The organism is Nitrospira sp. Kam-Ns4a, assembly GCF_965152595.1.
On sequence record NZ_OZ224218.1, the window covers coordinates 57,313 to 281,742 of the forward strand.

Genomic DNA, 224,430 nt, shown 5'->3' on the forward strand with positions numbered 1-224,430 from the left:
ACCGTGCCCCTCGGCGACGGCATGGACGATGGCGAGCCCCAGCCCGGTGCCGCGCTCGCGCGTGGTGAAGAAGGGATCGAAGATGCGCGGGAGCGCGTCCGGCGGAATGCCGACGCCGGTGTCCGACAGCGCCACCCGGGTCCACCGGACCAGGCGCACCGGGGCGCCTGCGCCGGCGCCGCCGACGCGTTCCTGAAACGCCGACGCCGCGATCGTGAGGGTCCCGCCGCCCGGCATCGCCTGCCCCGCGTTGAGGATCACGTTCAGCAAGGCCTGGGTGACCTGGGCCGCGTCGCACCAGATCCGCGTCGCCGCGGGATCCACCGCGAGCACAACCTCGATGGGCGTCCGCGCGAGCTCGTGCGTCGCCAGCGCCAGCGCGTCGCGCACCAGGGCCTCGGTCCCATGCCACCGCGCGCGCGGGCGGCTCGGCTGCGTGTACCCCAGGAGGTTCGCCAGCAACCCGTCCATCGCCTTGACCGCCAGGCCGATGTGGTCCGCATACCGCTGCCGGTCGGGGTCCCGCGCCAGATCCCGTCGCAGGAGCGACGCAAACAGCTCGATGCTCCCTAACGGGTTCCGGATCTCGTGCGCGATCCGGCTCACCATCTCGCCCATCGCGGCCAGGCGGCTCCGCCGCTGCAGGCGTTCTTCGAGCTGCCGCACCGTCGAGATGTCGTGCAGGAGCACGAGGCTGCCGGCGACCCCGCCGCCGGCTCCCCGGAGCGTCGTCCGGGAGAGGGACAGGGCGGCGCCGGTCGGCGCGGCGAGCGGATAGCTCCCGCCGGCCAAGCCGGCCTCGGCCAGCACCGTCGCGAGGGGGCGCCCGAGCAGCCGCTCCCGGGGAACCCCAAGCAGGGCCTCGGCGGCGCCGTTACAACGGACGACGACTTCCCGCTCGTCCGCCACGAGCACCCCCGTGGGCAGCGACTCGAGGATCGCCTCGAGATGGGCCTTGATCTCCTCCTTCTCCCGGAGGTGCGCCCGCAAGGCGTCGTTCGCGGCGGCCAGCTCCAGGTCGGTCTGTTCCAGACGGGCTCGAAGCGCCCGGTAGGCCTCCTCGAGCGTCGCCGCGGCTCGATCGAAGCTGCGGAAGGCATGCCGCAGCAGACGCACGTCCTGGACCTTAGCGACGTCCTGCGTCATGTCGGTCTCCGTCTGTCCCTGCCTCCTGTCTCCGGGGGGCGAGATCCGCCGCCAGCGCCACGGCCAGCCGCGCCATCACGGGATCCGCCGCCTCGGCCAGGAGCGCCTCCAGCGCCACCTCGACTGTCGCCGGATCGTCCTGGGCGCGGCGGAGCCGGACGATCTGGAATCGCGCCCAGTCCGCGGCTCCACCCGTGGGCACCTCCTGCAGGACCCGGCCGTACCGAACGAGCGCGGCCTCCCCGCGCCCCGCCTCCGCCAGCAGGTCCGCGTAGCGCAGGACCATGCGGGGATCGGTCAGCCCGCCCGCGCGCTCCGCCTCCGCGTACCACCGGAGCGCCTCCGCCCGATTCCCCTGCGCGACGAGCGCGGCGGCGAGCGTCAGCAGCACGGCAGGCCGGGCCGGCTGGGTGGGATATCGGGCGAGCCACTGACGGCTCACCCGGACGGCGCTGGCCGGGTCTCCCGCCTCGAGCGAGGCCTCGGCGAGTCCCCGCAGCGCCTCCCGCCCCCACCGGCCGAGCGGATATTGGAGGCGGTAGCGGTCGAAGACCTGCCGGGCCGCGGCGAAGTCGCGCTGGGCCAGATAGGTTTGCCCCAACCCGATCAGCGCCGCTTCCCGCCAGGCCTGGGCGCCGCGGCTTCGCAGCACGACCTGGTAGAGCCGGACGGCTTCGGGCAGGAACCCCAGCCGCTGGTCCGCCCCGGCGATCCGGAGGAGCAGGTCGCTGTCGGCGAAGACGCGCTCGGCAAACACCCCGAGCCGGTAATAGAGCGTCACCGCCGCGAGGTCGTCGCCGCGGTCGAGCGCCAACAGGATGTCCGGCGCGAGCAGCCCGGCGAGCCGCCCGCTCGCTCGCTCCGGCCAGGGGTCGTCGGGCAGGCGTCCGGCCCGGGCGACCACCGCCTCGTAGGCCCGGATCGCCTCCGTCCGTTCCCCGTCCGCTTCGAGCATCTCAGCCAGGTGATAGCCTGCTTCGCTCCCGAGGACGAGGCGCTCGTAGGTCGCCGCCAGCTCGTGCAGGACGCGCCGCTGCCCGGCCGGGTCCAGCCAGGGGACCGGCCCGGCGCGCAGCAGGGTGCGGACCGTTTCGTGCAGCGCGCGCGTGGGCCGGGCGGCCAGCCGCTCGTGGCCCAGTTCCGCGAGCCGCAGGCGCGCGAGGGCCGCCCCCAGCGTGCCAGGATGGCGCGCCACCGCCAGCTCGTAGAACAGCCCAGCCCGCTCGAGGGCACCGTGGCGGCGGAAGCTGTCCCCGATCTGGACCAGCGCCTCGGGCGCCTCGTCGCTCCAGGGACGCAGGTTGTAGGCGATGCCGTAGAGGCGGCGGGCGTCCGCCTCGCGGCCCAGCTCCCTCGTCAGCGCGGCGTACCGGAGCAGCGACGCCGGCCGGCGCTTGAGGAACTCCGGCCATTGCTCCATGGCCGTCCGATAGAGGGCCTCCGCCTCTTCCGGCCGCCGGGCCGCGACCAGCACGTCCGCGAGCCCGACCGTCGCATACTGCCGCAGCCGCTCGTCGCGCGTGTGCTGGCGGAGCGTCCGGAACGCCTGCTCGGCCTCGCCCCACCGGGCCCACCCGACATCGTTCAGGGCGAGCCCGAGCCACGCCCGGTCCGCATCGGGCCCATCGGGCAGGTCGGTGAGCGCCCGCTCGTACGAGCCCTGGGCTTCGATCCGCAGCCCCATCGCCGCGTAGAGGTCGCCGATGCGCCAGCGGGCCCGGCGCGCGTTCGGCGAGCCGGGACGTTCCAACAGGAGGGCCCGGTACGCCTCAATCGCTTCCATCATTCCCCGGGGACCCGGCTTCTCGCGGACGAGCAGCTCCGCGAGGAAGGCCCGCGCGGGCTCGACGAGCGGGCTGCTCGGATGTTGCTCGACGACCTGCTGGAAGGCCAGCCGCGCCTCCGGCAGGTGGCCCTGCCGGTAGGACGTCGTGCCGCGCTCGAAGACGGCCGCCGCCGGCCCCTCCCCGGGGCCAGCGACGCGCGGCCCGTCGTCGGGCCAATCGGGCAAGGTAAAGGAATCCGGTGGCACGGGAGCGCCGGGGCGCGCGGCCGCCGCCGGCGACCGCTCCTGGGAGAATGAGGGCCCGGCGGCCTCCAGTGTGGCCGCCGACATCCCGACGAGCCACGCCATCAGGAGCGATGAGAGGAGAACCGTGTGCACGACATCGGGAGGCAGCAACATCCATGCCCCCGGTCCCCACGGACGTCTGGCGGAAGAGGCGTCAGGATGTCTTCCGGTTGCACGCGGTCGCGCGTGGCGGGCAGGACGAGCGGCCCATCCGGTGTTGGGCAGCTTGACGCGTCTGGTCAAGCGGTTGACGGTCGGAGCCAGGCAGACGGGACTCCGGTGCCTGCCTCAGGTTCCGCGTTCCAGCGTCGGATCGCCGGCGAGCCGCTCCGCCTGTCCCCTGGGATCCAAGCCCTTGCGCTTCAGCTTCTCGACGAGCGTCGTCCGATTCAGGTGGAGGAGCTGCGCGGCCCGGCTCACCACCCCGTTGGCCTGCCGCAGGGCCTCGAGGATGAGCCGGTTTTCGAATTCCTCCAGCTCCTTGACGAGGTTGATGCCCTGACCGGTGAAGTCCACGGGCTCGGCGGCGGGCCGCGGCGCCGCCGAGCCCGTGAAGATCTGTTCCGGGAGGTCCGTGACGGCGATGCGCCCGGACTGCTTTAGGATGACGAGGCGCTCCACCAGGTGTTCCAGCTCGCGGATATTGCCCGGCCACGAATACCGGGACAGGGCGTCCAGGGCGGCGGGCTCGATCCCCTGGATCGCCGTCCCCTGGGTCTCGTTGAAATGCCGAATGAAGTGCTCGACCAGCAGCGGGATGTCGCTTCGCCGCGCCCGGAGCGGCGGGAGCGTGATCGGGATGACGTTCAGCCGATAGAAGAGATCCGGCCGGAACCGTCCCGCCGCGACCGCGTGCTCCAGATCCTGGTTGGTCGCGGCGATGAGGCGAACATCCACCCGGATCGTCTTGGTGCCCCCCACCCGCTCAAACGCCTGCTCCTGGAGGACGCGCAGGAGCGTGACTTGGCACGGGAGGCTCAGCTCGCCCACCTCGTCCAGGAACAGCGTCCCGCCGTGGGCTTGCTCGAAGCGTCCAATCCGGGTCGTCGTCGCCCCCGTAAACGCGCCTTTTTCATGGCCGAACAGCTCGGCCTCCAGGAGCGTCTCAGGAATGGCGCCACAGTTGAGTGCCACCCACGGACCTGTTCGGCGGCGGCTCAGGGCGTGCAGGCGGCGCGCCACCCGCTCCTTGCCGGTTCCGGTCTCACCTTGGAGCAGCACCGTGCTGTCGCGGTCGGCGACCCGTTCAACCAGGTCGAGCACCTGGCGCCACGCCGCGCTGGTGCCGACGAGGGGGCCGTCGCCGTCCCGCGCCTGCCTCGTCTGCTTCAACAGCAGGTTCTCCCGCTTCAGCTTCTGGAATCCCAGCGCCTTCCTGAGGACCAGTCCCACGGCCTCCATCGGGAATGGCTTGGTGAGAAACTCGACGGCCCCAGCCTGCATTGCGCGCACGGCGCGCTCGATTGTGCCATAGCCAGTCATCACGATGCCGGCAATCTGCGCGTTGATCTCGTGCACGCGCGCCAAGAGCTCGATGCCATCCATGCCCGGCAGCACGAGGTCGGTCAGCAGAACCTGCACAGGCACCCGCTGGACCACGTGGAGCGCCGCCGGGCCGTCCGCGACGGCCGTGACCTGGTAGCCCTTGTCCGTACAGAACTCCCCGAGCACCTCTCGGATCGCGGCCTCATCATCCACGACGACGATGTGCGGCTGGCTCATGGCTTCCTCCACCCGAGGTCTTGTCAATAGGTGTGTAGCGCGCCAGGCGAAGGGTTCGTTGACCAGCCGGTGCAAGTCCGGCCGTGGTAACCGCCAGCGGGCCAGGTCGTCAGCCCCGGCCGTTCGCGGCCAGGCAGGCGGCTGAGCGGGGTCTCAACCCTCGTGACGAGCGAGGGGACGAGTGGGCAGTCCGTACCATGACGGGAATCCTGCCGCGTCGGGAGGAGCCCGCCGAAAGGCGCACGAGGAGGCCGAGCCGCGTACACATCGGCGAAGGCCACAAGCCCCGCTGGGAGGCTGGAGCGGCGGGGGCGACTCCGCCGGCGTAGGGGGAGCGGAATGTCCACAGGGCCAACGAAGCAACCTGGGAGCGCCGCCCGGCCGAGAGAGTCGGGCCGATCAGACCGAGAGTCGAAGTGGACCGATGGTCGAGAGGCAGTCGGAGGAGGCCAGAGTCCTGGGGAGGGCCTGGACAACAGAACCAGGTCGGAGGGAAGGGCCTCGGCTTCACCCAGGGGCCGGTGAGGACGACGGGCTGGAGCAGGCCACGCGTGGCTCACGAGGCCCGAGCCACGGTCCGGCGCCTGCAGCAGGCCCGCTCTCAGGCGGCCAAGAGGAGCCCAACCCGACGCTTCCATGCCTGGTACGACAAGCTCTGGCGGTGGGAGGGGCTGGAGCAGGCATGGGCGACGGGGCGAGCCAACCGTGGCCGAGGTGGGGTCGATGGGCAGACGATCGAGCGCAGTGAGCGGGCGGGGGTGGCACCCTTCCTGCAAGAGCTCCACGCGGCGTGGCCGGCGGGCCGGGATCGGCCGTGTCCGGTGCGACGGGTGGAGATGCCCAAAGCCAGCGGCGGCACCCGGCCGCTGGGGATTCCCACGGTGCGGGACCGCGTGGGGCCAGCCGCCTGCCGGCTGGTGATCGAGCCGCGCTTTGAGGCCGAATTTCTGCCCTGCTCGTCTGGATTTCGGCCGGGGCGCCATGCCCACCAGGCTCACCGGCTGAACCAGCCCCGTCTCCCCCCGCCGCCGCCCCGTCGCCTCGTTCGGAGGCAGGTAGCTCCAGCCCGCCTCCTGGGCGTAGCGGAGGAAGGGGTTCTGTACGGCGTGGCGCTCGCTACCTCACGTCATGGACAACTGAGCTCCTTGCCTTTCAGCCCTGGCCGAGCAGTTCCTCGGTCAAGGCATCTCGGTCCATTTCCAGGTAGTCAGCGATCTCTTTGAGGATGCTGTGGAGGGTCCCAACCCGCAGCGGCCGATGGCTCGGGATCGTTACCCTGTGCTCTGTGCCCTTGACGGAAGAGACCAGGCGCATGTGGCTCCCGGTCTGTCGAACGATCCGGTAGCTGTACCGGGAAAGACGCCGGGCAAGCTCCTCCCCACCGAGATCGCGTGGGAGTTTCATACAGCAATGACCTCATCCCGCACCAGGTGGAGGCGGATGATGGCGGGCCGCTCCTCTTTGTCGAAGTGACAGCGCACCGCATCCCGGACCTGCTCCCTGAGCCTTGCCAGATCATCGGCTTCGGTGAAGATGGCATGCCCCAGGGCACGGGCTTCATAGCCTCCTTCTGGCGACTCCTCGACCAGAACGATGATCTCCTTCGCGTTCATGACATCCTCCCATGAATAGGGCCTCTATCAACCTGAATCCGGCAGGAATTGACCACGCGCCATTGCCTCCGATGGCTTTTGAGGCCCTCCAAGCGAGTAATAAGGCGTTGACTGAAAGAGGTATGATCAAAAGGTGTGGAAATAGGAAACAGGCGGTGGCAACCTTTCGGGTGACTAAACCCAGCCGGAGCGAGTCCGGCCATGAAAGGAGGCACCGCCATGCAGGAGCAGAACACAGGAACCGAGTCTGCGTCAAGCCAGGAGTGGTGGGACCATCTGGAGGAATGGGCGCGGGGCCACATCCAGCGGTGGTTGCAGGCGCTGTTGGAGGAGGCAGGCACTGCGCGGTTGGGGCGGAAGAAATCGGAGCGCCGGGCGGCCGTCGATGCCCCAGAGGGGTACCGCAATGGGTATGGCCAGCTGCGGAAGCTGGCGCTCACGTGCGGGACGATCACGGTGCGGCGGCCGCGGGTGCGCGGGCTGGCCGAGCGCTTCGTCAGTCGGATTCTGCCGCTGTTCAAGCGGCGGACGAAGGAGGTGGGCGAGCTCCTGCCCCGCTTGTACCTGCATGGCCTCGCGCACGGGGACTTCGAGCTGGCCCTGCGGGGGCTGCTGGGCGAGGGGGCGCCGCTATCGGCGGCTTCCCTCCAGCGGCTCAAGGTCCAATGGCAGCAGGAGGACGACGCCTGGAAGCAGCGCCGCTTGGATGACCTGGAGGTCGTGTACGTCTGGGCGGACGGGCTGTCCGGGAAAGCCGGTCTGGAAGACAGCCAGGCGGCGCTGCTGGTCCTGATCGGCGCGCTGACTGATGGCCGCAAGGTCGTCCTCGCGGTGGAGAGCGGCCAACGCGAGTCCCAGGAGTCGTGGGGGGCCGTGCTGCGGGATCTGCGGGCACGGGGGCTGAAGCCCTGGCGTGGCCCGGTGGCCGATGGGCACCTCGGGATCTGGGCCGCCTTGGCCGAGCAGCAACCGACGGCCGCCGAGCAGCGGTGCTGGAACCATAAGATTCTCAACGTGCTGGACGCCATGCCCAAGAAGCTCCAGGCTGAGGCGAAGGCCTTGCTGACGGCGATACCGTACGCCGAGACGCAGGCCGAGTGCGAGCGCCTCCGGGACCGGTTCAGCCGCCGGTACCAGGGGCTGGCCCCGAAGGCCGTCGAGCGGTGACCGGCGGACTGGGCACGGCTCGTCACGTGCTCTCAGTTCCCGAGAGCGCAGTGGCAGCCTCTCCGGACGACCCACGGGGTCGAGTCCCCGTTCGCCGCCGTCCGGCTGCGGACGACAGCCGGGAAGCGCGACCAGCGCGTCGAGTCCGCCACGGCGTTGATCTGGAAACTGCTCCAAGTGGCCGAGGGTCACTTCCGGCGCCTGAATGCGCCGGAGCTGCTGCCCCTGGTCTACGCCGGCGTCCCGTTGGTCGATGGCGTGAAGGCATCACCCAGCGTGACCCAACAGGAGGTCGCCGCCTGATTCCATTGTAGAGTAGAGCACTGGCGCGAACCTGGAGCCGCTCCCGAACGCCTCGGCGCACGCGCCTACTACGGACCACAGCGGACAGGGGTTTCCAGCACCCCCTCATCAAACCGGACGTGAGATTCTCCCTCATCCGGCTTTCCGACAACCGCTTGCGCAGGGGCATTCGAGGTCAGGCCCATACGACCTGTCCCGTGGCCCGATACACGCCAAGGCGCCGGTCGTCCGCCGCCGACCAGTCCCGCCGACGGAGTTGATACTTCCGCCGGCGGAACAGTGCCAAGCAATGGAAGACAGACCGATCCAACGCGACAAACTTCCGACTGCTGTTGCCCACCTTGAAGGATTGCACCCATCCCCGCAGGATCGGGTTCAGGGTGGCCACCACCGCCTCCAGGGGGAATGGCAGCCGTCGCCAGTCCGCCGTCACCACCTTCACCTTCTGGCGAATCTGGCGCATCGCGCGTTGCGAGGGCCAACTCAGACAATAATGCCGACCTCGGAACTGCCAAGACGCACACTTGTGGAAGTGACACCCCAGGAAGTCAAACCCCATCTTCCCGCGAGACCGATCCACGAGCCGCGTCTTCTCCGGATGCAAGGCCAGCCCGAGGCCCGCCAGCACGTCCCGGACCGCCGCCAGGCTCTGCTGCGCCTCCCGGTACCGGCGGCACAGGATGACAACGTCCTCCGCCTACCGCACCAGCATGCCGAGAGGCGCGAAGCGTTGTGGCCACTGCTGATCCAGCACGTGCAGGTAGATGTTCGAGAGCAACGGCGAGATGACCCCGCCCTGAGGCGTTCCCTGCTCGCTGGGCTCATCGCCGTCGGCCGCGAACACGCCGGCTTTCAGCCAGGCTCGCAGCAGCCGCAGCACGCGCCGGTCACTGATGCGTTGCCTCACCAGCGCCAGCAGCCTCGTCTGGTCGATGGTCTCGAAGGACCGGACGATGTCCCCATCGACCACCCCGTGAGACCCCCGATTGACCGTCTCGTTGCTCAGCCGGTGAGCCTGGTGGGCATGGCGCCCCGGCCGAAATCCAGACGAGCAGGGCAGAAATTCGGCCTCAAAGCGCGGCTCGATCACCAGCCGGCAGGCGGCTGGCCCCACGCGGTCCCGCACCGTGGGAATCCCCAGCGGCCGGGTGCCGCCGCTGGCTTTGGGCATCTCCACCCGTCGCACCGGACACGGCCGATCCCGGCCCGCCGGCCACGCCGCGTGGAGCTCTTGCAGGAAGGGTGCCACCCCCGCCCGCTCACTGCGCTCGATCGTCTGCCCATCGACCCCACCTCGGCCACGGTTGGCTCGCCCCGTCGCCCATGCCTGCTCCAGCCCCTCCCACCGCCAGAGCTTGTCGTACCAGGCATGGAAGCGTCGGGTTGGGCTCCTCTTGGCCGCCTGAGAGCGGGCCTGCTGCAGGCGCCGGACCGTGGCTCGGGCCTCGTGAGCCACGCGTGGCCTGCTCCAGCCCGTCGTCCTCACCGGCCCCTGGGTGAAGCCGAGGCCCTTCCCTCCGACCTGGTTCTGTTGTCCAGGCCCTCCCCAGGACTCTGGCCTCCTCCGACTGCCTCTCGACCATCGGTCCACTTCGACTCTCGGTCTGATCGGCCCGACTCTCTCGGCCGGGCGGCGCTCCCAGGTTGCTTCGTTGGCCCTGTGGACATTCCGCTCCCCCTACGCCGGCGGAGTCGCCCCCGCCGCTCCAGCCTCCCAGCGGGGCTTGTGGCCTTCGCCGATGTGTACGCGGCTCGGCCTCCTCGTGCGCCTTTCGGCGGGCTCCTCCCGACGCGGCAGGATTCCCGTCATGGTACGGACTGCCCACTCGTCCCCTCGCTCGTCACGAGGGTTGAGACCCCGCTCAGCCGCCTGCCTGGCCGCGAACGGCCGGGGCTGACGACCTGGCCCGCTGGCGGTTACCACGGCCGGACTTGCACCGGCTGGTCAACGAACCCTTCGCCTGGCGCGCTACAGGAAGTATAGAGCATCACCCCACCGTTTTTGTCCCGCCAAACCTTGGGCATCTCTACCCTCCCCCCTTTTCACGAAGAACATCCGGGAGGTGATTCTGTAATTATCGAAGCGGAAGTGTTTCCCCGGATTTTCCTCCATCTTGTGCTGACCGATACCAGGTTCTCTCAAGGTGTTGCGTAAGGGCGCTTATCAATTCGCGACGAAGGGGATCCTCTTCCTCTTGGACTACCTTTTCGGCAGCTGCCATCACCAGATCGTGCTCTAAACCGGTCTGCCAGGCAGCTGCTCCTTCCATGGCTATACGGGCAATTCGCTCGATATCGGCCTCTATGGCCTTTTGCATGGCCTTGGGCGATAGTCCAGGGTAGGCCGCAGCAGCAGTGTCCAGAAAGTTATCAAGGAAATGCGTAGCCGTTTGCGCGCGGACCTTCCTCGGAAGAGCGCCTCCGTAAATTAACCACACAGCCGCACCGATAAGCATATTGACAGCCCACCCAAGGACGGCACCCAGAAGCGCCCCATTGAGTCCCCATCCTACCAAGCCGATGAGTGCTGCCGCCCCGATGACGATGTAGGGAACCATGCAGTCGGTCTCAGAAGGTCAAGAGCGATAATGCCACAATGTAAATTGTGAGGAGTTTCCACATGCCAGCAGGAAGCTTCCGGCGTTTTCCTGTCCCCATGGAATCCAGCACAGTCTTAATCGACACGAATGCTGCCACTGGAACTACGGAGGGTGCGAGCCACAAGAGATGCAATTTGTTCATGCCTGAATAGTGAAGCGTCCACGCTAGGAGCAACCACCAGACGATGACTGTGTTCATGGTTCCGTACGTAACGGAGCCGTAGGGCTGTCTCATAGTCCAGTACCAGCCGAAAGACCAGCTTACTGCAAAACAAAGAAGAATGGACCACACTATCCAGCCAGCCGCAACCATCTTTTAGCCACTCTTCAATCGGGACAGCTTTGCTGAACCTGAGTCCATCTGAGCGGTTGCCATTGGTTTCCACTGGGATACCAGATTGGGGACCTCAACAGTGAGGCTTTATGTTCGCGTCGGCAATCTCTCTCGCTAACGCTGATCACAGCCCTCAACAGAGATAACAATATTGTTAAGATCGAAATGTACTCTGGTCCTTCCGTAAGACCATCCGCCGAAAACACTTCGGCCATCTGGTTCTCCCAACAGTCCTCTGACCTCCGATGGTGTCATGCCGGGCGTAACGTAACGGCAAGCTTTCTGCGAGTGTTTTCGTATTCGCTCAACGGCTCTTCTGTAAATGCCATCGAGCTCTTGCTCTCTTTCTTCAAGCTGGGCCTCTGCTTGCTTGAGGGTCTCGAACGTTGCTCCTTCCGCTTGCGGCCCCTTCACCTGGTATTTGGTAGTCAATTGCTGCAGCAGTTGCTCGACCTGCCGCTGTTGCTGATCGATCTTCTGCGCTTTCTCAGAGAGAGTCGCTTGGAGTTGCGAGATCTGGGCAAGGGCCTGTTGCACGGCACGCGTTCGAGTCTCCAGGTCCTGTTGCTTCTGACCCAAGGATTCTTGTAGCAACCGGAGTTCCTGTCGTGCCTGGTCGAGCGCTTTCTCTTGAGCGCGGCTTTGCGCTTGCAGGCTCCCCTGGATTGCCACGAGTTTGGTTACTGACACACGGAGAAGTCGGAACACGGTAACTGTTCCGTCTGGATTCGTTTCTTCATATTACCGGGAGCGCAAAATACTTGACGCCTTTCACTCAGCCGCATAGCGGACCGCAGGGTGATGGAAGGTGATGCTCTATACTTCCTGTAAAAGTGAGTTGAGCAGAAACAAAAATGGCGTAAGATGCCTCCGGCGTTTACCAACCCGGGGCCGAGGCCCCAAGCTGAAAGGAGGACTTACGCCATGCGAAAGAGGGTACCACCGAGCGAGCACCTGAAGCAAGCACTCACGACCGTGTTGGAGCAAGGCAGCAAGAGCGCGGAGCATCCGTTGGATGAACTCATCAAATTGGGCGCCCGGTACGTGTTGCAAGTGGCCTATGAACAAGAAGTGACCGAGTGGCTGGGCCGCGCCCATTATCAGCGGGGCGCCCGGCGGCGGCGTGGCTGGCGGAATGGCTACGAGCCCAAGGGGCTCAAGACCCCGCTGGGGCTGCTGCCGGTGGCGGTGCCGCAGGTGCGGGGGACCGACGAGCCGTTTCCGGCCCGGGTGGCGCAGGCGGTGGGCACACGCTCGAAGGCGTTGGAACGCTTGGCCACGCGGATGTGGGTGCGCGGGCTCTCGCAGGCCGATGTCGAAGCCCTGTTTCTGGAGACGGTGGGGACCGGGTGATTTCCCGCACCGGCGTCAGCGAGGTCTGTCGCCAGCTGCAGGCGGACTTCGAGGCGTGGCAGCGCCGGGATCTCAGTGCCCTGAAGGTCGTCTATCTGTTCCTGGACGCGATCTATCTGGCCGTGCGGCAAGGGACGGACGAGCAGGAAGGGGTGCTCTGCGCCTACGGGATTCTGGAGTCGGGCCAGAAGGTCCTGCTGTCTCTGGCCCTGGGCAGCCGCGAGTCCTACGACGCCTGGTTGAGCTTCCTGCACGACCTGACCGCGCGCGGCCTGGAGGCGCCGTTGCTGGTGGTCTCGGATGGCCAGCCCGGCCTGCGCAAGGCGCTGCGGGAGGTGTTCCCCCGCGCCTTCCATCAGCGGTGTCAGGTGCATAAGATGCGGAACATCCTGGCCAAGTTGCCGCAGGCCGCGCGGGCGCTGCTCAAGCCGCTGATCCGCCAGGTCTTCTGTGCCGCCACCTCTGAGCAGGGGCTGACGCGGGGCCGTGCGCTCATCGCCCGGTGGCGCGCCCGCTATCCGGCGGCGATGGCCTGTCTGGAACAGGATCTGGAGGCGTGCCTGGTCTATCTGAAGTTTCCCAAGGAGCATCACAAGAGTATTCGGACGACGAATCTCCTCGAACGGACGTTCGGGGAAGGGCGGCGCCGCACGAAGGTGATTCCGCGGTTCCCGACCGAGACCGCCTGTCTGACGCTGGTGTTCGCCACCTTGCTCACCGCCGCGCAACGCTGGCGTGGGTTGCGCATGACGCCGCGCATCCTGCGCGAGTTGGATGCCATCCGCCAGGAGCGGTATCCCGTGCAGAGTCAGGTGGCCTGAGGGAGACAGCCGGAGGGATCAGCGCCATGGCCACTTTTACAGGAAAAAAAGAGCTTGACCTGATGGAAGAAGGATTGCACCACGGCCGGCATGCGCTGGGTGCTGCGAAGATAGCGACGGACGTTGACCGCCAGCTCATCTGCGTCCTGGGGCGGCCGACGGCCCAGCGCGTTGGTCTTGACGTCTTGGTTCAGATATTCGTCGGGATTCAGTTCCGGGCTGTAGGGTGGCAGGAAGAACAGACGCAGCCGATCGCGGTGACGGTGGAGCCACCGCTGGGTGACAGCCGCGGTATGCACGGGATGCCCATCCACAATCAGAAAGACCGGATGCCTCACGTGCCGGAGCAAGCGGTGGCAGAATCGGAGGAAGACTCGTGCGGTGAAGCGATGCCGGAACACCATAAAGTACAACCGGCCGCGATTGGTGATGGCCGAGATCATGTTGCAGCGAAAGCGCCGACCGGGGCCACGGATCACCGGGGTCTGGCCGCGCTTGCCCCAACTGGTCCCCGCCTGATGATCCGAGCGCAGCCCCATCTCATCACCCCAGTAGATCTGGGCCCCGCGCGCTTGGCCGCTGCCCGAATTCGGGGTACTCGACCTCCAGCCAGCGTCGCACCGCCTTCGGGTCCCGCTCGTAGGCCCGTCGCAGCGGCTTCTGCGGGGTGAAGCCCCAGGCCCGCAGGTAGCGACCGACGGTCCAGACCGACAGCCGAAGCCCGTACCGGCGCGCGATCAGCTCGCCGACCGCTTCGCGGGTCCACAAGTAGAACGGCAAGTGCATCTGCTCCGGACAGCAGTGGGTCAAGGTGCGGACGACCTGGGCCGCTTGCCAGCCCTTGAGCTGGCCGCCGCGCGGTCGGCCCCGGGGTCGCGCTTTCAGCGGGTGCCGGCCCCCCCGCGCATGGCGCTTCAACCAGGTGTACAGGGCTTGCCGACTGATGCCCAAGAGCCGACAGACTTCGGCCTTGGAGCGCCCCTGCTGCTTGACAGCGGCCACGGCCTTCTCGCGCAAGACTTCTTGAGCTTCGGGCGACAGGTGCCGCGCATCCCGGGTTCGAGCACGCATGGCCACGTGATAACCATCGCCCGTCAAATGTCAAGTATTTCATGCTCCGATTAATAAGTCATCTGGGTTTCAATGGTGAGGCCCCGGGCTTCGAGGTCTGTCACCTGGGCGAAATTCATAAGTTCGAGTTTCCCATGTTCAAAGGCCTTTTGCCGCCCTTCTTCCATTGTGCGGACGTGCGACGCAACACCGACGACGAACAGGTCATCACCCTCGATAAAGGATGATTTCTCAGTCCAGAACGGACGACTGGCGGAAGCTGCAAGCACCGGTGAGGCCGAAGGCAAACTGGCGAACAGGACACCTAACAGGAGCAGGAATAGCCAAGCACCAGTGGATCGAAACTTCGAGGGATGAAAAACGATGCTCTTCATGGTGATGTCCATTTTTCCGTGGAAATTTAAAAGGCGTATCCTCCCGGCACTACCACAACCGGCCCTGGGGAGGGCCGAAACCACAGGAGGAAGACGCCTCTGAACACGCAGGCTCCTCCAGTTCGGAGCACAAGGGAAGCCCGTTTTGGACCGGACCGGTTGACGGAGGCGTTGCGAGCACGGATCCGGGAGGTGATCGTCACGCTGGTGGAGGGCGAGCTGACAGAGACCCTGGCGGCCCTGCCGTCTCCACGCACGGAGGGGCGGCGCGGGGATCGGCACGGGAGCGAGCCGCGGACCATCACGACGGGGGTGGGTGCGGCCCCGGTCGGGCTGCCACGGGGGCGTCGGCGGCAAGACGGCCGGTGGGGCGAAGGGCAGCGTCCCCGGCTGCCGCGGGATGAGCGCCGGGCGCGGGCCGTGGACGAGGCGGGGCTGGGGGCCTCTCGGACGGGCGCGACCCAGCGACGGATCACAGGCGCGCTGGCCCCGTTGCTGCGCGGGGCACCGCTGTCGAAGCGCGCCAGCTCCCGGCTGGTGGGTCGGATGAAGAGCCTGGTTGAGCCATGGCGCCAGCGACCGCTGACGGCAGCGCAGGGCGTCGCTCTGGATCTGGACGCCGTGGCGCGGCGCGTGCGCCTGGCGCAGCAGGGCGTGACCGCTTCGGTGTGGGTCGCGCTGGGCGTCCGGGCCGATGGGCAGCAGGGGGCCTCGACCTGGAGCGGCTCACGAGCGACGCGACCCCCGCCTGGCAAGGCCTCCTGGAAGGGCTCGCTGCCCGGGGGCTGCGCCGGCCGCGGCGGTGTGTGATCGACGGGCACCCCGGCTTGCGCGCGGCGGTGGAGGCGACCTGGCCCGGCGTGGCCGGGCCGCGCAGTCCGGTTCACAAGCTGCGCAATCTGGAACGGCATGCCCCGACGCAGGCCGTCGAGGAGATCCGCACGGACTCTCACGCGATCGTCTCCGCCGAGACCCTCCACGCCGCCCGGCACGCGTCCCGGGCGTGTCTCAGCCAATGGCGCGCGCGAGCGCCCAAGGTGGCCGCAAGCCTCGAGGAAGCCGGCGAGGACCTGCTGACCTGTTCCCGCTTCCCGAGGAGTCAGGGGACGTCGCGGCGGACCACCCACGCCATGGAGCGGTTCCATGGGGAGGTCCGCCGGCGGGTGAAGCCGCAAGGGGCGTGGCCCACCGCGCAGGCGGCGGAGCTGCTGCTGTTTGGGTTGATCCTGAGCGGGCAGATTCGGATGCGCCGGATCGATGGGTGGCGCGACCTGGCAGCGGTGGAGGAGGCCCCGCAGGCCGCCTGAGCGCCGAGGCCAGGGTATGGACCGAGAGAAGATCGTTGATCCTGGGGCAAATGCGGCGGTCATTGCTCAAGCCAGATGCCGGGAGAAGCCAATTTCCACGGAAATCGGGACACGACCGGGAATCTGCCGGCGAAGTTCAGCCAGAAAGAATTCGCTGCCAGCGATGAAAACATGGATTGGCCAAGTGGCGAGCCACTCGAAATGACAGTAGCTGGCATCCGTGTCTCTTACAATCTCACCAAGGGAACCTCCTATCGGCGTCTTGTGGATCGTTGCGACAACTGGGATCCCGAACCTGTGCTTCAGATGAACCGCAACGAAGATGCCACCCCAATGCTGTCCGTGAACCACGAGTGCTTCGTTCTCGTGGAAGCCGTCTCGTGACATGATCTAGGCTACTACCCTCAGAGCCTTTTCGAGGAACTGGCCAAATGGTGGCTTTCCGAGATCCTGCCCGCGCCTGACCCTGTGAACAACAACGCGACGGTTGAATGGATGCGTGTCGAGTGATGGCTGTTGTGCGATGACGTGCACTCTGACGCCTGGTACTCCTCCAAGGGCGTGGGCGAGATAGAACGCGTGCGTGGAGCCTCCCCCTACCGGATCGGGCGGAAAGCCCGGCGCCACGAGAACGACGTTGAGGCATTTTGTGTCACGCGTCGTTCGCATAGGAGTGTGTGCCTGCTGTCGCAATGCCCCTGCGGCCTAACGGCTCGCGCTTCAGCCGCCGCTGCGGAGCAGCGGTCGGCTGCAAGCGCTTGTTAGACAGTGACTACTTACGGCAAACCCATCTCGTAGCACACCGAATCGAACTCCTCTGCGAAGTAGCCGTCGAGTACCCGATCTGCCTTGCCCGGTCGAGCAGTTGCTGCCCAAGTACGAAACTCCTCTCCAGCTGAGGGACCTGCGCAATACACGACTCTCGCACCCGAATTCGCGATTGGCAACCAGATATGGCTGTCGCGAGGCCGAACCTTCACACCGACAATCGCAATCGTGTCCGCCCTAGATGCGAGCTCTGCCCACCTATGCCGTTGATTCCGGATGAATGACACCCCAGCACTTGTTGTCTTCTGCGGCTCGAAGTAGCTCATGACCGGCGGAACGGCATCACCATTGATGCGGCGTTGGAATTGCCCCGCGTCTGATATGACAACAACGGAGCCGTCAAAGGTGACTCCGACGCCCGAAAACGAAACACCTACAGAAGAAGCCCGTACGCCCTCGCAGAAGAGGTGACAACAACCATGCGGTAAGCACAATTCGATCTGCCCTGTCGCGGCTACTTGGCCAACTACAGGTTGGATTCCAACGTGCAAGAGAGAGAGTTCTAACAGCCTTTCGTAATTCAGGGTGGCGATAGCACCCTCCCAATGGTTTTGGCGAATGCGTCGAGCCAGTTGAACGTATAGGTTAGACGTCTTGGGGATGAAGTTGAAGAAAAAATGCGCCATCGCCCGTTGAAGAATGGGCATCGCGTGGGAGTTGGTCTCCGCGAGCCGAGCCATGCCCCGCTCGAAGTCATCCCGGAAGAGGTCAGCCATCTCAGCCGGCAATTGGCCCCACCCATTAGGGTTGAACTGTCGGAGAGCCTCGAAGAGCCTCGCTCCTGTCGGTGGTCCGCCGGCTGGTTCGGACCCATAGCTTGCCCCGGCACCAAACAGGAATAAGTTCATTGATGCTTCAGCTCCGTCCGTCTAACGGCCTGCATCAGCCGCGTTCACCCGCGTCACTGACCGCAAGGCGCGGCGGTCTACCCAGAACGCTAAAACACAATTCTACACTCACTGCTGTCCAAATTAGCCCGGGTTGAGCACTGGGACCCTCGTGTTTCTTGGAGATTTGGACGGGTTGAGCACCATCGGGAAATGAGGCCCCCTGTTCTGCTGTCCGAATGAAAAGGCCAGCACCTCCTGTCGGGGCCGTTCCCCCACCGGTGGGGTCTCAAACGGCTGATGGAGCCACGTCCACAGGTCCCGATGCGTAAACAGGTTCATCCGCAACAAGGCCACCAGATTCGAGAGCGACAAGGCGAAGCGGGCCTTCAGTTGCAGATACCGCAGGATCAACAGGGCAATCAGCGCCGTCCAGACCTGGATCTTGACGGCGTTGGCGCTGGTCCCGACAACGGTGTTGATCTTCATGTATGTAATGCCCCCGTTTGTCAAGACACTTGTTCTGGTGCTGCGCGTGCGTCATCCGACGCCGCCGCTTGTGCCGCTCCGTGCTCGCTGAGCGCCGCTTCGAACTCGAGCGGGCTCTGGTCCCCCAGGCTCGAGTGGACGTAGCGCTCGTGGTCCTCCACCGTGATCCCGTGGCGGATCGCCGCCCGCCCGCGCTACGGCACACTCATTGAAGAACAGGGCGGCGACGGGGGGCGGCCAGGACGGCGGAAGTCCCATGGCGGGATCGGCGACGAATCCGCCCACAAGCCGCGCCGCGCCGCCCGCGCCTCGCGCTCCAGTTCCGCCAGATGCGTGTCGCGCGAATACCGGCAGGACCACCAGGCAAGTCCCGCCCGCACCAGCTCCTCGTTGAGGATTCGGCCGTCCGGTAGTCCTACGTCGCCGATCACCCGCCCGTACGGATCCTGCCCATGCTCGCGGACCGTGACAGTTTGGCCGAAGACGAGCTCGGCGGTCAATTGCTTCGCGCGCCGGCCGAAGGCTTGTCGCTTCTCCGGCGCATCGACGCCGTTCAAGCGCACACGGACTTGGCGACTCCCCTCACGCACCGTGATGGTGTCGCCGTCCGTGACGCTCATGACACGGCCGGTGAAGTCCGCCCATGCGCCGCTCGCCGCGGCCAGCATCCAGAGGCCCAGCAGGCTCGCCAACAGCACACCGTCTGTGCGCAGGGCGATTCCGTTCGGTGGATCGTGCCGCTTACTTCTGCTTGGCGACAATCTGATCCTTGATCTTGTCGTACGTCGCCTGTGGGAGAATCTTCTTCTGGAGCAACTCGTCTTTCCGCTTGTACGGCCGGTTGTCGAGGATCTTCTTGGCGTAGGCGTCCCCGATGCCCGGCAGGGTCTTGAGCTGCTCGACCGTTGCTGTATTGAGATCCAGCGGTTCGGCTTTCTTCTCCGCCGCCGCCACGATCGCCGTCGTCCAGCCGCCAGCTTGTAGCGTCGCCACCATGGCGATGGCCACCAGACTTGCGCAGAGGAACCCCAACAACACACGACTGCTGTCCGTTCGCATCTTCCCCCTCCTTGGTGTTCTGTTGCCTTCAGCCTGTACCCTTGACTGACACTCGCTATGCGGTGGAGTAGACGCGTCGAGCGCGGTGGCCCGCCTGGAACCGGCGGCTCGTGGCCGTCGGCTCGTTAGCCCCTCCGCTCTGACGAATACGATCGAGGCTCTGCGTCACAGCCTCCACCGCCGCCTTTTGTTGGTCCGTCGCGGTCGCAATCTGTTGCGCACTCTCTTGCACCTGTTGGGCAGAGGCCGTCATGCTCTGGAACGCCTCGTTTAAGCGCCGGTGCTGCTCGAGGCCTTTGGCCATCTCCTCCGAGACTTGCCGAATGGCGCGCATCACCTGAGCGGTCTGGGCCTGATGGCTCACGATTGTCGCGGAGATCTCTTTCGTGGCTTTGCTCGTCCGTTCCGCCAGCTTCCGCACCTCGTCGGCCACGACCGCGAAGCCCCGCCCCTGCTCCCCCGCCCGCGCGGCTTCGATCGCGGCATTGAGGGCCAGGAGATTGGTCTGGTCCGAGATCTCGTCGATCACCTGGATGATCTGGCCGATGGCTTCCGCCGCCTGGCCGAGCGCGCTGACTGATGGCCGCAAGGTCGTCCTGGCGGTGGAGAGCGGGCAGCAAGAATCCAAGGAGTCGTGGGGCGCGGTGCTGCGGGATCTGCGGGCACGGGGGCTGACGCCCTGGCGCTGCACGGTGGCCGATGGGCATCTCGGGATCTGGGCCGCCTTGGCCGAGCAGCACCGACGGCGGCCGAGCAGCGCTGCTGGAACCATCGGATCCTCAACGTGCTGGACGCCATCCCGAAGAAACACCAGGCAGAGGCGAAGGCCTTGCTGACGGCGATGCCGTACGCCGAGACGCAGGCCGAGTGCGAGCGCCTCCGGGACCAGTTCAGCCGCCGGTACCGGGGGCTGGCCCCGAAGGCCGTCGAGCGGTGACCGGCGGACTGGGCACGGCTCGTCACGTGCTCTCAGTTCCCTCGGGAACACTGGCGCCACTTGCGGACTACGAACGTGGTCGAGTCCCCGTTCGCCGCCGTGCGGCTGCGGACGACAGCCGGCAAGCGCTACAAGCGGGTCGAGTCCGCCACGGCGTTGATCTGGAAACTGCTCCAAGTGGCCGAGGGTCACTTCCGGCGCCTGAATGCGCCGGAGCTGCTGCCCCTGGTCTACGCCGGCGTCCAGTTTGTCGATGGCGTGAAGGCATCAACCAGCGTGACCCAACAGGAGGTCGCCGCCTGATTCCATTTACACACCTATTGACAAGACCTCCGGAGCGGGTCACCAGCGCGTACTACCTCGACGTTCACGTTGATCGAGAAGCCGCCGCTCGGTATGGGCTCACGGTCGAGGATGTGGAAGAGATCATCGAGACAGCCATCGGGGGCAAGAACATCACCCAGACGGTCGAAGGGCGTGAGCGGTATCCTGTCAACGTGCGCTATCTGCGGGAGCTACGGGACGACCCGGAGTCGCTGCGGCGGGTGCTGGTGGACGCCCACAATGGCGTTCAGATTCCCCTGGGCCAACTGGCGCGGGTGACCGTGACCAGCGGTCCCCCCGCCATTCGCGATGAAAACGGTTCACTCGCCGGTCTTGTGTTCGTGGATGTGGCGGGACGGGATTTAGGAGGGTATGTGGAAGAGGTTCAAACACTCGTCCGGGAACGGATCGCACTGCCCGCGGGATACTCGCTCGCCTGGGGCGGGCAATTCCAGTATCTCGAACGGGCCAAGGCGCGGCTCAAGGCCGTGGTGCCCGTCACGGTGTTTCTGATTGTCGTCCTGCTGTACCTGAACTTCAAATCGGTGATGAAGAGCTTGATCGTCCTGCTGTCCGTGCCGTTCGGGGTCGTGGGCTCCATTGTGCTCCTGTCCCTCCTCCAGTACCATCTGAGCGTCGCGGTCTGGGTGGGCCTCATCGCCCTGGCGGGTGTCGCGGCCGAGACGGGCATCATCATGATCATCTTTCTGGACGAAGCTTACGAACGGCGGCAACGAGAAGGCCGTCTCCGGTCGATCGCCGAGTTGCATGACGCCATCATTGAAGGAGCGGTCCGGCGGGTGAGGCCGAAGATGATGACCGCCTCGGCCATCCTGCTCGGCCTCTTGCCGATCATGTGGAGCCACGGCGTCGGCGCCGATGTCATGAAGCGGATCGCGGCGCCGATGATCGGGGGCATGGTCACCTCAACCGTCCTGACGCTGCTGGTGATCCCCGCACTGTATGCCTCGTGGCGCGGACGATCTGTTCTCTCAGCGGATCGCCCTCTGCCGACTCATCCCGACTTGGTGTAGGAAGCGACCTCGATATCGGTGTCTCGATGAAGAACGGAGCATCGCCGTCCTCCGTGTTGTCGCGGTCTCCAGGAAGATGAGGAGGTGATCACCATCCCTACTTCATCCCGCTTGTCGGGCAGGTGGATGACTTTCTCATCGTCCCAGCATAGAGGACTGTCGCCGGCACCTTCGAGGAGGTCTCGATGCGCTGAACGATGGCAGGGAGGATTCCTGAAGCCATTGGTTGACGCTGTCCGGTATGGAGGCGTGTGATGACCATGCTGGGATCGATCGGACTTTTTGTGCTCGCCGGTCTGTGCGAAATCGGCGGCGGCTCTTTGGTCTGGCAGTGGTGGCGTAACGGGGTCAGTTGGATCTTGGAAGTCCTTGGCGGAATTGTGCTGTTTGTGTTTGGAGTGGTTCCAACATACCAGTCTGCCCACTTTGGACGAGTGTACGCCGCCTATGGAGGCTGGTTCATCGTGCTCTCGCTGATCTGGGGCTGGGCGATCGATCATCTAGAGCCAGATCGCAATGACCTGCCAGGGGCAGGCTTCTGCTTAGCGGGTGTCGCCCTCATCATGTACTGGCCTCGGTGAATCGCTCGCTAAAACGTGATGATCTGATAGCCCTGCGACACGAGAGTCTTGAAGCTCGGGTGGCCGTCAAACTCTCCGGCCAGCCTGACACCGCACGCCACGACTTTGTCTTTGACGCCGAACGCGCCCGCGCAGAATTCGCACGCGCCGGCGATCCGATCCTTTACGGCTTCATAGAGGCCGTGAATCTGGTGGTCCGGCTTCGACAGCTCCGGAATCCACTTGGGTCCGGCGCCGTCGAAGATAAGCTGGACGTCCTCTTGGGCCTCCTTGAATTCCTTCACCGCCTCCAAGGCGTTGACGACCCGTCCCAGTCCCTCGTGCGTCTCCGTATCCGCGAATACGATGATGGCGACCTTGGCCATATCTCTGCCTCCTTCTCGGTTGAGAGGTTGAAGTAGCAGGCCTTTCTAGCAAAGAGGAGTTCCGCTGCTCTGTGATCTGGCTTACAAAGCTGAGGGCCTTGTTCACCACGGATTGTGGGGAGCCTTACAGAAGCTCTTCCTGTCAGCGGGGATGATCACGCCCACCAGCAGAGAACGCCCGCCCCATGCGGAAGGAGGCTCGTCATGACCTGCCATCGATGTCACGGACTTATGGTGCTGGAAGAGATCTGCGATCTTCGCGAAACCGGCGATGCCCTCTGCTTCGACGGCTATCGCTGCCTGCAGTGCGGAGAAATCCTAGACCCGGTGATTCTCGATCATCGCCGGCGAAGCGCCGTTCCGGTCGGTGAGACGTGGCGAACGAAGCCCCGCCTTCCACGCCAGGTCAGAGCCGCGGCTGACCAGTCCACGGGAACGGAATGGTCAAAGGTGGAGGCTCACAGAACGTCCCTCTCTCTGGGGGAGAACGGTGAGCAGTTGCCGCCGGGAACTGGACATCACGGTCTGCGTCGAAAGGAGGCGCGCGATGACCAGCTCATGCGATCCGGCCCATGCCGGTCAGCCGCAACTTGACGAGGTTCCTTGTCCTGCATGCGGGAGCCACGAGCTCGCCCCTCTGCTGCAGTGCGACGACTATCCGGACGGCTGTCTCTGGCTGGCCCGCTGCCGGTCGTGCAGCGCGCGGTATCACTTCGATGTGCGGTCCCGGGTGTCTTCGGCTGAATGAACGGGCGCACCCGTCTCTGGGTGCTGGAGCGAGCCACGGAGGTCCCTATGCGAGTGCAGGATGTCATGTCGACAGGGGTGGTCACGGCGGGGAGGACGGACGCGGTGCGATCGATCGTGGTCAAGATGCTCACGCGGCGCTGCGGCGCGATCCCGATCGTGGAGGATGGGGATCGCCTGGTCGGGATTGTCACGTTGCGCGACGTCATGATGCCGATGTATCCCAACTACGGCGACTACATTCACGATGCGGTGCACAGCCGGGACTTTCTTGAAATGGAGAAAGGCTACCCCGAGGTCTTGGCAAAGAAAGCCGAAGACATCATGACGCGCAATCCGTTCACCGTCGCTCCGACGACACCGATCTTGGAGGCCGCTTCCTATATGGGACTCAAGAACCTTCGTCGCATCCCGGTCGTGGATCACGGCAAATTGGTCGGCATGGTCAGCATCGGTGATATCCACCGAGCACTCTTCTTTTCGCGCGGAGGATGCGAGACGGAAGCGGTCCCAGACTGCGGATCCTGAGGCCTCGATCCGCCGCGAGCACGGCCGCAACCGACCGGGAACTGTAAGCTGGCTCACAACGGCTGCGTCCTGCGCGCAGTAGAGTGCAACGGCACAAGCCGGCTGGAGTTAGACGTTCCTGCACATGGGACGACACATCACCCTGAACGAGAAAGGAGGTGCTCGGATGGCGGAGCCGTGAATGCGTTGAGGCGCCACCCGGCCGGCGATCATGTCGTCCGGTACAACAAGACACTTTGGAAGGAGGTTCCTATGAATGCCAAGACGAATAAGAAGCACGCCATGGTCCATTCCGCATTGTTGGCCGCACTGAGTCTGGTGGGCACCCAGGCGTTCGCCGAACCGCCCAAGATGCCGGAATTGCCGAACGGCTGGGAGGCCTGCGGCGGCGTGGCCAGGGCCGGCATGAACGACTGCGCGATCAAAACCAGCCTGCATTCCTGCGTGGGCATGGCGAAGACCGACAATGAGCCCGATTCTTACGTGTTCTTGCCCAAAGGGCTCTGCGCCAAGTTGGCAAAGGGCAAGGTGCTGCCGATCACCAAACAGGATGTTGAAGAGATGAAAGCGAAGATGAAGAAGATGTAGGACCTCGTCATGGCTGTTCACCATTCCGCTCCGATCCCGGCCAGCGCCGGGATCGGACTGCGGGCGCAGCATATTCGCGCGATCCTCCAAGAGCCTCCGCCGGTCGCCTGGATGGAAACCCATCCGGAGAATTATTTCGGAGAGGGCGGAATGGCTCTCCGCATGCTCGAGCGGATCAGGACCCGGTACCCGCTGAGCTTTCACGGGGTCGGGCTCTCGCTCGGCTCCACCGATCCGCTTGACCGCGATCATCTCCGGCAACTCAACGCGTTGATTGATCGCTTCGAGCCCGCATTCGTCTCGGAGCATCTCTCCTGGAGTTCCGTCGCCGGTCGGTTCGTGAACGAGTTGCTGCCTCTTCCTTACACCACGGAAAGTCTGGAGCATGTCTGTGCACGAATCGAGGCCGTGCAGGAAGTCTTGCGGCGGCCGCTGCTCATCGAGAACATCACCCGCTACCTCGCCTGGCAGGATTCCATTATCCCGGAGGGAGAGTTCATGGCCGAGGTGGTCCGGAGAACCGGCTGCCGGATTCTGCTCGACCTCAACAACGTGTATGTCAACGCCGTCAACTTCGGCGAGGATCCGTTGGCTCTCTTGAGAGCGATTCCGGCCCAGGCGGTCGAGGAGATTCACCTGGCAGGCTTCGACCGCTTCGGGCGATGGCTGGTCGATACCCATGGCCGAGTGGTGCATCCGAAGGTCTGGGACCTGTACGAGTGGACGATCGGCTGCATCGGCCCTCGACCGACGCTGATCGAATGGGACACCAATCTGCCGACGCTGGAGGTGCTGGTCGCCCAAGCCCGGCAGGCGGATGCGATCCTGAGGGACGGCCATGTCGCGGCTTCGTGAACTCCAGCTCGGGCTTGTCGAGAGCCTCGTTGCCGGGACACCCTCTGCTGTCGCAGGCGCGATTGTGCCGGAAGGGAGTGCCCTGCGGAGCCTGGCGCTCTATCGGCGCCTGATCCGAATCAACTACACGCAGGTGCTCGCGGTCACCTATCCGGTTCTGCGCCGCCTCGTTGGCCTTCGATATTTTGGCCTCCTCGCGCGCGGGTATCTGAAGCGCTACCCGTCGACCAGCGGCGATCTCTTCGGGTACGGGCGCCATCTCCCGGAGTGTCTCCAGGCGCTAGAGGCGCCTCGGCGGCTCGTGGAGTTGGCGACACTCGAGTGGGCCTGTCATGAGGTGCATCGAGCCGCCGAGGCTCCGCCGCTGTCCCAGAGTCCATTCGACGCCATCGCATCAGCCGATCCGTCGCGAGTCAGACTCGTCCTCAGCCCGGCTGTTCGACTGTTGCGATTGTCACAGCCGGTGCATCGCGTCTGGCTGGCTCTGCAGTCGGAGGCGCCGGTTGGCGAGGTGGACGACCTGCTGCTTCCCGAAGAAGAAACCGGCGTCGTCGTCGCGCGCGGCGGCGGGAAGGTCGAGGTCACGCCGCTGTCCCGGCTGGAATACCGGTTGCTCGAGGCCATGGCGGATGGACAGAATGTGGCGGAAGTCGAACGGATGGTGGTGGAGGCCGACCCGGAGTTTGACTGGTCGCGGTTTGCGGCGACCCTTCTCCGGTGTCGCGTGTTGACCGGCTGTTCCGTGGAGGATGCGTCATGAGCTCGCTGATGGACCGGCTGACGCGCGCGGCGGCGCTCGCCCTGTCCGGCTATCGCCGCCTGGTCTGGGCGCTGGACTCCCTTTTGCCCGTGTTCGACCTCGGCGTCCGCCTGTATCTCGCCCATATTTTCTGGAAAGGCGGCATGGTCAAGCTATCCAGTTGGATGTCGACGGTCATGCTCTTCACCCTCGTCTACGATGTGCCGCTCCTGCCGCCCGAAGTCGCCGCCTATCTGGCGACGGCGATCGAATTGGGCGGCTCGTTCCTGCTCGCGATCGGGCTGGCGGGTCGATGGGCCGCCCTCTCGCTCTTCGGGCTCAATCTCGTCGCCTCGATCTCGTACGGACAATTGTCCGAAGCCGCTCTGCAGGAGGCGTTCTATTGGGGGATTCTCTTCCTGTACTTCGTCCTGCACGGGCCCGGACTGCTCTCGGTCGACGCCCTCTTGCAACACCTGATTCGACGACGGAGAGCGTCACGCCTGGCCGATCACACCATGTCCCTTGTGACGCCCATTCACAGCGAGTCGAAGTCGAGAGGCTAAAGCGACCGCTTCCCCGGCAAAACTGCCCCCTCAAACGTATTGCGTTGGTGACCTGTTGCACAGTCCGCCGCCTTTAGGCGATAGAAGAAGCACGGCCGTGAGGTGACTGATGGAGAGTGGGAACGAGTTCGGCGAACGCAAGATGCGCATCCTTCACACCGAATCGTCGCTCGACCTCGGCGGTCAAGAACTCCGCGTGTTACGCGAGGCCGAAGGGATGACCAAACGAGGCTACCCGGTCTTCCTGGCGGTCTCTCCGGACAGCCGATTGCGACACGAGGCCGAACAAGCGAACGTTCCTGTTGTCCCGATCAGGTTTCATAAGGCTCGATTCGCGGGCTTGGTTGTCGACGTTCTCCGTGCGATCAGCAAATATGAGATTCGAATCGTGAATACTCACGGATCGCTCGATAGTTGGACGGCCTCCGTTGCCGCGCGTCTGTCACCGGCCCGTCCTGTCGTGATCCGGACGCGCCATAAATCCACGCCTGTGACCAATACGGTCCGGCATCGTCTGCTCTACAAGGTGTTGCCTGATGTGATCGTCACCACAGGCGCCAGAGTGAGGGAGTCGTTGATCGGTCAATTGGGTCTATGTCCCTCTGACGTCGTCTCGATCCCAACCGGCGTGGATACGTCGGTCTTCCGGCCCGCGGCAAGAACGAGCACCCTGCGAACGGAAGTGGGCGCGGCTGCCGGCGATCCCTTGATCGGGACCGTGGCCTTTCTGCGCTCCTACAAGGGGCTGACCCATCTGATTGACGCTGCTGCGCTCGTCCGATGCAGGCATCCGGAGGCGAAATTCCTCATCGTGGGGGAGGGGCCGGAGCAAGCGCGGCTCATGGCTCAGATTCACCGGTTGAGGCTGTCGTCGACCGTAATGCTGACGGGGTTTCGGCGTGACGTCCCGGACCTCTTGGCGGAATTGGATGTGTTCGTCCTCTCCTCTCTTGATGGGGAAGGGCTTCCGCAGGCCCTGACACAGGCCATGGCGATGCAGCGGGCCGTGGTGGCCACGTGCGTGGGAAGCATTCCCGGTACATAAAAAAGGGGTCGGGAGTCATTTCATGCGCACGGGACTCGGACATGCGCTTCTGATCGGGCTCATGCAGCCTGGCGCGACGACCGCATGACGTGTCATGGCCATTTACGGCATGTCGAATGGCGATGACTGTGTTTCGCCTGCCTCACCCGCCGAGAGAATCATCCGCTTGCTCTGAGACCGCCCGAACCAGTACAGTAGAGCCGCTGCTGACGAGAGGGGCCGATGTCTCAGGAATCTCCCTCGCAGAACAAGCTCTGGTATCTCAAACACATCCGCTTGTTCGACGGGCTCAGTCAAACGGAGATGCAGGAGATGGAGCGCATCACCAGGATGCAGGCGGTGAAGAAGCGACAACCCCTCTACCTACCGGGTGAGCCCAGCAGCAACGTGTATCTCCTCAAGCAGGGGCGGGTCAAGATCGCGAGCACCGCGCCCAGTGGAAAGGAAGTCACGTTCGAGATCATCGAGCCTGGAGAGATCTTCGGAGAGCTGGAAGTCCTGGAAGAGACGCCTCGAGAAACTGTGGCGGAGGCGCTCGACGACACGCTCATTTGCGTCATCCGACGCGAAGACTTCGACCGCTACCTTCGGACCCATCCCGATCTGTCCGTCAAGCTCACCAAGCTCATCGGGCTTCGACTGCGGAAAATTCAAAGCCGGGTGGAGGACCTCGTGTTCCGCGATGTCCCGGCCCGCCTGGCCCACCTCCTGCTCGAACTCGGCAAGACCGACGGCGTACCGGAAGGAGCCAGCATTCGCCTCCGTGTGAAACTCACCCATCAGGAAATGGCCAATTTGATCGGTTGCAGCCGCGAAACGGTCAGCACCACGGTGGGGCAGTTTCGCGAGCAGGGCTTGATTCGGATTGAAGGCCGCTCGATCACCATCGTCGACGCAAACAGTCTTTCGCGATTGCTCGGCTGATTCGGCTTTGCGCAGGCGGCCTGACCGGCACTGAACCGCATCCGGCAGTCCATACCAGGGGGCGATGCGCTCTATGCAGCGCTGGGCATGCCTTCCCTCATGGCTCTGCAGGCCGGGTTCGCGCGCGAGCCAGATCGAGAAGCTCGATCACCGCGCCATAGCCCTTTTTGTGTAGCATCTCCGCTGCGGTCTTCACCATCGTCGGGCTGGCCTCGATCCCCAAGCCGTCCACCCAGCGGTTCATGAAGTTGAAGTAGGCGCAGACCAGCGCCGCGTGGGTCAGCGCCGTCTCGTCCCAGCCCGCCTGGTACACCGCCTCGGCCTCCGCCCGGTCCACTTGAGCCGGCGCGAGTGTCAGTTTGCGGACGTAGCGAAGAACCGGCTTGAACCGTTCCGGCACGGCGGCCCGTTCCGGATCCTCGGCCAACTGCTCGATCAACGCGCCGTCATACCCGTACCGCGTGGCGACCGCCGCGTGCGAGGCTTCGCAGAAGGCGCAGTGATTCAGCCTCGACACATAGGCGGCGAGAAGTTCACGTTCCCCTTCGCTGAAGGGCGAGGGACCTCGCATCAGCCGCTGGGCGAACTCGTGCAGCGGCCTCGCGAATTCTGGATAGGCGCGGAACACGTCGATCAACGAAGCGTCGGGCATCGAACGAAGAAAACTCATGGCGCAGCTCCTTTGTGGCTTGGAATGGCCGGATTGACTTCTTGGGGGACCATTGGGCCCATCAGAGTCTGATTGAATCCCACATACAATCGATAGAGCCCGTCCCCCCGCTTCCATTCCCGCATCGAACTGTCCACGATGAGGTAGTAGGTCCCGGGCTCGAGTTCGGAGGGAAACAGCGCGGTGACCCCAGCGCGGAGCACATAGCCCTGCTGTAAGCGGGTGCCATCGGAAGACAGGAGCGACAACGCCGGCTGCCAGGCCGATTGGACCAACCCCACGACGCCGGACCAGGTGGCGCGGTTCGCCGCGACGGCGGCTTCGATCCTTGTCCGTTCGGTCAGGGTGAATTGATAGACGTGATCGGGTCCGTCCAATCCATCGGGAGGCCGGTAGTCGTCGTTCGCTTGCGCTAGCATGCCGGTGAGCACGGCACTCTTCGTGATCCGGTCCGCATGAGCGAGGTCTTCCCCGCCGCGGAACTGTTCATCCGTCAGCGGTCGGGTTCCACAGGTCGCCCAGGTAAACTCGCGCTCGTACCGGCTGGTGATTGAGCAAGAAGTCTGTCCGGCAGGACACGAGGCCCCACGACTAGCCGCTGCGATCCGCTCGTACCCGTACCGAGGGGGGAGCGGCGCGACGACACGAGGCGCCATATTGCCGGCCGGCTTGCCGCCTTCTTCGACGATTTCGAGCACATTGGCCCCAGCCAGCAGGCAGTTGACCAGTGCGGTGAATTCGGCTTCTCGTTGCAACTTCTCCCAAGGGCAATCGGCGGATCCCGCTGCGCAGACGGTGCTCGATCGATATTCCGCCAGATGCACGAACGGCTTGGGGCGGATTTCGCACCCTGCGAACAGAAGGCCGGCCGCCGCGATGCCGGCGGCAAGCGTGCACAGGCTGCGCCCGGCTTTGACGGGGTCGCGCATCCTCACTTCTCCAACGATCGGCGAATCATGCGAACCAAACATTTCAGAATCCCGCGCACGATATCGAAATGGCTCGACAGCACGTCGTACAGGTACTCTCGTTCGATCTTGAGGGCCCTGGTGTTGTCCACCGCCACGGCGGTGACCAGCCTGGGACTTTCGTCCAACAAGGCCCACAGGCCGAACGTCTCGTTCTCCCGTACCACCGTCTTTTCCAGCCCGTCTTTGCGCAGAGACACCGTGCCCTCCAACACCACGTAGAGGGCATCCGAGGGTTCGCCTTCCCTGAAAATAATCGTCCCGGGCGTAAAGCGGACTTCCTGCGCAATCGCCGCCACCTTGGCAAGGTGCTCGGTCTCCGTGTCGAGGAAGATGTCCACGCCCTGTAGCAGCAGCACTTTTTCGATCGTCGTCAACACGGGTGTCACTCCTGGTTCATGGGCGTCTTGTTCATGGGGTACCTGTAGGGTCATGGCCTCGAGCGATATGGCCAGGACCGACCCCTTTTCCATTCGCAATCTCCAACCGACGGGTCAGATGCCGCCATGCCAAGCCGGCAGTTTCTCGAACAAGGCTGTCGGGACTCCCCAATGATTCGTGCACGACCTCTTGCAGTGCCTCCATTTGCTGTTCACCGATGATATAGAGCGCGCAGGAAGCGAGCCATGGATCCCGACCGCGCGCGACTGCCGCGAGTCCTGCGCGGAATGTGACCGGGTCCGAGTCAAACGCGAGGCTTTCCGGATCCCGCAGGGCCGTCGAGACCCGCCGATCGATCAGGGGAATCAGCGCCTGCTTCAACGGCGGGGGAAGCATGGAGTCGAGGAATTCGACGGCGTAGTCCCGCACCCGCGCGTCGCTGGCTCTCAGGCCATAGTAGGCGTCGTGGATGTCCTTGATCGGAAATAGGAGCCCCAGCAAGCGGAAGATCAATTTGAGATGGTCTTCCGCCCGTTCCGCCAACGCCTGCCTAAACAGCCGGCTGCCGGGGGTGGTTTCGTCAGGCACGGGGCGCTGACGCATGGCCAGGAGATGTTCGTACTCACGGATCTCAATCAGGAGCCGCTGCTCGATTGGGGGCGGGTCGAAAACGAGCGACGTGTCACCGGCCCGAAGCTTGTTCAGCGCTTTGACAACGTGGTAGCGTGCCACGCGATCAGGCTCGTCGAGCCGTCTTATCAGCCAGACGACAGCCTCCGGCCCGCCGATCGTCGCGACCACTCTGGGCAGCCTCCGGCGCAATTCGATCGGCTGTCTGGGGTCGGCGTACGCGCGATCAAGCAGGGGAAGCACGGGCGGGCCGTAGCGTGCTAGGGTGTCGCCGGCCTCGCCGGCGACCGCGTTGCGCAGGAGGGTCGCGATGATCGTGGGCGCCGCCTCCGGCGGTTTCACCTGGGCCGCGCTGCGCAAGGCGGCTTTCACGATCGTCAGGTCGGGGTCGCGCAACAGGGATATCAGAAGGTTGCTGTGAACGTATGATGGAAAGCCGATCCAGCCCAAGGCCCGGGCTGCTTCCAGGCGTAGCTCCTTCCCGTCCGGTCCGCCGGCAGAAGCCATAGCCGCCAACACCTGTTCGCCTTGTCTGTGCAGAGGATCCCCCGCACGGCCCAGTGCGCAGACCACCGCGCCGCCGAGGACCCGCGGGTCCTGACTTGCGAGCCACCCTTCGATCAATGTGTCCGGGCAGCCCTTGACCGCGCAGACGAAGCGCATCGCGTTCACCCGGATCGTGAGATCGGGGTCGCGGATCGCGTTTTCCATCAAGGGAAGCGCGCGCACGTCACGGCTTTCAGTGAGGAGATGAATCGCTGCGGCTCTAGTTAACGATCCAGGACGCCGCGCCAGTTCCATGAGCGCGGGGACGTACGGCGTCACATCCGCCCGCTCCAAGAGTCTCAGGACAGCGAGCGTGCCAACCTCGTCGGCCTCGAGCAATCGGCGGGTCAGGAGGGACACGGTCCGAGCCTCGGAGAGATTCACGGGAGCCTGCCACGAGTCCAGGTACTTCGCCTGGAGGCCCGCGCGGAGGGCCCGCAGATACCGCTGCTGGCTCAGAGCCGCCAAGGGAATCCAGATAGCCAGCAGCCCGATCACTACCACGCTGAGTTGGAAGACCGTGAACGAAAACACCCCGGTGGCGACAAGCAGAATGAGCCCCCCTATTCCACCGGCCGTGCGTTCCGTCACACTATCGATGAAAGCCTTAGCCTTGGTTTTGATCATCCATGGAAGGGGGACGTACAACAGCTCGAGGCCGGCCTTGTTGATGGAATAGCGGAAGCTGCCTTCGCTCAATTTCAGGAATGCCACAGGGGTGAACCCCGGCGAAACGGCAACAGCGAGCGATCCGGCCAACAGCGTGACGGGTAGAGAGAGTAGCACGGCGCTGAGCCCCAGCGTTTGGACCACGAATCCGGTCGTGAGCAACTGCACTAGAAACGAAACCACGCCTAGGCCCGCGTAGAAGGCGCCGAGAAATGCCGTGAGGGCATCCTTGGAAGGATAGGCTTCTCGGATGATCGCTTTGAACTGGTAATCGACGAGTATCGCGACCACTTCGCCGAGGGCGATCAACCCGGCGATCATCGCGAGGTGCCTCCCATAACCCGCGAAGCTGCCGAGAAAGGGCTCGCCGGCTTGCGGTTCCGCGACCTCCGTGGGCGCGGGGACGGAGGCACGGGTCATGCGATCCAACACAGCCACGATGCCGCTGCAAGCGGCGTAGCCGCCTGCCGCCACCAGCAGGAGTCCTTCCGTGCCGACGAGAGCGGCCAACGATGTGGTCAGGAGTCCGCCCAGCGTCCCGCCGAGGATCGCGCCGGCCCCGATCACGCCGAACAGCCGTTTGGCTTCGCGCGTCGTGAAGACCTGATTGGCGAACAACCATGACTGAGCCACCGTCAGCAGGCCATAGCCGCTGACCCAGAGATAGAGCGCGTAATACAGCCAGGGTGCTCCGCCCGAGAGAGCCAGCCGGAACATGAGCAGGACGGCTGCGCCGGCGAAGAACGTCGTGTGGAGCTGGGCGCTGATCGGCAGGCGGCGAAAGCCCCGAGCGTACAGCCAGGCCACCAGACCGCTAAAGACCGCGACGAGGATGTAGACGAGCGGGAGCTGGGCGACGCCCAATTTGTACAGGAACAAGGAATCGCGCACCGATTTCATCACGACGTAGGCGGCGATCAGTAGAAACATGCAGGCAAACATCAGGCCTGTGCGCGCGTACTCACCGCTCCGAATGTCGATCGCTCTTCTGAAGATGGTCATCATCCTTCTTTCACGGCCGTTGTCCCATCAGGTTTCCCGATCGAGACCGATCAGATGGAATCGTCCTGTCTCGGGGTCGAATCGGAGATAGGCCGTCACTCGTTTGCTCCAATGGCCCCCTCCGTCGTAGCTTGTCTGGATCTGGATCGAGGCCACCGACCGATCCTTCGTCGGCTCTCCCGACCGCTCTACCTGGGACCGCAACGCCTGAATAAGCGGGCGGCTCAACGGGATCCGTGGCGCGTCGATGATTTGTGCCGGAGCCACTTCCGGATCGAACCCATTGGCGACGACTCGTCGGACGGCGTACCGGTAGGCCGCGGTTTTGGCTGGAGCATAGCCTCGCGAGAGCGCGAGGTTGTCAAACGTCAACACTTGTTCTCCCAACGCAGAATCCACCAATGAGAATCGATCGAGCGGGTTGACGAGGTTGAAATAATGGCGGCCGATCTTATCGCGGCGGGCTTTCAACACGCCAGCCACATACCGTTCGGCTCGCGGGTCGGAAAAGCCGCCGGCGTGAACGATCGTATCGATATCCTCGTCGGTAAAGGACGTGACGATCTTCGCTCCCCAGTACGCGTCTCTCAGGGTCGCGCGCAAGAAGGCAGGATTCGGATAAGTCGGCCGCCACCGCTCGGGATCGAAATAGACCGATTCGAAGTACCCCACGGCCGGATAGTCCATCTTGACCGGGATTTCCCACGGCTTCACATAGAAGCCCGCTTCGATCATGGACCGTCCGAAAGCGCCGAAGTCGAGAAAGTATTCGTTGCCGAAACGCGGCAGTTGCGGGTCGGCATTGTCGGCACCCAACGTCGAGGAGAAGTCGATCAAGTAATGCGTCAGATACTTCGCCTCGGGATCGTACATGTCCAGCGCGTTCGCGGCCTTCGTGTCCGTGTGATTCAAGAAGGCCGCAATGACCCGAAGGCCCCGTAGCTCGCGGCGGTTTTCGTGGCGGATGCGGTCGTTGGGATCGTCCGGCCGCTGCCCGACATAGAGAAACGGCCCCTTGGGAATGCCTGGCAGGAACTTGCTGGCCATGGCGCGAATTGTACCGTCGGGCCGATGGGGAACACGCTCCAGGATGGCCTTGATATCGTCTTCGGTCATCGGCCGCGGGACATGATAGCGTCCGCGAAACTTTGCTTTGGGGCCGACCCGGATGCGTGCGGGATCGACGTCGACGAGATAATGCTCGGGAACGTGGTATCCCGCGGCATACAGGAACCGCGAGGAAATCACTTCCGCAGCGGTTGTCATCTCCGGATGCAACGGCGGGTCGAATTTCAAAAGATAGACGTCGCCTTTTGCATCACGGATCACGAAGCCCGGTGTGGAGGCCAGGCTTTCTTTCCCGCTGATCGCCGTCCAGAGACCGGTCCTATCAGGGGCACCGTGTTCGGTCGTCGGCCCGCGCGCGAGTGCGTCCGCCGAGAGGCGAGTCACCGCATGCCGGTTGGTGAACCAGGTCGAATCCGGGACCTCGTCGAAGGCGTTGACGTTTTGGGCTTCCACCGGATCGGCGAGACCGAGCCAGGTCCCGATCGTCCTGACCGAGCGGCCCAGGTTGAAGAGCTGCCCGACCCGATGGAAAATCATCTTGTCCATGCCGTCCCAGAGCGCCCATTGCCCTTCGGTTTCTTCTTGCGGTTCCGGGATGGGACGTCGGTCGTCGGCCTCCCACACGATGGGCCGATCTATGGCCGGAGCGCTGGAGCAACCTGGCATTGCGGCCAAGACACAAGTCGTGCTCCACAGCATGAAGCGAGCGAGGAGGCATCCAAGCCGATTCCGCTGTTGCGGATGTGCCACCGTGATGATCATGAGATTCATCGCGTCTTCCCTGTCAGAACCCGAGCATCGCCGCGCGCCGCCGGACGAACTCCAGATCGCCGCGGATCAGCGTCAAGACGCCGTCTTCGCTCGCGGCGACCTGAATTCGAAAGCCGAACTTCCGGTTGGTCACGAATCGGAGACCGGCGCCGGCGGAATAGCGAAATTGTTTGATCCCGATATCCTTGTAGTTGTTGAACACCTGCCCCTCGTCGAGAAAGATATCGCCTTGGACGTCCTGCCAGACGGGAAAGCGCCATTCAGCGTTGAACAGCAACGCGCCTTCGTCTTGCCACCGTCCACGGTCGAATCCTCGCAGGCCGTTGTTCAGGTCCAGGAGATTCAATTCGTAAAACGGAATGGAGCCTCCGCCCAGGCTGTCCTGCTTTGCCAGATACCCGCGCAGCAGGAGCACGCGGTCCTCGTGGAAGACGGGAATGTACCGCTGGACCTCCATCCGATAGCTGAGGTAGCGGAACTGATTGCGGTCCACTTGGTCCGTGTAGGTGAAGGCGCCTTCGGCGAACCACCCTCTGGTCGGACGAAAGGGATTGTCCCGTGAGTCATAACTGAGGCTGGGTTCGACAGCCAGCGCCGTCATGGAGCTGTTGTTGCCTGTGATGGACGCCGGCGTGGCCGGTAGCCGGCTCGATGGCTTGGCGTCGGCGATCAACAATCGGCCGGTGAGCGCCACGCTGACATCGCCGGCCAACTTGCGGCCCAGCTTCAGATCCCAGGCGAGCTGCTTGAGCTCAAAATTCGTCTCATCCTGCTTTCGCGCCCGGTTGCCGCCGGGGAAAAAATGGCTCTCGTCGAAGTTCAAGAAGAAGACATTGGAATCAAGGAACCACGGCCATCCAAAGAGGGCGGGGTCCCGGTAAGACGCTTCGGCGACTTGATTGTCCCGCGTGGCCACAATGTAGGACAGCCTCGCCTCTTTCCCCTGGCGAAACAGATTGTTGTCGAACGCGGTGAATCCGATGCCGCTGCTTAAGGTCCCGCCGATCGCGAACTTGGGATAGACACCCGCGGTTCGTTCTTTGTTCAGGAACAGATCCAACGCCCGATTGAGCAGATCGTATCGTTCGTAGGCGATCGCGAATTTCTTGAATGGATAGGTGAATCCCCTCCAGGCATATTCCGGCACCGCAAGAAGTCGGTTGACCCACGTGTTTTCTTCGTCTTCCGGCTTTCGCGCCTTCGGCTTACCCTCAGTCTCTGGCTGACTCTCTTCCCGCTGCTCGTGAGCGGATTCCTCCTGTCGTGGAGCCTTGTGCGACGGCTCGACCGGATGTGGCCTGGATGCACAGGCCATCAGGAGCAGACTGATCACCAACAGGTTCCAGGAGAGCAGGTGTCTAAGGGAGCGGGCCTTTGAATGCATCGTCAGAACCGCGCCTGGGTGATGCTCTATACTTCCTGTAGCGCGCCAGGCGAAGGGTTCGTTGACCAGCCGGTGCAAGTCCGGCCGTGGTAACCGCCAGCGGGCCATGTAGTCAGCCCCGGCCGTTCGCTGCCAGGCAGGCGGCTGAGCGGGGTCTCAACCCTCGTGACGAGCGAGGGGACGAGTGGGCAGTCCGTACCATGACGGGAATCCTGCCGCGTCGTGAGTAGACCGCCGAAAGGCGCACGAGGAGGCCGAGCCGCGTACACATCGGCGAAGGCAACAATCCCCGCTGGGAGGCTGGAGCGGCGGGGGCGAATCCTCCGGCGTATGGGGAGCGGAATGTCCACAGGGCCAACGAAGCAACCTGGGAGCGCCGCCCGGCCGAGAGAGTCGGGCCGATCAGACCGAGAGTCGAAGTGGACCGATGGTCGAGAGGCAGTCGGAGGAGGCCAGAGTCCTGGGGAGGGCCTGGACAACAGAACCAGGTCGGAGGGAAGGGCCTCGGCTTCACCCAGGGGCCGGTGAGGACGACGGGCTGGAGAATGCCACGCGTGGCTCACGAGGCCCGAGCCACGGTCCGGCGCCTGCAGCCGGCCCGCTCTCAGGCGGCCAAGAGGAGCCCAACCCGACGCTTCCATGCCTGGTACGACAAGCTCTGGCGGTGGGAGGGGCTGGAGCAGGCCTGGGCGACGGTGCGAGCCAACCGTGGCCGAGGCGGGGTCGATGGGCAGACGATCGAGCGCAGTGAGCGGGCGGGGGTGGCACCCTTCCTGCACGAGCTCCAAGCGGCGTGGCCGGCGGGCCGGGATCGGCCGTGTCCGGTGCGACGGGTGGAGATGCCCAAAGCCAGCGGCGGCACCCGGCCGCTGGGGATTCCCACGGTGCGGGACCGCGTGGGGCCAGCCGCCTGCCGGCTGGTGATCGAGCCGCGCTTTGAGGCCGAATTTCTGCCCTGCTCGTCTGGATTTCGGCCGGGGCGCCATGCCCACCAGGCTCACCGGCTGAGCAACGAGACGGTCAATCGGGGGTCTCACGGGGTGGTCGATGGGGACATCGTCCGGTCCTTCGAGACCATCGACCAGACGAGGCTGCTGGCGCTGGTGAGGCAACGCATCAGTGACCGGCGCGTGCTGCGGCTGCTGCGAGCCTGGCTGAAAGCCGGCGTGTTCGCGGCCGACGGCGATGAGCCCAGCGAGCAGGGAACGCCTCAGGGCGGGGTCATCTCGCCGTTGCTCTCGAACATCTACCTGCACGTGCTGGATCAGCAGTGGCCACAACGCTTCGCGCCTCTCGGCATGCTGGTGCGGTAGGCGGAGGACGTTGTCATCCTGTGCCGCCGGGACCGGGAGGCGCAGCAGAGCCTGGCGGCGGTCCGGGACGTGCTGGCGGGCCGCGGGCTGGCCTTGCATCCGGAGAAGACGCGGCTCGTGGATCGGTCTCGCGGGACGATGGGGTGTGACGGCCGGGGGGTTCACTTCCACAAGTGTGCGTCTTGGCAGGTCCGAGGTCGGCATGAGTGTCTGCGTTGGCCCTCGCCACGCGCGAGGCGCCCGATTCGCCAGAAGGTGAAGGGGGTGACGGCGGACTGGCGACGGCTGCCATTCCCCCTGGAGGCGGTGGTGGCTACCCTGAACCCGATCCTGCGGGGAGGGGGGCAATCCTTCAAGGTGGGCAACAGCAGTCGGACGTTTGTCGCGGTGGATCGGTCTGTCTTCCCTCGCTTGGCCCTGGTCCGCCGGCGGACGTATCCACGCCGTCGGCGGGACTAGTCGGCGGCGGACGACCGGCGCCTTGGCGTGTATCGGGCCACGGGACAGGTCGTATGGGCCTGACCTCGAATGCCCCTGCGCAAGCGGTTGTCGGAAAGCCGGATGAGGGAGCATCTCACGTCCGGTTTGATGAGGGGATGTAGGACACCCCTGTCCGCTGGGGGCAAGCACCCGTTGCAGCAGCAGAGCAACGGGTTCCCGAGACGCGTGCGTCGAGGCGTTCATGAGCGGCTCCAGGCCAGCGCCAATGTTCTACTCTACAAAGTGGGTTGAGTCGAAACAAAAATGGCGGAAGATGCCTCCGGCATTTACCAACCCGGGGCCAAGGCCCCAAGCTGAAAGGAGGACTGACGCCATGCGGAAGCGGGGACCACCGAGCGAACAGTTGAAGCAAGCCCTGACGACGATCCTGGAGCCCGGCAGTGAGCGCGCGGAGCATCCGCTGGATGAGCTCATCACCTTGGGCGCCCGGTCCGGGTGGCCGGTGGCCGACGAGCAAGCCGTGACCGAGTTGGGCCGCGCCCATGATCAGCAGGGCGCCCGGCGGCGGCGCGGCTGGCGGAATGGCGACGAGCCCAAGGGGCTCAAGACCCCGCTGGGGCTGCTGCCGGTGGCGGTGCCGCAGGTGCGGGGAACCGAGGAGCCCTTTCCCGCCCGCCTGGCGCAGGCCGTGGGCACACGCTCGAAGGCGTTGGAGCGCTTGGCCACGCGGATGTGGGTGCGCGGGCTCTCGCAGGCCGATGTCGAAGCCCTGTTTCTGGAGACGGTGGGGGACCGGGTGATTTCCCGCACCGGCGTCAGCGAGGTCTGTCGCCAGGTGCAAGCGGACTTCGAGGCCTGGCAGCGCCGGGATCTGAGTGCCCTGAAGGTCGTCTCTCTGGTCCTGGACGCCATCGATCTGGCCGTGCGGCAAGGGACGGACGAACAGGAAGGCGTGCTCTGCGCGTACGGCATCCTGGAGACGGGGCAGAAGGTCCTGCTGTCTCTGGCCCTGGGGAGCCGCGAATCCTCCGACGCCTGGCTGAGCGTCCTGCACGACCTGACCGCGCGCGGCCTGGAGGCGCCGTTGCTGGTGATCTCGGATGGCCAACCCGGCCTGCGCAAGGCGCTGCGGGAGGTGTTCCCCCGGGCGTCCCACCAGCGGGGTCAGGTGCAGAAGATGCGGACCAGCCTGGCCAAGCTGCCGCAGGCCGCGCGGGCCCTGCTCAAGCCGCTGATCCGCCAGGTCTTCTGTGCCGCCACCTATGAGCAGGGGCTGACGCGGGGCCGTGCGCTCATCGCCCGGTGGCGCGCCCGCTATCCGGCGGCGATGGCGTGTCTGGAACAAGACCTGGAGGCGTGCCTGATCTCTCTGAAGGTTCCGAAGGAGCATCACAAGAGTATTCGGACGACGAATCTCCTCGAACGGACGTTCGGGGAAGGGCGGCGCCGTACGAAGGTGATCCCGCGGTTCCCGACCGAGACCGCCTGTCTGAAGCTGGTGTTCGCCACCTTGCTCACCGCATCACAGCGCTGGCGCGGCTTGCGCATGACCCCGCGCCTCCGGCGCGAGCTGGACACGATCCGCCAGGAGCGGTATCCGGTCCAGAGTCAGGTGGCCTGAGGGAGACAGCCGGAGGGATCAGCGCCATGGCCACTTTTACAGGAAAAAAAGAGCTTGACCCCTTACCGCGGAGTGCCCCGAAAATTCTTTCACCTTTACCTGGGCGAAGTTTGCTACCGTTACAACCATCGGCACGAGGACCTCAAACCCCTATTACTGAAGCTCCTATGCCATACCAACATGAATGAAATAACCCCAATTTTGGTCCGAATTCGTTAGGCATTACCCAAACGAAAAGGATCATATACGCATGCTGGTCGAAGATGTCCAAGAGCGTATCCACCATGTCGTTCGATCCGTCGAGAACGGAACCTCCGGCGAAGTGAAGATCCACCGCCCTGGCAGGCAAAAGAAAGGCTCGTACTTCGTCCGACATGGTGGCATAGATCAGCCAAGCACATCCCCACCACGATCGCACGATCAGGCACCGGGAACCTCAGAGCCATCCTCGTTGGTTCGCGGTGGACGCCAGACAGGAATCCGCGCAAAGAGCAGACTTCCTGGCTGTGGTCGAGAGCCGAGCCAGACGGCGACGGGCATCCGTTCGAACCGCGGCCAAGCCTTCAGCAGAGTCTGGACTGTCAACCACCTTTCGCAGATGGACCGTAGCCAGGTCAGGTTTGTCCATGCGCTGGTACGTCAACGCCAGGTAGTAGTGCGTCAGCGGGCTTGTCCCACGAGGCCCGATAAGCCGTAGGACCTCCAGGAATTGCTCCTCCGCCTTCTCCTCATATCCGAGCAAGACGAACGTCAGTCCTTGAGAATAGTGCGCGAGCGGGGCGAGGACACGCTGCTCGAAGAGACGGGTCGCTTCTTCGTCAAACCTCATCCCAATGTAGTCCGTGACTAGCGGTTCCGGCGACGTGAGACCCTCTGCAGTGACTTTCCGCTCCAGCGCCAGCCGGACTTTGTCCAGGTCGGCCAGAAAGGCCTCTCGATGCTGATGCGCCACGTTCGCAAGTCCTAACTTCCCGTAAACCTGTTCCAAGTAATAGTGGAGGAACGGCAGCTCACCGTCCCGTCTGCCTGATTCCGCGAAGCGGAACGCCTCCACCGCGTCTCGGACCCTCCCTTGGCGATACAGGACGAGCCCGCGCAGAAAGGCGCCCTCCGCTTCCTGCTGTTGCGTCGCCGACAGCGCGGCCACGAGCTGCTGGGTCTCTCCGTACCGCCCCTGATTGACAGCCAGGCGCGCCAGGCTCACCCTGGCGGGTCCGAACGCCGGGTCCAGTTCGAGCGCGTGCCGCCAGGCGTTCGCCGCTGAGACCAAACTCTCACGCTGGGCATAGCTCTCCCCCAAAATCCAGGCCGCCACAGGCGATGGCGACAACTGCAAGGCCCGCGCAGCCTGCGCTTCCGCCTGATCCCAGTCCTTGTATTCAAGAGCCCGTCTTGCCACCCCGACCAGCACGGCGGCCCAGTTCTTATCAGTATCGCCCACATTCGTGAGATAGTTCCACACCCAACCCCGAGCCCGCTTCAGCGCGCGCCGATTCTCCGGAATCGTGTCGAGGTACAGGCTGCGCGGCGCAGCGAATTCGATCAGGCCGTTGTCGTCGGTATTGCGAACGCCCGCGCCAACGTAGCGGTCCACCTCCCGATCGCCCAATAGGAACGTCGCAAGCAGGGCTGACATGTCGCCCGTCCTGGTGCGTTGCAGGTCGGCCGCGACCGCGGGCTCGGCAAGACGGGTCGCCGCGGCCTGATAGTCCAGTCTCAATGGCTTGACGGCGCCAAGCAGAAGGAGATCGCCCGGAGCAGTCTGAAAGACCAGAACCGACGGAAACACGGCATGAAAGGTGCGCACGAGCGCTTGCACGTGCTCGGGCGTCAGGCCGTACAACGGCAACCATTGGGCAAAGAGGCCCTGTGGAGTCAGGTGGTCTCGTCCCAGTCGGAAGAACTCTTCGGTAAACAATTTCGCCGGGCCACTCATCCAGGGATTGGACGGCTCAGAGATAACGACATCGAAGCGGTCCAAGGTTAACCCGAGATAGGCGCGTGCGTCGGCCACGATCAGGTTGACGCGAGGATCCGCCAGCGGTTGGTGATTGAACTCATCGAAGTGGTGCGAGGCCTCCAGCACGGCTGGCTCAATCTCGACCGCGGTCACCTCTTTCACTGGATGCCGCAGCACCGAGCCGACAGTCATGCCACTGGCATAGCCGATCACCAGGACCGACTCGGCCGATGGCTTGAGCAGCAAAGGCAAATGGCCCGAGAGAATTTGGGTGGCCATGTCCGCCGAGGTGGACGCGTCCACCTTCCCATTGATCGCCAGGGCCAAGTGGCGGGTCTCGCCCAGCAATGGCTTCTCCACCACACTGACGGTGGCCGTGAGGCCGTCTTTGTAGTACAGGATCTCAGTCCCCTTGAGCATCCGAAGCGCCTCATGCGGCGAGCCATAGAGTTTCAAGAGGGCCGGCGCCTCCCTGTAGACGCCGCTGGCCATGACCAGCGGTTTCCAGGCCGGAGCCCAAGCCACTGTCGCCACCATGCCAACCGAGAGAAGACACGCGCCCGCGAGTTTGAATGTGATTCCGCACTCGGCCACAAGGAGCACCAGCACACCTGCGCCCAGGTTCGCGAGCAGCAGCAGAAGCACGGTCGAGTTGATACCGAGGCGTGGGATCAGCCACATCGCGGCGGCCACTGCACCTAGCACCGCGCCTACCGTGTTGACAGCATAGACCCGGCCCACCGACTCGCCGATTTCGTTCAGGCTGGTCCCCGTAAGTCTGACGACCAGCGGAAAGACGCCGCCGAGCGCCAGTGTCGGACCGAGCATCACGAGGAACGCGAGGCCGAACTGGCACGCCAGGAACAGCCACCACAAGTGGCCCACCCAACTGAAGATCTGGAGAAAAAGTGTCGGGAGCGAGGAAAAGGCGTATTGACTCACAAAGACCGCCACACCGGTGGCAGCTTGCACCGCCGCAAGCACCAGCAGAGGGCGTCTCAGGCGGTCCACGAACCGTGACGCCACATGACTGCCCGCAGCCAAGCCGGTGAGAAAAGTGGCCAGCATGATAGTAAACGCGTAGGTTGAGGACCCCAGCACGAGGGCGAGCACCCGAGTCCAGGCCACCTCGTAGCCCATGGCAACGAATCCCGACGTGCCTGCGGTCATCAGCGCGGCCAACAAGGGCAAGAATGTTTTCCGTCCGGGCGACGAATCTCCTCGGGCCGGCCGACTTGCCGCGCAAGCTTTCCGGCCGGATGCCTGAGCGCGTGCCACGAGTAGGGCAACCAGTCCGATCCCCAGGTTCAGTCCCACGGCGATCACGGTGGCTCGCGAAAGACCCAAGAGAGGGAGAAGCAGAAAGCCGGCCAGGGCGGCCCCTGCAACGGCACCTCCCGTGTTCACCGCGTACAGCGTTCCGGTCGTCAGCCCGATCCCCTCCGTTCTCTGGATGGTCCAACAGGCGAGGAGCGGGAAAGTGCCTCCCATGAGCATCGTTGAGATCACCAGAAGCAGCGACGCCAGGATGAACTGCACAGGATCGAGCGCAGAGACCTCCAAGTGGAAAAACCCAAAGAACCACCGGTAAAGGGAAGGTAGCCTATCGAAGAGAGAGGGGAGGAGGAGGGCGTACAGCCCGATGCCCCATTCCAGCAGCGCATACACGATGAGCAGCCATGAAGCGGGGCAAGCCCCCTGAAGCCGGTCGCTCCATCGGCCGATCAGCCAACTCCCGAGCGCCAGGCCGCCCATGAACGCGGCCTGGATCGTGCTGATGGCCACGGTCGTGGAGCCGAAGACCAGCTCCAGCCGCCGCATCCAGACCACTTCATAGATCAAGCTGCTCACCCCGGAGAGGAAGAAGCAAACCAGGATGAGGCGCCGCCAGACAGTCATCAGCCGCTTGTTTCCTCCAGAAGCCCAGGTTGGGTATCGTGAGCTCCACCAGCCTCCATCAGCAGGGTAAGAGCCCCGCCCAGCATGACGCAGCCAAAAGCGACCAGCGGCGTCGCTCCCAGGATGACTGCCTCGGGAACGAGCATGGCCAGCACGGCCAGGACGGCGAGAAGCAAGGCCGGAACCATCGGATAGCATCCCAGGAGCGCACAAAACCCGGCGAGCACCTGCCCCACACCCAGGGCGATCCGAGCTGCTGCCCCTGGTCTACGCGGGCGTCCGGTTTGTCGAGGGCGTGAAGGCATCAACCAGCGTGACCCCACAGGAGGTCGCCGCCTGATTCCATTTCCACACCTCTTGACAAGACCTCGCCGGACCCATTCGCTGATAGCTCGCTTTCTCACATCCCCACCGCTTGAGAGCTGCGGAGCACCTGGTACTCAGTCCACGTTGACAGTCCCAGCCCGTTGCGCGCGCCGTGCCACGCTCCGCCCATAGGTCGGACCTGCGAGGCCATACATCACGAGCTTGTTCACCAGCGAGGGCAGCCACGGGAGCGGTCTCAGCACATCCACGATGAGAACGACCCGGTCCGCTCGGCTCGTGTTGATCACCTCGTGCGGCCAGCTATCATCAAAGAGCACGGCCTCCCCGGCCTTCCAGACGTACTCCTGTCCGTTGACGACCAGGATGGGCGGGTTCTCCGCCGGGACTAGAAGCCCCAGATGGTACCGCAGATAGCCGAGATAGGGGCCCTCATGCAGGGGTATCGACTTGCCCGGCTCAAGCACGGAGAAAAAGGCCTGGGTCATCTCGGGAACACAATCCAAGACCCTGCAGGTCTCAGGGCACCGCGCCCGATTCGCCTCGGGCTTGTATCCTAGGATATACAGCATGAAGACCTTCCACTGTTTTTCCGGATTGATGATGCCCGAAATCGCAGCCTCACCGGGATCAATCTCGTGGTATTGCGGCATCCGCGCACGCTCGCCGAGCAAGCGTGCGCACTCATTGCGGATCGTGTGGTAATGCTGTGTGACCACATTGAGCGAGGGACAGGTCTGGTCAATATCAAAGAAGATCGGACGCTGCGCACCACCGACGTACCGCGAGAAATAACGGTTCAGCATGGCTTTAAAGGGATGATAATCCACCGATACTCCTCCCACCCTTGTTGGCCCATCCGGACATAAGTCACTATTCCTGCAAGAGGCCCGCCTCCACCAGGCACGACGCCCCCTGATAGCAGCACGATCAGGAAAGACCGCTCACGGCTGTTAGGGTCCGGTCGTTCCCGTCGCCGCGGGCTCTGACCGCCCTCACGCGCCCCCGTCCGAACAACAGGGCAATCGTCACACCCGCCAGGAGATCGGCCATGAGGTCGTACATCGTGTCGGCGAGGCCTCGCTGGGTCACCGCCAGGTCTAGCAGGATGTTGAAAAAGTCGGTTGAACGGTCTTGACCGTACGAAGATAAGTATTATCACCGTGCAAACTTTCCCTGAAGCAGGAGACAGCCCTATGCGCGGTGAGCTCAATCCTCAGCAGGCCCTGTTCAGCTCTGTCTCTCCGGAAGCGCGGGTTCCCGCGACCCATCCGTTGCGAGCCATCAAGACCCTCGCGGACCAGGTCCTGGCTTTCTTGTCGCCGACCTTCGACAAGATGTATAGCCAGATGGGGCGTCCGTCGATTCCGCCGGAGCGGCTGCTGAAGGGCGAGTTGCTGATCGCCTTGTTCTCCCTCCGGGGCCGGCGGCTCTTCTGTGAGGAGCTGGACTACAACCTCCTGTTCCGCTGGGTTCTGGACATGAGTCTGGATGAGCCTGCCTTCGATCACAGGACCTTCAGCCAGAACAGCGAGCGGCTGCTCCAGCACGACGTCGCCTGGCGCTTCTTCGAGGCCGTGGTGGGGGACGCCCAGCAAGCAGGGCTGCTGTCGGATGAGCACGTCACCGTGGATGGCACCCTGATCGAGGCCTGGGCGTCGCTGAAGAGCCTGCAACCCAAGGCCGCCGCGCCCACGGCCCCGCCCCCGGATGATCCGGGCAATCCCACCGTGGACTTCCATGGCGAGCGCCGCACCAATGCGACCCATCAGAGCACGACGGACCCGGAAGCCGCCTGGCCCGCAAAGGCGCCGGCCAGGAAGCGAAGCTCTGCTTCTCGGGCCCCATGCTCATGGAGCATCGCCACGGGCTGTGTGTGGACCTGCCGAGTGCCCCGGCCACCGGCACGGCGGAGCGGGACATGGCCCTGGTCATGCTCCGGCGCCAAGCGCGTCGTGGGATTCGCCCGCTGCAGCCGCTGGCGCCGGTCACCTGATCGCCAGAGGAGTGAAGCGGTATGGTCCGTGAGCCTCAGCCGATGAGGAGTTGGCCACCTGGCTCCATGGGGAGCAGGGGAAATCCGCCGCCGCCTCAACTGTGAGGGGGAATTGAGACCGTGCATGTCAGTTTTTCAACACCCTGCTAGACGATCAGGGAGAGCAGGAGGCCTTTGAGCACGAAACTGAGCCAGCCCGCCGCAGACCATCTCATCTCTTCCTCATCGCTTCGCACTCTCCCCTGGCATGACCCTCAGGCTCAGGGAGCGGTCCCGGCCAGGAGCGCTTGGACTTGGACCATGACTTTTGGGCTGCCCCACCGCTGGGTGCCGTAGACGGCGCCGATCAACGTGCCGTCCCGGCCGACGATCATCGTGACCGGGATGCCCCTGGCCCGATAGAGCTGGGCAACACAACGTTCGGAATCGAGCAGCACCGGAAAGCTGACCTGCAGACGTTCCTGCATCAAGAACTCCGACACCAAGGCTTTGCCAGATCGGTCGAGTGCCACAGGACCACGAGCTCCTGGGGGTTCAAGGCCCGAGCGAGCGTCTCCAGCTCCGGCATCTCCCAGATGCATTCCCGGCACCACGTGGCCCAGAAATTAATGAGGACGAGCTTTCCTCGATACGCCGCCAAGCTCACAGGTTGGCCTTGGAGGTCCGGCAGCGTAAACGTCGGGGCGAGCGGCCGGTCTTCGGCCCAAGTCAGGCGGAGGAAGGCTCCCCAGGCCAGCAGGACTCCGCCTCGTATGGTGCTCGGTCTCCGCATGCCTCGCCACTTGCGCGCACGCATAGGCCTGAGAAGCCCAGCCGTTTCTCTACCGGTGCCTTCGCCGCCACAGTAGGGCCGCCCCCAGCAACATGAGCGCCAGTCCTGCGAGCACAGGCAGCCAGGTGTCCAGGACCAAACCCGCCAGCACACCCGCCCCACCTGCGGTCAGAAGCGGCACCCCGACGCAACACAGCGTCACAAGAACCATTAGGGCGAGTCCGCCGCGGAGTTCCGGCTCTCGTTCACCATGGCCCGGCGTCCTGTTCACCGATGGCCTCCTTGTCCGGCGGGCAGGAAATGAAACGTCTGCATCACATGCCCGAACACACCGGCAAGTCGCGCGTCATGGTCTTCAGGAACGACATAGCAAACGGAATACAATCGCCCTTCACGCTCAATGAGCAGGTACCGCTCCACCACAGAGTGCTCGGTGATCTCCTGCGGGTTGAGCATCTCGCAGAGGTTAAGTGGCATGTGCCAGGTTCTGACGAGTCTCACCACGCGAGCCCGGTTCCCGCCGATCTGAGCGGAGCGGATCTCGATAACACGCGCCTGGCCGCTCTTGGCCAGATCCAACAGTTCCTGCAGTACCTGCTCCAACAACCGAGCGGCTGGGGTCTGTGCCGGCCGACACACCCTGAGCACGACGCCCAATGGCTTGGCCCCAAGGGACGGCGCGATAAAGCCCACTTCTGGCTCAGCTTCATTGAGCCGGTCGCGCACTGCCCAGCCGGCGGGATACTCGAACTCGTACTCAGCGGCTGGGGAGAAGAAGCGCGTATAGCGTTCTTCCTCCACAGGCGAACTGCTCCCTGGACCCTGCTCAACCGTGAGGGCAGAGCAAAGAAAAGGGTCTGCCAATGCGGTGAAAGCCAGCGTCAGCCCGGCACATGCCCCTACGCAAATGGTCTTTGTGGCCGTCATGGGCTCCCCCTTGGTGAGAAAGCGTCGTGGCTGGCACCAGGCTTAGCTCGACACAGCAGCCACAATCGCGTCATAGACGCCGTCCAGTTCACGAGCCATTCCGCCCAGCCCTTTGTAATTCGCGAAGATGATCGAAGGCTTGTAGTAGCTCAGCATCGCCTTGCCATCCGGCGTTTCCATCACGACCAGCCGCAGCGGGATTTCGATACCGGCCGCGTGATCGTTCTGCATGATCACCTTCCCATACCGTGGATGGAAGAACTCGATGCCGAGCATCCCCTTCGCATTCACTCCAACCATGCTAAGCATGGCCTGATGGTCGGCCGTGAAGACCACCATCATCTGCTTGGCCTCGATCGCCCGTTTGACCCGGCTCACCGTCTCGTCAAAGGGGTATGCTGAAACGACGAAGCGACGGTCCGGATACTTCATCTCCATCATCTTCGTCATCATCCCCGCACATCCGGTTGTCAGCAACACGGCGATGATAAGGGCGACGCTCGACTGCAGTCTCTGTCCTCTCCACATGGCCATCCTCCTCTTCTCCAGCCTATTTCGTGACAGTGCTGACAATGGTTTCGATTACCCCGTCCAATTCTTGGCCCAAATTGTCGAGCTTGGGATATTTGCGGAAGGTCTGGGATGGCTTCCGGTAGGTCACCATCGTTCCCATAGCGCCTTCCATCACGACAAGCCGAAGGGGCATTTCAATTCCGGCGGCATGGTCGTTCTCGTAGACTACCTTGCCGTACCGGGGGTGGAAAAACTCGATCGTCAGCATCCCCTTGGTGTCGAGCCCTACCATCTTGAGCATGGCCTGATGGTCCGCCGTGAAGACCACCATCATGTTCTGGGCCTCGATCGCTTGCTTGATCCGACTGACGGTGTCCTGGAATGAGTACTTCGACATCATCATCACCCGGTCCTTGGGCATAGCCATGCCGCTCATTTCCTGCGATCCCTGCGCTGAGGCCGGCCTCAGCACAACAGTCATGGCGATGGCGGCCAAGCCTCCCATTACAAGGAGCAGACCGGGAATTCCAGTTTTCACCATGCCTCGCATGAAAGTTCCTCCTCTTGTTTGGGTGATAGAGTGGACGGCCTCAGTATGGCGGATGTCCATGCCCTACTTCATGCCAGCCTCGGCGATCTTGGCCATGATGTCATCCAGTTGTTGGCCTAACCCCGAGAGACCTTTGTAGTCGGCCAAAACCGAAGACGGTTTCTTGTACCGGATGACGGTCTTCCCGTCGCTCCCTTCCATGATCAGGATCTTCAACGGAATCTCCATGGCCGCGTTGGGATCATTGTCGAAGATGGGGGTGCCAAGGTCTGGCCGGAAGATAAAATAAGCCTTGGCGCCCTTTCGCTCCCGACCCACCATGCGTTGCATCATCTGATAATTGGGCTCGCCGACGACGACGAGCCGGGCCCCCTTGATCGCGGCTTCGATCTTGGCAACCGCTTGGGCATACGGAACGCTTGAAACCTGCTCCACAATCACGCCGCCGGAGAATCTGACCTCCCCGGCTTCGATCCCTCCGCCCCCCCAGGAGAGAAAGCCCACAGCCAGGAGCAGTGCAGTTGCCAAGCGCATCCTTCTGCCAACTCCGCTCAGTCCACGTGTCTCGACCGTTGCGATCCTCATCTACACCCCTCCTTTCTAGCACCGCGTTCATCGCCGCCGTTCCGGGTCAAGGGCCGGAGCGGCTTGCTTCTTCCGTCGTTCGATCTCACCATCGCCGCTTCGTCCTAGCGCCGCCTCCCTTTCGAGGTTGAAGGCGGCTCTGGCTTCGCCCGCCGCCGGGGCCAGCGCCGGAGCTGGGCCTTCCGCTGCGGCCATCACAGGCTTGGCCGTGTACACGCGGCACAGAAACTCCTTGAGGTCATCCAGCAGTGTGTACGTGACCGGTACGACGATCAGGCTCAGGGCCGTGGAGCTGACCATGGCGCCGATCAGGGCCGTCGCGATCGGACGGAATCGGTCCATCCCGGTCGGCGGGGCGAACATGGGCGGAATAAAGGCGGCGGTGAAGGTAATGGCGGTCATGAGTACCGGGATCAACCGGATCGCACCGCCGTTGATGACGGCCTCCCGTCGAGAGAGGCCTTCCGCCCGCTGCTGCTCGATGATATCGATAAGATAGATGCCGGTGGCCATCACCGCCGCTGTGGCGATCGTCAATCCCCAGACCACCGGCGGGGACCAGTACATCCCACGCCAATACAGGAAATAGATGGCCCCGAACACCTCCAGCGGCGCGTCCATCAGGATCGCGATCGTCCCGACCCAGGACTGAGTCTGGAGCAGGAGCAGGAACAACAGAATCACAATCGCCAGGGCCAGGGCGGCATAGAGCCGGTACAGGTTGTCTAACATGTCGAGCATGAGTCCCTTGGGCTGGACCGTGTAGCCTTTAGGCAGCGGGATGGAGGTCTTGAGACCCATGATGACCCCGGCGGTGGCCATCTTCAGCCCGATCCCACGATACTGGCCAAGCACGCTCATGGCGTACTGGAGGTCTTCTTTGTAGACCAGATCGGTCCCGTCTTTCAGCTCCAGGACTGCAACTTCTTTCAGTGGGACTTGCCGCCCATCCGCGGTCTTCAGCATGACCTGCTCCAGGTCCTCCGGCGTCAGGCGCTGCTCCGGCTTGTACCGGATCAGGAACCGACTATGCCGATAGCCTTCTTCGGGCTTGAAGAATTCTGAGGTCATTCCACCGTTCAGCGCGTAGTAGGCCTGCATGGCGACCTGGGGCACCGCCAATCCCAGCTCCTTGGCCCGCACCCGGTCAATCTTGAGGTGGTACTGGGGCATGCTCAGGGACCAGCTCGTGAAGGGCTGGACGACGCCAGGGGTGCGCTTTGCGATCTGGAGTGCCTGGTCTCCAATCTTCGCCAGGGTCTCCAAGTCCTGGCCTCTGATCACCGCTTCGACCGGTGCCCGAGCCGTGTTCACCGGCGTGGCCCCCATTTCCATGAGCCACAGGCTGCGAATGCCAGGGATGGATTCCATCGCCTCCTGTTGCACGCCATCCAGGATCTGCCAGATGTCCCGATCGCTCAGCGTCGAGCAGGGCTGAAATAGGAGGGACAGCCCGGGGATATGGTCCGCCCAGCGGTTGTAGAACTGACAGACCCGCTCCTCCTTGTTCGTCAGCGTAATCTTGAAGAACGCCCGGTTGACCGTGCGGACACCGAAGCCGGAGAAGTAGGTGCCGAAGGCGGGCTCAAACCCGATCTGGGTGGAGACGAGTTTGACTTCAGCTTGCCGAAGCAAAATCTCTTCGATCTTGGAGACGATCTTTTCCGTTTCCTGAAATGAGGTGCCGGGCCACGCCTCCACTTCGCCGACCGCCTGCGCAGTGTCCTGCAGCGGCATTCCCTCCCAACCCAACGTCGGCCAGATCTTGTAGGCGATGTACATCGAGCTGGCGGCCAGGGCCACGACAATGACACGGTGGTCCAGCGCCAAGGCCAGCACATGCCGGTACAGCCATACGGTCCCTTCGATCAGCTTCGTGAAGGGATAAAGCAGCACGCGCAGGATTCGATCGAGCGGATTGGCCAGCCGCTCTTGATACGGCTTGTACAGGTAGGCCGCCATCATCGGGTTCAGCGTCAGGGAGAGGAAGGCCGAAAAGAACATCGCGAAAACCATCGGCCAGGTCATCCCCCGGAATCCCGTCCCCATCGTGCCCCGGAGCACCAGATTCGGGGTCAGCGCGATCATGAAGGTCAGCGCCGAGAGGATATTGGCCAGGAGAATTTCCTGAGAGCCGTCGATGGCCGCCTCTTTGGGCGTCTTGCCGAACTTCAAATGTCGATTGATCACCTCGATCAACACGACCGAGTCGTCCACCAGCCGCCCGATGACGAACGTGATGCCCATGAGGGTGGGTGTATTGATCGTCTGGCCGGCGAGCGGAAAGAACATGAAGCTCGCCGCGACCGCAGCCGGCAGCGTCACCAGCACGATGAAGGTGGGCGTGATCGTCTGGATAAAGATCAGCACCACGATGCCGGTCATAATGAAAGCCAGCATCATCTCTTGCCAGGCATTGTCGATGATCGTCTCGAGGAACGCCTTCCGGTTGTACGCCACCTCGTATTTGAGGCCGGGAAACTCCTTGACGAACTCGTCCATCAGACCCGGTTGTCGATCAGTGGCCAAGCCCAGGAATGCCTTGAGCGATTTCACCCATCCCGTGTCTTCCGAGCCAATGATTCGCTCGATCACGGTGTAGTCGCTGGCCTCGGGCTGCTTGACGATCTGAATGAGCAGGCCAGGCTTCCCATTGAAGTGATAGGCGCTCGTGACCTCCGCAAAGGTGTCTTTCACCTCCGCGACATCCCGCAGATACACCACGCGGTCTCCGACCGTGACGATCGGGATATCGTTCAGCTCGAGCGGGTTCCGAAAGCGCTCATCGGCGCGCACGAGGATGTCCGCCTCAGGATTGCGCAACTTGCCAGCCGCACGACTGATATGCTGCTGCTCGAGAGCCGTCTTGATGTCCATGAGCCCGAACGGATAGGCGGCGAGCTTATCCCGGTCCACTTCCACCAAGATCAGCCGTCGCTTGCCTCCATAGGGAATCGCCGATTGGACACCCGGGATTGCTTCCAGTCGGTCCCGCAGGGTGTTCTCGACGAACTCGCGCAAGCGGACCTCGTCATACCCTTCCCGGGAAATGTTGAGGTCCAAGATCGGAACGTTGTCGTTGGCGACGTGGACGACCCAGGGGTTGGTCGTGTTGTCCTTGTCGATGGGTAGCTCGTTGAGCATGTTCGACAGCAGGGTCTGCACCTCGACCTTGTGCTTGTTCATATCGGAGTAGTACTCGAACCCGACGATGATCTCGGTGCGCCCCTCCTGAGAATTGGATCGGATGAACGTCACTTCATCGAGCACCGTCATCTTCTGTTCGATGGGCCGGGCAAAGTAGGCTTCCATATCCTCAGCGGCCACACCAGGATAGTTGATGATAATGCCGACGGTGGGGTTCTCGAGGTAGGGCTGGAGTTCCCGAACGGTCTTGCCGTAGGTGTACACCCCGCCCACAACCATCAGCAGGATCACCGGGATCATGAGCATCGGCTTTTCGACCGCGAGAATCGGGAGCTTGCGCAGCCATGGCATGCTCCGATACTCGACCGGTTTGCCGTCGTAAGAACGATAGACGTGATTCATCGGTGTTCCTGCTGAGCCCCCGTGTCAGCCGTCAGAGGCCGGCTACGACCCGCACCTCCTGAAAATCGGTGAGTCCCCGGTTGCCCTTGATGATCACCAGCTCGCCTTCCTTCACTCCATCCAGCACTTCCACCAGATCCTTGGCCGCAAGGCCGAGCGTTGCGGGCCGTTTCATGGCGACCACGCTGTCGGTGACGAACACCGCCGCCTGGCCATCCACCTGCAGGACCGCCTGTCGGGGGATCAGGATGGCATCCGATTTCTTCTCCAGCACGAGATCGACGACCGCATACATCCCGGCCCGGATCGCCCGATCCGAGTTGTTGACCACCAACTCCGCCGTCGTCGTGCGGGTGGTCGGATCCAGCGGGGGAAAGACCTCCGACACAGTGGCAGGAAGGGTCTTGTCCCCGAGCGCCGGGAACCGAACGACCGCCTCGGTTCCTTCTCCGGGCGGCCCCCCTTTCAGATGCGGCGCATCTTTCTCCGCCACCTTGACCTGGATGCGCATGCGACTGACGTCCGCAAGCTTCAAAACGGGGGTGCCCGGATTCACTAACTGGCCCGGGCGGTCCAACAAGAGCCGTTCGGTCACCACGCCATCGATCGGCGAGGTGATCTCGGTGTAGCTCAGGAGGGTCTCGATGTTCTCGACCTGGGCCTTGGCCTCGTCGAACAGCATCTTGGTTCGGTCGGCCTCGGATTGCGGGATCGCTTTCTCCCGGACCAACCGGGTGTCCCGCTGGAATTCCTGCTCCAGAAACACCAGATGGGCTCGGCGCTCCGCCAACTGGGTCCGCAACTCGCGCGTATCCAAGCGAACGAGCACCTGTCCTTGCTTAACCCGGTCGCCCACATCCACCAAGATCTGCTCAAGCCAGCCAGTTGTTCGCGGAGAGACGGTAACCTCGAACCACGGCCGGACCGTGCCGGTATAGGTGACGGTCGCCTTGATGTCGCCCTTTTGGGCCGGGACGACCGTCACCGCTACCGGCCCGGCAATCGGGCTCATCGTCATCTCGATGCGTGGGGCGCTCAAATACGCCGCAATCGAGGTCGCACCGTAATAGATGACGAGGAGCAGAAGGCCGGTCACGACCCACTTACGCAGTCTGATCCACCAGCCCCGGGTCTCCAGTGAGCGCACGATCTTCAGACTGTCCTCAACCCTATGCGCGATTCCCTGAGCCATCTTCCGTTCCTTCAGTTCGGCGTCTCCATCACCCCGACCGCTTTGGCCAGCGCGACGCGAGCGGTATTGGCATCGGCCAGGGCAGCGGCGTAGCTTTGCTCGGCCTGCAGCATGGCCGCTTGGGCATCGAGCAGGTTCTCGATGACCCCTTTGCCTACCTCAACTTTCAATTGTTCAACCCGAAGCACCTCTTGAGCCTCCGCCCGTGCCGCTTCCGCGACAGTGATCCGTTTTTCGGCCTCGACGATACGCAGGTAGGTGCTCTGCACCGACTGGGTCACCTCCAGCTTCAGTTGGGCGAGCTCCTCCTGGAGCTGCAGCAGCCGCGCCCGCTCCTGGGTCACCTTGGCCCGGATGGTTCCCCCGGCGAAGAGCGGCACCGAGAGGCTGATGCCCCCGAACTGCTGGTCGAACAGTTTCGATTCCTCGCCCATCACGCCGCGGGCCATGCCGTTGAACGCGACCTGGGGCAGTGCCTCTGCCAAGGCGATTTGGATCCTCTTCTCCTGGATCTCCACCTCCTTCTGCTTGGCCTGCAAGTCGGGTCGGCGCGCCATAGCGTCTTCCACACTCTTCGAGAGATCCAATGGAACGGCCTGGTAGGCCAGGCGTTCCTCGATTCGTGGCGGAGGCGCCACCGCGTCGTCTCCGAGCAGCGTGTTCAGTGCCCCATAGGCGAGGGCGAGGGCATTGTTCGCCCGAATCAATTCCTGGCGGACGGCCGCGAGCCGCGTGTTGATCTTGAAGACATCGGCCGGGGTGGCTTTGTCGGCCTTCAGGCGCGCCTCCACGACGCGCTTGGATTCCTCCAGGCGCTCGACCGATTTCTCCGTGGCCTTGATGAACTCCTTGATTTGCAGAATCGTGTAATAGGTGCTCGAGACATTGAAGATGAGATCGTCTCGCGTCTGAGCCAGCCGATCGGCGGCCAATCGCTCGGCGATTTCCTCTAATCGGATCTGGTTCGTGAGGCGTCCGCCGGTATAAATCGGGATCGTCAGTGTGCCGCCGAAGCTGAACAGGTTGCGGTTGAACGCGGCCACGCCGGGTGATTGCTGGACCAGTCTGGCTTGGTCGATCACCAGGCTCTGCATGGGGAGCTTGTTATTGAGTGGCCCCCACGTGAAGTCTTCCGAGCGGAACTCCAACCGGCCGTACTGCTGCCCTTTCGCCGCATCGATCCCTTTGGCGGCGACCTGAAGACCGTGCCGCGCCGCTGCGATGCGGGGATTCCGCTCAAGGGCAAGGCGGATCAAGTCACGCAAGGTCGCAGGTTGCCCGAGCGCCTTGGCAGCTTCCACTTGGCGAACCGGTTCGGCAGCCTGGACGCCCGGCGGTAGGAGAACGGCCACCATCAAACACAGTATGATCGAAACTCGCCGGTGTCTCAGCCTGTCATCCATCGGCCTGCCTCCTTGTTCGCTTTGGCCTCAGGCGCTCGGCTTGTTGTGATTCACCGAGCAACTCGACTCCGAACCTGATCGGCACGGCAAAGTTCGCGCCGCCGAATCGCCGGAGGATCATGTAGTTGATCCCGATGACTTCCCCTCGCAGATTGAACACCGGGCCTCCGCTGCCGCCGAAGGTGGTTTGGGCATCGTAGATGAGCCGATCCGCCAGCACATCGCCAACATGTCCCTGGGTGGCCAACGGGCGGATCAGCCCGCGAGCCGCTAGCTCTTGTGCTAGCCGATCGAGGTCCTCGCCAGCCATGCGCACGATGTCCGCACTCGTTTTCTCATCGGCTCGGGCCAGCAGAGCATCGAAGCCGGTCGGATAGCCCAGCAGGAGCATCGGTTCGCCGATCGTGACGGGGCGATCGCTGGGAGCCAGCGGCAACGCCGACAGCGTGAGCGGACCTGGATCGAATTGCAGCAGCGCCACATCGGCTCGTTCGGAGACGTTCCTCGTTGAGACCTCGACAGGCGCGCTCACCCCGGGGAAGAAAGCCTTGAGCGTGAGCAGTCGCGGTTCGACCCCCATCCCAACCAGCTCCTGGGCCGCAGGACTGGTCTCCCACATCCGCGCCACATGTCGGTTCGTCAACAGGAGCCCACGTGCGTCGACGACGAACGCGGTCCCCGTGAAATGAACAATCACGGGCGGCTTCCCTTCTTCGAGGGTGTAGAGGGGATGTCCGTCCGCGTCGCGAAGCGGCTCCCCCGATGCGTTCACTCCCTGGTAGCGCAGCGGCCGACCGGTGCGCGTCTCAACAAATCCGTAGGTGCCTAGCAGGAACGCGACCCCACGAGCAAAGGTCTTGCTGATCCGCTCACTAGCAACCCGCTCGATTTCAAGTGCCTGGAGCCGTTGTCTCAGCGTCGCGACTTCAGCCTGAGCTCCCTTTCCTTCTTGCTTTCGCTTGAGCGCTGCCGCGAGCGCCTCCAACTGCCTTGTTTGCTCCGCATGAAATTCGGTTGCCTTCTTGCGAGCTTCCTCCACCTGTTTCGCCAGACTCACCTGGGAGACCCGGCCGGTTTCAATCTGGCTCAGGAGTGCACCAATCTGTTGCTCGTAGGCCTGCCGGGTGGCGTACTGGGAATAGAGCAGTCCCCCGAGCAGCACAACCGGGAGCAGCAGCACCGCACCCGCGATGACTCGAACCGGCACGCTGGCATGAAAGGCGAGGTCACTCAGCAGATGGCGGAAGAACAATGCGGTGCTAATCAGCCAGCCACGCCGGCTGGCCGCGGCGATATCCCGACAATCACACAGAATGTCCCGAAACGGCTTGCATTGGGCATATTGCTCAGGCCTGATCCGGACCCTGAGCTGTGGCCCGCCTTGCCCGAAGGTAATCAGATCCCCGTCCTGCAAGATGACCTCTGCCACGCACTGATGGTTGACAAAGGTCCCGCCCTGGCTCCCCTTGTCACGCAGGACTAACTCGCAGTTCTCGATGGACAACTCGGCATGCCACGGAGAGACGGCGGGATCACGCACGGGGTCGAACACGAGGTCGTTGACTGGATCTGTGCCTATCGCCAGCCGGTCCACCTCGAACTCATGCGTCTCGCCCCGCCGGCTGCCGGACAGATGGACCAACGCAAACCGCATCCGGCCCTGCTCGCTTGCGTGCGCTTCTCGGACTTCTGGCATTACCGCGACCATTCCAGGCATCTCCAGCCTTGGCTGATCCCCATCCATTCAAATGGCGTCCCACACGCACTGTGTGTCCCGGAACCGCCCGGAGCCCGCGCCTACCTGAACAGACGTTTGAGCCCACCGTCCGAGTGCTCAGCCTCCTCCGCCGGCAGCGAGCCATTCGGGATCACTGTCGCGCGGAATGGAATGAGGGGACTGGCCCTTTCCACTGCCCGGATAAGCTGCTCAGCGGTGACGTGGCCTGGCTCCACCGTCACGATCGCTCCCCCCCGGGCGTAACTTACCTCCACACCCTTGACCCCCGGCACGCCAACCAACGCCCGGCGGATGTACCGCGCGCAGCTCCCGCAGGTCCACCCCTCGATCTTCAGCGTAATCACCTCTTCTCCTGCTCGTGTCCCTGCGGAGGGAACCTCTTGGAGTGTGGCCAGGGCCCAGCCAGCTCCCCACAGCACCAGGGCGGTCCCCCACACCCCCGTCACGAGCGTTTTCATGGCGTCACCTCCCATGAATAGGGCCTCTGTCAACAGGGAATACGAGGCCCTGACGTTGTCAAAGATGGACCGCTAACCTCCCATGCGGGCTCGATCGCCCAACCTTCCGGCGCAAAGACAGCCCCCCAATCTCCAACACGAGGTCGTGTCCTCAAGGGACATGCGGGCTCACTGTCTGTGCCTGTCCATCCGGGCGAGACAACCTGGCCCGACTGTCAGTCGCCCGCTACGCGCTGGCTGGCTGGAGCCGGCGCGGATCATAGGGCTGGCACAACTTCAGCACGCCGTAGGCGGTCGTGAGCAGCTTGCGCGCCAGGGCCACCACGGCGATCTTCTTCCCCCGTCGCTTCGCAATCCGCGCGTAGAACTGTTGGAGCGGCTTGGCCCCTGGCTCTTCATCCGCAACACCGTATGGGCACACTGCAGCAGCACCCGGCGCACCTCCAACCGGCCGTCGCGATTGATCCGCCCGAGTTGGCGGACGGCCCCACTCTGATAGATGGTGGGAGCGAGGGCACCGTAGTTCGCCACGGCCTTCTGGTCGTCAAACCGCTGGGCCGCATCCACCGCGCTCACCACCACCCGGGCTCCCAGTGGCCCGATGGCCGGAATGCTTTCCAGGAGGAGACAGCGGGGATCCTCAATCGCCCGCAGCCGGACCGTCAGCCGCTGCTCGGCCGCCAGCAACGCCTCGATGCTGGTCATGAACGTCTCAAGGATCAGCTGCAGCGGGGGGCTCACCGGCAGCCGCGCCAGCTGCGCCCGCCAGGCGGTGCCCGCAAAGCACTGCTCGGGCAGCCGATGCCCTTCTTGGTACACGTAGCCCCGGATCGTCTTGAGCAGCGCGATTCGCTTGCTCTGCACTTGCTGCCGGGCACTGACCACCTCCCGCAGCTCCCGCACCGGCCCCTCCACCACATGGACGGCGCGGGGCAGCAGCCCCGCCCGGGCCAACTCCGCCAGCTTCTTGGCATCCACTCGATCCGTCTTGCCCCGACTCTCGGTGATCCACTTCACCTCATTGGGATGGACAACAGGCACCTGGACATCCTCCAGCTTCTTCAAGGTCTCGGCAATCCACTTCATCTGATTGCCCGCTTCGACGGCGACGAGCTTGGCCCCGGGGCCCACCTGCCGCAGCAGGGCCCGCAGGCCCACCCGAGAGGCGGGCTGCTCTCCCTCGAACACGCGCTGCTTCCGTTCAGTGACCGCATAGGCCACCAGCCTCTTGCCACTGACATCCAAGCCGACGGACAACATCTGCGACCCCCTTGTATCATGAGCTGTACTAGCTATGATGCGGCAGCTCAACGAATTGGGACGTGATAGACCGATGCCCCCCCGGTCCTTTGAGACCGAACGAAAGCCTGGCTCGTCACGTCCTTCCTCCCCGGAGCTCGTACGGTTGCCTGGGCCGAGAGCCCGCATCTTGCAAGGCCGAGCCTGGACAGGAGGGTTGGTACAAGGAGATGGGAGATGGAGACTGGTGCTCTGTACGTTGGCATTGATGTGGCGAAGGCGCAGCTGGATGTGGCGCACCGCCCGTCGGGTGAACGCCAAGTGGTTCCCCATACAGAGGCGGGAATCGCCAGGCTGGTGGAGCGGCTGACCGCGCTGAGGCCCGTCTGCATCGTCCTGGAGGCGACCGGCGGCCTGCAGGGTCCCTTGGCAAGTGCCCTGGCGGTCGCAGGACTGCCGGTCTCGGTCGTGAACCCACGGCAGGTCCGGGATTTTGCCAAAGCCACGGGTCAGCTGGCGAAGACCGACGCCATTGATGCCCAGGTCTTGGCCCGGTTCGCCGAAGCCGTGCGCCCGGCGGCCCGCCCGTTGCCCCACGAAGCCGCGCAGGTCTTGGGGGCCCTGTTGACGCGGCACCGACAACTGATTGAGATGCGCGTCGCCGAACGAAACCGCCAGCGCGGGACGGCCCCCCGCGGGATTGCACGACAAATCCAGGCGCACCTGCAATGGTTGGAGCGGCAGCTGGTGGCTCTCGACAAGGACTTGACGGCTCACATCCAGTCGACACCCCTCTGGCGGGAGCGTGAAGACCTGCTGCGCAGCGTGCCGGGCGTCGGGCCCGTCCTCAGCCGGACACTGCTGGCCGCTCTGCCTGAGCTGGGCACGTTGAGCCACAAGCAGATCGCCGCGCTGGTCGGCGTGGCACCGCTGAACCGCGACAGCGGCACCCTGCGAGGCCGCCGGACCACCTGGGGCGGGCGAACCGTCGTCCGGGCTGCCCTGTATATGGGCGCGTTGGTCGCCATGAAATGCAACCCGACTATCGCAGCCTTCTATCAGCGACTGCGGGCCGCCGGGAAACCGCCCAAAGTCGCTCTGGTCGCTTCCATGCGAAAGCTGCTGATGATTCTGAATGCGATCGTTAAACATCAGACACCCTGGCGACTCTCAACAGAAGGGACTTGACCATCAAGACGGTTGCTTTCGTTGGTGGTGGTTGCTCACCCCTGACAGTCGGGCCTTCATACCTCGACTGTCGACCAACGTAAAGGGGGCCCTATTCATAGAATCTCCTTTCCGTGCTAGGAGCTGGTGCCAGAGTTGCCTACAACCCATCTCACTCCCTACCGCAGCGTTGTTGCGAAATTCGAAACAGGCGTGCCCTGGAGCGACCCCTGGGATCAGGTGGCTTCCGCCTGTTGTTCAGAATCACGGGATCAAGAATTTCGCCGCAGAGGAGACACCGGCGTCCGTAGAAGCCGATCGCTCCGTCCAGGACATGGCAGAACTCCTCGGTCACCATGAGGCCTCCGCACCGGACGCAGACCATGCTCGCTCACCTCCGGCTCTCAGCTTGAAACAGAGCCTTTCCCACCTTGCAGATACACCGCCTAAGGCCATCGCAACAAATCCGGGTCGAGTCTCTCCGCGTCGAACGCAACCTCGCCGGGCTTCCCGGGTAATGCGAGCAGGACACGGCCTTTCTCCCGGACGACGCGTGCCAGCGCGGAGCAGAGAAGGCTGCTCGCAAACCAATGGATCCCCTCGATTCCGTTCAAGTCCAGCACCAGCGGATAGACTCCAGGCTCGGTGGCTTCCAACCGTCTGAGCAGCTCCCAGACGGAACTCGGATCCAACCTGCCTTCGAGCACGAGCCTGAGCCGCCCCTGCTCCGTCCTGCAGGTGATCCGCAGGCGGTCTGGCTCCTGGCGGTTCAAGGGTTGTTCTCCTCTTGCATTAGCCGCGATGACCCGCTCAACACCGCTTCGATCGCTGTGGTCACATGAGTCACGTTGAATGGTTTCCGAAGACAGTCAGACGCTCCGGCTAGGTGGAAGAGTTCCGTCAGCGACGGCTGCAGCGCCGCCGTCATCATAATCACCGGCGTCAGAGAACCCCCTTGCCGGAGTGCCTGCAGCACTTCCAGCCGTTCATGAGCGGCATCTGGAAATCCACCAGCATGACGTCCGGCCGTCCCGCACGGAATTGTTTCAGCGCCTCACGCCCGTTCTGTGCGGTCGAGATCCAGTATCCGTCAGACTCCAGCCGATCCCGCAGGACCGCCAGAAGCTCGGCGTCATCTTCCGCGATGGGGATTCACGTTTTCCTGATCCGTTCCGCGTCGAACATCGCGTGACAATTCACTCGAAGACGGGCGACATCTTTCCGGCACATTCTGCCTGGCAGTCCGGATCGCGGCCCGGAGCGTGTGTTCATCCGGCAGACCGACGAGGCGGCCTGACACCGAATAGAGCCGGCATTTCACGCCGAAATCGTCCCGTGATCGGGCCGCCACTTCCACGTCCTCGCCGTCAATGCGGATCGTCGGGGAGCCCGCGTGCCAATGTGTTTCAGGATGGCGAGCCCCCCAGCCCAGGCGGCGATCCCTCCCATGCCGATCACCGTCACGATCAGCATCCAGTCCAACACTGCCGTCACCTCCCTTCATCGGGTCGCCGCCTCGACGATCGCCTCCAGAATGCCGTCCTGAGTCTCGCCCAGCTTGTCCAGCTCCGGATGCCTGAACGGCGCGAAGGCGGCCGAGGGCTTGTAGTAGGTCACCACAGTCTTGCCGTCAGCCCGTTCGTACACATACAGCCGCAAGAGAATGGCGATACCGGCCGCCGGGTTGGTCTCGAACAAGGCCCTCCCGTACTGCGGATGAAACACCTCGATGGTCTGACTCCCCTTGATCTTCCTATTCATCATCGTCAGCATGTTCTGATGATTCATCTGGCCGACGACCATCAGCCGGTTCGTCTTCACCGCCGCCTCCAGTTGACTCACCGTCTGTTGGAACGGACTGTTCGCGATCTTCTCCACCGTCCGCTCAAGATCTGCCGCCCGGCTGTGCGACACGCCGGCGCCCACGGCCAGAGTCAGGATCAGCAACCAGAGCCCACATCGCGCTAGCCGAGCGCTTTTCATTGCTTCGCCCTTTCTATCCAACTGGATTGTGGTATCGCAGCTCATGCCGTTGCGGTCGACGTAACCACCCATCGCGCCGCGCCGATCACGCGCAGCACGCGCCCGTTACCCGTTCCCGGCAATGGGCCTCTTCCATCCGGACAGAGAAGCAATCTGTACGCCAGCCGCGCCGATCTTGGTTCCGCTTCCTAAGGCCTTGGAGTTTCAGCCACTTAGCCTGGCGGAGAGAAACCTTCACTCGTGGGAGACTGTTTCGTGAAACAGGCGGCTTGCTCGGGCTGTTTCAGAAGGGTGGTGTCCCCCTTTCCGTGGAAATTTAAAAGGCGTATCCTCCCGGCATCACCATAACCGGCCCTGGGGAGGGCCGAAACTAAAGGAGGAATACGCCTCTGAGCACGCAGGCTCCTCCAGTTCGGAGCACAGGGGAAGCCCGTTTGGGACCGGACCGGTTGACGGAGGCGTTGCGAGCACGGATCCGGGAGGTGATCGTCACGCTGGTGGAGGGCGAGCTGACAGAGACCCTGGCGGCCCTGCCGTCTCCACGCACGGAGGGACGGCGCGGGGATCGGCACGGGAGCGAGCCGCGGACCATCACGACGGGGTTGGGGGCGGCCCCGGTCGAGCGGCCGCGGGGGCGTCTGCGCAAGACGGCCGGTGGGGCGAAGGGCAGCGTTCCCGGCTGCCGCGGGATGAGCGCCGGGCGCGGGCCGTGGACGAGGCGGGGCTGGGGGCCTCTCGGACGGGCGCGAACCAGCGACGGATCACAGGCGCGCTGGCTCCGTTGCGGCGCGGGGCGCCGCTGTCGAAGCGCGCCAGCTCCCGGCTGGTGGGTCGGATGAAGAGCCTGGTTGAGCCATGGCGCCAGCGACCGCTGACGGCAGCGCGGGGCGTCGCTCTGGATCTGGACGCCGTGGCGCGGCGCGTGCGACTGGCGCAGCAGGTCGTGACCGCTTCGGTGTTGGTCGCGCTGGGCGTCCGGGTCGATGGGCAGCAGGGGGGCCTCGACCTGGAGCGGCTCACGAGCGTCGCGACCCCCGCCTGGCAAGGCCTCCTGGAAGGGCTGAGTGCCCGGGGGCTGCGCCGGCCGCGGCGGTGTGTGATCGACGGGCCCCCCGGCTGGCGCGCGGCGGGGGAGGCGACCTGGCCCGGCGTGACCGGGCCGCGCGGTCCGGTCCACACGCTGCCGGGGACCCGCCTGGCGGGTGTGGAACGGCATGCCCCGACGCAGGCCGTCGAGGAGATCCGCACGGACGATCACGCGATCGTCTACGCCGAGCCCCTCCACGCCACCCGGCACGCGTACCGGGCGTTTCTCAGCCAATGGCGCGCGCGAGCGCCCCAGGTGGCCGAGAGCCTCGAGGAAGCCGGCTAGGACCTGCTGACCGTTGACCGCTTCCCGAGGCGTCAGTGGAAGTCGCTGCGGCCCCCCAACGCCATTGAGCGGTTCCATGGGAGTTCCGCCGGCGGGTGAAGCCGCACGGGGCGTTGCCCACCGCGCAGGCGGTGGAACTCTTGCTGTTTGGGTTGATCCTGAGCGGGCAGATTCGGAGGCGCCGGTCGATGGCTGGCGCGACCTGGTGCCAGACGCGGCCGAGGAGGCTCCACGAGCCGCCTGAGCGCCGAGGCCAGGGGATGGACCGAGAGGAGATCGTTGATCCTGGGGCAAATGCGGAGGTCATTGCTCAAGCCAGATGCCGGGAGAAGCCAATTTCCACGGAAATCGGGACACAACCTTCAGAAGCCGGAGCGGACATCAGGGAGGCACCAAGAGAAAGGCTCACCGCGCGCGGTGATTGACCCGCTTTGGCCTTTTGCCGATACTAGCGACCGAAGGGACGAGCCGACGACATGAGGCTGAGGAGACTCCTCGGGGATCTTCGATCGACGGGGCCTTTGACGAAGGCGTCAGTCGTGGGGCTGCTCCTCCCGGGCACGCTCCTGCTGGATCAGCCAACTCGAGCTTTGGTCCAGTCCTGGAACAACCGTCCTCTCGATCTGCTCATCGAGCTTGTGAATCCCATTGGAAATGGGGTCACGCTCCTTGTGGCCTGTCTCCTGCTCTACCTTTTGATGTATCGGTCCCGGCGAGGCCGCCTGCAGGAGGCGGCGTGGCTGAGTGCCTGGGGGTTCGTTGCGGCGGGCTTGCTGGAGTTCACACTGAAGCACCTGGTTGGACGGCCGCGCCCCTCCGTAGCAGTCACCACAGACCTCCCCTTGGGTCCGACATTCAGTCCGGAGTTCGATTCCTTTCCCTCCGGCCATGCGACCTCTGTATTCGCTGTGGCCGCGGCCTTCGCCCATTTCTGTCCGAGGCTCCGATGGCCGCTCTATCTGCTTGCGACGACCGTGGCTCTGGGCCGGGTGTATCTGGACCGCCACTATCTCTCGGATGTCGTCGCGGGCGCGCTGATCGGCTGGCTCGTGATTCAGATTCTGGCCCGGAGACGATCCCGTACCGCACCGCAAGACCCCCCTGACTGCTGAGCGGACGCCGCCCCTCTGAACGGTCCGAGAATCCTCCCTGGTTGGTGAACCGAGTGGCAGGACCGGTCAGAACGGATACTCTAGGCCGGCGAAAACTGCTTTGCCTTCCGGTCCGAACCCGATGTCCACACGTCCCACGGTGTACGGCCGCGCCGCTGCGCGGACGCCGATTCCCGGATTGACCTCGTACCCGCGAAACGCGTCTCGATAGGAGCCCATGACGCGGCCGACATCAAGAAAAGGCGCGACTTCCCAATCAGCGACGGCTTTGAACAGGCGGGTTTGGAAGAGCCGGATGCGGGCTTCCGCATTCACGGCGAGCACCGTATCGTCTATGAACCGATCTTGTCCGAATCCGCGTAGCGTGTTCTCGCCGCCCAGGGTGCTGCGGTCAAAGAAGGGGATGTTCGGGCCGTTGACCGATTCCAGCAACACGCGGGCCGCGAGGACGACTTGCTTGTTGCGGAAAGAAGCTAGATGACGGGCGTCCAACCCGTAGCGCGTGTATAGGGCGTCCGGGCCGCGAAAGCTCTGGACGATCTCGCCGAACAGCAAGAGGTAGCTCCCTTCGGTCGGTGTGAACCAGGCGTCCCGGCTGTCATAGAGCGCCCAGAGCCGGTGGCTCAAGAGCGTCGCGCCGTCAACGCCCGGGACTGTGGGAAACGCGGTCTTCGTGAACGGGAACTGATCCTGGAAGGCGCCGGGTTGCACCGTATCGTCGCGCAAGAACTCCTGAACCCCCAGAATCCAGTGATCAGGGAGCTTCCAGCCCAACGAGACGCGAGCGCGCGATTCGCGCAACGTGTAATTGCTTTGATCCGCAAGACGACTCTGCTGCGTGAATCCGAAAAACCGTTCGGAGGCCGACTTGTCCAGTTCGACATTGAGGTCGAGCACGTAGCGGCCATCGCCGAAATTCCGGTCCAGGTAGTCGAGCCGCAGTCGCCGCTCGATTTTCGTGGAGTAGGAGGCCGTCAGCTTCAAGACCCGCGTCCCCGGCCAGAACCGAAAATACGTGCCCGCGACCTTGGTGCCGAACAGGTTGTCGTTGTAGAGGACGAGCGGCGTGACCATCTGTTGGATCTCGCCGGTCGCGTCGGTCCTCAAGATCGGCGCGATGAGCCCGACGCTGGCGCCCTGGTTCTTGGAAACCGGCACGACCGGGATCGGGATGACGCTCGTATCGGCTGCCGCCACGCACGGGCCCACCCAGAGCAGGAGCGAGCAGGCCAAGAGCGCGCTAGAGCTTACTCCGCCACGGCCGGCGCAGCGCCGCGGGTCAGATGAGCCAGAATCCCCAATCCCGCCAGGATCCAGAGGACCTGCCTGAGTCGCCGGAGCAGGGCAAACGCCAGGGCGCTCGGTGCGGGTAATCCAAACCACAAGAAGACCCCCATCGCACCCGCTTCCAAGGTCCCAACGTTGGCCGGCATAAACCCGGTGAGCCCTTGCACAATGAGCAGAAGCGCCTCGATGGCCACCGCATCCGCCGGATTCGCCGGCACTCCCAAGAGCACCATGACGAACCAGATTTCCACCGCACCGGACAGCCAGCCGAGCAAGTGCGCCACAGTGGAGAGCCAGAAGCGAGGGTTTCGCCCGCAGATGGAGTCCCTCACCAGGCAATCGATCGTCCGGAGAACCTCTTCGTGTCGATCGATCCGCAGGGGCAGGAAGTCGGCCCGGCGCCCGATGCCAAGAATCGGGCAAAACAGGCCTTTTCGCAGCCAGACAAGGACTCCGACAATTCCTATCCCACCGATGAACAGCCCGGCCCACACGGTTGGGTACAAGGCGTGCGCTGCCGGCACTTCCAAGGGGATCACCATCAGCCCCATGAGCAGAAATACCAGCTCTGCCAACGTAATCGTGGCCTTGGCTACCACCACCGACGCGACGGCCGGAGCCCAGGCCACCTCGTGCAGCCGAAGGATATAGACCTTCGTCAGTTCCCCCGCCAGCGACCAGGTGGGAGCAAGGTCATGGATCGCTTTGGCCGCCAGCCGGTACCGAAAGAGATCACGATACCGCAGCGGGCAGCCTGGCACCGGGAACGCCAACTGCCAGCCGACCGTGTCCCACACAGCCACCAACAGATAGGGGACCGCGACCAGAAGGGATCGCCAACCCGCACTCTTCACCGTGCTTGCAATACTGGCTGGTCCTGTCTGCCAAAGAAGCCCGGCCAGCAAGAGAAGACCGGCGGCCAGCACGAACCAGGTGACCGTCCGACAGGTCAACCGGGCCGCCCACCCCTCGGCCGGTGCGGAGACCGCCTCCATGTTTCGCCTCCAGATTACTGCTCGGTGTAGAAGAGAAACTGGACTCCGAACAGGGACAGCAGAATTGGCCAGAGCAGGGGGCCCCATGGCCCCGGCAGCACCCCGCGGTCCGACAATAGCTTGCTCGTCCCGATTAGGACCCCGAGGACTGCTCCAGCGATGTGATGGAGGTACACGCGGGGCGTCAACACGTGAATCTGGGAATGGAGTCCGAGGAGCAGCCCCGAGGCGATCCCCAACAATGGAAAAACGAGTGCCCACCCTCGGCTGCACAGGCACCCGTTGGTTCGCAGACCCTCGATGATCCCGATCGCCAACACCACCACGGCGGCCACCTTATGCTGGCGCGTCTCGGGATCGCGCAAGGTTTCCAGCAGGCCGATCGATCCCCACGGCCAGTTATCGGGATCGCTGCGGATGAACAAGAACGTCCCGAAGAGCACCCACCCGGCAGGCCACAGCCACCGCAGCGCCTGCCGGTGAGGGCGCCGGGTGATCCCGACCTCGGTCCCCATCGCCAGCAGGCCGAGCAGCAACACGGCCGCGCCCGCGGCATGGTGATTGAATTCCGAATAGCGGATTTTCTCGATGGGGCGCGGACCCGGATGGACATGCACGGGACTGGTCTCGGGCATGGCGAGGGCGGGGGACGCGACCGACGTGGCCGCCGGGCTGCCACTGAGAACGATCAGCAGCAGGAACAACCAGACCCAGACAAGGGGAGATTGCATCGGTGAGGACCTCCTGCTCAACCTGTTCAAGTGGACGTGCGCCTGGGCCAGATGGCCCGAAGCGCACAGACGACGGCCTGATCGGCCCGAACCGACAGACATTCGACCGGCGTCCGCCCCTTCAGCCCGCCCACCCAGAGCACGGCCAGCAGGGTGCCCACCATCACAACCGTATTCTGCCATGAGGCCAATTCCCAGTGGCCGCTCCAAGAGCAGCCCCAGCCGCTCATCGGCCAGAAATAACGGACCGGGGGCCCGCCGGTCCCGATGATATCCAGGAGGAGATGCAGGTGAAAGGCCGCCAGCGCCAGGATCGCAGTTCCATGGCCCTGCTCGGCCATGCGGCTGAGGAAGGCGATCATGAGCGCCCCCCCGACGAGGCTATGGCCAACCACCCGGTGCGCGGCTAGGTAGGCCTCCTCGCTCCAGAGCAGACCGACTCCGTCCAGATCGGGGAGAAGCCCGGCCAGGACAATCAGATCTCGGTCCCGCCGGCTCACGGCCCGAAGATTGGCAACCACCCAGCTCAGACCTAGATGGGTCAAGACATGGAGTGCGGTGAGCATGCCACGGGATCCTTTCCATTAGCCGATTTCTCTAGCACCTGCACCTGTCCGGTGGCTCCATCGAGATGGATGAGGTCGCCGTCCTGAAGCCGGTCCATGATGCCTGGCACATTTACGACCGTCGGAAGCCCGTATTCTCTGGCCAGAATCGCGCCGTGAGAGAGCATGCCGCCCATCTCCGCGACAAGGCCCCGGACCAACGGAAACAGCGGAGTCCACACCGGGTCGATGACGGGCAGGACCAAAATGTCGGCCCCGTCCAGATGGGCGACTTCCTGGCCGGCCCGAAGCACGCGCGCTTTCCCGGTCACACAGCCTGGGCTCACACCGAGCCCGGAAAACACGGATGCCACGCTCCAGTCGCCTTTCTGGATTAGGCCGGGCGAGACGAAGGACGGATGCTCGCCCTCGAGCAGATCCGGCACCTCCAAGGCCGCCTCCTGCTCCCGTTCGTGCCGGCGCGATTCGAGGAGTCTTGCCCACTCCATCGCGGAGCGCTGCCCAAGCAAGATGGTGGGCAGTTCCTCCCATGTGACCAGGAAGATCTCTTGCGGCGCGGTCAGGATCTGCCGCTGGACGGCTCGCCGGCCAATCTCCAACGCCACCCGGCGCAATTCCACAACGAGCAGCGTGGTGACATGACGAACCTCATCCCGCAGCGCGAGCAACCGGCAGAGGCCGCCATAGATTGCCCGAAAGATCCACCAGCGGAGAGGCACCCCTTCGCGCCAACCCGGGAAGAGAGCCTGCCGCACCTCTTCCACAGCCCGACGCCGGACATGCCGACGGATCTGAACATGGCTCTCGACCTCCTCCAACGTCTGAGTCTGCACATAAGCCTGAAGGATTCGAAACAGCGGTGTGGGATCTTCACGAAACCGTGGAGACATCACATCGGACTCGTATGGAGCCCGATGGCCGAACTCGTCGAGAAACTGCTCGAACTCCGCCAGGAACCGGGTCCCGGCCAGTTCGGCCCGATACCGGCGAGCCAGCTCACGGGCATCCTGCGAAAAGACGATCCTGACTCGTTCTTCCCTTCTGGCCAGCGCGCCCAGTGCCATCAATCGGTGAGTCAAACGGGCATTCGGGAGCGTTCCGAGACCCGTGAGCAGCCGGCCGAGGAGCTCAGGGGATCGCTCAGGGAGCCACGCGGCTAGAAGGTTCTCGAGCACAAGATAGACTTGCGTCTCAGCCGAGATGACCTCCTGGATCCGGCATAGCGTCGCTTCGTGCACCATGGCGCCCATGAATGGGGTGATTTGGGTTTGCAGGGCCTGATCTGTGAGCACCTGCAGCGGTACTCGCCCTAGCCGCTTGGCTATCGTCCGAACATGACGGAACAGCCACTGAGCCCGAACAGGCGTCCAAACAAGGGACACGGCGAGTTCGCAAGCCAGCCGCAGGAGTTCCCTGTTCCTCACAGTCGGTCTGTGGGGGACAGGGATGCGCGTTGATGAATCGGCCCCACCCAGTAATCTGGGGACGATGCCGGGCTCTCCACCGCGCGCCGCAGTCATCTGTTGAAGGAGGGTGAGATTCAGGTAAGGCCGTCCGCGAAAGCTCTTGACCAACCGGACCTCCGGTGGGACCGGATAGCCCCGCTTGCCGTAATACGCCCGGAACATCCTGTCGAGGAAGATCTGGAGATACGACAGTGCGAGCACGCTCGGCTGTTCCGGGAAGATTTCCTTCAGATTGGCCCTTGTCCAGACCATGCCCTTGGCCGTGCCGTCTGGCAGGATGCTGATCGGGCGGGCCTGGAGGATCCAGAACGCGTGCCCGTCGAAGGCCCATTCGACATCCTGGGGCGTTCCTGCGCACCGCTCGATCTGTTTCACCAACTTGGCCAACTGGAGCGCTTGGGGCTCGGTCAAGACCGCCGCGCGTCGCTTGGGCCTCGGCACCGAGACATCTATGAGGCGGCCATCGCGCCAGATGGTCATGTGGGTTTTCCGCACGATGCGCTCATGTGCCACGACTGGCTCCACTCCCGTGGATTCATCAGGGATCCGGACGGTGAACTCATCGGGGATCACCCTGCCAGCCATCAGAGGTTCGCCGATTCCCCAGACGGCGTTGATTCTCACGAGGCTTCTCTCGCCGCTGATTGGATCGGCCGAGAAAGCAACGCCGGCACGCTCGGCGGCGATCAGCCCCTGAACGATCACGGCCATGACAACGTCGGGATGAGCCAGCCCGGCACGTTGCCGATAGGCCCACGCCTGCTCGGTCCACAGAGCCGCCCAGCAGGCCTTCACTTTCGCTAGGACCAATTCCGGGTCGCAGAGTCCGAGGTAACTGGCGTAAATCCCGGCGTGGGACGCCCGGTCCGTGTCCTCGCAGGTTGCCGACGAACGCACCACCAGGCCGCCGTGCCAGGTCGCGATCAGCCGAGCGAGCGCCGGACGAATGACCGCCACGATGTCCGGCAAAAGCGGCATCTCTTCGATATGCCACCGGATTGCCGCCAAGAGATCGTTCCCATCGCCCGATCGCCAGCCCGGTGCCCGGACCAGGAGCCGTTCGATCAGCGGCAGAGCGCCGCATGCCTCCAGCCAGGTACGAGAGAGCGCAGTCGTGAGGCAGATGCCATCCGGTACTGGGATGCCAAGGCGAAGCAACCGGGCGAGGCTGCTCGCCTTTCCCCCACAGAGTCCCGGATCCCACGCCTCACGCAACTCGATCACCCATGACTGGGATGACATCGGTACCCCCTTATCGGTCTCCTTGCGAAGGCGGTGTGTTTCTAAATAATCCTCGGCAACGCTCCCGTCCGTAAGCCAGATCACACACTCGGGTTAATGAGTTATTAATCAGAGCATGAAATACTTGACATTTGACTGGCGATGGTTATCAGTCGGCCATGCGTGCTCGAGTCCGCGATGCGCGCCACCTGACGCCCGACGCCCAAGAGGCCTTGCGCGAGAAGGCGGTGACCGCCGTCACGCAACAGGGGCGTACCAAGGCCGAGGTCTGTCGGCTCTTCGGCATCAGTCGGCAAGCCCTGTACACCTGGTTGAAGCGCCAGGCGCGGGGTGGCCGGCACCCGTTGAAAGCGCGCCCCCGGGGCCGGCCGCGTGGCGGCCAGCTCAAGGGCTGGCAAGCGGCCCAGGTCGTCCGCACCTTGACCCACTGCGGTCCGGAGCAGATGCACTTGCCGTGCTCCTTGTGGACCCGCGAAGCGGTCGGCGAGCTGATCGCGCGCCGGTACGGGCTTCGGTTGTCGGTCTGGACCGTCGGTCGCTCCCTGCGGGCCTGGGGCTTCACCCCGCAGCAGCCACTGCGACGGGCCTATGAGCGAGATCCGAAGGCGGTGCAGCGCTGGCTGGAGGTCGAGTATCCCCGGATTCGGGCAGCGGCCAAGCGCGCGGGAGCCCAGATCTACTGGGGCGACGAGATGGGGCTGCGCTCGGACCATCAGGCAGGCACCAGTTGGGGCCAGCGCGGCCAGACGCCGGTGATCCGCGGCCCCGGTCGACGCTTTCGCTGCAACATGATCTCGGCCATCACCAATCGCGGCCGGCTGTACTTCATGGGGTTCCGGCATCGCTTCACCGCGCGCGTCTTCCTCCAATTCTGCCGTCGCTTGCTCCGGCACGTGAGGCATCCCGTCTTTCTGATCGTGGATGGGCATCCCGTGCATACCGCGGCCGTCACCCAGCGGTGGCTCCAGCACCACCGCGATCGGCTGCGTCTGTTTTTCCTGCCACCCTACAGCCCGGAACTGAACCCCGACGACTATCTGAACCAAGACGTCAAGACCAACGCGCTGGGCCGTCGGCCGCCTCGGGACGCGGATGAGCTGGCGGCCAACGTCCGTGGCTATCTTCCCAGCATCCAGCGCATGCCGGCCGTGGTACAAACCTTCTTCCACCACCCTGCGGTCCGCTATGCGGCTGAGTGAGAGGCGTCAAGTATGTTGCGCTCCCGGTAATAGCAAGTGATGTGCCACGAGCGGTGCCACTGGAGCCGCATGTGGGCAGCCAATCGATTGATGATTTCAACCGGTTGGCGAGGGAGCGAATGCGGAGACGAGGAGTTGTGCGTCGGGAGGCTGTTTCACGAAACAGCAGATCCGTTCCGGTGTTTCACGGCTGGCCGCCTGAGCCGCTGCCACCGCGGGTTGGCAGTTCTTGAGGAAGCTGCCATTTCCTGAGCTTGCGCCAAAGGGTCGCCCGGCCGATTCCCAGCATGCGAGCCGCTGCCGATTTGTTCCCACCGGCTTGTTTGATAGCGTGGAGAATTCGTGCCTTCTCCTCTTCGTGCGGCCGTTGCGCCTTTGCACGCACCTCTTCCGGGAGATCGGCCAATGTCAGTATAACACCCTGCGCACGGACAAAGGCATGTTCGAGGGCATTCTCAAGCTCGCGGATGTTCCCAGGCCAGGAATAATCGAGCAACGCACCCATGGCTCGCGCATCGGGCCCGAGGATGTGCTTGTTCATCTCGTGATTGAACTTGGTGACAAAATGTTTGATCAGCAGCGGGATGTCCTCCTTTCGGTCCCGCAGCGGCGGCAGGTGGATCGGAACGACTTTCAACCGGTAGTACAGATCTTCCCGGATCGCTCCTCGCGCGAGTTGCTCTTTGAGATCTCTGTTCGTCGAGGCCAGGATCCGGACATTCATTTTCCGGGTCTTTGTCTCGCCGACCCGCTCAAACTCCTTCTCTTGGAGCACCCGCAACAGCTTGACCTGGAGATAGGGGCTCAGTTCCCCGATCTCGTCCAGCAGAAGGGTGCCGCCGTCTGCGGCTTCAAACCGACCGATCCGGGCATGGACCGCCCCGGTAAAAGCCCCTCGGACATGACCAAACAGTTCGGTTTCCAGGAGCGTCTCGGGCAGGGCGGAGCAATTGACCTTGAGAAACGGGCGTGTGGACCTGGGGCTGAGGTGATGAATCGCTTGCGCCACGAGCTCCTTCCCGGTGCCGCTTTCCCCCGTGATCAGCACCGTGACATCCGTCGGGCTAACCTGCCGGATCAGATCGAACACCTCTTGCATCCCTCGGCTTTTACCAATGATCTTATCGAATTGGTATTTTCTTCGTAGCTCCTCCTTCAGTAAACGGTACTCTGAGATGTCGCGGAAGGATACCACGACCCCCTTGGTATGACCGCGTGAATCCCTGAGCAGGGCCGTCGTCAACGCAATGGTCCGCGCTCCGCCATCCTTTCGGCGAATTTCAACTTCACTATCAGCGGTGAACCGCCCATTCTGGGCTTCCGCCATCAAGCAGCGGGAATCGCACAGCGATCCTTCAAGGATCTCGGTACAGGGACGGTGAAGGATCTCGGACGGGGTAAAGCCGGTGATCTCAGAGGCGGCCGGGTTACAATAGATCACGGTCAGGGAAGGATCTACCACCAGGATTCCTTCTCTGAGGTTGTCGAGGATGGCGACAACATCCGGCTCGTTGAGCAACGACATGGATGGCGCCTTCAAATAAGGAGCACGTATGCTTGTCGATCCCGACGGAGCTCTTTGGATTTCTATGACGGTGCCACACGCCAACCGAAGTGGATCGATCTGCTCGCCCTCCGCATGAATGCTCGTCTACCCTCGCCTTGAAGGCAGATCAGCGACGGCACGAGCGGCGCGTTTCTCGGCAGCGACCACATCGCCCAGGCAACACCGCCCGGAAGGATTTTCCACCTCGCAACGGCAGTTCCCGGCCTTGACCTCCGCCCGAATACGGGACGCGGCTGTGGACCGACCGGTCCGCTTGATTTCCTCGCGGATCATACGCTCCGTCACGTTGAAGCAATAGCACACCGGGATCGGATCCTCCGTTTCCTTGGCTCCCACCCGGACCCGAAGCTGGGTTTTCAGGACTTGCAAGCCGTCTGCCGTGTAGTAGACCACCGGACAGGTCGGAGTGTCGCAGAAAGCGTAGGCCCTCCCCTTGACGGTGTCATGGAACTCCGGCTTGATGAGCGCTGCGACTGTTTCGTGAGTCACCGGTTTTCCCGGCTGCATGCAGCTGTTACAACGCTTTGGCTCTTTCGGCTCAGGTCTCGGTGGGTGGTTCCGGCAGCAATCATCCATGCTTCACCTCTCGGGCCCTGTCGGTACCGGACGGTCGCGTTGCAGCGTCGGCGCAGCACTGATGGCCTGCGCCGGCCCGTGGCCCGGACAAGCCGTACACTAAGATCCCAAGAGAGACGAGCAAAACGGGAAGCAACACATAATCGAGATATCCGGTCAGTGCGGCTAGTCCGACCGCCCCGAGTAACAGGACGAGAACCGGCGTAAAACAGCAGAGCGCGGCCAAGCCTGCCCCGATGCCGCCGATCCAGATCCACCGACTGCGGGATTGTTCTTCCATGGAATGCTCTCCTTTACTCCAGTGGTGACGTGCCTCGTTGCTTCCTCCAGAGCGCCACGTCATCCCTCTCGCCGGAAGGGCGCGCTGCCCCATGGTCACGAGTCAAGCGGAGAGCCGTTCCAAGTCGTTGCGAGAAAACGGACAACATGTTCATCCCCTCCGTCTTCCTGGCCACGGATCTTCCGGATCTCATCCGGACTTTCATCTCATGCCTCAACTTGCACCTTCAGCGAGGCTCGGCCGCTCATACGACGACTCCTGTCTTTGAGCCCTTCACCGGCGAAAGGACATCCTTACCGCTTGATCTGTAGCGGGCGGGAATCCTTGACCACCCGGAATCGGACCTCGCCGGCGTGCGTGTAGGTGGAGACCTGCGGCCCTAGATACAGGTCGACGCGATAGAGGCCGGGGGACCAGCCACCTTGGTGCCGGACTAACCGGAAATACCCGGATCGCTCGTTCAGGCCCAGCAGAATCGTGTCGGTGCCAACCAGGGTGCCCGGCGCCAGCCCTCTCACCTGTTCGGCGACCCACCGGCTGGTGACCTTGACCTCGAGGTCCTCTTGGTTGCTCGTCAGGGTAAAGACCAGGTAGACCTCCGGGTCCTGCTGCTGAAAGGTATCCGTCGGGTTGACGGGGATGAACTCATGGAGCCCGGTTTGAACATCGTCCTGGATCACCGTGCGCGCCGTGATGAGCTGCCGGAACGCGCCATGCACCGTGTCCGTGCCGATCGGGGTGAGTTCGTCCAGGGTCGGCAACGGCTCGACATATTTGTGACCGTTGCGCAACGGGGGCAGCGGATATTCATAGGGCTCGGGTCCCAAGCGCTCACCCTGGACCACCACCTCAGACGCCTCATGGGTGCCGAGATCAGCCTGGATATGGAGGCGCGCTTCCTCAAGCGCCGCCTGCACCTTCGCCAGGTCCGGAAAATTCAGGGCATAGAAGTCCTCGTGCCGCCAATCCCGGATTGCCAGAACCCGCTCATACCGTGCGATGGCCTCGCGCCAGCGGCCCAGCTTCGCCAAGCACCGGCCGATTTGAAACACGGAATCCGGATAGAACTCCGCAAACTTCGTCAGCTTGATCCCCGTTTCGAACGCCTCGATGGCCGCCTCATAGCGACCCAGTTCCATGCGGGTGAGGCCAAGGTCGTACCACGCCCGATGGTCTTCGGGGTTCAGCGTCAGCGCCTTTTGGAGGACGGGTTCGGCCTCGCGGTAGCGACCTTGCTCGATCAGCCGCCACGCCTGGCCCCGGGTCAACACTGCCTCCTTCAGATTTCGCGAAGAGTACCACGGGAGCTTGCGGAGGGTCTGCGATTGATCCCACCGCCGGCCCCTGTCATAGCTTTCCCCTCGCAGGAGAGCAAGCAAGTCCTGCGCCGCGGCCCACTCGGGCTCGCCTTGGCGGGTGCGGGTCAACACCCTGTCCACCTCGCGACGACTCCCCGGATAATCCAGGATGTCAAACAGCGCGCGGGCCAACTGCAACCGCAGCGCGGGATGATCCGGCTCAAGCTCAACGGCGCGCCGATAGCTCAGGGCGGCGTCTTCCAGGCGATCCGCTTGGCTGAGCGCTCTGGCCAGCCGGAGATGCGCTAAGGGATTGTCGGGATCCAGCCTCACAATTTCCTGCAGGCTTTCGATGGCCTGGCGCTGCGCCCCCATGCGATCCAGCAGCGCCCACAGGGCCCACTGCACGTCCAGCGCATCCGGCGCGCGGGCCGCGGCTTCACGGTAGGCCGCCACCGCCTCCTCATTGCGCCGGAAGGACATCAGCACATCGCCCCGTACCTTATAGAGTCGGTAATCACCCGGGGCGAGCCGTGCGGCCTCTCGCAGCCGCTCGAGCGCCAGGTACAAGGTGCCCTGGTGAAGAAAGGCTTCGGCCTCCGCAAGGATTGGGCCGATCCCCTCATCCGCTGCCGGATCGAGAGGCCCCCCTAACACACTCGCCAGCAGGACTGGCAGAAGAACGCGGCGTCCACGGACGCGCCGGCGCCCCAGGGTCAGACCAGGCTCAGTGGCCACAACAGTCCTCTCGCTGCACCGGCCCGGTGCCGGCAAGGCATTCCTTGTACGCTGCCCACGCCTTGCCCGCCCACTCCTCCCCCGGGCACCCTTGCATGGTCATCGCGACCTCGAGAAACTCGATGAACTCCTCTCGTGTGATCCCTTTGTCGCAGGCCATCTGCACATAGGCCCGGATACAGGGTTCGCAGCGGATGGCCACCGAGATCGCCATGGCCGTAAGCAGCTTGTATTTCGCGGCTACCGTCGCATCGCGATAGGCCTCCTGCCGCATGCGCAGTAAGCCTCCGGTGACTTTCGGACTGAGTCGGCGAAGCTCTTCAAACTCCGTGACCCGTCCGGTCGGGACCGCCGTATGATCTGGCATTCCTCTCCCTCCTCTCCTGTTATCGTTGTCCCTGAGCCTGGGGGGCCGCTTCCACGACGGCGCGGGGCCCGGCTGGCTGCTGCTCCACCACGATCTTCCCGACCATTTGGTGCCCTGGCAAATCGCAGCGATACTCAAACGTGCCGACCGCGGTCGGCACAAACTGAATCTCTTCCCGCCCGCCCGACGGAATGAGCACCCGTTCCAACCCTTTCTCCCCAAACTGCGTCGCGCCGTTGCCGTCCACATGAAGCGGCACCCCCTCCAGCAAGCGCTTCGGCACAACCGCGTGCAGCTCGGCATCCTGGTTGTGGAAGACCAGCTCCACCCGTCGCCCCACCGGCACCGTGACCGGAGAAGGCCGGAATTCCCTCGCCTTGATGGTAATGAGCAGGCGAACCACCTGGCCGGGCAGTTCAGGCTCTCCTGCCTGAACCTGCCCCCAGCCAGCGTGCAGCCCCGCCGCCAGCATGGACAGCGCGACAAACGCGCTCCCGAGAGACCGGCCCCCACACACGACGGCCCTCCGCACCTGTGCATTGGTCCGCAGAACGATTACTTGAAGCGGTCCCAGACCCAGCTCCATGGCCCCTCCTGCTCGGCAGACCGGGCCATCAGCGTTCCGTTCGGCACCACGCTGGCCCGATAGGAAGACAGGATCGTGCCGGCGCTCGCGACCGCCTGGATCAATTGCTCGTGGCTGACGCGACCGGGGGCGACTTCGACGACAGCCCCACCGCGCGCGTAGCTCACGTCGGCGCGCTTGACGCCCGGCACCGCGAGCAGCGCCCGCCGAATCCCCTTTTCGCAGCTCGCGCAAGTCCAGCCGTCAATCTTGAGCGTGATGATCTCGTCAGCCGGGCCAGCCAGCGGGGCATCCTGTGACGGAGCGGCGTCCACCACGGCTTGCCCCCAGAACATCACTCCGGCGACGATCCACAGAACTCCAAGCAAGGCCCTTCTCATTCGGATGCACCTCCTTCCAGCTCGACAAGGCTTTGATTGCTCAGGAGCCCGTCACCCATTCCAACCAATATGGCGCCAGGATCAAGACGACCGCCAGGATAGCCATCAGCCAAAGCACCGTCCGATTCACACGAGATGCCGCACAGGGAACGCACACAGCCTCAGGAACACACACGGCTCTCGGCTTCCGATAGGCCAGATACAAGCTGACGCCCAGCAAGACCGCGGTCAGCCCCATGAACAGCGGGCGATAGGGCACCAGCGCCTTGAGGAACCCAGCCGTGCTCGCGAGGAACCCCGTCGCTCCCACGCCCACGCCGAGGGCGGCAAACACCACCGACCCGATGCAGCACACCGACGCCAGAAAGGCGGTGACGAGACTCCCGATCGAGCTGGCGGCGATCGCCGTGTTTCCCCTTCCAGGCGGAGAGACTGCTGTGATGTTGGACGACGATAGGTCAGGTTGCCGTTTGAGCAGATCCACAAAAATCTCTCTGCTCAGATAGAGGGCCTCCCCTAAGCTCAGCACGTACCCCGACTCGTGCGGCCGCGCTTGCCACCAGGCTGTGGCGTGTGCCGACGAACAGAAGAAATCGATCGTTGGGCAGACCGACGTGCAGGCGCGGCCCGAGTATGCGGTTTCCATCCACACCACCGTCTCGATCGGGGTGTGACTCGCGATTCTCCCGTCTCGCACGTCGATCGCGATGGGCATCCCTGCCGCATGCGGACCGGAGCGAAAGATCGCGGTTCAGCAGAAAGGTGATGCCCAGCGCATCGACGGCACAGGGAGCATAGACCGGCTTCGCCGCAGCCCAGTCGCAGAATTGCACGCGATGCTTGGTCGGGACCGTGGAAAAGGGATAGGCGAGCCGGATCTCACCGGACCCCGGGTCCAGATCAAGCAGGTCCAGCGCCTGCAATCGCTCAAGCGTCGCCCGCACGCGATCCGGCTCGTCAAGACCCAGCGCAGCCGCCAGCTCCTGGCAAGTGGGCGCACGGCCCAGCAACGGGTACTGCGTGAGCACATACCGCCGGATCGCTTCCTCTCGCGGTTCAAGCCCGGCCTGTCTGCACCTCCATCCCAGCATGGATTCAACTAGGCCGAGCAGCCGTCTGACTGTCTCGGTCGCAAGCGGCTCGATCGGCGCGACTCGCCCCAGGGTCTCTACCGACGGACACACATTCGCCCTCCTCTCCCCTCTCTTACGGATGCACGAAGGCTGCCTCCCTCCCGCTGCGCTCACTCGCTGCCCGCTTCTCCGCCCGGATGACCTCCCCCAAGCAGCACCGCCCTGACGGATTCTCCACCTCGCATCGGCAGTTCCCTGCTTTGACCGCGGCCCGAATGCGGGCGGACGCCGTAGATCGCCCCCTCCGTTCAATCTCCTCGCGGATCATACGCTCTGTCACCTTCAAGCAATAACAGACCGGGACCGGATCCTGTTTCTCCTTTAGCCCGACCCGCACCCGAATCTGATCCTTGCTGAACTGGGTCCCATCCCCACCGTAGTACACCACAGGACAGTCCTGGGTCTCGCAAAATAGGTACTGGTCCCCGGTCACCGCGCCTCGCGCCTCGGGCTTGAGGAGCGCTTGAATTGTGATCCTGTCAACCGGGCGGCCTTCTTGGCCGCATTGATGACACAGGGGGAGAGCTCCCCGTCCCTTGCTCGTGCCGCTCGCAGGCATCTGGCAACAGTCAGTCATTCGTCTCTCCGTGCATTTCCTTCATCGCTTCGGACTATCGCTTTCATGAGCGGCGCAACATGCGGCTCCCGTTGCCTGTCGGTTTCGCGCCACTGCATAAACGGTGATCGCCAAAAACACGGCGAGAGCCGGAAGGAGGACAGCGTCCAGGTACCCTGTGACGGCTCCTAGTCCGATGACGCCCAAGAGAACGGCCAGAGCGGGCGTGAAGCAGCACAGCGCGACAATCCCTGAGCCGACCAGCCCTGTCCATAGCAACGCCTTCGTCGTTTTGGCTTTCATCGTCTCCCTCCCACGAAGGCTGACCAGCCCAGGCCCTTCTCGACCGATCGGTCGTGGTCGGCGCGTGCCGACAGCCGTCCAGCGGCCCAGATCTTCCTATGCCGACGGGACGGCAATAACCTTACACCTTTGATCTAGGTATAGAGTCAAGCAGTTTCGTGGGACACGGAAAGCTGCCCGGGGCTGTTGGCCAGAAAAGTCTGAACGGTCTTGGTCTCTGCTAAGGTCGGTCGGTGGGGGAGTGGATGGCTGAGTCGGTCCGGGCAGAGGACGCGCCAGCGGCGCACAGCCCGGCTGAGCGGAGCTGCGCCACAGGGATCGGTTGGTGCCGCGACCAATCCAGCCGCGTCCCGTTCACCACGATGGCCGGAACGCGGTTGACGCCGTACCGGCTTGCCTTGGCCAACCAGTCGGCCCGGTTCTAGCCGGTGCGCAGGTCATAGAGTGCGAGGCGCACGCGGTGGTCGAGCGCGGCGCGGATCTGGTCAACAGCCTCTTGGCAGATGGGACAGCCTCGGTGAAAAGTGTAAATGTCAAGACTTCATCTGACGGTCACGGAGTCCTCGCCCTCATCGGTTATGCGGCGATCCTCTTCGCCTTCGCCAAGGGCACACTGTCGAGAAACGTCTGCAGCGGGGTCTTGCCGTCACACCAGCGCCCTTGGCGCGGTCGGCGTTCATGATCCTCCGCCAGCCAGGCATCAAGATCCGCCTGCCGCGCCATAAGGGGCGCTCAGCGAACAGGGCGCTCGCGGGGGCCGATCGGGACGGCGGAAGTCCCATGGCGGGATCGGCGACGAATCCGCCCACAAGCCGCGCCGCGCCGCCCGCGCCTCGCGCTCCAGTTCCGCCAGATGCGTGTCGCGCGAATACCGGCAGGACCACCAGGCCCGTCCCGCCTGCACCCGCTCCTCATTGAGGATTCGGCCGTCCGGTCGTCCGACGTCGCCGATCACCCGCCCGTACTGATCCCACCCATGCTCGCGGACCGTGACAGTCTGGCCGAAGACGAGCTCGGCGGTCAATTGCTTCGCGCGCTGCCCGAACGCCTGACGGCTTTCCGGCGCATCGACGCCGTTCAAGCGCACACGGACTTGACGACCTTCCTCCAGCACCGTAATGGTGTCGCCGTCTGCGACGCTCACGACGCGGCCGGTGAAGTCCGCCCATGCGACACTCGCCGCGGCGACCGCCCTCAGGAAAAGCAGGTTCGCGCCAGCGAGCCAGCTCAGCGCAACTCAGTCGCGATAGGCTGTTTCTGTAGATCACTCTCTTATCAACTTGAGTAAGTCTTCCCTGGATAACCCACACTGTTTCGCAATACCTAACAGCGTCCCTTTAGCCAGCTCGTCGTGAAGGGGTACCACGGTTCTGTACGATCCTTTCTGCAGGCTCACATGAGCCTGTTGCACAAACCCCTTGACACCTAGGCAATTATATGTATACTGTCTTCCCGAGTCATGACCGAAGGGAGGATGCGATGGGCTACAACTTTCTGCCGTGTGAGCGCGAGCAACTGTATCTGATGCCGCCGGCGTTGCAGGATTGGCTGCCGGAGGGCGATCTGGCCTGGTTCATCCTGGATGCGGTGGCCCAGATGGATCTGACGAAGATCGAGCGGACGTACCGAGCCGATGGCTGGGGCCAAGCGGCCTACGAGCCGGCCATGATGGTGGCGCTGCTGCTGTATGCGTACTGCCTGGGGGAGCGCTCCAGCCGCCGGATCGAACGGCTGTGCGAGCGGGATGTGGCCTTTCGGGTGCTCGCGGCCAATCAGCGGCCCGATCACACCACGATCGCCCGATTCCGGCAGACCCATGAGGCCGCGTTGGCCGCCCTGTTTACGCAGGTGCTGACGCTGTGTGCGGCGGCGGGGTTGGTGAAGGTCGGGGTGGTGGCCCTGGATGGCACGAAGATCAAGGCCGACGCGGCGCTGGCAGCGAATCGGACCGCCGAGACGATTGCGGCGGAGGTGACGCGGATGCTGACCGAGGCTCAGGCCACCGATGCCGCCGAGGATCGGCTGTACGGACCGGAGCAGCGGGGCGACGAACTGCCGGAGGCGTTGCGGGATCGGCGGAGCCGACTGGCCCGGTTGAAGGCGTGCCAGGCACGGTTGACGCAGGCGGCGGCCGAGGCGACCGCGCAGCAGCAGGCCAAGCTTGAGGCCCGCCAGGCCGAGGAAGCCGCCACCGGGCAGAAGAAGCGGGGCCGCAAGCCGAAGGCGGCCGAAGCGGCAGCGGATGCCACGGCCAAGGCGAACGTGACAGACCCGGACAGTCGCATCATGAAGACCCAGGCCGGGTACGTGCAAGGCTACAATGCCCAAGCGGTCGTGACGGAGGCGCAGATCATCGTGGCGGCCGCCGTCACGCAGGAGGCGAACGATGTCCGGCAACTGCATCCGATGCTGACGCAGGCGCAGGAGAATCTGCAGGCCATCGAGCACCCGCAGGCCATCAAGACCGCCCTGGCAGATGCCGGCTATTGCAGCGAGGCCAACCTGACGGAGGCCGATCCCGCCGGACCTGAGTTGCTGATCGCGCCGAACCAAGATTGGAAACAGCGCAAGGCGCTGCGGGAGCAGCCACCGCCACGAGGCCGCTGTCCGAAGGGGCTGACGGCCCGCGACCGCATGGAGCGCACGCTGCTGACGCAGCGCGGACGTCGTCTGTACACGCAGCGCGGCCAGACGGTGGAGCCGGTATTCGGCCAGATCAAGAGCACCCGTGGCTGTGATCGCTTCATGCGCCGTGGCCGCCAAGCCTGTGACGGCGAGTGGAAGCTGCTCTGCGCCACGCATAACTTGTTGAAGCTCTGGCGGAGTGGGAAGGCGGCCTGGACCGGTCGGCGCAGGGGCAGCGAACCGCGACGGCTTGGCCGGGGAAGCGGAAAGAAGACAAGGGGATGACTCTCTCAAAGGCCACGCTCCCTCGCGGTCTCGGCAGCGAGAAGCCCACATGGGAGCGAAGCGAATCAATGTCTGGTGACCAGAGGGCTCGATCATGAGTTTGAGCAACAGGCTCACATGACTTCCCTTTTGCCGCACAACGTGAAAGCCTGACTTCTCAAGAGCCTTCACCAGCTCCCTGCCAGAGAGAACCGGGAGTTTAGCCACCGATCGCTACCTCGAGAGGGCAAAGAACTACTTCACCTGGGCTTTCGGGTAGTCCCTCTGTTCCGAAACTTTCCAGGTACAGCTCGACAGCCTCTTTGAGATTTCCCTTGGCCTCTTCAATGGTCTTCCCCTGGCTGACAACGCCAAGTTCTACACAATGGGCGACATACCACCGCTCTTCCTTCGTGATGACAGCCGTGACTTTCATCCTATCCCCTCTCGACAAGCCTCGCGATTACCTCTGCTTGGCCACAATCTGGTCCTTGATCTTCTCGTACGTCGCCTGTGGGAGAATTTTCTTCTGGAGCAACTCGTCTTTCCGCTTGTACGGCCGGTTGTCGAGGATCTTCTTGGCGTAGGCGTTCCCGATGCCCGGCAGGGTCTTGAGTTGCTCGACCGTTGCTGTATTGAGATCCAGCGGTTCGGTTTTCTCCGCCGCCATGGCGATCGCCGTCGTCCAGCCGCCAGTTGGCGGCACGAGTACCGAGACGAGCACCACCAGACTGGCGCAGAGGAACCCGCACAGAACACGACTCATATCCTTCAGCATCTCTTCCCTCCTCGTTATCCCGTTGACGGTCTCTTGTCGCCGTGACCTCCTCCCACCCTTAAAAGGGTGCGCTTTCCCGGCAGTCTCTCGTCAACACCTTCCAGCAACGTTCTGGTATGGTAGGCGTCGTTCACCTTCCCGTCAATCATCAGCATCGAGCGCCACGTCCCGCTGACCATCTGGGCGTCAGCCGATCGGTTGGGTGTCCAGGATTGATCCTCGCCCCGCGCCATCTTCCACCACGACCTGGGTGTGAGGCTGCTGAGCGTCAAACGCACGGGACCCCAGGCACACCGCGTCTCCGTTCTCCCCCGGCATCGCGATCTATGAGGGTCATCGGACTGTCGGACCACATTCGGACGCGGCGCTTTCATAATCAGTATACGACAATCCTGGTCGTGGATGATGAGCCCGGTGTTCGGAGCCTCATCGCCGCCACCCTCCGCAGGCAGGGGTACACGGTCCTGGAAGCGTCGGATGGGCTGGAGGCGTACACGCTCTTTACTCAACGCCCGAGCTCCATCGACCTCATCATCACGGATCTGCGCATGCCCAGGATGACCGGCTTCGATCTGCTCCAGGCTGTGCGGGCGACGCCGTCCATCACCCCGCCTCGCCCGCCGACACCGGTTCTCCTGGTCTCCGGGACGGCCCCGCCGGCTCTCTGCGGACCGATCGCGTCGCTCGGGGTGCCGTTTCTGCCAAAGCCCCGTGAGTCTCCCGGAGCTCCTGCAGACCGTCTGCGCCGTGCTCGACTCCGTGCGGGCACCCCGCCCCTCGCGCCCGCCACGCTGCTTCCACCCGCGCCGCAGGCGCGCGGGCTCACACTGCCCCTCTTCGTGCCTTCCAGCGGTTCGCCGACCGGATGCCAAGCGGTGATCCAGGCTTGACTTGGGGCCTGGGACTATGTGACCATTGGTCACATGCAGCCACACGAACTGAAACGAGCTCGACAGGAATTAGGATGGACCCAGGCGGCGCTCGCCGCGGCGCTCGGGACCGCCCGGGAAACCATCGCGCGCTACGAAATCGGCACCCGCCGCATTCCTGGGCTGGTGGCGGTCGCCATCAGGCAGTTGGCCGCCCTGCCTCGGATTCCCCTCGTCGGCACCGTCGTGGCCGGCACGCCCTTAGAAGCTTTTCCGCAGGCCGACGGAGAACAGGTCGAGGTCCCGCGGAGCATGGTGAGGCGGCGACACACCTTTGCTCTGCGCGTCAAAGGCGACTCCATGCGGGACGACGGAATTCTGCCCGGGGATCTCGTGGTCGTGCAGAAGCAGGGCACCGCTCGCAACGGCCAGACGGTCATTGCGCTGCTCAATGGCGAAGCCACGATCAAAACCTATCACCGCAAGGGAGACCGGATTGAACTCCATTCGGCCAACGAGACCATGCCGCCCATCGTGGTGCAGGACACCGACCGGTTGCAGATCGAGGGCATCGTGGTCGGGGTGATCCGGCATCTCAGCCCCTAGCCGTTCCTAAAACCATGGAAAGCCATTCCACAGCACGTCACCCGAACGGCGCTGATGACGATTCGCGTGCAGGAATTCCACCTGCACTCGCCGGTAGGATCGCTGCCGGCGCCTTGCCGGACCGTCCGGCAGGTGACCGACAGGATCGAGCCATGCCCGACCAGCGAGGCGCTGCCAGCGCCGCTTCCTTCCTGGCGACCTGCCGCCAGAACGACCAGACGTGCTTGTCCCGATTCCTCACGGGTAGGGAGAAGGCGACCTGGTCGCTCATGCGGCGGTTTGGCCGCTCGGAATACTTCAGAGCCCGCCGCGCGAGGCACAACGCTGCGGCCTGGTGAGTCGAAAGCCCATAACGGCGGGCGAATTTGTGCCGACCGATGACCGAGGTGTAGGCGGGATTGACCTCCAGCACCTCCAGACCCGCATCATGAGCACGGGCCTTGAGGATGGCGAGGATGCGGGCGTAGGACAGCGCCGAGAGCATCCGGCGATAGCGGACACCGTTGCCCTCGAGCTGCGCCTTCTTCCGGGCGAACGCCAGCCGCTCGAAGGCCAGGGGCTTGTGTGTTCCCCGGGCGAATGCCATCACCTGCTTGACGGCTTCGCCGATGCGCGCTTGGGCCTGTTCTCGGCTGCACCCGTACGTGACCAGCGGGATCTTCGCCGTGGCGCACGGATTCCCATGCCGGTCGGTTTCGGTTACAGCCAGATGGTCGTTGTTGAGGTCAAGCCCGATCACACCGAGCCGCCGATCGCTTTGGAGCCTGACGGGCAGGACTCCGGTGGAGATGAATACACGCCAGCCTTTGGCATCACGAACAAAGCGGTAGCTGATCGCCTGTTGCCGGGCGAGCGCCGCCACCACATGCTCAGTCCCATACGGCAGCGTCGCCTCAACGCGCAGGAATTTCTCTCCCCCGTTGGCCGCGATGACAGCGTCCGGCAGACGCAGCCGGAAGGCAAAACGGCCATGGCCCAGGTATTCCGCCACACACCCCTGGCACCCGGCGGTCTCGTCCTTCGATCCCAGGACGAAGAACTGGCTCGCACGGGCACGTCGCCACGCGGTGCGCCATTCATCCAGAGACGCGTAGCCATGCTCCTTCAGATGGAACTGGGCCCGGAACAGCGGCCGGCTGCCAAAACAGATCCGGACCCGGTCATGGGCGTGATCGTCCTCCAGGCGAGCCAAGCGGTGCCGGAGGATGGCCAGGCGGCGCTTCTTCTGATGGATCCGTTTGGCCAGGCACGCGCGCTGCGTAGCATCGGTCTCTTCGCGGTGGCGTCTGTCCAGCGCAGCCAGCCGCTTTTCGGCCGTGTTGATGCGTGTCCGGGCTTCCTGGATCAGTCCCTTGCGGCGTTCCTTGATCGAGGACACCATGCCCTTCAGCGTATGGCAGATCGCATTGAACTGCCGGGCGGTCAGGCCAAAACGCTGGAGATAGGCGGGCTTCAAGGACTCCGGGCTCTCGCCCCGTGCCATAGCGGCAAACAGCGTGCGCTGCACGTGGCCATACAGTTCGGCATAGGCCCCGAGCAGGCTGTCCGCCTTCGGCGGGATGACCAGGCGGGTTTGATACGTGCGTTGAGCTGCCACCTATCCGCCCTCCCTGCAGGCCGCGATCAGGTTCTTGGCCCGATTCTTGGCCGAGCGGCGTCCATACAGACGGGCGCAGAACGAAGTCAGCACCGCGATCATGTCCTGCACCAGGTCGTCCTGAAGCTCAGACTCGTCTACCACCAACACGCGTGCCCCGCGGGCAGTCAGGGCCGCTTCCACGTACTCCGCTCCAAAGCGCATCAACCGGTCCCGGTGTTCCACAATGATGGTTTTGACCCTGGGATCGGCCAGAAGGTGCATCAGCTTCTTTCGATGGCCGTTCAGACCGGAGCCGATTTCAGTGACCGTCCGGCTTACCGACAGCCCTCGGGCATTCGCGTATTCCAGGCAACGGGCCACTTGTCCATCCAGATGGGGGCGCTGATCACTGCTGGAAACACGGGCATCGATCACGGCGATGCCGTTATCTTCTGATGCCTCCTGAACGATGATCGTCCCACTCGGCAACTGTCTGGCGGGGATAGGCAGCTTGCCGAGCCGAAACCAGTTCCAGACCGTGCGGTAGCTGACGCCTTGTTTCTTCGCCCAATCGCTTAATTTCATGCTTCATAGAGCAGCATGTATTTCTATAGTATTCTAGACAACACGAGAACTGTTGCAACCCCTCGGGAGACCATCAGACACGGTAAGCCCGCTCGATGGATCGGCAGATTCTCTGTTTCAGTATTCCGTCGTTCGAGATTGCGCTCGCCCGCAGGCAGGAGCCCCGTCTCGTCACCCGCCCGGTCGCCATCGCCCCGCTCGTGACCCCGCGCGCCCGGCTGTGCGAGGTCTCTCGTGAAGCCGAGCAAGACGGCGTATCGGTCGGGATGTCGCTCGAGGAGGCAAGACGGCGATGCCGAGCCCTCGTGGTCGTCCCGCCCGATCCCACTCGCGTCCAGCGCGCCACTGAGGCGCTACTCCCTGTCATCACGCACTATGCGCCCCTCTGGGAACCCGTGGCACCCGGCTCGTTTCTGCTGGATGTGACCGGCACGAAGCGCCTCTTCGGTCCGGCCTGCGACATAGCGGTCAAGGTCCAACGGGCCATCGTCGAGCAGACGCGGCTCGAGGGGCTGGCCGGCCTGGGCAGCAACAAGCTGGTCGCACAGACGGCTGCGCGCTTGGTCGAGCCCGCCGAACTCTACGCGGTCCGGGCTGGATCTGAACGCGCCTTCATGGCGCCGTTGCCGATTCGCCTGTTGCCGGGACTGCAGTGTCCCTGCATGCGCCCTGTCCTGGCGCGGCTGGACGATCTCAACCTCCGTACACTGGGCGAAGTCGCGGACAGTCCCCTCGAGGCATTGACCCTCGCACTCGGCGACGCTGCGGGCCCGCTCTCCCAATGGGCGCGGGGGATCGACCATACCCCGGTCTTTCCGCCCGCTGCTTGCCCCTCTCTCGAAGCGACCGCCACCCTCGAGTCGGAGGAGATCGAGGATGCCGTGCTGTGGGGCAGACTCTCGGAGGTCCTGCAGCGGCTCTGCCGCACCCTGCGAAGCCAACGGCGCGTCTGCCGTCTAGTGTCCCTCACGATTCGCTACAGCGATCAGGTCGAGGTCACGCGCCAAGCGCGCGTCTTGCCAGAGACCTGTTGGGAAGCCGATCTCTCGCCCGTGCTCGCGTCGCTCTTCCAGCGCAGCTTCCGCCGCCGGATCCGCCTCTGCCAGCTGACGGTCAGTCTGACCGGCCTCGCGGACTTCGCCGAGCAGCGTTCGCTCTTCGAGGAGCCGCCCCGCGATGACCAGTTACGGCGAGCGCGCGCCCGAGCCCTCGCCGTCGCGCTCGATCAGCTTCAGGCCCGGTTCGGTGAACGGGCGATTCGTTATGGAAGGAGCCTGTAAGTGTCGTCCGCCTTCGTCCATCTCCATACGCACTCGCTCTACTCCCCCATGGAAGGGGTGCCGACGCTCGAAGCGCTCTGCGCGGCGGCGCGCGCGCAAGGCCAGGACCGGCTGGCGCTGACCGACACGAACGGGCTCTACGGCGCGATCCGGTTCCTCGCGGTCGCGCGGCATGCCGGCCTCAAGCCGATTTTGGGCGCAGAACTGGTTGACAAGTCGCACCGGGCGGTCCTGCTGGCCAAAACCCCGACCGGCCACGCGAATCTCTGCCGGATCCTCTCCGCTCGACACGGCGACAAGCCGTTCGACTTCACCGCCACGGTCGCCCAGCATCGAGCCGGATTAGTCATCCTTTCCGATGACCGCGCCGCCCTGACCGCCTGGCGTCGGGATTCGGAGGAAGACCTCTATGTGGAGCTGACGCCTGGCCCCACGTTACACGAGGCCGTGGCCTTCAGCCGGCAGAGCGGACTGCCGCCGGTGGTGACCCCGCGCGCCTTCTTCCTTCGGCCTGTCGATTACGCCGCGCACCGCCTGCTCCGGGCGATTGCCCTGAACACGACCCTCTCCCGGCTTCGTCCTGAAGCCTGCGCCGCCCCGTCACAGTGGCTTATGCCGGAGATGGCGCTCGCCCGCTTGATTCCCCACGTCCCCGACGCCTTCGCCCATACGCGCCGCATCGCAGAGGGCTGCCACCACGACTGGGACTTCACCGCGACGATCTTGCCCACCTTCCACCAGTTGTCCGCCGAGGCCGCTTTCGAGATGTTACGGACCAAGACCTACGAGGGGGCGCGCTGGCGCTACGGTGCCCTGTCCACGAGGGTGACGCAGCGGATCGAGCAGGAGCTGGCCGTGATCCAGCAGAAGGGGTACGCCCCCTATTTTCTCGTCGTCGAGGAGATTGTCCGGCAAGCGCCCCGGACCTGTGGCCGGGGCTCCGCGGCGGCCTCCATCGTGTCGTATTGCCTCGGGATCACCCACGTCGATCCCCTGCGACACCATCTGCTGTTCGAGCGCTTCCTCAACTTCAGCCGCCGCGATCTGCCAGACATCGACCTCGATGTCCCATGGGATGAGCGCCCCGCCCTGCTCAAATGGGTGTTCGCGCACTACGGGCCACACCGGGCCGCGAGGGTGGCCACCCAGCACACCCTGACCCTGCGAGGCGCGCTGCGCGAGATCGCTAAGGTATATGGGATGCCCGCCGCCGAGATCGGCAAGGCCCTCTCGCTCCTCCACCGGCGTGCCGACTTCGTGGACGTGGCGCCTGGGATGACTGTCAAGAGCTGGGCGACGCAGGTCTGCGCAGCCCTTGGTCTCCGAACCCCGTGGCCGGAGATTCTAGGCTGGGCCGTCCAACTCCGCGGGCACTTTCGGCATCTCAGTCTCCATCCCGGAGGGGTTGTGCTGGTTCCTGACGAGATTCGACGGTATGTCCCGGTGGAACGGTCCGCCTCCGGCTGGCCTGTGATTCAATGGGAGAAGGATCAGGCCGAAGAGGCAGGCTTGGTCAAGATCGACCTCCTCGGCAATCGGTCGCTCGCCGTGATCCGGGACGCCCTCGCCGCGATTGAGCGCAACACCGGCCGGGCCACCGACTATGCGACCTGGGATCCGATCAACGATCCGGCCACGAACGAGCTGATTCGGCGAGGCGATACGATGGGGTGTTTCTCTATCGAGTCGCCCGCTACCCGGCTCCTGCTCAAGAAACTCTGGACCGGCATGCCGCCGGCGCGACGCGCGCAGGCAGACGTGTTCGAGTACTTGGTTGCCCTCTCTTCGCTCATCCGGCCGGCCGCCAACACGTTCGCGGAGGAGTTTGTCCGCCGCGCGCATGGGTGCCCGTACGCCTCGCTCCATCCGATCTTGGATGAGGTGCTCGCGGAGACGCACGGGATCATGGTCTACCAGGAAGACGTGATGAAGGTCGCGGTGGCCTTGGCGGGATTCTCCATGGAGGATGGCGATCAACTCCGGAAGGTCTTGAGCAAGAAGCACAAAGCCCGGCAGCTTCGGGATTATCAGCGACAATTCTACGCCGGCGCCGCCGCGCGCGGCGTGCCGCAGTCCGTGATCGACCAGATTTGGGCCATGATCATGAGCTTCGCCGGTTACAGTTTCTGCAAGCCGCACGCCGTCTCGTACGCGCAGGTCAGTTGCAAGGCAGCGTACTTGCGAGCCCACTATCCGGCGGAGTTCATCGCGGCCGTCATCAGCCATCAGGGCGGGTACTACTCGACGTACGCCTATCTGTCGGAGGCGCGGCGCATGGGGCTCGCGATTCTCCCGCCGGACATCAACGCGAGCGAATGGGCATACACAGGATCGGGCCACACGCTGCGTGTGGGGCTGATGCAGATCAAGTCTCTCCAGGAGGACTTCGCGAAGCGAATCGTGGCGGAGCGTCAGGCGCACGGACCCTTCCGTTCCTTGCGCGACCTGCTGGAGCGGCTGCAGCCCGAGGCCGCACAGGTGAGGCTGCTCATCAAGGCCGGCTGTCTCGACTCGATCGCGGAGGGACTCACCCGCCCGGCTCTGCTCTGGAGACTCTTCGCCTCCCAAGCGGCCAGGCCGCCGGGCTCTCTGCCGATTCCGGCTGAGTATGCCTTCCCGCAACGGCTCGCGCACGAGCTGGAGCTGTTCGGCTTTCCATTGAGCTGCCATCCCCTGGAGCTGTTCAAGGACGAGGTGAGTCACCTCCCCTCCCTTCCCGCCCAGGCCCTCGGCCAGCACGTCGGGCAAGAGGTGACCCTGATCGGTTGGCTGCTCACCGAGAAGATCACCGCCACGAAGCAAGGCGAGCCGATGGAGTTTGTGACCTTCGAGGACCAGACAGGACTCTACGATGCGACCCTGTTCCCTGATGTCTACAGCCGGTACGGCCATCTCCTGGCGCCGAACCAGGCGTATCTCGTGACCGGGGTCGTGGAGGAATCGTTCTCCACCGTCACCGTGACGGTCACGCACCTCAGGTGGTTAGCATGCCAGGCTCTGGCCCCGGATCTCGAGCCTGCTGAACATGTCGTGAGCTAGCCGTATCCTCGTGACCATGCCCCTCTCCCCGCTCATCCGGTTCGGCACGAGCACCTGGACCTACGAAGGCTGGCACGGCCAGATTTACCAGCGCGACTACCCCAACGGCCGCTTTGCGGCGGAGTGCTTGGGCGAATACTGCCAGTTTCAGTACCGCGGCGAACCCCTGTTTCGCACCGTCGGTAACGACAGCACCTTTTACCACCCGCCGACCGTCAGCCAACTCCGGCGCTATCTCGCGCAGATCCCTGCAGACTTCGAGATGTGCTTCAAGGTCTGGGAAGCGATCACGATCCCCGTGTACGCCCAACAGGCGCGGTATGGCGCCAAGGCCGGCCAGCCGAATCCGCGGTTTCTCGATGCCACTTTGTTTCAAGATGCGGTGCTCGCGCCCTTGCGGGAGGCCGGGTTTCTTCCGCACACCGGCCCCCTCATCTTTGAAGTTCAGCGCCATGGGATGGCCGCCGCCGAGTTCTGCGCTCGGCTGGATCAGTTCTTCAGCCAGCTTCCTACAGATGTGCGCTACGCGGTCGAAATCCGCAATGCCGGCCTGCTCGGCCCGGACTACCGGGCCGTCCTCGAGCGCCACGGCATCGCGCACGTGTATAACCATTGGAGCGCCATGCCGCCATTGGTCACGCAGCACCAGCGAATCGGATCCTTCACGGCCCCGTTCACGGTGTTGCGCCTCCTCACACCGCTCGGGATGTCGTACGAGCAAGCGAAGAAACGGGCTGAACCCTACACACGGATTGTCGCCGAGTTACCGGAGATGCGGCGGGATACGGTCGCACTGGTTCGGCAGGCTGTGAGCGAAGGCCGCCGCGCCTATGTGCTTGTCAACAATCGGGCCGAGGGGAATGCCCCGCTGACGATTCAGGCCCTCGTAGACCAGTTGCTCGCCGAGGCTTGAGCGTCACCCCATCCTGTCGGCGATCCCCTTCGCCACCTGGTGAGCTCTGAGGTGTTGGCTCCTGCGCAGCCACCCGCTTGGCCGCGAACGGCCGGGGCGGCCGACGTGGTCCACTGGCAGGGACCACGGCCGGCTTGGGCCCTGGTGTTGCCATCCTCCCCGGCCTGTAGGCCCGGGAGGATGGTGGGAGGCCTGTCATGGAACCTTCGTACAAGGTCGCCACACCGCGAAGGGTGGTCCGCGAAGGCCGCTCCCCGTTCACCCCAGACACGTCCGCCATGGCCCTCGAACAGGTCGTGGCGAAGACGGCCCCCAAAGACTGCCGTGATCCGAAGCCATTCTTCTCTCGCACCGGCTTCACCCACCGAGCGTGCCGAACAACGTCTTGACTTCTTCCGCCATCCCCAAGGCTTCGGCCTGAGCGATCAGGGCCGTCCGTTCGGCAGAGCTCGGCTGGCGAACGGCGACGATCTCCCGGGCATCCTGGAGGTCCACTGGTCCCCCCGCATAGACTTTCAAGAGCACCAGCGCCTGCCAATTCACCACCGGGACCTGACAGTCCAGGACAGCCACCGTTGGCACGTCTCGAAACACCACCTCCGCCCACTGCTGAGGCAACACGATCAACTGGACGGGGATCGCCCGTTCGCCAACGCGGATCTCCATCCGGAACACGCCGCGGAGGGGATCATCCGGATCGCCCGGTTGGTACGTGGCCTCCAGCCGGGAGGCGAGGAGGGTGGGATTCGCGGTCCCCATCGCGACAGCCAGATCAATATCGCGCGTGGCGCGCACCACCCCCCAGGCTGAGACGGCAAAGCCGCCGACCAGCGCGTAGGACCGGACGAGTCCCTGTTCTCGGGCCCGGTTAAGACGGTCCAGGGTTTCAATCAGCGCTTGGCGGAACACGCGCGCGTGAGCTCAAGACAGAAGTCGGACAGCTCGAAGGCCATCTGGAGCCGCTCCTCAGGCTTCATGCGCCGAGCCTCCTCAATCTTTCTGTCGGCAAGCCACCGACTGAGTCGGCTCGGCCGCCGGCCGCGAGCGGGACTCCGAGGGGTGGACAGGCGAGTCATACGGGGAAATTATACACGGGTTCCGGCACGGAAAGAACCCCCAGCAAGCTGGGAGGCATCCAATGGCTGGTTTTCCTGACCGTTCCTAAAACCATGGAAAACCATTCCACAGCACGTCACCCGAACGGCGCTGATGACGATTCGCGTGCAGGAATTCCACCTGCACTCGCCGGTAGGATCGCTGCCGGCGCCTTGCCGGACCGTCCGGCAGGTGACCGACAGGATCGAGCCATGCCCGACCAGCGAGGCGCTGCCAGCGCCGCTTCCTTCCTGGCGACCTGCCGCCAGAACGACCAGACGTGCTTGTCCCGATTCCTCACGGGTAGGGAGAAGGCGACCTGGTCGCTCATGCGGCGGTTTGGCCGCTCGGAATACTTCAGAGCCCGCCGCGCGAGGCACAACGCTGCGGCCTGGTGAGTCGAAAGCCCATAACGGCGGGCGAATTTGTGCCGACCGATGACCGAGGTGTAGGCGGGATTGACCTCCAGCACCTCCAGACCCGCATCATGAGCACGGGCCTTGAGGATGGCGAGGATGCGGGCGTAGGACAGCGCCGAGAGCATCCGGCGATAGCGGACACCGTTGCCCTCGAGCTGCGCCTTCTTCCGGGCGAACGCCAGCCGCTCGAAGGCCAGGGGCTTGTGTGTTCCCCGGGCGAATGCCATCACCTGCTTGACGGCTTCGCCGATGCGCGCTTGGGCCTGTTCTCGGCTGCACCCGTACGTGACCAGCGGGATCTTCGCCGTGGCGCACGGATTCCCATGCCGGTCGGTTTCGGTTACAGCCAGATGGTCGTTGTTGAGGTCAAGCCCGATCACACCGAGCCGCCGATCGCTTTGGAGCCTGACGGGCAGGACTCCGGTGGAGATGAATACACGCCAGCCTTTGGCATCACGAACAAAGCGGTAGCTGATCGCCTGTTGCCGGGCGAGCGCCGCCACCACATGCTCAGTCCCATACGGCAGCGTCGCCTCAACGCGCAGGAATTTCTCTCCCCCGTTGGCCGCGATGACAGCGTCCGGCAGACGCAGCCGGAAGGCAAAACGGCCATGGCCCAGGTATTCCGCCACACACCCCTGGCACCCGGCGGTCTCGTCCTTCGATCCCAGGACGAAGAACTGGCTCGCACGGGCACGTCGCCACGCGGTGCGCCATTCATCCAGAGACGCGTAGCCATGCTCCTTCAGATGGAACTGGGCCCGGAACAGCGGCCGGCTGCCAAAACAGATCCGGACCCGGTCATGGGCGTGATCGTCCTCCAGGCGAGCCAAGCGGTGCCGGAGGATGGCCAGGCGGCGCTTCTTCTGATGGATCCGTTTGGCCAGGCACGCGCGCTGCGTAGCATCGGTCTCTTCGCGGTGGCGTCTGTCCAGCGCAGCCAGCCGCTTTTCGGCCGTGTTGATGCGTGTCCGGGCTTCCTGGATCAGTCCCTTGCGGCGTTCCTTGATCGAGGACACCATGCCCTTCAGCGTATGGCAGATCGCATTGAACTGCCGGGCGGTCAGGCCAAAACGCTGGAGATAGGCGGGCTTCAAGGACTCCGGGCTCTCGCCCCGTGCCATAGCGGCAAACAGCGTGCGCTGCACGTGGCCATACAGTTCGGCATAGGCCCCGAGCAGGCTGTCCGCCTTCGGCGGGATGACCAGGCGGGTTTGATACGTGCGTTGAGCTGCCACCTATCCGCCCTCCCTGCAGGCCGCGATCAGGTTCTTGGCCCGATTCTTGGCCGAGCGGCGTCCATACAGACGGGCGCAGAACGAAGTCAGCACCGCGATCATGTCCTGCACCAGGTCGTCCTGAAGCTCAGACTCGTCTACCACCAACACGCGTGCCCCGCGGGCAGTCAGGGCCGCTTCCACGTACTCCGCTCCAAAGCGCATCAACCGGTCCCGGTGTTCCACAATGATGGTTTTGACCCTGGGATCGGCCAGAAGGTGCATCAGCTTCTTTCGATGGCCGTTCAGACCGGAGCCGATTTCAGTGACCGTCCGGCTTACCGACAGCCCTCGGGCATTCGCGTATTCCAGGCAACGGGCCACTTGTCCATCCAGATGGGGGCGCTGATCACTGCTGGAAACACGGGCATCGATCACGGCGATGCCGTTATCTTCTGATGCCTCCTGAACGATGATCGTCCCACTCGGCAACTGTCTGGCGGGGATAGGCAGCTTGCCGAGCCGAAACCAGTTCCAGACCGTGCGGTAGCTGACGCCTTGTTTCTTCGCCCAATCGCTTAATTTCATGCTTCATAGAGCAGCATGTATTTCTATAGTATTCTAGACAACACGAGAACTGTTGCAACCCCCGGGGAAGGTTGCGGGCCGGGTTCGGATTCGGAACCCGGTTCGGGACCGGATACCGGAGGGACCGGTTCAGGTTCCGGAACAGGCTCCGGAACCCCAGCCTTGAGCGCCTGCGCCTTGGCCTTCGTCAGCAGGAAGACCCCCGCCTCGAAGACGACCTCGTCCGAACTGACGGGCTCCTGGAACCAGACCCGCTCATAGGTTCTGTCGGCCCTCTGACCTGAGGCGAGGCCGAAGTCACCCCTGGCGACGAACTCGACGATCTTGCCCCGCAGGGTCGTATCGGGATCGAGCAGGCGCGTGAGCGAGCCGTTCAGGAAGCTCTGCCGCAGGCTGGCGAGCGGCCACGCGCCAGATTCCTTCAATGCGGGCGGCCAGTTCCGGTCGATGTAGCCGGCACCGACCGACTCGTTGAGGAGTGCCGCCGACTTGAGCGCCGAGATGACCCTCCCACAGAGCGTCTCGCCGCTCGAGGAGTGACCAGCCCCCAGGTCGATGACCTTGAGCCCGTCTGCTTCCTGGGGGGCGAAGATCACCGCGAACCGGTAGCCACCCCAGACCTCCTCTTTGGCAGCCTCCTCCGCCTCCTCGACCTTCGCGTGGAGATCCATACGATCCGCCCGGTCAACGTCGCCCCCCAGCGTGCCCTCGGCCACTTCGCGAGCGACGCGCTTCCAGGCGAGCAGGAGCTCGACCTTCTCCCGCAGGTCTCGCCCCGGCTGCTTGAGGCACCACACGAGCGATCCCGGGTAGAGGCGCGGGGACTTGCCGCGTTGTTTGGTCCATTCCGCGATCTCGGCGCGCCGCGCGCCACTCCCCGTCCACTCGGCCTCCGGGTCCCCAATCACCAGTGTCAGGCGCGGGGAATCTGGCGCCTCCGCACCGTCGCGGGGGAACGCCACGACGGGGATGCTCGCGCCCCGGCGGAACTCCGCCTCGACGAGCTTGCGAAGGGCAGGCTTGATCTCGGTCTCTTCATCCAGCGAGGCGCGCCGGTCGTTGACCACCTTCTTCATTGTGGGCTGGTGGCCGATCTTGAACCCATCCGAGCCCACCTTGCGGATGAAATAGGACTTGTTCTCCAGCGCGAAGGCGGCGTTGTCCACCGAGGTCGTGTCCACCTCGGGCTCGCCGAGGGCGAAGCGCAGTTCCGGCAGGTGCGCCACCTTGTCTGTCTGGCCGCCCGAGGACTCGAAGAGGATCGCCGTGCCGACGCGGCGGTGGATGTGGCGGAGCGGGCCCTTCGTGTCGGCGTCCAGCGCCCGGGCGACCGCTCCCAGCCGATTCAGCCGAATACCTCAGGATATCGCTGGATCTGTCCCGCAAGGTCTCGATCGTACCGGATCACGATCACGCGGTAGCCGCGACGGACAAGTTCGCCACGGATCTCGCGATCCCGAGCCGCCTGTGCCGGTTCGTCGTGGACGGTGCCGTCGCAGAAGACGCACACGTTCGGCTCGTAGAAGAAGTCCGGAATGCAGGGCGGCTCGGCGATCGGCTTCTGCGCTTCGTCGGGCAGCCGGTGCCCTCCCTCGGCGAGGGCGTGGAGGAATCGCCGCTCGAGTTCGGAGCGGGAGTCGGTGAGCGAGCGCAACCACGCAAGGTGTTCCTCGTGGGAGCGACCTTTTACGCGCGGCTCCGTGCAGCTTTCGGCCAGGTCGAGCAGGATCTGCCGGATGCGGTGCCGGTCGAGTTGCAACGCCTCGTGCTGGTTGGCGAAGCTGAGCAAGCACTCGTAGCAGGCCGCGCGGCAATCGGGTTTCATATCCTTCAGCTCGGCGTCGGCGAGGTCGAAGTGGCAGATGTCGAGCGCCATGCGCGCCACTTGGGCCAGCACGTCGGCCTCTTCGACGAGTCGCCGCAGCACACCGGCTCCCCCTTCGGCCGCCTCGTAGAGCAGAATCGCTCGATGGTCGCCGCTGCCGATCGGCTCCGCCGCGAGTTCCGTCTCTTCGAGCTGAAACGCCTCCTCGAGCCCGCGTTTCAGCGCGTAGCGGAGCGTCGCTTCTACAATGTCGTCGTCTCGTGCCTCCGGCTGCACGAGCCGCACCAGGAGCACGTTCTGCGTCGCGCGAACCGCGAGGCTCACGCGCTCCAGCCGTTGCGCCCGAGCCTTTGGATGCGCCTGCTCCAGCGCGGAGGCGAACACCTCGCCGCCTTCGAAGTCCACGAGAAACCCCGGCACTTCCGTGCCTCTCCAGCCGTGATTGATCCGCAAGAGCGTGGCCGCGGGCGCGTACACCAGCCGCAGAACCGTGCTGCCTGCCGCCACCACATCGGCTTCCTGGACGCGATAGCCGGACGCTTCCGGGGCGAACTGGAAGCAGGTCTCCAGCTCGTAGCCTCGCCGTCGCCGTTCCTCTTCGTCGGCCGTGATCCGGCCGCGCCGTCTCATCCGGACGTTCGGCATCTCGAGCAGCGTGGCCACGAGGCTGTTCTCGCCGTCGAAGCGGGTGTGGCAAACCGGACACAGATCGAGATCGGGGTCTGCGAAGGCGCCACAGGCCCGGCAGAGCCGCTTGTGACTCTTGCGCTCATCGAGGCCGCCCGGGGGAGCTTGAAAGGCCACGGACTCCCACTGGCGGCCCTCGTGGTAGAGGAAGTTCTGGGGAGCGAATTCGCGGATCGCCAGGAACCGAGGCCGGGGAATGAAGTCCCCCTCCTGGCCCCGCGGCACCCAGGCACGCACCGGGAGCGCCGGGAAGTTGTAGCCGGGCAGGAACCCTTCGCTCGCCAGATAGCGGTACGGGTAGAAGTCGCCCTCTTCGCGGGCCACACCCACCTGGAGGAGGAGGTTCAACTGACGCCGGGCCTCGTCCTGCCGGTCCCTGGCCCGGCGCTGCTCGTCCACCGTGCGCGCCCGGTCCTCCTCGAGCCTGGCCGCATCGCGCTGCCGTTTGGCCGCTCGATAGAGCTCGCGCCAGCGATCGAACGCTTTATCGAGTTCCCGTGGCGCCTCTTCGATCACTTGCCGAATCCACCCATCGCCGAACCAGCCGCTGGCAGTGAGCACGCCTTCGTTGGCGGCGAGAAGTTGACGCACGCGGCGCTCGAGCTCGCGCCGAGCCGGCTCATCAAGCTGGATTTGGGCCGCGGCCTGCTCGCGAAGCGGCAGCTCGTCGCGATCCGTATCGATCACCTGCTCGATCGACCGGCCCAGGGGCAGGCGCACGTGAGCGAGCCACACGGCATGGATGTGAGCGCGCAACAGGGCTTCGTTGGCGAGGTCCAGGCGGGGTGGGCGGACACGTCCGGCGACCATCTCAGCGCGGCGGCGGAAGTAGTACTGATCATGGCTGTTGAGCGCGCCACAATAGGTCACGATGAGTCCCGGCTGACCCTGCCGGCCGGCGCGCCCGCTCCGCTGCGCGTAGTTGGCCGGTGTAGGTGGCACGTTGCGCAGGTGGACGAGTTCGAGATCGGCAATGTCCACACCGAGTTCCATGGTCGGTGAACAGACGAGGTACGGGAGCCGGCGGGCGACCTCGGCTTCCTTGGTCCGGTCCTGATCTTCCCAACGGAAGCGCCGTTCGCGCCGCTCTCGCTCGCCGGGTTGCACCACCTGTGCCGTGTGTTCTCTCGCCTCGAGGGCCGCCAGGCTTGCTGCCTCGATCTGGTAGAAGCGCTGGAAAAACGCGTTGACCGTGCGGGGCGACGCAGCGTAACCCGCACTCCCCGCCCGCCGCGAATACAGGGGATCGGGAGGGGGTGGAGACCCGTCGCCCAGGCACCAGCGCAGGCAGGAGGCGTCGAGCTGGTAGAGCTGGTGGTCGTCCACCGGATCCAGCCGGGCGAGCAGCCCGTGTCGCACCAGGAGATCGAGCAGGCCGTCCAGCACGCGCCAGTACTCCTCGCCGCTCAGCCCGAGGCGGGCGCGCAGGAAGCGGCCAGCGGCCGATGAGGCTCCGCTTACCCAGGCCGAAGCCATCCACCGGGCGACCTGAGCGACCAGGGCGCACGAAGCGGTTGGCCCGGCGCAGTTCGTCGTGGTCGGGATCCAGGCCCCAAAACTCGTTCAGGTACTGCTCGGCGCGGCGGCGGAGCTGCTGCTGGAACGGCTCTTCCAGCACCCGGGCGCGCATCGCGAGTTTGCGGCGGAACTGCTGGAGAATCGCTTGCACCACCGAGGCTCGGTCTTCCGGTGCAGCACCGGCAAACCACGGATGAAGCGCCGCCAACTCCGCGCTCTGGCAAAGGTCATCCAGACCGCGATACTCCACCTTCAGGAGTCCGACCTGTTCGAGGTTCGGGTGCACCACTCGCCAACCGCGGCGCAGATCTTCGTAGAGGCGGTATTCGGTGAGGTCGGTGAGCACCTGCCAGACCTCCTGCGCCGCGGGAGCGTCCGGATCGAGTTCCGGATTCTTGGCGATGTGGGCCACGCGTAGGCCCGCCGCTCGGACCACTTCCTGCGCTACGCGATCGAACGTCAGGATTTTCTCCCTGTTCAGCGCCGCATGGAGCGCCGCGCGCAGCAGCGCCACCTGGACAAAATCGTTGAAGTGCCCGGCCTGCAGCGAGGCGTCCTGGCGGTTGTCGGTGAAGGTGAGGAGCTTGTCGCGCGCCGCCTGCGTGAGGCTCGCATGCCGGAGCAGCGAGCTAGACAGGATCGTGGTGGCACTGGAGCGCCCTTCGCTGGAGAGAGAAGCCAGCTTGACGAATTCCCGCTCGCGTCCGGTGTAGTACTCGCCACACGAAAGACAGAGCGAGAACGGGTGCGGCTGCCACCACATCTTCTGCGCGGCCGGCCTCGGTGTGGTGCTGAAGGAGCCGTCCGGGAGCACCCACACCGGCTGCGGAACCCGCTCCCTCCAGGTGGCCTTGAGCTTTCCGTTGGCGTTGAACCAGTCCTCGGGGATTTGCTCCGGCGACCAATCTCCTTCCTCGGGGGCAAGGATCAGATATCCGGCGTGCCCCTCTTCCTCATCGGGCTCCGCCCCCACCGGATGAGGGAGAAAGCGGTCTTCTGCCCGCAGCGCGTGGTAGTAGTCCTGGCCGCACTGGCGGCAGAACTTGACCGGCAAAAACAGCTTTCCTTCGCCTGCCTGGAGCTGGCCTTCGAGGGAAAACTGGCGCTGCCCTCGGGCTTCCAGCGTCGCGTAGAGCGTCCGGCCCTGGGCCACGAACTGGTGCAGCTTGAAGGCCACGGCCCTGGTGCCACCATCGGCGAGGAGCGTGCCCCCGCTGACCAGGACGTCGCGCACGTACCTGGCACAGTGCTCCGACTCGAACCGCGTGATCTCGGAAAGCTGTCGGGCCACATCCGAAAGGGACCTGGGCGTGCGGCGCTTCAACGTTCCATCGGCTTCCTGCTCCAAGCCCAGTTCGTATTCCAGCCAGCGCATGAGCGGGTGTCGCCGGAGCGCGGCCAGATCGGCTGGCGGTGCCGCCTCTAGCGCCGCTCGCAGTTCTTCCCTCGAAGAGGGACTGCCCTCGGTGAACGGCGCGAGCGTCTCCTCGATCACCTGCTCGGGGCCGAACGGCTGGCTGAAGAAGCGGGTGGCGAAGTCGGCCACGGCCTGGCGTCGCTCCTCTGCCGTCGCCTGCGGCCGTGCGATCATCGTGGCGCTCGTGCCGATGTGGACCAGGCCATCCGCAGCGCAGCGCTCTTTCAGGCGGCGCACCAGCATCGCCACATCGGCCCCCTGCCGGCCACGGTAGGTGTGGAGTTCGTCGAAGACCAGAAACCGCAAGCCCCCGCCCACGCGGTCCAAGAACCGCTGGTCTTCGGGACGGACCAAGAGCAACTCGGCCATCACATAGTTGGTGAGCAAGATCTGCGGCGGACGGCGCCGCATCTCCTCGCGGTCCGCATCGGTCGTCTCGCCGGTGTACTTCGCAAAGGTCACCGGGAAGGGCCGTGCCAGCGCCTGCTCGTAGCGCTGCTTCAGGGCAGTCAACGCCTGGAACTGGGAGTTCACCAGCGCGTTCATCGGGTACACGATGAGCGCGGCGGTTCGGTCGCCCGTGTCGGGCCGTCGCACCAGGCTCTCCACGATCGGCAGGTAGTAGCAGAGGCTCTTGCCGGAGCCTGTGCCGCTCGTCACCACGATGCTCTCCCCGGCCAGGGCTTTGCGGATCGCCTCTTCCTGGTGCCGGTAGAGTCGGAACCCTGTTCCGTCGGGCCGGCAGAAGATCCGAGCCGTTTCCTGAGCGATGATCCCCTCCCGGGCCAGCCCGTCCACGCTCGCGCCAAGCGCATAGGCGGGGCTCAACTGCACCAGCGGCTCGGGCCAGAGGTGGCCCTCTTCCTCCAGGGCCTGGCCCACGAACGCCCGCGCCCGCTCGTCGGCGATGAGGAAAAAAGACCGGACGAAGTCGCGGTAGTCAGCGAGAATCCGCGAGTGAAGGTCGAAGACGGTCACGCCCTTTCCCCTGCTACGACGCGCCGCTGAGTAGCCATACCGCCGCCGCGTGGACCTGCACCTCTTGCGGCACGTCCGCGGCACTTTCCGGCGTCAGCGTAATCAGGTGCAGGCTGGCGCGCGGATACTCCGCCGCCGCGGACACGAGCGCCTGCACCTCGCGCCCGCGTGTTGCGCGGTCGTCGAGTTCGGCGCACACCTGGATGAGCGCCGGTGTCTCGCCCGCCCGCCGAGCCAGGAAATCCACCTCGTACCCCTCGCGGGTCCGCACATACGAGACTTCCATCCGCCGCCGCTCCAGCTCGATCCGAACCGCGGTCTCCAGTGCGTGCCCGCGATTGGCACGCCCGGTCCGATCGAACGCCGGAATCAGCCCCGGATCCACCGGATATGCCTTCCGCGGATTGACCATCCGCCGCCGCTCGGACGATGCCGCCACCCAGCACGTGCGCACGAGAAAGCAATCCTCGAGGTAGCCCACAAGGTGATGCACGGTCTCGCGCGAGATGGCGATGCCCTGCGACTTGAGCCCCGCGTAGAACTTCTCCACGCTGAACAGTCCACACGGGTTGCCCAGCAGGTGCCGTACCAGCCAGCGCAGCCCGGCCACGTTCGAGACGCCATGCCGCTCGACCACGTCGCGCAACATCGCCACGTCTACGTACTGAGTCAGCAGCGTCAGCCGATCCGGAGGGGCGAGTCCCTGGGCTTCCGGAAAACCGCCGGCGTCCAGGTACGCCAACAGCGCGTGTTCCAGACGCGAACGCTCGGCCGAGGTCATCCGGTCGAGCCGCTGCGGTGTCTCCTGACCGTGGTGCCGCAGGTATTCCTCGAAGCTGAACGGATGGATGACGACTTCCCAGCCGCGGCCGCGCATGCTGGTCGCCACCTCGCGACTCAGCAGTGCCGCCGATGACCCGCTCAGGAAGACCTCCACCTTCTCCGTGTCCAGCAGCCGGCGGACGAAACGCTCCCACCCTGGCACGACCTGGATTTCGTCCAGGCACCACGTCACCACCTCGCGCCCACGATATGCCGGATACCGGCGGTAGTATTCCTCGACCAGCAGATGCAGGTGACCGGCCTCGAGCCCGCCGAGGCGTTCGTCTTCGAAATTGATGTAGGGCAGCCGCTCACGCGCTACGCCGCGCTCCAGGCGCTCCCGGCGTAGCTGATGCAGGAAGATCGTCTTGCCCGCGCGGCGCATGCCGATGACGGCGGTGGCCTTGCCGGGGAGGCTTACCGTCCCATGAACGCGGCGCGGCGTTCCCGCCGGCAGTGGCGCGGCCAACGAATCGGCCAGCATTTCGGCCAGCCGGGCGCGGTACAGCTTTGTCGCGTCCGTGTCCATCGGCGCCATTTTCGCCTTCCTAGAAGGCGAAAGTCAAGCAGGATTCGCCTTAAAGAAAGGCGAAATATTCGCCTCGTTTGCGATGAGAAAACAGACCGGACGAGGTCGCGGTAATCGGCGAGGAGGAGGAGGAATGGAGATCGAACATCGTGCTCATCGCTCTTCCTCCAGGAACCATTCGTACGCTGCGCACACCCGAATGTTGTCGGCCGACACCTGCGTCGCTTGGTCTCGCGTCGACACGATCAGGACCCGCTCGGCGCGAGGATGGACACGAGCGGCTGCGTCGAGCGCCCGCAACTCCCGTTCGAGGACCTCTGGGGCGGTCGGGTCCGCGCATACCTGAATCAGGCGTTCCCGCTTACCTGGAATGCGGGCGAGAAAATCCACCTCGAACCCGTCGTCGGTCTTGACGTAACCGCTTTCGGCCCCTTGTGAGGCCAGGGCGTTCAGCACCGCCGTTTCCAGCGCACGGCCCAGATTGGCACGACCGCTCGTCTCGAAGGCGTGAATCAACCCTGGATCTGCAGGATAGACCTTGCGAGGGTTAGCGTTGCGCCGCCGCTCGGAGTCCGTGGCCAAGGGCACGAGCGAGAGCAAAAAGGCATCCACCAGGTGTCCGAGGAGGGCATGCACCGTGTCCTTGGAGACGGCATGCCCCTGGGATTTGAGGTCGCGGTAGAGCGCATGCGCGCTGAGGAGGCCAGCCGGGTTGCGCAGGCACACCCGAGCGATCCAGCGCAGGGCGGCCACTTGGCTCACCTGGTAGCGCTCCACCACATCGCGCAAGAGCAACGTGTCCACGTAACTCTGGAGCAATTGGATGCGCAGGCGCGTCTCCAGCCCCTGGGCTTCGGGGAATCCACCCACCTGCAGATATTCCAGCAAGCGCTTTTCGATGAGCGAGCGCTCGGCCGCACTCAGGCGGGCGACGGGCTTCGCCGGCTCCTCCTGGCGGTGGCGGAGGAACTCGCGGAAGCTGAACGGCCGGAGGACCGTCTCGAATCCCCGGCCACGCAAGGAAGTATGGACCTCCCGGGACAAAAGCCGCGCTGAGGACCCAGAGACCACCACCGTGGCCTTCTCCGTGTCCATGAGACGCCGGACGAACCGCTCCCAGCCCGAGACCACCTGAATCTCGTCGAAGAACCACCACACGAGCTCGCGGCCGCGGAACTGCGGAAAGGTACGGTAGTACTCTTCCAAGAGCGCATCGAGCTGGGAAAGGGGCAGGTCCGCCAGGCGATCGTCGTCGAAGCTCACGTACACCGCCCGTTCGGGGGCGAGCGCCTGCTGCTGGACCTGCTGCATCTGGCGCAGGAAGGTGGTCTTGCCCACCCGCCGCATGCCGAGCACCGTGTGGACCTTGTTGCGGATGGCGGGAAGCCGTGCGTCCCTTCGGGTCAGACCTTCGAGCCTGACCGGCTCCAGGCCAGCGGTCAGCTTCTCTTGAAGGACAGGGTGTAACGCCATGCCGGATAGGGTACCCGATCTGTATCCTTCTGACAAGGCCACATCGAGAAAATCTTGTCCCTGTCGCAAGGAGACCGCCTGGCAGCGAGTGGCGAGCGGGGAGCAGCCAGCGGTTGTTTGTCTGCCTCTTCCCTTCGCCATTCGCCCACTTCTTTGTCCACAGCCTCCCGCACCCGCTCGTCGGCGAACAGCATGAACGAGCGCATGAAGTCGCGGTAGTCGACCAGGACGGCGGAATGGAGACCAAAGGTAGTGCTTATGGTCCACTTTTCTCCATGAAGAGGCTCTGACTAAATAAATGTACTCTCAGGATCATATCTTTTTTCACTTGGATTTATCGCCTTGAGCAGATCCGGAATCTTTCGAGCTAGTGCTACCAATTTCCGGTCACAGGTTAGAACGTATAAATGGCTCTTCAGGCTTTTGTGTGGGTTGGATAGAGATCCAATCCTCCACAATGGAAGTAGATCGCGGTCTTGAAGTGCTCGACGTTGCGGAAGCCGCGAGCGGGTTTCTTGACCCATTGGATCGTCGCGTTAACGGCTTCCAACCCCGCGTTGGTGATGCCATGCTGCAGATAGGTGAGCACGTTGGGGAGGTGGCGCCGGATCAGGTGGGCCACCGCCGCGATCGGCCGGAGCCGACTGTGCGTGGCGCGCCAGAACCAGCGCGCAAAGCACTGCTGGGCGGCACCACAGTAGGTATAGTCCCAGAACTGCCGGAAGCGCTCCTTGAGGGTCCAGGCCCGTGCCCCCGTGAGGTCGCTGCGCGGCCAGAGGCGGAACGTGGCCCGCTGCTCGGCCGTCATGTCCTTGGGACGCATGAGCCAGAGGTCCGTGGTCCCTGTCAGTCGGTCATCGCCCCTTAGCTTCAGGGCCCGATGCTCTGTGCGGCGGACCCGGTCCACAGCCTCGTGGAGATGTTTGGCCACATGGAACTTGTCGAAGACGAGTTTGGCCTCGGCCCCATCCAGGTGAGCCCGGGTCGACTGGATGTAGGGCTCCCACATATCCATCGCGATGGCCGCAATCCCTTCCCGTTGCTCCGGGGTCAGCGTGCCCCAGAACCCATCCAAGCTCTCCTGCTTGCGGTCCTCAGCCAGGTAGCGGACGCGGCTGCGTTCCAGATCCGCCACCACCGTGAGGTACCGATGCCCCTTGGCAATGGCCTTCTCGTCGACGCCCAGGTGCGCGACGACGTCCCGGGTGCGACGGCGGAGCCCCCGCGCGACGGCTCGTTCCTTGATGCCCCAGGCCTCATCCCAGGTGTCCGCAGCAGCCCGGCCGCCCCTTTCACCGAACACTCCTGGAGCAGCTCAATGGCCAGGCGCTCGAACCAGGCGGTGAACTGACTGCCGGGCTCCGCCCAGGGCACCGCGATCTGCCTGACTCCATGGGTCGGACAGCTCACGCGGGGGAGGTCCGCCTGAATCCACGTCGTGAACTGGCAGGGACTCCAGATGCCGCCACCGGCGACGCCTCCGATCGTAGCCCGGGACCGGCTCCCGACACTCCGGGCCGGGAGAGGGACCCGGCCCCGCCTCCACGGTGACGGTCACCGGCTGCCCCTTCACATCCAGTTCCACGTTGGCCACGGTCCACGGGGCCTGCAGCCCCAGCACGGCTTGAGAGCGTTCGAAGTCACGCATCGCTCGGGTCCTCCTTTCGAGGAGCCGAGCATAGCGCAAGAGGGTTCAGTTACCCACACAATTTCCTGAAGAGCCGAAAGAGATGGGGCACGTGACGGTACCTGAGAAGCAGCGAGGTCTGCGGTCCAAGGGATTGGCGCACCTGAAACCGATAGTCCCCATGGTTGAAAATCGGCTTGTCGGTATAGATGTACCCGTGGGCCTTGATCGACACCTCTGTCTGGCCGGGCTTCGGAGCGAACGATTTGATGACCTCGACGGAGGGCTCCCAGATGACATCTTCCGGTTTGTTGAGCGGGACGACGGTTGGGAGGCTGGGATCTTCGCTAAAGCGGAGCCGCCTGGCGGAGGAGAACTGGAAGGCGTCAGTGGTGAAACTCGTTCGTTGCTCGGCAACGGCCGCCCAGTCGGCGCGCGCCAGCCGCACCGGCTCGAGGCCGACCGCACCCGCCACGCACCAAGCGACGAACACCAGGACAAGGCCTCGTCGTCCCTCCAGCCGGGCGATCATGGTGCATCGGTGTGTCCGAACGAGCGCACGTACAGAAGCACGTGCCACGCCTCTTCTTCGGTCAGCACCAGGGGAACGAACGGCGCCATGTCGGTGCCGGGACTGCCGTTCTTCAGAATCCAGAACAGCTCGCCGTCGGTCCTCGCCGCCTGCCAGGCCCGATCCGCAAAATTGCGTGGGAGCCGGCCGACCAGACCGGGAATGTCGCCGAGTCCCTTCCCGTCCCGCCCATGACAGGTGGCGCAAAACGCCTTTCCGTGGTACAGCGCCTTGCCCTTTTCGATGTTTTCAGGAGTGTTGGGCAACGGGTTAATGACGGCGCGCGCCGCGTCGATCTGGTCGGCAGGCACGCGCGGCCGCAGCACTTCCGCGTCGGCGGCCCAACCGACGGTGATCCAGAGCAGGACACCTCCTGCAAGAACACGCAACCAGTTCATGCCTCCTCCACACAGCCGAGTCAGGCGAGATCTGGCCGGCGCGTCCGCGCCGGCCAGATTCGTCCACCATGCTCTGCAGATCAATGGCTGTCGGCTTACGAACCCCGAAGCCGAGCTACTCGCTGTGTCCGGTGAACTTGTGCCCGAGGGACTGAGGGAAGGTCACGGTCCCGTCCGGGAATTCCTGGCCATCCTGCCAGAGATGATAGATGACGCCGTCCGTGTTGGAGGCGGCTTCCGCGATTTCCTTCGCCTTGTCCGCCGGCTCGAGCACCTGGACGCGGCCGGTCGCGATTTCCACTTTGTGATCGTGGAAGTGTCGGTGCCACTTAATGGGGGGGAGTTTCCGCGAGAGATCCTTTGCCACAAAGTATTCGATTCCGACGAGCTGCGCTTTCGGATCGGTGGATTTAAACAGCAAACACTGGAGGATTTTGTCGGAGACGCCCTTGCAGTAGTGATGATACGGTCCGCCCACGGTCCCGTCATGCATCATGTGAGGGGCTTGCACATGGATGTCGTACCCATCGACCGGCGATTTCGGCTCGGCGCCGACGCCCGGCGCCGCGACCGTACCACACCCGAACAAACCGACGACACACGCGACAACGACTCCGTTCCTCATAACGGCCTCCTTGTAAGTAAACCTGAATCCGGCGCCAGGTAATGACAAGATCCTCTGCTGACGCGCATTCTCGGGCCGCTGGCGCCCCTTCGGGGGAGTTGAGCGAAAGCTATCATTGTGTTAGCTTTGGCTCAAATGCCGCGGGGGCCCCGGAAGCTCACGATCAGGTTCGGTGCCGCGTCGCTGACGCATTACGGCGGCGTCTACCTGCTGCATCGCTTCTTGTCCCGGATTGGCTTCAAGGACGCGATCGCCCGACATGTCCGAGTGGTCCAGCGGAACAACCGGTACAGCATGGGCGAGATGCTGCTCGCCCTGCTGTACCCCATGATCCTCGGGCTCGAACGGATCGAAACCACGCAGTTGCTGCGGCAGAATGGCGTATTCCAGTCTCTCACCGGCCTGCCGAGCTATCCAGAGGCGACCACGCTCCGCCGCTTCCTGCTGCGGGTGGCCCCGACGGCGCTCCCGAAGGTGCGCGCCCTGCACGACAGCTTTCTGCGCCGGATGACCGTTCGGCCGCGGCCCCCGACCCGGCTGATCTTGGACGTGGACTCCACCGTGCTGGTGGTCTATGGCCGTCAGGAGCAAGCTCGGATCGGCTACAACCCGGTCAAGCGGGGCCGGCCGTCGTATCACCCCTTGCTCTGCTTCGAGGGACAGACCAAAGATTTCTGGCACGGCGAGTTGCGGCCAGGGGATGCGCATACCGCCAGCGGGACGCTCGACCTCCTCGCGGCGTGCTTCGCGAAGATCCCGGCCGGGGTCCGGTTGACGATTGTCCGCGCGGACAAAGGGTTTTACGACCACAAGCTGATCGAGTGGCTGGAAGAACACAGGGCCCGATTTGTGATCGTGGCTCGCCTGACCGCCCCGATCAAGCGCAAACTGTCGGGTCTGCGGTACGTCAGTCCCAGTCGAGGCATCGAGGTGGCCGAGTTCCGCTACCAGCCTACCCGCTGGCCCCATCCCTGTCGGTTCGTCGTGATCCGTCGCCCGCAGGCCGAAGAGCCCACCGCCCAGCTGACACTCTTCAAGCTCGGCAAGTACCACTACCAGGTCCTCGTCACGAATCTCCCGTTGCGACCCCTCAACCTCTGGCGGTTCTACAACGATCGCGCCGGAGTCGAGTTGCTCATCAAACAGCTCAAGGGAGATTACGCGTTGGGCAGCATTCCCACCCGTCACTTCTTTGCCAACGAGACCTACTTCCATCTTCTTCTGCTAGCCTACAACCTCGTCAACTGGTTCAAGCGACTCTGCTTGCCTCTGGAATTCCAGAACGCCACCCTTCAGACCTTGCGTCAGCGGATCCTCTCCATGCCCGCCCAGTTGCGGCGCGCTCGCAATCGTCCCACCCTGACCTTACCGGCCAGCGGCTATCGAGAGGCCGCGTGGAAGTACGCCCTGCATCAGATCCAGCGACTTAGGCTGTGACGCCCGCGCTTTTCACGCCGGATTCAGGGTAAAGTGAGTGGGAGCACTGGTGGCATCCCGTGAACACGGGATGCCACCCGGTCACATAAGCCGTTAGAGCGAGCGGACCTCGAAAGGATTCACACTGTTTTACTTCGGCAGTTTAGGCATCTCGAATTTGATCGGCTCGCCGGTCAGGGCCTTGAGAAACGCCACCAGATCGGCTTTCTCTTCGGCAGTCAGGCCGAGCGGTTTGATGAGCGGGCTCAGGTTGGGATTCGGCCCCCCGCCCTTGTCGAAGAAGTCGATCACTTCTTCCAGTGTCTTGAACGCGCCGTCGTGCATGTAGGGCGCGGTTTCCGTGATGCTCCGCAGGGTCGGCGTCTTGAACGCACCCTTGTCTTTCTCCAACCGCGTGACGTAGTAGCGGCCCAGGTCTTCCTTCATTGGACCCACCTGCGGGACGCCGAGGTTGTGGAACTTGCCGTCGGTGAAATTGGGGCCGTTGTGGCACAGGATGCAGCGGGCTTTACCTTTGAACAGCGCCATACCGCGCACCGCCGCCTCGTCCATCGCCGTCTTGTCGCCCAGCACGTACTTATCGAACGCGGAATTGGTCGAGAGGATCGTTCGTTCGTAGGCCGCGATCGCCTCGGCGATCCCCTGCAGGTTCATCTCGGTCCCGAAGACGGCGCGGAATTGCTCACGATAGCCTTTGATCTTCCCCAGCTTCTTCACCACGTTCTCATGGGTTTCCGCCATCTCCACCGGATTCTGAATCGGCCCGATGGCCTGCTCTTCCAGCGACCGGGCGCGGCCATCCCAAAACTGCAGATGGTTGAACGCCGTGTTGTACACGGTCGGGGCCTGGCGCCCGCCCACTTTGCCGTCCACACCGATGGAGGTCTGACGCGGGTCGGCGAACCCGGAGCCGGGCGTATGGCAGAACGCGCAGGACACGGAATTATTCTTGGAGAGCCGGCCGTCGAAATAGAGCTGTTTGCCCAGCTCGATTTTCGCCTTGTAATTCAGATTGGTCGACGGCATCGGCACGGCGGTCGGCAGCGGACCGATGTCCAGGACCGTGATGCCGTCGATCGTCACGGTCCCCGGCATGCCCTCGAGAGCCGGCGACGCTTGCGCGGGCCAGTCGCCGGTGAACAAGATCGGGTTTGCGGCCCCGATCACGACACAAGTGACGATGGTGACGATGCCCTTTCTCGACATAACAGCCCTCCTGTTGATGTGACAAAGCAGCCGGCAGCTTGCAGCCGATCGCTCGGAGCTGTTCGCGACAAGCTCCTCGCTGCCAGCTCTTCTCTGCGTCCGCCGCAGAATACCATAAGTCCGAGCTCGTATGCCCGCCGTCCCCCTCACGGCCTCGCCGCGGGCTCCAGCGTCCGGCCGGCATGGTCCGGTTCTCGATCCTCGTCGTGGGCCTTCGGCGGAGGAGGGACAGGCCGGGAACGCTCGCCGATCACCGTAGAGTAGAGCACCGGGATGACCACCAGGGTGAGCAGGGTCGACGCGCCGACGCCGAAGAGCAACGAGACGGCCAAGCCCTGAAAGATCGGATCGAGAATGATGACGAAGGCCCCCACCATCAACGCCGCCGCGGTCAGGAGAATCGGCCGGGTGCGGATCGCGCCGGCCCGGACCACCGCGTCGGCGAGCGGGACGCCCCGCGCCTGTTCGTGTCGAATGAAGTCGACGAGCAGGATCGAATTCCGCACGATGATGCCGGCCAGGGCGATGAAGCCGATCATCGACGTGGCGGTGAAGTAGGAACCGGTCAGCCAGTGGCCCGGCAGAATTCCGATGAGCGTCAACGGGATCGGCGCCATGATGATGAGCGGCGTGAGGAACGACTGAAACTCGCCCACGATCAGCAGATAGATGAGAAGCATCGCGACGGCGAAGGCGATCCCCATGTCGCGGAACGTTTCATAGGTGATATGCCACTCCCCGTCCCACTTCAGCGCGAACCGGCGCTCCGACCACGGTTGCGACGTGTAGTGCTGCTCGAGGCGATAGCCTTCCGTCAGGCGATACGCGTCGAGTTGCCTCCCCACCTCCAGCACGCCGTAGACCGGACTTTCCGCCCGTTCGGCGCCGGCCCCGCCGACGTCGGCCGTCACGTAGACGACCGGTTTCTGGTTCTTATGGTGGATCGTCTTCTCCTGTACCGTCTGCTCCAATTTGAGCAACTCGGACAGTTGGACGATCCCACCCGAGGCGGTCTTCATCCCGATCTCGCCGAAGTGCTCCAGCCCCGTCCGCTCCGCCTGCGGCAGGCGCAGGACGATCGGCACCGGCTCTTTTTCGGTGGGTATGTGCGCCAGACCGACCGTGGCGCCTTCCAGCGCCATGCGCAGCGTGTCGATGATGTCCTGCGACGGAATGCCGGCCAGCGCCGCCTTGGCCCGATCCACCGTGAGACGGTATTTGATCTGGTCCGCCTCGATGGAGTCGTCGACGTCCGCGACGCCCGGCGTGCTCTCGAAGAGGCGCTGGACCTCGCGCGCGACGGCGATCTGTCGTTCGTAGTCGGGGCCGTAGATCTCCGCCACCAGCACCGATTGCACCGGCGGGCCGGGCGGGACCTCCACGACTTTGACATTGGCACCATGGTCCCTTGCGATCCGCTGCACCGCCGGCCGCAGGCGTCGGGCGATCTCGTGACTTTGGGCTCCGCGCTGGTCTTTCGGTACAAGGTTGATCTGGATATCGGCTTGGTGGGCTGATCTCGGAGAAAGTAATGCCGCACCAGGCCGTTGAAGTCGAAGGGCGACGCGGTGCCGACATAGGCCTGATAGTCCCGCACCTCGGGCACGGCCGCCACATAGCGGGTGAAGGCCTTGGTCACCCGCGCCGTTTCTTCCAGCGTGGTCCCTTCCGGCATGTCGATCACAAGCTGCAGTTCGCTCTTATTGTCGAACGGGAGCATCTTGACCGCCACGGCCCGCGTGTAGAAGAGCGTCAGCGAGGCCAGGAGCAGCAGACCGACGGCGGCGAGCACGGCGAACGCAATGAGCGGATGGGCCAGGACTGGTGACAGCAGCCGCTGATACAGCCGGTAGGTCCGGTCTTGGCCAGGAGGCGTGGCTGCCCCCTCACCCCTCACGCCTAACCCCTCACCGCCTTCCCGGTAACACTTCTGGCAGAACCACGGGACGACCACGAAGGCGACGAGCAGGGAAAAGAACATCGCCATGGAGGCGTTGACGGGAATCGGCCGCATGTACGGTCCCATCAGGCCGGAGACGAAGGCCATGGGCAGCAGGGCCGCGATGACGGTGAAGGTGGCGAGGATGGTCGGATTGCCGACCTCGTCCACGGCGCGGATCGCCGCTTCGCGGTGCGGCAGGATGCGGAGCATGAGGTGCCTGTAAATGTTTTCGACGACGACGATCGCGTCGTCCACCAGGATGCCGATCGAAAAGATCAGCGCGAACAGCGTCACCCGATTGATCGTGTACCCGATCACCATCGAGGTGAAGAGCGTCAGGGCCAATGTCAACGGGATCGCAATCGACACGACCAGCGCGGGGCGGGGACCGAGGGCCACTCCCAAAAAGACCACCACGGCCGCCACGGCGATCAGCAAGTGCCAGAGCAGCTCATTGGCCTTTTCATCCGCCGTCTCGCCGTAATCGCGCGTGACCGTCACCCGGACATCCGCGGGCAGCACCGTCCCCTTCAGCTCTTCGACTTTCCGGACGACGTCCCGGGCCACCGTCACCGCGTTCGTGTGCGCCTGCTTGGCGATCGCGACGGTCACGGCGGGGCTCTCGTGAAGACCCTCACGGGCCGAAGGCCCAACGCCGAACCACATATAGCTCGTCGTCTCGCTGGGACCGTCGATCACGGTCGCGACCTGCCGAAGATAAATCGGCCGGCCTTCGGAGACGCCGACCACGAGCGATTCCAGATCCTCCCGCGAGCCGATGAAGCGGCCGGTCTCCACGACGTAGTCCCGGTTCTCGCTCTGAAAGCGGCCAGCCGGCAACGACAGGTTTTCACCTTGAATCACGGACGCGATGTGCAACGGGGTGACACCGTAAGCCTTCAGACGGCTGGGATCGAGATGCACCCGCAGTTCGCGCCGGCTGCCCCCCACGATGAAGCCGCCCGAGGTGTTCGGAACCTTCTTGACTTCCTCCAGGACGTGCTGGGCCAGCCGGCGCAGGTGGAATTCCGAATACCGTTCGCTGGAAAGCGTGATCGTGACGATCGGCACATCGTTGATGTCGCGGGGCTTCACCTGGAACGGGCCCGCGCCGGGCGGCAGCAGGTCCTGATTGGACATCAGCTTGTCGTACAGGTCCACCAAGCTCTGCTCCAGCGGCTCGCCGACGTAGAAGCGCACAATCAGGAGCGCGCCGCCGGGTCTGGAGAGCGAGTAGAGGTACTCGACGCCTTTGATCTCCGAAATCTTGCGCTCGATGGGTTTGGTCAGTTGCTCTTCGACCACTTTGGCCGAAGCGCCGGGGAAAGGCAGGAAGACATCGACCATGGGCACGAGGATCTGCGGTTCTTCCTCGCGCGGGGTGAGGACCACGGCAAAGAGGCCGAGCAACAACGCGCCGACGATGATCAGCGGCGTGAGCTTGCTGCCGATGAAGAGCGCCGCGATGCGGCCGGAGAGACCGTAATCCGTGATGCGTGATGGGTGAGGCACCATGCGTGCTGGCTCGCTCATGGCGCTCCGCTCTCCCTGCACGTTCCTGTCACGTGCCGCGCCAGACGCCTGACACGGCACGCGTCACCTGTCACGGTTTTGAAGGCAAGGCGACCGATTCGGCAGGCTCGACGCGCGCGCCGTCCACACCCAGTTTCGCGTCGGCCAGAATCCGTTCTCCCGCATTGAGTCCGGACAGCACCTCGACATCGGCTCCGTTCCCCACTTCCAGAGCGCCCGGCGCCGGATACCCGCCTTGCGTTCGCGCGGGGACCCGGCGCCCGACTTTCACCCAGCGGAGATGGGCGACCTGGTCGTCCCCGACCACGTACACGCCGGTCAACTGGCCTCGCTCGATCAGGGCCTGCTCAGGCACCGCCAGCGTCTGACTCACGCCCCTGTCCAGACGCATGCGGCCGAACATGCCGCTTTTGAGGCCCGGCGTCGGGGGCAGATCGACTTTCACCACAAACGTGTGCGTGGCGGGATCGCCTGCAGGGAGGACTTGCGCGACCGTGCCGGTCAAGGGCCGATCGCCCAGGGCGTCGACGACGACTGTGACCTTGTCGCCCACCGCCACGGCTTTCACGTCGCCTTCGGAGACCGTCGCTTCCAGGCGCAGGCGCCGAGGGTCTTCGAGCTTCAGCACCGGCCGGCCCGGGCTTGACCCACAACACCGGCGCCTCCGGCATGACGCGCCGGAGCGGGGTGAGCAGGGTGCGCCACGCCTCCAACTCCGGCGCCAAGGGAGCCAGCTCCCCGGATGGCGTCGTCTCGGCGACCGATGGCGACGTCGGCGCGGCCCCTGCTGCCGGGACACTCCTTGCCCCAGGCCCCGGCATGGACCCTGGTGAGCCCGCGGGGGTCGGCGCGGCCAACCCCGAGCCTGTCGGCGCGGCCAACCCCGAGCCTGTCGGCTTGGCTGGCAACGCAAGAGTCGGTCCGGTCGGTTCCGTCGCGTCACTCACCCCCCAGATCCCCCCGAGACTGAGCAAGCCGCTCAGCATCCCGATGCGGATAAACTGCCCTTGCCAACGTCGCGTCTTACGGTGCATGGGCCGATTTCCTCTCTGGTTTCAACCAGGTGGCTGAGCCACCCCCCGGGCCGGGGGCTGGGCTCCTCCCCGGGCTGATCGTCTGGTTGTCCGATGTCGTGGTGTGGCCCGATCGAGATGTTCTGGCGTCCGTGGCGCGGGCCGGGGCGATGGGGAGCTCGGTGATCCGTAAGCGCGCGCCGACTTGCGTCACGACGCTGGGGATTCGTTCCACGCCGAGGGCGGCCAGGAACGGCTCGTTCGCCCAGTAGGCACGAGACAGCCCCAGCGCCCGCGCCACCTGTCGGACATCGCCCGCGGTCAGGAGCAACCGGACGGGCGGGCCTGCCTCGGCGGTCCGCAGCCACTGCTGCACCGCCGCCCGCTGCGCCGCGTCAGTCCCATCCAGGATCACGTACCGGTACGGGAGTGTGGCCTGAGCCAACGGGGTCAGGCGCTGCCCGGCGACCCCGAGCGTGCGGCCATCTGGCAGCGGCAGGGGCTGCGTGAGCGTGGCGCTGGGATCGTGCCACACGGTGCGGGCGGTCGTCGCCACTGGACGAGTCAGCCCGGGGCCGGCCTGGAGCGCCGCCTCCACTCGCGCGCGCCCTTGCGCCGCGAGGGTCGCCCAGTCCACTCGTGCCACCCGGTCTTTGATCTCCTCGTCGAGGGCGCGCTCCTGCAGCGGCCACCCCGGCGGGGCGAACTGATACCGTTGCGGGGCGGCGGGCTGCGGGGGCGGGGGCACCGGGTGCGAGGTCGTCCGGCCGCCCTGCCGACACCAGCGCGCCCACGGCGCCACCGTCGGTTCCCGCTCCGCCAGAGCCTGGAATTGGTCCATGAGTCGGGTCGGCCCGCCCTGCACCACCAGCAGAGCATCCCGCCCCTTCGCCCACACCAGTGCCGGTGCCTGCGTCACCTGCCAACGCCGCACGCGGATCGGATCGAGGATCGTGTGCGGGAGCCGTGTGAGATCATCCTCGACGACGGCATAGACGGCGGCGAGCGTGCTGTTGAGCGTCTCGCCAATCAGGCCGTTGAGTACCACGGTCACGCCGCAGCGCGCCGCCTCTGTCATCGCATCCTCCCGCACCGCTTCGGGCAGCGACCAGGACAGCACCAGATACCAGCCAGCCGACGGCTCGTGCGGGCCCGACGGGTTCCCGGGCATCTCCGGGATGCGGGTGGCGGGTCCGCCGCCCGCGGCGGCTTGCTCCATCAGCCGGCGGCCCTGGGCCGCCACGGCCGCCACCTCGTCCTGCAACGAACGCGTCTCCCCAGCGAAACCCCCGTCACCGGCGCCGAGCAGGCCGCTGAGGCTCACGCTCATGCCAAGCGCCAGCCGCCACCAGCGCCCCTAGCCGGTGTTAGAACAGCGGGATTTCCACCCCGACGATCTGATCGGCACGGAGATACCCCCAGTAGCGTGAATCGAACGACCGCGGATGGGGCAAGGCCACGTAGACCTGTCCCGGGGGAATCGGCGAGACCAGCGTCGCCGGCCGAATGTCTTGCCCGAACCGATCCCGCGTCAGCGTCACGCCGACCTCGTGGCCGTTAATGGCAATGCGCGCGCGGCCATCTGGCAGCGGCGTCACGGTGATCTGATCGCCCGGCAGGCCGAGAAGGCGCTTTCCCCAGAGCTTGCCCACGCGGGCATAGGGCCGGTCGCGCGGCGGTTGCACCCGCGCCGCCAGCTCTGGCGTCATGATGAACGCCACCAGGTCGCCGCGCTGGGGCGCCCGCGTCTTGTCGAGCAGGAAGACCCGGTGATACGGCCAGCTCAGGTCGTCCCGGATCACGAGCTGGTACCAGGGCGAGATGAGGACCGCGAACCACGTCACCGCCGTCAGGGTCAGGATCGGCCCGCGCACCCACGGCCGTCGCCACCAGGTCGACACCCGGGTGCTCCAGCCCCAGCCCCATCCGGTTGGCTGGCCCGACTCCTGTCCGAGCGAGCGACTGGTGAGGTCTGCCATGCGTTTCCCCGTTCCCCCGTTCCCCCTTTACCCCCTAGCTAAGGGCTCTTGGGTATCAGTGAGCTGATTGACTCTGAGTCTGGAATCTTGATACCAAGAGCCGACCCATCCCACACCCCCAACCCCCTCGCCCTTCCCATGGGCTCACTGGGTATATTCTGGCACTGGGGACCTGGGACTGAGTCCCTGGCTCGGTCACTGCCGATGTGGGGGCAATCAGCGCTGTGCGCCAGAGTATGTCGAGAGGGGAGGTTCGATCGGGCAATGGGTCGTTGGTTGGGGGAATGGGGACGGCGAGTGGTGGACGCCTGCTGGTGGACGATCGGTGTCTGGGTCGCCAGCCTCGGGGGCGGCGTGGCTGTCAGCGTGGGAAGCGATCTGATTGCTCGTCTTGGCCGCAGCCCGGCCACCGGCGCGGGGGGTGGCCCGGCCACCGGCGCGGGGGCGCGATGGATCGGCCGGGGGCAGCGGCGGGATGGTGGGTTGCGTCTGTGGATCCCACGTCCAGTATGCTTGCTGGCGACGTTCATAGGCCGCGCATTTTGTCGCCCAGCGCGCCGTATAGGCTGGGTCGCGCAGGCGACCCAAGACTTCCAGTACACAGCGATCCTGGCGATCCAACAACACGATGTCAGGGATGCCCATGACGGCGGCTTCGTCTGGTGCAACTGTACAGGGCAACGGTTTGTAAAACGCTCGTTGCCTGGTGACCAGGTGCTGGATCAGTTGGCGTTCCGCGTGCGACTCGCACGGGATCCAGCAGGTCGTATCGGTCACGTGCCGGGCCGCGAGCGCCCGGACGAGCAGGCGCATGCCGTGGCGTTGGACCAGGATCAGCAAGACAACCGGTCGTGCCGGATCGGCGATGATGCGCAGGCTGGCGGGGTGCGACGAAGGGGTCGCGGGCGCCACCAGTTCCCAGCGTTGTTGCTCATGTACCCACTGGTCGTACGCCAGGTCGAGACCGACTGGCCAGCCGCGCATAAACAGTCTAGTCCACGTAGCCGATGGTTTGGCCTGAGTCAGCGTTGTGTTTGCGGAATCGGAGGCTTGGGACGGAGGTTCTGGCGGACCGATTCGGGTTTCGCGCCACAGGCCCAGGATGTAGCCCAACCGGCATCGCCCCCGTGGCGTGGGCGCCAGTTGAGCCCACCAGCGTGTCCAAGCTGGGGGTGGCGGCAGACCGGCGTGATCGGGCGGCAGACCGGCGAGATAGAGCCAATCCGCCAGGCATTGATCACGAATACGCAGGCGAGCAGCAGCGGAACGCAACCGCGCGGCGACTACGGCAATGGTGCGGCGTCCCGTAAAGGCGGGTTGCCACTCAAGCAGACCAGCTTCGCGCCACAGCAGATCCAAGACCAGTCGCAAGGCGGCGCGCGGGCGGGTGGGACGCGCGCGCCGAACCGGCAGGGCCGACTCCGGCTGTGCTGGGTGCTTGATGCGATTCATAGACTGGGGTGGGGTCAGCCAATGCCAAGTCGGCCAAGATGGTCGGAGCGTGATGATCTCAGCGGGCGGCGTGGGAACTGGTTCCGGAATCGGCTGTGTCGACTCTGGTTGGCTCGGCGCGTTCGACTGGGGCGGAGTCAGGGCAGGCAAGGTCAGGACGCGACGCGAACCGGGGCGGTAGCCCAGGGGGCAGGCGGGATGATGACGGCCGGGATCGGTGCGATGGAGCGGGTACAGCGCGTATGTTCCCCACGCCGCATAGTATTTCACCCCGAGGGGCAGACCGCCGGGGACGCAGGCGCAGCGAATGCGACCGGGTTGCCGCCAGCCGCGGGCGAGCCACTGCGCTCGACTGGCTGCGGAGGCGAGAACCGTCGTCAATGCGATGGCTTGCTCATCGCACAGCACCCATCCGATTCGGGGACTGTCGGATGGTAACATGGGTTGGGGAGACTGTTGTTGACTTTGTTTGCTCTCTCAGCTGAGTGGCTGCTGCCCCTGCTTCCACTGCATCCATTCCCACAATAGCTCTTCCACGGACCACAATGTAATTGTCTCACGATGGACAAGTTGAAGGTGTTCGAACGGAGTGGACGCACGGAACCCCTGCCCTGATTCGGGAAGTACAAACCCGAAGCGTTGAAAAAACCGAGCCCGTCGTGCCTGATTGTCGGCTGTTCGTGCATCGACTGGATTCCATTCCAGCGCGACGGTGCACACTGGGATTGCTGCATGCAGTGTCTGCAAGACGACCAACCACCGATTGACCATCCAGGTTCCGACGTGATGATCCGGCCGTCCAACCGTGATGTCTTGCAGATACGCTTCTAACCCATCTGGATCTGATCGGTAATAAATCTGTGCGGTTAACCTCGCGGAAACCAATCCGATTCTGGCGCGTGAACGACCGTCCAGAAAATAGGACAGTGTTCGTCCATTGACAAAGCGCTCTCGAAATATCCACAGGTGTTGGGCGCGATCGGACAGGACATGATGCTGATGGAAGAGAGATCGTAACAGCACGATGTTCTGCCAGACTCTTCCTTCCGATTCGTTCATGCTTTTTTCCGATTGTTCTTGCCCTTTCACCTGACGGGCGGATGACGAGGTTTGGGGCAACAGAATATCTTCTCTTCCTTCCGATTGTTCTAGTCTTTTCACCCTTGTCGGCTTCGACGCACCAGTGGGGTTGCTGACTCTTCTCTTCCTTCCGATTGTTCTTGTCCTTTCACCCCAGCCCGGGTCACCGGGGATGACCGAGACAGCCGCCTTCTCTTCCTTCCGATTGTTCTTGTCCTTTCACCCACCGCATCCGCTGTTGGGTCCCCCAGCCGCTCGCCACCTTCTCTTCCTTCCGATTGTTTTTGTCCTTTCACCAGAGCAGGGTGACGGCATGGCCGAGGGTCACTAAGTACCTTCTCTTCCTTCCGATTGTTCTTGTCCTTTCACCGATCGGCCAGCGACCACAACCAGTTGTCCAGCCTCGCCTTCTGTAATGCTCCCCGTTTGTCAAGACACTTTTCCTGGTGCTGAGAGTGAGTCATCCTACGCAGCCGCTTGTGCCGTCTCCTGCTCGCCGAGCATCGCCTCGAACTCCCGCGGGCTCCGATAGCCCAGAGCCGAATGCACGTCGCGCTCGTTGTACTCCACCGTGATCCAGTGGCGGATCGCCGCCCGCGCGTCCTCCAGGCTCGTGCACGCCCGCAGCCAGAGCAGCTCTTCTTTGATCGTCCGCATCAGGCGTTCTGTCTCGGCATTGCCCTTGGGATTGTCGTCGCTGGTGAAGACCTGCTCGATCCCCAAGACGCTCATGGCGGCCATGAAGCCAGTCGCGGTGGGCTGGCTCCTGTTGTCGGAGACCAGCTTCAAGCCGGCTCCCCGGACCCCGTTCGGGAATTCGGCTTGGACCGCCTGGGCCAGCGCGGCCTCCCACTCCTGCCGGCGGCTGCGGAGAGCCAGGTCCCAGCCGACGATCTTCTTCGTGTACCAGTCCAGGACCACGACCAGGTACGCCCAACCCAGCGCCGGGATCAGGCACGTCGTCATGTCGATCCCCCAGAACTGCCGGGGACGCGTGGCCGTCGGCTTCGCCCTCGGCGTCCGGGTCGCCGCATGGCGCGTCCGTTTCACGGTCAAGCCCGCTTCCCGCATCAGCCGATACACCCGCTTCTTGTTGACCGGGAGGCCCTCCCGATACCGCAGCCAGGCCCACACGCGCCGGTAGCCCCAGAAGGGATGAGCTTCCGTGATCGGGCGGATCCGCGCCAGGAGCGCCTCATCGGCGGGATTCGGCCCCGCCGTCGGCACCGGCCGCTCGTGCCGGGCGGCCTAGGAGCCGCTGCGGCTGAGCCCGATCAGCCGACAGGCCGCCGCCGCCGACCACCCGGCCTCGCGCAACGCGTCCACCAGGATCACCCGCCTCCCGACCAACTCGTCCGTTTGTTTTACCAGCTCAATGGCCACGGCTTGCTTGCCGATGAGCCGCTGGAGCTTCTCGATCTCCCGCTTGAGAGCCTCCTCACTCGCAGGGAGTCCGTTGGTCAAGGCCCGCTTGCCCCCTTCCAGGAAGCGATCCCGCCACTGGTCGGATTGGGTCTGGGCCATCTGGTGCTCCCGACAGATCTCCGCGACCGGCTTGGCCCCTTTGATTCCTTCCAGGACAATGGCCCGTTGCTCTTCCGCAGTCCAGTGACGCCCCTTCATGTTGGACACCTCCTCGTTGAGTGATCCAATCCCTTACCACTCACTCTCCAAAGTGTCCACTCCTTCAGGGGAGCAGTATATCTTCACCGTGGACACACCCATCATCTTCGCATTTCACGGCTATCCCTGGCTGATTCATCGATTGACGCACCGCCGCACCAACCACAAGAACCTCCACGTGCGAGGCTACAAAGAAGAGGGTACGACCACCACCCCGTTTGATATGGCCGTCTTGAACGACATCGATCGATTCCATCTGGTTTCGGACGTGATCGACCGCGTGCCCAAGCTGGGGTCCCGCGCCGCCTATGTCCAGCAGGCGATGCGGGACAAGCTGATCGAGCACAAGCACTACATTGCCGAATACGGGGAAGACATGCCCGAGATTCGCACGTGGACATGGAGCCGGAATGCCTAAGCCAGCGGGCTCGTACGCCGATCAAGAGGACCCCTCGAGGCGACCTCAAAACGATCGCCTGATCGTTCGAGTATAAGGAGGTTGCATGGGATCGCCGACCGTTGTCTTCCTGCTGGATGTGGACAATACGCTGCTGGATAACGATCGGGTCACGGCAGATCTGAAAGACCATCTGAAGCAGGAAGTCGGCCATGACCGGGGGCAATTGTATTGGACCATCTTCGAGCAGTTGCGAGCTGAACTGGGGTATGCCGACTACCTGGGTGCGCTGCAGCGTTATCGCATGGAACACCCTCGCGATCCGCACCTCTTGACTGTATCTCGGTTCCTGGTGAACTACCCCTTCGCCGATCGCTTGTTTCCCGGCACGCTCGACGTCATCACACATCTCAAACAATGGGGAAAGGTGGTCATTCTTTCAGATGGCGATGTCGTCTTCCAGCCACGGAAGATTGAGCAATCGGGGTTGTACGAGATCGTCGATGAAAACGTGCTCTTGTATATTCACAAGGAGCAGGAGCTGGACGACGTCGAACGTCGCTACCCAGCCGATCACTACGTGGTGGTCGACGACAAGCTTCGGATTCTCGCTGCGATCAAGACCCGCTGGCGATCCCGGGTGACCACCGTGTTTCCGCGTCAAGGGCACTATGCGCGAGATCCCCAGACATTGGCCCGCTTTCCGCCGGCAGACCTGAACATCGAGTGTATCGGTGACTTGCTGAGCTATGAGCTACAAGAATTACTGCAGGTTCCAAGAGCGAAATTCCTCTGATCCGGTCACTACTCCATTGGCTCACAGAGGCCACAGCCGTCTCTACAATAATGCTGAAGCTAGCACTGCGTCCCAATGACTCATCTGTGTCATTCCAGGACACCAAGTGAGCGAATCTGAGTGTTGCCGCGGTATAGAAATACACTGCGGCGAGGACATTCAACTTGGTCACACCCTGCTTCTAGTTGTCCGTCGCGGTTGTAGGCACATACTGGCTCACGTTGGTCTGAAGTGGTCCCGCCGCTCAACGCTTCCGTCGAACTGATTCAGGAATGCCGACAGCCTCACAGATGGAGCAGCCAGTGCCCCAGTAATTGGTCGCTGTGATTTCGCGGTCAGAATTGATCCAGCACTTGTTTTTTCTTAGTGCGGTATTCTTCATCCGTGATCAGTCCCTGATTCTTCAATCGCTTGAGGGTCTGCAACTGTTCCTCAAGAGATAGCTTTGCCGGTGACGTTCGGTTCGGCGAAGAAGACGAGTCGCTACCAGCGGGAGCACTCCGCGCAGCGGGTAAGAATGCGGGCTCACCGAGCAGCAGCGGCTTGTAGGCGATGGTGAGCGAGGGCAGAGTTGTGAAAAAGAGCCGACGGGAGGAGCCCTGCTCTTCCGCGACGGTTTGGTGCTCGCCGGGGGCAAACTCATAAAAGGGGCCGGCTTCGGTCCGCAGTGGATCTTGCCACAACAGCTCGCGGACACCCGGCATGGTGACCGCGAACCGATAATTGGCCAAGACAAAATGCAGGAACTCCCCATTCACGAACCATCCGCCTGTCGTGACCTCCGTCATGACATCCGACGGATGTCGGCTCAAGGCAAAGATGACCTTCTCATCCGGACGCGCTTGCGCGAAAACCCGGCTGAGCGTTGCGCCAAGATACTCAGTCTCGTCGTCCGAGAAAGCCTGTTCCACTGCCCCCTTGGTCGTGAAGAAGAGAAACCCCTCGTTCCGCCGCTGGACGCGGATGCTCCTTAGAATGACTTTCCAGTCCTCAGGACTCAAGAGGAAGGGATGCGTGAAGGCCAGGTGCCCGCTTGGATGAGGGGCAGCTTGTAACCTGACGATACGGTCATGGTCCTCGCACAAGCCGCAGCCCATTCGAGTGGGAGGCGTGGAACTCTGGCAGGCTTGCGCAAGCAGCCCTATCAGGCAGAACGAGAGGAGGAACACAACTTTCCTCCCCGCGCCTTCTCGATACCGTCGTACCACTTATTCCTCCTTGCACGCAGGGCGCCAGGGTGCTTCCGTCCAGTAGCCTTTGACGAGATAGTCTCTCAACGTCTGGTCAGCCGGTCGACACACTTCTTCTTTCTGCATCATCTGCACAGTATCGACCATCCAGAAGAATGCATCGCCGGGCAACGTCGCCATAAATCCCAATACGGCGGCAGCAGTGTACAAAATCATGATGGCCACCTCCTTCGTTAATTCACCCCGGTACTCTGGAACGAACGATGGTCCTGCGCTAATGCTGTTGTGCCCAGTGGCATCGCCCTCTCACATAGGGATTGAGGGATCGGGGCATGTCAGAGAGAAGGCCCTCACTGGTGGCACGCTCGTAAAAAACATAGTCTTCTTCAAGCCAGCGGCGGCGCATGGCTGCCATCCGACCGGATTCCTCGAGCTGAAACAGCACATCGTTGACGAGCCACTGCAGACGAAAGCTGTTCTCGGACATGACCACCGTAAAGAGTTCGCGGTTCAGCAAGAACGGCTGTCCGTTCTCCAGGACGAGCGGCTGCCAATTCTTCATCCTCCGCTCCCTCCTCAAGATATAGTCCAAGATCGGTTGTGTTCCCAGAATGACATCAACGGCAGGATCACGAAATTGCAGAGCTGCGGCCAGGGTATCGCACAGCAGAAGGCGAATGCCTTTAAGATTGGCTTCTGCGTACAGGTGAGGCGATCTCCCCTCTTGTACCGCTACGATCAACCCAGTTAGCGCCCCCTTGCGTGCAACGAGGGAGTCCCCGCCTTCCACTGGCCGAGAAAGAGCGGCGCGCACCTGCTCAACCACCTCCGGCCGCCGCGTGATCCCGGTGATGCCCGCATCATAATAATAGGGGGTGGAATATCCAAGGCCAGACGCTGTGAGGTGTGGCACGTTGTAAGACACCGCCGATACGAACAAGTCCAGCTGTCCCTCGGTTAACAGCCTGAACAGATCCCGGAAATGAACCATGTGCGGAACTGCAATCACCGGGGGATCTCCGCAGTGTCTGGACAAGGCCCTGGTGATCTCTTGGACTAGCTCGATGTCCAGGCCGGTCACCCAGGGACCCTGGTCGTTCCAGATCACTGGGAAGACAAACGGTGGAAACGCTTCGACTGCAATTCCAACCTGCAACCGCCGGTGCCGACAGATCACATCGAGCTCATCTGGCAGATCGGGGACCACCGACCGGACAAGTTGGGCAGCATCCATGGGCAAGCCACATCCTTGAAGCAGGCACCCCATCACGAGTGTGAAAATGGACGCCCACGCCCGGCTTCCCGTTCTGCCCATGCGTGCTACTCCACGAGCGCCCAACTCTTGCGCGATGTGTGACAACTCCTTCCTTCCGATTGGCTCAGAAGAAAAACCCGGTGGTGAAGAGCAATTGCCGCTCGTTTCCCCCTTGTCCCTCGAAATCGACTCCATAGACGAAGTACCCGAGTGTCAACTCCAATGTGATGCTGTGTCCGACCGGAAAGCGGACCCCGACATCTGCTCCGTACAGATAAGTCGGCACTCGTTTCCCCGGTCCCGCGAGGACCGCTCCACCTATTAAGCCCACAAAGGGAACTGCCCGATCTTCGAGAGGACCGAAGAGCAGATGTCGGAGCAGCCGGTTGATCGGCATCCCGCTGGGAAAATCAAGGATGTCGAGAAAGTTGTTCCACCGTGGATTCAGATAAACCGAATGGAGATCAGCTTTCAGCTCTTTCGAGGCAAATCCGAAGTACTGATAGGTCGCACCTACCTCGAAATTTCCGAAGCTGAGGGCTGTGAAACCCGCTTGCAGACCAACCTCTCGACCATTCGGGGTGAAGGTTTGGCGTAGTGCGATGTCGACGTTGAACGGTCGCATCGGGAGGACTTCGAGCCTCCTCTCCTGCCCTGTCGCAGTCATCGGGAGGAGCAGGGAGAAGAATCCCGCCAGCGGCACCGCGAGCCAGATCGAATAAGGCAGGACAGATCCCGACCGCCCTTGTTCGCTTACTGTGTTGTCCATTTCGAATGGCCAGTCGAACCCGACGAGTCTGGTCCGGCTTGGCAAATCCCTTTCACTTGTGCTCACTCCTTTTTCTGCCGAGGAGTTGTGCTCAGGGCCAAGGTTCAGTCCTTACATGCAGGCTGACGGATGAACTATCATTGGTTCTCGATTGCCTATTTGTCCGGTCCGCGGCTCAACACACGCACGTAGGCCAGTACGTCCCGCATCTCTTGTTTGGACAGCCATCTCTTGAAGCTACGCATTGCCGTCCCTGACCGACCTTCCTGGATCGTGTGAAGCAGTTCCGCATCCGATTTAGCCCCTGCTCGACTCAGAGGTATAGTCGGCCGCTGGCGGAGTCAGCAATGGCCCCATTGGTCCCGTCCCTTTGCCGTCTGACCCATGACAGCTCAAACAGTGCTTCTCAAAGACCACCTTGCCCTTGATAGGATCGCCGGCAAACTTCTCAATGGATTTCTCTTCCGAGTGCGTGACGGCTCCTGTCATACCATCCACGTCAACGAGGACGTGGGCTCCTTCGGAGGTAATGACTTCCACTTCCCAAACCAGCTTGCCTTTCTTGTGCACAACGTCCAATTCATGCACTCGCCCAGGCACGTGATCGACGGCAGCCTGAATCGCTTGCTCAATCGCAACTTTTGGCTGTTGGCCATTCCTCTGCGTCTTCTTCTGGACCGCCACCTCCGGTTCTTTCGGGACTCCTTCGCGTGGCTCTTGCGCCTCGGAGACACCCGGTGCAGTAATGGCGAGCAGGATGCCGATGAACAGCGCCCCCCTTCGAACCGTGTTCATATCCATCTCCTTTTGTTCGAGGTCGACCATCTTCCTTGTGGTTTGATTCTCAGAAGGCAAAATCAAGGCCGACGAGTGTGGTTTGCCCGTACCAATTCTCGCCGTTAACTCCCACTCCCTTGTCCTTGTACCAGTTGTATTCGGCGTGCACCGCCAGATCGGTTCGCGCAGACTGGTGAATGTAGTAGCGGATCATGGCCGTGTGGGAATCCACATCGTTATAGGAGCCTGTTGCACAAACCCCTTGACACCTAGGCAATTATATGTATACTGTCTTCCCGAGTCATGACCGAAGGGAGGATGCGATGGGCTACAACTTTCTGCCGTGTGAGCGCGAGCAACTGTATCTGATGCCGCCGGCGTTGCAGGATTGGCTGCCGGAGGGCGATCTGGCCTGGTTCATCCTGGATGCGGTGGCCCAGATGGATCTGACGAAGATCGAGCGGACGTACCGAGCCGATGGCTGGGGCCAAGCGGCCTACGAGCCGGCCATGATGGTGGCGCTGCTGCTGTATGCGTACTGCCTGGGGGAGCGCTCCAGCCGCCGGATCGAACGGCTGTGCGAGCGGGATGTGGCCTTTCGGGTGCTCGCGGCCAATCAGCGGCCCGATCACACCACGATCGCCCGATTCCGGCAGACCCATGAGGCCGCGTTGGCCGCCCTGTTTACGCAGGTGCTGACGCTGTGTGCGGCGGCGGGGTTGGTGAAGGTCGGGGTGGTGGCCCTGGATGGCACGAAGATCAAGGCCGACGCGGCGCTGGCAGCGAATCGGACCGCCGAGACGATTGCGGCGGAGGTGACGCGGATGCTGACCGAGGCTCAGGCCACCGATGCCGCCGAGGATCGGCTGTACGGACCGGAGCAGCGGGGCGACGAACTGCCGGAGGCGTTGCGGGATCGGCGGAGCCGACTGGCCCGGTTGAAGGCGTGCCAGGCACGGTTGACGCAGGCGGCGGCCGAGGCGACCGCGCAGCAGCAGGCCAAGCTTGAGGCCCGCCAGGCCGAGGAAGCCGCCACCGGGCAGAAGAAGCGGGGCCGCAAGCCGAAGGCGGCCGAAGCGGCAGCGGATGCCACGGCCAAGGCGAACGTGACAGACCCGGACAGTCGCATCATGAAGACCCAGGCCGGGTACGTGCAAGGCTACAATGCCCAAGCGGTCGTGACGGAGGCGCAGATCATCGTGGCGGCCGCCGTCACGCAGGAGGCGAACGATGTCCGGCAACTGCATCCGATGCTGACGCAGGCGCAGGAGAATCTGCAGGCCATCGAGCACCCGCAGGCCATCAAGACCGCCCTGGCAGATGCCGGCTATTGCAGCGAGGCCAACCTGACGGAGGCCGATCCCGCCGGACCTGAGTTGCTGATCGCGCCGAACCAAGATTGGAAACAGCGCAAGGCGCTGCGGGAGCAGCCACCGCCACGAGGCCGCTGTCCGAAGGGGCTGACGGCCCGCGACCGCATGGAGCGCACGCTGCTGACGCAGCGCGGACGTCGTCTGTACACGCAGCGCGGCCAGACGGTGGAGCCGGTATTCGGCCAGATCAAGAGCACCCGTGGCTGTGATCGCTTCATGCGCCGTGGCCGCCAAGCCTGTGACGGCGAGTGGAAGCTGCTCTGCGCCACGCATAACTTGTTGAAGCTCTGGCGGAGTGGGAAGGCGGCCTGGACCGGTCGGCGCAGGGGCAGCGAACCGCGACGGCTTGGCCGGGGAAGCGGAAAGAAGACAAGGGGATGACTCTCTCAAAGGCCACGCTCCCTCGCGGTCTCGGCAGCGAGAAGCCCACATGGGAGCGAAGCGAATCAATGTCTGGTGACCAGAGGGCTCGATCATGAGTTTGAGCAACAGGCTCATAGGACTTCGCAAATGCGGGATCTCCCTGCCGGCTGTTCCGGATCAGGTCATACCGATAGGAGAGGAGCCAACCGGGTGAGTTAATGATGGGCATGACTGTCGGATACCAATCCAACTGTACAAAGGCCCCGTTCCATGAAGCGTTCTGAAAATTCGGGAGCCCTTGCGCATTCAAACCGCCTGGCGCTTGCGTGCTGATCAGATTGCTGCTGTCGACCGCATGCATAAAGGCACCGAATAGATTCCACTGGCCGTCAAAGGTGAGGCTCATGTCTGCTCCGACCCTGGTGAAAGGTTCCCCCTGGGTCGCGGTCCCTGGCACAGGACAGCCTGTCGTCACAGTCCCTCCGCCAGCGGATGCCGGACAGCGCGTCGGGGCAGTCCCTGCTACCACGAACGCGCCGATCCGTTGGCCGGTTACGATGCCGTAGCCACCGAAGGATTGCGTCACATGCCCATAGAAATAGGCGCTGCGGCCGAACCCTCCTGAGTCATTGGAGAAAGATCCTCCGTTCGTGGTGAGGATCGACGCGGAATACCGAAGATAGCCGCCGGTCGGATCAGTCTTGATAATCCCGCTCAGCTCAAGCCCCGGCTGGTTGTCCCCGATTCCCAAGGCGTTTGCATTGGCATAGGCCCTCGTCGAAAGTCCCCCGAGTGGTCCCCCCTGATAGGGCGTCCCCGAGATGTAGTGATACATCACAAACGGGGTGTTGAGCGTCGGGCTCCGCTTTTCGCTGAATGGCACATCCAACTCAAACTTGCCCACCTTCATATTCAACCAATAGGTGTTGTTCGAGCCACCCAGGAACCGCTCGAGGTTCATCAGCCGCACGAAGGCGGATTCCAGATTGTTGTCTGTCAGGCTGGATTCGGTCCCGAACCCGGCCTCCTTTAAACCGGGCGTATAGACCACGCCGAACGCAATGTTCCGGTGCAGGGTGCCGAAACTCAAAATATCCAGCCCGGTGAAGCCGAATCCGCTGCTCGCCAAGGCCTGCCCACCCGCCCGAACGTTCGCCGCTTGGTAGCCGATCGTGGTCCGGAACGAGACCGGCCAGAATCCCATCGTGATACCTTCATACGTGGGGAGGTCGCCATCTGTGCCCAGTTGATAGCCCTGATCGCGAAAGAGATTGCCGAAGTCATTGAGTTTCGGGAATCCGGGAACATGGCACACATTACAAGCGAAGTTGTACTTGCGCGCGAAGGCCGGAATGGCATTCGCCTTCGGGACGAGCGCGCTCAATTCATAGCTGACAAATGCGAAGAGCGCGAGCAGCCCGACAATTACACTCCTGTAGCAGAGTTTTCTCTTGCTGGGATCCATAGCTAGAACCTCCTTCCGTGGGCAACCTTTTCGACGTGGCGCCAGGCTGAGGAAGCGCGGCACCCCTCGATGCGCATCGTCGGGAGCGCGACTACTCGATCGTGACCTTCCGGACAGGGAACTCGAAGTGGACGTCGACCGTTTCCTTTGGCTTCACCTCAATTTCCTGCCGGATCACGTGTGGATGATCATAGGTCGGTCGCGCCACGTCCATCCGGACGATCTTGTATCCCTCATGCCATCCCACTAAGGTGTACTTGCCGGGCGGCACTCCGCTGATCTCGAACTTGCCCTCCGCATCGGTGACCGCAAAATACGGATGATGAAATCCCGCCCAATAAGCGTTCATGTGGGAGTGGATATCTAATGCTCCCCGTTTGTCAAGACACTTTTTCTGGTGCTGAGAGTGAGTCATCCTACGCAGCCGCTTGTGCCGTCTCCTGCTCGCCGAGCATCGCCTCGAACTCCCGCGGGCTCCGATAGCCCAGAGCCGAATGCACGTCGCGCTCGTGGTCCTCCACCGTGATCCAGTGGCGGATCGCCGCCCGCGCGTCCTCCAGGCTCGTGAACTCCCGCAGCCAGAGCAGCTCTTCTTTGATCGTCCGCATCAGGCGTTCTGTCTCGGCATGGCCCTTGGGATTGTCGTAGCTGGTGAAGACCTGCTCGATCCCCAAGACGCTCATGGCGGCCATGAAGCCAGTCGCGGTGGGCTGGCTCCCGTTGTCGGAGACCAGCTTCAAGCCGGCTCCCCGGACCCCGTTCGGGCATGCGGCTTGGACCGCCTGGGCCAGCGCGGCCTCCCACTCCTGCCGGCGGCTGCGGAGAGCCAGGTCCCAGCCGACGATCTTCTTCGTGTACCAGTCCAGGACCACGACCAGGTACGCCCAGCCCAGGGTGGGGATCAGGAACTTCGTCATGTCGATGCCCCAATACTGCCGGGGCCGAGTGGCCTTCGGCTTCGCCCTGGGCGTCCGCGTCGCCGCATGGCGCGTCCGTTTCACGGTCAAGCCCGCTTCCCGCATCAGCCGAGTCCACCCGCTTCTTGTTGACCGGGAGGCCCTCCCGATCCCGCAGCCAGGCCCACACGCGCCGGTAGCCCCAGAAGGGATGGGCCTGGCTGATCGGCCGGATCCGCGCCAGCAGCGCCTCATCAGAGGGATTCGGCCCGGCCGCCTGGACCGGCCGCTCGTGCCGGGCGGCATAGTAGCCGCTGCGGCTGAGCCCGATCAGCCGACAGGCCGCCGCCGCCGACCACCCGGCCTCGCGCCACGCGTCCACCAGGATCACCGCCTCCCGACCAACTCGTCCGTTTTTTTGGCTCTTCAGGCTTTCGTGTGGGTTGGATAGAGATCCAATCCTCCACAATGGAAGTAGATCGCGGTCTTGAAGTGCTCGACGTTGCGGAAGCCGCGGGCGGTCTTCTTGACCCACTGGATCGTGGCATTGACCGCTTCCAGCCCCGCGTTGGTGAGCCGATGCCTCAGATACGTCAACACATTCGGAAGATGGCGCCGGATCAGGTGGGCGACGGCGGCCATTGGGCGCAGCCGACTGTGCGTGGCGCGCCAGAACCAGCGCGCAAAGCACTGCTGGGCGGCACCACAGTAGGTATAGTCCCAGAACTGCCGGAAGCGCTCCTTGAGGGTCCAGGCCCGTGCCCCCGTGAGGTCGCTGCGCGGCCAGAGGCGGAACGTGGCCCGCTGCTCGGCCGTCATGTCCTTGGGACGCATGAGCCAGAGGTCCGTGGTCCCTGTCAGTCGGTCATCGCCCCTTAGCTTCAGGGCCCGATGCTCTGTGCGGCGGACCCGGTCCACAGCCTCGTGGAGATGTTTGGCCACATGGAACTTGTCGAAGACGAGTTTGGCCTCGGCCCCATCCAGGTGAGCCCGGGTCGACTGGATGTAGGGCTCCCACATATCCATCGCGATGGCCGCAATCCCTTCCCGTTGCTCCGGGGTCAGCGTGCCCCAGAACCCATCCAAGCTCTCCTGCTTGCGGTCCTCAGCCAGGTAGCGGACGCGGCTGCGTTCCAGATCCGCCACCACCGTGAGGTACCGATGCCCCTTGGCAATGGCCTTCTCGTCGACGCCCAGGTGCGCGACGACGTCCCGGGTGCGACGGCGGAGCCCCCGCGCGACGGCTCGTTCCGTGATGCCCCAGGCCTCGTCCCACGTGATGCGCAGCAGCCCGGCCGCCCCTTTCACCGAACACTCCTGGAGCAGCTCAATGGCCAGGCGCTCGAACCAGGCGGTGAACTGACTGCCGGGCTCCGCCCAGGGCACCGCGATCTGCCTGACTCCATGGGTCGGACCGCTCACGCGGGGGAGGTCCGCCTGGATCCACGTCGTGAACTGGCAGGGACTCCAGATGCCGCCACCGGCGACGCCTCCGATCGTAGCCCGGGACCGGCTCCCGACACTCCGGGCCGGGAGAGGGACCCGGCCCCGCCTCCACGGTGACGGTCACCGGCTGCCCCTTCACATCCAGTTCCACGTTGGCCACGGTCCACGGGGCCTGCAGCCCCAGCACGGCTTGAGAGCGTTCGAAGTCACGCATCGCTCGGGTCCTCCTTCCGAGGAGCCAAGCATAGCGCAAGAGGGTTCAGTTACCCACACAATTTCCTGAAGAGCCGACTTTCAAGAGCACCAGCGCCTGCCAATTCACCACCGGGACCTGACAGTCCAGGACAGCCACCGTTGGCACGTCTCGAAACACCATCTCCGCCCACTGTTGCGGCAACACGATCAACTGGACGGGGATCGCCCGTTCGCCAACGTGGATCTCCATCCGGAACACGCCGCGGAGGGGATCATCCGGATCGCCCGGTTGGTACGTGGCCTCCAGCCGGGAGGCGAGGAGGGTGGGATTCGCGGTCCCCATCGCGACAGCCAGATCAATATCGCGCGTGGCGCGCACCACCCCCCCAGGCTGAGACGGCAAAGCCGCCGACCAGCGCGTAGGACCGGACGAGGCCCTGTTCTCGGGCCCGGTTGAGACGGTCCAGGGTTTCAATCAGCGCTTGGCGGAACACGCGCGCGTGAGCTCAAGACAGAAGTCGGACAGCTCGAAGGCCATCTGGAGCCGCTCCTCAGGCTTCATGCGCCGAGCCTCCTCAATCTTTCTATCAGCAAGCCACCGACTGAGTCGGCTCGGCCGCCTGCCGCGATCGGGAATCTGAGGGGTGGACAGGCGGGTCATATCGAAAATGATACACAGGTTCCGGCATGGAAAGTACCCCGCAGCAAGCTGGGGGTCTGCAATAGTGGATGTTCCCGAATATCTCCAGGTCTTCCCGAGGAGAAGTCCAGATACCCAGTCGTGTTCAGCGCCAAGCGCAGAATGGCTCGCTTGACTCCTGCTCGAACCCATGGGTCTTGAACTTCAAGGCCCGACAGTGCTCCGTGACGATCCTCACGATCGGCTCGGGCACGCCGTCGGGCACATCCGCCCGAATCTCCAACGTCACTTCGACGCGGGAACCCACGAGCCCGGCCAGGTGCTGGACCACTTCCTCCGCGACGCGACCTGCGTCCCGCCCGATGCGGGTGGGTCTAACAGCACGGTGGCGTGGAACCGACGAGGAGGAGCGGAGACCGGAGGGGTGGGTGGCCCTTCACCCGGCTCTTGGACCTTTGTCGCGGCGCCGGATTCACCAGCGGGCTGCGACTGCGTCTCCGCTTGGCGTTCCCGTTCCGCCTGCATTTGGGCGAGGGCGACCTCTGGCTTCACAAGGAGGCTGCGCTCGTCGAGCGTGACCCGGACGCCCGGCCCCGTCTGCAACCCGACGTACGTTCGCTTCTGTTCGTCCCAGTGGTCGGCGTAGGCGAAGGTGTCCGTCTGCCACGTCAGGCGGGACAGGCCGTCCCGGATGGCGTCCGCCAGCACGGAGTCGTCGGACAACCGGGGGAGATAGAGATAGGTGGCGAAATCCTCGGCCAACTGTTTCGTGCCCACATGGTCACCGCGCCAGAGCGGAACGCGGTCGAGTTCGTGCCTCAAGCGCGGGCCGCCGAGCTGGACCAGCAACAGCTCCTCGTTCTTGAGCTTCTTCGAGGCGCGAACCGCGAGCGCCTCCTGGCCCTGCTGCCGGATCTCCTGCCATTCGACCGGCCCTTTCGGGTCGGGCTGTGTGGGAACCAGTAACCACTGATAGGCTTCCGGGATGCGCGCCTCGACGGTCTCGTCGGCGGTCCGGCACTTGGTTTCGGCCTGGCGGGACTGGAAGGCATCGAGGTTCAGGGACTCGCGCTCTTCCCAGATGGATTGCCACGCCAGGTACTGTCGCGTTGCCTGTTCCAGGTCCTTCAGCCGCCCGCCGTCGGCCGCCAGGAAGACCAACGTGTTCTTGTAGGTTCTCGGACTCGTGCCTCGGGAATCGAGCAGGGTGGCCGCTTCCCTGCGGGCGGGGCTCGCGGGGTCCCGGCCGGTGTGCGGGTGCTCCGGCGCGAGGACGTCTTCCTCGCGGAGCTGAGCGGCCCGATCCTCGGCCAAGCGAGTCACCGTCGGCTGGGTGGAGAACCAGAATCGCCTGCCGTCCACGTAGAGGTACGTGGCGCGATCCGTGAGACGACGAAGCGCGTCACCGAAAATGGCGGCGGTCTCACCCGGCTGGACGCATCCCAGCCGCACCTGCCGGTCGTCGATCCCGCGGTTCGCGGCCCGCTGGGTCGGCGCCGAGCCGAGGTAAATCGTCCGCGCCACCCGCCGGCAGGCCGAATAGCGGCCGAGGTTCGGGTTCTCGCGGTCGAGCGCGAGCGGCAAGGAGAGGGGGCCGTCCACGGGTACGTTCGCGGGCATGATGAGCAAGTTGCCATCCTGCCGCTCCCAGAGCGAGTGGATGACGGCGGCCATCAGACGCAAAACGCCGCGCGTCCGCTGGAACTTCTCCAGCGTCGACCAGTCGTTGTAGAGACGGTCGAACAACTCCGGATGGGATACGCGGACTTGATCCGCCGCTCGTAGCTTGCCTCGCGGCACTCGCCGGGGAAATCCTGCGGCTGGGTGCCATACATCTCCACGAAAGCTCTGGCCACCTGGTCCCGCTCGACAAAGAGCTTCGGATCGGTGATCGGTTGGAAGAGGCGCCGGCGGACAATCTCGAACCCTTCGTCAGGGCTGGCCGGCCGCCAGGAGGCCTCCACGCGACCGATGGCGTTCTTCAAGCGCGCGAGCGCCGCCCGGCCCCGCTCGCCCCCCACTTCGATGTCGGAAATCCGCTCGCGCCCTTCCTGCGGGCTGGGGCTCTCGGAGGCGGGGATGCTGACCACCAGGAGCGTCTTCTTCGCCGCCTTCGCGGCCTCGGTCAGCGCCTGGGCAAAGGTGAACTGGGTATCGAAGGTGCCCCCCGCCAAGCCTCCGTTGTCGTGAAGCTGGCGCGCGTAGGCGACCCATTCGTCAATCAGGATCAGGCAGGGCGAGTAGCGGTTGAAGAGTTCCCGCAAGGCGTCGCCGGGATTCGTGGCGGTCTCGTCGGCCTCCTTGACGAGCTGGTAGCCTTCCTTGCCGCCCAGTTGCTAGGCGATCTCGCCCCAGAGTGTGCGGATGACCGTTCCGTCGGGTTTCTTGTGTGCCTGGCCGGGAGAGATCTTGGTCCCGACAACCACCGCCCGCCGGACCCCCTTGGGCAGAGTCAGTCCGCGTTCCCGCAAGAGGTCTTCCACCCCAGGCAAGCTCGAAGCGCTCGCGCCGGAGAAGAGGTGATACAGCGCGAGCATCGAGTGCGTCTTGCCCCCGCCGAAGTTGGTCTGAAGTTCGACCACAGGGTCGCCGCCGTTACTGGCAAGGCGCTCGACGGCCCGGGTGAGCAGCTGCTTGAGGCCTTCCGTGAGGAACGTCCGGCGGAAGAACTCGGCAGGATCCTTGTACTCGTCCGATCCTTCTCCAAGGTAGACCTGCCAGAGGTCGGCCGCGAACTCGGCCTGCTGGTAGCGCCCGGAGGCCACATCGGGATGCGGCGTCACGATCTCGCGCCAGGGCTTGAGGTTCCCCGCGGGCTTGCCTTCCACGGGCGCGACGGCGGCCTTGCGGGCCTCGGACCTCCGCTGCTCCTCGAAGCGCAGGCGCAAGAGCTCCATCTTCTGTGCCGTAGATTGGAATGCTAAAGGAGCCTCATCTGTCCATCGTTGACGGTGAGAGCGAGCCCGACGCGGTTGTACGGTCTGCCGTGCTGGTCCGGGAATGCCCAGAGGTTGAACTTTCGATGTAGGCCGAATTGCTGGTTCCAGGGTGGCTGCTGCAGGTCGCGGCACCAGCGGACGATCATTTCTCCGAGTTCCTGCTTGGTTGCACGGGAAGAGCCGGCCACCAACACCATCTGGGTGGCGCCAAGGATCAGATCGCAGAGTTGCAGCAGGTCCTCGCCGGTGGAGTCGCGGAGCGTCAGGTCCAGACTCACCGAAGGGTACGGACGTCTATCCAGTTGACTGAGAAACCCATCCAGCTCTGCACGGTAGGGCAGGTAACTCTCGAAGTTGTCGGTCCATCCACAATCCGGGCGGGTTGCCCGGTCCTTGGCGTCGGAAAAGAAGTGAATGGTCAGGTCATCCAGATTGCGAGGGCCGAGGTGCCAGGCGATGCCTGCCTTGAGAGCCATCGCGGTAAAGCGGTTGTAGGCATGGAAGTCTTTGGTGAAGCGCCTGTGTTCGTGGCGCGGGCTGTGGCGATCCACCGCCAGGGCCGAGAAGCAGACACGGTCGCTCAGGTTGTTCTGGAAGCATCGTAGCCATTCCCGCGCCACGCGCGCTTTCGCGCCCCACGAACCGCCGAAGCTTCCCGGCAAGGCGGAAAAGTGAATTTCGCCGGAATAATGTTCACGCTTTCGGAAGTAATGGAGGACCGAGCGCACTTCGTCGAGGTGCAGCGTTTGAACGAAAAGCAAGCCGATCAAGAGCCAGCGCTTATTACCGGGAGCGCAAAATACTTGACGCCTTTCACTCAGCCGCATAGCGGACCGCAGGGTGATGGAAGAAGGATTGCACCACGGCCGGCATGCGCTGGGTGCTGCGAAGATAGCGACGGACGTTGACCGCCAGCTCATCTGCGTCCTGGGGCGGCCGACGGCCCAGCGCGTTGGTCTTGACGTCTTGGTTCAGATATTCGTCGGGATTCAGTTCCGGGCTGTAGGGTGGCAGGAAGAACAGACGCAGCCGATCGCGGTGACGGTGGAGCCACCGCTGGGTGACAGCCGCGGTATGCACGGGATGCCCATCCACAATCAGAAAGACCGGATGCCTCACGTGCCGGAGCAAGCGGTGGCAGAATCGGAGGAAGACTCGTGCGGTGAAGCGATGCCGGAACACCATAAAGTACAACCGGCCGCGATTGGTGATGGCCGAGATCATGTTGCAGCGAAAGCGCCGACCGGGGCCACGGATCACCGGGGTCTGGCCGCGCTTGCCCCAACTGGTCCCCGCCTGATGATCCGAGCGCAGCCCCATCTCATCACCCCAGTAGATCTGGGCCCCCGCGCGCTTGGCCGCTGCCCGAATTCGGGGGTACTCGACCTCCAGCCAGCGTCGCACCGCCTTCGGGTCCCGCTCGTAGGCCCGTCGCAGCGGCTTCTGCGGGGTGAAGCCCCAGGCCCGCAGGTAGCGACCGACGGTCCAGACCGACAGCCGAAGCCCGTACCGGCGCGCGATCAGCTCGCCGACCGCTTCGCGGGTCCACAAGTAGAACGGCAAGTGCATCTGCTCCGGACAGCAGTGGGTCAAGGTGCGGACGACCTGGGCCGCTTGCCAGCCCTTGAGCTGGCCGCCGCGCGGTCGGCCCCGGGGTCGCGCTTTCAGCGGGTGCCGGCCCCCCCGCGCATGGCGCTTCAACCAGGTGTACAGGGCTTGCCGACTGATGCCCAAGAGCCGACAGACTTCGGCCTTGGAGCGCCCCTGCTGCTTGACAGCGGCCACGGCCTTCTCGCGCAAGACTTCTTGAGCTTCGGGCGACAGGTGCCGCGCATCCCGGGTTCGAGCACGCATGGCCACGTGATAACCATCGCCCGTCAAATGTCAAGTATTTCATGCTCCTATTAATATTTGGTTCGCTCTCATCGTGGAAGACGGAGTATTCGGCGGTTCGTTTGGTCGGTTGGCCCCAGAGGTCTAGCATATCGCTTATCAGTTCGAGGCATTTACCAGCTTCTTGACCGCATCGAACAGAGGAGCGAGCCGCGTTGGGGGCTTCTGTATATCAATCTTGTCCATCGCTTCCGCGATCTTCCTCGGCTTATCGCGAGCCTCGCGGCTAATGTTGAGCCCGTCTTCCAGGCTTGGGGAGATGACGAAGACGGGGCCATCTTTCCCGGCTGCCTCTTTGATTCGCTGGTTCATCTGTTGCTCGGCCTTGTTCTCCCCTTCCTGCTTGGTGCGTTTCGCGGGATCGGCGATCTTCTGCGTTGGCCAGACGTCTGCGTCGTGGAGCACGACAAAAGGGATTTCAAGAGCCCGGCAGACGCGCGCCACGAGTTCGATCCCTGCTTTCCCACCGCAGTCCACGACGGCGAGTCCCTCGGCATCCGGATCGATGCCGAGTTTTTCGGCAAGCATGAGCGCGGCAATACGATCGCCAAACCCTTCGACCAGAAGCGCCCGGCTGGCAAAGAGCACCTCGTTCCGGGCCGCGTCGAAGCGGTTGCCGAGTTTGAAATTGTCCCTTGCTGTCTCAAGCGCAGCTCGCTGCTGATCTTGAACATAAGCCACGCTCGTCGGTCCTCCGCTCCGTCGAACCACTCTCAGCGCCTCAAAACGGTTGACATCGGCAAATATGGGAGAGTGCGTCGAGTAGATGACTTGACACTGTTTCTTCTCCGCCATCTCGCACAGCAACCCGTAGAAGTAGCGCTGGGCCTGCGGGTGCAAGTACATTTCCGGCTCTTCGATGACGATGGTGCCGAAATCGCCGCCGAGTTGCCGAAAAGCTTCGAAAATGCCGACCACCATGGCGCTTTGAATCCCCAGGCCCAGTTCCTCGCCAGGGACCGCCAATCCGGACTCGCGATATTCCAGCCGGAGCGAGTTGAAAGGGTTGGCGGGGTCTGCAAACCCGAACGCGATGTCCACGGCTTGCGTTGCCTGGCTTCCGAGGAAGCCCAACATCCGTTTGGCCGTCTCGGCGACCGTCTTTTCAATTTCCTTGACCTGTTCCGTGCGCAGCGTGTCCATCGCCGCTTCGTATTTGGCCTTGAAGTCGTGCTGTGCCGAGAATTCCTTTCGCGCCTTCTGAAAAAGGCGACCGAGGATCGATCCGCGTACGCTGGGCAGGTGCTGGGCCAAGCTGCGCCGGTGGTCCACGAACAGGATGCGGGCGTGGTCGCGCAGCTCCGTCCCCACCCTGAGCGGGCTGAACTGCGTTTTCTGGCCCTTCTGCGGCTGGCCGACCGCCACGTTCGGCACCTGGTCCTTGTCGTCGAGCGGTTCGAGGTCCGCGTGCAGGTCGCCCGCTTCGCCCCACTTGCCGGTCTTCTTGTACGGCTTGCAAGTCAGCCGTAGAGCGGTGACCTTGTGCTCCGTGGAGTGCTTATCCCGATAGATATAGGGCGGGTCGAACTCCACGCGAATTTCAATGTCCCGATCTGTCTCGAAGTTGGTGAAGTCTTGGGGAATACGGAAACTTCGCATACTCGGCCACGCTTCGCCCAAAACGACATCCAGCGCGCGCAACAGCGAGGTTTTACCGGATCCGTTCGGCCCGACAAAGGCGCTGAGGGATTCCAGCGGCACATCCACATCCGCAAGGCTGCGATAATTGCGAACGCGCAGGCGAGTAAGGCGGGTCGCCTTTTCCACCGGTGCTGCTTCGGGCGGCGGAGGTTTCGGCAGCATCACAACTCCCCCTTGAAGGCGCGGTCGAGGATGGCAGGCAGGAGCGCGTCGAGCTCGGCGGCGGTTTCGGCCTGGGTCTTCTTGAGGCTGTCCACCTTCGCTTGGAGATCGTCCAGATACGCTACGATCCGGCGTTGCTCGGTCATCGGCGGGACTCGACATGGAATGCCGCCGACAATCGCAGAGTTGACACCCTGCCGGGTCGCACCCCTAATCTTCTCGTCCAGGTACGCCTCAACCTCTGACGATGCTCGAATGGTCCAATGCACGTAGCGAGGCTCTACACGAGACTTGTCGAGAGCTACCCGGATTATGTGATAATTAATCAGCCACCCTTCGCACTCGCGCGGCACCACGCAACAACGACCCACTGTACCCATTCGAGCAAACAGGATATCCCCAGCTCCAATCGCGTAGCGGTCAAGCTGCCTCGCCTTTTCCTCGGAGACGTACTTAAGATTGCCCAGTCTGAGTCCACTGTACTGCACATTTCCAATCGTGAGGACAGGAACGCCTGATTCGATAAAATCCCCTGAGCCAAGTTGTTCCCCGAATGGGCCAGTCTGGATCCCGTCACCATTTCGTTCGAGCCACGAATCAAGCTGTGTGACGGGAGCGTTGACCCCCGAGAGAACCCGACGTGCCATCGTCTGAACCAGAACATCAGTCTCCTCCACCGCCTGACGGCGGAGGTCACGCGCCTCTTCGATCTGGGCGGCGAGGGCTTCAATTCGCGCCACGATCCGCCGCTGTTCGGCGAGTGGAGGGAGAGGGATTGCGAGAGCGAGAAAGCGCTCCTCCTGCAAGCGAACACGGTTGGTGGTTCCTTCGCTCGCCTGCTTGCACATGTCTACAAATTCTGGCGTACGGCTCATCCAGCCAAGAAACGGCGGTAAAAGCTTGGTCACGTCAACGGCGAAAAGTGGGAAATCGTTTGAGACAATTGTTCCATCCAGTTCTTCCGGGACAAGTCCTATGGCGCCATTTCGTGCGTCGATTCGTGACAGGACAAACTGACCAGCCCTCGCGACAAATCTTCTGGCACCAGCCATTTCTGAACCCAGCACTGTTCTGCGCTCAACAACGCCCTTCCCCCACAACTTGACTGTGATCTCACGATATTCGGTATGAGGTTCAAGAACCGTTGTTTCCTCACTCCGCCGCAGCACCTCCCCCAGCCTCACCATCGGCCATTTCGTGGTCATGGCGTGCCGTCCCCCGGAACTGGCTCATTGCGTCTGACGGAAATGGAATTGGGTTTTAGCGACATGGCTAACTGCTTGACAGTGAAGCACATAGACCAGGAATTGCACCGGAATTGCACGCGCGTGCAATCGGGCGTGCAATTCCTGGCGGGCCCTCCCAGCGATCCGCTACGGCTTATCACGTGACCCCTCTTGTCCCTGTGGGAGAGCGAACCACCGAGCGCCTCGCGTCTTTCCCTCGACGCGCACCCGGCCTTCGGCACGCAGATCATCGAGGAGAACCTGGATAGCACGACGGCCGAGTGCCGGGAGCACCTGCTGAAGTTCAGCCATCGCGCAGCCTTCGGGATAGGCGCCCCCGATGTGCTTGACGAGCAGCGCCTTGTTCGCCTCGCGATCCAATCCCCGTCTGCGCGTGTACACGCCGGCCTTGCCGAGAAACCGATAGAACCGGCGCGAGAGCAGGTAGCGGACGCCCCGGCCTCGGCCGACCCGCTCGATGACGCCTTGGTCGAGCAGCGGCTCGATCCGCGGTTTCAGGTGATCGGGCACCGGCTGCTCCCGGTGTACAAGGTCCAGGACGAGGAAGTCCTCGGTCGCGAAAGCGGCCAGGCGCTCGCGGCCGATCTCTTCGAGGAAGCGGAGAAACTCAGGGTCCTGGATCTGGCCGTGCAAGGTGACCCAGACGGAATGTTCGCTCGTGCGGGAGAAATCCGGAAGCGGCTTGCTCTGCTGGATACAGGTCCGGTAGATGAGGTCGAAGCCCTGTCCGGCGCGCTCGACCAGCCCGCACTTGCCGAGCACCTCGGCGATGCGGCGGTTGCGCGGGTTCTGTTCCCAGAGGAGGTTCCGCTCGTCGATCCCCGGGGGAAACCCGCCCGGGCTCACGATCTCGATCCGTCGCGGATATTGGCGCACGAAGACCGAGCCGCCACGGCGATAGTCGCGGTGGCTTACGGCGTTGAGCAGGGCCTCGCGCACGGCGCGTTCATCGAAGGTCGGCACGTCCCAGACGAAGAGCCCCTGCTGAAAGTGCTGAAGGTCGTTGCGCAAGTTGACGGCCTGCCACACTTCATCGAGCACGGGGAGAAAGCCCCGCCGGAACTCCCGGCGATCGGCGGCCGGCCCTGGCGCCTCATTCGATCGGTACTCGAAGATCACCTCGGCCTGGCCGAGGAACCGGCCCAGGGCTTCCCGCGTACCGAGCAGAATGAGGGCCGCATAAGTGAGCTGCCCGCCGATGATCAGTTCGGCATCCGCCAGAAGGCGCTCGACGGGTCGGGTGGCGATCCCCTGGACAGGCGTCTTCCGCTCCCAAAGGCGGCGCAGCAGTTCGATGGCCTCTGAATCGAGGTCCGACAGGCTCGCCCCGGGGCAGATCTCCGCCGAAAAGTCGGGCCCGGTCTCGTTGTGGATTTGCCGCAGCCGGTCGTCGGACATGGGCACCAAGGCATCGCCCGCCCGCATCCAGAACGTGCCGTTGTCCTGCCAGGCCGTTCCCGGGAGGCTTGGCGGCACATGCACGATCAACAGCCGCCGCCCCTCGTGGCGGTACTCCTCGATGGCAATGTGGTGTCCAAGACGCTCGAAGAGACCCGCTTCCGTGCGTCCCGGCTCGGAGAATGCCTTTGTGCCCACAACCCGGCGGGGGCGCTTGTCAGTGACGCCGAGCACGATGCGTCCGCCACCTTCGTTGGCGATGGCGACGCAGTATTTCACCAAGTCGTCGAAGTGAAACCCACCCGAGGCCGCTTTGAACTCGACGCGGCCTCCCTCGGGACTGTCGAGCAGGGCGTGAAATTGCTCGGCGTTCACGGCGCCCCCTGCTTCAGCAGCGTCTGGATGTTGGCCATGATCTCCATGATCCGCCGCTCTTTTTCCAGGATGCTGGCGGCGAGCTGCTCCGGCGGCAGGTGGGTGATGTCTTCCTTGGCGCGGGGGTTCTTGCGGTCGAGGTTACAATTGTTGGCGAGAACCTCCGCGGCCGGAACCTTCCAGGCGCGCTCGTTTTCCTCGCGCTTGTTCCACCAGGCGATGAGCGGTGCGAACTCCTCGAACTGGAGCGGCTGGGTCTTGGTGTAGTTCTTGCGGCCCTCGGGCAGCGGATGTTCGTAGTACCAGATCTCTTCGGTGGGTCCGGAGCGGTCGAAGAACAGCACGTTGGTCGGGATGCTGGTATAGGGCGAAAAGACGCCGTTCGGCAGGCGGACGATGGTGTGGAGGTTGAAGTCCTTGAGGAGTTCCTCCTTGATGCGCGCGGCGACCCCGTCGCCGAAGAGCGTGCCGTTGGGCACCACTACTGCGGCGCGTCCGGGCTTGGGCGGGCGCTTGAGTTTGCGCATGATGAGCTGCAGAAAGAGCAGCGCGGTTTCCGTGGTCTGCTTGTCTTCGGGAAAGTTGCCGAGAATGCCCCGCTCCTCCTCGCCGCCGAAGGGCGGGTTGGTGATGATCACGTCCACCCGATCCTTGTCGCCGATCTCGCGCAGGGGAAACCGCAGGGCGTTGAGCGGGTCGATGTTGGGCGTCTCGACGCCGTGCAAAAGCAGGTTCATCTGGCAGAGGAGATACGGGAGGGGCTTGGCCTCGATCCCGAAGAGCGTGTCCCGTTGAAGCCGGCGGTAGTCCTCCGCCTTCTTGCACTGCTTTTTCAGGTGTTCGAAGGCTTCGGCCAGAAACCCGCCGGTGCCGCAAGCCGGGTCGAGCACGGTTTCGCCCAGGCGCGGGTCGGTCACCTGGACGATGAATTTCACCAGCGGGCGTGGCGTGTAGAACTCGCCGTTCTCGCCGGCGGCATCGCGCATCTCCTTGAGCATGGACTCGTAGAGATGGCCCAAGGTGTAGATCTCTTCGGTGGAGGTGAAGTGGATCTGGTTCACTTTGTTCAGGATGTCCCGCAGCAGATAGCCGCTCTGCATCCGGTTGACCGTGCCCTGGAAGACGGTGCGGATCACGTCGCGCCGGTCGCCGCCGTTCGCGCCCTGCAGAGCACGCAGATAGGCGAAGAGCCCCGGGCCCTTCTTGCCGTTCGGCAGGATCGCCTCTTCCTGATTGATGAAGGCGGTGAGGGCGTCGCCCGTGATGCCGTCGGGCTTGGCGGCCCAGTCGCGCCAGCGGTAGGGCGGCTCGATGGCGGGCCGAAAGCGCTTGCCCTCGAGCTTGGCCTCAGCCTCCCGCACCTGCTCCAGGTCGTCCAGGAACTTGAGGAACAGGATCCAGGTGAGCATCGGCAACCGGTCGAGGTCGGTGGTGAGCCCCTTGTCCTTGCGCATGATGTCGCGGCAGGACTTGATGAGGCTCGCGAGCGCCTGGGCTGTGGTGGCGGGAGCGCTTGGTTTCTTCTTGGTCCGTGCCATGCTCAGGCGGCCTCCTCGTACAACAGGTTTTGCAGGTCTTCGAGCGCGGCGCGAAGTGCATCCGCTCCGCCGAATTTGCTCGCGATCTCGAGTACGTTGCCGTGGCTCGCGATGGGCGGCACTTTGAGGATCTCCGGCACTTTGAACTGGGCGGTGCCGTGCTCGATGTATTTGTCGAGGATCTCGTTCAAAATCTGGCGCGCTTCGGGCTGAAAGCGTTCGAAGAAGTCCCGGCGACCTTTGCGCAGCCGCTCGGCTCGCTCGCGGCGGGTGCGAAGGGGCGCGCTCCATGCGACGAAACACAAAAGATCGAACGGGTCGGCCTCCGGCTGGCCGACGTTCTCAGCGAGCTGCTCCAAGGTGACGCCGCGCTCTTCCAGCGCGGCGATGACAGCGGCGCGTTCTTGAGCGTCAGTCCAACGTCCGCGCAGCTCGGCCGCGGAGGTCCAGAGGCTCCGCACCTTGGCGGCGGCATAGTCGGTGAACTTGATCACGCGGAGCTGCTTGCCGTCGGCGTCAAGCTCGTACACCACATGGGCCGCGATTTCCACCGCGCCGCCGTCCACATAGTACTTGCGGAAGACAGACTCGTCCGTGCCCTTCCTGACCGGGGATGGCGAAGTGTCGGTGGCCTCGGGGTAGGGCTCGAGCGGCGGCGGGATGGGGCGATCCACCGGCGTTTCGGTCGGCGGCTCGATGGGCTCGCCGTCGAAATCCGGGTCGGCGAAGAGCCGCGTGGCACTGCCGGTGTAATCGAGAATAGAGAACCAGAGCTTCCCGTAATCGGCGCGCACCCGGGTCCCGCGGCCGATGATCTGCTTGAACTCGGTCATCGAATTGATGACGCGGGCGATGGCGATGTTCTTGCATGTCGGGACATCCACGCCGGTGGTGAGGAGCTTCGAGGTGGTGACGACGACAGGCGTCTGGGTTTCGATCTCTTGAAAGCGGCTCAGATAACCACGCCCGATGTCGCCTTCATCGGCCACGATCCGCACGACATAGTCCGGATGCTTCTGGGCAAGCTCCGCGCAGGCGTTGTTGATCGCGCCGCGCATCTCGTCAGCATGTTCCTGATCCACGCAGAAGACGATGGTCTTGGCGTAGGGGTCCGACGACTTGAGAAACCCGGCGATGCTGTTGGCGATCGCCTCGGTGCGGGCGCGCAGCGCGACGACCCGCTCGAAGTCCGGCGTTTGATACTCCTCGTCCGGAATCGGCCGGCCGTAGCGGTCGAGTTCGTCCTTGGAAGGGCGCCAGCCGGTGGCGTCCACATCGGTGACGATGCGGTGCACTCGGTAGGGAGCCAGGAAGCCGTCTTCGATCCCTTGCCGCAGGCTATAGGTATACACCGGGTTGCCGAAGTACGCGTAGGTGTCGCGGTTATCCTCGCGCAGCGGCGTGGCCGTCATGCCTAACTGATAGGCCAGCGCGAAGTATTCGAGGATCTCGCGCCAGTTGCTCTCGTCGCGGGCGCTCCCGCGATGGCATTCGTCCACGATGACCAGGTCGAAAAAGCCGGGGTCGTAGTCTCGATAGAGACCGGGGCGGCGTTCATCGCGGGCGATCGCCTGATAGGTGGCGAAATACATTTCGCGGCTCTTGACCGCCTCACCCTGGATTTTCCAGCGCGCGTCGCCAAACGGGGCGAACTGTTTGTCCTTCGGATCGTCCACCAGCACGCTGCGATCGGAGAGATAGAGAATGCGGGGCTTCCTCGGTTCACCGGTGCGATTCCACCTCGTGCTCCAGAGCTTCCAGCAGATATGGAACGCCACGTCCGTCTTGCCGGTGCCGGTGGCCATGGTAACCAATACCCGGCGTTGCCCACTCAAGATGGCGCACACGACCCGATTGACCGCGATCTCTTGGTAGTAGCGCAAGGGCTTGCCGGATACAGGGAGGCTCGGCGCGAGGTAACGTTGGAGCTGCTCGTCACTCATCAGTCCGAGGTGAGGTTGCAGGCGCGTCCAGAGTTCGTCCGGCGAGGGGAATTGATCCAGACGCGATTCCTTGCCGGTCAGGAAGTCGAACTCCACGATGCCCTGGCCATTGGTCGAATAGGCGAATTTCAGGTCGAGGATTTGCGCGTATTCTTTGGCTTGCTGCAGGCCGTCGGCGGGGTTCTTATGAGAAGCCTTGGCTTCCACGACGGCGAGCATCACGTTGGGACAGTACCGCAAGAGGTAATCGGCCCGCTTCTGCGGTCCGCGGCGTGTCTTGGAGCCGGCAACGAGGATGCGCCCGTCGGTGAAGGTGCGTTGTTCGTTGATCTGGTCGTCGGTCCAGCCCGCCGCATAGAGCCTTGGTAAGACATATCTGCGGCAAGTATCGGCTTCGGTACTCATCTGCATTCCGCCTCTAAGGAAACAGTTGGCTGCCCATGTCAGAGACTTTAAACGGCGCCATAAGGCGCCCGGAAGCGGTCCGCACCAGCGGTACAACCTCCAGCCTGTCTGCCTGCGACGCACAGGCAGGGCATTCGTCGCTCACGTCGTAGACCCGGTCGGACCCCATCTGCTCGCGCATCACGTCCAGTTTCGACACCACCTTTTGGAGCACCGATCCCTCACGGGTGCTCTGCGCCACCAGGTTGAGGTCTTCGATCTCCTCCGGCGTCAGCATCGGCAGTTCCGGAGCCACGTCCACGGGAACCTCGGCCCCGCGCTTGAGAAGTTTTTCCTCCCGGAGGCGATTCTCCAGACGCTCGCGGCGGCGCGCGATGATCGAGGTGTGGACAGCGAGCAACGGGTCGAACAGATAGGCCAGGCTGAGGCGACGGGCCTCGGAGGCGAGCCGAAACTGCGCGCCATCGCCGTCGGAGCTGAACGGCGTCCCTTGCGTGACGATCTCAAGGGTGAGCTCGCGGTCCCGGTAGAGGAGATCGCTCCCCAAGCGACCGGACGCGTCCCTGTAGATCACCTCTACCACGGTCGAGCCGTGCCACTTGACATCCACGATGGTCACCAGGCGGTCGGGCAGGATGCCCTGGACCGTCGCGCCTCGGGTCAGGTCTTCCAGTCGGGCCATCGGGCTCGCTCCGCCTTTCTTGATCGGTCATGGCCTCGGTGTTCACTCATCGCGTCGTCCTGGAGAGAGGCGGAGGCATGGGTTCCCGCTTGCCGTTCTCCCAGTGGTTCACGGTGTTTGACCGCGTACCGCCCGCTCGCCCCCCCAGCTGGACTTCGAACTCCGCGTTCCCTCCGATCGCCGACTTCGGCTGCTTCCGTTCAGGCGAACGCGACACGCGCGAGTCCGTCCTGGTCGTGAGGGCTGAGACGCTGACGGGCCATCAGCATGACGGATGGCGATGGTGCCGCTTCCCCGCCCCCTCACTTCGCCTGGCTCCGCCCCAACGATGACTGCCGACGTCCAAACACATGGGCCTCGATTAAGAAAATCGTCCTTCCCCAGCACGCGTCGCCCCACGTCCCGCATCAGGCTGTGCAGGTTGTCTATCGGACAGTGAGGAGGAACCCCTTGTCGGGGTCCTCGTCGACCAGCCGCGTCCTGCTCTGTCTGAGAACCTCGTCGAGATCGGCCGCAACCACGTGGCGTGGCCGTTCACCAGACCACCGGTCTTCCCGCAGCTTCACGACTTCGCGCCACGCTTTCTCGGGTCGCTTCGCCAGGTCAGTCCTCTCCTCGATCCGGTTGATATTCGCGAATGCGGTCGGCCTGGACCACCCAGAGCTTGCCGGTGATCTCGTGCTTCGCCAGTCCATCAGCAAGTGTGCGACAGCAGGCCCAGAGCTCTTCTCCCCGGCTCTCGCCACAGGCTTGCGCATGGGCTACAGCCTTGTCGATGTCCCGCGCCGCGTCGCAGGCTTTCTCCAGGTCCTTCTTGGTGACCTCTCCCTCTTCATCGGTGTGGATGACGAGGACCTCGGACTGTTTGAAGCCGAACTCCTTGGTCTTCCACAGGTACTCGCCGATGGCATCGGCGTACACGTTCTTCTCGACTATGATGAAGAGCACCGGTCGGACGCCGAGCTGCTTGTAGACCTTTCGGCCACGTTCCAGCCGGTCGGGGCGGCGTCATCCTTGACCAGGTGCTGCGTCGGTGTTTCCGAGGGTCTCCGCCCGGGGATCTCCAGCAGGTCCTTGTCGCAGGCAATGACGGCCACGGCCACGCGAGGGACTCCCTTGCTTTACCGGCGAACCGCCCCCGGTCCGATACCCTCCAGAACAACTTGCCGGAAGGTGTCCGCGTCTCCAAAGCGGCGGACGGCGTCGAGAATCTCGATTCCCGCTAGCCGTCCCTCGGCGTCATACTCCATCGCGATCCCTTCGCCGATCTCCTTGGTCGTGACCGTTCCCTCGCGGAAGGTGATGCTCAGGGCATCTACCTCGCCATCGTAGCGAACTTTCATGGCCCTGCCTCCTCTTCAGAAGTAGTACGTATACACGGTGATGACGACGATTTCCTGCTCTTCCTCTACAAAGATCGGACGAACTCGTTTGGTGGCATAGACGACTCCGTTCCATTCCCGATTAAACGGAAAGTCCTTTGCACATTCAAGCCGGCTTGCCATGGCGGCTTTCCAGGTGGAGTTGCGAATCGTCTGCTCCACCTCCACAACGGTGAATCCACGGCGCTCCGTGTATTGCTGGGCATGGGCAGACAACCGTATCGGTTTCATCGCACATCCACGTCGAAGGCCTGCGAGGTGTCGTTGCCGAAGATGTCGATCCCCTTGACGAGGATGCGGTACGTGCCCAGCTTCTCAGAGGTGTGCGGGTCGGAAGTGATCGGAAGCTTGCGCTCCTTGTCATCGTCGACACGCCCCATCCGGGATCGGTGTATACCAGACCGCCGCGGATGTGTCGAGCAATCGGTCCAGTTCCTGCCGCAGCACGGCCCGGCCCGTCCTTCAATCTGGTTTGGAGAGGGAGACAGGTTAGGCGTTGAGAACGGTCCGCAGGCGATTCGCGACGCTGCCACCCTCGTTGCCGCTCCCCTCCGGCTGCGTGGCGGGCAGCCCGAGCCCAGGCGCGCCGCCGCGGGTCTCACTCTCCACGATGCGCGCGTCGCCTTCGCGCCGCGCCCACTCTGTCGCCCGTCCGTCCTGGCGCAAGCCAAGCGCATCGAGTCGCTTGCCAACCGCTACCGCAAACAGCCCCAACTGCTGGCCGATCCTCGTCTGGTTGCCCCACAGATGCCGATCCTGCAACCTGATCGGGTGTGCACGGCCGCCCAGGGCGACTTTGCTGAGTCGGTCGGCTTCCTGGTTCCGCTTACGCGGAATCCAGCACAGCTCGACCGTCCCGATCGCCTGAATCAGCCGCCGCGCCTGCTGCGCTAACTGCCACAGCGTCGGACTGTTGACAGACCAGTCGCCGCTGAGTTGGTTGATCACCAGTTGGCTGTCGCCGTGGACGATGAGATGCCGGCACCCCCGCTCGGCCGCGGCATCCAGCACCGCGAGGAGCGCGTGATACTCCGCCTCGTTGTTGGTGCCAAATCCGATCCCCCGGCTGATCTCGAGGCGTTGCCCATCCGGCGCCATCAGCAGGGCCCCAATCCCGCGCGGCCCGGGATTGGTCGGCTCCGCCGCCCCATCGAACCACCCGCGCCATGCCTGGCTCTCCGCCTGCCGGCGCCGTTCCTCCGCCTGCCGCTGCGCCTCCCGCGTCCGAATCCGATGCTGCACACACTGCTCGAAGGACGGCATCTTGGCCGCCCGGCTGGCTCGTTCCAAGACCCGCTCCAGCGCCGCTTCGAGCGGCAGCCGTTCCGCCTGCGCGCTGCGCTGCGCCTTCGCGCGCTCCTTGCGAGACGCGGCCGCGAGCAGACGTTCGAGTTGGCTGCTCTCGCACGAATCGACCGAGCCTTCCTCTTGCGATGTGTGCTGCACTAGCTCCATTCCGCCTCCCCTTGGCATGAGCCGCCGCGTTCATCGGCCCCGCCATCAGACAATTGTTCCGCTCGGACCGGCCGAATCGTCGCCGGCAGCTCCTCGCCCCAAGCAAGATTGACGGGAATCGGCGGGAGCCACTTGAGCCGCACGTCCCGGCGCCCCGTCCCCACCCGGTATGTGTGCCAGTGCGCCCGGCGTATGTGCCCGCGTGGCCTCGCCCGCTCGCCAGCCGTCCCGCCCGCGTCGCCTTCCGCCCCCGCCTCCTCCATCGCCCGGCGCAGGGCCGCTCCCAGCCGCACGCCGACATCCCACATGCGCAGCCCGGATGCGGGAAACAGCCGCACGCCTTGCCGCCGCGTCCGGACCGGCTCCGGATTGCCCGGCCGCCCCGCCCGGCCCGCAATGTCCGGATCATCGGCGCAGAGATACAAGATCAGCGACAGGATCGGCGACACCGCCCGCGCCAGATGATTCGGATCGAACAGATCGTCCGGAGCCTCGATCCCGCGCTCCCGCGCCCGCACTTGGGCGCTGCGCACGAAACGCAGGAGTGCGTCTGCTATGGTCCCTTCACCTAACAGCAGGGGAATCGATAGCAGCCCATCACGAGGATCGAGCGCCCGCTCCGGTTCCGGCGCCGTATCGAGCAGCAACCGTAATTCGTCGACAGACCCCGGACCCGACGCCGGCGCGAGATCCCAATCCAAATGCAGCCACACGCCATGGATCGGCCGTTGCTCGCGCCCTAGGGTCCAGCACAACCCCGGCGTCTCCAGATACACACACCACTCGGGCAGCCGATACAACAGACTGCGCGGCAGCTCGCTTTCCAGCTCGGTAGTAATGAGATCCGCGTACAAGGTGGGATCGAACCGGTAAATGCCGCGCGTCATCCGCCACGCGCCGAGCGCGCCGATGATGGCGATATGATGCGCACGGTCGAAGGGAATAGCGTCCTCTCCGCGCGAGACGATCGCCGCCGCGCCGTGCAACGGCACATAGCACCAGTCCGGCCACCCCGGCAATCCCCGCCCACGCTGCTCCCGCAGGCGGTCCAATGCTTGCCAGGCGTCCGGATACGCCTGGCTCACAACGCGGAAAATCGCTTGCGCGCGATGGCTGTCCCCGGTGCCCATCTTGCCAAGGACTTCACTATCGCCGCCACCAGATTGGAACGGTAGCGACGCCCGCGATTAGCGATCCGCGCTTTCGGCGCCTGGCACCACGCTTTGGCCGCTCTCCAGCGCTGGCTCGCTCGGCGGCTGCGCCTCCGCCGGCTGCACCGGCGCTCCTTTCGGCTTCGGCGCCCGCTTCTTCGCCGCAGCCTTGGCTCGGCGCGTCGGCTTCCCCATCCGCGTCCTCTTCCGCCCCACACTCTTCCGCGCCATCTTGCTTTTCTTCGCCATCGCTCCCTCCTCTCGTTCCCGCACGGCGGAAACGCTTCCGCCCGCATTCGCCCGATCCGCCCGGTGGCGTCACAGAACCCGATCGCCGACCGGTCCGATGGACCGGTCAACTCAGCGCCAGCCGCTCCTCCTACTTATGCGTGTGATGACGATGCGGCCCCGACCACCCCACGCCAGCAGCCGATCACGTCGGCCACCGGTTCGCCGCCAACCGGGTGTTGTACGCCTCGTGCGAGAGCACCTCAAGAATCTGGAGCCCGGCAGCCTGGATGCGGGCCAGCAGCCGATACCGCCAGCCCAACGGAATCGACACGAGATCGCGCCGACCCATGGCCGTCAGCCGCTTGCCCTTGAAGGCGAGGTAGGACTCGCCGCGTTCGAGGGCGGCGATCACCGCCAGCGCTTTTTCCGCTACCGCGCGGGGACAGTGCGCCAAGGAAACGGGCGCCGCGGCAAGGCGCCCCTCCCAGGCCTGCTTTTCCGCCACCCGAGCGGCCTGCTGGGCCTGGCGGTCAGCACAGCGATGACACCAGCGCCCTTTGCCACGGTGTCCGCACGCAAACCGTTTCTTTCGACTTGCCATCGCTCCTGTTCGCTCCGTCCGATCTCACGGCTTGCGCCGACGATGCGCCCCCGTGCCCCGTCGAGGACCGCGATGCCGCGGCACAGAGACCCGACTTCCCGGGCCTCTTGCGGCTCGCTCGGCTCCGAGGTCTGCACGAGAAGAGACCCCGCCTCGTTCAGCTGCCCATCTCCGCCTCGGTGCCACGCCCGCCAGCGCCCGCCGTCCCGCCCGGTTGCTGCCCCAGTTCACCCGGCGCCGGAAGTCCCTCGCCCCAGGCGAACCTGACCGGCCCCGCCAGCCATGCCTTGCGCCGCCCCGTCCTGGTCCCTGGCCCCTTCCCAGTCCTTCTGCCAGAGCACCCGGTGTCGGTCCCCATGCCGCCGCGCTCGCGTCGCTGCGGCTCGATGGCCACCACCGCTCCATCTGTCCCCGATTAGCGGCCCGCCCCGTTGGCAGCACGCATCACGGCGAGGCCCGCCTCCACCAAACCCACCACCGCCATCCCCACCAGCGTCATCAGTTCGGCCGGTGACGCGACGGCTGGCTTCCTCTCCTCTGGCACCCACTCCTCCACTGGCGTCCGCAACTGCGATCGGATCTTCGCAAACCAGTCGGCTATGCGTTGACCGGGCTCGCGTCCCGGCTGCGCCTCCGCCGGTTGCGCCAGCGTGTCAGTCGGCTTCGGCACCCCCGACTGCGCCACGGTCGTCACCCGGCGTGTCGGCTTTCCCACCGGCGTTGTGTGTCGCTCTGCCCGCTTCCGCTCACTCGTCCGTTTCGGCTTCTTCGCCATCGCTCCTTCCCTCCTTTTCCGCCGCAGTGGCGTTCCACGGCCCGATCGGCAACCGGTTCAATGGATCAGTCGGCTCGCCGCCTGATCGCCTCACTTGCGCCCACGGCGCGCAGCCGGTCGACCTTCCTGTTCGCCGTCTCCTTCTCTTCCTTCCGACATCCGGAATCCGGCCGTTCAGCGGGTTGGCCGCGACAAGACTGGCCCGGTCCGTTGCGGAGGCACTGGCCCGGCTGGCTGCGACTGGACCGGCGCCTGCTCCAGCACCCGCTGCACCCGCCCAATCAGCGCCTCCAGCGCCCCTTCCCGCGCCAGCCCCGGTACCTCCCAACTCACACTGTCCAGCACCTCGCCCGTCTCGACCAGCAGCACATCCACGCCCATTTGCCAAAGCCCTGACTCCCCGTCTCCTCGCTGCGAGCCGGGTCCGCTTCCTCGTTGCGGGCGAGGTCCACGCTCGGGCTGCGGACTGGGCTCGTACCCTCGCTGCGCCGTTGGCCGCACCAGGACCGTCGCGCCCCATTCCCGGCCCACGGCCACCTGCCGGTCGTCTGCGACCGCGCCTGCATACTGCCGCACCCGCTCCCGCTCGATGGCCTCTCGCATGGCCGGCGTCAAGGACACCACCCGCCCCTGCCGTGATGTCACGACCTCCACGAGCGCCTGCTGCAGTCGCCGTTCCCAGCGCACCTGCTCTGGCTCCGGCAGCCCCTGCCAGGGCATGAGGCCGACGACGAGATTCCGGGGCCATCGGTCGGCCACGATCACCGGCTGCCGCATCAGCCGTTCCCACGCCTCCGCCGACACCCGCTCCCGGCGATCCGCAATCTGCACCCCCAGCCGCCAGACTCCTACCTGCACCTCCGTCGCCTCCCCGGCTTGCCCGGCCCCCGACCGAGCCGGCAGCGGGACCGACCCGGCCGGCAGCGGGAGCCGATCCAACCGCAAACTCTTCCGCCCGTCCGCCTCCACCACATACCGCATCCAGTCGCCCCCTCGCACCCGGAGCCCCACCTCCGCCTCCGTCACCGGTTTCCACCCTCGCTCCTGGCGATTCGGTTCGACCACCTCCTCCGCCCCTCGGACGAGATGACCCGAGGGCACAATGCCGCCCAGCATATACAAACAGTCTTTGCTAAATTTCGCCCAGAGCTCCAAGCTCTTGGCATCCCAAAACCACAGGGCCGGCGTGACGATCAACCCAGCCGGACAGATGAGCGCCGCCAGCAGATGCGATCGGACTGGCGCTACCTCCGCCGCCTCGCCAACCCAGTGCTGGCGCCGGCGTCGTCCCACGGTCCGCTCGATCGGCTCCTGGACCGCCACCGTCCACCCGAGTCCGTCCGCATGTGCAATCACGGTCACCACTGGCTGCCCTACCACCTGCTCCGCGAGGACTGTCTCCTCCGTCACCGTCTCGCCTGTCGGCACTTTGGACAGGACGATCGGACAGCCTGTCAGCAAGCCGATGAGCCCTATGCTGCATCCCATCAGCCCGATTCGTCGTCCCCATCGTTCCAGGGGACTCTGAGTCCTTCTTCTACCGGCGGCCAGCCCGCTCCCCGCGCTGGTGGCCGGGCCACCCCCCGCGTCGGTGGCCGGGCCACCACCCGCGCTGGTGGCTGGCCCGTCCCCCTTTGCAGGGGTTGGAACAGGACGGAACAGGCTGATCGGGGACTCCCCGGGCGCCGCTATCGTTCCCCGCCACGGGGCTCCCATCCGCTGTTGTCCACGCCACCCCCACGCCAGCCCCATCGCGTCTTCACCCGGTCTCGCTGCTCGTCAGTGGCCAGCCTCTCCACTGCGGGCTGCATCGACCCCCGCACGACCGGTCGCCCCCGCCCGCTTCTCCTCTTCCCGTCCGAGCCGATCAAACGCCTTCTCGGCGTTCTTGCGGACAAACTCCCGCATCTGGCTATTGAGCTCCTTGGCCTGCAGCAACGCCTCTTGCATCTCCTGGAGAGAAATCTTCGCCAACACATAATAGGTCCCGGTCTTCTCGTCCTTCCAGCGATCCACTGACCGCACTCCCGAAAGCGTCCCAGCGGCGAAGGTCTTGACCGCCCGCTCGATGTGCTGCTCCTCGGTGGATTGAGCCAGGTCGCCGGCCGTTGTCGAGGCCGCATAATCCCGCATCAGATAGGCCATGTACGTCTCGATCGCTCTCTGAATGTCGGCGCGGGCGCGGGTCTCTGCAGCCTCCCAGGCTAACGGCTCATTTCTCACCCCCGTGACAATCCCAACGCCATACAACACTTTGGCGTCCTTGCCGTTGTAGATGCCAGCCCCTTTCGTGACCCACGCCGGCGGCCCGCCACAGCCTGCCAACACGATGACCCCAAGCAGCAGCCCCATGTTTCCCAGCCGATTCCATGTCCTGTGATTCCCGGGTCCGGTCTGTCTGCTCATCGTCGTTCCCTCCTTGCTCCTGCTTCCGATTCCCACCTTCACGCCCGCTTCGCGGTCTGCTCCGTGGCCTCCCGCAGACACGCTTCGATCTGCGCCCGCGGTCCCCACGCCAACGGTTCCACCAGGCCCCACGGCAGATCGGGGTCCGTCCACCCATGATGGCGGGTTTCTCGCGCCAGCAGCGCCTCCAGCTCCCGCAGGTGTCCCACCGTCAGCCACTTCCAGGCTGACGGCGTCAGCGCTCCCACCCCGGTCTCGGTCATCCACTCGATCGGCACCAGTGGTCGTCCCCACACCAGCCAGTCGTCCGTATCCATGCGCTGCCAGACCTCTTCCCAGGAGACCCCCATCGCCCGCATCAGTGCCTCACAGGCTTCCCACTGCCGCCGCGTCGCCTCCCGCTTGGCTGCCGGCCAGCATGCGGTCAGCCGCCACACCAGCCCCCGGCGATCCGCCAGCCACCCCGGCTCGTCCTGCTTGTCCCTCTGCCTGTCCGATCGGCTCATCGCTGCTCCCTCCCGTTTTGCTGCTGACGTTGCGGCTCCCCCTGATCGAGATTCTCCGGTCGGCTCACCAGGACCTGGTCCGTTCTGGTGCATTCCGTGCTCCGTCAGGATGCCCCATCTGAGGTTCCTCCCATCCGAGTGTTCTGCTCCAGGTTCCCCCACCCGGGTCAGTCCTGACCCCATCCGGGTCTCCGTCCCACTGGCCTCCTGTGATCCAGGATCGGCGCGTCTGGTGTCATTCGTGACGCCTCGCCCCCGACCGATTGCATCACCCTCGCGTTCCCCCGACTGACTTCCCCGTCCGGGTTTCCCCAGCCGACTGACTCTCCCCGGATGACCCCACCTGGATGACTCCATCCGGGGGACTCCCCCAGCCGTGTTCTGCTCCCGGTTCTGCGTTCCGTTCTGATGTTCATCGTTCCTGGTCTGGTATCTATACGAAGTATAGATACTATGTTGTCACAACCACTTGTCACGCGAACACAGTTCGTGTTGAGCCCGCTTTTCTAGCCTAACCCCTGGAATTTCCGTCTCTTTTCGCCGTTCACCTCGTGAAAATTGTGTCACGAGCGTGTCACAACGCACATAGGCTCGTTTTCAGCAGATCCGAGGGGGTCCCAGGGGTCGGTGGCGGTGGGGGAATGCTCGCCAGAATATGACAGACAGGGAGCCTGATCGAATCAATCGGAAAGAAGAGCAGGGATGGATCAGTGGTTCTCGCTCCGCTTGCCGGCGCATGACGACGATGCGGACTTGATCCGGGCCTGGCTCCAGACCCTGCCGCCGCGCCGCCGCGGCCCGCAGCTGCGGCGACTGGTTGCGACGGCGTTGCGGTACACCGGCCTGAGCCGACAGATGCCTCAGCGCCCCCGGCCCTCAGCCGGACCGGGGGTGAGCCGGTTCAGCGCTCTGCCCGGCTCGCGAGATCCGGGGTTAGCCACGACGGGGCCGGCGGAGCCCCGCCGCGCCCGTCCGGCCCGGCTCAGCCCAGGAGCCCCGGGCCCGCCGCCAGCCCAGGCGGCCTCCCCTTCACTCCGCCCCGCCCCAGTCCCGCTGGCGGGGTCGCTCGACACGGCTGACCCCACGACGCGGGTGTTGGAGCACTTACTGACCCAGGGGTTGCTCGTGACGTTTGCCGCCGCTCCCGCCGCCGAGGAGCCGGCCAGCGGTTCCGCTTCGTCTCGATCCACCCCACGCCGACATCGGAACGGATGAGGACACACGGGACACGACCCGGAACGCTCGAAAGGAGGAGAAGCATGTCGGATACTCACTCGTCACCACCTGCTGCGTTGGATTCCCCCACCGGCCGCCGCCCGCGCCGAGCTCATGGAGGAGGACCCGGCTCGACCGGCGGCGGCAGAACCGCCCCCAGCCTCGCGGTCGGGCTGGACGTGGGCTATGCGTATCTCAAAGTGCTCACGAGTCGAGGCGAGCGCTGGCTCTTGCCGACCGCCGTGGCGCCGGTGGATTTAGACGATGCCCTGTGGACCGGACCGTCCGCAGTACCCGCCCCGGCGGGAGACCCTCCGGCTTCGTTCCCCACCCGCGTGCGTCTCCCGGATGGGGCGGCCTATGTGTTGGGGGACGCGGCCATCTGGTCCGGCCGTCGCCTGCTCGATCATCTCCGCTGGGACCAGTGGTGGCAGTCGATTCCCTATCAGGCGCTGCTGCGGGCCGTGGCGGCCGTCCTGCCGCCGCGGGCCGTGGTCGTCACGGGGTTACCGCTCCATCTGGCGCTGGCCGACTCGGCGCGCGCCGCCGTCGCGGCCTGTCTCACCAGCCTCCTCCGGGCTCAGACCGTCTCGTTTGTTCCACAAGGCATTGCCGCCGCCCTCGCGTTAGAGGCGCTCCAGAGCCAGGAGCAAGTGGCCGTGCTCGACATCGGCGGACGCACCACCGAGTTCGTCACCATCGTGCATGGGCAGATTCAGGTCTCCCGCTCCACCGGCATGCGGCTGGGCGTCGGCCCCATCTACGAAGCGGTCGCGGCGCAGTATCGGGCCTGCGGCGAGGGGGAGCTGGATGCCTATGTGGTCGAGCAAGCCGCGCGAGGGGACTGCCCGCTGCATCGGGTCCTGCCGGGGCTGACCCAGACGGCGTTGCTGGAACACCTCCGGGTAGCGGCGAAGGCGACCATCGGAACCATTCTGGCCAAGTGTCGCGAGTTGTGGGGCGACGGCCGGCGCCTCGATCGGGTCATCCTCTGTGGGGGTGGGGCCGCCTTGCTGGCCCCCTGGCTCACCGAGTGGCGGGCCGATCTGCAGGTGGCGCCGGATGCCCTGTGGTTGAACGCGCAGGGGTATCTCAGGGTCGCCCAGACTCTACTTGCGGCCGCGACGCCGCCGGCCTCGGCGGCGAGCCCGGCCCCGGAACGATCGGTCTGATGCGATGCGATCTCCACGCCGCACACACCATCTGACGCTGCGGCTTGATGCCCCGACGGTCCGTGCGTTACGCCGCCGCGCCCAGCAGGAGGGGCGGCCGCTTGCCGCGGTGGTCCGGGAGACCCTCGGGCGCGGCCTCCGGCCGCCAGCCGCGCCGCCAGGCGACGGGACCGCGTGCTCCCCGGTCGGCCGGGCCGACCTCCACGCCGTCGGCCGCGCCGACCCCGCGCGGTCGGCCGCGCCGACCTCCGCACCTGGTCGGCCCTGGAGGCGGCGCTGGTCCGGCTCTGGCGGCATCACCCGCCGGATGCGGCGACCCGACAGCGCTGGCTGCGCCGCTTCGCGGGCCTGTCCGTCTCCCAGCAGACGCGAGTGGAGGCTTGGGTGGAGGCTCGCCTGACGGCGTCCGCGTCACGGCCCCGGTCCGCCCGGCGGCTCGCGATCGACGCGCTGAGTGTCTTCGGCCTCCCGCAGGTCATCCTGCCGGCATTGATCCGGCTGGTCCAGCGCGTGCGCCATCGGCTCGTGATGCGGCGGGTGCGCGCGCACGCTGGCGACCGACCACGAGGTGAGCGATGAAACCCTGCCTACTGCTGCGTTCGCCGAGCCGGTCCCGGTGGCGACGGCGGAAACGGTCTATGTGGCAAATGATCCGGGAGGAGTGGCGGTTCTGGCTCACCCTGACTGGGGACTGTCTCGGGCTTGCCCTCGCCCTCCAGGTCGTGCTCGATGGGTTCCCCGAACGGGTGCGGTTGGCGAGCCGGCTCCTCCAGGCACCCCGGCACACCTGGACTGAACGCGATTGGCAAACATTGCGTCGGCTCCTCGGCTGAACCGGTCCGACCGGTGATGAGGGACTCGGCCCGGCCGGCTTCAAGGGAGCCGCTCAGCCGGCGGCGTGCGGGGCCGGCCCCCGATCGTCATACAGGGCCAACCACTGCGCCCGCTGCACCGCCTGCCGATACCCGTACCAGAATCCCACCACCGGCACCGTCACCATCACGAGCCAGTTCAGACAGGGCTCAGCGGCGGGCCGCGGCGCCGCCGAGCCGGTGAAGATCTGTTCCGGGAGGTCCGTGACGGCGATGCGCCCGGACTGCTTCAGGATAACGAGGCGCTCCACCAGGTGTTCCAGCTCGCGGATATTGCCCGGCCACGAATACCGGGACAGGGCGTCCAGGGCGGCGGGTTCGATCCCCTGGATCGCCGTCCCTTTGGTCTCGTTGAAATGCCGAATGAAGTGCTTGACCAGCAGCGGGATGTCGCTTCGCCGCGCCCGGAGCGGCGGGAGCGTGATCGGGATGACGTGCAGCCGATAGAAGAGATCCGGCCGGAACCGTCCCGCCGCGACCGCGTGCGCTAGATCCTGGTTGGTCGCGGCGATGAGGCGAACATCCACCCGGATCGTCTTGGTGCCTCCCACCCGCTCAAACGCCTGCTCCTGGAGGACGCGCAGGAGCGTGACCTGGCACGGGAGACTCAGCTCGCCTACCTCGTCCAGGAACAGCGTCCCGCCGTGGGCTTGCTCGAAGCGTCCCATCCGGGTTGTCGTCGCCCCCGTAAACGCGCCTTTTTCGTGGCCGAACAGTTCGGCCTCCAGGAGCGTCTCAGGAATGGCGCCGCAGTTGAGTGCTACCCATGGACCTGTTCGCCGGCGGCTCAGGGCGTGCAGGCGGCGCGCCACCCGCTCCTTGCCGGTTCCGGTCTCGCCTTGGAGCAGCACCGTGCTGTCGCGGTCGGCGACCCGCTCAACCAGGTCGAGCACTTGGCGCCACGCCGCGCTGGCGCCGACAAGGAGACCGTCACTGTCCTGCTCCTGCCCCGTCTGCTTCAACAGCAAGTTCTTCCGCTTCAGCTCCTGAAATTCCAGTGCCTTCTTGAGGACTAGTCCCGCGGTTTCCATTTGAATGGCTTGGTAAGAAACTCGACGGCCCCGGTCTACATTGTGCGCACAGCGCACTTGATTGTGCCCTAGCCAGTCATCACGATGCCGGCAATCTGCGCGTTGATCTCGTGCACGCGTGCCAAGAGCTCGATGCCATCCATGCTCGGCAACACGAGGTCGGTCAGCAGAACCTGCACAGGCATCCGCTGGACCACGTGGAGCACCGTTGGGTCGTCCGTGTCACAAGGAGTGTGGCCGACCACGCGGGGGCCGGGCTCAGGGACCAGCCGGGGCGGGGGCAGGGACGCCAATGAGCGTCACGGCCACCCCCGGCGGGTCTCCCACGATAAAGCGATCACTCCACCCCTGAATCGCCGCCCACCCGTCCCCCGGCAAGATGCCCGCGGCGACCAAGGCATCCAGCACCAACTTCCGCCCGCCCGCTGCGATGTTGTCGGGGTCTCGGCGGCGGGTGGGCTCGCGCCAGACAAACTGCACAAACGCTCGGGGTACCGGTCGAAGGCGGGCGCAGTGAATCCAGTGCACCAATTCCTGCTCCCAGCGGCGTTTGAGCACCGCGTAGGCGTTCCACTGCCGCCCTCCCCTGCCCCACGGCCGCCCGCTGTCTCCATGCCCGACACGGCGGTCCGAGCCTACTCCCCGGCGTTTGGCCGCCGCCACCAACTCATTGAGGCCCGGCAGTGGGCCGGGCAGCCAGACCACTTGGAGCGAGGGCGTCGGCGCGGACGGGAGCGATTCGGATATTCGCTGAGCATCTTCTGGATGTCGCTGTCCATCCTGGACTCTTGCGATGTGGCTGGTTAGCATGTTCCGCTGGGCGTCGCTGTTCGTCGGAAGAGCCCGCTATAGCGGTGCTGTTCGTGGTCGTTGCGCGTCGCGAGCGCATAGGCGCGCGGCTCGCCGATCAAGATGGCGCGCTGCCGGGCGCGAGTCAGCGCGGTGTACAGCAGCTCGCGCCGCAGCATGATCATGTGCTGCCTGAGGAGCACGATAAGCACGATCGGCCATTCGGACCCCTGGGCTTTGTGAATGGTCGTCGCCCAGGCCGGGACGAGCTCATCGAGCGCGGGGATGGGGTATGCGACCTCTCGATCGTCATAGCGGACCACCAGCTCGTCAGCATCCGTGCGGCCGCACACGGTGCCCACTTCGCCATTCATGACATCCAATTGATAGTTGTTGCGGATCTGCATCACCCGATCGCCGGCGGCCCAGCCGCGCCACGTCCACGGGGGGGTTGGGTTGAGGGCCGCCCGTAGGGCGTCGTTCAGGGCCTGGACGCCGCCAGGACCCTTGCGCATCGGGGTCAGGACCTGCACCTCGCCCTGGGTGGCCCAGGTGGCGGCCAGCCGGGCCACGGTGGCTGCGCACGTCTCCGGTGTGGCCGGGACGAATTCACAATCCGGCCAGCGCCACGTCTCCGGCGCAGGCCAGTGGCCGCGCTGCACCTGGTGAGCGACCTGGACGATTCCGGACTGCGCGGCTTGCCGCTGAATCTCCGTGAGGATGGTAGCGGGGATGGCGGCGGCCTCCAGGCAATCGCGCAGCACGCGCCCAGGCCCCACGGACGGGAGCTGATGATGGTCCCCAACGAGGAGCAGCCGCGTCCGGTGCGGCTGGATCGCTTCCAGCAATTTGGCCGTCAGCTCGATATCCAGCATCGAGCTTTCATCGACAATCACCAGATCCGCCTCAAGAGGGCGGTCGGCCCGGCGCTGCCACCCGAGGTCCGGGTGATATTCCAGGAGGCGATGCACGGTTTTCGCGGGGGCGTGCGTCACGTCGGCGAGGCGCTTGGCGGCTTTGCCGGTCGGCGCGGCGAGGAGCACGTGCTCGCCGCGGGCCCGGGCGGCCTCGACGATCGCCTGAACGGTGGTGGTTTTGCCGGTTCCCGGCAAGCCGGTCAGCAAGCTGACGGGGGCCGTCAAGGCCTGCCGCGCCGCCGTGGCTTGGGCGGCGGTCAAGTGGGGAGCGAGTGAGCCAGACCAGGGCGACCGCAGCGGCTGCGCGAGCAGCGCGGCGATCTGCCGTTCGACCTGACGTTCCGCGGCGTCGATCGCCGGGAGATAGATCTGGGTATCCCGCGCGACCCAGCGCCCGCGAGCGAGCGCGGCGTCCAACGCCAGAGTCGGAGCGTCGGCGGCCACGGCGGCGAGCTGGGCCGCTTGCTGGACCAGGATGGTGCGGGGCAGGAAGCAATGCCCTTGCCGGGTGGCGGCCGTGAGCGTCGCAGCCAGCGCCGCTTCCATCCGGACCGGATGCGTGTCCCGGATGCCCATCACAGCGGCCACGCGATCCGCGCGCTCGAACCCAATGCCCCAGAGGTCCATGAGCGCATACGGGTCCTGCGCCAGTCGGGTGATCGCCTGCGGGCCCCAGCGGCCCAACGCGCGCTCGACGGCACCGAGCGTCAGCCCAAACCCCAGGAGGAGAATACGGGCCAGGGCGGTCTCGCGTAACCGCTGCCAAGCAGCAGCAATCACGGGCCAGGTGCGGGATCCAATGCCCGTCACCGCGGTCAGCGCCTCAGGGTGGTGATCCAGAATCTCCAAGGTCTGTCGGCCATACTGGGTCACGATCCGCTCGGCCAAGGTGGGACCTAGGCCGCGGATCAGTCCCGAGCCCAGATAGCGCCGCAGCCCATCCAGAAACTGCGTCTCGTCCGTCAGGTGCGTCCACGCCTCGGCCGGCGTGAGTGTGTCCAGTGGCATGGCCAGTTGCAGGGCCATGCGCGCGTCCCCGCCGGCGCGGGCCTTGTCAGGACTGGCCATGTCCATTGGAGCTCCCGGCGCCGTTGCCCTGTCCATTGACAGGGTAGGCATAGCGACGGAGTAGATGGCGGAGCGTGGCGATCCGCTCCACTTCTTGCGGGTCTGGCTGATGCACCCAGAGCGCCGTGAGCGGGGTCCACCCGCACACCGGGCAGTAGCGCTCGGACCCCAGCCACTGGTCGTATCGTTCGAACAACCAGCGGTGGTAACATTTGGGGCATGGTTCGACCCGCGGCGTTCGCCGCTGACCCGTTCGGAGCATCATCGTCTTCATATTCCTGATATTCTGGCTGAGCGTTCATGAAGGCGGCAGGGGGGTGGGCTGCGGGTTGCTGAGACGGGGGGTGATCCGGCGACTGGCGTCGGGGGTGGCTCGATCGCGTCCCGTCTGTGGCCCCCACACAAGCTGATATGTGCAGACGGTGGCACGGGTACAGCCCACGCGGTGTAGCTTGGGCGTCAGCTCTGTGTGGCGACGCCCGGCTGGCCACACCAGGATCACCGTGTCCCATTGAGAGCCCTGCGCCCGATGGATTGTGAGACAGTAGGCCAGGTCGAGCGCCGTCAGCGGCAGGGCGACCAGGGGGCCGTGGTCGAGGCGGACCGTGCCCAGGGTGGGGTCTGGTGACCCGATGAGTACCCCGGTATGGCCGTTCGCCACGAAGGTGGCCGCGTCGACGTGGAGATTCTGTTGGACGATGACGCGGTCGCCGAGCCGCAGACGCCCATCGCCGACTGGCGTCCCCAACGGATTGAGCCGCTGCTGGCACCAGGCATTCAGCGCGGTGACTCCGAGCGGGGTTGCAACAGTTCTCGTGTTGTCTAGAATACTATAGAAATACATGCTGCTCTATGAAGCATGAAATTAAGCGATTGGGCGAAGAAACAAGGCGTCAGCTACCGCACGGTCTGGAACTGGTTTCGGCTCGGCAAGCTGCCTATCCCCGCCAGACAGTTGCCGAGTGGGACGATCATCGTTCAGGAGGCATCAGAAGATAACGGCATCGCCGTGATCTATGCCCGTGTTTCCAGCAGTGATCAGCGCCCCCATCTGGATGGACAAGTGGCCCGTTGCCTGGAATACGCGAATGCCCGAGGGCTGTCGGTAAGCCGGACGGTCACTGAAATCGGCTCCGGTCTGAACGGCCATCGAAAGAAGCTGATGCACCTTCTGGCCGATCCCAGGGTCAAAACCATCATTGTGGAACACCGGGACCGGTTGATGCGCTTTGGAGCGGAGTACGTGGAAGCGGCCCTGACTGCCCGCGGGGCACGCGTGTTGGTGGTAGACGAGTCTGAGCTTCAGGACGACCTGGTGCAGGACATGATCGCGGTGCTGACTTCGTTCTGCGCCCGTCTGTATGGACGCCGCTCGGCCAAGAATCGGGCCAAGAACCTGATCGCGGCCTGCAGGGAGGGCGGATAGGTGGCAGCTCAACGCACGTATCAAACCCGCCTGGTCATCCCGCCGAAGGCGGACAGCCTGCTCGGGGCCTATGCCGAACTGTATGGCCACGTGCAGCGCACGCTGTTTGCCGCTATGGCACGGGGCGAGAGCCCGGAGTCCTTGAAGCCCGCCTATCTCCAGCGTTTTGGCCTGACCGCCCGGCAGTTCAATGCGATCTGCCATACGCTGAAGGGCATGGTGTCCTCGATCAAGGAACGCCGCAAGGGACTGATCCAGGAAGCCCGGACACGCATCAACACGGCCGAAAAGCGGCTGGCTGCGCTGGACAGACGCCACCGCGAAGAGACCGATGCTACGCAGCGCGCGTGCCTGGCCAAACGGATCCATCAGAAGAAGCGCCGCCTGGCCATCCTCCGGCACCGCTTGGCTCGCCTGGAGGACGATCACGCCCATGACCGGGTCCGGATCTGTTTTGGCAGCCGGCCGCTGTTCCGGGCCCAGTTCCATCTGAAGGAGCATGGCTACGCGTCTCTGGATGAATGGCGCACCGCGTGGCGACGTGCCCGTGCGAGCCAGTTCTTCGTCCTGGGATCGAAGGACGAGACCGCCGGGTGCCAGGGGTGTGTGGCGGAATACCTGGGCCATGGCCGTTTTGCCTTCCGGCTGCGTCTGCCGGACGCTGTCATCGCGGCCAACGGGGGAGAGAAATTCCTGCGCGTTGAGGCGACGCTGCCGTATGGGACTGAGCATGTGGTGGCGGCGCTCGCCCGGCAACAGGCGATCAGCTACCGCTTTGTTCGTGATGCCAAAGGCTGGCGTGTATTCATCTCCACCGGAGTCCTGCCCGTCAGGCTCCAAAGCGATCGGCGGCTCGGTGTGATCGGGCTTGACCTCAACAACGACCATCTGGCTGTAACCGAAACCGACCGGCATGGGAATCCGTGCGCCACGGCGAAGATCCCGCTGGTCACGTACGGGTGCAGCCGAGAACAGGCCCAAGCGCGCATCGGCGAAGCCGTCAAGCAGGTGATGGCATTCGCCCGGGGAACACACAAGCCCCTGGCCTTCGAGCGGCTGGCGTTCGCCCGGAAGAAGGCGCAGCTCGAGGGCAACGGTGTCCGCTATCGCCGGATGCTCTCGGCGCTGTCCTACGCCCGCATCCTCGCCATCCTCAAGGCCCGTGCTCATGATGCGGGTCTGGAGGTGCTGGAGGTCAATCCCGCCTACACCTCGGTCATCGGTCGGCACAAATTCGCCCGCCGTTATGGGCTTTCGACTCACCAGGCCGCAGCGTTGTGCCTCGCGCGGCGGGCTCTGAAGTATTCCGAGCGGCCAAACCGCCGCATGAGCGACCAGGTCGCCTTCTCCCTACCCGTGAGGAATCGGGACAAGCACGTCTGGTCGTTCTGGCGGCAGGTCGCCAGGAAGGAAGCGGCGCTGGCAGCGCCTCGCTGGTCGGGCATGGCTCGATCCTGTCGGTCACCTGCCGGACGGTCCGGCAAGGCGCCGGCAGCGATCCTACCGGCGAGTGCAGGTGGAATTCCTGCACGCGAATCGTCATCAGCGCCGTTCGGGTGACGTGCTGTGGAATGGTTTTCCATGGTTTTAGGAACGGTGTGCCAGGTGGGGGCGAGCACTTGCAGGGTGCCGGCCCCCCAATGCGTCGCCAGCAGGGCGTCCAGGTGGCGGAAGACCGCCGCCGGTGTCGGACACGACTGGGTGTGGACGATTGGAGCGCCGGCGGGGGTGGTGTGCCACCGATACGACGTCGTCAGGGTCCGGGTGGGCAGTCGAGCTAAGAGAGTCTCGAAGACCCGTTCGCCACTCACCGGCGGCAGCTGGGCCGGGGCGCCGACGAACAAGAGCCGGCCTGAGACGGCCCGGAGAAGTGCCGCGGCCATATCCCACGTCAGCATCGAGGCTTCATCTACGATGACGAGGTCGGCGTCGAGCCGGTGGACGCCCCAGCCCCAGGGGCCGGCTCGCAACAGGCGATGGACAGTACGGGCGGTTGGCGCCAGGGCGGCCGCGGCCTTCCCCGTCGTCGCGCAGAGGATCACCCGCTCGCCGCGCGCGGTGGCTTCCGCGGCCAGTTGGCGGATCTGGGTGGTTTTGCCCGTGCCCGGTCCCCCGGTGAGACACGCGTACCGGGCAGTCCGCCACAGCGTGTCAGCGGACAGGGGGTCGGCGGGTGGATCGGCCGTTGGGGTCAGCGGCGTCAGCCCTGGTAATGTGAGCTGATTCCCGGTCGCGAGCCGGGTGAGTACGTCGTCCCGCAACTGCGTCAGGGCGGTCGGCCACCAGGTGTCAGTAGGCGCATCGTAGTCGGCGAGGCCCGCCAGGGTCTCCGGGGAGAGCGGCGGGGCCGTCGGATCCTGCAAGACGGTGCGCAGGGCGCGGAGCAGGCGCGTCGCAGGGATCGGATGGACCCCCTGACGGGCCACCGTCTCTCGCAGCACGACCGCGGCAGCGGCTCGGAGTCGTGCCGTCGTCCAGCGGGGTGGCCAGGTGTGAGGAGACCCGCCCCAACAGATGGTGGCGAGGCGCTCGACCACCGCAAAGGGGAGGGTAGCGGCGCCTCGGACAGGGGCACGGAGCAGCAAGGCATAGGGACTTTCCCGCCAGAGCCAAGCCAGGAAGGTTGGTCCGGCGCGCCAGAGCTGACGGGCTAGCGCCGTATAGCCGGCTTCCACCAGGAGGCGGAAGGCTGGTTCCCACCGCGCGAGCTGGGTGGCGGTCGGTCGGGGACCCCGGGCGACGCGCCGCCAGACGGTTGCGCTGGCCAGCGGAGGGAGGATGGTCAGGGTCTCCGCCGGTTGGGGGGTCTGCGGTGGGGTCCCCCGAGGCCGCCGGGGGACCTGGACCAAGACCGGCCGTCCGCGTAACGCGTCAGGTAATGGCGCGGGCCACCAGGCGATCCGAGTCCGGGAGAGCCACAGCCGCGTCCCCGTGGGCGTGCGTTCGAGGCGCAGCACGAGGCCGCGCCAGGTGCTCCGGGGGCCGGGCGAGGCGCCGCCAGACGCACTCGGGCGCCAGACCCAGCACCTCGCAACACCAGCGGAAGGACCAGGGGGTGTCTTCATCGGCATCGGCGAAGAGCCACGCGGCTGCGGCGGCCCGTCGCTGGGCCGCCTGCGCGCCTCTCCCTCCTAAATAATCCTGCACGGCTCGCCAGATCACCGCGAGCACGAGCCGCTGGGCTTCCTGATCGGGGTCCGGGGCATTATCGGTGCTCAGCATCCAGTGTGGCTTCATCGCGCTCCTCGGTCTGCGTGGGTGCAGTCGACTGGTCTCCGTTGGAGGTTTGCAACAGCTCAATGCCTCGTGGCCGGAGGATGGGCCGGCCCCCGTTGCGCTGGCGATGTTTGCCGGCAATCCCGAGCCGCACATGCCGCGCCCGCTTCTGGCGCTCCCGCTGGCCGGTATAGGGGGAGTCAATATTCCAATCCTCCGGGGGCGGGGGCAGGTCTTCGTTCGAACCGTGGCACATCAGGGCGATCTCCACTTCTTCGACTTCGTCTTTCACGGCTTGCAGCTGCTTGGTCAGCTCGGGGATGACTTTCTCGGCCTCGGTCCAGAGCGAGACGCTGTAGCTGATGGCGCACGCGATACTGTGGAGCAGGTAGGCGGCCTGGGTTAGCATCTGGGCCACTTGGTCTGGCTGGGCGATGGCTTGGCGCAATTCGTCCAGTTTTTCCTGGAGTTCGCGGTGGGTATCTTCCCAGACCTTCTCGTGGAACTGGATGCCTTCGAGCTGGCCGCGCAGACTTTGGATCTCGTGATCCTTAGCCTCGCAGTCTGCCTTTGCCGCTTGGAGGGCCTGGGAGATTTCGCGCAGGCGGGTCTGGAGCTCTGCCTGCTCCTTTTCGTAGTGGGCCACGATGGACGGAGAGGGGGGAGCGGACGAGGGGGTGGACCCTGGCGATGCGCTCAGCCGGTCGCGCAGCGCGAGCTGCAGGTGTTCGAGGTGTTCCTCGAGCGCCTTCTTTTCGTCCAGGAGCTTGCGCATGGCCCGCTCGGCTTTGGCCAGCCGCTGTTCCCGGTCCTTCAGCTCAGCTTGGAGGGCGGAGTCTGAGGAGCCGGCCGCTGGGGCTGAGGTTGTCGGTGATTTGGCTTGTTTGTCAAGGAGTTGTGACACTCGCTGTTGCAACGTCGGAGATTGCTCGATCTGGAGCACCAGGTGCTCCACGTCGATGTCTTTGTCGGTAGCAGGGTCTGGAGTGGGAGAGACGGGGTGGTGTTGCGCCAACATCTGTTGTTCGATTTCCTGTAGCCGGGCCCGCTCGGCCTCGGATAGATTGCGGCTGTATTTGTCCAGGAACAAGACCTTGATTTGTTGAATGGGGTCTTGGACCAGATAGCACGGAATGCTATCCAGGTGCAGTTCCTGGGCGATCCGGTACCGGTGATGGCCGTTCAGGATGATGTAGTGTCCTGGCTCTGAGTTCGGAGCCACATAGAGGGGGGCCCGGATACCGATTTCGTGGATGCTGGCTTTCAGGCGTTCATAGGCATCCGGTGAGAGTGCGGGGAAAATCGCCGCATAGTCCGGATTGATGGACAGGTGTTGGATGGGGACCAATACTAAGGGAAAGGGGTCGTAAGCGGGATGCGTCATGGGACACCTCCTTGTGGTTGCCGCCGCCAGCGGCTTATTGTCTTACTGTTAGTGATATTCTGTTCAGCCTCCTTGCGGAAAGGAAGTGGAAGGATTCTGACGGTCACTTTTGGACATACGGCTGGTGGTATGTCCAATTCTGACGGTCACTTTTGGACATATGGCTGGTGGTATGTCCAATTCTGACGGTCACTTTTAAATGTCAGACTGTCCCTTTCTGATCTCGGCCAGATATCGTTCCAAGGTTTTCGGACTGATGGTATAGCCATGTTCCTTTAAGGTGTTCAGTAATTGAGCCTGAGAGAGCATGGGGTTGTCTGTGATGATCTTGCGTAGCACTAGGATCGCCTGCTGTTTGCGTTGCTGGCGCGGGGCCGATTGACCGGCCAACTTGGTCAACCGCCACCGCTGTTTGTATGAGAGATGGTTCGAGCGCGGGGCAAGACGTGCGGCTCGATCCTGCTGAATGAGTCGAGCCGCTTTCCGCCATTGCGGCGTCAGAGCATGGATGTTGATCACTACAGTCCATATTCCGTTGCGATACGGTTGCGCTATTCCTAAAGCCCGACAGGGATCCGCCAGCATGGTTCGGGCAATCTGAATATCGTAGCCAAATACTCCAGGCACCAACATCGTAGACAAGTTGTGAGGGACTTGGGCGCACAGACGCGGATCATGCTGTTCGATCGCCACCTGGGTACACCAGATTTCGCGGACCAGCAGATACTCTTTGGCTGCCTGGATGGACTGAATGCCCATGGATGTCAACATGTTCCATTGCTGGTACCGCGCCAAATCCAGAATCATGTTCAGCGCGCGATCTCTCCATTGTGTCGGCTCGGCACTCTTGCGTATACGGGAGTACCAGCGATACGCCATCTGCATGGTGCGATGACACCAATCGTTGACGCAGACTGTTCGCCAGACATGTTCCGGCACTCCTACTGGTTGCGGCACCTGCCGCACCAGATCATCCATACCGTTCCGGATTACTGACCGAAAGTGCGTCCAGAGGTACATCATCCAGATGCGCCACCGGCGAATCTGGGTCCAGGCTGTTGCTGGGTCAATCGGCACCGGTAGATTTGCCTGATATGCAGGGTCTTCCGGCTTGACCCAGCTCTCTGGCGTGTCCTCGAGCTCGACCAGCTCTGGAGTGTTCTGCCCGATCTGCATCGTCTGCTAGTCCAGAGACGGTTCCTGAACCTTCTCCTGCGTGTCGTCCAGATTCACCACGCGAGGCCGTAGCTGATACTCGGCTCGCGAGGAAGCCTGTCGCCAGGCTGCCCGCACCTGCGGATGGCGGCGGGCCTGGTGGTACGAGAGGACCTGTCCGTCCACGTCGACGACCGTGTCCTGGATCCCGCTGGCGCGATGCAGGTGTCGGCGCAGGATTGTCTCCAGGATGCTGGGAAATTGCGTGGTTCGGCCGTGGCGGGCGCGCCACACATGGATCGCCTCGATGATCGCGAGATCGATCTCTTGCTCCAGGTCCTCTCGTTCCACGGTGGCATCCCACCGCGACCCCTGCGCATCATGTGGGTGCAGATAGGGTTGCAGCACCTTGAGAATAAGTGGCTGATAGGTGCGCCGAATTTCCTGGACGTAGCGTGCGGAGATTGTGCGCATTCCATCCCTCCTCTTTCCTGGACGAGTGTTCATCGGGAAAACGTTGGCGATCGTCGGGCCTCCGGTTGGTGTCTCTAGATCGTTCGCCAGCCCTCCTCCTTCCTGGAGGAGTGTTCATCCTGAATCCGGCGCCAGGTAATGACAAGATCCTCTGCTGACGCGCATTCTCGGGCCGCTGGCGCCCCTTCGGGGGAGTTGAGCGAAAGCTATCATTGTGTTAGCTTTGGCTCAAATGCCGCGGGGGCCCCGGAAGCTCACGATCAGGTTCGGTGCCGCGTCGCTGACGCATTACGGCGGCGTCTACCTGCTGCATCGCTTCTTGTCCCGGATTGGCTTCAAGGACGCGATCGCCCGACATGTCCGAGTGGTCCAGCGGAACAACCGGTACAGCATGGGCGAGATGCTGCTCGCCCTGCTGTACCCCATGATCCTCGGGCTCGAACGGATCGAAACCACGCAGTTGCTGCGGCAGAATGGCGTATTCCAGTCTCTCACCGGCCTGCCGAGCTATCCAGAGGCGACCACGCTCCGCCGCTTCCTGCTGCGGGTGGCCCCGACGGCGCTCCCGAAGGTGCGCGCCCTGCACGACAGCTTTCTGCGCCGGATGACCGTTCGGCCGCGGCCCCCGACCCGGCTGATCTTGGACGTGGACTCCACCGTGCTGGTGGTCTATGGCCGTCAGGAGCAAGCTCGGATCGGCTACAACCCGGTCAAGCGGGGCCGGCCGTCGTATCACCCCTTGCTCTGCTTCGAGGGACAGACCAAAGATTTCTGGCACGGCGAGTTGCGGCCAGGGGATGCGCATACCGCCAGCGGGACGCTCGACCTCCTCGCGGCGTGCTTCGCGAAGATCCCGGCCGGGGTCCGGTTGACGATTGTCCGCGCGGACAAAGGGTTTTACGACCACAAGCTGATCGAGTGGCTGGAAGAACACAGGGCCCGATTTGTGATCGTGGCTCGCCTGACCGCCCCGATCAAGCGCAAACTGTCGGGTCTGCGGTACGTCAGTCCCAGTCGAGGCATCGAGGTGGCCGAGTTCCGCTACCAGCCTACCCGCTGGCCCCATCCCTGTCGGTTCGTCGTGATCCGTCGCCCGCAGGCCGAAGAGCCCACCGCCCAGCTGACACTCTTCAAGCTCGGCAAGTACCACTACCAGGTCCTCGTCACGAATCTCCCGTTGCGACCCCTCAACCTCTGGCGGTTCTACAACGATCGCGCCGGAGTCGAGTTGCTCATCAAACAGCTCAAGGGAGATTACGCGTTGGGCAGCATTCCCACCCGTCACTTCTTTGCCAACGAGACCTACTTCCATCTTCTTCTGCTAGCCTACAACCTCGTCAACTGGTTCAAGCGACTCTGCTTGCCTCTGGAATTCCAGAACGCCACCCTTCAGACCTTGCGTCAGCGGATCCTCTCCATGCCCGCCCAGTTGCGGCGCGCTCGCAATCGTCCCACCCTGACCTTACCGGCCAGCGGCTATCGAGAGGCCGCGTGGAAGTACGCCCTGCATCAGATCCAGCGACTTAGGCTGTGACGCCCGCGCTTTTCACGCCGGATTCAGGTTCATTCCAAAAAAAGAGGGGAGGGGCCCCAGTTGGGACACCCCTCCCCTCTTGGCTCATGTGCCTCCCTCTTCTGTCAGCTTCCGGTGCTGCTGGTTAGATATAGGACCCATCCAACTCCTCATCGTCCGCCTCGTCGAGGCTCGCGGGAGGGATCGCTGGCGTCCGCGCGGGGGCGGCAGGAATCCCGATCGGCTCCGCGGCTGGCTGTGGCGGAGTCCCTGGGGCCGTCGCCATCGCTGGTCCTTGTGAGACGGTGGGGGTGGAAGGCCCGTCCGATGGCAGGCGAGCCGGAGCCTGAAATGCCGTGTAATCCCGGTGTTTGAGCATCCGGTCCAACAGGGTCGACGCCGCTTTCCGATCCAGCCGCGCCAGAACCTGCTCGACCTGCTGGGGGGAAATCCCTCGTTCCGTACACAGCGAGCGGATCAGCTCCGCTTGGCGGGGGGACACGCTGCCAGTTCCGACCCCGTTGCTCCGGAGCGTTGGTTCCGCCGGCCGCGCCGGGCCCGCCGTTGCCGGCTGGGCCGGGCCCGCTGCCGGCCGCGCTGGTCCCGTCGATGGAGTCAGGGACGGGGGCCTACTCGGTGCAGGCGGAGTCCCGCCCGTCGGCCCAGACGGCGGGTCCGAGGGAGTGGAAGCTGTCGGCCCAGCCGCTGGCCTGGCCAGCGCTGCGGCCGGTTGGGTCGGTTCCGCGGTCGGGCGTGCCGGTGGTTCCGTGGAGGTCATAGGGGGCGCCAGGGGCGCCGAGCCAGGACCGGCCAGGGCCGGCAGATCACTCTCCGGCACCACCACGGCATCGTCGTCCAGTGCCGGATTCTCATCGGCCGGCGCGGGCAAGACCACCGCCGCTTGCCGCTCCAGAATCGCCGCCGTCTCCGTCCGCAGCCGGTTGATCCAGTCCGTGTCGTTGGTGGCCAACGTCAGCTGCAGCGGGTAGTGAATCCGCCGTTGGCCGCCCCCGAACGTTTCCCGTGGAACACGGGTGAGCACGAGCGGCACCATCGCCACCCGCCCGAGCAGCGCCTCGACGTAATCGAGGCCGCTGTTGAGATCGACGATCGAGTTGTAGGACCCGATATCGATCTGGTACAGAGCCTGTTGCACAAACCCCTTGACACCTAGGCAATTATATGTATACTGTCTTCCCGAGTCATGACCGAAGGGAGGATGCGATGGGCTACAACTTTCTGCCGTGTGAGCGCGAGCAACTGTATCTGATGCCGCCGGCGTTGCAGGATTGGCTGCCGGAGGGCGATCTGGCCTGGTTCATCCTGGATGCGGTGGCCCAGATGGATCTGACGAAGATCGAGCGGACGTACCGAGCCGATGGCTGGGGCCAAGCGGCCTACGAGCCGGCCATGATGGTGGCGCTGCTGCTGTATGCGTACTGCCTGGGGGAGCGCTCCAGCCGCCGGATCGAACGGCTGTGCGAGCGGGATGTGGCCTTTCGGGTGCTCGCGGCCAATCAGCGGCCCGATCACACCACGATCGCCCGATTCCGGCAGACCCATGAGGCCGCGTTGGCCGCCCTGTTTACGCAGGTGCTGACGCTGTGTGCGGCGGCGGGGTTGGTGAAGGTCGGGGTGGTGGCCCTGGATGGCACGAAGATCAAGGCCGACGCGGCGCTGGCAGCGAATCGGACCGCCGAGACGATTGCGGCGGAGGTGACGCGGATGCTGACCGAGGCTCAGGCCACCGATGCCGCCGAGGATCGGCTGTACGGACCGGAGCAGCGGGGCGACGAACTGCCGGAGGCGTTGCGGGATCGGCGGAGCCGACTGGCCCGGTTGAAGGCGTGCCAGGCACGGTTGACGCAGGCGGCGGCCGAGGCGACCGCGCAGCAGCAGGCCAAGCTTGAGGCCCGCCAGGCCGAGGAAGCCGCCACCGGGCAGAAGAAGCGGGGCCGCAAGCCGAAGGCGGCCGAAGCGGCAGCGGATGCCACGGCCAAGGCGAACGTGACAGACCCGGACAGTCGCATCATGAAGACCCAGGCCGGGTACGTGCAAGGCTACAATGCCCAAGCGGTCGTGACGGAGGCGCAGATCATCGTGGCGGCCGCCGTCACGCAGGAGGCGAACGATGTCCGGCAACTGCATCCGATGCTGACGCAGGCGCAGGAGAATCTGCAGGCCATCGAGCACCCGCAGGCCATCAAGACCGCCCTGGCAGATGCCGGCTATTGCAGCGAGGCCAACCTGACGGAGGCCGATCCCGCCGGACCTGAGTTGCTGATCGCGCCGAACCAAGATTGGAAACAGCGCAAGGCGCTGCGGGAGCAGCCACCGCCACGAGGCCGCTGTCCGAAGGGGCTGACGGCCCGCGACCGCATGGAGCGCACGCTGCTGACGCAGCGCGGACGTCGTCTGTACACGCAGCGCGGCCAGACGGTGGAGCCGGTATTCGGCCAGATCAAGAGCACCCGTGGCTGTGATCGCTTCATGCGCCGTGGCCGCCAAGCCTGTGACGGCGAGTGGAAGCTGCTCTGCGCCACGCATAACTTGTTGAAGCTCTGGCGGAGTGGGAAGGCGGCCTGGACCGGTCGGCGCAGGGGCAGCGAACCGCGACGGCTTGGCCGGGGAAGCGGAAAGAAGACAAGGGGATGACTCTCTCAAAGGCCACGCTCCCTCGCGGTCTCGGCAGCGAGAAGCCCACATGGGAGCGAAGCGAATCAATGTCTGGTGACCAGAGGGCTCGATCATGAGTTTGAGCAACAGGCTCTACACCCCGCCATAATTCACCTTGGGCAGAATGACCATCAGGTGGGCGCGCCGGCTGCATTGCCCCTGCTCCAGCAATGGGCACGGACAATCCATGGGTTCCATGGCGCCCGTCTGTTCGTTCAGGCGCATGGCCCGCTCGCCGTCCCCGATGCACTTCAGGCCCCGCCCCGAGCCGTACCACTTGAGGGCCTGTGGGAAAATTATGCTCCGATTCTGGACTGGGAACATGACGTCCAAGGCCTTGGGCTTCGGCCCATAGACCTTGGCGACTTCCGGCGGGACGACGAAATAGTCGACTTCGGCCGGATAGGTCTGGCCGTGCTTGGCCAAGACCTTGACGCCCAACCGGATCTTGCCCAGCCGGGGAAGCCGCCTCCGCTCGGAGAGGCCCTTAATAGAGGTAAAGGTCTGCATGGGGGTTCCTCCTTCCTTGCGCTCCTTGTTCTCGGGCTTGTGTTCATGGTTCGTGTGATGGTCGGGTGTTCATCGTGGACGCAGCGGGAGGACTTTCAGGTACTCCTGCTCGATGGGCCGGGTGGCCGCTTCGCGGATCTCCGCCGGGATCAGGTCCGGCTCGAGCCGCCGCTGCGTGCGCTGCTCCAACCGGAGCAACACCGTGTCCGTGACGGCCTCACGCGCGCCGTTCGCTTTGAGGAGCAGCTTGAGCTGGTCGGCCAGCTCCTCCTTACGGCGGTACTTGGGCCGCAGCTCCTCGCTCAACGCCTGGTATTCGGCGACGAGCACCGCGTCCTCAGGGGAGAGCGTGATCCGCTGGTCCAAGGCTTGGGGGGTCCAGTTCTGCCAGCAGCGCTGCCGGTACGGGCAGTAGCCGCAGGGAAACGACTGCGGCTCGACATACGGCCGTTCCGGGAGCGTCCCGGCCGCCCAATGCGCCTCCACGGCGTCACACCGGGCGATGGCCTGGGCTCGGACCTGTCGGAAGACCGCATCCGGCCGCCCGGTCAGGTCGACGCGCTCGCCGGTGCTCCCCTTGATCCGTTCCAGCACCCGGAGCTCGTCGCCGTCGGGGTCATACGCGAGCCGAAACTCCAGATAATCCGCAGTGTTTTTGTTCTTCATGAGCAGCAGCGCCTCAGTGACGGCCGTCCAGCCGGCGCGCTGCAGGCCGGTGAGATACAGGGCGCACTGGGTGAAGTAGTTGAGCGGCCACGCGCCTTCCCAGTACCGTTCCCAGGAATAGGTAGCGAGCGCCTTGTGCTCCCACAGCCAGGTGTGGCCGCCGAAATCCGTCACCAGCCCGTCAATCGAGCCAGCCAGCGTGAAGGGCCGGCCTTGATGCGTGACGGTGGCGATCTCCACCCGCATCTGGCGATCGTGCAGCGTAAAGCCGCTCTGCTCGATCCATTTCGCCGTGAGCTCCTCGTGGACCGAGGAATCGTCCAGGACCATCGCCAGCCGGTCCAGGAGCGGTTCGCGCGGGGTGCCCCGCGCGAAATAGACGAGTTTGCGCAGGCAGTCCTCCGGTCCGGCGCTCGACGGCCGGGGCCGATAGGCCACCTCGCGCTCGGCCGCTTCCATGGCGGCGATTTTGTGCAGGAGTTCAGCTAACATCCGACCCTCCTTTCTGGCGGTTGTCTTCGGTCAGGTCAGTCGTCTGTGCTGAGGCCATGCGTTCAGACAGGGCACCGTGTCTCCGAAGGGCACGTGTCAGACAGAGGAACGAGTGTGTGGGATGGAGTGTCCCGGCCGACTCGACCCTCGCCGCCCAGGGACCGGGCAGAATATCTCAGCAGGAGTGTTCGACGGCTGATGCCGTCTACGGGACGGACAACCTGTCTGTGCTATGAAGAATTCTCTGGCACGGCCGCTGCGGGACTGGCAGCGGCGCGCCATCGCGCACTATGTCGCCCGGTGGCCGGCCGACTGGCTGCTGGAGGCGACGCCTGGGGCTGGCAAAACCGTGGTTGCGGTGGACCTCGCCCGTGCCTGGCTGTCAACCGGCCGGGTCGCCTGGGTGCTGATCGTCTGTCCGACGACCCATCTGCGCCGGCAGTGGGCGGACGCGGCTGCCGCGCGTGGCCTGCACCTGGACCCCACGTGGCCTACCGGCGCCGTGCTCGCCCCCGATGTCCAGGGCGCGGTCATCACGTATCAGCAGCTGGCCCAGGCGCCTGAGTGGATCGCCGCCTGCTGTCGCGCGCAGCCCGCCGGCGTCGTCCTGGATGAAATCCACCATGCTGGCGACCAGCTGACGTGGGGGACCGCCTTGACTATGGCCGTCGGATCGGCTCGTCACCGCCTGGCCCTCTCCGGGACGCCCTTCCGGTCCGACGCGGCTCGCATTCCCTACGTGCGCTACCGGGATGGGGTCAGCCAGCCGGACTTCCAGTACGGGTATGCCGCGGCCTTGCGCGACGGCATCGTCCGGCCTTTGGCCTTTCAGGTCTACGCCGGGCGGGTCACCTGGCAGATCGGTGATCAGGCTCAGACGGCGATGCTGAGCGAGCCGGCGGCGGAGGCCCGGCGCCGTCAGCGGCTCCGGGCGGCGGTGGAAGCGCCCACCTGGATCACCGCCGTCCTCCGCGCCGCTCATCACCAGCTCGAGCGGGTGCGCCAGGCTGTGCCTGACGCTGGGGGGCTCGTCGTTGCCCGCTCGCAGGCCCACGCGCAGACCCTGGCGTCTCATCTCGCGACGCTCACCGGTGCACCCGTCCCGGTCGCCATCTCCGATGATCCCACGGCGCAGGCGACCCTCCGGGCATTCGCCCAGGCTGACACCCCCTGGCTGGTCGCCGTCAACATGGTGAGCGAGGGGGTCGATTTGCCGCGCTTGGCCGTGGGGGTGTATGCCACCACGATTCAGACCGAGCTGTACTTTCGCCAGTTCTGTGGCCGCTTCGTGCGCGTGCAGCCCGGGGGGCCACGCGGAGCATGGGTGTATCTGCCGCGCGATCCGGTGCTGGTGGCGCATGCGCGGGCGCTGCGGACCGAGCGCCAGCATGCCTTGCCCGAGTTCCGGCCAGCCGACGCGGTGGACCAGCCGGCGGACGAGTCGGCGATGCCGCGGCGGCCCCGACCCTTCCAAGCCCTCGCCGGCACCGCCTGGGCCGACGGCACCTTGCTGCTGACGGCCTCTCCGCCAGCCCCGCCGCCTCTGTCCTCTCCCGGTCTCGTTCCGGCCACGGCGGGGGGCAGCACCCCGTCCGATTCAGCTGCCAGCCCCGCCCGCTATGCGCAGAAAGCGGCGCTCCGCCGGCTCCATCACCGCCTGGTCGGGCGGGTGGCCTGGCGGACCGGCCTCGCACCCCGCGTCATTCATGCCGAACTCATCGCCCGCTTCGGGCATGCGCTCCAGGACGCCACGCTGGACGAGCTCCAGGCCCGACTGGCGCTGTTGCGCGACTGGCTCGAGCACGGCCTTCGCCTGGACATCCCCGTATCAACCCATCATGTCTCACAGTGATCAATCCTCTGATGACTATAGAATTGATAGATATTAGTTATACGGACCGCTACGCGTCCGATCGGATACCCACGACATCTGACGGCGCGCTCCCGTGACGATTGGGTTGCAACGGGGAGGTGCGGGAATGGGGAGCCGGCGGCTTGATCAGACGATGGTCGGACAGAAAATACCAGATGAGATCTGTGCAGAGCCGCGCCGATCCGGTTACGCCCAATCAGGCGTGATCAAGAAGACGGGAGCATCATAGGAGGTCGATGATGATGAGAACGGAGCCGATCGTATCCCCGCCATCCCGCCGCCCCCGGCGGGTGAGCCGTACCCCTGGTCGCCGGGCCGGCGCACCGCTCGGGGCCCCGTCGGTCCCGGCGGTGCAGCCCCATTTAACGGTCGCGGACTTGGCCATGCGCTGGCAGAAACATCCCGATTTCCTGCGCCGTGCGATCCTCGGCCAACCAGCCCCAGACGGCATCCCGGAAGCCTTCAAGGTGGGCAGTGGGCCCAAAGCGCCGTGGCTGATCCCCCTGGCCGCGGTCGAAGCCTACGAACAGCGGCATCGGGTCGTCCGGGCTGCCCCACCGGCTGACGCTGCGGGCACGGAGGGCTCATGACGCGCGCCCGCTCGCCGCGCGGCGGCACTATCACCCGACTGGGCGAAAAACGCTACCGGATCACCTGGCATCAGGGCCGAGGCAAGCCGAACCTCCGGCGGATTATTCATGGCACGCGCGAGCAAGCCGAACGGGTGCTCGCGCAGCTGCGCGCCCGTGCGCTGGAGGCGCAATTCGGTCTCACGCCGACGCGCCCCGAGACTCCGGTGTCTGTGTTGACGGCCCTGGTGGTGACCGATTATCGCAACAACAACTACAAGTCGCTCAAGAGCGCGCTCCAGTTGCAGGCGTTCTGGGACCGGCTGGCTGGCACGCAGCGGGCGGAGGCGATCACCGGAGACCAATTGCAGCGCTGGGCGACCGAGTGGCGGCGGGCGGGCTTGAGTCCGGCGCGCGTGAACCGCCGCATGGCCTTTCTGCTCCGCGGCTATCGGCTCGCCCTGCGCGCCCAGCCGCCGCTCGTCACGCGCCTGCCGCCATGGACCAAGCTGGCCGAAGCGCCTCCGCGCAGCGGCTTCTGGACCTGGGAAGACTTTGTCCGCGTCCGCGCCTTGCTCCCACCCCACGCCCGCATCCCCGTCACCATCATGTTCTGGCTCGGCACGCGGCTCGGCGAAACCCTCGCCCTTACTTGGCGGCAGGTCCGCTTCGATCACACCCAACGTCTTGTCGAGATCCAGCTCGAGGCCGCTGACACCAAAACCAAGGAGGCCCGGCGCGCCTTTCTCGGGGGGGATCTGTATGAGACGCTCTGGGCGTGGAAACAGGCGAGCGAGGCGTTCAAGACCCCCTGGGTCTGTCATCGCCAGGGCAAACGGCTGACAAGCATCCGGAACAGCTGGTATACTGCCTGTGTGAAAGCGGGCGTCGGGCGCTTTGAGCGCCCGGAGGCGCCCGACGTGAGTCTGCGGCGCTATCGCGGCCCGCTCTTGCACGATTTTCGCCGCACGGCGGTGTCCCGCATGGAAGCGGCCGGCGTGCCGCGCAAAGTGGCCATGGCCATCTCCGGCCACAAAACCGATTCTGTGTATCGGCGGTACCACATCGTGAGCCAACAAGACCTGCTGGAAGCGGGCCGGCGGCTGCTCGCCTACCATAACCAACAACACTCGCCGCACGGTGAACATTTGGTGAACACTTCACTGGACAACCCACAGACCGATCGGCTAAGTTATTGAAAACATAGCGCGCTGGCGTAGCTCAATCGGCAGAGCAGCGGTTTTGTAAACCGCCGGTTGGAGGTTCGATTCCTCTCGCCAGCTCCAGTTTCCCCTCGGCCCCTTAGCACCGCACGCCTTTGGCTGACTGCCCGGCCTGCCCCCTCGTCTGTCACCGAACGGTGGTAACATAACTGACAGAGGTGAGGAACCCTCCCCTCTCCCTGGAAAGGCGAGGGTATGGCTCGGAGGTGCACCATGTTGGCAATCCGGGCTTTGGCAGGCAGTCTGATCCTGGCGGCCAGCCCGGCATTGGCGGAGACAAGCTTCATCTTCGATTCCCAGGGCGGCACCGGGACGATCATCACCCCGGGAGACGGCTCGACCTCGTTCTTCTTCGGAAGCGACGGGACGACAGGAACGATCCTGCGCTCGGGGGGTGAGAACATCGGGTTCTACAACTTCTCGCAGCCAGGCGGGCGGCAGCACAGCGGGACGATCCTCACATTCCCGAGCCCGCCGACGCAAGCTCCGCCCCCGGCGACGGTTGCACCCGCGCCGCCCCTCATCCTGGCGCCGCCGTCCCCGCTGCGCGGGAGCCCTTCGGTGCCCTCGCGGTGGCCGGACTGGCAGCGGTAGGTGCACGCCCCGCCCCCGGTCAGGGCAGAAGGTCGTAGGAGATTCGACCTAGCGGCCCTTCTGTGCTATGATGCCGCCCCGTGGACGTCGATACATCCCTAGCCCAGGCGTAGCGTGTAAATTCAAGGATGGCACCACCCGGGTCGTCGCCCGCGTGGACGAGGACAACTACCGCTTGAGGACGAGCCCACGAGGATGTGCTGCAGGCTGGGCGTCGTTCCGAACCCGCTCTCCGCAATCACGACCGTGACCGCTTCCCCACCCGGCGCCACGGTCGCCTGCCTCTGCGGGCCGATGGTCCAGTCAGGGGGCTAGAACCGCTTGCCGAGCATCACCCCGCCGCCGAGGCCCCGCTCCATGGCGATCGGCCGGAGCTGCCAGCCGCCCTCGTCGTCCTCGTGCCGCTTGCTGAGGAAGTAGCCCATGCCCCAGCCGATCAGCGCGCCAGCCACCACATCGGACGACCAGTGCTGGTCTCTATAGATGCGCGCGAACGAGACGGCGGTCGCGAGCGTGTAGGCGGTCCAGGCGACGGGGCCGGGATAGCGTTCCGCGAACACCGTCGCGACGGCGAAGCTCGCAGCGGCGTGGTTGGAGGCCATCGAGCTGCCGGTGCCGCTGAACGGCCGGAAGTGGGTCGCTCCTTGGTTCGCCTCGGGCCGTGCCCGCCCGGTGACGAACTTGAGCGCCGTCGCGGCGACCACCGCGAAGGCCTCCGCCTCCAGGCCGATCAGCCCCGTGCGCTTGAGCTTGTTCGTCCCCCCGAACTCCTCGACCCCTAGCCCGACCGCGACGACCCCGGCGTTGAGTCCGGCAAGCGCGGCCGGACCGAGCGCGTTGTCCAGGCCGTCGAAGGCGTCCCGGCTGCCCGGCGAGCTGTTGCGCCGGACCAGCCGACGGATCGGGTTGTCAGCGGCAATCAGGCCGCCTACGACAGCCAACCCGCCCCCGAGCGTGAGCGCGTCATACCGGTCCATCCGGACCGGCGAGGTCGCGAGTGCGCGCGCGTCCTCGAGGACCGCCTTCGCGCCGCCCGTGATGGATTCGTCCTCAAGCTCGACGACCCGAGGCGGCGGGGCGGAATCCCCGGCCCGGGCCGGAGCCACGATCGGCACGATCAGGGCGAGCGCGGCCAGGAGCAACGCCCTTCGCCCCTGGACCTTGAGCTGGCGCCGTGCTCCGCTCACGTGCCGGCCGCCTGGGAGGACTGACCAGCCGAGGACGCGCCGGCAAACGAGCGCGACGCCGATGGCAGCAGGAGAGCCGGAACTCGCGGGCGATCGAGCAGGCTGGTCATGGAGCGCCCACAATAATAGAGGAAACGACGCGTCATTTCAACCGCGATACGGCACCGATCTGGCAACCGTCTCCATGCCGGGCCGGCGGCGCCGAACCCACCAGACACGTTACGGCCACGTCACCCAGTCCTTCGGCGGGTACGGGATTGTGACCGGCCACCGGATCGGGGTCGTCGGGTGGAGCCGGCCTTCCGCCCCTGGTTCTCGCCAACTACCGCAGCGCATCAGCAATCGGTCCGTCCGCGAGCTGCTCGCGCGCGAGCCCCTGCATCCCAACAGCGGGCCGTTCTACGAGCTGGTCCGGGCTCGCATCAGCAGGCCATCCAGCGGGAGGGGCCGGCGTAGGCGCTGCTCCTCCCGACAGTGCCGGAGCTGGTGATCGCTTACCGGCCGCTGCTGGTGGGCGAGCCGGATCCCCGAACAGCCAAGCCCGCGGCCGCGGACCAGGGCCGGCCAAACGAGCCGCCGAGCCAGTCCATCGAGGAACGGCGGCAGGCCCTCAAGCGACTGCGCGACCAAAACGTGATCACCGAGGAGGAGTTCACGAGCAAGAAACGGGCATTGCTGGAGCGGCTCTGTGCCGGCCGAACCCGCTGCTTGCTTCCAACGGCGCGTTGTGTTACAAGCAACGGGACGCGCCATCATAGAGGTTAAGTGCGACAACCTAGACAGGAGGATACCATGGAGACCGTAGTCGGAGGGGCAGTGATCGGCGCGGCGGTCGCGATGGTCGCCCCGAGCATCGTCCCGGGGATCGCCTCGGCGCTCCGCCCCTTAGCGAAGGAAGTCATCAAGGGCGGCCTCATCGTCTACAACGCGGTGTCCGGCCTCATTGCGGAGACCAGCGAGCAGTTCAGCGACCTCGTCGCGGAAGCGAAGGCAGAGATCAACAAGCCAGCGCCCTCGGACAACGGCGCCAAGGGAGACGGGGGCGGCAAATAAGGTGCGATGCCGCTCCGCCGCGGGCGGCGCTCATCTCGCGGCGGACGTCATTTTCGGGTGGGCTGCCGGAAAGAAACGGGCGCGATCCTCGCCGTTCGCGACGGGCTCTCTGGTCTTCGGATCATTCGCCATTCTCTTCTCACCAGCCGAGCCGGTAACGAGACAACCTCGGTCCCGCGTCGGACCGGGTAGCCGCGCCGCCATTGCTCGTTACTCTTCGCCAAGAGGAGCACTCATGAGCCAAGCAGGGGTTTGTCTCGTCCACGCCATTCCCGGCCGCGTGCGGCTCAAGCTCGATCGGCTCCGGCAGGACCCTTCGTTCGCCGAGACGATCCAGCGCGAGTTGCCCGCCCTCGCGGGCATCGACTCCGTCGAGACCAACCCCGAGACCGGCAGCGTCCTCATTCAGTACGACTGCTGCCAGGCCGCCTCGCTCGACTTCCACCTGTCGGTGGCGCGGGTCCTGGAGATCTCGCCCGCTGACCTCGATCCTCGGCAGCTCCAGGCCCTCCTGAAGGCCACCGGCGACAGCGCGCTCGCCCTCTCTGTCAACGGCGACGGCGAGGCGGTGGCGCCGCCGGCGCCAGGGACGACGCTGGAGCGCACGGAGATCGTCCACCACATTCCAGGGCGGGTCCGCCTCCGCGTGCCAGCCCTGACCGAGCGGCCCCACCTCGCCGCGCCGCTCGAGCAGTACCTTCGGGACCAGCCTGGCGTGACCGACGTCGGCGTCAACACCTGGTGCGACAGCGTGACGGTGGCATTCGATCCCGCCCGGTGGACCGCCGAGTCGCTCTGCCGGTTCGTCCGGGCGCTCCGGCACGAGGACGTGGAGGCTTCCCGCCGCAAGAGTCCCTCGAACGGGCAGACGCAGCCCGTCGCGGAGTCGGGAGCCGGTCCCGAGCTGTGGTATTCGAGCACCGCGATCGCGCTCTGGTTCGCGGCGGAGCCGCTCGCCGCTCCGCTCATGCCCGTCTTGCTCCTCGCCAGCGCCATCCCCATGCTGTCGCGCGCCTACCACTCGCTGGCCGATGACGGCAAGCTGAACGTGGACGTGCTCGACGCCTCGGCGACGGCGCTGCTGACGGTCCAAGGGAACCTCCCGATGGCGACGTTCATGGTCTGGCTGATCAACGTGGCGGACTACATCCGGGACGCCACGATGATGCAGTCGAAGCGGGCTATCGAGGAGGTCCTGGCCTTCCAGCACCAGGAAGCCTGGGTAGTCCGAGACGGGAAGAAGCTCCGGGTGCCCGTCGCGGCGCTGGAGGTCGGCGAGACCGTCGTCGTGTACCCTGGCGAGCGCATCGCTGTGGACGGCACCGTCGCCTCCGGCAAGGCGATGGTGGACCAGGCGAGCCTGACTGGCGAATCGCTCCCCGTGGCGAAGAGCAAGGGCGACCCGGTCTATGCCTCGACCGTCGTCCGCGAGGGCAAGCTGTACATCCTGGCGGAGCGGATCGGGCAGGAAACCGAGGCCGCGCGCATCGTCCGGCTGGTCGAGGAGGCACCCGCGCGGGAGACCAAGATCCAGAACTACGCGGTCAAGTGGGCGAACGACCTCGTGCCCTACAGCTTCCTGGCCGCCGGGGCCGCCGCCGTGATCGGCGGCGAGGCGCAGGGCGCCGCGGCCGTGCTCATCATTGACTACGGGACCGGCATCCGGATCGCCGCCCCCACAGTCGTTTTGTCTTCGATGACCAAAGCGATCCGCCACGGCATCCTGATCAAGGGGGGCCGTCACCTGGAAAACCTGGCTGAGGTGGACGCGATCGTCTTCGACAAGACTGGCACGCTCACGTCCGGGCACCCCGACGTCCTGGACGTGCATGCCTACGGAACTTGGACCAGGGAGGAGGTGCTGGCCCTCGCCGCCGCCGCGGAGCAGCGGTTCACGCATCCGGTAGCGAACGCGATCGTCCGCGCCGCGGAAGCCTGGGGCCTGAGGATCCCCGAGCGGGCCTCCTCCGAGTACACCCTCGGCCTTGGCGTCGAGTCGGTGGTGAACGGCGCGACGGTCCTCGTCGGGAGCCGCCGGTTCATGACCAAGCACAGCATCGCGCTCTCCCGGAAGATCCAGCGCGACCTCCGCGAGATCGAGCGGCAGGCCGTCTCCCCGCTCTGCGTCGCGGTGGACGGGGAGATCATCGGCGTGCTCTCCTACGCCGATCCCCTGAGGCCCGAGGCGCCGCAGGTGATCCAGGCCCTGCGGGAGCGCGGGATCCAGGAGATCGTGCTCCTCACGGGGGACCACCGGGCCGTCGCCAAGCGGGTCGCCGACCAGCTCGGGGTCGCAGACTTCATCGCCGAGGCCTTCCCCAGCGAGAAGGCGCAGGTCGTGCAGCGCCTGCAGGGCCAGGGACGTAAGGTCGCTGTCGTCGGGGACGGGATCAACGACTCCCCCGCCCTCGCCCATGCGGACGTCGGGATCGCCGTCCAGGGCGGGACCGACGTGGCCAAGGAGACGGCCCCGGTCGTCCTCCTCCACGGCGGGCTCTGGAAGATCCCGCTGGCCATTGACATCAGCCGGGAAGCCGTCGGGCTGATCCGGCAGAACTGGAAGATCATCTCGATCCCCAACACCATCGCACTCGGCTTCGCCTGCATCGGGCTGCTGGGCCCTATCGGCTCGACGCTCCTGAGCAACGGCTCGGCGATCATCGCGACCCTGAACGGACTGCGGCCGCTGCTGGACGGGCGGCCAGATCGCTCGCCCCAGCTCGAGTGGCAGGACCGGGAGACTGTCGACGTCACCGCAAGCGAGCTGGTGGTGGAGAGCGAGGACGAGCGGCCGGCTCCCGCCGCAAGCTTCGCCCTGCCCGAGTCGGCCTAGCCAGGCCCGAGCGGCCATGAAGAGGAGGTGATGCCGGTGACCTCAGAGGGCCATCACCATGGCTCCCACGAGCCTCGCAGGCTGCACCGGATCCAGTTCGACTTTTCCGACAAGATCCTCGCGCAGCTCCACACGCTGCAGCATCGGCTGAAGGCGGCCACCCGCGGCGAGGTCGTCCTGAAAGCCCTGAAAGTGCTCATCTGGCTCGAAGAGCACCTCCACCACGGCCACACGATCATCGTCAAGAAGCCGAGCGGGGAGAATATCCAAGCCCACTTCCCCTTCCTGCACGGGGAGAAGGTCCCGCAGCACCCGGCGGGTCAGCCGGCTCAGCCCCAGGTCCAGAACCAGACGGAGAAGGGAGGCGAATTGTGATGCAGCAGCCTGCCGCGCGCTCATCCATGTTGCGGGTCTTCGCCGTCGCGATCGTGGCGGCTATCTTGATGTCCTTCGTGGGGTCGGTCTTCGCCTGGCTGGCCGTGTAACGGACGGATCAGGCGAGGATCGCGATCAAGGCCAGCGGCGCGAGCGCCGCGCCGATCAGCCACCGCAGGCATTGGTTTTCCTGCTCGAGCCGCTCGAGACGCGGGAGGAGATCCGCCGAGGCCGGCGGGACCGCAGTCGGCGTCCCCCCGGCCTGGGCGTCCTCCTGGCCGCGCGCCGCGGCGTCCCTTCCACGCCCCACGCCTTTGGCGCGCCCGACACGAGCGCTCGGGGGCTTGTCAGCGAGCCGCGCCCGCCCCGCCTGATCTATTGTGTCCCGGGCAGGCGATGCCCCGGGAGCCGGGTCGGCCTGCCCGGATGGCCTGCTTGCCGGTGCCCGCTTCCGTGCCCGGCCGCTCGAGCGAACAGGCTCCGGATTCGGCGACTGTTCCCGTCCGGTGCCCACCGGGCCCGCTACCTCGGGCAGGATCGCATCCAGCGGATTGTCGCCGATCGTCCGTCGCTTCGCCATGACTCAGACTCCTTGGGTCGGGTGAGGGGCCTCGACGGCCTCCGGCAGCACGGGCTGCAGGCCCCGGACTGGACTCATCCCTGCCCTTCCTGGCCGACTACTTCCTGCGCCAGGGCCCGGTAGTCCTCCGCGCCGTGGCTGCGTGGATCGTGGATCATAGAGCGTGACCGGCTGCCCGAACGACGGGCATTCCGCCAGCCGGACGTTCTCGCGGATCACCGACCGATAGACCAGGCCGCCGAACCGGCCGCGCAGCTCGTCCACGACCTCCTGCGAGTGGCGAGTGCGGAGGTCCACCCGGCAGGGCAGGATGCCCGTCACCTCCAAGTGCGCGTTGAGCCGCTCGCGGGTCAGGCCGATTGTCTGGAGCAGCTTGGCGAGGCCGGCGAGCGCCAGCACGTGCGCCTCCACGGTCACCAGGACCTCCCGCGCCGCCGCGAGCGCGTTGATGGTCAGGATGCCGAGGGCCGGCGGGCAGTCCAGGAGCACGTAGTCCCAGTGCCCTGCCACGCCGGCGAGTTGCTGACGCAGGATCGTCTCCGCCCCGACCTCGGCCGCCAGCGCTTTCTCAACGCCGACGAGCCAGCCGGAGGAAGGAATCAGCTCGACCCCCCCGGTGCCGGTCGGCTGGACCAGGTCGAGCAGCTTGCCGCCGTCCGCGAACACCGCGAAGAGGCCCCGCCCGCCGTCCTTCACCCCATACCAGGCCGTCGCCGAGGCCTGCGGGTCCAGGTCCACCAGAAGCACCCGCCGGCCCTGCTCGCCGAGCGCCGCGGCCAGGTTGACCGCGGTCGTCGTCTTGCCGCTCCCGCCCTTCTGGTTGGTGATCGCGATGACCCGCGTCATACCCCGTCCGCCACCATGGGGCCGATTGTACCGAAATCCGCCGCGAAGGGATATGGGTTTCTCGCGCCCGGGGCTGCCGCGGTGCAGTACGAACTTGCCCGCAAGCGTGAAATCGCCTACGATGGCCCGCTGGCCAGTCCGCCCGATCCGGGGCTCCGGCCCCGGGAGATGGCCTGACCCGACGGTGACCGGCATGGACCTCTTCGATGTTCTCGCGATCCTCATCACGTTGACGGCGCTCTGCACCTACGTCAACGACCGGTACATCGGCCTGCCGATCACGATCGGTGTCATGCTGATCGCGCTGGGCTTCTCGCTCCTGCTGAACCTCATGGAGCCGCTCGGGCTCCTGCTGGAAGAACGGGCCGTCGAGGTCTGGCTGCGGCGGATTGACTTCAACGAGACGGTCCTACACGGGATGCTGAGCTTTTTGCTCTTCGCCGGGGCGCTGCACATCAACATCCACGACCTGGTCGAGCGCAAGTGGAGCGTCGGGTTCCTCGCGACAGTGGGCGTGCTCGTCTCCACGCTCGTGGCGGGGACGTTGATGTGGTGGGTCCTCGGCTGGACGAAGCTCCGGCTCTCCTACCTGCACTGCCTCCTGTTCGGCGCGCTGATCTCCCCGACCGACGCCATCGCGGTTATGGGCGTGCTCAAGCGCGCGCGGGTTCCCAAGACCCTCGAGATGCGGATCGCGGGGGAATCCCTGTTCAACGACGGCGTCGCGGTCGTGGCCTTTCTGGTCATCCTGGGCTTCCTGACCGGATCCGAGAAGCTCGGCGCGGGCCAGGTCGGCCTGCTCTTCCTCCAGGAGTCCGTCGGGGGATTCCTCCTCGGGCTCGGCCTGGGCGCCCTGGCCAACCAGATGCTCCGGAACCTCCACAATGAGGAGCTGGGCGTGCTGATCACCTTGGCCGTCGCGACGGGGGGTTACGCGCTGGCCGACCCCCTGCGCTGCTCCGGCCCCATCACGGTCGTGGTGGCAGGGCTCGTCATCGGGAACTTCGGCCACCGGCCCGCGATCCCCCGAGAGACCCGCAGCTCGCTGGACGTGTTCTGGGAGCTGGTGGACCAGGTCCTCAACGCGGTGCTGTTCGTCCTGATCGGGCTTGAGGTGCTCGTCCTGACTTTCACGGTCGAGTACCTGCTCGCCAGCATCCTCGTGATCCCGGTCGTGCTCTTCGCCCGTTTCCTGTCCATCGGCGGACCGGGCCTGCTCGTCCCGCCGGCGCTGCGGTTCAGCCCCGGCGCCGTCCGGATTCTCACCTGGGGCGGGCTGCGCGGCGGTGTCTCCGTCGCGCTCGCGCTCTCGATCCCGCTCGGGCAGGAGCGCGGGGTCATCCTGGCGATCACCTATGCGGTGGTCGTCTTCTCACTCGTGGTGCAGGGGCTTACGATGGAGCGCCTCGTCAAGCGCGAGCTGGCGGTGTACGGCCCACACGGGCTGTAGGAGCTTCTCCGATGAACTCCGCTGGTGACAAACCGAACCGGCTTTGCTAGGGTACGCGGGCTCGCTGCCTGGATCGCCGATCATGGGGCTGAACGTCCTGCTCGCCTTCATTCCGATCGCCCTCGCGCTCGACTGGGCGGGGGCGCATCCCATCCTCGTCTTCGCCGCCTCTGCGCTCGGCATCGTACCGCTCGCCGGTCTGATGGGCCGCGCCACGGAGAGCCTGGCTGCCTACGTCGGCGAGACCCTGGGCGGGCTCATGAACGCCTCCCTCGGCAACGCCCCGGAGCTGATCATCGCCATCTTCGCCTTGAAGGAGGGCCTCCACGACGTGGTCAAGGCCTCGATCACCGGCTCGATCCTGGGCAACATTTTGCTGACCCTCGGGCTTTCGATGACGGCGGGGGGCCTCCGGCACAGCCGCCAGACGTTTAACCGGACCGCGGCGAGCATGAGCGCCGGGCTTCTCCTCCTGGCCGCCATCGCCCTGATCGTGCCGGCCCTGTTCCACCTGACCTCGATCCGGCAGGAGCGCGAGCTGAGCTTCGAGATTGCTGTCGTCCTCTTCGCGATCTATCTGCTGAGCCTGGTCTTCACGCTCAAGACAAACCGGAGCCTGTTCACCGAGCCGGCCGCCGGGCCCGACTCCGAGTCCGACGAGCCCCCAGCCTGGAGCAAGCCTGGCTCGATCGGCATCCTCGCCCTCGTCACGGTCGCGATCGCGGTGATGAGCGAGACGTTGGTGGGATCCATCGAGCCGGCGGCGCAGAGCCTGGGGCTCACGCCGATCTTCGCGGGCGTGATCCTGCTGGCCCTGGTCGGGAACGCGGCGGAAATGGCCAACGCGGTCCGCTTCGCCCTCAAGGACAAGATGGACCTGACGTTCGGCGTCGCGGTCAGCGCCAGCATCCAGGTCGCGCTGTTCGTCGCCCCAATGCTGGTCTTCGTCAGCTACGCCCTGGGGAAGCCGCTGGATCTCCTGTTCACCCCCTTCGAGGTCGCGGCCGTCGGGATCGCGGTGCTGATCGTCGGGAGCGTCACCGCCGACGGCGAATCCCATTGGATGGAGGGGGCTATGCTGCTCGGGGTGTACATGATCCTGGCCTATGCGTTCTACTTTCTGCCGGTATGACACACACGCGTAAGGAGAGCACTATGGCACGAGGATGGCTCGCCGGACTGATGCTCTGCTGTCTGCTCGTCACCTGGGTCTCGGTGACAGCGGCTCCTCCGATGGAGAAGCCGCGGGCGCCGAGTCGGCCGCCGGGCGCGGCCTCGCGGTTCGACCGGACCTTCGCTATGGAAGGCGAGGAGGAGGTGGCGCGGCTCTGCGCCGAAAAGATCATTAGCGGACTCCCGCTCGCGGCGATCCCCGCCTCCGATCTCCTGCTCGACGAAATCGCGCTCCACAGCGAGGCGGGCTACTACACGGTCCGTGTCCCGCTCATCCGCCCCAAGAACCACATCGAGCGCGTGTTGTGGGATGCTGACACGATCGAGGAGGTGACCACCTTCATCCGGCTCCTGCAGAGCGGGAAGATCAAGATCGTCAAAATCAAGGCCTTCTCCGGCGAGTTCGTCCCCGAGGCGAAGCAAAAGGTCCCGGCCGCCGACCTTGAGACCTGCACAGCCAAGGGACTGAAAGACCTGCTCGCGCCCTGCCGGGAATGCGAGGTCATCGAGTGGATCTTCGGCAAGAGCCCGATTGACTGAGCCGCGGGCCCTTGCAATCGGCGCAGGTTTGCCCTAACGTGGCGCCTCATAAGCGGGCAACCGGACACACAAACGGGGGAGCCATGGAGAAGGTGATCGGGGGAGCCGTGGTCGGTGCTGCGGTGGTGGTCGCCGGGCCTGCCCTCGTGGAGGGCACAGCGGCGGCGGGGCGCTTCCTGGCCAAGCAAACGATCAAGGCAGGGATCGTGGCCTATGCCGTCGTCGCGGGCCTTGCCGCCGGTCTCGGCCGCCAGCTCACGGAGCTGTACGAGGAGGCCTGCGCGGAGCTGGAAGGGCGGCCGGCCCAAGAAGCCCAAACGGGGCACACGCCGGCCGGGGAGAGCACGATCCAGCGGATCGAGCATGCGGTCGTCGAGGAAGTGATCGAGCACGAGGCGGTCCAGGTGCTGGAGACCCTCATCATGGCCGCGCTCTAGCCCGGGCCTGCCTTGAGGTCTCCGAGCCGTTTTTGTATGATCTCGCAGTAACCCCGGGGCTCCGATCGGGCTGCTGCACCGGAACCACACTCCCCGACATGGCGACCCGAGACCGCGATTGGCCCATGTACAACCAGTGGTATTGCTGCCTGGTCTGCCGCCGGCTGTGGACGTACCAGGGCAGGGAAATCGTCGCGCTCGACAGCAAGTATGCGCTCGGCCCCGCCTTTCCCACCGAGGGAGTCCCCGGCCGTACCTGCATCGTCTGCGAGGGGGAGGCCAGCGCGCCTATCGCCGAGATCTGACGCGCTAGTCCCCGAACCGCGCCTGGAACAGCCGCTGGCGACGGGATGTCCCGTGGAGCGCCGCGAAGAGGTGCCCGCGGAAGACCAGCATGGCGACCGCGGCCAGCGGCGTGAGCACCATCAGCAGGATCGAGCCGAGGCTCGGCGGCACACCGAGCTGCCCCAGCCAGGCGTCCAGCAGGGTGAACGGCAGGATCAGGACTTGGTAGAAGTCCAACCCCGCTCCCCGCCCGAGCCGTCCGGTCATCCCGAAGAAGAACGAGAGGCCGAGGGGCGCCACGACGACCGCCAGCGGCAGGAACCACTCGATCCAGTTGTCCATCACGAACTCGTAGCTCTCGCGGATCACATCGAGCGGCGAGCCCGGCCGGACCTGATAGATGACCTCGGGCGCGGGATTGAGCAGGATGAACAGCAGCAGGTAGATCGCCGCGGCGATCAAGGCGCCGTTCGGGTTGGCCGCGACGGCTCGGTCCAGCACCATCATCGGAATCCACAGGACAAAGCCGACGCCGATGACCTCCCAGAAATAGTGGCCGAAGCTCGTCCGGAGGTCCTCCAGGGTGAGCCGACGAGCGCCGCAGACGGCCTGCTCGATCAGGTACAGCGTCGCGCCGATCAGGAGCGCGTTGACCGCGCCGAGGATGAACCCGCCGAGCAGTCCCAGCGGCGCCGCGAGGGCCGTCGCCGCGACCATGAGGGCGGCAAACACCACCACCGCGACGGCGATCATCCACCCCCTGGCGAGCGATCGGACCGTCGAGCGGAGCGCCCCTTGGTACAGGGCCAGCGTGGCGCGCAAGAGGTCGGAGATCATGAGGCGTGCGGGGGCCGGGCCGATTGGGGAAGCGCGGCGGGCGGCTTGGTCCAGCGCCGGGCCAGGCGGATGACGACGGCGTGAGGGACGCACCGGCTCACGAGCGCCAGCACCTGTCCCCGCCAGCCGATCGTGGCGACTACAGGGCCCTGCGCGAGCTGCGCCAGCGACTCCGCCACAACCCGTTCGGCCGAGTCGGCGCCGAGCGGGCTCCTGGGTCGAAAGCCCGCGGTCGCGTGGAACTCGGTCTCCGTCGCGCCGGGGCAGCAGACCTGAATCCGCACGCCGGTCCCCCGCACCTCCTCGGCTAGCGCCTCACAGAACGTGATGAGAAAAGTCTTGGTCGCCGCGTACTCGGCCATATAGGGCACCGGAAAGAAACCGGCGACCGAGGCGACTGTCACGATCGCCCCCGAGCCTCGCTCGATCATCCCAGGCAGGAACAACCGGATGCTCTCGACGACCGTGTTCACGTGCAAGCGAAGCATCTCCTGCACTTGCCGCATCGGCATGGCAACGAAGGCCCCAAAGGCGCCGAATCCCGCGTTGTTGACGAGCAAGTCCACGACCGGGCGGCGCGCCCTGGCCGCGGCGTACAGCCGGTGGGCCGCCTCGGGCTCGGCCAGGTCCATGACTTCGCAGGCCACGTCACCCGCCCCAGCGGCGCACTCGGCAGCAACCTGGTTCAACCGCGCCCGATTCCGCGAGACCAGGAGGAGGTCGTAACCCCTCGCCGCCAGGGCGCGCGCGTAGGCCGCGCCGATGCCGCGGGACGCGCCGGTCACGACGGCAAAGGGCCGAGGCTCGCTGGCACGAGGGAGATCCATGATTCGCCCGACAATAGTCTGGACGCTCCCCTCCGGTCAAGGGACGCCGGCGGGCCGTTTTCGGCTTGACCGGCCCCTGCCCTCCCTCTATAAGGAAGACGCTCCCCGACGATGTGGCCAAGCTGGAGGTCCCATGCCTGTCTCCCCGGCCCTCGCTGGCCATGCCGGCGAGGCAGGCGTCCTGTCCTTGCTGCCCCATGAGTGGGCCGGCAGCCTGGCGCTCCTCGTCCTGCTGGTCGTGATCCTGCTGGCGATGCAGGCGCTGACGCAGTGGCGCCTGCGGCGCATCGAGCGCCGGCTCCGCCGCCTGGAAAGCGCGGTGGGGGACGATGGGTCCGCACCTTCCGCCGAAACTCCGCAGGATTAAGGGATTCCCCTAGCCGAGCCCCGTGCGACGTCAGCGCATGCGCATGCGAACCTGAGCGATCTTGCGCAGTTCGAGCGGCTTGGTTGACTTCCCCCCTCCCGTGATTATTTCGGGAGAGACCACGAACGCCAGCCGGAAGGGAGACGTTCGCAATGGACATGAACCGGATGACGATCAAGCTGCAGGAGGCCCTCCAGGCGGCCTCTGCCCACGCCCTGCGCCGGAGCCATCAGGGCATTGATGTCGAGCACCTGCTGCTGGCGTTGCTGGAGCAGCCGGATGGGATGACTGTCCCGCTGTTGGAACACGCCGGCCTGGCCGTCCCGGCCGTGCGCGCCGCGGCCGAGCAGGCGCTCGCCAAACTGCCGCAAGTGCAGGGGCCCGGTGCCGCGCCCGGCCAGCTTCACCTCACCAGCCGCCTGGCGACCCTCCTGAGCCGCGCCGACACCGAGAGGCAGGGGCTCCGGGACGAGTATCTGAGCGTGGAGCACGTGCTCCTCGCGATGGTCGAGGAGGGCGGCGTCTTCCGCCGGCTCGGGCTGACCCGCGACCGCCTCCTCGCGGCACTCCAGCAAGTCCGCGGCAGCCAACGGGTGACCAGCCAGGATCCGGAGGGCACCTACCAGGCGCTGGAGAAATACGGGCGGGACCTGACCAAGCTTGCGGCACAGGGCAAGCTCGACCCCGTCATCGGCCGGGACGAGGAGATCCGGCGGGTCATCCAGATCCTGTCCCGACGGACGAAGAACAACCCGGTGCTCATCGGCGAGCCCGGCGTCGGCAAGACCGCCATCGTCGAGGGGCTCGCCCAGCGGATCGTCAAGGGGGACGTGCCCGAGGGGCTCAAGCAGAAGCGGCTCGTCGTCCTCGACATGGGCGCGCTCGTCGCCGGCGCCAAGTACCGGGGCGAGTTCGAGGAGCGGCTCAAGGCCGTCCTCAAGGAGATCCAGGCAGCGCAAGGCCAGATCCTCCTGTTCATTGACGAGCTGCACACGGTCGTTGGCGCGGGCGCCGCCGAAGGCGCGGTGGACGCCGCCAACCTGCTCAAGCCGATGCTGGCCCGCGGCGAGCTGCACCTGATCGGCGCCACCACGCTGGACGAATACCGCAAGCACGTCGAGAAGGACGCCGCGCTCGAGCGGCGCTTCCAGCCCGTGTTCGTGGACCAACCGGGGGTCGAGGACACGATCTCGATCCTGCGCGGGCTCCGCGAGCGTTACGAAGTGCACCACGGCGTGCGGATCAAGGACGCAGCGCTGGTCGCCGCGGCCAAGCTCTCGAACCGGTACATCACCGACCGGTTCCTGCCTGACAAGGCGATTGACCTCGTGGACGAAGCCGCCGCGCGACTCCGCACCGAGATTGACAGCCTGCCGGCCGAGCTGGACGAGGTCTCGCGCAAGGTCATGCAGCTCGAGATCGAGCGCGAGGCGCTCCGGAAGGAGACCGACCCGGGCAGCCGCGCCCGCCTCGAGACGATCGAGCGCGAACTGGCGGAGAAGAGTCAGGAGCTAGCCGCGCTCAAGGCCCGTTGGGAGGCGGAGAAGGCCTCGGTGGGGCGCCTGCGGAAGATCCGGCAACAGATCGAGGAGGTCAAGCAGCGCATCCAGCAGGCGGAACGCGCCTACGACCTGAACCGGCTCGCGGAGCTGCGCTACGGCGAGCTGCCGAAGCTGGAGCGGGAGCTCGCCGCAGAGGAACAGCAGCTCGTCAAGCAGCAGGGCGAGAGCCGGCTGCTCAAGGAAGAGGTGGACGAGGAGGACATCGCGCAGGTGGTCAGCCGCTGGACCGGCATCCCGGTCAGCCGCCTGATGGAAGGCGAAATGGAGAAGCTCCTCCGGCTCGAAGAGTTGCTCCACCGCCGGGTCGTCGGGCAGGACGAGGCCGTCCGCGCCGTCGCCGATGCGGTCCTGCGCGCCCGTTCCGGGATCAAGGACCCCAACCGGCCGATCGGGTCGTTCCTCTTTCTCGGCCCGACCGGCGTGGGGAAGACCGAGCTGGCCCGCGCGCTGGCGGCAACGCTTTTCGACGACGAGGCCAACCTGGTGCGGATTGACATGTCCGAGTACATGGAGAAGCACACGGTCGCGCGGCTGATCGGGGCCCCGCCCGGCTACATCGGCTACGACGAGGGGGGCCAGCTCACGGAGGCCGTGCGCCGCCGGCCCTTCGCGGTGATCCTCTTCGACGAGATCGAGAAGGCGCACCACGAGGTCTTCAACGTGCTGCTCCAGGTGCTCGACGACGGGCGCCTGACGGATTCCCAGGGCCGGACCGTGGACTTCAAGAACACGGTGCTGATCATGACCTCGAATCTCGGCAGCCAGGACATCCTGGAGGCCCAGCAACGGGGCGTGCCCTACGAGCAGGTGCGCAGCCTGGTGCTGAAGGAGCTGCGGCGGCACTTCCGGCCCGAGTTTCTCAACCGGGTGGACGAGACGGTCGTCTTCCACCCGCTCACGGCCCAGCACTTGGCAGAGATCGTCACGATCCAGCTCGCGCGCTTGCGCGAGCGGCTGGCGGAGCGCCGGATTCCGCTGGTGCTCACGCCGGCGGCGGTCGCCTACCTGGCCGAGCGGGGATACGACCCCGTCTATGGGGCGCGGCCCTTGAAGCGGCTGATCCAGCAGGAGATCGAAACGCCGATCGCCCGCCTCCTGGTCAAAGGCGAGCTCCGGGACGGCGAGACTGCGACGGTGGACATCAAGGACGGGCAGCTTGCGGTGGTGCCCACGGTCGAGGCCCGGCTCGCCTGACCAAAGGCCTCTCCCCGCACCCTGCGGGCGGCCGGAGGGCAGACCGGGTAGCGGCCGGACGCAGCGTCCGGCCGTCTGAGCAGGAAAGGGGGTGACACCGATGGACGCGGCCAGGTTGGATCCGTTTCGGGAGCTGGAAGACATGGCGGACCGGCTCAATCGCCTGTTGTTCAGCCCGCCAGCACACCGGCGAGAGACCGGGCGCGAGACCCTGAGCGTCGCCGACTGGATGCCGGCTGTGGACATCTGCGAGACAGACAAGGAGTACCTCATCAAGGCGGAACTGCCGGAGGTCAAAAAGGAAGATCTCAAGGTCACCGTCCAGGATGGAGTCCTGACCTTTCAGGGGGAGCGACGGCAAGAGGCGGAGGACAAGGGAAGGAAGTACCACCGGGTGGAGCGGGCCTACGGCACCTTTGCCCGGAGCTTCACGGTGCCCGACGACGTGAATGAAGCCAAGGTCCGAGCCGAGTTTAAGGACGGGCTCCTCTGCCTGTACTTGCCCAAGTCCGAGAAGGCTCAGCCCAAGCAGATCGAAATCAAACTCGCCTGAGCGCGAAGGCCTCCGCCGCCGGGGTCCCTTGCCCCCTGAGGAAACGCGTTATCTCAAGCCCGTAACATCCCGTAAGCGGCTCTCGGGGCACCGGGTGACACGAGCGCGCACCGAACCCAAGAGGAGGCGGCCAGCCGCGCCGCGACCCAGTGCGCGAATGCCCCATTGCGAAAAAAAGCGATGGGTTGTCCGGTGCACCCAGATAAGCGTGGAAGGGAGGGCACCCATGATGCTGGCAACCTCTACTCCGTTTGACCTGCAAGAGGACAGGTTTCTGACCGACGCCCTGCGAGCTGTCTCGGCGGCAAACTGGGCCCCGGCGTGCAACGTGTACGAGGACGAGCAAGGCTTCTGCGTGCAGATGGCGATTCCGGGCATGGAGGCCAAGGACGTCGAGATCGTGGCGGAGGACGGCGTGCTGACCGTCCGAGGCGAACGGAAGCCGGACGCCTCGGAGAACCGGACTTACCTCGTGCGCGAGCTGAGCTGGGGGACGTTCTCGCGATCGTTCGCGATCCCAGCCCACGTGGACCACGAGAAGGCCTCGGCCACGTATAAGGACGGCGTGCTGGCCATCCAGCTTCCGAAACGCGAGGAAGCGAAGCCACGGCGGATCACGATCCAGGGCTGAGATCTCAGCGCAAGTCGAGACGGTGAGACAGGCGCGGGGCGGCGGAGATCCCGCGCCTGTTTTCCACGGATCATCCGATCGCGACCGGCTTGCCGCCGAGGTCGCTGTCTCCTCCGCTCATCCGCTTCTGCTCGAGCGTCCACTCGGTCGGTGTCACCTTGAGCAGGTGGGCCTTGACGGTCAGGAACTCCGCCTGCGGAATCACGACCCGGCCATCCTCCTTGACGTCAACCTGCAGCACCACCCGGCCTGTCTCGGTGTTCCTGACGAGCACCCCGGTCGCCGACTTCGTGAGCTCCAGCGCGCGGCGCTCGTTGAAGGCCATCGTGCTGTCAATGATCTTCCCGGTCACGCGACCCATGTCGTCGTAGGCCACGAAGCTTACCAGCGGTCCACCGGATTTCCTCAGGACAACCGTGATCTGGGGAAGCCCCTCGATCTCCACGGTGCCATCGGCGTTCCGGTACAGGTTCGACCCAATCACCATATCCATCGGTTGTTCCCCCGTCGCGGCAGCATCCCGTTGACAGGCCGGCCGTCACGGCTTCTTGATCCGGTCGAGGATCAGGGCGATACAACCGCCGAGCAGGCCACCGCCCGTCACGGCGGTCAGGATTTCGATAAGCTTGACCTCCCAGAAGGAGCCCTGCGCCTGCATCACTTCGCGGAGCCCCCCCTGGACCATAATGACGCCGAGCGCCATCGTTGCGCCAACAAAGAACCACCAGGTGAAGATCTTCAGGCTATGCATGGACGGCATCCGCTCACAGCTCGCTTCGCCGGTCCAGGGTCCGATACTGAATGGCCTCCGCAAGATGCGCCGGCTCGATCCGGTCGGAGGCGGCCAGGTCGGCGATGGTCCGCGCCACGCGTAGGATACGGCCGTACGCGCGGGCGGACAACCCTAGCCGGACCATCGCCTGCTCCAGCAGCCGCCGCCCCTCCTCCCCGACCGGGCAGTACTGCTTCAGGTACCGGGGCCTGAGCTGCGCGTTACAGTAGATCCCGCTGCGGACCAGCCGGGCCGTCTGCCTGGCCCGGGCGGCAGCGACGCGCGTGCGGATCGCCGCCGAGGATTCCTGCCCGCCCTCGCGGCCCAGTTCTCCGACCGGCACGGCCGGGACCTCGATCTGAATGTCGAGCCGGTCCATCAGCGGCCCGGAAATCCGCGCCCGGTACCGACGGATCTGCTGCGGCGTGCACAGGCACTCGCGGGCGCGGTCTCCGTAGTAGCCACAGGGACAGGGATTCATCGCCGCTACGAGCATAACGCGCGCCGGATAGCGCACCGTGGCGTTGGCACGGGCCAGCACGACCTGTCCGTCTTCCAGCGGCTGCCGGAGGCCGTCTAGCACCGAGCGCTTGAACTCGGCCACCTCGTCCAGAAACAGCACGCCGTGGTGGGCGAGCGACACCTCCCCAGGCCGCGGGATGGTGCCGCCGCCGATCAACCCCGCGTCCGAGATGCTGTGGTGCGGCGCACGGAAGGGCCGGGCCGTCACCAGCGGACTGACGGGGGTCAACAGCCCCGCCACGCTGTACACCCGCGTGGTCTCGAGCGCCTCCTCCGGCTGCAGCGGCGGCAAGATCCCCGGCAGCCGGCGCGCCAACATCGTCTTGCCGGAGCCGGGCGGACCGATCATCAGGACATTGTGCCCGCCGGCCGCGGCCACTTCAAGCGCGCGCTTCGCCTGCTCCTGCCCCCGCACATCCGCAAAGTCGTCTTCCTCGCTCTCTATCCGGGCAAGCAGCGCGCCGCGGTCTACCGTGGCCGGGTCGATCGCCCGGCTTCCCGTCAGAAACTCCACGGCCTCGGGCAGGGTCCGCACCGGAACGGCCCGCACTCCCTCGACGAGCGCGGCTTCGCGCGCGTTGTCCACGGGCAGCAGCACCGGCGCCGCGCCCCGACAGGCCATGCCGATGGACAGCGCCCCGGGTATTGGCTTGACCGCACCGTCCAGCGACAGCTCCCCGACCAGGACATAGCTGGCCGCCGCCTCGGGCGGGATGATCTTCTCGGCGACGAGAATGCCGACCGCGATCGCGAGGTCCAACCCCGATCCTTCCTTCTTAAGATCGGCGGGCGCAAGATTCACGGTGATGCGCTTGACCGGAAACGTGAAGCCCGCGTTCTTCAGCGCGGAGCGGACGCGGTCGCGGCTTTCACGGACCGTGGCGTCCGGGAGACCGACGACTGAAAACTGCGGCAATCCGCCGCTGATGTCCACCTCGACCTCAACGAGGTGCGCTTCCAGCCCGACCAGCGCGGCGCTCATCACTTTGGCCAGCACGATGTCCCCCAAGCCGACAGCCGCAGCGAACAGCCACTCGCTCGGAGCCACTTGCTATTGGCCACTCGCTATTCGCTTGGTCGGGGCGGGATTATAGGCGGGGGCCTTCCGTCTTTTCAACACGCCGGCTCGATTCAGGTATAATGCCACCGGGGTTCCTCCTTAGTGAGGGTACGCGAGAGCGGGGGAGGCAGGAGGCAGGGGACGCGCATGCTCGCGACGAGTGCGGGGACGGCGCTGGCGCTGCTCTGGACGGTCATTTTCAGTACGGCGGCCCGGGCCGACGCTCCTGGGTCCGCAGCGGGGACCTGGAGCGCGGCTGCGCCCGCGCCGACCAAGCGCACCGAAGTGGCGGTCGCCGCGCTGGCCGGCCACATCTACGTAATCGGCGGCTTCGAGGAGCCCCGGCTCGGCAACCTGGCGCGCCTGACCGTGAGCCGGGCGGTCGAGGCCTACGACCCGGCCGGCGACCGCTGGATGGCGAAGGCCGAGCTGCCCGTCCCGCTGCACCACGCCGGCGCCGCGGCGGTCGGCGGCCGGCTCTACGTCGTCGGGGGATTTCATCCCACGCTGGTCTCGGCCTGGGATCCGGTCGCCAGCCTGTACATCTACGACCCCGAGACCAACGCCTGGAGGGAGGGCCCGCCCATGTCGACGCCGCGGGGCGCCCTGGCGGTGGCCGAGTACGCCGGACGGCTCTATGCGATCGGCGGGTACGGGACAGCCGGCAACACGGCGGCCGTGGAGGTCTATGATCCGGCCACAAACCGCTGGACTGCGCTGGCCCCGCTGCCGACTGCCCGAGACCATCTGGCCGCCGTCGCCCTCGGCGGCCGCCTCTACGCCATCGGGGGCCGGCTCGAGCGGGACTACGGACGCAACCTCGCGGTCACGGAGGCCTACGACCCGGCGACGGATCGCTGGACCCGCACGGCGGATCTCCCAACCGCGCGGAGCGGCATTGCCGCAGCGGTGCTGGGCGGGCTGATCTACGTCTTCGGTGGCGAGGCGCCCGCCGGCACCTTCCGGACGAACGAAGCCTACGATCCAGCGGCAGACCGTTGGCAGGCGCTGGCCCCGATGCCGACCGGACGTCACGGCCTCGGCGCCGCGGTGGTCCGCGACCGGATCTACGTGATCGCGGGCGGCCCGACCCCGGGCGGCTCCTTTAGCAACGCGAACGAGGTCTTCACCCCGCCGGCCTTGGTTCAGCCCGCGGGCGGGTTCCCGGCGCGGGCCCCAGGCCGCGCCTCGCCCCAGCAGGTCGGGACGATCATGGCCCTGCTCGCCGCCTTCGAGGAGGCCGAGGCGCTGCCCCCCGAATCCAGCCCGCAGGCCCAGCAGCTCATCAAGGCGCTGATCCAGTTCCAGGCCGCCTTCATGAAGAGTCCCGCCCCCGCCGTGCAGGCCCTGTTGCGCGAGGCGTTGGCGGGCAAGCTTGGGGATCGGGCCGAGACGGCGCTGGCCCACTTTCGTTCGGATGGCTGGACTTCCCAGACCCTGGAGGCGGTCGTGGACTACGCGGCCGATCCCGCCGTGTGGCAGCGGCCCGGGCTGGAAGAGGCGTTCCGGGCCTACAACGTCGGCCGGCCCGACTTCGAACTGCTCGCCAAGACCTTCGTCACGGCCCGCCAGCACCTTGCGAGCCGAGGACGGGACCTCCACGCCGTCTACGCGGAGCGGCGCCGCGCGATGCCAGGCGCCGGGCTTTCATCCCCCGACCAACCCTGGTATGATCGGGCGCGCGTTCCGCGCGTCGCCACGCAGAGAGGAGGCCTGCCATGGCAACCAAAGCCTACGTGCTGATCAAGGTGAAGGCCGGGAAGACGAAGGACGTCCTGAAGTCGCTGAAGAAGATTCCCGGCGTGGAACAGGCGCACCCCTGCTTCGGCCAGCCAGACATTTTCAGCTTCGTCAACGTCGCCGACGAGAAGGCGCTCTCAGACGTGGTGATCACGAAGATCCACACGATCGAAGGGGTCGAGGAGACCGACACCCACATCGTGGCGGAGACGTAAGGTTAGGGCGAGCCTGCCAACCGGATCGTCCGGCCGGCCGCTGCCGACTCATAACAGGCGTCGGCGATCTCCACCGCCCGCTGCCCATCCAGGCCGGTCACTGGCATGGGCGTCCCGCGCAGCAAGCCGTCCGTGAATGCCCGGAGCACGGCGACCACGGAAGGCGGACCCTCCACCGGTTGTTCCTCCTCTTTCGAGCCCTCGGTGATTCGCACCAGCCGGTGCCGCGCCCAATCCGCGATCAGTTGCGCCTGCCCCCCGATCCATTCAGCCCGGCACACGCGCCCCGCCGCCACACGGGATACCTCCACTAGCACTGGCAAGCCGCTGCCGGTCCGCAGGCTGACGACCGCCCGGTCCTCGGGGCCGTCGGAGGGCGAGGGGTCCATCTCGCACCGGACTTCCGCCACTTCCTCGCCGGTCAGGAACCGCACCAGATCGAGCAGGTGAATGCCGACCTCCAGCAAGACGCCGCGTCCGGCGTAGTGGGTCGCCTCTCCCCGGAGGTCGGGCCGATGCTCCATCCGGCTCGTCAAGACGAGGTACCGGCGTGGCCCCGCCGACGCGAGCTCGGCCTTCAGCGCCACGATGGCAGGATCGAAGCGGAGGGTCTGCGCGGTCATGAGGGGAACCCCTGCCGCGTCGGCCGCCTCGACCATCTCACGGGCGTCGGACCCGCCGGTCGCCAGCGGCTTCTCGATCAGGATGGGCTTGCGCGCCCGGACCGCCTCCAGGCAGATGGCGCGGGTCAGAGACGGCGGGGTCACCACCACGACCGCTTCGACGGCGGGATCAGCGACAAGGGCGCGGTAGTCCTGGTGAAAGCGGAGTCCGTGTTCGGAGGCAAAAGCGGCGCCGTGGATCGGATCGCGCCGGCACACCGCCACCAGCCGGGCCTGGGGCAGTGGCTCCAGCAGGTGTCGAGCGTACCGCATCCCGTGCCGCCCCAGGCCGACGAGTCCGATGGCGACTGGCTTCACCTCCTCCCTCCGCGTCCGGCGACCGGGATGCCCAAACAAAAGGGGCCGTGTCATCCACGGCCCCGGATCTTCAGCAATAGGTCGTCGGCAGCTCGTCAGTACCGCCTGGCCCCGCTCTGATCGGCGCCCGGGCCGGTCGCGCCGCCGCCCCAGGTCCGTTCCCGCCGCTCCTGGGGCTTCGCTTCGTTGACGACAAGGGACCGGCCCTCGTACTGCGTCCCGTTCAGGGCTGCAATGGCCTTCTGGGCTTCCTCGGACGTTGACATTTCGACGAATCCGAACCCGCGAGACCGTCCCGTAAACCGGTCCGTAATCACCTTGGCGGAGACGACCGTCCCATGCTGTGCAAACAGATCCTGGAGCTGCTGATCCGTGACCGAGTAGGGTAAGCTTCCGACATACAACTTGTTGCCCACATGGCACCTCCTCTCCCACGCCTCTCCGGGCTCCGTGCCATCCCTTAGAGGCCGAACCACTGCGGCATTGTAACCGCCCCAGTCCAGCCGGTCAACCGCCGGCCCCGTGGTTGACAGGCCCGGAACCCCCTCGTTATAGTAGGTCGTCCGCAAGCAGACGCCCCCCAATCGCACCAGAATCCCGATTGGCGAGCCCTGACCCAGACCGCGAGACAGGAAGAGCCATGTCAGAGCCCAGCCCGCGCTTCTCGCCCCAGCAGATCGGATCTGGCCCGGTCCGGTTTCCCAGCGGGGCGCCGATTCCGCATGTCTCGGATATGATCACCAACCCCTACGCCAAGACCCTGATGCCCAAGGGGGTCCAGGTCGAAGGGCTGGTCTTCTTCCCGCAAGAGAAGGCCGCCTATCCAGGCCTCATCCTGTTGCACGAGCGCTGGGGATTGAACGCGCAGGTCAAGGAGTTCGCCATCCGTCTGGCCTGCGAAGGCTACACTGTCCTGGTGCCCAATCTCTACGTCCGGCAGGGCGGCATGGTGACGGCTAGCGTCGAGGTCGCCGATCTGTTGCAGAGCCGGCTCAAAGAGGCCGACGTCCTTCAGGACTTGACCTCCTGTTGCGAGTTCCTCAACACCCTCGATCACGTCAAGCGGAACGCCCATGGCGCGATCGGATTCGGCATGGGCGGTACCTTCGCCCTCCGCTTCGGCTGCCATCGCCGCCGGCTGCGCGGTGCCGTCTCCTTCTACGGACGAATGATCGCTCCGCCGAGTCTGCTCAAGGACCTTTCCTGTCCGGTGCTCTACCATCGGCCTGGTGCCGATGACCAGGTGTCGGCGGAGGAGGTGGAGCGGCTTCGGCAGGCAGCCCAGGAGCACGACAAGCGGGTGGACATCCGGGTCTACGAGGGCGCACCCCACGCCTTCATGAACGACATGCGCCCAGACACCTACCGGAAGGAAGCCGCTCGGGACGCCTGGGCCGCCACCGTGAGCTTTCTGGCTGAGTGCTTTAAGGCGGACCGGGCCGCCGCGCCGACCCGGTAACTGTTCCCTACCCCGCCGCGGGTGCCCCACCGCGCCGCGCCGGTTGAGTTTTCGACTCCAATGCCACAGAATGAAACGGGTGATGGCAATGGCCTGGCGCGAAGCCCTGCATGTTCCGATCCTAGCGTTGGCTGCCGTGAGCGGCGCACTCGGGGGCGGCGCGACCGCCTGGGCCCGCCTCCCCGACTTCACCGAGGCGCTTCGTGCCGAGGCGGACCGGCTCGCAGCCATCACTTCCGACGAGGAGGCCCTGACGCTGTTTGCGACACGCCTGGGCCGGCTGTTGGACCTTGAGCCCGGGCTAGCTCTCTCCGGGAAGGCGCCAGCGGAGAAAAGCGTTCCAGACTCCCAGGAGTTCGCCGACACCGCCGTGAAGCTGGTCGCTGACTTGGCCGCCTGGCAGCTTGCAGCCAGCCTGGAGTCACCCCGGGAGGGCGCGACGCCTTCCGACAGCCAAGCGAGCCCGGCACCTGCGCCCCGCCACCAGGCATGGCTGTTGACCAGGGCGGAGCCCGCCTCGTTGCGTCAGGCCCTCGCCCTCCAGACCGCGCTGCGCGCGTTGCCGGACGGGCCGGCGTCCTCGGGGGAGTCCCCGCAAGGCTACGAAGCCTACGCAGCCTACCTGGATCGGACCTACCCGCTGGCGGTAGGCTCTGATGCGTCCTGGTCGGCGCTCGTCGAGCGGGAAGGGGCTGCCGGCCTGCGCCGACGCCTTGAGGAATTCTGGAACGGGCGCGGCGGAGCGGGGGGTGGGCAGGCCGCGAACGAGCCGCCCGAGGGGGTGCGCCAGGAGATCATCGCCCGGTACGTGGCGGTCCGGCTCCGGCCAACCCTCAGCCTGCAAGTGCAGGCGCTGATCCGCCACGCCGCCGTCGAGGCAGAGCGCGACGCGCTCCGCGACTGGATCCGGCTGCACGGCCTGGCCGAACGTATCAGGGTGGCTCAGGGGCTGGCCCGGCTCTGCGGCACCTGGCAGTGGACGATCCACAACCACCAGAACCATCAGGACCTCAAGACGGTGATCATCTTCCCGCCCCCGGGCACCACCAAGCCACCGGGAGCCGTACCGCAGAAGATCCTGGTCCTCGGCGATGCCGTGTACCTGCGGTGGGAATTCCGCGGAGGCTTTCAGGAAGACAGCCTGCTCTTGTCAGGGGGCGGGCAACGGCTGGAAGGCACCTTTGTGAATTCCGCCGGGGCCTGGGGGAGCATCACCGGCAAGCGGACGGGACCCTGCGGTCAATAACGGCCACGGAGGCGCCCGCGGGCTTAGCCGCCAGCGCCCGACTCTTTCCAGCAGCCCCAGGCCAGTAATCCCCATCCCGCCAGGAACGCCACCCCGCCCAGCGGTGTCAGCGCCCCCAGCCATCGAATCCCGGAGAACGCCAACGCGTACAGGCTTCCCGAGAACAGCGCGATCCCGATCGCAAACATCCAGGACGCCGCCCGGAGCGCTCCAGTTCGGAAGTGCAGCCCGGCGAGCCCGGCCAGGACCAGCGCCAGCGCGTGGTACATCTGGTAGCGGACGGCCGTCTCAAAGACTCCGAGCATGTCCGGAGCGAGGACGGCCTTCAGCGAATGGGCGCCGAAGGCGCCAGCCGCGACGCCCGCCAGTCCGAAGATCGCCCCCAAGGCCAGGCTCATCCGGGGCATAGGGCTCCGACACACTTCCGTGCGATAGCTCTAATCGGGACGTACAAGGTTGGCGAGAGGCCGGGCTCGAATCCGTGGCTACGAGAAGAGTCGTTGCCACAGACTCAAGATCCAGTTGAGGATGGCCCCAAAAAACCCCGGGCTTTCCTGCTTGGCGGCGGATTCCTGCCCGCGACCGCTCTGCCCGGGGCCGGCGGCGCCCTTGGGAGGCCCGGTGGTGGCCTGGCCGGCGGCCGAGGGAGGAGGCGCGGGTTTGGGAGCCTGTGCCTGCAAGGGAGCCGGCTCCGGGCCCGCTCGATCCGGCGTGCCCATCTCCTGACCAAGCGAGCGACCAGCCGGCCCGCTCGACGGGGCCGGCTTGCCGAAGGGGCCGCCGGCTGCTCGCCCCACGTCCTGCTGCAGGTCCTTCAACTCCTTCTGGTAGCGGGCGACCGTCGCCTTGAGCGTGCCGTGCTCTTTTTCCGCCGCCTGATATTCGCGGCGCAAGGCCTTCAGTTGGCCGTCCAGCGTCGCCGCCTCCGCGCTGAGTTCCTTGACCCGATCCTCGAACTCCGCCCGCTCCTTGTCGCGCTCAGCTTTCAGCCGCTCAGCTTCCGCCTGCACGCGCTCGGCGTCGGCCATCTTCCGGGCGGTCTCCTCTTTGACGGCCTTGAGCTGTTGCTCGATCGCGGCGTGCTCGGCCTGCACCCGTTGCAACTCGGCCCTGGCCTGCTCAGATTCCTGCACCGCCGCCTGGTATTTGCTCTTCGACACACACCCAGCCGTGGCCAGCGCCAGGACCAGCGTCGCCAAGACCGCCCTTGTCGCGCTCATCGTCACGCCTCCGGGATTGAGCCAGCCACGAGGGTCCACCAGCCGCGTAGAGCCTGAGGTCGGCATACGTAGAGGCATTGTACTCCCCGCAGCGGCACAGTGCAATCAACTTCGGCGCCGGGCGCATGCAGGCCCGCATCCACCGCGACATCCTGAGGATCGGACCAGCCACCGCCCGGCCCGAGCGCGGCCACAGCCCGCTCAGCCCAATCCTGGAAAGTTTCCGGCCGCCATCCGTTCAGCCCGCCGGGCCACCGCTCGGCCGTAGAACGGACCGGCGATCCCGAAGGTCGCTACCCGATTCACCAGGGACGGGAGCCACGGCAGCGGGCGGAGCACATCCACGATCAGCACCACCCGCCTCTCGCGACAAGAGTTCTTCACTTCATGCGGCCACGTGTCGTCCCACAGCACGGCCTCTCCGGCCTTCCAGACATACTCCTGGCCATTCACGTACATCCGGGGCGGATCGTCCTTCGGGACCAGAAGCCCCAAATGATAGCGGAGATACCCCAGATAGAGACCTTTATGGAGCGGCACGTTCTTGCCGGGATCGAGGACGGAGAAGAACGCTTGGATCAGAGTGGGCACCCGGTCAGGGATGCGGCAGGTCTCCGGGCAGTGCGCCCGCGTGGCGGGCGGCTTCCAGCCCAGGAGATACAGCATGAACACCGACCAGCGCTTGTCTGGGTCCACTTGGGCCGAAATCGCCCGCTCGCCCGGGTCAATGTCGTGGTAGCGAGGCAACGCCGGCCCAGCCGCCAACAATCGCTCGCATTCCTCGCGAATGACCGGATAGTGACGGGTCACCTCCTCGAGCGCCGGACACACCGTCGGGATATCGTAAAACACCGGGCGGCGGTCGCCGCCGACGTACCGTGCGAAATAGTGATTGAGCCAGGCCTTGGGTCCATGGTAGTTCATCGTCCCCTCCTCCGCCCGCGGCGTGGGTGTTGGGCCCTCTCCCATCCAACGCCATGCACGAGGTGCCTCCCGTACGGGCAACTCCAGAACCCGAGACCGGGAGCTATAGTAGCGGGACTCGCCAGCCGTGGCAAGTCTCCAAAGATACGCAAAATCGCGTACGTAAATTGACCGGAAGAGCGCGCTGCGTGATTCGAGAGGAAACTGGGCGTACGAAGGACGCTGGGGGGAGCCGGAACCGATGCAGACCCGGGCTCGAACCGGGGACGGCACAGGACCTGTTGAACGAGTGGTGCCGGAGCCCGGGCTCGAACCGGGACGGGCCTTGCGGCCCAAGGGATTTTAAGTCCCTGGCGTCTGCCAGTTCCGCCACTCCGGCACGTTCAGACGAGCCGGGTGACTCTAGCATCTGCCCAGGGAGTGATCAAGCCGGGGTGGACGATCCAGCGCGTAAAGAGAGGGAACGGCCTGAGGCCGCCGGACGGTCTCAGGCCGCTCGCCAGGTCGGGGCGATGGGTTGGAGAGAGAAATCGGCCCGACCTAGAACCGGATGGGTGCTGCCATTAGGCGGCTTCGATCGCGGGCTTCTCCTCCTTCTTCGGCAGCAGCATCTTGCTCCGCTCGATGGCCCGCTCCACGCCGGCTTTCACGCTGCGGCTGAACCGCGTCGCTTCCCATTTGGCCCGCTTCGCATAATGCCGGATCTGTCTCCGCGTCTCGGCGCCAGACTGCGGGGCCAAGAGAAGGCCCAGCCCGGCCCCCACCACCGTTCCACCGGCCACCAGCGCCGCCACCTTCACGATCTCTTTCCCATTGCTTGCCATGACAGCTCCTCCTTTCAGTTGCTCCGCGAACCGCCACCGGTTCGGTTGATCCTAACTAGGACTTGACGAGGTAGACATGCAGCATGCGTGCCAGGGTTGGTGTTTTTAAGTTTACAAGATAATCAGGGAAATTAGAAGGATTGATGGCTTGGTCCCGCCTTCATCGAAGCGTTTTCGCAACAGTGGGCGGCAGCCGTTTCAGAAACCGGACATTCACAAGAGAGCGGGTCAAGAAGCTTCAGTTAGTGGCGGGTTGGAGGAGGAAGAGCACCTTGTCGCGGGTTTCGCGGGCATCCTCGGTGAGGCCCTGAGCCTCATAGGCCATGGCCAGATTGGCAAGGCTGCCTGCCTCCCGCATTCGGTGGCGCAGGGCTCGATAGAGCCGCAGGGCCCGCTCATGTTGCGCGACTGCCGCCTGGCTCCTCCCTTGAGCCAGATCCAGGTTGCCCAGAAGGGACAAGGTGTCCGCTTCGCGCAAACGGTCCCGCAAGGACTCGTAGAGGGTCAGGGCCCGCTTGGCCGTCTCGGCGGCCTCCGCGTAGCGTCCAGCGTCTGCATACAGGCGGGCGAGGCGAAGCCGCACCTCCCCCTCAGCCTGCCAGTCCCGGCTCGCTTCCACCAGCCGCAAGGCCTCTTCATAGGCCGCCAGGGCGGCGTCTTCCCGATCATCCTGCTTTCGACCCTCGGCGATCGCAGTGAGGGCCGCGAGCTGTTGGGGTACATCCTGGCGGGCACGGGCATCGGCAAGCGCGGTTTCCAACAAGTGCAGCCCCTCGTCCGTGCGCCCGCGGGCGAGGTACAGCCCGCCGCGCCTGATCTGGCTCTCGGTCCGCCCAGCCCGGTCCCGCGCCCGCTCGAACAGCTCGCCCGCGCGACGATACGCCTCCTCGCTGGCCGCCTCGAGCCCCATTCGATCGGAGACGCGGCCCAGCCGGACCAGCGCACGCGCCTGCGCCGCGAGGTCGCCCAGCCCAGCCAGCAACCCGACCGCCGTCTCCAGGGCAGCGCGGGCCTCCTCGTACTTCCCCTGCCGCTCGACGACGGTGGCAATCCGCACGAGCGCGGTCGCCTCCCCGCTCCGATCCTTCTTCGCCCGAAACGCGGTCAGCGCCCGCTGGTAATAGGGCAGCGCTTCCTGAAGGTGGTGCTGCGCCTCGTGCAGATCCCCGATCGTGAGCAACTCTTGGCCATCCAGCGCGCGCGAGCCGGCCGCTGGCCTGACCTCGCTCACCGGGTCCCACCCACGGAGCGCGCCGATCGGAGCTGCGAGCGGGCCGGCCGCGGCCGGCGGGACCGCCACGGCCCCCGTCACGGCAATCAGAACAATCGCCCGTCCGGCAGTCATGAGCCCGTATGATACCGCCGGCTCCCGGCGATTGCCACCGCGCACGGGCTCCTTGCAAAACCCCGGCGCACTGCGTAGTATGGCGCGGACCAGCAGCCGACTTCGCACCTTCGGCCGTGAGGGCAACGCCGCCCATGCTCCCGTATCCCAACATTGATCCGGTCATCCTCCGCCTCGGCCCCCTGCAGTTCCGCTGGTACGGTCTCATGTATCTGCTCGGCTTCACCGCCGCCTATTTCATCATCAAGGCCCGAGCCGCCGCGCGAAGCGTAGCGATCACGACCGATCAGATCTACGACCTGATCGCCTATGGGGCGGTGGGCGTCATCCTCGGCGGGCGCCTCGGCTACACGCTTTTCTACAACCTGCCCTACTACCTGGAGCACCCGACCAAGATCGTCGCCGTCTGGGAAGGCGGCATGTCCTTTCACGGGGGATTGCTGGGGACGATCCTCGCGCTTTGGCTGTTTTGCCGGCGGCATGGCTTTCCGGCCTCCACAATCGCCGACCTAGTGGCGGTCGCCGTGCCGATCGGCTTGGGATTGGGCCGTCTAGGAAATTTCATCAATGGAGAGCTCTACGGGCGGCCGACGGACGTGCCCTGGTGCATGGTGTTTCCCGGCGGGGGGCCCGAATGCCGGCACCCCTCACAACTGTACGAAGCCGGACTGGAAGGCGCCGTCCTGTTCCTCATCGTCTGGGGCGTGAGCCGGCTCGCAACCCCGCCCGGCACGGTGTTCTGGACCTTCATCACCGGCTACGGCCTGTGCCGCACGGTGGTGGAATTCTTCCGCGAGCCAGACCCGCACCTGGGGTTCGTCTTTGGCCCCTTCTCAATGGGCCAGGTGCTGAGCGCTCCGATGGTGCTCCTCGGCGCCTTCATGCTCGCCCTTGGCTTCGCCAGAGCGCAGCGAGCCGCGAGTAGCAAATAGCTGTTTGCTGTTTGCTGCTTGCTGCTCAGTAGGGCATCTCCTCGTCATCGAGCCCGAAGTGGTGGCCGATCTCGTGCACGACCGTGTCCGCCACTTCCCGGACGACTTCGTCCTTCGTCCGGCACAGGCGCAGGATCGGGCCGCGATAAATGGAGATGCGGGCCGGAAGCTGCCCGCCCGGTGAAAAAAACGACTCCGCGTCGAGCGCCGTCCCGGAATAGAGGCCCAGCAGGTCGTCCTCCGTTTCCAACCCCAGGTCGTCCAGCACCTCCCGGGACGGTTCCTCCTCCACCACGACCGCCACGTTCTTCAGGAGGCGTCGGTACTCGGCCGGCAGTCCGTCAATCGCCTCCCGGACGAGATCCTCGAACTCCTCGGGACTGACGGAGAGCGACCGGCTGCGTTTCCGACGAGCCATGCGTGGGCCGTCCTGATCCGTAACAGACGGGGCTAATACGGATGCTTGGATGGGGTCAAGAGCGTGTCGCCCTTGGGAGGGGCGACCACGTCGCCGTGCCGGCGCAGCGGCCAGGAATCCCAGATCACCCTATGTCCAGGAGCCAGGTTGGCGGCCTCCAGGTAATGCTTCTTTGCGGCCGGCCGGTCGCCCAACCGATCGAGCGTCAGCGCCAGGTTGTAATGCGCTTCGGCTAAGCCCGGCGCCGCCTGGATGGCGGACTCGTACTGCGCGCGGGCCTGGGCCCACTGTTTGACCGCATACAACCGGTTGCCCTCTTCCAGGGCCTTCACGGCCGCGGGCGGCGTCCCCGGCGGCGCCGCCAACGTCTCCACCGACGTCGGCGTCGTCGCCGCACAGGCCGACACCAGCAACCCGGCCACAAGCCCCAAGCTACGCCGCTTCATGTCCCTCCCCCTCATGTCACCTGGACTGCCCGACCCTGTCGCAGGAAGATGAACTGGAACCCGACATCCGTCGCGCCCAGCGCGCGGGCCACCGCCTCGCGATAGGCGAGTGCCTGGAGCCAATACTCCTCCGCGCGGCGCTCGAGCCCGCCCGCCTCGACCAGATCGGTCTTATAGTCCGCAATCCACAGTCTGCCGTCAAGGCGGTAGAGCAGGTCCAGCACCCCGTCCATGACCTGGCGGCCCTCGTCCCAAGGAATGCTGAACGGCACCTCGCGACCCAGGATCGTCGCCCGCTGCAGGTCGGCATAGAGCGCCGAGCCAGCGAAGGCCTGCATCATGGCTCTGAGGTCGGCGGCGATGCCCTCGCGTTGCGCTTCCCACTCGGGCGGGAGGCCGCTTCGCAGGACCTCCGCCAACCGCTCCTCAAGCTGCAGCAGGCCGCGTTCGAAGTCCCAGCGCTCCAGGAGCTGATGCGCCAGAGTCCCGACCAGCGCCGCCCTGTCGGCCGGCCGCGCTCCCTCGGACGGCCAAGCCTTCGGCGCAGCCGGAGCTCGCGCGTCGCCCCGCGCCTCCCGCAGGAGCCATGAGGGCGTCACATGCCGCGGCGTCGCGGTTGCCTCCCTCCATCTCCGTCCGCGCTCCTCCCACCGCGCCGCGAGCGCGCCACACTCAGCCGGTGCACGTAGCCCCTCTGCCCAGGCTGATCGGCTCCGCAAAGCCCGGTCGCCGAGCCTGGTGACCGTGGTCCGGAGAGACGCTGCACCAATCCGCAGGACACCTGCATCCAGATGCGCCGGGTCCGTGCCCGCCGCCTCGGCCAGTAATGCGAGCAGGGCGCCGGGCGGGGTGCGGCGCGGCAGCCCGCCCGAGAGCACCAGCCGCTCGCGGGCACGCGTCATCCCCACGTAGAAGAGCCGGCGGCGTTCCGCCGCCTCGCGCACTCGGGCCTTTTCCGCGACCAGGACGGCGCCGAGGGTGCCGCGCCCGCCCACCGTGATCCCGAAGACGCCGCTGGACCAGTCTTCGGAGACAAGCGCCGGCTCCCCAGCGCCGCCGGTCCCGCCAGCCCCATGGTGCAGGCCTGGCAGGACGACGACAGGAAACTCCAGCCCCTTCGCCTTATGGATCGTGAGCACGCGGACCGCGTCCAGCGACTCTTCGGCCAGCGCGCTCTCGGCCTCGTCGGGCTGCTCCGCCACCCGTGCGATCAGCAGCTCCACGAACCCCGTCAGCGTCAGGGACGGCCGATCCGCCAGCTCGGCCGCCATTTGACGCAGCTTCACAAGATTGGCGACCGCCTGCTCGCCGTGGAGCGACGCCGCCGCCAACTCCAAGACCGGCAATCGTTCAAAGAGCAGCCCGATCACCTCGGGAAGCGGGACCTGCGCCGCCTCACCGTGCAACTCGTCGAGCCGCTCGTAAAGCCGGCGGACGGCTGGGGCCCGCGAGCTTTCCCAGCCGACCAGGCGCTCGCGGCGGCGGTAGTCCAGCGCCCCCCGTTCGTTCAGCTCAACCAGCTCCCGATCGGTGACGCCGCCCAGGGGCGAGCGGAGCACTCCGACCAGCGCGACGGCGTCATGGGGACTCTCGACGACCCGCAGCAGGTTGACGAGATCCACGACCTCCTGCCGGCGGTAGAAGTGCTTCTCGCCATCGGTGACATAGGGAATTCCGTACCGCCGGAGCGCCTCCAGGTAGTCTTGAGCCTGGGTCAGCTTCCGGAACAGGAGCGCAACATGGCCCGGCTTGAGCGGCGTCCGCCGCCCGGTTGCGTCAATCAGCTCCTCTTTGGCGAGCAGCTCCTCCTTCAGCCAGGCGGCCAGCGCGTCCGCTTCCAGCCGGGTCGCGGTCGCCGCGTCCGCGGCCTCGTCCGCCTCGCCTTCCTCATCCTCCCGAGCCTCGACCAGGCGCAGCTCCACACCCGGTTGCGTCACACCGCTCGTCCGTCCGGGGCGGACCGCGAGCGGAACATTGGCCGGCTGCACATGGGGCTGCGGCGTGAGGAGCCGGTCGAAGACCGCGTTCACCGTCTCGATGACCGCCGCGTGGCTCCGGAAATTCGTGACCAGCTCGTACACCACGCCCCCCGCCTTCTGGATCTTGCCGACCACCCGCTCGAAGGCCTCGATATCGGCGCGCCGGAAGGCGTAGATGGATTGCTTCGGGTCACCTACGATGAACAACTTGCCCGGCGCCAGCTCGACCTCCTGCCAGGTCGGCGCGTACTGCCCGGCCCGCTCCGCCAGAAACAGGACCAGCTCGTACTGGGCCGGGTCGGTATCCTGGAACTCGTCCACGAGCAGCGCCTGATACTCCTGCTTGAGCCGCTCCCGGATCGTGGGATGGTCGCGGAGCAGCGCCCGGGCACGGGCGAGGAGCCCGTCGAAGGAGATCCAGCCCTGCTCCAGGAACCCGCGACGGACCCGCTCGGCGAAGGGCAGCAGGAGCGAGACCAGCTCCCGGATCCACGCCGGCTCGGCCGCGAGCACTCCGGCCGCAATGCGGCGGAGGCTCTCGGCCTCGGCGAAGTCCTCCGCGGTCCACCCGGCCGGGGCGGCGCCCAGGTCCCGTTCGAGCTGCCCCCGAGCCTCCGGTTCGAGCCGAGCGACGCTGGCGCACCCGTCTTCTCCCACTAACGCGAAGAGGGTGGCAGCCGCCGCCAGCATCTGCTCGACCTTCCGCGGCTTTGGCCGGCCGTAGGTTTCGAGCAAGGCGGCCGCACGCGCCCGCTGCTCGGCGAACCAGGCCCTGAGCCCCGGCGACAGCCCGGCCTCGCACAGTTGGCGGCGCAGCTCCTCCAGCGGCACCAGCTCGCTGCAGAGCGCCCGGGCGAGGGTGCGGACCTGCTCGAGTCCCGCTTGGGCGAGCACGCGTCGCCAGACCTCGTGCCGGTTCCCCTGCCGTCCCAGCTCCGCATCCAGCCAGCAGTCCCACTGGGCGGCGAAATGCTCGTCGAAGCGCGTCCCGTCGTCCTCCGCAAAGCCCGGGTCCACGCCCCCCTCGATCGGATACAGGTGCAGGAGATGCGCGGCAAAGCTGTGCAGGGTCCCGATCTGCGCCCGCTCCAGCTCGCGGAGCGCGGCGGCGGCCCGCGCCGCGATCGCATCGGACGACAGGCCGTAGCGAGCCCGCAGCTCCTCGATCCGGACCACCCCGGGGTCGGGAGCGCCGTGGTCCGCCGCCGGCGCTAACAGGGCCAACAGTCGCTCCCGGAGCCGCACCTTCATCTCGGTGGCTGCCTTGTTCGTGAAGGTCAGCGCCACGATGTGCGAGAGGGGCACCGGCCTCGGCTCCCTCACCAAGAGATGCACGAGCCGGTTCACCAGCAGCGTCGTCTTGCCGGTCCCGGCACCGGCCACGACGACCACATTGCGATCGAACGTGGTCTCAGCCAAGTGGCGGATGGGCGCGTCAGGCATGCTGTGGGTGTCGTTCGTCATTCGGCACACCCATCACCCTGGTGCTCCACCCGCTGCTTGCGGAGCCCGCGAATCCGGCGCGCCACCTCCGCGCGCACAGCGCGCCACGCGGTCGGCCCGTGGAAGCGGCGGCAGGCCGCCGTATAGTCGCACTGGTCGCAATAGCCGTCCGGCACGATGACGAACTGCCCGCCCGTGATCCCCTCGAGCAATGTCCGCAGCGTGGCGCGGAGCCGGGCGCCCGTCGCGCCTTCCCAGTTCGCCGTCTCGAACCGGCTCCGGGCCACCGGCTGAGTCCAGTGCGGGGCGAGAAACAGGAACACCACTTCCTCCAGACGTGCCGGATCCGTCTCAGGGCAATCCTTAGGCGCCATCAGGGCGTAGAGCGGCGGCTGCAGCCGGTACCCGCGCACCGCAGCGGTGAGCAGGTTCCGGTCCTGGCTCTTCATCTGTTTTCCATGCTTGTACTTGTAGTCCACGACCCGCAAGGCTGGTGGTTCGGCCCGCCGATCCACGCGATCCCAACGGCCGCGCAGGCGCAGCGCCCCGCCATTCTCCAGGCCGACCCCCTCCAGCCGGCCCGCCGCCTCCACCTCGAATCCGAGCGGGCGGTATCCTGTCGCCCGGTAGTCCGCCGCGTCGGCTGCGACCGCCGCCTGCACGAGCGCCGCCACGGTCTCGCGGGCCAACTCCCAGAGGAGCGGATAGCCGGTCCCCTGCTGCGCCGCATAGGCCGCCGCGGCGGCGTCCACCGCCGCCGCGACCTCTGTGCGAAGCCTCTCGGGTGCCAGGCCCTGATCCGGCCAACCGGCCGCGACGAGCCGCTCATAGCAGCACCGTAACGCGCGGTGGCACAGCTCCCCCAAGGCCTGGGCCGGCAGGGCCTCCACCGGCTCCCTGCGCACCGGGTCGAGGCACAGTACCTGGGCGGCGAAGTATTGGAAGGGGCACCGTGCGTACTGTTCCAGCGGTGTCGGGGCGACCCCCCGCTGCACGACCCGCTCCCGGACATGGTCCAGTGGTCCTGTGATCCCGTCGTAGGGTCCCGGCTCCCGCTCGCGCCCCTCCAGCGCGCCCAAGGCCTCCCAGCCGTTGCGAAACAGAGCCGCCTCGCGCCCGAACGCCGCCAGGACCGGCCCGGGGTCGCAGCGGCTCAGCACCAGCCAGAGCCCCAGCTCCTCAGCGGTGAGCAGCGTGGGTGCCCACAGGGGATGGGTGAACCGCTCGGTCAACCGTCTCGGGAGGATGACGTCAGGAACCGGTTTCCGTTCCGGCGGCAGCCCCTCGCTCCCAACGAGGTAGGGAGAGGGGGCCAGCGGCCGCCCTTCGGCGTCGGCCCGCTGATAGAGCAGATAGAGCCGTTCGCGGGCCGACCCAGTGAGCAACGCAAAGAGAAGGCGCTCCTCGTCGTAGCCGGCGAGCTTCTCGTCCAGTTTGTAGCCCAGCGTCTCTGCGAGCACCCGGCGGTACCGGTCGCGCAAGAACGCGTCCTCGCGGATGCTGCGGGGAAAGACCTGATCGTTCAGGCCCAGCAGGAACAGCGCGCGGAACGACAGCCCGCGGGCTGCCATCGCGTCCAGGATTTGCACGCCCCGGTGACGGTCCGAACCCAAGGGGACCGCCGCCCGCTCCAGCGCACGGGTGAAGAGCCCCACCCACTCCTCCCAGGTCAGCGTGCCGGGCAGCCGATCCAGCCCGCGAAGCTCCTCGAACAGCGCACGGAGCGCCGCCCCAACGGATGCCGGGCGCGCCGCCGGCCCCCGCTCGTTTGTCCCGTCCAGTCCATCCTCTCCGGCCTCCGAGAACCCCGGCACGGAAAGGTGCTTCGCGGCCAAGGAGAGAAACGCCTCCGTCAGCTCGCCGACCGTCCCCTCGCTCGGAAGCGCCCGGCAGTCCGCCATCAGCTCCGCCACCAGCCGCCAGAGCAGGTCGAGCTGCGCGGCGGGCACGCCAGCCGCCGGCAGCGCCTCTTCGTCGGCCGGCGCATCCTCCTCCTGGTCTCCGCTCCCATGCAGCCTGAGGGAGCCCGCCTGAGCCAGCCGCCGCCACTCCGCTTCCCCGCGGGTAATGCCCAGGACCTCGACGGCGCGGCGCCAGAGGTCGGGGCGCGGCGCGGCGGCGGGCCGATTCCCGCCCAGCGTCCGGGACCGGTGCAAAGGCGAGGTTAGGACATCGAGGACCGGCGCGCGATAAAACCCCGTCAGCGGCAGCCGCGCAAGCTGGACCAGCACCTTGGCGGCTGGCTCCGCGATCAGCGGCCGGGTCGCGGTGGTCACAAAGGGAATGCGGTGCTGCGCAAGGAGCCGCGGGAGCCCCTCGGCATAGGGCGTGAGTGTGCGGGCAACGACCCCGATCTCGTCGAAGGCGAAGCCACGGCTCTCGACCAGGACCAGGATCTCCTTACAGACCAGCGCCAGCTCATCCTCCGACCCGACCGCGTTCATGACCTGGACCGCAGGGCGGTCGTGCGGATCCGAGAGGGGCGCCGCCCCATCAGCGGGCGCCGTCCGCTCGGCGAGCGAAGCCAGGGCGCGGAGGTGCCGCTCGAAGAAGCGCCGCGCGAACTCGTAGGCCGGCCCCTCGCCAAGCGGGAAGTACACCGTCGCCGGCGCCGCCCTGACGACCGCTTCCAGCAGGCTGAGCTGGACCTGGGTGAGATCGTAGAACCCGTAGTAGAGCACCCGGCCGAGGCCAGCGAGGAACCGGGACGCCGGGACAGCCGGAATGACCGCCGCAGCCAGATCGTCCGCCGTGCCCACGCCGAGCGCCCGGGCGCCCGCGTCCAGCGCCGCCAGCAGAGTAAACAGCCCGCGCAGCTTGGGTGCGTCCTCGACCCCGAACTGGCCCTCCGCCACAGCCGCCAAGGCCGTCGCCGGGTCCACCCCCGCGTCCTTGAGATCGCGCAGCGTCGCCCACAGCGCCGCCCAGCCGCCCGGCGGGAGGCTTTCGAGCCGCAGCGCTTCGGCGCCGGGCAGCCCGCGCCGGCCGATCTCCTTGAGCAGCCGCTCAAAGAAGAGGTCCGAGGCCACGGTCAGCCGGCCGTGGCCCTCCGGGGCGCCGGCTTGGCGCTCGTCGTCGAGGCGCAGGGCGAGCTGATGGAAGGTCAGGAAGTGGACGTTCAGGAGCGAGAGCCCGTGCCCGAGCACGAGCCGCTCGCGCAGCCAGGAGCGCAGGGGCTGGGAGGGAACGACGATCGCGAGGGGAACCAGGGGATCGGCCGCTTTCAGCCGCCAGACTTCATCAACCAGGGCCGGCTCCAGGCCGTAGAAGGAACCCGTGACGATCCTCAGCATCACGCATCACTCAGGATCCGTCACTAGCCGGTCTCCGGCCCCATGATCTCGCCGTTACAGTCCTGGCAGGCCCAGTCCCCGTCCACGAAGGCCATGGGATCGCCACACATGGGACAGTCGGGAGGCGGTCCGGTCTCACCCAGGGGCAAGGGAGGCAGGTCTATGAGCAGATCCTCGTCGTCCTGTGCCATCGAGGGCTCCCCTTGGCACCGGTCGGGCGCTCAGGTCGGCCGCAGGCGCATCATCAGCGCCTTTTCCGCACTCTCGCGTGGCGGCACCCCCACGAAGGTCAGCCGGCCATCAATGATCGTCGCAGGCACGGCCCGGACCGCATGGCGCTCCGCCAGCTCCTGGCCATCCGGCGTGGTGATGTCCACTTCGCGATAGCTGAAGCTGTACTTCACGCGAAGCTGCTTCCAGAGACTCTTGGCCGACGGGCAGGCCGAGCACGTAGGCGAATAGAGCAGCACGACTGTGGGCATCTCGGGTCTCCTGCGGAATAGCCGCATCTTAGCACCGGCTCAAACCCGCGTGCAAGGCCGCCCGGCCGCGCCGACAGTCGTCCCGTGTGTCATTTTTGCCGTTGACAGCCTACGTACCGGCTGCTACGATCGCGCCCGTGACCACCCGTTGACCGGGCGAGGCGATGCTCACATCGTTTTCCCTCGCCAGTTTCAAGTTCGTTCTGCAGCCGGAAGACCGCCTTGCGCTCCATCCCCGCAACCCCGGTAACACGCTCCGCGGCGCCTTCGGTGCAACCTTTAAGCGGCTGGTCTGCCCGACACCTAGCGACTGCCGCGAACGCTGCCAGCTCCACCCAACCTGCCCCTACGGCCAGATCTTCAAGCCCGGCCCCCCGCCGGGCGCGGACCGGCTGCGCCTCAACCAAGATCTCCCACGACCGTTCATCCTGCGGCCGCCGAGCAGCCAAGCGGCGACCGCGGCCCCTGGCGACTCGCTCCACTTCGGCCTGATTCTGATCGGCAACACCATCGCTTACTTCCCCTACTTCCTCGTCACCTTTCGCGAACTCGGCCGGCAGGGCATCGGCCTCGGCCGCGGACGCTACGACATCAAGCAAGTCCTGGGGCTCCCTTCGCCCCTGCAGGGAGAGGATCAGGGTGAGGAGGTTCCCATCTATTCTGCTACCGACCAACTCGTCCGTCCTCCGGCCTACCGCGTGACCTACGACGATTGCCGCCGCCTCGTCACCGAATGGTTCGCGCGCAGCGACCAGCGAGGTGTGAATAGCCCGCGGCCGGCTGGCGGTTCTGCCCCACCGGGAACGGATCACGGTCAACGGATCACGCTCCGCTTCCTCACTCCCACTCACCTGAAAGCCAACGGCACCCTCGTCACCCGGCCGGACTTCCACCATCTCATCAAGCGCCTGCGCGACCGCATCAACGCACTCGCCTACTTCTACTGCGGCGACACGCTCGACGTGGACCACAAGGGCTTCGGGGAACGAGCGGAGCAGGTGCGCACGGTGCGCTGCAACGTGCACTGGGAAGACCGCGACCGCCGCTCCTGGAAGACCGGCCTCGCCCACGATATGGGCGGCTTTGTCGGCGACGCAACCTACGAAGGGGCTCTGGGAGAATTCCTGCCCCTGCTGATTCTTGGCCAATACACCCACGTCGGCAAGTACGCCGTGTGGGGCCATGGGCAGTATGAGGTCGTGACACCTCGATGACGGACCGAGTGCCCTACGACAGCCTCACGGATGAGGCGCTCCTCGATCTCCTGTTCACAGAAGAGGACCGCTTGCCGCGCACAGCGGTGGATGCGTTGCTCGCACGCGGGGCGCGCCTGGTCGAGCCGTTGGCCGCCCTGGTCTCGGACCCAGAGGCCTGGCGACAAGCGCTGCCCGCCTGGTGGGCGCCGATTCATGCCACCTTCCTCCTCGGCGCGATCGGGGGACCCAGCGTCGTTCCCGCGCTCCTCCGGGCCCTGGAGCAGGCCTACGCCCACAATTGCGACTGGGTCACGTGCGAGATCCCAGCGATCATGGGCCGGCTCGGCCCGTCAGCGCGACCGCCGCTGGCCGCCTTCTTGGCCGACCGGTCCCATCCCCCCTATCTCCGAGCCGTGGCCGCCGAGGCCCTGGCCGCCACGACCCTGGGGGACGCACCCGGCGCAGAAGACCCCACGGAATCGGACTCACCGTTTGCCCTGCTCGGCTCGCGGCTGGTGGACCCCGACGAGGACGAAGACCTACGGGGTGCCGTGGGCAACACGCTGCTGGACTTTCAACGGTGGGAGTACAAGGATGCCCTGCTGACCTTCGCGCGGGACCAGGAACGCATCCATCGAGAGAACCCCCTGCGGCTCCTGCACTTCACAGAGCACGATGTCGAGCGAGCCTTCGCCAAACCCCACCCCAACGTGGACCACTACCGCCGAGACTGGCTGGACTTCTACGCGCCAGCCGCCATCGCCCGGCGCCAGGCGCGGTGGGCCAAGGAGGCGGAAGATGCCGAGGCCCATGCACAAGCCGACTGGACCGATGAGGATCTCCTCGAAGAGGACTTGGCTGTTATCCTCCCCCCGACCCCGGTCGTCCGCCGCGAGCCCAAGATTGGGCGCAACGATCCCTGCCCCTGCGGCAGCGGGAAGAAGTACAAGAAGTGCTGCCTGAACAAAGCCGGGTCAGCCCCTCCCCGTGCCCACCCCCGGCGCTGTTCTCCGAGGCCGACCGCGTCGCCGCCCTGAACAAACTGCGTGCCTTCGGCGACCAGCCCGACCTCGCCCCCGACCTAGCCGAGTTGTCGTTCGACTATTGGGGCCCGCGCCTGCACAGCCGCCCGGACGAAGACCAGCGGAAGGTCTTGGACCTTCCGCAGGCCGAGAGCCTGCGCACGGCCTGGCTCTGGTTCGATGCCGAATGGCCGGACGGGCGGACACTCACGGATCGGTTCCTGGCTGAGGAGGGGGCGAACCTCACAGCCGGCGAGCGCGCCTTCCTGGAGCAGGCCCGCGCCACGTACCAGGGCCTGTATGAGGTCCAAGAAGTGCGGTCTGACGAAGGGATGACCCTGCGCGATCTCGTCAGCGGAGCGCGGCTGTGGGTGCGAGAACGCAGCGCCACGCGCCACGTCGCACGGTGGGATGTGATCGTGGCCCGCCTCATGGCCCGCCCCGATGGGACGCAGGTGCTCGAAGCCGGCTTGCTCCAATTTCCCCCGCGCGACGCGGACCTGTTACTGCAGCAATGGCGGAAGGCCGAACGCGCTCTGCAAGCTCGCGCGGGGGACAGCCCACCGCTGGCGGTCCGCAAATGGGTGGGGCACCTCCTTTCCCGCTGGTGGCTGACGCTGGTCGCGTTCCGCCCGCTCCCCACCGTCGTGACCGCCGAAGGCGACCCGGTCGCGTTCACGCGCGTGCGCTACGACGTGACGGACCGGGACGCGCTCGCAGCGGCCCTGGCCGCCGCGCCGGAACTGGAAGAGGTTGAGCCCGGCCGCTTCAACTGGTATGGAGACGCCTCCGCGTTTGGCCGTCTCCTGGGCACCATCCGGCTTAGCGACGAGCACCTCACGCTGGAGACCAACTCCGAAGCCAGGGCGGAGCGGGGCCGGTGGATGCTGGAACGCCTCGCGCCGCAGGCCCTCCGGTATCGGGCAACCAGTGTCGAGGACATCCGCCAGGCCTTGGAGCGGATTGAGCGCCGGGACCGCGGGGAGCCCGCCACGCCCCTGCCGCCCGAGGTGGAAGCCGAGCTTCTCGACAAATTTTACGATGACCACTATCAGGCCTGGGTGGATCAGCCGGTGCCGGCCTTGGATCATCAGACCCCGCGCAAGGCAGCCAGAGACCCGCGCCGACGCCCCAAGCTTATCGCCCTGCTCAAAGAATTCGAGAACCGCGAGGCCCACGCCGCCCGGGAAGGGCGCAAGCCCTATGACTTCACCTGGCTATGGCAGGAGCTAGGGTTGGAGCGCCCCTGAACGGCCGGCGAACTGTGACCTCGGATGTCACATCCGCATGGTATGGAATGGAGACCCCCTCTCCCGATGGAAACGGCTTGGACGGGGATTCTTTCAGCTTCCTTCACCCCTTGCGGGAGAGGCGAGGGTGAGGGGAGGCGACGAACCTCATAACCTCGGAGTTGAGCGATGGACCGATCAGCCATAATGACCCAAGCTACCGCCTGGATGCAGGCCCGGGGCTGGAAACAGAAGCTGGCCAAGAAGCGGGGCAGCGAGCAAAGCCTGTGCGAGCACAGTTTGATCGAGCTGGATGTGTTGGGAGGTGCTAAGAACCCATGAGTGAGTTTTGCGCAACAACATATTCTCAATTTTTCCGAAAAGTAACTGGTTGGGTTCCTTTCGATTACCAGATCGATGTTGCACGCAGCCTCTTTAACGGAAGCAATGTGGTTCTTCGTGTTCCAACAGGAGCCGGAAAGACATGGTCGGTCCTGGTCCCGTTTCTCTTCCCCACCTGGAAGAATCGCCCCACGCGGCTGATTTACGCCCTACCCCTGAGAACATTGGCGCAAGGCATTTATCACGAAGCTCGCCGCCTGGCTGAAAAGCAGGGCTTGCCAATTGAGTGGCAGCAGGACCCTCAAGGCCGTGAAACGGTCTCCCCATTCGTCACATTGCAGACGGGTGAGCAACCCGACGATCGGTTCTTCGATCGGGCGGAATTTGTCAATAGGTTTGAGACACCCGCTGTTCGAATTTAGTGAGCAACGTCTTCCGGCATCACCTCCCTTCCTGGCTGATTGATCCAAACCTCCGCCGGGGGTAGAGCAACCCGCGGCCGCCCCTGCACGAACCGCTCGGGATTTCTGGCGTAGGCCTGATCGGGAACCCGCTGCCTTTGGGCCAGCACCTCCATCGTCCGCCCATCGTGCACCACCTCCGGCGTAAGCAGGGCCAGAGCCGAATGGCCGTGTGCGGTGTTGTACCAGTGGAAGAAGCTCGTGCAGAAAGCGCGCGCATGCGACGCGCTGCCGAAGCGGTCTGGAAACTCCGGGTGGTACTTCAGTGTCTTGAACTGGCTCTCCGAGTAGGGGTTGTCGTTCGACACCCGCGGCCGGCTGTAGGAGGGGGCGATGCCCAGAAGGGCGTCGAGCATCGTCACCGTGCCCGAGGTCATCTGAGGCCCCCGATCGGCATGGACCACGAGCTGGTTGCGCTTCACCCCCTGCCTCACGCAGCTCTCCCGGATCAGCCGCTCGGCCAACGCTGCCGACTCTCTCTCGGCCACCATCCAGCCCACCACGTAGCGGCTGAAGATGTCCAACAGCACAGAGAGGTCGGAGCCCACCCACTTCACCGGCCCCCTGAGCTGGGTGATGTCCCAGCTCCACACCTGGTTCGGTCCCCGCGCCAGAAGCACCGGCTTGGGATGTGGCGGATGACGGGCCTGGTCTCGCCGCTCGCGCACCTCCTGCTTGGCCGCCAGGATCCGGTACATCGTGCGGATCGAGCAGAGATATCGCCCCTCGTCCAAAAGCCGCGCGTAGACCTCGGGTGGCGCCTGATCCACGAAACGCTCGCTGTGCAACAGCTCCAGCACCGCTTCGCGCTCCTCGGCTCCCAGCGCGCGGGGCGAGCTTGCCTTCAGGCGCACTGCCCGGAGCGCAGGTCTGCGCCGCCGGTAGAGCGTCGCCCGCGATACCCCCAGCACATCGCAGGCGCGCAGAGCCCCCACAGCTCGGCTGAGCTCCTCGGCCGCTCCTCTCAGCCCTTCTCGCCATCGCTTTCGCTCTCCGACGGAATCCCCAGCAGCCGTGAGACTTTTTTGGGGACCTCGATAATCGCCTCGGCCTGCTCGAGCTTCTTCCGCAGCCTCTCATTCTCCCGCTCAAGCTCCGCCATCCGCTTCTCCAAAGCCCGCTCAGGCCGGCCCTTTCGACCCCGCTTGCGTGAGCCCAACCCCTCCAGCGCACCCCGCTCACGCTCGCGGCGCCAGGCGGCCAGGTGCGAGGAGTACAACCCCTCGCGCCTCAGCAACGCCCCGATCTCCCCCGCTCCCTTCAAGCCGTCAGCCTCCCTCAGCACACGAAGCTTGTACTCCACCGTGAACCGACGCCGCACCGGCTTGGCCGGGACCTCCGTATCCGCAACGACTCCCAGCCCCTTGGTTTCCAGCTCCATAAGTCAATTTCCTCCCCGCCCTCCTACACTAATTTCCACATGGCCGGTGTCTCAACCTATATTGACACAGAGGGCTATCGTCACGGAAAACGAGCAGGACTTCAAACGCATTCCTGGCATTACGGTGACCAATCCGTTTAAGGTTCACGCCAAACGACACGATTAGGGAAGCGTGGGGTAAGTGGCGTCTGCCCGTCTTTGAGGCCGGCCGGTACCTCTCGCCTTCGACGGCGCGGCGCTGCTGCCGGCGGAACTGTGG

General features: G+C 65.1%; 212 protein-coding genes, 2 tRNA genes, 16 pseudogenes and 1 CRISPR repeat array (1 of these 231 only partly in view). Of the genes and pseudogenes, 71 read left to right on the forward strand and 159 right to left on the reverse strand.

Features of this window, described 5'->3' with window-relative positions:
• The 5 genes from ACWHYQ_RS00260 to ACWHYQ_RS00280 all read right to left on the reverse strand — a co-directional run.
• Positions 1-1,146: the 5' portion of a two-component system sensor histidine kinase NtrB gene (locus ACWHYQ_RS00260; RefSeq protein WP_447973801.1), read on the reverse strand. It extends 249 nt beyond the left edge of the window; 1,146 of the gene's 1,395 nt are visible here — the first part of the coding sequence; its start codon is at positions 1,144-1,146; its stop codon lies off the left edge, out of view.
• Positions 1,127-3,331 carry a tetratricopeptide repeat protein gene (locus tag ACWHYQ_RS00265; RefSeq protein WP_447973802.1) on the reverse strand — a complete coding sequence of 735 codons (2,205 nt, stop codon included), beginning with the start codon at positions 3,329-3,331 and terminating at the stop codon, positions 1,127-1,129. The genes ACWHYQ_RS00260 and ACWHYQ_RS00265 overlap by 20 nt, the downstream gene beginning before the upstream one ends.
• A gap of 174 nt (positions 3,332-3,505) precedes the next feature.
• Positions 3,506-4,939: a sigma-54-dependent transcriptional regulator gene (locus ACWHYQ_RS00270; RefSeq protein WP_447973803.1), complete on the reverse strand. Its 1,434-nt coding sequence runs from the start codon at positions 4,937-4,939 to the stop codon at positions 3,506-3,508.
• A gap of 1,152 nt (positions 4,940-6,091) precedes the next feature.
• Positions 6,092-6,343 (reverse strand): type II toxin-antitoxin system HicA family toxin, encoded by a 252-nt coding sequence (locus ACWHYQ_RS00275; RefSeq protein ID WP_447973804.1) that lies wholly within the window; start codon positions 6,341-6,343, stop codon positions 6,092-6,094.
• A complete protein-coding gene (locus ACWHYQ_RS00280) occupies positions 6,340-6,552 on the reverse strand; it encodes a 2-oxoisovalerate dehydrogenase (RefSeq protein ID WP_447973805.1) in 213 nt (70 codons plus the stop codon). Before ACWHYQ_RS00280 ends, ACWHYQ_RS00275 begins: the two co-directional genes overlap by 4 nt.
• Positions 6,553-6,771: 219 nt before the next feature.
• Between ACWHYQ_RS00280 and ACWHYQ_RS00285 the strand changes: the two are divergent.
• A pseudogene (locus ACWHYQ_RS00285) lies at positions 6,772-8,022 on the forward strand (IS256 family transposase).
• Between the two features lie 175 nt (positions 8,023-8,197).
• Here the strand turns inward: ACWHYQ_RS00285 and ACWHYQ_RS00290 are convergent.
• The 4 genes from ACWHYQ_RS00290 to ACWHYQ_RS00305 all read right to left on the reverse strand — a co-directional run bounded on the left by ACWHYQ_RS00290 (position 8,198) and on the right by ACWHYQ_RS00305 (position 11,628).
• The gene (locus ACWHYQ_RS00290) at positions 8,198-8,485 is read right to left on the reverse strand and encodes a group II intron maturase-specific domain-containing protein (protein WP_447973806.1); all 288 of its coding nucleotides are present in this window, start codon (positions 8,483-8,485) and stop codon (positions 8,198-8,200) included.
• A gap of 234 nt (positions 8,486-8,719) precedes the next feature.
• Entirely contained in the window at positions 8,720-9,478 is a 759-nt protein-coding gene (locus ACWHYQ_RS00295; RefSeq protein WP_447973807.1) for a reverse transcriptase domain-containing protein, read from the reverse strand.
• A gap of 619 nt (positions 9,479-10,097) precedes the next feature.
• Entirely contained in the window at positions 10,098-10,580 is a 483-nt protein-coding gene (locus ACWHYQ_RS00300) for a hypothetical protein (RefSeq protein ID WP_447973808.1), read from the reverse strand.
• A 490-nt stretch (positions 10,581-11,070) separates the two neighbouring features.
• The gene (locus tag ACWHYQ_RS00305) at positions 11,071-11,628 is read right to left on the reverse strand and encodes a hypothetical protein (protein ID WP_447973809.1); all 558 of its coding nucleotides are present in this window, start codon (positions 11,626-11,628) and stop codon (positions 11,071-11,073) included.
• Between the two features lie 252 nt (positions 11,629-11,880).
• On the opposite strand from ACWHYQ_RS00305, the gene ACWHYQ_RS00310 reads away from it, so the two are divergent.
• Positions 11,881-12,309, forward strand: coding sequence for a transposase (locus ACWHYQ_RS00310; RefSeq protein WP_447973810.1), 429 nt, complete (start codon positions 11,881-11,883; stop codon positions 12,307-12,309).
• Complete coding sequence (locus ACWHYQ_RS00315) at positions 12,306-13,130, forward strand: IS256 family transposase (protein WP_447973811.1); 825 nt, start codon at positions 12,306-12,308, stop codon at positions 13,128-13,130. Before ACWHYQ_RS00310 ends, ACWHYQ_RS00315 begins: the two co-directional genes overlap by 4 nt.
• Here ACWHYQ_RS00315 and ACWHYQ_RS00320 read toward each other — a convergent pair.
• The 3 genes from ACWHYQ_RS00320 to ACWHYQ_RS00330 are packed head-to-tail and all read right to left on the reverse strand — an operon-like array spanning position 13,118 to position 14,575.
• Entirely contained in the window at positions 13,118-13,669 is a 552-nt protein-coding gene (locus tag ACWHYQ_RS00320; protein ID WP_447973812.1) for an IS630 family transposase, read from the reverse strand. The two genes, ACWHYQ_RS00315 and ACWHYQ_RS00320, sit on opposite strands and share 13 nt — an antisense overlap.
• Before the next feature lie 4 nt (positions 13,670-13,673).
• Complete coding sequence (locus tag ACWHYQ_RS00325) at positions 13,674-14,201, reverse strand: winged helix-turn-helix domain-containing protein (protein WP_447973813.1); 528 nt, start codon at positions 14,199-14,201, stop codon at positions 13,674-13,676.
• A 50-nt stretch (positions 14,202-14,251) separates the two neighbouring features.
• Entirely contained in the window at positions 14,252-14,575 is a 324-nt protein-coding gene (locus ACWHYQ_RS00330) for a hypothetical protein (RefSeq protein ID WP_447973814.1), read from the reverse strand.
• A gap of 171 nt (positions 14,576-14,746) precedes the next feature.
• Here ACWHYQ_RS00330 and ACWHYQ_RS00335 point away from each other — a divergent pair, with 171 nt between their 5' ends.
• The 3 genes from ACWHYQ_RS00335 to ACWHYQ_RS00345 all read left to right on the forward strand — a co-directional run bounded on the left by ACWHYQ_RS00335 (position 14,747) and on the right by ACWHYQ_RS00345 (position 16,266).
• Positions 14,747-15,385 carry a transposase gene (locus ACWHYQ_RS00335; protein ID WP_447973815.1) on the forward strand — a complete coding sequence of 213 codons (639 nt, stop codon included), beginning with the start codon at positions 14,747-14,749 and terminating at the stop codon, positions 15,383-15,385.
• A complete protein-coding gene (locus ACWHYQ_RS00340) occupies positions 15,361-15,882 on the forward strand; it encodes a transposase (protein ID WP_447975610.1) in 522 nt (173 codons plus the stop codon). Before ACWHYQ_RS00335 ends, ACWHYQ_RS00340 begins: the two co-directional genes overlap by 25 nt.
• 75 nt (positions 15,883-15,957) lie before the next feature.
• The gene (locus ACWHYQ_RS00345; RefSeq protein WP_447973816.1) at positions 15,958-16,266 is read left to right on the forward strand and encodes a hypothetical protein; all 309 of its coding nucleotides are present in this window, start codon (positions 15,958-15,960) and stop codon (positions 16,264-16,266) included.
• A 1,415-nt stretch (positions 16,267-17,681) separates the two neighbouring features.
• On the opposite strand, the gene ACWHYQ_RS00350 is transcribed toward ACWHYQ_RS00345, so the two are convergent.
• The 4 genes and pseudogenes from ACWHYQ_RS00350 to ACWHYQ_RS00365 form a co-directional block, all read right to left on the reverse strand.
• Positions 17,682-18,026 carry a hypothetical protein gene (locus ACWHYQ_RS00350; RefSeq protein ID WP_447973817.1) on the reverse strand — a complete coding sequence of 115 codons (345 nt, stop codon included), beginning with the start codon at positions 18,024-18,026 and terminating at the stop codon, positions 17,682-17,684.
• A 194-nt stretch (positions 18,027-18,220) separates the two neighbouring features.
• On the reverse strand, positions 18,221-18,724 hold the full coding sequence (locus ACWHYQ_RS00355; RefSeq protein ID WP_447973818.1) for a thermonuclease family protein: 504 nt from the start codon (positions 18,722-18,724) through the stop codon (positions 18,221-18,223).
• A gap of 43 nt (positions 18,725-18,767) precedes the next feature.
• Positions 18,768-19,085 (reverse strand): ComEA family DNA-binding protein, encoded by a 318-nt coding sequence (locus ACWHYQ_RS00360; RefSeq protein ID WP_447973819.1) that lies wholly within the window; start codon positions 19,083-19,085, stop codon positions 18,768-18,770.
• 55 nt (positions 19,086-19,140) lie between these two features.
• Positions 19,141-19,614: pseudogene (locus ACWHYQ_RS00365) on the reverse strand (methyl-accepting chemotaxis protein); the annotation flags it as partial.
• 40 nt (positions 19,615-19,654) lie between these two features.
• On the opposite strand from ACWHYQ_RS00365, the pseudogene ACWHYQ_RS00370 reads away from it, so the two are divergent.
• The 3 genes and pseudogenes from ACWHYQ_RS00370 to ACWHYQ_RS00380 form a co-directional block, all read left to right on the forward strand.
• Positions 19,655-20,325: pseudogene (locus ACWHYQ_RS00370) on the forward strand (IS256 family transposase); the annotation flags it as partial.
• A 17-nt stretch (positions 20,326-20,342) separates the two neighbouring features.
• Positions 20,343-21,380 carry an efflux RND transporter permease subunit gene (locus ACWHYQ_RS00375; protein ID WP_447973820.1) on the forward strand — a complete coding sequence of 346 codons (1,038 nt, stop codon included), beginning with the start codon at positions 20,343-20,345 and terminating at the stop codon, positions 21,378-21,380.
• A gap of 254 nt (positions 21,381-21,634) precedes the next feature.
• Entirely contained in the window at positions 21,635-21,961 is a 327-nt protein-coding gene (locus tag ACWHYQ_RS00380) for a YnfA family protein (protein ID WP_447973821.1), read from the forward strand.
• Positions 21,962-21,969: 8 nt separating this feature from the next.
• On the opposite strand, the gene ACWHYQ_RS00385 is transcribed toward ACWHYQ_RS00380, so the two are convergent.
• Positions 21,970-22,326, reverse strand: a complete 357-nt coding sequence (locus tag ACWHYQ_RS00385; protein ID WP_447973822.1) for a DsrE family protein — start codon at positions 22,324-22,326, stop codon at positions 21,970-21,972.
• A gap of 795 nt (positions 22,327-23,121) precedes the next feature.
• Here ACWHYQ_RS00385 and ACWHYQ_RS00390 point away from each other — a divergent pair.
• From ACWHYQ_RS00390 to ACWHYQ_RS00420, 7 genes are all read left to right on the forward strand, one after another.
• Positions 23,122-23,601, forward strand: a complete 480-nt coding sequence (locus tag ACWHYQ_RS00390) for a CBS domain-containing protein (RefSeq protein WP_447973823.1) — start codon at positions 23,122-23,124, stop codon at positions 23,599-23,601.
• Positions 23,602-23,853: 252 nt separating this feature from the next.
• Positions 23,854-24,189, forward strand: coding sequence for a BufA1 family periplasmic bufferin-type metallophore (locus ACWHYQ_RS00395; protein WP_447973824.1), 336 nt, complete (start codon positions 23,854-23,856; stop codon positions 24,187-24,189).
• A 9-nt stretch (positions 24,190-24,198) separates the two neighbouring features.
• Complete coding sequence (gene bufB, locus ACWHYQ_RS00400; RefSeq protein ID WP_447973825.1) at positions 24,199-25,044, forward strand: MNIO family bufferin maturase; 846 nt, start codon at positions 24,199-24,201, stop codon at positions 25,042-25,044.
• A complete protein-coding gene (locus ACWHYQ_RS00405; RefSeq protein WP_447973826.1) occupies positions 25,028-25,804 on the forward strand; it encodes an HvfC/BufC family peptide modification chaperone in 777 nt (258 codons plus the stop codon). The genes bufB and ACWHYQ_RS00405 overlap by 17 nt, the downstream gene beginning before the upstream one ends.
• Complete coding sequence (locus ACWHYQ_RS00410) at positions 25,801-26,349, forward strand: DoxX family protein (protein ID WP_447973827.1); 549 nt, start codon at positions 25,801-25,803, stop codon at positions 26,347-26,349. The genes ACWHYQ_RS00405 and ACWHYQ_RS00410 overlap by 4 nt, the downstream gene beginning before the upstream one ends.
• A 109-nt stretch (positions 26,350-26,458) precedes the next feature.
• Entirely contained in the window at positions 26,459-27,394 is a 936-nt protein-coding gene (locus ACWHYQ_RS00415) for a glycosyltransferase (protein ID WP_447973828.1), read from the forward strand.
• Positions 27,395-27,616: 222 nt separating this feature from the next.
• Positions 27,617-28,318, forward strand: coding sequence for a Crp/Fnr family transcriptional regulator (locus tag ACWHYQ_RS00420; RefSeq protein ID WP_447973829.1), 702 nt, complete (start codon positions 27,617-27,619; stop codon positions 28,316-28,318).
• 97 nt (positions 28,319-28,415) lie between these two features.
• On the opposite strand, the gene ACWHYQ_RS00425 is transcribed toward ACWHYQ_RS00420, so the two are convergent.
• The 6 genes from ACWHYQ_RS00425 to ACWHYQ_RS00450 all read right to left on the reverse strand — a co-directional run bounded on the left by ACWHYQ_RS00425 (position 28,416) and on the right by ACWHYQ_RS00450 (position 36,485).
• Positions 28,416-28,988 (reverse strand): carboxymuconolactone decarboxylase family protein, encoded by a 573-nt coding sequence (locus ACWHYQ_RS00425; RefSeq protein ID WP_447973830.1) that lies wholly within the window; start codon positions 28,986-28,988, stop codon positions 28,416-28,418.
• Entirely contained in the window at positions 28,985-29,917 is a 933-nt protein-coding gene (locus tag ACWHYQ_RS00430) for a hypothetical protein (protein ID WP_447973831.1), read from the reverse strand. Before ACWHYQ_RS00430 ends, ACWHYQ_RS00425 begins: the two co-directional genes overlap by 4 nt.
• A gap of 2 nt (positions 29,918-29,919) precedes the next feature.
• Complete coding sequence (locus ACWHYQ_RS00435) at positions 29,920-30,336, reverse strand: Crp/Fnr family transcriptional regulator (RefSeq protein WP_447973832.1); 417 nt, start codon at positions 30,334-30,336, stop codon at positions 29,920-29,922.
• A gap of 31 nt (positions 30,337-30,367) precedes the next feature.
• The gene (locus ACWHYQ_RS00440) at positions 30,368-33,112 is read right to left on the reverse strand and encodes an Npt1/Npt2 family nucleotide transporter (RefSeq protein ID WP_447973833.1); all 2,745 of its coding nucleotides are present in this window, start codon (positions 33,110-33,112) and stop codon (positions 30,368-30,370) included.
• A gap of 99 nt (positions 33,113-33,211) precedes the next feature.
• Positions 33,212-35,023 carry a hypothetical protein gene (locus ACWHYQ_RS00445; RefSeq protein ID WP_447973834.1) on the reverse strand — a complete coding sequence of 604 codons (1,812 nt, stop codon included), beginning with the start codon at positions 35,021-35,023 and terminating at the stop codon, positions 33,212-33,214.
• Between the two features lie 13 nt (positions 35,024-35,036).
• The gene (locus ACWHYQ_RS00450) at positions 35,037-36,485 is read right to left on the reverse strand and encodes a BamA/TamA family outer membrane protein (RefSeq protein ID WP_447973835.1); all 1,449 of its coding nucleotides are present in this window, start codon (positions 36,483-36,485) and stop codon (positions 35,037-35,039) included.
• 467 nt (positions 36,486-36,952) lie between these two features.
• On the opposite strand from ACWHYQ_RS00450, the gene ACWHYQ_RS00455 reads away from it, so the two are divergent.
• The 3 genes from ACWHYQ_RS00455 (at position 36,953) to ACWHYQ_RS00465 (ending at position 39,782) form a co-directional block, all read left to right on the forward strand.
• Positions 36,953-37,720, forward strand: a complete 768-nt coding sequence (locus tag ACWHYQ_RS00455; protein WP_447973836.1) for a reverse transcriptase domain-containing protein — start codon at positions 36,953-36,955, stop codon at positions 37,718-37,720.
• Positions 37,721-37,858: 138 nt separating this feature from the next.
• Positions 37,859-38,179: a group II intron maturase-specific domain-containing protein gene (locus tag ACWHYQ_RS00460; RefSeq protein ID WP_447975611.1), complete on the forward strand. Its 321-nt coding sequence runs from the start codon at positions 37,859-37,861 to the stop codon at positions 38,177-38,179.
• A 355-nt stretch (positions 38,180-38,534) separates the two neighbouring features.
• Positions 38,535-39,782, forward strand: coding sequence for an IS256 family transposase (locus ACWHYQ_RS00465; RefSeq protein ID WP_447973837.1), 1,248 nt, complete (start codon positions 38,535-38,537; stop codon positions 39,780-39,782).
• A gap of 436 nt (positions 39,783-40,218) precedes the next feature.
• Here the strand turns inward: ACWHYQ_RS00465 and ACWHYQ_RS00470 are convergent, their stop codons facing one another.
• From ACWHYQ_RS00470 to ACWHYQ_RS00485, 4 genes are all read right to left on the reverse strand, one after another.
• On the reverse strand, positions 40,219-43,641 hold the full coding sequence (locus ACWHYQ_RS00470) for a fused MFS/spermidine synthase (protein ID WP_447973838.1): 3,423 nt from the start codon (positions 43,639-43,641) through the stop codon (positions 40,219-40,221).
• Positions 43,641-43,829, reverse strand: coding sequence for a hypothetical protein (locus ACWHYQ_RS00475; protein ID WP_447973839.1), 189 nt, complete (start codon positions 43,827-43,829; stop codon positions 43,641-43,643). Before ACWHYQ_RS00475 ends, ACWHYQ_RS00470 begins: the two co-directional genes overlap by 1 nt.
• A 252-nt stretch (positions 43,830-44,081) precedes the next feature.
• Positions 44,082-44,795 (reverse strand): aspartyl/asparaginyl beta-hydroxylase domain-containing protein, encoded by a 714-nt coding sequence (locus tag ACWHYQ_RS00480; protein ID WP_447973840.1) that lies wholly within the window; start codon positions 44,793-44,795, stop codon positions 44,082-44,084.
• A gap of 100 nt (positions 44,796-44,895) precedes the next feature.
• Entirely contained in the window at positions 44,896-45,057 is a 162-nt protein-coding gene (locus ACWHYQ_RS00485) for a hypothetical protein (RefSeq protein WP_447973841.1), read from the reverse strand.
• Positions 45,058-45,161: 104 nt separating this feature from the next.
• On the opposite strand from ACWHYQ_RS00485, the gene ACWHYQ_RS00490 reads away from it, so the two are divergent.
• Positions 45,162-46,007, forward strand: a complete 846-nt coding sequence (locus ACWHYQ_RS00490; RefSeq protein WP_447973842.1) for a transposase — start codon at positions 45,162-45,164, stop codon at positions 46,005-46,007.
• 214 nt (positions 46,008-46,221) lie between these two features.
• Here the strand turns inward: ACWHYQ_RS00490 and ACWHYQ_RS00495 are convergent, their stop codons facing one another.
• From ACWHYQ_RS00495 to ACWHYQ_RS00550, 12 genes are all read right to left on the reverse strand, one after another.
• Positions 46,222-46,428: a peroxiredoxin family protein gene (locus tag ACWHYQ_RS00495; RefSeq protein WP_447973843.1), complete on the reverse strand. Its 207-nt coding sequence runs from the start codon at positions 46,426-46,428 to the stop codon at positions 46,222-46,224.
• A complete protein-coding gene (locus ACWHYQ_RS00500) occupies positions 46,428-46,733 on the reverse strand; it encodes a peroxiredoxin family protein (RefSeq protein ID WP_447973844.1) in 306 nt (101 codons plus the stop codon). The genes ACWHYQ_RS00495 and ACWHYQ_RS00500 overlap by 1 nt, the downstream gene beginning before the upstream one ends.
• Positions 46,734-47,000: 267 nt before the next feature.
• Positions 47,001-47,534 carry a hypothetical protein gene (locus ACWHYQ_RS00505; RefSeq protein WP_447973845.1) on the reverse strand — a complete coding sequence of 178 codons (534 nt, stop codon included), beginning with the start codon at positions 47,532-47,534 and terminating at the stop codon, positions 47,001-47,003.
• 168 nt (positions 47,535-47,702) lie between these two features.
• Positions 47,703-48,188: a DUF302 domain-containing protein gene (locus ACWHYQ_RS00510; RefSeq protein ID WP_447973846.1), complete on the reverse strand. Its 486-nt coding sequence runs from the start codon at positions 48,186-48,188 to the stop codon at positions 47,703-47,705.
• Positions 48,189-48,210: 22 nt separating this feature from the next.
• The gene (locus ACWHYQ_RS00515) at positions 48,211-48,723 is read right to left on the reverse strand and encodes a DUF302 domain-containing protein (protein WP_447973847.1); all 513 of its coding nucleotides are present in this window, start codon (positions 48,721-48,723) and stop codon (positions 48,211-48,213) included.
• 63 nt (positions 48,724-48,786) lie between these two features.
• Positions 48,787-49,251 (reverse strand): DUF302 domain-containing protein, encoded by a 465-nt coding sequence (locus tag ACWHYQ_RS00520; protein ID WP_447973848.1) that lies wholly within the window; start codon positions 49,249-49,251, stop codon positions 48,787-48,789.
• 84 nt (positions 49,252-49,335) lie between these two features.
• On the reverse strand, positions 49,336-52,857 hold the full coding sequence (locus ACWHYQ_RS00525; protein ID WP_447973849.1) for an efflux RND transporter permease subunit: 3,522 nt from the start codon (positions 52,855-52,857) through the stop codon (positions 49,336-49,338).
• A 31-nt stretch (positions 52,858-52,888) separates the two neighbouring features.
• Entirely contained in the window at positions 52,889-54,049 is a 1,161-nt protein-coding gene (locus tag ACWHYQ_RS00530) for an efflux RND transporter periplasmic adaptor subunit (RefSeq protein WP_447973850.1), read from the reverse strand.
• A gap of 11 nt (positions 54,050-54,060) precedes the next feature.
• A complete protein-coding gene (locus tag ACWHYQ_RS00535) occupies positions 54,061-55,350 on the reverse strand; it encodes a TolC family protein (RefSeq protein ID WP_447973851.1) in 1,290 nt (429 codons plus the stop codon).
• 94 nt (positions 55,351-55,444) lie between these two features.
• Positions 55,445-57,106 carry a trypsin-like peptidase domain-containing protein gene (locus tag ACWHYQ_RS00540; protein WP_447973852.1) on the reverse strand — a complete coding sequence of 554 codons (1,662 nt, stop codon included), beginning with the start codon at positions 57,104-57,106 and terminating at the stop codon, positions 55,445-55,447.
• A gap of 143 nt (positions 57,107-57,249) precedes the next feature.
• Positions 57,250-57,648, reverse strand: a complete 399-nt coding sequence (locus ACWHYQ_RS00545) for a heavy-metal-associated domain-containing protein (RefSeq protein ID WP_447973853.1) — start codon at positions 57,646-57,648, stop codon at positions 57,250-57,252.
• A 276-nt stretch (positions 57,649-57,924) separates the two neighbouring features.
• Complete coding sequence (locus ACWHYQ_RS00550) at positions 57,925-58,908, reverse strand: IS110 family transposase (protein WP_447973854.1); 984 nt, start codon at positions 58,906-58,908, stop codon at positions 57,925-57,927.
• 216 nt (positions 58,909-59,124) lie between these two features.
• On the opposite strand from ACWHYQ_RS00550, the gene ACWHYQ_RS00555 reads away from it, so the two are divergent.
• Entirely contained in the window at positions 59,125-60,075 is a 951-nt protein-coding gene (locus tag ACWHYQ_RS00555) for an IS110 family transposase (protein ID WP_447973855.1), read from the forward strand.
• 425 nt (positions 60,076-60,500) lie between these two features.
• Here the strand turns inward: ACWHYQ_RS00555 and ACWHYQ_RS00560 are convergent, their stop codons facing one another.
• The 4 genes from ACWHYQ_RS00560 to ACWHYQ_RS00575 all read right to left on the reverse strand — a co-directional run bounded on the left by ACWHYQ_RS00560 (position 60,501) and on the right by ACWHYQ_RS00575 (position 62,001).
• Positions 60,501-60,827, reverse strand: coding sequence for a hypothetical protein (locus ACWHYQ_RS00560; protein ID WP_447973856.1), 327 nt, complete (start codon positions 60,825-60,827; stop codon positions 60,501-60,503).
• A gap of 169 nt (positions 60,828-60,996) precedes the next feature.
• Positions 60,997-61,206, reverse strand: a complete 210-nt coding sequence (locus ACWHYQ_RS00565) for a response regulator (RefSeq protein ID WP_447975612.1) — start codon at positions 61,204-61,206, stop codon at positions 60,997-60,999.
• A gap of 165 nt (positions 61,207-61,371) precedes the next feature.
• On the reverse strand, positions 61,372-61,548 hold the full coding sequence (locus tag ACWHYQ_RS00570; protein WP_447973857.1) for a hypothetical protein: 177 nt from the start codon (positions 61,546-61,548) through the stop codon (positions 61,372-61,374).
• Positions 61,549-61,554: 6 nt separating this feature from the next.
• Positions 61,555-62,001, reverse strand: coding sequence for a DUF302 domain-containing protein (locus tag ACWHYQ_RS00575; protein ID WP_447973858.1), 447 nt, complete (start codon positions 61,999-62,001; stop codon positions 61,555-61,557).
• Between the two features lie 497 nt (positions 62,002-62,498).
• Here ACWHYQ_RS00575 and ACWHYQ_RS00580 point away from each other — a divergent pair, with 497 nt between their 5' ends.
• The 3 genes from ACWHYQ_RS00580 to ACWHYQ_RS00590 all read left to right on the forward strand — a co-directional run bounded on the left by ACWHYQ_RS00580 (position 62,499) and on the right by ACWHYQ_RS00590 (position 64,521).
• Positions 62,499-62,876, forward strand: a complete 378-nt coding sequence (locus ACWHYQ_RS00580) for a hypothetical protein (protein WP_447975621.1) — start codon at positions 62,499-62,501, stop codon at positions 62,874-62,876.
• Positions 62,762-63,409, forward strand: coding sequence for a transposase (locus tag ACWHYQ_RS00585; protein ID WP_447975613.1), 648 nt, complete (start codon positions 62,762-62,764; stop codon positions 63,407-63,409). Before ACWHYQ_RS00580 ends, ACWHYQ_RS00585 begins: the two co-directional genes overlap by 115 nt.
• Before the next feature lie 521 nt (positions 63,410-63,930).
• Positions 63,931-64,521 carry a phosphatase PAP2 family protein gene (locus tag ACWHYQ_RS00590; protein ID WP_447973859.1) on the forward strand — a complete coding sequence of 197 codons (591 nt, stop codon included), beginning with the start codon at positions 63,931-63,933 and terminating at the stop codon, positions 64,519-64,521.
• Between the two features lie 66 nt (positions 64,522-64,587).
• On the opposite strand, the gene ACWHYQ_RS00595 is transcribed toward ACWHYQ_RS00590, so the two are convergent.
• From ACWHYQ_RS00595 to ACWHYQ_RS00615, 5 genes are read right to left on the reverse strand one after another with little or no spacing between them, the layout of a single operon-like run.
• Entirely contained in the window at positions 64,588-65,718 is a 1,131-nt protein-coding gene (locus tag ACWHYQ_RS00595) for a BamA/TamA family outer membrane protein (protein ID WP_447973860.1), read from the reverse strand.
• Between the two features lie 50 nt (positions 65,719-65,768).
• Positions 65,769-66,803 carry a lysylphosphatidylglycerol synthase domain-containing protein gene (locus ACWHYQ_RS00600; RefSeq protein ID WP_447973861.1) on the reverse strand — a complete coding sequence of 345 codons (1,035 nt, stop codon included), beginning with the start codon at positions 66,801-66,803 and terminating at the stop codon, positions 65,769-65,771.
• Between the two features lie 14 nt (positions 66,804-66,817).
• On the reverse strand, positions 66,818-67,534 hold the full coding sequence (locus tag ACWHYQ_RS00605) for a hypothetical protein (protein ID WP_447973862.1): 717 nt from the start codon (positions 67,532-67,534) through the stop codon (positions 66,818-66,820).
• A gap of 26 nt (positions 67,535-67,560) precedes the next feature.
• The gene (locus ACWHYQ_RS00610) at positions 67,561-68,100 is read right to left on the reverse strand and encodes a metal-dependent hydrolase (protein WP_447973863.1); all 540 of its coding nucleotides are present in this window, start codon (positions 68,098-68,100) and stop codon (positions 67,561-67,563) included.
• The gene (locus tag ACWHYQ_RS00615; protein WP_447973864.1) at positions 68,076-70,808 is read right to left on the reverse strand and encodes a PEP/pyruvate-binding domain-containing protein; all 2,733 of its coding nucleotides are present in this window, start codon (positions 70,806-70,808) and stop codon (positions 68,076-68,078) included. The genes ACWHYQ_RS00610 and ACWHYQ_RS00615 overlap by 25 nt, the downstream gene beginning before the upstream one ends.
• Before the next feature lie 158 nt (positions 70,809-70,966).
• Here ACWHYQ_RS00615 and ACWHYQ_RS00620 point away from each other — a divergent pair, with 158 nt between their 5' ends.
• Positions 70,967-72,007: an IS630 family transposase gene (locus ACWHYQ_RS00620; RefSeq protein WP_447973865.1), complete on the forward strand. Its 1,041-nt coding sequence runs from the start codon at positions 70,967-70,969 to the stop codon at positions 72,005-72,007.
• 184 nt (positions 72,008-72,191) lie between these two features.
• Here ACWHYQ_RS00620 and ACWHYQ_RS00625 read toward each other — a convergent pair whose 3' ends face one another.
• The 11 genes and pseudogenes from ACWHYQ_RS00625 to merF (ACWHYQ_RS00675) form a co-directional block, all read right to left on the reverse strand.
• A complete protein-coding gene (locus tag ACWHYQ_RS00625) occupies positions 72,192-73,532 on the reverse strand; it encodes a sigma-54 interaction domain-containing protein (protein ID WP_447973866.1) in 1,341 nt (446 codons plus the stop codon).
• A 126-nt stretch (positions 73,533-73,658) separates the two neighbouring features.
• Positions 73,659-74,150, reverse strand: a complete 492-nt coding sequence (locus ACWHYQ_RS00630) for a putative iron-sulfur cluster-binding metallochaperone (RefSeq protein ID WP_447973867.1) — start codon at positions 74,148-74,150, stop codon at positions 73,659-73,661.
• Positions 74,143-74,430 (reverse strand): mercury resistance system transport protein MerF, encoded by a 288-nt coding sequence (merF, locus tag ACWHYQ_RS00635; RefSeq protein WP_447973868.1) that lies wholly within the window; start codon positions 74,428-74,430, stop codon positions 74,143-74,145. The genes ACWHYQ_RS00630 and merF (ACWHYQ_RS00635) overlap by 8 nt, the downstream gene beginning before the upstream one ends.
• A 293-nt stretch (positions 74,431-74,723) precedes the next feature.
• A complete protein-coding gene (locus tag ACWHYQ_RS00640) occupies positions 74,724-76,385 on the reverse strand; it encodes a tetratricopeptide repeat protein (RefSeq protein WP_447973869.1) in 1,662 nt (553 codons plus the stop codon).
• 70 nt (positions 76,386-76,455) lie between these two features.
• A complete protein-coding gene (locus ACWHYQ_RS00645; protein ID WP_447973870.1) occupies positions 76,456-76,833 on the reverse strand; it encodes a carboxymuconolactone decarboxylase family protein in 378 nt (125 codons plus the stop codon).
• Between the two features lie 19 nt (positions 76,834-76,852).
• On the reverse strand, positions 76,853-77,419 hold the full coding sequence (locus ACWHYQ_RS00650) for a cupredoxin domain-containing protein (RefSeq protein WP_447973871.1): 567 nt from the start codon (positions 77,417-77,419) through the stop codon (positions 76,853-76,855).
• On the reverse strand, positions 77,389-77,799 hold the full coding sequence (locus ACWHYQ_RS00655; RefSeq protein WP_447973872.1) for a heavy-metal-associated domain-containing protein: 411 nt from the start codon (positions 77,797-77,799) through the stop codon (positions 77,389-77,391). The genes ACWHYQ_RS00650 and ACWHYQ_RS00655 overlap by 31 nt, the downstream gene beginning before the upstream one ends.
• A gap of 40 nt (positions 77,800-77,839) precedes the next feature.
• Positions 77,840-78,328, reverse strand: coding sequence for a mercuric transporter MerT family protein (locus tag ACWHYQ_RS00660; RefSeq protein ID WP_447975614.1), 489 nt, complete (start codon positions 78,326-78,328; stop codon positions 77,840-77,842).
• A gap of 15 nt (positions 78,329-78,343) precedes the next feature.
• Positions 78,344-78,890: pseudogene (gene merB / locus ACWHYQ_RS00665) on the reverse strand (organomercurial lyase); the annotation flags it as partial.
• Positions 78,891-79,005: 115 nt separating this feature from the next.
• On the reverse strand, positions 79,006-79,509 hold the full coding sequence (locus tag ACWHYQ_RS00670) for a putative iron-sulfur cluster-binding metallochaperone (RefSeq protein WP_447973873.1): 504 nt from the start codon (positions 79,507-79,509) through the stop codon (positions 79,006-79,008).
• A gap of 21 nt (positions 79,510-79,530) precedes the next feature.
• Positions 79,531-79,791 (reverse strand): mercury resistance system transport protein MerF, encoded by a 261-nt coding sequence (gene merF / locus ACWHYQ_RS00675; RefSeq protein WP_447973874.1) that lies wholly within the window; start codon positions 79,789-79,791, stop codon positions 79,531-79,533.
• Positions 79,792-80,036: 245 nt separating this feature from the next.
• On the opposite strand from merF (ACWHYQ_RS00675), the gene ACWHYQ_RS00680 reads away from it, so the two are divergent.
• A complete protein-coding gene (locus ACWHYQ_RS00680) occupies positions 80,037-80,216 on the forward strand; it encodes a hypothetical protein (RefSeq protein ID WP_447973875.1) in 180 nt (59 codons plus the stop codon).
• 151 nt (positions 80,217-80,367) lie between these two features.
• On the opposite strand, the pseudogene ACWHYQ_RS00685 reads toward ACWHYQ_RS00680, so the two are convergent.
• Both ACWHYQ_RS00685 and ACWHYQ_RS00690 read right to left on the reverse strand, forming a co-directional pair.
• Positions 80,368-80,505, reverse strand: a pseudogene (locus ACWHYQ_RS00685) (IS481 family transposase); the annotation flags it as partial.
• Positions 80,492-80,935, reverse strand: a complete 444-nt coding sequence (locus ACWHYQ_RS00690) for a thermonuclease family protein (protein ID WP_447973876.1) — start codon at positions 80,933-80,935, stop codon at positions 80,492-80,494. The gene ACWHYQ_RS00690 and the pseudogene ACWHYQ_RS00685, both read right to left, overlap by 14 nt.
• A 335-nt stretch (positions 80,936-81,270) precedes the next feature.
• Here ACWHYQ_RS00690 and ACWHYQ_RS00695 point away from each other — a divergent pair, with 335 nt between their 5' ends.
• Positions 81,271-82,701, forward strand: coding sequence for an IS1182 family transposase (locus ACWHYQ_RS00695; protein WP_447973018.1), 1,431 nt, complete (start codon positions 81,271-81,273; stop codon positions 82,699-82,701).
• Positions 82,702-82,818: 117 nt separating this feature from the next.
• Here ACWHYQ_RS00695 and ACWHYQ_RS00700 read toward each other — a convergent pair.
• The 3 genes and pseudogenes from ACWHYQ_RS00700 to ACWHYQ_RS00710 all read right to left on the reverse strand — a co-directional run.
• A pseudogene (locus ACWHYQ_RS00700) lies at positions 82,819-82,908 on the reverse strand (type II toxin-antitoxin system HicA family toxin); the annotation flags it as partial.
• Positions 82,901-83,116 carry a type II toxin-antitoxin system HicB family antitoxin gene (locus ACWHYQ_RS00705; protein ID WP_447973877.1) on the reverse strand — a complete coding sequence of 72 codons (216 nt, stop codon included), beginning with the start codon at positions 83,114-83,116 and terminating at the stop codon, positions 82,901-82,903. The gene ACWHYQ_RS00705 and the pseudogene ACWHYQ_RS00700, both read right to left, overlap by 8 nt.
• Positions 83,117-83,143: 27 nt before the next feature.
• Positions 83,144-83,458 (reverse strand): ComEA family DNA-binding protein, encoded by a 315-nt coding sequence (locus ACWHYQ_RS00710; protein ID WP_447973878.1) that lies wholly within the window; start codon positions 83,456-83,458, stop codon positions 83,144-83,146.
• 326 nt (positions 83,459-83,784) lie between these two features.
• Here ACWHYQ_RS00710 and ACWHYQ_RS00715 point away from each other — a divergent pair, with 326 nt between their 5' ends.
• Both ACWHYQ_RS00715 and lexA read left to right on the forward strand, forming a co-directional pair.
• A complete protein-coding gene (locus tag ACWHYQ_RS00715) occupies positions 83,785-84,348 on the forward strand; it encodes a response regulator (RefSeq protein ID WP_447973879.1) in 564 nt (187 codons plus the stop codon).
• Positions 84,349-84,381: 33 nt separating this feature from the next.
• Complete coding sequence (gene lexA / locus ACWHYQ_RS00720) at positions 84,382-84,933, forward strand: transcriptional repressor LexA (protein ID WP_447973880.1); 552 nt, start codon at positions 84,382-84,384, stop codon at positions 84,931-84,933.
• Between the two features lie 37 nt (positions 84,934-84,970).
• Here lexA and ACWHYQ_RS00725 read toward each other — a convergent pair whose 3' ends face one another.
• Both ACWHYQ_RS00725 and ACWHYQ_RS00730 read right to left on the reverse strand, forming a co-directional pair.
• Complete coding sequence (locus tag ACWHYQ_RS00725; protein WP_447972730.1) at positions 84,971-86,530, reverse strand: IS200/IS605 family accessory protein TnpB-related protein; 1,560 nt, start codon at positions 86,528-86,530, stop codon at positions 84,971-84,973.
• Positions 86,531-87,097, reverse strand: coding sequence for an IS607 family transposase (locus ACWHYQ_RS00730; RefSeq protein WP_447972162.1), 567 nt, complete (start codon positions 87,095-87,097; stop codon positions 86,531-86,533).
• Between the two features lie 95 nt (positions 87,098-87,192).
• Between ACWHYQ_RS00730 and ACWHYQ_RS00735 the strand changes: the two genes are divergently transcribed.
• Genes ACWHYQ_RS00735 through ACWHYQ_RS00745 form a run of 3 tightly spaced genes read left to right on the forward strand, consistent with a single transcriptional unit; the run spans position 87,193 to position 92,329 of the window.
• Entirely contained in the window at positions 87,193-88,377 is a 1,185-nt protein-coding gene (locus ACWHYQ_RS00735) for a DNA polymerase Y family protein (RefSeq protein WP_447973881.1), read from the forward strand.
• Positions 88,378-91,416 carry a DNA polymerase III subunit alpha gene (locus ACWHYQ_RS00740; protein ID WP_447973882.1) on the forward strand — a complete coding sequence of 1,013 codons (3,039 nt, stop codon included), beginning with the start codon at positions 88,378-88,380 and terminating at the stop codon, positions 91,414-91,416.
• Between the two features lie 16 nt (positions 91,417-91,432).
• A complete protein-coding gene (locus ACWHYQ_RS00745) occupies positions 91,433-92,329 on the forward strand; it encodes a DUF72 domain-containing protein (RefSeq protein WP_447975615.1) in 897 nt (298 codons plus the stop codon).
• A 357-nt stretch (positions 92,330-92,686) separates the two neighbouring features.
• Here ACWHYQ_RS00745 and ACWHYQ_RS00750 read toward each other — a convergent pair whose 3' ends face one another.
• The 13 genes and pseudogenes from ACWHYQ_RS00750 to ACWHYQ_RS00810 form a co-directional block, all read right to left on the reverse strand.
• Positions 92,687-93,238, reverse strand: a complete 552-nt coding sequence (locus ACWHYQ_RS00750; protein ID WP_447973883.1) for a hypothetical protein — start codon at positions 93,236-93,238, stop codon at positions 92,687-92,689.
• A gap of 283 nt (positions 93,239-93,521) precedes the next feature.
• Entirely contained in the window at positions 93,522-95,081 is a 1,560-nt protein-coding gene (locus ACWHYQ_RS00755) for an IS200/IS605 family accessory protein TnpB-related protein (RefSeq protein ID WP_447972730.1), read from the reverse strand.
• On the reverse strand, positions 95,082-95,648 hold the full coding sequence (locus ACWHYQ_RS00760) for an IS607 family transposase (protein WP_447972162.1): 567 nt from the start codon (positions 95,646-95,648) through the stop codon (positions 95,082-95,084). It abuts the gene before it with no gap.
• A gap of 23 nt (positions 95,649-95,671) precedes the next feature.
• Positions 95,672-96,874, reverse strand: coding sequence for a hypothetical protein (locus ACWHYQ_RS00765; RefSeq protein WP_447973884.1), 1,203 nt, complete (start codon positions 96,872-96,874; stop codon positions 95,672-95,674).
• Between the two features lie 119 nt (positions 96,875-96,993).
• Positions 96,994-99,636 carry a Zn-binding domain-containing protein gene (locus ACWHYQ_RS00770; protein ID WP_447973885.1) on the reverse strand — a complete coding sequence of 881 codons (2,643 nt, stop codon included), beginning with the start codon at positions 99,634-99,636 and terminating at the stop codon, positions 96,994-96,996.
• 1,681 nt (positions 99,637-101,317) lie between these two features.
• A pseudogene (locus ACWHYQ_RS00775) lies at positions 101,318-102,157 on the reverse strand (DEAD/DEAH box helicase); the annotation flags it as partial.
• The gene (locus tag ACWHYQ_RS00780; protein ID WP_447973886.1) at positions 102,087-103,433 is read right to left on the reverse strand and encodes an ATP-binding protein; all 1,347 of its coding nucleotides are present in this window, start codon (positions 103,431-103,433) and stop codon (positions 102,087-102,089) included. The gene ACWHYQ_RS00780 and the pseudogene ACWHYQ_RS00775, both read right to left, overlap by 71 nt.
• Positions 103,434-103,577: 144 nt before the next feature.
• Positions 103,578-104,897, reverse strand: coding sequence for an ATP-binding protein (locus ACWHYQ_RS00785; RefSeq protein WP_447973887.1), 1,320 nt, complete (start codon positions 104,895-104,897; stop codon positions 103,578-103,580).
• A gap of 415 nt (positions 104,898-105,312) precedes the next feature.
• A complete protein-coding gene (locus ACWHYQ_RS00790) occupies positions 105,313-106,200 on the reverse strand; it encodes an ISL3 family transposase (protein WP_447973888.1) in 888 nt (295 codons plus the stop codon).
• A 14-nt stretch (positions 106,201-106,214) separates the two neighbouring features.
• Positions 106,215-106,307: pseudogene (locus ACWHYQ_RS00795) on the reverse strand (hypothetical protein); the annotation flags it as partial.
• 287 nt (positions 106,308-106,594) lie between these two features.
• Positions 106,595-107,056, reverse strand: coding sequence for a hypothetical protein (locus ACWHYQ_RS00800; RefSeq protein WP_447973889.1), 462 nt, complete (start codon positions 107,054-107,056; stop codon positions 106,595-106,597).
• Positions 107,053-107,493: a c-type cytochrome gene (locus ACWHYQ_RS00805; protein WP_447973890.1), complete on the reverse strand. Its 441-nt coding sequence runs from the start codon at positions 107,491-107,493 to the stop codon at positions 107,053-107,055. The genes ACWHYQ_RS00800 and ACWHYQ_RS00805 overlap by 4 nt, the downstream gene beginning before the upstream one ends.
• A gap of 115 nt (positions 107,494-107,608) precedes the next feature.
• Positions 107,609-108,118, reverse strand: a complete 510-nt coding sequence (locus ACWHYQ_RS00810; RefSeq protein WP_447973891.1) for a DUF1264 domain-containing protein — start codon at positions 108,116-108,118, stop codon at positions 107,609-107,611.
• A 135-nt stretch (positions 108,119-108,253) separates the two neighbouring features.
• Here ACWHYQ_RS00810 and ACWHYQ_RS00815 point away from each other — a divergent pair, with 135 nt between their 5' ends.
• A complete protein-coding gene (locus ACWHYQ_RS00815; protein ID WP_447972544.1) occupies positions 108,254-109,555 on the forward strand; it encodes an IS1380 family transposase in 1,302 nt (433 codons plus the stop codon).
• A 129-nt stretch (positions 109,556-109,684) separates the two neighbouring features.
• On the opposite strand, the gene ACWHYQ_RS00820 is transcribed toward ACWHYQ_RS00815, so the two are convergent.
• The 10 genes and pseudogenes from ACWHYQ_RS00820 to ACWHYQ_RS00865 form a co-directional block, all read right to left on the reverse strand.
• Positions 109,685-110,761 carry a cytochrome-c peroxidase gene (locus tag ACWHYQ_RS00820; protein WP_447973892.1) on the reverse strand — a complete coding sequence of 359 codons (1,077 nt, stop codon included), beginning with the start codon at positions 110,759-110,761 and terminating at the stop codon, positions 109,685-109,687.
• 146 nt (positions 110,762-110,907) lie between these two features.
• The gene (locus tag ACWHYQ_RS00825; RefSeq protein ID WP_447975616.1) at positions 110,908-112,260 is read right to left on the reverse strand and encodes an efflux RND transporter permease subunit; all 1,353 of its coding nucleotides are present in this window, start codon (positions 112,258-112,260) and stop codon (positions 110,908-110,910) included.
• A 122-nt stretch (positions 112,261-112,382) separates the two neighbouring features.
• Positions 112,383-114,236 (reverse strand): annotated as a pseudogene (locus tag ACWHYQ_RS00830) (efflux RND transporter permease subunit); the annotation flags it as partial.
• A 70-nt stretch (positions 114,237-114,306) separates the two neighbouring features.
• Positions 114,307-115,179, reverse strand: coding sequence for an efflux RND transporter periplasmic adaptor subunit (locus tag ACWHYQ_RS00835; protein ID WP_447973893.1), 873 nt, complete (start codon positions 115,177-115,179; stop codon positions 114,307-114,309).
• 80 nt (positions 115,180-115,259) lie between these two features.
• On the reverse strand, positions 115,260-116,579 hold the full coding sequence (locus ACWHYQ_RS00840) for a TrbC family F-type conjugative pilus assembly protein (RefSeq protein ID WP_447973894.1): 1,320 nt from the start codon (positions 116,577-116,579) through the stop codon (positions 115,260-115,262).
• A 37-nt stretch (positions 116,580-116,616) separates the two neighbouring features.
• Positions 116,617-117,150, reverse strand: a complete 534-nt coding sequence (locus ACWHYQ_RS00845; RefSeq protein WP_447973895.1) for a S26 family signal peptidase — start codon at positions 117,148-117,150, stop codon at positions 116,617-116,619.
• Between the two features lie 294 nt (positions 117,151-117,444).
• Entirely contained in the window at positions 117,445-119,121 is a 1,677-nt protein-coding gene (locus tag ACWHYQ_RS00850) for a DUF1173 family protein (RefSeq protein WP_447973896.1), read from the reverse strand.
• Between the two features lie 36 nt (positions 119,122-119,157).
• Positions 119,158-119,739 carry a hypothetical protein gene (locus ACWHYQ_RS00855; RefSeq protein ID WP_447973897.1) on the reverse strand — a complete coding sequence of 194 codons (582 nt, stop codon included), beginning with the start codon at positions 119,737-119,739 and terminating at the stop codon, positions 119,158-119,160.
• A gap of 68 nt (positions 119,740-119,807) precedes the next feature.
• Positions 119,808-120,131: direct repeats of the CRISPR family, unit length 36 nt; unit sequence CTTCTCTTCCTTCCGATTGTTCTTGTCCTTTCACCC.
• A 94-nt stretch (positions 120,132-120,225) separates the two neighbouring features.
• Positions 120,226-120,987 (reverse strand): IS3 family transposase, encoded by a 762-nt coding sequence (locus ACWHYQ_RS00860; protein WP_447973898.1) that lies wholly within the window; start codon positions 120,985-120,987, stop codon positions 120,226-120,228.
• Between the two features lie 21 nt (positions 120,988-121,008).
• Positions 121,009-121,383, reverse strand: a complete 375-nt coding sequence (locus tag ACWHYQ_RS00865; protein WP_447973899.1) for a transposase — start codon at positions 121,381-121,383, stop codon at positions 121,009-121,011.
• A gap of 79 nt (positions 121,384-121,462) precedes the next feature.
• Between ACWHYQ_RS00865 and ACWHYQ_RS00870 the strand changes: the two are divergent.
• A pseudogene (locus ACWHYQ_RS00870) lies at positions 121,463-121,801 on the forward strand (phosphoketolase family protein); the annotation flags it as partial.
• Between the two features lie 85 nt (positions 121,802-121,886).
• Positions 121,887-122,576: an HAD family hydrolase gene (locus ACWHYQ_RS00875; RefSeq protein ID WP_447973900.1), complete on the forward strand. Its 690-nt coding sequence runs from the start codon at positions 121,887-121,889 to the stop codon at positions 122,574-122,576.
• Positions 122,577-122,911: 335 nt separating this feature from the next.
• Here the strand turns inward: ACWHYQ_RS00875 and ACWHYQ_RS00880 are convergent, their stop codons facing one another.
• The 6 genes and pseudogenes from ACWHYQ_RS00880 to ACWHYQ_RS00905 all read right to left on the reverse strand — a co-directional run bounded on the left by ACWHYQ_RS00880 (position 122,912) and on the right by ACWHYQ_RS00905 (position 126,781).
• Positions 122,912-123,745, reverse strand: a complete 834-nt coding sequence (locus ACWHYQ_RS00880; RefSeq protein ID WP_447973901.1) for an SHOCT domain-containing protein — start codon at positions 123,743-123,745, stop codon at positions 122,912-122,914.
• A gap of 39 nt (positions 123,746-123,784) precedes the next feature.
• Positions 123,785-123,982, reverse strand: coding sequence for a hypothetical protein (locus tag ACWHYQ_RS00885; RefSeq protein WP_447973902.1), 198 nt, complete (start codon positions 123,980-123,982; stop codon positions 123,785-123,787).
• A gap of 58 nt (positions 123,983-124,040) precedes the next feature.
• A complete protein-coding gene (locus tag ACWHYQ_RS00890) occupies positions 124,041-125,000 on the reverse strand; it encodes a substrate-binding periplasmic protein (RefSeq protein ID WP_447973903.1) in 960 nt (319 codons plus the stop codon).
• Between the two features lie 145 nt (positions 125,001-125,145).
• Complete coding sequence (locus ACWHYQ_RS00895) at positions 125,146-125,790, reverse strand: hypothetical protein (RefSeq protein WP_447973904.1); 645 nt, start codon at positions 125,788-125,790, stop codon at positions 125,146-125,148.
• A gap of 155 nt (positions 125,791-125,945) precedes the next feature.
• Positions 125,946-126,615: pseudogene (locus tag ACWHYQ_RS00900) on the reverse strand (c-type cytochrome).
• A gap of 19 nt (positions 126,616-126,634) precedes the next feature.
• The gene (locus ACWHYQ_RS00905) at positions 126,635-126,781 is read right to left on the reverse strand and encodes a hypothetical protein (protein WP_447973905.1); all 147 of its coding nucleotides are present in this window, start codon (positions 126,779-126,781) and stop codon (positions 126,635-126,637) included.
• A 109-nt stretch (positions 126,782-126,890) separates the two neighbouring features.
• Here ACWHYQ_RS00905 and ACWHYQ_RS00910 point away from each other — a divergent pair, with 109 nt between their 5' ends.
• The gene (locus tag ACWHYQ_RS00910; RefSeq protein WP_447973018.1) at positions 126,891-128,321 is read left to right on the forward strand and encodes an IS1182 family transposase; all 1,431 of its coding nucleotides are present in this window, start codon (positions 126,891-126,893) and stop codon (positions 128,319-128,321) included.
• A gap of 1,538 nt (positions 128,322-129,859) precedes the next feature.
• On the opposite strand, the gene ACWHYQ_RS00915 is transcribed toward ACWHYQ_RS00910, so the two are convergent.
• From ACWHYQ_RS00915 to ACWHYQ_RS01045, 27 genes and pseudogenes are all read right to left on the reverse strand, one after another.
• On the reverse strand, positions 129,860-130,117 hold the full coding sequence (locus ACWHYQ_RS00915) for a hypothetical protein (RefSeq protein WP_447973906.1): 258 nt from the start codon (positions 130,115-130,117) through the stop codon (positions 129,860-129,862).
• 67 nt (positions 130,118-130,184) lie between these two features.
• Positions 130,185-130,790 (reverse strand): transposase, encoded by a 606-nt coding sequence (locus ACWHYQ_RS00920; protein WP_447973907.1) that lies wholly within the window; start codon positions 130,788-130,790, stop codon positions 130,185-130,187.
• A 22-nt stretch (positions 130,791-130,812) separates the two neighbouring features.
• A pseudogene (locus ACWHYQ_RS00925) lies at positions 130,813-131,199 on the reverse strand (IS3 family transposase); the annotation flags it as partial.
• Positions 131,091-132,161 (reverse strand): ISL3 family transposase, encoded by a 1,071-nt coding sequence (locus ACWHYQ_RS00930; protein WP_447975498.1) that lies wholly within the window; start codon positions 132,159-132,161, stop codon positions 131,091-131,093. The gene ACWHYQ_RS00930 and the pseudogene ACWHYQ_RS00925, both read right to left, overlap by 109 nt.
• A 208-nt stretch (positions 132,162-132,369) precedes the next feature.
• On the reverse strand, positions 132,370-132,684 hold the full coding sequence (locus ACWHYQ_RS00935) for a hypothetical protein (RefSeq protein ID WP_447973908.1): 315 nt from the start codon (positions 132,682-132,684) through the stop codon (positions 132,370-132,372).
• A 406-nt stretch (positions 132,685-133,090) separates the two neighbouring features.
• Positions 133,091-135,875, reverse strand: a pseudogene (locus ACWHYQ_RS00940) (ATP-binding protein); the annotation flags it as partial.
• Positions 135,866-136,654 carry a hypothetical protein gene (locus tag ACWHYQ_RS00945; RefSeq protein ID WP_447973909.1) on the reverse strand — a complete coding sequence of 263 codons (789 nt, stop codon included), beginning with the start codon at positions 136,652-136,654 and terminating at the stop codon, positions 135,866-135,868. The gene ACWHYQ_RS00945 and the pseudogene ACWHYQ_RS00940, both read right to left, overlap by 10 nt.
• Positions 136,655-136,697: 43 nt before the next feature.
• Positions 136,698-137,738 (reverse strand): IS630 family transposase, encoded by a 1,041-nt coding sequence (locus ACWHYQ_RS00950; RefSeq protein ID WP_447972380.1) that lies wholly within the window; start codon positions 137,736-137,738, stop codon positions 136,698-136,700.
• Positions 137,739-137,876: 138 nt separating this feature from the next.
• Positions 137,877-139,580 (reverse strand): ATP-dependent nuclease, encoded by a 1,704-nt coding sequence (locus ACWHYQ_RS00955; protein ID WP_447973910.1) that lies wholly within the window; start codon positions 139,578-139,580, stop codon positions 137,877-137,879.
• A complete protein-coding gene (locus ACWHYQ_RS00960) occupies positions 139,580-140,785 on the reverse strand; it encodes a restriction endonuclease subunit S (RefSeq protein WP_447973911.1) in 1,206 nt (401 codons plus the stop codon). The genes ACWHYQ_RS00955 and ACWHYQ_RS00960 overlap by 1 nt, the downstream gene beginning before the upstream one ends.
• Positions 140,786-140,953: 168 nt before the next feature.
• The gene (locus tag ACWHYQ_RS00965; RefSeq protein WP_447973912.1) at positions 140,954-142,600 is read right to left on the reverse strand and encodes an ATP-binding protein; all 1,647 of its coding nucleotides are present in this window, start codon (positions 142,598-142,600) and stop codon (positions 140,954-140,956) included.
• Complete coding sequence (locus ACWHYQ_RS00970; RefSeq protein WP_447973913.1) at positions 142,597-144,138, reverse strand: N-6 DNA methylase; 1,542 nt, start codon at positions 144,136-144,138, stop codon at positions 142,597-142,599. Before ACWHYQ_RS00970 ends, ACWHYQ_RS00965 begins: the two co-directional genes overlap by 4 nt.
• Positions 144,139-144,140: 2 nt before the next feature.
• On the reverse strand, positions 144,141-146,486 hold the full coding sequence (gene hsdR / locus ACWHYQ_RS00975; protein ID WP_447973914.1) for an EcoAI/FtnUII family type I restriction enzme subunit R: 2,346 nt from the start codon (positions 146,484-146,486) through the stop codon (positions 144,141-144,143).
• Positions 146,487-146,499: 13 nt separating this feature from the next.
• On the reverse strand, positions 146,500-147,168 hold the full coding sequence (locus ACWHYQ_RS00980) for a hypothetical protein (protein ID WP_447973915.1): 669 nt from the start codon (positions 147,166-147,168) through the stop codon (positions 146,500-146,502).
• A gap of 603 nt (positions 147,169-147,771) precedes the next feature.
• Complete coding sequence (locus ACWHYQ_RS00985; RefSeq protein WP_447973916.1) at positions 147,772-148,116, reverse strand: hypothetical protein; 345 nt, start codon at positions 148,114-148,116, stop codon at positions 147,772-147,774.
• A gap of 173 nt (positions 148,117-148,289) precedes the next feature.
• Entirely contained in the window at positions 148,290-148,511 is a 222-nt protein-coding gene (locus ACWHYQ_RS00990; protein ID WP_447973917.1) for a DUF2283 domain-containing protein, read from the reverse strand.
• 15 nt (positions 148,512-148,526) lie between these two features.
• Positions 148,527-148,781: a hypothetical protein gene (locus ACWHYQ_RS00995; RefSeq protein WP_447973918.1), complete on the reverse strand. Its 255-nt coding sequence runs from the start codon at positions 148,779-148,781 to the stop codon at positions 148,527-148,529.
• Positions 148,778-148,930 carry a hypothetical protein gene (locus ACWHYQ_RS01000; RefSeq protein WP_447973919.1) on the reverse strand — a complete coding sequence of 51 codons (153 nt, stop codon included), beginning with the start codon at positions 148,928-148,930 and terminating at the stop codon, positions 148,778-148,780. The genes ACWHYQ_RS00995 and ACWHYQ_RS01000 overlap by 4 nt, the downstream gene beginning before the upstream one ends.
• 109 nt (positions 148,931-149,039) lie before the next feature.
• A complete protein-coding gene (locus ACWHYQ_RS01005; RefSeq protein WP_447973920.1) occupies positions 149,040-150,005 on the reverse strand; it encodes a ribonuclease HI family protein in 966 nt (321 codons plus the stop codon).
• Positions 149,996-151,135: an AcrVA2 family anti-CRISPR protein gene (locus ACWHYQ_RS01010; protein ID WP_447973921.1), complete on the reverse strand. Its 1,140-nt coding sequence runs from the start codon at positions 151,133-151,135 to the stop codon at positions 149,996-149,998. The genes ACWHYQ_RS01005 and ACWHYQ_RS01010 overlap by 10 nt, the downstream gene beginning before the upstream one ends.
• A 57-nt stretch (positions 151,136-151,192) precedes the next feature.
• On the reverse strand, positions 151,193-151,405 hold the full coding sequence (locus ACWHYQ_RS01015; RefSeq protein ID WP_447973922.1) for a hypothetical protein: 213 nt from the start codon (positions 151,403-151,405) through the stop codon (positions 151,193-151,195).
• A 184-nt stretch (positions 151,406-151,589) separates the two neighbouring features.
• Positions 151,590-151,892: a ParE family toxin-like protein gene (locus tag ACWHYQ_RS01020; RefSeq protein ID WP_447975499.1), complete on the reverse strand. Its 303-nt coding sequence runs from the start codon at positions 151,890-151,892 to the stop codon at positions 151,590-151,592.
• 24 nt (positions 151,893-151,916) lie between these two features.
• Positions 151,917-151,988: pseudogene (locus ACWHYQ_RS01025) on the reverse strand (DUF7682 family zinc-binding protein); the annotation flags it as partial.
• A gap of 415 nt (positions 151,989-152,403) precedes the next feature.
• Positions 152,404-152,763, reverse strand: a complete 360-nt coding sequence (locus tag ACWHYQ_RS01030) for a hypothetical protein (protein WP_447973923.1) — start codon at positions 152,761-152,763, stop codon at positions 152,404-152,406.
• Positions 152,764-152,937: 174 nt separating this feature from the next.
• Positions 152,938-154,251 carry a hypothetical protein gene (locus ACWHYQ_RS01035; RefSeq protein ID WP_447973924.1) on the reverse strand — a complete coding sequence of 438 codons (1,314 nt, stop codon included), beginning with the start codon at positions 154,249-154,251 and terminating at the stop codon, positions 152,938-152,940.
• Positions 154,252-154,542: 291 nt separating this feature from the next.
• The gene (locus ACWHYQ_RS01040; protein ID WP_447973925.1) at positions 154,543-155,169 is read right to left on the reverse strand and encodes a hypothetical protein; all 627 of its coding nucleotides are present in this window, start codon (positions 155,167-155,169) and stop codon (positions 154,543-154,545) included.
• 38 nt (positions 155,170-155,207) lie between these two features.
• The gene (locus ACWHYQ_RS01045; RefSeq protein WP_447973926.1) at positions 155,208-155,675 is read right to left on the reverse strand and encodes a hypothetical protein; all 468 of its coding nucleotides are present in this window, start codon (positions 155,673-155,675) and stop codon (positions 155,208-155,210) included.
• Positions 155,676-156,934: 1,259 nt separating this feature from the next.
• On the opposite strand from ACWHYQ_RS01045, the gene ACWHYQ_RS01050 reads away from it, so the two are divergent.
• From ACWHYQ_RS01050 to ACWHYQ_RS01060, 3 genes are all read left to right on the forward strand, one after another.
• On the forward strand, positions 156,935-158,062 hold the full coding sequence (locus ACWHYQ_RS01050) for a ParM/StbA family protein (protein ID WP_447973927.1): 1,128 nt from the start codon (positions 156,935-156,937) through the stop codon (positions 158,060-158,062).
• Positions 158,063-158,236: 174 nt separating this feature from the next.
• A complete protein-coding gene (locus ACWHYQ_RS01055) occupies positions 158,237-158,641 on the forward strand; it encodes a hypothetical protein (protein ID WP_447973928.1) in 405 nt (134 codons plus the stop codon).
• Between the two features lie 59 nt (positions 158,642-158,700).
• A complete protein-coding gene (locus ACWHYQ_RS01060; RefSeq protein ID WP_447973929.1) occupies positions 158,701-158,895 on the forward strand; it encodes a hypothetical protein in 195 nt (64 codons plus the stop codon).
• A 53-nt stretch (positions 158,896-158,948) separates the two neighbouring features.
• Here ACWHYQ_RS01060 and ACWHYQ_RS01065 read toward each other — a convergent pair whose 3' ends face one another.
• From ACWHYQ_RS01065 to ACWHYQ_RS01090, 6 genes are all read right to left on the reverse strand, one after another.
• Entirely contained in the window at positions 158,949-159,965 is a 1,017-nt protein-coding gene (locus ACWHYQ_RS01065) for a sigma-54 interaction domain-containing protein (protein ID WP_447973930.1), read from the reverse strand.
• A 68-nt stretch (positions 159,966-160,033) separates the two neighbouring features.
• Positions 160,034-160,171, reverse strand: coding sequence for a response regulator (locus tag ACWHYQ_RS01070; protein WP_447973931.1), 138 nt, complete (start codon positions 160,169-160,171; stop codon positions 160,034-160,036).
• A gap of 52 nt (positions 160,172-160,223) precedes the next feature.
• Entirely contained in the window at positions 160,224-160,628 is a 405-nt protein-coding gene (locus tag ACWHYQ_RS01075) for a hypothetical protein (protein WP_447973932.1), read from the reverse strand.
• Between the two features lie 140 nt (positions 160,629-160,768).
• The gene (recD2, locus tag ACWHYQ_RS01080; protein WP_447973933.1) at positions 160,769-162,739 is read right to left on the reverse strand and encodes an SF1B family DNA helicase RecD2; all 1,971 of its coding nucleotides are present in this window, start codon (positions 162,737-162,739) and stop codon (positions 160,769-160,771) included.
• Positions 162,726-163,004: a hypothetical protein gene (locus tag ACWHYQ_RS01085; protein WP_447973934.1), complete on the reverse strand. Its 279-nt coding sequence runs from the start codon at positions 163,002-163,004 to the stop codon at positions 162,726-162,728. The genes recD2 and ACWHYQ_RS01085 overlap by 14 nt, the downstream gene beginning before the upstream one ends.
• A gap of 33 nt (positions 163,005-163,037) precedes the next feature.
• Complete coding sequence (locus ACWHYQ_RS01090) at positions 163,038-163,583, reverse strand: ATP-binding domain-containing protein (RefSeq protein WP_447973935.1); 546 nt, start codon at positions 163,581-163,583, stop codon at positions 163,038-163,040.
• A gap of 15 nt (positions 163,584-163,598) precedes the next feature.
• Between ACWHYQ_RS01090 and ACWHYQ_RS01095 the strand changes: the two genes are divergently transcribed.
• Complete coding sequence (locus ACWHYQ_RS01095; protein WP_447972731.1) at positions 163,599-164,165, forward strand: IS607 family transposase; 567 nt, start codon at positions 163,599-163,601, stop codon at positions 164,163-164,165.
• Positions 164,166-165,725 (forward strand): IS200/IS605 family accessory protein TnpB-related protein, encoded by a 1,560-nt coding sequence (locus ACWHYQ_RS01100; RefSeq protein WP_447972730.1) that lies wholly within the window; start codon positions 164,166-164,168, stop codon positions 165,723-165,725.
• Between the two features lie 182 nt (positions 165,726-165,907).
• Here ACWHYQ_RS01100 and ACWHYQ_RS01105 read toward each other — a convergent pair.
• From ACWHYQ_RS01105 to ACWHYQ_RS01125, 5 genes and pseudogenes are all read right to left on the reverse strand, one after another.
• Positions 165,908-167,122: pseudogene (locus tag ACWHYQ_RS01105) on the reverse strand (AAA family ATPase); the annotation flags it as partial.
• Positions 167,037-167,402, reverse strand: a complete 366-nt coding sequence (locus ACWHYQ_RS01110) for a hypothetical protein (protein WP_447973936.1) — start codon at positions 167,400-167,402, stop codon at positions 167,037-167,039. The gene ACWHYQ_RS01110 and the pseudogene ACWHYQ_RS01105, both read right to left, overlap by 86 nt.
• Positions 167,371-168,765 (reverse strand): ParB N-terminal domain-containing protein, encoded by a 1,395-nt coding sequence (locus tag ACWHYQ_RS01115; RefSeq protein ID WP_447973937.1) that lies wholly within the window; start codon positions 168,763-168,765, stop codon positions 167,371-167,373. Before ACWHYQ_RS01115 ends, ACWHYQ_RS01110 begins: the two co-directional genes overlap by 32 nt.
• A gap of 195 nt (positions 168,766-168,960) precedes the next feature.
• Positions 168,961-169,941 (reverse strand): hypothetical protein, encoded by a 981-nt coding sequence (locus ACWHYQ_RS01120; RefSeq protein ID WP_447973938.1) that lies wholly within the window; start codon positions 169,939-169,941, stop codon positions 168,961-168,963.
• Positions 169,942-169,947: 6 nt separating this feature from the next.
• Positions 169,948-170,394 carry a hypothetical protein gene (locus ACWHYQ_RS01125; protein WP_447973939.1) on the reverse strand — a complete coding sequence of 149 codons (447 nt, stop codon included), beginning with the start codon at positions 170,392-170,394 and terminating at the stop codon, positions 169,948-169,950.
• A 232-nt stretch (positions 170,395-170,626) separates the two neighbouring features.
• Between ACWHYQ_RS01125 and ACWHYQ_RS01130 the strand changes: the two genes are divergently transcribed.
• Positions 170,627-171,928 carry an IS1380 family transposase gene (locus tag ACWHYQ_RS01130; RefSeq protein ID WP_447972544.1) on the forward strand — a complete coding sequence of 434 codons (1,302 nt, stop codon included), beginning with the start codon at positions 170,627-170,629 and terminating at the stop codon, positions 171,926-171,928.
• Between the two features lie 124 nt (positions 171,929-172,052).
• Here ACWHYQ_RS01130 and ACWHYQ_RS01135 read toward each other — a convergent pair whose 3' ends face one another.
• Positions 172,053-173,063: a recombination directionality factor gene (locus ACWHYQ_RS01135; protein ID WP_447973940.1), complete on the reverse strand. Its 1,011-nt coding sequence runs from the start codon at positions 173,061-173,063 to the stop codon at positions 172,053-172,055.
• Between the two features lie 68 nt (positions 173,064-173,131).
• Here ACWHYQ_RS01135 and ACWHYQ_RS01140 point away from each other — a divergent pair, with 68 nt between their 5' ends.
• Positions 173,132-174,562 carry an IS1182 family transposase gene (locus ACWHYQ_RS01140; protein ID WP_447973018.1) on the forward strand — a complete coding sequence of 477 codons (1,431 nt, stop codon included), beginning with the start codon at positions 173,132-173,134 and terminating at the stop codon, positions 174,560-174,562.
• Between the two features lie 114 nt (positions 174,563-174,676).
• Here ACWHYQ_RS01140 and ACWHYQ_RS01145 read toward each other — a convergent pair whose 3' ends face one another.
• Positions 174,677-175,093 carry a recombination directionality factor gene (locus ACWHYQ_RS01145; protein ID WP_447973941.1) on the reverse strand — a complete coding sequence of 139 codons (417 nt, stop codon included), beginning with the start codon at positions 175,091-175,093 and terminating at the stop codon, positions 174,677-174,679.
• Between the two features lie 69 nt (positions 175,094-175,162).
• Positions 175,163-176,251 carry a PD-(D/E)XK nuclease family protein gene (locus ACWHYQ_RS01150; RefSeq protein ID WP_447973942.1) on the reverse strand — a complete coding sequence of 363 codons (1,089 nt, stop codon included), beginning with the start codon at positions 176,249-176,251 and terminating at the stop codon, positions 175,163-175,165.
• 232 nt (positions 176,252-176,483) lie between these two features.
• On the opposite strand from ACWHYQ_RS01150, the gene ACWHYQ_RS01155 reads away from it, so the two are divergent.
• From ACWHYQ_RS01155 to ACWHYQ_RS01175, 5 genes are all read left to right on the forward strand, one after another.
• Positions 176,484-178,103, forward strand: a complete 1,620-nt coding sequence (locus ACWHYQ_RS01155) for a DEAD/DEAH box helicase (protein ID WP_447973943.1) — start codon at positions 176,484-176,486, stop codon at positions 178,101-178,103.
• 257 nt (positions 178,104-178,360) lie between these two features.
• Positions 178,361-178,714, forward strand: coding sequence for a hypothetical protein (locus ACWHYQ_RS01160; RefSeq protein WP_447973944.1), 354 nt, complete (start codon positions 178,361-178,363; stop codon positions 178,712-178,714).
• Positions 178,711-179,892: a tyrosine-type recombinase/integrase gene (locus tag ACWHYQ_RS01165; protein WP_447973945.1), complete on the forward strand. Its 1,182-nt coding sequence runs from the start codon at positions 178,711-178,713 to the stop codon at positions 179,890-179,892. Before ACWHYQ_RS01160 ends, ACWHYQ_RS01165 begins: the two co-directional genes overlap by 4 nt.
• 11 nt (positions 179,893-179,903) lie before the next feature.
• A tRNA-Thr gene (locus ACWHYQ_RS01170) sits at positions 179,904-179,979 on the forward strand.
• Positions 179,980-180,129: 150 nt separating this feature from the next.
• Entirely contained in the window at positions 180,130-180,510 is a 381-nt protein-coding gene (locus ACWHYQ_RS01175; protein ID WP_447973946.1) for a hypothetical protein, read from the forward strand.
• A gap of 311 nt (positions 180,511-180,821) precedes the next feature.
• Here the strand turns inward: ACWHYQ_RS01175 and ACWHYQ_RS01180 are convergent, their stop codons facing one another.
• A complete protein-coding gene (locus ACWHYQ_RS01180) occupies positions 180,822-181,697 on the reverse strand; it encodes a phosphatase PAP2 family protein (RefSeq protein WP_447973947.1) in 876 nt (291 codons plus the stop codon).
• A 486-nt stretch (positions 181,698-182,183) separates the two neighbouring features.
• Here ACWHYQ_RS01180 and ACWHYQ_RS01185 point away from each other — a divergent pair, with 486 nt between their 5' ends.
• The 4 genes from ACWHYQ_RS01185 to ACWHYQ_RS01200 all read left to right on the forward strand — a co-directional run bounded on the left by ACWHYQ_RS01185 (position 182,184) and on the right by ACWHYQ_RS01200 (position 185,958).
• Entirely contained in the window at positions 182,184-182,462 is a 279-nt protein-coding gene (locus ACWHYQ_RS01185; protein ID WP_447973948.1) for an SHOCT domain-containing protein, read from the forward strand.
• Between the two features lie 27 nt (positions 182,463-182,489).
• Positions 182,490-182,750, forward strand: coding sequence for a DUF5132 domain-containing protein (locus ACWHYQ_RS01190; protein WP_447973949.1), 261 nt, complete (start codon positions 182,490-182,492; stop codon positions 182,748-182,750).
• 235 nt (positions 182,751-182,985) lie between these two features.
• Positions 182,986-185,583: a heavy metal translocating P-type ATPase gene (locus ACWHYQ_RS01195; RefSeq protein WP_447973950.1), complete on the forward strand. Its 2,598-nt coding sequence runs from the start codon at positions 182,986-182,988 to the stop codon at positions 185,581-185,583.
• A 30-nt stretch (positions 185,584-185,613) separates the two neighbouring features.
• Positions 185,614-185,958 carry a hypothetical protein gene (locus tag ACWHYQ_RS01200; protein ID WP_447973951.1) on the forward strand — a complete coding sequence of 115 codons (345 nt, stop codon included), beginning with the start codon at positions 185,614-185,616 and terminating at the stop codon, positions 185,956-185,958.
• A 118-nt stretch (positions 185,959-186,076) separates the two neighbouring features.
• Here ACWHYQ_RS01200 and ACWHYQ_RS01205 read toward each other — a convergent pair whose 3' ends face one another.
• Positions 186,077-186,538: a hypothetical protein gene (locus tag ACWHYQ_RS01205; protein WP_447973952.1), complete on the reverse strand. Its 462-nt coding sequence runs from the start codon at positions 186,536-186,538 to the stop codon at positions 186,077-186,079.
• A gap of 3 nt (positions 186,539-186,541) precedes the next feature.
• Positions 186,542-187,384: a ParA family protein gene (locus tag ACWHYQ_RS01210; RefSeq protein ID WP_447973953.1), complete on the reverse strand. Its 843-nt coding sequence runs from the start codon at positions 187,382-187,384 to the stop codon at positions 186,542-186,544.
• 193 nt (positions 187,385-187,577) lie between these two features.
• Between ACWHYQ_RS01210 and ACWHYQ_RS01215 the strand changes: the two genes are divergently transcribed.
• From ACWHYQ_RS01215 to ACWHYQ_RS01235, 5 genes are all read left to right on the forward strand, one after another.
• Positions 187,578-188,834 carry a cation:proton antiporter gene (locus tag ACWHYQ_RS01215; RefSeq protein WP_447973954.1) on the forward strand — a complete coding sequence of 419 codons (1,257 nt, stop codon included), beginning with the start codon at positions 187,578-187,580 and terminating at the stop codon, positions 188,832-188,834.
• Between the two features lie 82 nt (positions 188,835-188,916).
• Positions 188,917-189,966 carry a calcium/proton exchanger gene (gene cax, locus ACWHYQ_RS01220; RefSeq protein WP_447973955.1) on the forward strand — a complete coding sequence of 350 codons (1,050 nt, stop codon included), beginning with the start codon at positions 188,917-188,919 and terminating at the stop codon, positions 189,964-189,966.
• Between the two features lie 23 nt (positions 189,967-189,989).
• Positions 189,990-190,547, forward strand: coding sequence for a hypothetical protein (locus tag ACWHYQ_RS01225; protein ID WP_447973956.1), 558 nt, complete (start codon positions 189,990-189,992; stop codon positions 190,545-190,547).
• 83 nt (positions 190,548-190,630) lie between these two features.
• The gene (locus tag ACWHYQ_RS01230; RefSeq protein WP_447973957.1) at positions 190,631-190,984 is read left to right on the forward strand and encodes a hypothetical protein; all 354 of its coding nucleotides are present in this window, start codon (positions 190,631-190,633) and stop codon (positions 190,982-190,984) included.
• Positions 190,985-191,082: 98 nt separating this feature from the next.
• Positions 191,083-191,289 carry a hypothetical protein gene (locus ACWHYQ_RS01235; RefSeq protein ID WP_447973958.1) on the forward strand — a complete coding sequence of 69 codons (207 nt, stop codon included), beginning with the start codon at positions 191,083-191,085 and terminating at the stop codon, positions 191,287-191,289.
• Positions 191,290-191,293: 4 nt separating this feature from the next.
• Here the strand turns inward: ACWHYQ_RS01235 and ACWHYQ_RS01240 are convergent, their stop codons facing one another.
• Together ACWHYQ_RS01240 and ACWHYQ_RS01245 are read right to left on the reverse strand one after the other, a co-directional pair.
• Positions 191,294-192,106 carry a hypothetical protein gene (locus tag ACWHYQ_RS01240; protein ID WP_447973959.1) on the reverse strand — a complete coding sequence of 271 codons (813 nt, stop codon included), beginning with the start codon at positions 192,104-192,106 and terminating at the stop codon, positions 191,294-191,296.
• Positions 192,103-192,933, reverse strand: coding sequence for an SDR family NAD(P)-dependent oxidoreductase (locus tag ACWHYQ_RS01245; RefSeq protein ID WP_447973960.1), 831 nt, complete (start codon positions 192,931-192,933; stop codon positions 192,103-192,105). The genes ACWHYQ_RS01240 and ACWHYQ_RS01245 overlap by 4 nt, the downstream gene beginning before the upstream one ends.
• Positions 192,934-193,066: 133 nt before the next feature.
• On the opposite strand from ACWHYQ_RS01245, the gene ACWHYQ_RS01250 reads away from it, so the two are divergent.
• The 4 genes from ACWHYQ_RS01250 to ACWHYQ_RS01265 all read left to right on the forward strand — a co-directional run bounded on the left by ACWHYQ_RS01250 (position 193,067) and on the right by ACWHYQ_RS01265 (position 197,240).
• Complete coding sequence (locus tag ACWHYQ_RS01250; RefSeq protein WP_447973961.1) at positions 193,067-193,300, forward strand: hypothetical protein; 234 nt, start codon at positions 193,067-193,069, stop codon at positions 193,298-193,300.
• A 152-nt stretch (positions 193,301-193,452) separates the two neighbouring features.
• A complete protein-coding gene (gene clpB / locus ACWHYQ_RS01255; protein ID WP_447973962.1) occupies positions 193,453-196,056 on the forward strand; it encodes an ATP-dependent chaperone ClpB in 2,604 nt (867 codons plus the stop codon).
• A 100-nt stretch (positions 196,057-196,156) separates the two neighbouring features.
• Positions 196,157-196,609 carry an Hsp20/alpha crystallin family protein gene (locus ACWHYQ_RS01260; protein ID WP_447975500.1) on the forward strand — a complete coding sequence of 151 codons (453 nt, stop codon included), beginning with the start codon at positions 196,157-196,159 and terminating at the stop codon, positions 196,607-196,609.
• A gap of 226 nt (positions 196,610-196,835) precedes the next feature.
• A complete protein-coding gene (locus ACWHYQ_RS01265) occupies positions 196,836-197,240 on the forward strand; it encodes an Hsp20/alpha crystallin family protein (protein ID WP_447973963.1) in 405 nt (134 codons plus the stop codon).
• 70 nt (positions 197,241-197,310) lie between these two features.
• On the opposite strand, the gene ACWHYQ_RS01270 is transcribed toward ACWHYQ_RS01265, so the two are convergent.
• Genes ACWHYQ_RS01270 through ACWHYQ_RS01280 form a run of 3 tightly spaced genes read right to left on the reverse strand, consistent with a single transcriptional unit; the run spans position 197,311 to position 199,531 of the window.
• Complete coding sequence (locus ACWHYQ_RS01270) at positions 197,311-197,733, reverse strand: hypothetical protein (RefSeq protein ID WP_447973964.1); 423 nt, start codon at positions 197,731-197,733, stop codon at positions 197,311-197,313.
• Between the two features lie 45 nt (positions 197,734-197,778).
• A complete protein-coding gene (locus ACWHYQ_RS01275) occupies positions 197,779-197,991 on the reverse strand; it encodes a hypothetical protein (protein ID WP_447973965.1) in 213 nt (70 codons plus the stop codon).
• A 13-nt stretch (positions 197,992-198,004) separates the two neighbouring features.
• Positions 198,005-199,531, reverse strand: coding sequence for a YifB family Mg chelatase-like AAA ATPase (locus ACWHYQ_RS01280; RefSeq protein ID WP_447975501.1), 1,527 nt, complete (start codon positions 199,529-199,531; stop codon positions 198,005-198,007).
• Between the two features lie 210 nt (positions 199,532-199,741).
• Between ACWHYQ_RS01280 and ACWHYQ_RS01285 the strand changes: the two genes are divergently transcribed.
• Together ACWHYQ_RS01285 and ACWHYQ_RS01290 are read left to right on the forward strand one after the other, a co-directional pair.
• The gene (locus tag ACWHYQ_RS01285; protein WP_447973966.1) at positions 199,742-201,337 is read left to right on the forward strand and encodes a Kelch repeat-containing protein; all 1,596 of its coding nucleotides are present in this window, start codon (positions 199,742-199,744) and stop codon (positions 201,335-201,337) included.
• Positions 201,313-201,549, forward strand: coding sequence for an Lrp/AsnC family transcriptional regulator (locus tag ACWHYQ_RS01290; RefSeq protein WP_447973967.1), 237 nt, complete (start codon positions 201,313-201,315; stop codon positions 201,547-201,549). Before ACWHYQ_RS01285 ends, ACWHYQ_RS01290 begins: the two co-directional genes overlap by 25 nt.
• A 2-nt stretch (positions 201,550-201,551) precedes the next feature.
• Here ACWHYQ_RS01290 and ACWHYQ_RS01295 read toward each other — a convergent pair whose 3' ends face one another.
• Positions 201,552-202,529 (reverse strand): Gfo/Idh/MocA family protein, encoded by a 978-nt coding sequence (locus tag ACWHYQ_RS01295; protein ID WP_447973968.1) that lies wholly within the window; start codon positions 202,527-202,529, stop codon positions 201,552-201,554.
• 95 nt (positions 202,530-202,624) lie between these two features.
• Positions 202,625-202,945 carry an RNA recognition motif domain-containing protein gene (locus ACWHYQ_RS01300; protein WP_447973969.1) on the reverse strand — a complete coding sequence of 107 codons (321 nt, stop codon included), beginning with the start codon at positions 202,943-202,945 and terminating at the stop codon, positions 202,625-202,627.
• A 224-nt stretch (positions 202,946-203,169) separates the two neighbouring features.
• Between ACWHYQ_RS01300 and ACWHYQ_RS01305 the strand changes: the two genes are divergently transcribed.
• Both ACWHYQ_RS01305 and ACWHYQ_RS01310 read left to right on the forward strand, forming a co-directional pair.
• Positions 203,170-203,988, forward strand: a complete 819-nt coding sequence (locus ACWHYQ_RS01305) for a dienelactone hydrolase family protein (RefSeq protein WP_447973970.1) — start codon at positions 203,170-203,172, stop codon at positions 203,986-203,988.
• An 82-nt stretch (positions 203,989-204,070) separates the two neighbouring features.
• A complete protein-coding gene (locus ACWHYQ_RS01310) occupies positions 204,071-205,234 on the forward strand; it encodes a hypothetical protein (protein WP_447973971.1) in 1,164 nt (387 codons plus the stop codon).
• Between the two features lie 23 nt (positions 205,235-205,257).
• Here the strand turns inward: ACWHYQ_RS01310 and ACWHYQ_RS01315 are convergent, their stop codons facing one another.
• The 6 genes from ACWHYQ_RS01315 to ACWHYQ_RS01340 form a co-directional block, all read right to left on the reverse strand.
• On the reverse strand, positions 205,258-205,641 hold the full coding sequence (locus tag ACWHYQ_RS01315; protein ID WP_447973972.1) for a DUF423 domain-containing protein: 384 nt from the start codon (positions 205,639-205,641) through the stop codon (positions 205,258-205,260).
• A gap of 78 nt (positions 205,642-205,719) precedes the next feature.
• Complete coding sequence (locus ACWHYQ_RS01320) at positions 205,720-206,454, reverse strand: hypothetical protein (RefSeq protein WP_447973973.1); 735 nt, start codon at positions 206,452-206,454, stop codon at positions 205,720-205,722.
• Positions 206,455-206,655: 201 nt separating this feature from the next.
• Entirely contained in the window at positions 206,656-207,378 is a 723-nt protein-coding gene (locus tag ACWHYQ_RS01325) for an aspartyl/asparaginyl beta-hydroxylase domain-containing protein (RefSeq protein WP_447973974.1), read from the reverse strand.
• A gap of 290 nt (positions 207,379-207,668) precedes the next feature.
• Positions 207,669-207,757, reverse strand: a tRNA-Leu gene (locus ACWHYQ_RS01330).
• 184 nt (positions 207,758-207,941) lie between these two features.
• Complete coding sequence (locus tag ACWHYQ_RS01335) at positions 207,942-208,202, reverse strand: YtxH domain-containing protein (protein WP_447973975.1); 261 nt, start codon at positions 208,200-208,202, stop codon at positions 207,942-207,944.
• A gap of 238 nt (positions 208,203-208,440) precedes the next feature.
• On the reverse strand, positions 208,441-209,547 hold the full coding sequence (locus tag ACWHYQ_RS01340) for a tetratricopeptide repeat protein (protein WP_447973976.1): 1,107 nt from the start codon (positions 209,545-209,547) through the stop codon (positions 208,441-208,443).
• Between the two features lie 134 nt (positions 209,548-209,681).
• On the opposite strand from ACWHYQ_RS01340, the gene lgt reads away from it, so the two are divergent.
• Positions 209,682-210,479, forward strand: coding sequence for a prolipoprotein diacylglyceryl transferase (lgt, locus tag ACWHYQ_RS01345; protein ID WP_447973977.1), 798 nt, complete (start codon positions 209,682-209,684; stop codon positions 210,477-210,479).
• 25 nt (positions 210,480-210,504) lie between these two features.
• On the opposite strand, the gene ACWHYQ_RS01350 is transcribed toward lgt, so the two are convergent.
• The 6 genes from ACWHYQ_RS01350 to ACWHYQ_RS01375 are packed head-to-tail and all read right to left on the reverse strand — an operon-like array spanning position 210,505 to position 218,540.
• Positions 210,505-210,897 (reverse strand): metallopeptidase family protein, encoded by a 393-nt coding sequence (locus tag ACWHYQ_RS01350; RefSeq protein ID WP_447973978.1) that lies wholly within the window; start codon positions 210,895-210,897, stop codon positions 210,505-210,507.
• 32 nt (positions 210,898-210,929) lie between these two features.
• Positions 210,930-211,343 (reverse strand): tetratricopeptide repeat protein, encoded by a 414-nt coding sequence (locus ACWHYQ_RS01355; protein ID WP_447973979.1) that lies wholly within the window; start codon positions 211,341-211,343, stop codon positions 210,930-210,932.
• An 11-nt stretch (positions 211,344-211,354) separates the two neighbouring features.
• Positions 211,355-214,765, reverse strand: coding sequence for a UvrD-helicase domain-containing protein (locus ACWHYQ_RS01360; RefSeq protein WP_447973980.1), 3,411 nt, complete (start codon positions 214,763-214,765; stop codon positions 211,355-211,357).
• 17 nt (positions 214,766-214,782) lie between these two features.
• Positions 214,783-218,058: a PD-(D/E)XK nuclease family protein gene (locus tag ACWHYQ_RS01365; protein WP_447975502.1), complete on the reverse strand. Its 3,276-nt coding sequence runs from the start codon at positions 218,056-218,058 to the stop codon at positions 214,783-214,785.
• Positions 218,059-218,081: 23 nt separating this feature from the next.
• A complete protein-coding gene (locus ACWHYQ_RS01370) occupies positions 218,082-218,249 on the reverse strand; it encodes a hypothetical protein (RefSeq protein WP_447973981.1) in 168 nt (55 codons plus the stop codon).
• Positions 218,250-218,279: 30 nt separating this feature from the next.
• Positions 218,280-218,540 carry a glutaredoxin family protein gene (locus ACWHYQ_RS01375; protein WP_447973982.1) on the reverse strand — a complete coding sequence of 87 codons (261 nt, stop codon included), beginning with the start codon at positions 218,538-218,540 and terminating at the stop codon, positions 218,280-218,282.
• A 164-nt stretch (positions 218,541-218,704) separates the two neighbouring features.
• On the opposite strand from ACWHYQ_RS01375, the gene cas6 reads away from it, so the two are divergent.
• The 5 genes and pseudogenes from cas6 to ACWHYQ_RS01400 all read left to right on the forward strand — a co-directional run bounded on the left by cas6 (position 218,705) and on the right by ACWHYQ_RS01400 (position 222,751).
• Positions 218,705-219,754 carry a CRISPR system precrRNA processing endoribonuclease RAMP protein Cas6 gene (gene cas6 / locus ACWHYQ_RS01380; RefSeq protein WP_447973983.1) on the forward strand — a complete coding sequence of 350 codons (1,050 nt, stop codon included), beginning with the start codon at positions 218,705-218,707 and terminating at the stop codon, positions 219,752-219,754.
• 842 nt (positions 219,755-220,596) lie between these two features.
• Positions 220,597-220,692, forward strand: a pseudogene (locus ACWHYQ_RS01385) (SEC-C metal-binding domain-containing protein); the annotation flags it as partial.
• Complete coding sequence (locus ACWHYQ_RS01390) at positions 220,689-222,008, forward strand: hypothetical protein (RefSeq protein ID WP_447973984.1); 1,320 nt, start codon at positions 220,689-220,691, stop codon at positions 222,006-222,008. The pseudogene ACWHYQ_RS01385 and the gene ACWHYQ_RS01390, both read left to right, overlap by 4 nt.
• Before the next feature lie 186 nt (positions 222,009-222,194).
• Positions 222,195-222,329, forward strand: coding sequence for a hypothetical protein (locus ACWHYQ_RS01395; protein ID WP_447973985.1), 135 nt, complete (start codon positions 222,195-222,197; stop codon positions 222,327-222,329).
• Positions 222,326-222,751: a DEAD/DEAH box helicase gene (locus ACWHYQ_RS01400; protein WP_447973986.1), complete on the forward strand. Its 426-nt coding sequence runs from the start codon at positions 222,326-222,328 to the stop codon at positions 222,749-222,751. The genes ACWHYQ_RS01395 and ACWHYQ_RS01400 overlap by 4 nt, the downstream gene beginning before the upstream one ends.
• Here ACWHYQ_RS01400 and ACWHYQ_RS01405 read toward each other — a convergent pair.
• Positions 222,748-224,171 (reverse strand): IS3 family transposase gene (locus ACWHYQ_RS01405; protein ID WP_447973987.1). Its coding sequence is split into 2 segments (ribosomal slippage): positions 222,748-223,820 and positions 223,820-224,171, totalling 1,425 coding nucleotides; the frame shifts between segments, so codons are not numbered across the junction. The two genes, ACWHYQ_RS01400 and ACWHYQ_RS01405, sit on opposite strands and share 4 nt — an antisense overlap.
• Between the last annotated feature and the right edge of the window lie 259 nt (positions 224,172-224,430).

What these genes read in the sequence shown, in the direction of transcription:
- ACWHYQ_RS00265 (WP_447973802.1), bottom strand. Translation starts at nt 3,331, where the DNA reads ATGTTGCTGCCTCCCGATGTCGTGCACACGGTTCTCCTCTCATCGCTC.
- ACWHYQ_RS00270 (WP_447973803.1), bottom strand. Translation starts at nt 4,939, where the DNA reads ATGAGCCAGCCGCACATCGTCGTCGTGGATGATGAGGCCGCGATCCGA.
- ACWHYQ_RS00275 (WP_447973804.1), bottom strand. Translation starts at nt 6,343, where the DNA reads ATGAAACTCCCACGCGATCTCGGTGGGGAGGAGCTTGCCCGGCGTCTT.
- ACWHYQ_RS00280 (WP_447973805.1), bottom strand. Translation starts at nt 6,552, where the DNA reads ATGAACGCGAAGGAGATCATCGTTCTGGTCGAGGAGTCGCCAGAAGGA.
- ACWHYQ_RS00290 (WP_447973806.1), bottom strand. Translation starts at nt 8,485, where the DNA reads ATGCGCCAGATTCGCCAGAAGGTGAAGGTGGTGACGGCGGACTGGCGA.
- ACWHYQ_RS00300 (WP_447973808.1), bottom strand. Translation starts at nt 10,580, where the DNA reads ATGGTTCCCTACATCGTCATCGGGGCGGCAGCACTCATCGGCTTGGTA.
- ACWHYQ_RS00310 (WP_447973810.1), top strand. Translation starts at nt 11,881, where the DNA reads ATGCGAAAGAGGGTACCACCGAGCGAGCACCTGAAGCAAGCACTCACG.
- ACWHYQ_RS00320 (WP_447973812.1), bottom strand. Translation starts at nt 13,669, where the DNA reads ATGGGGCTGCGCTCGGATCATCAGGCGGGGACCAGTTGGGGCAAGCGC.
- ACWHYQ_RS00325 (WP_447973813.1), bottom strand. Translation starts at nt 14,201, where the DNA reads ATGCGTGCTCGAACCCGGGATGCGCGGCACCTGTCGCCCGAAGCTCAA.
- ACWHYQ_RS00330 (WP_447973814.1), bottom strand. Translation starts at nt 14,575, where the DNA reads ATGAAGAGCATCGTTTTTCATCCCTCGAAGTTTCGATCCACTGGTGCT.
- ACWHYQ_RS00345 (WP_447973816.1), top strand. Translation starts at nt 15,958, where the DNA reads ATGCCGGGAGAAGCCAATTTCCACGGAAATCGGGACACGACCGGGAAT.
- ACWHYQ_RS00350 (WP_447973817.1), bottom strand. Translation starts at nt 18,026, where the DNA reads ATGAAGATCAACACCGTTGTCGGGACCAGCGCCAACGCCGTCAAGATC.
- ACWHYQ_RS00360 (WP_447973819.1), bottom strand. Translation starts at nt 19,085, where the DNA reads ATGCGAACGGACAGCAGTCGTGTGTTGTTGGGGTTCCTCTGCGCAAGT.
- ACWHYQ_RS00380 (WP_447973821.1), top strand. Translation starts at nt 21,635, where the DNA reads ATGACCATGCTGGGATCGATCGGACTTTTTGTGCTCGCCGGTCTGTGC.
- ACWHYQ_RS00385 (WP_447973822.1), bottom strand. Translation starts at nt 22,326, where the DNA reads ATGGCCAAGGTCGCCATCATCGTATTCGCGGATACGGAGACGCACGAG.
- ACWHYQ_RS00390 (WP_447973823.1), top strand. Translation starts at nt 23,122, where the DNA reads ATGCGAGTGCAGGATGTCATGTCGACAGGGGTGGTCACGGCGGGGAGG.
- ACWHYQ_RS00395 (WP_447973824.1), top strand. Translation starts at nt 23,854, where the DNA reads ATGAATGCCAAGACGAATAAGAAGCACGCCATGGTCCATTCCGCATTG.
- bufB (WP_447973825.1), top strand. Translation starts at nt 24,199, where the DNA reads ATGGCTGTTCACCATTCCGCTCCGATCCCGGCCAGCGCCGGGATCGGA.
- ACWHYQ_RS00405 (WP_447973826.1), top strand. Translation starts at nt 25,028, where the DNA reads ATGTCGCGGCTTCGTGAACTCCAGCTCGGGCTTGTCGAGAGCCTCGTT.
- ACWHYQ_RS00410 (WP_447973827.1), top strand. Translation starts at nt 25,801, where the DNA reads ATGAGCTCGCTGATGGACCGGCTGACGCGCGCGGCGGCGCTCGCCCTG.
- ACWHYQ_RS00415 (WP_447973828.1), top strand. Translation starts at nt 26,459, where the DNA reads ATGGAGAGTGGGAACGAGTTCGGCGAACGCAAGATGCGCATCCTTCAC.
- ACWHYQ_RS00420 (WP_447973829.1), top strand. Translation starts at nt 27,617, where the DNA reads ATGTCTCAGGAATCTCCCTCGCAGAACAAGCTCTGGTATCTCAAACAC.
- ACWHYQ_RS00425 (WP_447973830.1), bottom strand. Translation starts at nt 28,988, where the DNA reads ATGAGTTTTCTTCGTTCGATGCCCGACGCTTCGTTGATCGACGTGTTC.
- ACWHYQ_RS00430 (WP_447973831.1), bottom strand. Translation starts at nt 29,917, where the DNA reads ATGCGCGACCCCGTCAAAGCCGGGCGCAGCCTGTGCACGCTTGCCGCC.
- ACWHYQ_RS00440 (WP_447973833.1), bottom strand. Translation starts at nt 33,112, where the DNA reads ATGTTTCTACTGATCGCCGCCTACGTCGTGATGAAATCGGTGCGCGAT.
- ACWHYQ_RS00445 (WP_447973834.1), bottom strand. Translation starts at nt 35,023, where the DNA reads ATGAATCTCATGATCATCACGGTGGCACATCCGCAACAGCGGAATCGG.
- ACWHYQ_RS00455 (WP_447973836.1), top strand. Translation starts at nt 36,953, where the DNA reads ATGCCACGCGTGGCTCACGAGGCCCGAGCCACGGTCCGGCGCCTGCAG.
- ACWHYQ_RS00460 (WP_447975611.1), top strand. Translation starts at nt 37,859, where the DNA reads ATGGGGTGTGACGGCCGGGGGGTTCACTTCCACAAGTGTGCGTCTTGG.
- ACWHYQ_RS00465 (WP_447973837.1), top strand. Translation starts at nt 38,535, where the DNA reads ATGCGGAAGCGGGGACCACCGAGCGAACAGTTGAAGCAAGCCCTGACG.
- ACWHYQ_RS00470 (WP_447973838.1), bottom strand. Translation starts at nt 43,641, where the DNA reads ATGACTGTCTGGCGGCGCCTCATCCTGGTTTGCTTCTTCCTCTCCGGG.
- ACWHYQ_RS00475 (WP_447973839.1), bottom strand. Translation starts at nt 43,829, where the DNA reads ATGGTTCCGGCCTTGCTTCTCGCCGTCCTGGCCGTGCTGGCCATGCTC.
- ACWHYQ_RS00490 (WP_447973842.1), top strand. Translation starts at nt 45,162, where the DNA reads ATGCGCGGTGAGCTCAATCCTCAGCAGGCCCTGTTCAGCTCTGTCTCT.
- ACWHYQ_RS00495 (WP_447973843.1), bottom strand. Translation starts at nt 46,428, where the DNA reads ATGCAGGAACGTCTGCAGGTCAGCTTTCCGGTGCTGCTCGATTCCGAA.
- ACWHYQ_RS00500 (WP_447973844.1), bottom strand. Translation starts at nt 46,733, where the DNA reads ATGCGGAGACCGAGCACCATACGAGGCGGAGTCCTGCTGGCCTGGGGA.
- ACWHYQ_RS00510 (WP_447973846.1), bottom strand. Translation starts at nt 48,188, where the DNA reads ATGTGGAGAGGACAGAGACTGCAGTCGAGCGTCGCCCTTATCATCGCC.
- ACWHYQ_RS00515 (WP_447973847.1), bottom strand. Translation starts at nt 48,723, where the DNA reads ATGCGAGGCATGGTGAAAACTGGAATTCCCGGTCTGCTCCTTGTAATG.
- ACWHYQ_RS00525 (WP_447973849.1), bottom strand. Translation starts at nt 52,857, where the DNA reads ATGAATCACGTCTATCGTTCTTACGACGGCAAACCGGTCGAGTATCGG.
- ACWHYQ_RS00530 (WP_447973850.1), bottom strand. Translation starts at nt 54,049, where the DNA reads ATGGCTCAGGGAATCGCGCATAGGGTTGAGGACAGTCTGAAGATCGTG.
- ACWHYQ_RS00540 (WP_447973852.1), bottom strand. Translation starts at nt 57,106, where the DNA reads ATGCGGTTTGCGTTGGTCCATCTGTCCGGCAGCCGGCGGGGCGAGACG.
- ACWHYQ_RS00545 (WP_447973853.1), bottom strand. Translation starts at nt 57,648, where the DNA reads ATGAAAACGCTCGTGACGGGGGTGTGGGGGACCGCCCTGGTGCTGTGG.
- ACWHYQ_RS00550 (WP_447973854.1), bottom strand. Translation starts at nt 58,908, where the DNA reads ATGTTGTCCGTCGGCTTGGATGTCAGTGGCAAGAGGCTGGTGGCCTAT.
- ACWHYQ_RS00555 (WP_447973855.1), top strand. Translation starts at nt 59,125, where the DNA reads ATGGAGACTGGTGCTCTGTACGTTGGCATTGATGTGGCGAAGGCGCAG.
- ACWHYQ_RS00600 (WP_447973861.1), bottom strand. Translation starts at nt 66,803, where the DNA reads ATGGAGGCGGTCTCCGCACCGGCCGAGGGGTGGGCGGCCCGGTTGACC.
- ACWHYQ_RS00605 (WP_447973862.1), bottom strand. Translation starts at nt 67,534, where the DNA reads ATGCAATCTCCCCTTGTCTGGGTCTGGTTGTTCCTGCTGCTGATCGTT.
- ACWHYQ_RS00610 (WP_447973863.1), bottom strand. Translation starts at nt 68,100, where the DNA reads ATGCTCACCGCACTCCATGTCTTGACCCATCTAGGTCTGAGCTGGGTG.
- ACWHYQ_RS00615 (WP_447973864.1), bottom strand. Translation starts at nt 70,808, where the DNA reads ATGTCATCCCAGTCATGGGTGATCGAGTTGCGTGAGGCGTGGGATCCG.
- ACWHYQ_RS00620 (WP_447973865.1), top strand. Translation starts at nt 70,967, where the DNA reads ATGCGTGCTCGAGTCCGCGATGCGCGCCACCTGACGCCCGACGCCCAA.
- ACWHYQ_RS00625 (WP_447973866.1), bottom strand. Translation starts at nt 73,532, where the DNA reads ATGTCGTTGCTCAACGAGCCGGATGTTGTCGCCATCCTCGACAACCTC.
- ACWHYQ_RS00630 (WP_447973867.1), bottom strand. Translation starts at nt 74,150, where the DNA reads ATGGATGATTGCTGCCGGAACCACCCACCGAGACCTGAGCCGAAAGAG.
- merF (WP_447973868.1), bottom strand. Translation starts at nt 74,430, where the DNA reads ATGGAAGAACAATCCCGCAGTCGGTGGATCTGGATCGGCGGCATCGGG.
- ACWHYQ_RS00645 (WP_447973870.1), bottom strand. Translation starts at nt 76,833, where the DNA reads ATGCCAGATCATACGGCGGTCCCGACCGGACGGGTCACGGAGTTTGAA.
- ACWHYQ_RS00650 (WP_447973871.1), bottom strand. Translation starts at nt 77,419, where the DNA reads ATGGAGCTGGGTCTGGGACCGCTTCAAGTAATCGTTCTGCGGACCAAT.
- ACWHYQ_RS00655 (WP_447973872.1), bottom strand. Translation starts at nt 77,799, where the DNA reads ATGAGAAGGGCCTTGCTTGGAGTTCTGTGGATCGTCGCCGGAGTGATG.
- ACWHYQ_RS00670 (WP_447973873.1), bottom strand. Translation starts at nt 79,509, where the DNA reads ATGACTGACTGTTGCCAGATGCCTGCGAGCGGCACGAGCAAGGGACGG.
- merF (WP_447973874.1), bottom strand. Translation starts at nt 79,791, where the DNA reads ATGAAAGCCAAAACGACGAAGGCGTTGCTATGGACAGGGCTGGTCGGC.
- ACWHYQ_RS00680 (WP_447973875.1), top strand. Translation starts at nt 80,037, where the DNA reads ATGGCTGAGTCGGTCCGGGCAGAGGACGCGCCAGCGGCGCACAGCCCG.
- ACWHYQ_RS00695 (WP_447973018.1), top strand. Translation starts at nt 81,271, where the DNA reads ATGGGCTACAACTTTCTGCCGTGTGAGCGCGAGCAACTGTATCTGATG.
- ACWHYQ_RS00705 (WP_447973877.1), bottom strand. Translation starts at nt 83,116, where the DNA reads ATGAAAGTCACGGCTGTCATCACGAAGGAAGAGCGGTGGTATGTCGCC.
- ACWHYQ_RS00710 (WP_447973878.1), bottom strand. Translation starts at nt 83,458, where the DNA reads ATGCTGAAGGATATGAGTCGTGTTCTGTGCGGGTTCCTCTGCGCCAGT.
- ACWHYQ_RS00715 (WP_447973879.1), top strand. Translation starts at nt 83,785, where the DNA reads ATGAGGGTCATCGGACTGTCGGACCACATTCGGACGCGGCGCTTTCAT.
- lexA (WP_447973880.1), top strand. Translation starts at nt 84,382, where the DNA reads ATGCAGCCACACGAACTGAAACGAGCTCGACAGGAATTAGGATGGACC.
- ACWHYQ_RS00730 (WP_447972162.1), bottom strand. Translation starts at nt 87,097, where the DNA reads ATGAAATTAAGCGATTGGGCGAAGAAACAAGGCGTCAGCTACCGCACG.
- ACWHYQ_RS00735 (WP_447973881.1), top strand. Translation starts at nt 87,193, where the DNA reads ATGGATCGGCAGATTCTCTGTTTCAGTATTCCGTCGTTCGAGATTGCG.
- ACWHYQ_RS00745 (WP_447975615.1), top strand. Translation starts at nt 91,433, where the DNA reads ATGCCCCTCTCCCCGCTCATCCGGTTCGGCACGAGCACCTGGACCTAC.
- ACWHYQ_RS00760 (WP_447972162.1), bottom strand. Translation starts at nt 95,648, where the DNA reads ATGAAATTAAGCGATTGGGCGAAGAAACAAGGCGTCAGCTACCGCACG.
- ACWHYQ_RS00770 (WP_447973885.1), bottom strand. Translation starts at nt 99,636, where the DNA reads ATGGCTTCGGCCTGGGTAAGCGGAGCCTCATCGGCCGCTGGCCGCTTC.
- ACWHYQ_RS00780 (WP_447973886.1), bottom strand. Translation starts at nt 103,433, where the DNA reads ATGGCGCCGATGGACACGGACGCGACAAAGCTGTACCGCGCCCGGCTG.
- ACWHYQ_RS00785 (WP_447973887.1), bottom strand. Translation starts at nt 104,897, where the DNA reads ATGGCGTTACACCCTGTCCTTCAAGAGAAGCTGACCGCTGGCCTGGAG.
- ACWHYQ_RS00800 (WP_447973889.1), bottom strand. Translation starts at nt 107,056, where the DNA reads ATGATCGCCCGGCTGGAGGGACGACGAGGCCTTGTCCTGGTGTTCGTC.
- ACWHYQ_RS00805 (WP_447973890.1), bottom strand. Translation starts at nt 107,493, where the DNA reads ATGAACTGGTTGCGTGTTCTTGCAGGAGGTGTCCTGCTCTGGATCACC.
- ACWHYQ_RS00810 (WP_447973891.1), bottom strand. Translation starts at nt 108,118, where the DNA reads ATGAGGAACGGAGTCGTTGTCGCGTGTGTCGTCGGTTTGTTCGGGTGT.
- ACWHYQ_RS00815 (WP_447972544.1), top strand. Translation starts at nt 108,254, where the DNA reads ATGCCGCGGGGGCCCCGGAAGCTCACGATCAGGTTCGGTGCCGCGTCG.
- ACWHYQ_RS00820 (WP_447973892.1), bottom strand. Translation starts at nt 110,761, where the DNA reads ATGTCGAGAAAGGGCATCGTCACCATCGTCACTTGTGTCGTGATCGGG.
- ACWHYQ_RS00840 (WP_447973894.1), bottom strand. Translation starts at nt 116,579, where the DNA reads ATGAGCGTGAGCCTCAGCGGCCTGCTCGGCGCCGGTGACGGGGGTTTC.
- ACWHYQ_RS00850 (WP_447973896.1), bottom strand. Translation starts at nt 119,121, where the DNA reads ATGTTACCATCCGACAGTCCCCGAATCGGATGGGTGCTGTGCGATGAG.
- ACWHYQ_RS00855 (WP_447973897.1), bottom strand. Translation starts at nt 119,739, where the DNA reads ATGAACGAATCGGAAGGAAGAGTCTGGCAGAACATCGTGCTGTTACGA.
- ACWHYQ_RS00865 (WP_447973899.1), bottom strand. Translation starts at nt 121,383, where the DNA reads ATGAAGGGGCGTCACTGGACTGCGGAAGAGCAACGGGCCATTGTCCTG.
- ACWHYQ_RS00875 (WP_447973900.1), top strand. Translation starts at nt 121,887, where the DNA reads ATGGGATCGCCGACCGTTGTCTTCCTGCTGGATGTGGACAATACGCTG.
- ACWHYQ_RS00885 (WP_447973902.1), bottom strand. Translation starts at nt 123,982, where the DNA reads ATGATTTTGTACACTGCTGCCGCCGTATTGGGATTTATGGCGACGTTG.
- ACWHYQ_RS00890 (WP_447973903.1), bottom strand. Translation starts at nt 125,000, where the DNA reads ATGGATGCTGCCCAACTTGTCCGGTCGGTGGTCCCCGATCTGCCAGAT.
- ACWHYQ_RS00895 (WP_447973904.1), bottom strand. Translation starts at nt 125,790, where the DNA reads ATGGACAACACAGTAAGCGAACAAGGGCGGTCGGGATCTGTCCTGCCT.
- ACWHYQ_RS00905 (WP_447973905.1), bottom strand. Translation starts at nt 126,781, where the DNA reads ATGATCCGCTACTACATTCACCAGTCTGCGCGAACCGATCTGGCGGTG.
- ACWHYQ_RS00910 (WP_447973018.1), top strand. Translation starts at nt 126,891, where the DNA reads ATGGGCTACAACTTTCTGCCGTGTGAGCGCGAGCAACTGTATCTGATG.
- ACWHYQ_RS00915 (WP_447973906.1), bottom strand. Translation starts at nt 130,117, where the DNA reads ATGAACGCTTATTGGGCGGGATTTCATCATCCGTATTTTGCGGTCACC.
- ACWHYQ_RS00920 (WP_447973907.1), bottom strand. Translation starts at nt 130,790, where the DNA reads ATGCGGGAAGCGGGCTTGACCGTGAAACGGACGCGCCATGCGGCGACG.
- ACWHYQ_RS00950 (WP_447972380.1), bottom strand. Translation starts at nt 137,738, where the DNA reads ATGCGTGCTCGAACCCGGGATGCGCGGCACCTGTCGCCCGAAGCTCAA.
- ACWHYQ_RS00955 (WP_447973910.1), bottom strand. Translation starts at nt 139,580, where the DNA reads ATGCTGCCGAAACCTCCGCCGCCCGAAGCAGCACCGGTGGAAAAGGCG.
- ACWHYQ_RS00960 (WP_447973911.1), bottom strand. Translation starts at nt 140,785, where the DNA reads ATGACCACGAAATGGCCGATGGTGAGGCTGGGGGAGGTGCTGCGGCGG.
- ACWHYQ_RS00970 (WP_447973913.1), bottom strand. Translation starts at nt 144,138, where the DNA reads ATGGCACGGACCAAGAAGAAACCAAGCGCTCCCGCCACCACAGCCCAG.
- hsdR (WP_447973914.1), bottom strand. Translation starts at nt 146,486, where the DNA reads ATGAGTACCGAAGCCGATACTTGCCGCAGATATGTCTTACCAAGGCTC.
- ACWHYQ_RS00980 (WP_447973915.1), bottom strand. Translation starts at nt 147,168, where the DNA reads ATGGCCCGACTGGAAGACCTGACCCGAGGCGCGACGGTCCAGGGCATC.
- ACWHYQ_RS00990 (WP_447973917.1), bottom strand. Translation starts at nt 148,511, where the DNA reads ATGAAAGTTCGCTACGATGGCGAGGTAGATGCCCTGAGCATCACCTTC.
- ACWHYQ_RS00995 (WP_447973918.1), bottom strand. Translation starts at nt 148,781, where the DNA reads ATGAAACCGATACGGTTGTCTGCCCATGCCCAGCAATACACGGAGCGC.
- ACWHYQ_RS01000 (WP_447973919.1), bottom strand. Translation starts at nt 148,930, where the DNA reads ATGGGGCGTGTCGACGATGACAAGGAGCGCAAGCTTCCGATCACTTCC.
- ACWHYQ_RS01005 (WP_447973920.1), bottom strand. Translation starts at nt 150,005, where the DNA reads ATGGAGCTAGTGCAGCACACATCGCAAGAGGAAGGCTCGGTCGATTCG.
- ACWHYQ_RS01010 (WP_447973921.1), bottom strand. Translation starts at nt 151,135, where the DNA reads ATGGGCACCGGGGACAGCCATCGCGCGCAAGCGATTTTCCGCGTTGTG.
- ACWHYQ_RS01015 (WP_447973922.1), bottom strand. Translation starts at nt 151,405, where the DNA reads ATGGCGAAGAAAAGCAAGATGGCGCGGAAGAGTGTGGGGCGGAAGAGG.
- ACWHYQ_RS01030 (WP_447973923.1), bottom strand. Translation starts at nt 152,763, where the DNA reads ATGGCGAAGAAGCCGAAACGGACGAGTGAGCGGAAGCGGGCAGAGCGA.
- ACWHYQ_RS01035 (WP_447973924.1), bottom strand. Translation starts at nt 154,251, where the DNA reads ATGGGATGCAGCATAGGGCTCATCGGCTTGCTGACAGGCTGTCCGATC.
- ACWHYQ_RS01040 (WP_447973925.1), bottom strand. Translation starts at nt 155,169, where the DNA reads ATGAGCAGACAGACCGGACCCGGGAATCACAGGACATGGAATCGGCTG.
- ACWHYQ_RS01045 (WP_447973926.1), bottom strand. Translation starts at nt 155,675, where the DNA reads ATGAGCCGATCGGACAGGCAGAGGGACAAGCAGGACGAGCCGGGGTGG.
- ACWHYQ_RS01050 (WP_447973927.1), top strand. Translation starts at nt 156,935, where the DNA reads ATGTCGGATACTCACTCGTCACCACCTGCTGCGTTGGATTCCCCCACC.
- ACWHYQ_RS01060 (WP_447973929.1), top strand. Translation starts at nt 158,701, where the DNA reads ATGTGGCAAATGATCCGGGAGGAGTGGCGGTTCTGGCTCACCCTGACT.
- ACWHYQ_RS01065 (WP_447973930.1), bottom strand. Translation starts at nt 159,965, where the DNA reads ATGGAAACCGCGGGACTAGTCCTCAAGAAGGCACTGGAATTTCAGGAG.
- recD2 (WP_447973933.1), bottom strand. Translation starts at nt 162,739, where the DNA reads ATGGCCAGTCCTGACAAGGCCCGCGCCGGCGGGGACGCGCGCATGGCC.
- ACWHYQ_RS01085 (WP_447973934.1), bottom strand. Translation starts at nt 163,004, where the DNA reads ATGATGCTCCGAACGGGTCAGCGGCGAACGCCGCGGGTCGAACCATGC.
- ACWHYQ_RS01090 (WP_447973935.1), bottom strand. Translation starts at nt 163,583, where the DNA reads ATGTATTTCTATAGTATTCTAGACAACACGAGAACTGTTGCAACCCCG.
- ACWHYQ_RS01095 (WP_447972731.1), top strand. Translation starts at nt 163,599, where the DNA reads ATGAAATTAAGCGATTGGGCGAAGAAACAAGGCGTCAGCTACCGCACG.
- ACWHYQ_RS01110 (WP_447973936.1), bottom strand. Translation starts at nt 167,402, where the DNA reads ATGAAGCCACACTGGATGCTGAGCACCGATAATGCCCCGGACCCCGAT.
- ACWHYQ_RS01115 (WP_447973937.1), bottom strand. Translation starts at nt 168,765, where the DNA reads ATGACGCATCCCGCTTACGACCCCTTTCCCTTAGTATTGGTCCCCATC.
- ACWHYQ_RS01120 (WP_447973938.1), bottom strand. Translation starts at nt 169,941, where the DNA reads ATGCAGATCGGGCAGAACACTCCAGAGCTGGTCGAGCTCGAGGACACG.
- ACWHYQ_RS01125 (WP_447973939.1), bottom strand. Translation starts at nt 170,394, where the DNA reads ATGCGCACAATCTCCGCACGCTACGTCCAGGAAATTCGGCGCACCTAT.
- ACWHYQ_RS01130 (WP_447972544.1), top strand. Translation starts at nt 170,627, where the DNA reads ATGCCGCGGGGGCCCCGGAAGCTCACGATCAGGTTCGGTGCCGCGTCG.
- ACWHYQ_RS01140 (WP_447973018.1), top strand. Translation starts at nt 173,132, where the DNA reads ATGGGCTACAACTTTCTGCCGTGTGAGCGCGAGCAACTGTATCTGATG.
- ACWHYQ_RS01145 (WP_447973941.1), bottom strand. Translation starts at nt 175,093, where the DNA reads ATGCAGACCTTTACCTCTATTAAGGGCCTCTCCGAGCGGAGGCGGCTT.
- ACWHYQ_RS01150 (WP_447973942.1), bottom strand. Translation starts at nt 176,251, where the DNA reads ATGTTAGCTGAACTCCTGCACAAAATCGCCGCCATGGAAGCGGCCGAG.
- ACWHYQ_RS01155 (WP_447973943.1), top strand. Translation starts at nt 176,484, where the DNA reads ATGAAGAATTCTCTGGCACGGCCGCTGCGGGACTGGCAGCGGCGCGCC.
- ACWHYQ_RS01160 (WP_447973944.1), top strand. Translation starts at nt 178,361, where the DNA reads ATGATGATGAGAACGGAGCCGATCGTATCCCCGCCATCCCGCCGCCCC.
- ACWHYQ_RS01165 (WP_447973945.1), top strand. Translation starts at nt 178,711, where the DNA reads ATGACGCGCGCCCGCTCGCCGCGCGGCGGCACTATCACCCGACTGGGC.
- ACWHYQ_RS01175 (WP_447973946.1), top strand. Translation starts at nt 180,130, where the DNA reads ATGTTGGCAATCCGGGCTTTGGCAGGCAGTCTGATCCTGGCGGCCAGC.
- ACWHYQ_RS01190 (WP_447973949.1), top strand. Translation starts at nt 182,490, where the DNA reads ATGGAGACCGTAGTCGGAGGGGCAGTGATCGGCGCGGCGGTCGCGATG.
- ACWHYQ_RS01195 (WP_447973950.1), top strand. Translation starts at nt 182,986, where the DNA reads ATGAGCCAAGCAGGGGTTTGTCTCGTCCACGCCATTCCCGGCCGCGTG.
- ACWHYQ_RS01200 (WP_447973951.1), top strand. Translation starts at nt 185,614, where the DNA reads ATGCCGGTGACCTCAGAGGGCCATCACCATGGCTCCCACGAGCCTCGC.
- ACWHYQ_RS01205 (WP_447973952.1), bottom strand. Translation starts at nt 186,538, where the DNA reads ATGGCGAAGCGACGGACGATCGGCGACAATCCGCTGGATGCGATCCTG.
- ACWHYQ_RS01210 (WP_447973953.1), bottom strand. Translation starts at nt 187,384, where the DNA reads ATGACGCGGGTCATCGCGATCACCAACCAGAAGGGCGGGAGCGGCAAG.
- ACWHYQ_RS01215 (WP_447973954.1), top strand. Translation starts at nt 187,578, where the DNA reads ATGGACCTCTTCGATGTTCTCGCGATCCTCATCACGTTGACGGCGCTC.
- cax (WP_447973955.1), top strand. Translation starts at nt 188,917, where the DNA reads ATGGGGCTGAACGTCCTGCTCGCCTTCATTCCGATCGCCCTCGCGCTC.
- ACWHYQ_RS01225 (WP_447973956.1), top strand. Translation starts at nt 189,990, where the DNA reads ATGGCACGAGGATGGCTCGCCGGACTGATGCTCTGCTGTCTGCTCGTC.
- ACWHYQ_RS01230 (WP_447973957.1), top strand. Translation starts at nt 190,631, where the DNA reads ATGGAGAAGGTGATCGGGGGAGCCGTGGTCGGTGCTGCGGTGGTGGTC.
- ACWHYQ_RS01235 (WP_447973958.1), top strand. Translation starts at nt 191,083, where the DNA reads ATGGCGACCCGAGACCGCGATTGGCCCATGTACAACCAGTGGTATTGC.
- ACWHYQ_RS01240 (WP_447973959.1), bottom strand. Translation starts at nt 192,106, where the DNA reads ATGATCTCCGACCTCTTGCGCGCCACGCTGGCCCTGTACCAAGGGGCG.
- ACWHYQ_RS01245 (WP_447973960.1), bottom strand. Translation starts at nt 192,933, where the DNA reads ATGGATCTCCCTCGTGCCAGCGAGCCTCGGCCCTTTGCCGTCGTGACC.
- ACWHYQ_RS01250 (WP_447973961.1), top strand. Translation starts at nt 193,067, where the DNA reads ATGCCTGTCTCCCCGGCCCTCGCTGGCCATGCCGGCGAGGCAGGCGTC.
- clpB (WP_447973962.1), top strand. Translation starts at nt 193,453, where the DNA reads ATGGACATGAACCGGATGACGATCAAGCTGCAGGAGGCCCTCCAGGCG.
- ACWHYQ_RS01260 (WP_447975500.1), top strand. Translation starts at nt 196,157, where the DNA reads ATGGACGCGGCCAGGTTGGATCCGTTTCGGGAGCTGGAAGACATGGCG.
- ACWHYQ_RS01265 (WP_447973963.1), top strand. Translation starts at nt 196,836, where the DNA reads ATGATGCTGGCAACCTCTACTCCGTTTGACCTGCAAGAGGACAGGTTT.
- ACWHYQ_RS01270 (WP_447973964.1), bottom strand. Translation starts at nt 197,733, where the DNA reads ATGGATATGGTGATTGGGTCGAACCTGTACCGGAACGCCGATGGCACC.
- ACWHYQ_RS01275 (WP_447973965.1), bottom strand. Translation starts at nt 197,991, where the DNA reads ATGCATAGCCTGAAGATCTTCACCTGGTGGTTCTTTGTTGGCGCAACG.
- ACWHYQ_RS01285 (WP_447973966.1), top strand. Translation starts at nt 199,742, where the DNA reads ATGCTCGCGACGAGTGCGGGGACGGCGCTGGCGCTGCTCTGGACGGTC.
- ACWHYQ_RS01290 (WP_447973967.1), top strand. Translation starts at nt 201,313, where the DNA reads ATGGCAACCAAAGCCTACGTGCTGATCAAGGTGAAGGCCGGGAAGACG.
- ACWHYQ_RS01305 (WP_447973970.1), top strand. Translation starts at nt 203,170, where the DNA reads ATGTCAGAGCCCAGCCCGCGCTTCTCGCCCCAGCAGATCGGATCTGGC.
- ACWHYQ_RS01310 (WP_447973971.1), top strand. Translation starts at nt 204,071, where the DNA reads ATGGCAATGGCCTGGCGCGAAGCCCTGCATGTTCCGATCCTAGCGTTG.
- ACWHYQ_RS01315 (WP_447973972.1), bottom strand. Translation starts at nt 205,641, where the DNA reads ATGCCCCGGATGAGCCTGGCCTTGGGGGCGATCTTCGGACTGGCGGGC.
- ACWHYQ_RS01320 (WP_447973973.1), bottom strand. Translation starts at nt 206,454, where the DNA reads ATGAGCGCGACAAGGGCGGTCTTGGCGACGCTGGTCCTGGCGCTGGCC.
- ACWHYQ_RS01325 (WP_447973974.1), bottom strand. Translation starts at nt 207,378, where the DNA reads ATGAACTACCATGGACCCAAGGCCTGGCTCAATCACTATTTCGCACGG.
- ACWHYQ_RS01335 (WP_447973975.1), bottom strand. Translation starts at nt 208,202, where the DNA reads ATGGCAAGCAATGGGAAAGAGATCGTGAAGGTGGCGGCGCTGGTGGCC.
- ACWHYQ_RS01340 (WP_447973976.1), bottom strand. Translation starts at nt 209,547, where the DNA reads ATGACTGCCGGACGGGCGATTGTTCTGATTGCCGTGACGGGGGCCGTG.
- lgt (WP_447973977.1), top strand. Translation starts at nt 209,682, where the DNA reads ATGCTCCCGTATCCCAACATTGATCCGGTCATCCTCCGCCTCGGCCCC.
- ACWHYQ_RS01350 (WP_447973978.1), bottom strand. Translation starts at nt 210,897, where the DNA reads ATGGCTCGTCGGAAACGCAGCCGGTCGCTCTCCGTCAGTCCCGAGGAG.
- ACWHYQ_RS01355 (WP_447973979.1), bottom strand. Translation starts at nt 211,343, where the DNA reads ATGAAGCGGCGTAGCTTGGGGCTTGTGGCCGGGTTGCTGGTGTCGGCC.
- ACWHYQ_RS01360 (WP_447973980.1), bottom strand. Translation starts at nt 214,765, where the DNA reads ATGCCTGACGCGCCCATCCGCCACTTGGCTGAGACCACGTTCGATCGC.
- ACWHYQ_RS01365 (WP_447975502.1), bottom strand. Translation starts at nt 218,058, where the DNA reads ATGCTGAGGATCGTCACGGGTTCCTTCTACGGCCTGGAGCCGGCCCTG.
- ACWHYQ_RS01370 (WP_447973981.1), bottom strand. Translation starts at nt 218,249, where the DNA reads ATGGCACAGGACGACGAGGATCTGCTCATAGACCTGCCTCCCTTGCCC.
- ACWHYQ_RS01375 (WP_447973982.1), bottom strand. Translation starts at nt 218,540, where the DNA reads ATGCCCACAGTCGTGCTGCTCTATTCGCCTACGTGCTCGGCCTGCCCG.
- cas6 (WP_447973983.1), top strand. Translation starts at nt 218,705, where the DNA reads ATGCTCACATCGTTTTCCCTCGCCAGTTTCAAGTTCGTTCTGCAGCCG.
- ACWHYQ_RS01395 (WP_447973985.1), top strand. Translation starts at nt 222,195, where the DNA reads ATGACCCAAGCTACCGCCTGGATGCAGGCCCGGGGCTGGAAACAGAAG.
- ACWHYQ_RS01400 (WP_447973986.1), top strand. Translation starts at nt 222,326, where the DNA reads ATGAGTGAGTTTTGCGCAACAACATATTCTCAATTTTTCCGAAAAGTA.